At 60.1% G+C, this 224135-nt stretch carries 224 protein-coding genes, 1 tRNA gene and 1 pseudogene (1 of these 226 running past the window's edge); 124 read left to right on the plus strand and 102 right to left on the minus strand.

The window, feature by feature from the left end; all coding sequences use genetic code 11:
• The first annotated feature begins 27 nt into the window (after nucleotides 1-27).
• The 4 genes from N2601_RS02775 to N2601_RS02790 all read left to right on the plus strand — a co-directional run bounded on the left by N2601_RS02775 (nucleotide 28) and on the right by N2601_RS02790 (nucleotide 2123).
• Nucleotides 28-525, plus strand: a complete 498-nt coding sequence (locus N2601_RS02775; RefSeq protein ID WP_104822333.1) for a GAF domain-containing protein — start codon at nucleotides 28-30, stop codon at nucleotides 523-525.
• A 188-nt stretch (nucleotides 526-713) separates the two neighbouring features.
• Entirely contained in the window at nucleotides 714-1163 is a 450-nt protein-coding gene (gene msrB / locus N2601_RS02780; protein ID WP_104822334.1) for a peptide-methionine (R)-S-oxide reductase MsrB, read from the plus strand.
• Entirely contained in the window at nucleotides 1160-1693 is a 534-nt protein-coding gene (gene msrA / locus N2601_RS02785; protein ID WP_104822335.1) for a peptide-methionine (S)-S-oxide reductase MsrA, read from the plus strand. The genes msrB (N2601_RS02780) and msrA overlap by 4 nt, the downstream gene beginning before the upstream one ends.
• Before the next feature lie 31 nt (nucleotides 1694-1724).
• On the plus strand, nucleotides 1725-2123 hold the full coding sequence (locus tag N2601_RS02790; protein ID WP_104822336.1) for a DUF6314 family protein: 399 nt from the start codon (nucleotides 1725-1727) through the stop codon (nucleotides 2121-2123).
• On the opposite strand, the gene N2601_RS02795 is transcribed toward N2601_RS02790, so the two are convergent.
• A complete protein-coding gene (locus tag N2601_RS02795) occupies nucleotides 2120-3010 on the minus strand; it encodes a LysR family transcriptional regulator (protein WP_104822337.1) in 891 nt (296 codons plus the stop codon). The two genes, N2601_RS02790 and N2601_RS02795, sit on opposite strands and share 4 nt — an antisense overlap.
• A gap of 191 nt (nucleotides 3011-3201) precedes the next feature.
• Between N2601_RS02795 and N2601_RS02800 the strand changes: the two genes are divergently transcribed.
• The gene (locus N2601_RS02800; protein ID WP_104825015.1) at nucleotides 3202-3993 is read left to right on the plus strand and encodes a class I SAM-dependent methyltransferase; all 792 of its coding nucleotides are present in this window, start codon (nucleotides 3202-3204) and stop codon (nucleotides 3991-3993) included.
• Between the two features lie 107 nt (nucleotides 3994-4100).
• Here N2601_RS02800 and N2601_RS02805 read toward each other — a convergent pair whose 3' ends face one another.
• Nucleotides 4101-5189 (minus strand): 3-deoxy-7-phosphoheptulonate synthase, encoded by a 1089-nt coding sequence (locus tag N2601_RS02805; RefSeq protein WP_199773527.1) that lies wholly within the window; start codon nucleotides 5187-5189, stop codon nucleotides 4101-4103.
• A 144-nt stretch (nucleotides 5190-5333) separates the two neighbouring features.
• Here N2601_RS02805 and N2601_RS02810 point away from each other — a divergent pair, with 144 nt between their 5' ends.
• Entirely contained in the window at nucleotides 5334-5531 is a 198-nt protein-coding gene (locus tag N2601_RS02810) for a hypothetical protein (protein ID WP_104822339.1), read from the plus strand.
• Between the two features lie 193 nt (nucleotides 5532-5724).
• On the opposite strand, the gene N2601_RS02815 is transcribed toward N2601_RS02810, so the two are convergent.
• From N2601_RS02815 to N2601_RS02835, 5 genes are all read right to left on the minus strand, one after another.
• Nucleotides 5725-6786, minus strand: a complete 1062-nt coding sequence (locus N2601_RS02815) for a porin (protein ID WP_104822340.1) — start codon at nucleotides 6784-6786, stop codon at nucleotides 5725-5727.
• Nucleotides 6787-7225: 439 nt separating this feature from the next.
• Nucleotides 7226-7573: a hypothetical protein gene (locus tag N2601_RS02820; protein WP_104825016.1), complete on the minus strand. Its 348-nt coding sequence runs from the start codon at nucleotides 7571-7573 to the stop codon at nucleotides 7226-7228.
• A 267-nt stretch (nucleotides 7574-7840) separates the two neighbouring features.
• The gene (gene cysN / locus N2601_RS02825; RefSeq protein ID WP_104822342.1) at nucleotides 7841-9325 is read right to left on the minus strand and encodes a sulfate adenylyltransferase subunit CysN; all 1485 of its coding nucleotides are present in this window, start codon (nucleotides 9323-9325) and stop codon (nucleotides 7841-7843) included.
• A gap of 1 nt (nucleotide 9326) precedes the next feature.
• Complete coding sequence (gene cysD, locus N2601_RS02830) at nucleotides 9327-10280, minus strand: sulfate adenylyltransferase subunit CysD (RefSeq protein WP_104822343.1); 954 nt, start codon at nucleotides 10278-10280, stop codon at nucleotides 9327-9329.
• A gap of 130 nt (nucleotides 10281-10410) precedes the next feature.
• Nucleotides 10411-11148, minus strand: coding sequence for a phosphoadenylyl-sulfate reductase (locus N2601_RS02835; RefSeq protein ID WP_104822344.1), 738 nt, complete (start codon nucleotides 11146-11148; stop codon nucleotides 10411-10413).
• Nucleotides 11149-11637: 489 nt separating this feature from the next.
• Here N2601_RS02835 and N2601_RS02840 point away from each other — a divergent pair, with 489 nt between their 5' ends.
• Entirely contained in the window at nucleotides 11638-12084 is a 447-nt protein-coding gene (locus N2601_RS02840; protein ID WP_260303404.1) for an RrF2 family transcriptional regulator, read from the plus strand.
• A gap of 10 nt (nucleotides 12085-12094) precedes the next feature.
• On the opposite strand, the gene N2601_RS02845 is transcribed toward N2601_RS02840, so the two are convergent.
• From N2601_RS02845 to betI, 4 genes are all read right to left on the minus strand, one after another.
• On the minus strand, nucleotides 12095-13456 hold the full coding sequence (locus tag N2601_RS02845) for a chloride channel protein (RefSeq protein ID WP_104822346.1): 1362 nt from the start codon (nucleotides 13454-13456) through the stop codon (nucleotides 12095-12097).
• 195 nt (nucleotides 13457-13651) lie between these two features.
• Nucleotides 13652-15301 carry a choline dehydrogenase gene (gene betA, locus N2601_RS02850; protein WP_104822347.1) on the minus strand — a complete coding sequence of 550 codons (1650 nt, stop codon included), beginning with the start codon at nucleotides 15299-15301 and terminating at the stop codon, nucleotides 13652-13654.
• 163 nt (nucleotides 15302-15464) lie between these two features.
• Nucleotides 15465-16934, minus strand: coding sequence for a betaine-aldehyde dehydrogenase (betB, locus tag N2601_RS02855; RefSeq protein ID WP_104822348.1), 1470 nt, complete (start codon nucleotides 16932-16934; stop codon nucleotides 15465-15467).
• Between the two features lies 1 nt (nucleotide 16935).
• The gene (gene betI, locus N2601_RS02860; RefSeq protein WP_104822349.1) at nucleotides 16936-17547 is read right to left on the minus strand and encodes a transcriptional regulator BetI; all 612 of its coding nucleotides are present in this window, start codon (nucleotides 17545-17547) and stop codon (nucleotides 16936-16938) included.
• 144 nt (nucleotides 17548-17691) lie between these two features.
• Between betI and N2601_RS02865 the strand changes: the two genes are divergently transcribed.
• From N2601_RS02865 to N2601_RS02880, 4 genes are all read left to right on the plus strand, one after another.
• On the plus strand, nucleotides 17692-18240 hold the full coding sequence (locus tag N2601_RS02865) for an HdeD family acid-resistance protein (protein ID WP_104822350.1): 549 nt from the start codon (nucleotides 17692-17694) through the stop codon (nucleotides 18238-18240).
• A 231-nt stretch (nucleotides 18241-18471) separates the two neighbouring features.
• Nucleotides 18472-18723, plus strand: a complete 252-nt coding sequence (locus tag N2601_RS02870; protein WP_104822351.1) for a ribbon-helix-helix domain-containing protein — start codon at nucleotides 18472-18474, stop codon at nucleotides 18721-18723.
• A gap of 209 nt (nucleotides 18724-18932) precedes the next feature.
• Nucleotides 18933-20738 (plus strand): GGDEF domain-containing protein, encoded by a 1806-nt coding sequence (locus tag N2601_RS02875; RefSeq protein WP_104822352.1) that lies wholly within the window; start codon nucleotides 18933-18935, stop codon nucleotides 20736-20738.
• A 79-nt stretch (nucleotides 20739-20817) separates the two neighbouring features.
• Nucleotides 20818-21816, plus strand: a complete 999-nt coding sequence (locus tag N2601_RS02880) for an NAD(P)H-quinone oxidoreductase (RefSeq protein WP_104822353.1) — start codon at nucleotides 20818-20820, stop codon at nucleotides 21814-21816.
• On the opposite strand, the gene N2601_RS02885 is transcribed toward N2601_RS02880, so the two are convergent.
• Nucleotides 21797-23224 (minus strand): MFS transporter, encoded by a 1428-nt coding sequence (locus N2601_RS02885; RefSeq protein ID WP_104822354.1) that lies wholly within the window; start codon nucleotides 23222-23224, stop codon nucleotides 21797-21799. The genes N2601_RS02880 and N2601_RS02885 overlap by 20 nt on opposite strands.
• A gap of 101 nt (nucleotides 23225-23325) precedes the next feature.
• On the opposite strand from N2601_RS02885, the gene N2601_RS02890 reads away from it, so the two are divergent.
• A complete protein-coding gene (locus N2601_RS02890; RefSeq protein WP_104822355.1) occupies nucleotides 23326-23949 on the plus strand; it encodes a helix-turn-helix transcriptional regulator in 624 nt (207 codons plus the stop codon).
• A gap of 10 nt (nucleotides 23950-23959) precedes the next feature.
• On the opposite strand, the gene N2601_RS02895 is transcribed toward N2601_RS02890, so the two are convergent.
• Both N2601_RS02895 and N2601_RS02900 read right to left on the minus strand, forming a co-directional pair.
• Nucleotides 23960-24244: an addiction module antidote protein gene (locus N2601_RS02895; protein ID WP_104822356.1), complete on the minus strand. Its 285-nt coding sequence runs from the start codon at nucleotides 24242-24244 to the stop codon at nucleotides 23960-23962.
• Between the two features lie 2 nt (nucleotides 24245-24246).
• The gene (locus N2601_RS02900; protein ID WP_104822357.1) at nucleotides 24247-24537 is read right to left on the minus strand and encodes a type II toxin-antitoxin system RelE/ParE family toxin; all 291 of its coding nucleotides are present in this window, start codon (nucleotides 24535-24537) and stop codon (nucleotides 24247-24249) included.
• A 179-nt stretch (nucleotides 24538-24716) separates the two neighbouring features.
• Between N2601_RS02900 and N2601_RS02905 the strand changes: the two genes are divergently transcribed.
• Nucleotides 24717-25724, plus strand: coding sequence for an asparaginase (locus N2601_RS02905; protein ID WP_104822358.1), 1008 nt, complete (start codon nucleotides 24717-24719; stop codon nucleotides 25722-25724).
• A 46-nt stretch (nucleotides 25725-25770) separates the two neighbouring features.
• Here N2601_RS02905 and N2601_RS02910 read toward each other — a convergent pair whose 3' ends face one another.
• On the minus strand, nucleotides 25771-26532 hold the full coding sequence (locus tag N2601_RS02910; RefSeq protein WP_104825017.1) for a DeoR/GlpR family DNA-binding transcription regulator: 762 nt from the start codon (nucleotides 26530-26532) through the stop codon (nucleotides 25771-25773).
• Nucleotides 26533-26654: 122 nt separating this feature from the next.
• Here N2601_RS02910 and N2601_RS02915 point away from each other — a divergent pair, with 122 nt between their 5' ends.
• Together N2601_RS02915 and N2601_RS02920 are read left to right on the plus strand one after the other, a co-directional pair.
• Entirely contained in the window at nucleotides 26655-27011 is a 357-nt protein-coding gene (locus N2601_RS02915) for a DUF4406 domain-containing protein (protein ID WP_104822359.1), read from the plus strand.
• 139 nt (nucleotides 27012-27150) lie between these two features.
• Nucleotides 27151-27771 (plus strand): glutathione S-transferase family protein, encoded by a 621-nt coding sequence (locus tag N2601_RS02920; protein WP_104822360.1) that lies wholly within the window; start codon nucleotides 27151-27153, stop codon nucleotides 27769-27771.
• Here N2601_RS02920 and N2601_RS02925 read toward each other — a convergent pair whose 3' ends face one another.
• Both N2601_RS02925 and N2601_RS02930 read right to left on the minus strand, forming a co-directional pair.
• Nucleotides 27772-28134 (minus strand): MmcQ/YjbR family DNA-binding protein, encoded by a 363-nt coding sequence (locus N2601_RS02925; RefSeq protein WP_445944981.1) that lies wholly within the window; start codon nucleotides 28132-28134, stop codon nucleotides 27772-27774.
• A 112-nt stretch (nucleotides 28135-28246) separates the two neighbouring features.
• Nucleotides 28247-28432 (minus strand): hypothetical protein, encoded by a 186-nt coding sequence (locus N2601_RS02930; protein WP_104822361.1) that lies wholly within the window; start codon nucleotides 28430-28432, stop codon nucleotides 28247-28249.
• 147 nt (nucleotides 28433-28579) lie between these two features.
• Between N2601_RS02930 and N2601_RS02935 the strand changes: the two genes are divergently transcribed.
• Entirely contained in the window at nucleotides 28580-29476 is an 897-nt protein-coding gene (locus tag N2601_RS02935; RefSeq protein ID WP_104822362.1) for a LysR substrate-binding domain-containing protein, read from the plus strand.
• A gap of 6 nt (nucleotides 29477-29482) precedes the next feature.
• Here N2601_RS02935 and N2601_RS02940 read toward each other — a convergent pair whose 3' ends face one another.
• Nucleotides 29483-30142, minus strand: a complete 660-nt coding sequence (locus tag N2601_RS02940) for a glutathione S-transferase family protein (protein ID WP_260303406.1) — start codon at nucleotides 30140-30142, stop codon at nucleotides 29483-29485.
• Nucleotides 30143-30434: 292 nt separating this feature from the next.
• Here N2601_RS02940 and N2601_RS02945 point away from each other — a divergent pair, with 292 nt between their 5' ends.
• The 7 genes from N2601_RS02945 to N2601_RS02975 all read left to right on the plus strand — a co-directional run bounded on the left by N2601_RS02945 (nucleotide 30435) and on the right by N2601_RS02975 (nucleotide 40844).
• Nucleotides 30435-33908: an indolepyruvate ferredoxin oxidoreductase family protein gene (locus tag N2601_RS02945; RefSeq protein WP_104822364.1), complete on the plus strand. Its 3474-nt coding sequence runs from the start codon at nucleotides 30435-30437 to the stop codon at nucleotides 33906-33908.
• A 92-nt stretch (nucleotides 33909-34000) separates the two neighbouring features.
• Nucleotides 34001-35164: an isovaleryl-CoA dehydrogenase gene (locus N2601_RS02950; RefSeq protein ID WP_104825019.1), complete on the plus strand. Its 1164-nt coding sequence runs from the start codon at nucleotides 34001-34003 to the stop codon at nucleotides 35162-35164.
• A 35-nt stretch (nucleotides 35165-35199) separates the two neighbouring features.
• Entirely contained in the window at nucleotides 35200-36807 is a 1608-nt protein-coding gene (locus N2601_RS02955; protein WP_104822365.1) for a carboxyl transferase domain-containing protein, read from the plus strand.
• Between the two features lie 10 nt (nucleotides 36808-36817).
• A complete protein-coding gene (locus tag N2601_RS02960) occupies nucleotides 36818-37201 on the plus strand; it encodes a RidA family protein (RefSeq protein ID WP_104822366.1) in 384 nt (127 codons plus the stop codon).
• 9 nt (nucleotides 37202-37210) lie between these two features.
• Nucleotides 37211-39199 carry an acetyl/propionyl/methylcrotonyl-CoA carboxylase subunit alpha gene (locus tag N2601_RS02965; RefSeq protein WP_104822367.1) on the plus strand — a complete coding sequence of 663 codons (1989 nt, stop codon included), beginning with the start codon at nucleotides 37211-37213 and terminating at the stop codon, nucleotides 39197-39199.
• Nucleotides 39196-40065 carry a hydroxymethylglutaryl-CoA lyase gene (locus N2601_RS02970; RefSeq protein ID WP_104822368.1) on the plus strand — a complete coding sequence of 290 codons (870 nt, stop codon included), beginning with the start codon at nucleotides 39196-39198 and terminating at the stop codon, nucleotides 40063-40065. Before N2601_RS02965 ends, N2601_RS02970 begins: the two co-directional genes overlap by 4 nt.
• Nucleotides 40062-40844 (plus strand): crotonase/enoyl-CoA hydratase family protein, encoded by a 783-nt coding sequence (locus tag N2601_RS02975; RefSeq protein ID WP_104822369.1) that lies wholly within the window; start codon nucleotides 40062-40064, stop codon nucleotides 40842-40844. Before N2601_RS02970 ends, N2601_RS02975 begins: the two co-directional genes overlap by 4 nt.
• 5 nt (nucleotides 40845-40849) lie before the next feature.
• Here N2601_RS02975 and N2601_RS02980 read toward each other — a convergent pair whose 3' ends face one another.
• The gene (locus tag N2601_RS02980) at nucleotides 40850-42223 is read right to left on the minus strand and encodes a TIGR03808 family TAT-translocated repetitive protein (RefSeq protein WP_104822370.1); all 1374 of its coding nucleotides are present in this window, start codon (nucleotides 42221-42223) and stop codon (nucleotides 40850-40852) included.
• A 245-nt stretch (nucleotides 42224-42468) separates the two neighbouring features.
• On the opposite strand from N2601_RS02980, the gene N2601_RS02985 reads away from it, so the two are divergent.
• The 6 genes from N2601_RS02985 to N2601_RS03010 all read left to right on the plus strand — a co-directional run bounded on the left by N2601_RS02985 (nucleotide 42469) and on the right by N2601_RS03010 (nucleotide 50036).
• Nucleotides 42469-44787, plus strand: a complete 2319-nt coding sequence (locus N2601_RS02985; protein ID WP_104822371.1) for a sensor domain-containing protein — start codon at nucleotides 42469-42471, stop codon at nucleotides 44785-44787.
• A gap of 92 nt (nucleotides 44788-44879) precedes the next feature.
• Nucleotides 44880-45452, plus strand: a complete 573-nt coding sequence (locus tag N2601_RS02990) for a TMEM175 family protein (protein WP_104822372.1) — start codon at nucleotides 44880-44882, stop codon at nucleotides 45450-45452.
• A gap of 81 nt (nucleotides 45453-45533) precedes the next feature.
• The gene (locus N2601_RS02995; RefSeq protein ID WP_245463936.1) at nucleotides 45534-46274 is read left to right on the plus strand and encodes a carbon-nitrogen hydrolase family protein; all 741 of its coding nucleotides are present in this window, start codon (nucleotides 45534-45536) and stop codon (nucleotides 46272-46274) included.
• Between the two features lie 28 nt (nucleotides 46275-46302).
• Nucleotides 46303-47313, plus strand: a complete 1011-nt coding sequence (locus N2601_RS03000; RefSeq protein ID WP_104822374.1) for a ligase-associated DNA damage response exonuclease — start codon at nucleotides 46303-46305, stop codon at nucleotides 47311-47313.
• Nucleotides 47313-48950, plus strand: a complete 1638-nt coding sequence (locus N2601_RS03005) for a cisplatin damage response ATP-dependent DNA ligase (protein WP_104822375.1) — start codon at nucleotides 47313-47315, stop codon at nucleotides 48948-48950. Before N2601_RS03000 ends, N2601_RS03005 begins: the two co-directional genes overlap by 1 nt.
• A gap of 90 nt (nucleotides 48951-49040) precedes the next feature.
• Nucleotides 49041-50036: an alpha/beta hydrolase family protein gene (locus N2601_RS03010; protein WP_104822376.1), complete on the plus strand. Its 996-nt coding sequence runs from the start codon at nucleotides 49041-49043 to the stop codon at nucleotides 50034-50036.
• A 4-nt stretch (nucleotides 50037-50040) separates the two neighbouring features.
• Here the strand turns inward: N2601_RS03010 and scpA are convergent, their stop codons facing one another.
• Together scpA and N2601_RS03020 are read right to left on the minus strand one after the other, a co-directional pair.
• Entirely contained in the window at nucleotides 50041-52173 is a 2133-nt protein-coding gene (gene scpA / locus N2601_RS03015) for a methylmalonyl-CoA mutase (protein ID WP_104825020.1), read from the minus strand.
• A gap of 34 nt (nucleotides 52174-52207) precedes the next feature.
• Nucleotides 52208-53560, minus strand: a complete 1353-nt coding sequence (locus tag N2601_RS03020) for a methylmalonyl-CoA mutase family protein (RefSeq protein WP_104822377.1) — start codon at nucleotides 53558-53560, stop codon at nucleotides 52208-52210.
• Nucleotides 53561-53714: 154 nt separating this feature from the next.
• On the opposite strand from N2601_RS03020, the gene N2601_RS03025 reads away from it, so the two are divergent.
• Both N2601_RS03025 and N2601_RS03030 read left to right on the plus strand, forming a co-directional pair.
• The gene (locus N2601_RS03025) at nucleotides 53715-54521 is read left to right on the plus strand and encodes a L,D-transpeptidase (RefSeq protein ID WP_199773564.1); all 807 of its coding nucleotides are present in this window, start codon (nucleotides 53715-53717) and stop codon (nucleotides 54519-54521) included.
• A 158-nt stretch (nucleotides 54522-54679) separates the two neighbouring features.
• Entirely contained in the window at nucleotides 54680-55417 is a 738-nt protein-coding gene (locus tag N2601_RS03030) for a L,D-transpeptidase family protein (RefSeq protein ID WP_104822378.1), read from the plus strand.
• Nucleotides 55418-55455: 38 nt separating this feature from the next.
• Here N2601_RS03030 and N2601_RS03035 read toward each other — a convergent pair whose 3' ends face one another.
• On the minus strand, nucleotides 55456-55917 hold the full coding sequence (locus tag N2601_RS03035; protein WP_104822379.1) for a MarR family winged helix-turn-helix transcriptional regulator: 462 nt from the start codon (nucleotides 55915-55917) through the stop codon (nucleotides 55456-55458).
• A gap of 132 nt (nucleotides 55918-56049) precedes the next feature.
• Here N2601_RS03035 and N2601_RS03040 point away from each other — a divergent pair, with 132 nt between their 5' ends.
• The 3 genes from N2601_RS03040 to N2601_RS03050 all read left to right on the plus strand — a co-directional run bounded on the left by N2601_RS03040 (nucleotide 56050) and on the right by N2601_RS03050 (nucleotide 57706).
• The gene (locus N2601_RS03040) at nucleotides 56050-56472 is read left to right on the plus strand and encodes an organic hydroperoxide resistance protein (protein ID WP_104822380.1); all 423 of its coding nucleotides are present in this window, start codon (nucleotides 56050-56052) and stop codon (nucleotides 56470-56472) included.
• A gap of 132 nt (nucleotides 56473-56604) precedes the next feature.
• Nucleotides 56605-56988 (plus strand): MbcA/ParS/Xre antitoxin family protein, encoded by a 384-nt coding sequence (locus N2601_RS03045; RefSeq protein WP_104822381.1) that lies wholly within the window; start codon nucleotides 56605-56607, stop codon nucleotides 56986-56988.
• Nucleotides 56948-57706, plus strand: coding sequence for an RES family NAD+ phosphorylase (locus tag N2601_RS03050; RefSeq protein WP_104822382.1), 759 nt, complete (start codon nucleotides 56948-56950; stop codon nucleotides 57704-57706). The genes N2601_RS03045 and N2601_RS03050 overlap by 41 nt, the downstream gene beginning before the upstream one ends.
• Here the strand turns inward: N2601_RS03050 and N2601_RS03055 are convergent.
• Nucleotides 57703-58149, minus strand: coding sequence for a MarR family winged helix-turn-helix transcriptional regulator (locus N2601_RS03055; RefSeq protein ID WP_104822383.1), 447 nt, complete (start codon nucleotides 58147-58149; stop codon nucleotides 57703-57705). The two genes, N2601_RS03050 and N2601_RS03055, sit on opposite strands and share 4 nt — an antisense overlap.
• A gap of 71 nt (nucleotides 58150-58220) precedes the next feature.
• Here N2601_RS03055 and N2601_RS03060 point away from each other — a divergent pair, with 71 nt between their 5' ends.
• The gene (locus N2601_RS03060; protein WP_104822384.1) at nucleotides 58221-58946 is read left to right on the plus strand and encodes a DUF899 domain-containing protein; all 726 of its coding nucleotides are present in this window, start codon (nucleotides 58221-58223) and stop codon (nucleotides 58944-58946) included.
• 381 nt (nucleotides 58947-59327) lie between these two features.
• On the plus strand, nucleotides 59328-60104 hold the full coding sequence (locus tag N2601_RS03065) for a VOC family protein (RefSeq protein ID WP_104822385.1): 777 nt from the start codon (nucleotides 59328-59330) through the stop codon (nucleotides 60102-60104).
• A gap of 164 nt (nucleotides 60105-60268) precedes the next feature.
• Here the strand turns inward: N2601_RS03065 and N2601_RS03070 are convergent, their stop codons facing one another.
• Complete coding sequence (locus N2601_RS03070) at nucleotides 60269-61798, minus strand: helicase HerA-like C-terminal domain-containing protein (RefSeq protein ID WP_104822386.1); 1530 nt, start codon at nucleotides 61796-61798, stop codon at nucleotides 60269-60271.
• Nucleotides 61799-62041: 243 nt separating this feature from the next.
• On the opposite strand from N2601_RS03070, the gene N2601_RS03075 reads away from it, so the two are divergent.
• Both N2601_RS03075 and N2601_RS03080 read left to right on the plus strand, forming a co-directional pair.
• Nucleotides 62042-62434, plus strand: coding sequence for a hypothetical protein (locus N2601_RS03075; protein WP_104822387.1), 393 nt, complete (start codon nucleotides 62042-62044; stop codon nucleotides 62432-62434).
• Nucleotides 62435-62517: 83 nt separating this feature from the next.
• The gene (locus tag N2601_RS03080) at nucleotides 62518-63876 is read left to right on the plus strand and encodes a metallophosphoesterase family protein (RefSeq protein ID WP_104822388.1); all 1359 of its coding nucleotides are present in this window, start codon (nucleotides 62518-62520) and stop codon (nucleotides 63874-63876) included.
• A 27-nt stretch (nucleotides 63877-63903) separates the two neighbouring features.
• Here N2601_RS03080 and zwf read toward each other — a convergent pair whose 3' ends face one another.
• The 4 genes from zwf to N2601_RS03100 all read right to left on the minus strand — a co-directional run bounded on the left by zwf (nucleotide 63904) and on the right by N2601_RS03100 (nucleotide 68755).
• On the minus strand, nucleotides 63904-65403 hold the full coding sequence (gene zwf / locus N2601_RS03085; RefSeq protein WP_104822389.1) for a glucose-6-phosphate dehydrogenase: 1500 nt from the start codon (nucleotides 65401-65403) through the stop codon (nucleotides 63904-63906).
• Nucleotides 65404-65585: 182 nt separating this feature from the next.
• Nucleotides 65586-66356, minus strand: a complete 771-nt coding sequence (gene tam / locus N2601_RS03090; RefSeq protein ID WP_104822390.1) for a trans-aconitate 2-methyltransferase — start codon at nucleotides 66354-66356, stop codon at nucleotides 65586-65588.
• Between the two features lie 187 nt (nucleotides 66357-66543).
• Nucleotides 66544-67608, minus strand: coding sequence for a patatin-like phospholipase family protein (locus N2601_RS03095; protein ID WP_104822391.1), 1065 nt, complete (start codon nucleotides 67606-67608; stop codon nucleotides 66544-66546).
• A gap of 106 nt (nucleotides 67609-67714) precedes the next feature.
• Nucleotides 67715-68755 carry a zinc-dependent alcohol dehydrogenase family protein gene (locus N2601_RS03100; protein ID WP_260303408.1) on the minus strand — a complete coding sequence of 347 codons (1041 nt, stop codon included), beginning with the start codon at nucleotides 68753-68755 and terminating at the stop codon, nucleotides 67715-67717.
• A 208-nt stretch (nucleotides 68756-68963) separates the two neighbouring features.
• On the opposite strand from N2601_RS03100, the gene N2601_RS03105 reads away from it, so the two are divergent.
• The 3 genes from N2601_RS03105 (at nucleotide 68964) to N2601_RS03115 (ending at nucleotide 70465) form a co-directional block, all read left to right on the plus strand.
• Nucleotides 68964-69851 carry a branched-chain amino acid aminotransferase gene (locus tag N2601_RS03105; RefSeq protein WP_260303409.1) on the plus strand — a complete coding sequence of 296 codons (888 nt, stop codon included), beginning with the start codon at nucleotides 68964-68966 and terminating at the stop codon, nucleotides 69849-69851.
• A 168-nt stretch (nucleotides 69852-70019) separates the two neighbouring features.
• Nucleotides 70020-70142, plus strand: a complete 123-nt coding sequence (locus tag N2601_RS03110; RefSeq protein WP_260303411.1) for a hypothetical protein — start codon at nucleotides 70020-70022, stop codon at nucleotides 70140-70142.
• A 71-nt stretch (nucleotides 70143-70213) separates the two neighbouring features.
• Nucleotides 70214-70465 (plus strand): DUF1488 domain-containing protein, encoded by a 252-nt coding sequence (locus N2601_RS03115; RefSeq protein WP_104822392.1) that lies wholly within the window; start codon nucleotides 70214-70216, stop codon nucleotides 70463-70465.
• Here N2601_RS03115 and N2601_RS03120 read toward each other — a convergent pair.
• Nucleotides 70462-71703 carry an MFS transporter gene (locus N2601_RS03120; protein ID WP_104822393.1) on the minus strand — a complete coding sequence of 414 codons (1242 nt, stop codon included), beginning with the start codon at nucleotides 71701-71703 and terminating at the stop codon, nucleotides 70462-70464. The genes N2601_RS03115 and N2601_RS03120 overlap by 4 nt on opposite strands.
• Nucleotides 71704-71759: 56 nt before the next feature.
• Here N2601_RS03120 and N2601_RS03125 point away from each other — a divergent pair, with 56 nt between their 5' ends.
• Together N2601_RS03125 and N2601_RS03130 are read left to right on the plus strand one after the other, a co-directional pair.
• Nucleotides 71760-72062, plus strand: coding sequence for a hypothetical protein (locus tag N2601_RS03125; protein ID WP_158704426.1), 303 nt, complete (start codon nucleotides 71760-71762; stop codon nucleotides 72060-72062).
• Nucleotides 72049-72393 carry a nuclear transport factor 2 family protein gene (locus tag N2601_RS03130; protein ID WP_104822394.1) on the plus strand — a complete coding sequence of 115 codons (345 nt, stop codon included), beginning with the start codon at nucleotides 72049-72051 and terminating at the stop codon, nucleotides 72391-72393. Before N2601_RS03125 ends, N2601_RS03130 begins: the two co-directional genes overlap by 14 nt.
• 41 nt (nucleotides 72394-72434) lie before the next feature.
• On the opposite strand, the gene N2601_RS03135 is transcribed toward N2601_RS03130, so the two are convergent.
• Together N2601_RS03135 and N2601_RS03140 are read right to left on the minus strand one after the other, a co-directional pair.
• On the minus strand, nucleotides 72435-72941 hold the full coding sequence (locus tag N2601_RS03135; protein ID WP_104822395.1) for a hypothetical protein: 507 nt from the start codon (nucleotides 72939-72941) through the stop codon (nucleotides 72435-72437).
• Nucleotides 72942-73107: 166 nt separating this feature from the next.
• Nucleotides 73108-73758, minus strand: coding sequence for an aspartate/glutamate racemase family protein (locus N2601_RS03140; RefSeq protein ID WP_104825024.1), 651 nt, complete (start codon nucleotides 73756-73758; stop codon nucleotides 73108-73110).
• Nucleotides 73759-74014: 256 nt separating this feature from the next.
• Between N2601_RS03140 and N2601_RS03145 the strand changes: the two genes are divergently transcribed.
• From N2601_RS03145 to N2601_RS03155, 3 genes are all read left to right on the plus strand, one after another.
• Nucleotides 74015-74617, plus strand: a complete 603-nt coding sequence (locus tag N2601_RS03145) for a superoxide dismutase (protein ID WP_104822396.1) — start codon at nucleotides 74015-74017, stop codon at nucleotides 74615-74617.
• Nucleotides 74618-74729: 112 nt separating this feature from the next.
• On the plus strand, nucleotides 74730-75575 hold the full coding sequence (locus tag N2601_RS03150) for a metallophosphoesterase (RefSeq protein WP_104822397.1): 846 nt from the start codon (nucleotides 74730-74732) through the stop codon (nucleotides 75573-75575).
• Nucleotides 75576-75667: 92 nt separating this feature from the next.
• Entirely contained in the window at nucleotides 75668-76174 is a 507-nt protein-coding gene (locus N2601_RS03155; protein WP_104822398.1) for an anthrone oxygenase family protein, read from the plus strand.
• A 137-nt stretch (nucleotides 76175-76311) separates the two neighbouring features.
• Here the strand turns inward: N2601_RS03155 and N2601_RS03160 are convergent, their stop codons facing one another.
• Nucleotides 76312-77013: a helix-turn-helix transcriptional regulator gene (locus N2601_RS03160; protein WP_104822399.1), complete on the minus strand. Its 702-nt coding sequence runs from the start codon at nucleotides 77011-77013 to the stop codon at nucleotides 76312-76314.
• A 127-nt stretch (nucleotides 77014-77140) separates the two neighbouring features.
• Between N2601_RS03160 and N2601_RS03165 the strand changes: the two genes are divergently transcribed.
• The 4 genes from N2601_RS03165 to N2601_RS03180 all read left to right on the plus strand — a co-directional run bounded on the left by N2601_RS03165 (nucleotide 77141) and on the right by N2601_RS03180 (nucleotide 79402).
• Nucleotides 77141-77776, plus strand: a complete 636-nt coding sequence (locus N2601_RS03165) for a LysE family translocator (protein WP_104822400.1) — start codon at nucleotides 77141-77143, stop codon at nucleotides 77774-77776.
• Nucleotides 77773-77925 carry a hypothetical protein gene (locus N2601_RS03170; RefSeq protein WP_260303412.1) on the plus strand — a complete coding sequence of 51 codons (153 nt, stop codon included), beginning with the start codon at nucleotides 77773-77775 and terminating at the stop codon, nucleotides 77923-77925. The genes N2601_RS03165 and N2601_RS03170 overlap by 4 nt, the downstream gene beginning before the upstream one ends.
• A gap of 9 nt (nucleotides 77926-77934) precedes the next feature.
• On the plus strand, nucleotides 77935-78378 hold the full coding sequence (locus tag N2601_RS03175) for a c-type cytochrome (RefSeq protein WP_104822401.1): 444 nt from the start codon (nucleotides 77935-77937) through the stop codon (nucleotides 78376-78378).
• Nucleotides 78379-78487: 109 nt separating this feature from the next.
• Nucleotides 78488-79402, plus strand: a complete 915-nt coding sequence (locus N2601_RS03180; RefSeq protein ID WP_104822402.1) for a cytochrome c — start codon at nucleotides 78488-78490, stop codon at nucleotides 79400-79402.
• A 50-nt stretch (nucleotides 79403-79452) separates the two neighbouring features.
• Here N2601_RS03180 and N2601_RS03185 read toward each other — a convergent pair whose 3' ends face one another.
• Nucleotides 79453-80916, minus strand: a complete 1464-nt coding sequence (locus tag N2601_RS03185) for an AAA family ATPase (RefSeq protein ID WP_260303415.1) — start codon at nucleotides 80914-80916, stop codon at nucleotides 79453-79455.
• Nucleotides 80917-81290: 374 nt separating this feature from the next.
• On the opposite strand from N2601_RS03185, the gene N2601_RS03190 reads away from it, so the two are divergent.
• Nucleotides 81291-81908, plus strand: a complete 618-nt coding sequence (locus N2601_RS03190) for a C39 family peptidase (RefSeq protein ID WP_104825025.1) — start codon at nucleotides 81291-81293, stop codon at nucleotides 81906-81908.
• A gap of 37 nt (nucleotides 81909-81945) precedes the next feature.
• Here the strand turns inward: N2601_RS03190 and N2601_RS03195 are convergent, their stop codons facing one another.
• Nucleotides 81946-82434 carry a GNAT family N-acetyltransferase gene (locus N2601_RS03195; RefSeq protein WP_104822404.1) on the minus strand — a complete coding sequence of 163 codons (489 nt, stop codon included), beginning with the start codon at nucleotides 82432-82434 and terminating at the stop codon, nucleotides 81946-81948.
• A 375-nt stretch (nucleotides 82435-82809) separates the two neighbouring features.
• Between N2601_RS03195 and dmeR the strand changes: the two genes are divergently transcribed.
• The 3 genes from dmeR (at nucleotide 82810) to bla (ending at nucleotide 85202) form a co-directional block, all read left to right on the plus strand.
• Complete coding sequence (dmeR, locus tag N2601_RS03200; RefSeq protein WP_104822405.1) at nucleotides 82810-83082, plus strand: Ni(II)/Co(II)-sensing transcriptional repressor DmeR; 273 nt, start codon at nucleotides 82810-82812, stop codon at nucleotides 83080-83082.
• A gap of 37 nt (nucleotides 83083-83119) precedes the next feature.
• Nucleotides 83120-84091 (plus strand): CDF family Co(II)/Ni(II) efflux transporter DmeF, encoded by a 972-nt coding sequence (dmeF, locus tag N2601_RS03205; protein ID WP_260303416.1) that lies wholly within the window; start codon nucleotides 83120-83122, stop codon nucleotides 84089-84091.
• Nucleotides 84092-84176: 85 nt separating this feature from the next.
• Nucleotides 84177-85202, plus strand: coding sequence for a class A beta-lactamase (gene bla / locus N2601_RS03210; RefSeq protein WP_104822407.1), 1026 nt, complete (start codon nucleotides 84177-84179; stop codon nucleotides 85200-85202).
• Between the two features lie 90 nt (nucleotides 85203-85292).
• Here bla and N2601_RS03215 read toward each other — a convergent pair whose 3' ends face one another.
• Nucleotides 85293-85817, minus strand: a complete 525-nt coding sequence (locus N2601_RS03215; RefSeq protein WP_260303418.1) for a hypothetical protein — start codon at nucleotides 85815-85817, stop codon at nucleotides 85293-85295.
• Nucleotides 85818-85889: 72 nt separating this feature from the next.
• Nucleotides 85890-87398, minus strand: a complete 1509-nt coding sequence (locus N2601_RS03220; RefSeq protein WP_260303419.1) for a protein adenylyltransferase SelO — start codon at nucleotides 87396-87398, stop codon at nucleotides 85890-85892.
• A gap of 95 nt (nucleotides 87399-87493) precedes the next feature.
• Between N2601_RS03220 and N2601_RS03225 the strand changes: the two genes are divergently transcribed.
• Both N2601_RS03225 and N2601_RS03230 read left to right on the plus strand, forming a co-directional pair.
• Nucleotides 87494-87754, plus strand: coding sequence for a ribbon-helix-helix domain-containing protein (locus N2601_RS03225; RefSeq protein ID WP_104822410.1), 261 nt, complete (start codon nucleotides 87494-87496; stop codon nucleotides 87752-87754).
• Between the two features lie 3 nt (nucleotides 87755-87757).
• Nucleotides 87758-88072, plus strand: a complete 315-nt coding sequence (locus N2601_RS03230) for a type II toxin-antitoxin system RelE/ParE family toxin (RefSeq protein WP_104822411.1) — start codon at nucleotides 87758-87760, stop codon at nucleotides 88070-88072.
• A gap of 47 nt (nucleotides 88073-88119) precedes the next feature.
• On the opposite strand, the gene N2601_RS03235 is transcribed toward N2601_RS03230, so the two are convergent.
• Nucleotides 88120-89076 carry a homocysteine S-methyltransferase family protein gene (locus N2601_RS03235; RefSeq protein ID WP_104822412.1) on the minus strand — a complete coding sequence of 319 codons (957 nt, stop codon included), beginning with the start codon at nucleotides 89074-89076 and terminating at the stop codon, nucleotides 88120-88122.
• 223 nt (nucleotides 89077-89299) lie between these two features.
• Between N2601_RS03235 and N2601_RS03240 the strand changes: the two genes are divergently transcribed.
• Nucleotides 89300-89917 (plus strand): TetR/AcrR family transcriptional regulator, encoded by a 618-nt coding sequence (locus N2601_RS03240; protein ID WP_260303421.1) that lies wholly within the window; start codon nucleotides 89300-89302, stop codon nucleotides 89915-89917.
• On the opposite strand, the gene N2601_RS03245 is transcribed toward N2601_RS03240, so the two are convergent.
• Together N2601_RS03245 and N2601_RS03250 are read right to left on the minus strand one after the other, a co-directional pair.
• Entirely contained in the window at nucleotides 89914-90432 is a 519-nt protein-coding gene (locus tag N2601_RS03245; RefSeq protein WP_104822414.1) for a DUF1697 domain-containing protein, read from the minus strand. The genes N2601_RS03240 and N2601_RS03245 overlap by 4 nt on opposite strands.
• Nucleotides 90433-90451: 19 nt before the next feature.
• Nucleotides 90452-92545: a S9 family peptidase gene (locus N2601_RS03250; RefSeq protein ID WP_104822415.1), complete on the minus strand. Its 2094-nt coding sequence runs from the start codon at nucleotides 92543-92545 to the stop codon at nucleotides 90452-90454.
• Nucleotides 92546-92827: 282 nt separating this feature from the next.
• On the opposite strand from N2601_RS03250, the gene N2601_RS03255 reads away from it, so the two are divergent.
• Nucleotides 92828-93217 carry a DUF930 domain-containing protein gene (locus N2601_RS03255; RefSeq protein ID WP_104825026.1) on the plus strand — a complete coding sequence of 130 codons (390 nt, stop codon included), beginning with the start codon at nucleotides 92828-92830 and terminating at the stop codon, nucleotides 93215-93217.
• A 5-nt stretch (nucleotides 93218-93222) separates the two neighbouring features.
• Here the strand turns inward: N2601_RS03255 and N2601_RS03260 are convergent, their stop codons facing one another.
• Both N2601_RS03260 and N2601_RS03265 read right to left on the minus strand, forming a co-directional pair.
• On the minus strand, nucleotides 93223-93555 hold the full coding sequence (locus N2601_RS03260; protein ID WP_104822416.1) for a chaperone modulator CbpM: 333 nt from the start codon (nucleotides 93553-93555) through the stop codon (nucleotides 93223-93225).
• 3 nt (nucleotides 93556-93558) lie between these two features.
• Entirely contained in the window at nucleotides 93559-94470 is a 912-nt protein-coding gene (locus N2601_RS03265; protein WP_104822417.1) for a DnaJ C-terminal domain-containing protein, read from the minus strand.
• 272 nt (nucleotides 94471-94742) lie between these two features.
• Here N2601_RS03265 and N2601_RS03270 point away from each other — a divergent pair, with 272 nt between their 5' ends.
• On the plus strand, nucleotides 94743-95534 hold the full coding sequence (locus tag N2601_RS03270; RefSeq protein ID WP_104825027.1) for a polysaccharide deacetylase family protein: 792 nt from the start codon (nucleotides 94743-94745) through the stop codon (nucleotides 95532-95534).
• A gap of 35 nt (nucleotides 95535-95569) precedes the next feature.
• On the opposite strand, the gene N2601_RS03275 is transcribed toward N2601_RS03270, so the two are convergent.
• Both N2601_RS03275 and N2601_RS03280 read right to left on the minus strand, forming a co-directional pair.
• Nucleotides 95570-96739, minus strand: a complete 1170-nt coding sequence (locus N2601_RS03275; RefSeq protein ID WP_104822418.1) for an AI-2E family transporter — start codon at nucleotides 96737-96739, stop codon at nucleotides 95570-95572.
• 103 nt (nucleotides 96740-96842) lie between these two features.
• A complete protein-coding gene (locus N2601_RS03280) occupies nucleotides 96843-97709 on the minus strand; it encodes a VOC family protein (protein WP_104822419.1) in 867 nt (288 codons plus the stop codon).
• A gap of 325 nt (nucleotides 97710-98034) precedes the next feature.
• Here N2601_RS03280 and trhA point away from each other — a divergent pair, with 325 nt between their 5' ends.
• Complete coding sequence (gene trhA, locus N2601_RS03285) at nucleotides 98035-98703, plus strand: PAQR family membrane homeostasis protein TrhA (RefSeq protein ID WP_104822420.1); 669 nt, start codon at nucleotides 98035-98037, stop codon at nucleotides 98701-98703.
• Here the strand turns inward: trhA and N2601_RS03290 are convergent.
• Nucleotides 98686-99192: a hypothetical protein gene (locus tag N2601_RS03290; protein ID WP_245463937.1), complete on the minus strand. Its 507-nt coding sequence runs from the start codon at nucleotides 99190-99192 to the stop codon at nucleotides 98686-98688. The two genes, trhA and N2601_RS03290, sit on opposite strands and share 18 nt — an antisense overlap.
• Nucleotides 99193-99397: 205 nt before the next feature.
• Between N2601_RS03290 and N2601_RS03295 the strand changes: the two genes are divergently transcribed.
• From N2601_RS03295 to N2601_RS03310, 4 genes are all read left to right on the plus strand, one after another.
• Nucleotides 99398-99904, plus strand: a complete 507-nt coding sequence (locus N2601_RS03295) for a GNAT family N-acetyltransferase (RefSeq protein WP_104822421.1) — start codon at nucleotides 99398-99400, stop codon at nucleotides 99902-99904.
• A gap of 104 nt (nucleotides 99905-100008) precedes the next feature.
• On the plus strand, nucleotides 100009-100440 hold the full coding sequence (locus N2601_RS03300) for a YybH family protein (RefSeq protein WP_104822422.1): 432 nt from the start codon (nucleotides 100009-100011) through the stop codon (nucleotides 100438-100440).
• 136 nt (nucleotides 100441-100576) lie between these two features.
• A complete protein-coding gene (locus N2601_RS03305; RefSeq protein ID WP_104822423.1) occupies nucleotides 100577-101323 on the plus strand; it encodes an NAD(P)/FAD-dependent oxidoreductase in 747 nt (248 codons plus the stop codon).
• Nucleotides 101301-101660 carry an FAD-dependent oxidoreductase gene (locus N2601_RS03310; RefSeq protein ID WP_104822424.1) on the plus strand — a complete coding sequence of 120 codons (360 nt, stop codon included), beginning with the start codon at nucleotides 101301-101303 and terminating at the stop codon, nucleotides 101658-101660. The genes N2601_RS03305 and N2601_RS03310 overlap by 23 nt, the downstream gene beginning before the upstream one ends.
• An 8-nt stretch (nucleotides 101661-101668) precedes the next feature.
• Here N2601_RS03310 and msrB (N2601_RS03315) read toward each other — a convergent pair whose 3' ends face one another.
• Entirely contained in the window at nucleotides 101669-102082 is a 414-nt protein-coding gene (gene msrB, locus N2601_RS03315; RefSeq protein ID WP_104825028.1) for a peptide-methionine (R)-S-oxide reductase MsrB, read from the minus strand.
• 226 nt (nucleotides 102083-102308) lie between these two features.
• On the opposite strand from msrB (N2601_RS03315), the gene N2601_RS03320 reads away from it, so the two are divergent.
• The 8 genes from N2601_RS03320 to N2601_RS03355 all read left to right on the plus strand — a co-directional run bounded on the left by N2601_RS03320 (nucleotide 102309) and on the right by N2601_RS03355 (nucleotide 109201).
• Nucleotides 102309-104684 (plus strand): putative monovalent cation/H+ antiporter subunit A, encoded by a 2376-nt coding sequence (locus tag N2601_RS03320; protein WP_104822425.1) that lies wholly within the window; start codon nucleotides 102309-102311, stop codon nucleotides 104682-104684.
• Nucleotides 104681-105100 carry a Na(+)/H(+) antiporter subunit B gene (locus N2601_RS03325; protein ID WP_104822426.1) on the plus strand — a complete coding sequence of 140 codons (420 nt, stop codon included), beginning with the start codon at nucleotides 104681-104683 and terminating at the stop codon, nucleotides 105098-105100. The genes N2601_RS03320 and N2601_RS03325 overlap by 4 nt, the downstream gene beginning before the upstream one ends.
• Nucleotides 105100-105477, plus strand: coding sequence for a Na+/H+ antiporter subunit C (locus N2601_RS03330; RefSeq protein WP_104822427.1), 378 nt, complete (start codon nucleotides 105100-105102; stop codon nucleotides 105475-105477). The genes N2601_RS03325 and N2601_RS03330 overlap by 1 nt, the downstream gene beginning before the upstream one ends.
• A 4-nt stretch (nucleotides 105478-105481) precedes the next feature.
• Nucleotides 105482-107047 (plus strand): Na+/H+ antiporter subunit D, encoded by a 1566-nt coding sequence (locus N2601_RS03335; RefSeq protein WP_104822428.1) that lies wholly within the window; start codon nucleotides 105482-105484, stop codon nucleotides 107045-107047.
• Complete coding sequence (locus tag N2601_RS03340; protein ID WP_104822429.1) at nucleotides 107044-107517, plus strand: Na+/H+ antiporter subunit E; 474 nt, start codon at nucleotides 107044-107046, stop codon at nucleotides 107515-107517. The genes N2601_RS03335 and N2601_RS03340 overlap by 4 nt, the downstream gene beginning before the upstream one ends.
• A complete protein-coding gene (locus N2601_RS03345; protein ID WP_104822430.1) occupies nucleotides 107514-107882 on the plus strand; it encodes a cation:proton antiporter in 369 nt (122 codons plus the stop codon). Before N2601_RS03340 ends, N2601_RS03345 begins: the two co-directional genes overlap by 4 nt.
• A complete protein-coding gene (gene mnhG / locus N2601_RS03350; protein ID WP_104822431.1) occupies nucleotides 107882-108244 on the plus strand; it encodes a monovalent cation/H(+) antiporter subunit G in 363 nt (120 codons plus the stop codon). The genes N2601_RS03345 and mnhG overlap by 1 nt, the downstream gene beginning before the upstream one ends.
• 525 nt (nucleotides 108245-108769) lie before the next feature.
• Complete coding sequence (locus N2601_RS03355) at nucleotides 108770-109201, plus strand: MucR family transcriptional regulator (RefSeq protein ID WP_104822432.1); 432 nt, start codon at nucleotides 108770-108772, stop codon at nucleotides 109199-109201.
• A 75-nt stretch (nucleotides 109202-109276) separates the two neighbouring features.
• Here N2601_RS03355 and N2601_RS03360 read toward each other — a convergent pair whose 3' ends face one another.
• Both N2601_RS03360 and N2601_RS03365 read right to left on the minus strand, forming a co-directional pair.
• Entirely contained in the window at nucleotides 109277-109699 is a 423-nt protein-coding gene (locus tag N2601_RS03360; RefSeq protein ID WP_104822433.1) for a SufE family protein, read from the minus strand.
• 133 nt (nucleotides 109700-109832) lie between these two features.
• A complete protein-coding gene (locus N2601_RS03365) occupies nucleotides 109833-110309 on the minus strand; it encodes a DUF5330 domain-containing protein (protein WP_104825029.1) in 477 nt (158 codons plus the stop codon).
• 451 nt (nucleotides 110310-110760) lie between these two features.
• Between N2601_RS03365 and N2601_RS03370 the strand changes: the two genes are divergently transcribed.
• Genes N2601_RS03370 through N2601_RS03380 form a run of 3 tightly spaced genes read left to right on the plus strand, consistent with a single transcriptional unit; the run spans nucleotide 110761 to nucleotide 113728 of the window.
• Entirely contained in the window at nucleotides 110761-112314 is a 1554-nt protein-coding gene (locus N2601_RS03370; RefSeq protein ID WP_104822434.1) for a sensor histidine kinase, read from the plus strand.
• On the plus strand, nucleotides 112286-113323 hold the full coding sequence (locus N2601_RS03375; protein WP_104822435.1) for a peptidoglycan-binding domain-containing protein: 1038 nt from the start codon (nucleotides 112286-112288) through the stop codon (nucleotides 113321-113323). The genes N2601_RS03370 and N2601_RS03375 overlap by 29 nt, the downstream gene beginning before the upstream one ends.
• Nucleotides 113324-113371: 48 nt before the next feature.
• Nucleotides 113372-113728 carry a DUF1491 family protein gene (locus N2601_RS03380; protein WP_104822436.1) on the plus strand — a complete coding sequence of 119 codons (357 nt, stop codon included), beginning with the start codon at nucleotides 113372-113374 and terminating at the stop codon, nucleotides 113726-113728.
• 22 nt (nucleotides 113729-113750) lie between these two features.
• Here N2601_RS03380 and N2601_RS03385 read toward each other — a convergent pair whose 3' ends face one another.
• The 3 genes from N2601_RS03385 to N2601_RS03395 form a co-directional block, all read right to left on the minus strand.
• Nucleotides 113751-114245 carry a GFA family protein gene (locus N2601_RS03385; protein ID WP_260303424.1) on the minus strand — a complete coding sequence of 165 codons (495 nt, stop codon included), beginning with the start codon at nucleotides 114243-114245 and terminating at the stop codon, nucleotides 113751-113753.
• 113 nt (nucleotides 114246-114358) lie between these two features.
• Nucleotides 114359-115390: a DUF2336 domain-containing protein gene (locus N2601_RS03390; RefSeq protein WP_199773528.1), complete on the minus strand. Its 1032-nt coding sequence runs from the start codon at nucleotides 115388-115390 to the stop codon at nucleotides 114359-114361.
• Nucleotides 115391-115812: 422 nt separating this feature from the next.
• A complete protein-coding gene (locus tag N2601_RS03395) occupies nucleotides 115813-116019 on the minus strand; it encodes a hypothetical protein (RefSeq protein ID WP_104822439.1) in 207 nt (68 codons plus the stop codon).
• A gap of 537 nt (nucleotides 116020-116556) precedes the next feature.
• Between N2601_RS03395 and N2601_RS03400 the strand changes: the two genes are divergently transcribed.
• Nucleotides 116557-116724, plus strand: coding sequence for a hypothetical protein (locus N2601_RS03400; protein ID WP_166656783.1), 168 nt, complete (start codon nucleotides 116557-116559; stop codon nucleotides 116722-116724).
• A gap of 137 nt (nucleotides 116725-116861) precedes the next feature.
• Here the strand turns inward: N2601_RS03400 and N2601_RS03405 are convergent, their stop codons facing one another.
• From N2601_RS03405 to N2601_RS03415, 3 genes are all read right to left on the minus strand, one after another.
• The gene (locus N2601_RS03405; protein ID WP_260303426.1) at nucleotides 116862-117410 is read right to left on the minus strand and encodes a DUF1254 domain-containing protein; all 549 of its coding nucleotides are present in this window, start codon (nucleotides 117408-117410) and stop codon (nucleotides 116862-116864) included.
• Nucleotides 117403-117990 carry a DUF1214 domain-containing protein gene (locus tag N2601_RS03410; protein WP_104822441.1) on the minus strand — a complete coding sequence of 196 codons (588 nt, stop codon included), beginning with the start codon at nucleotides 117988-117990 and terminating at the stop codon, nucleotides 117403-117405. The genes N2601_RS03405 and N2601_RS03410 overlap by 8 nt, the downstream gene beginning before the upstream one ends.
• A 161-nt stretch (nucleotides 117991-118151) precedes the next feature.
• Nucleotides 118152-120347, minus strand: a complete 2196-nt coding sequence (locus N2601_RS03415; protein ID WP_104822442.1) for a transglycosylase domain-containing protein — start codon at nucleotides 120345-120347, stop codon at nucleotides 118152-118154.
• A 164-nt stretch (nucleotides 120348-120511) separates the two neighbouring features.
• Here N2601_RS03415 and N2601_RS03420 point away from each other — a divergent pair, with 164 nt between their 5' ends.
• Nucleotides 120512-120997 carry a YcgN family cysteine cluster protein gene (locus N2601_RS03420; protein WP_104822443.1) on the plus strand — a complete coding sequence of 162 codons (486 nt, stop codon included), beginning with the start codon at nucleotides 120512-120514 and terminating at the stop codon, nucleotides 120995-120997.
• On the opposite strand, the gene N2601_RS03425 is transcribed toward N2601_RS03420, so the two are convergent.
• Nucleotides 120975-121304, minus strand: coding sequence for an MmcQ/YjbR family DNA-binding protein (locus N2601_RS03425; RefSeq protein WP_104825030.1), 330 nt, complete (start codon nucleotides 121302-121304; stop codon nucleotides 120975-120977). The two genes, N2601_RS03420 and N2601_RS03425, sit on opposite strands and share 23 nt — an antisense overlap.
• Before the next feature lie 159 nt (nucleotides 121305-121463).
• On the opposite strand from N2601_RS03425, the gene N2601_RS03430 reads away from it, so the two are divergent.
• The 13 genes from N2601_RS03430 to N2601_RS03490 all read left to right on the plus strand — a co-directional run bounded on the left by N2601_RS03430 (nucleotide 121464) and on the right by N2601_RS03490 (nucleotide 136657).
• Complete coding sequence (locus N2601_RS03430) at nucleotides 121464-121772, plus strand: Dabb family protein (protein WP_104822444.1); 309 nt, start codon at nucleotides 121464-121466, stop codon at nucleotides 121770-121772.
• A 599-nt stretch (nucleotides 121773-122371) separates the two neighbouring features.
• A complete protein-coding gene (locus N2601_RS03435; RefSeq protein ID WP_104822445.1) occupies nucleotides 122372-122620 on the plus strand; it encodes a hypothetical protein in 249 nt (82 codons plus the stop codon).
• Between the two features lie 137 nt (nucleotides 122621-122757).
• The gene (locus tag N2601_RS03440; protein WP_104822446.1) at nucleotides 122758-123429 is read left to right on the plus strand and encodes a response regulator transcription factor; all 672 of its coding nucleotides are present in this window, start codon (nucleotides 122758-122760) and stop codon (nucleotides 123427-123429) included.
• On the plus strand, nucleotides 123419-124816 hold the full coding sequence (locus N2601_RS03445) for a sensor histidine kinase (RefSeq protein ID WP_104822447.1): 1398 nt from the start codon (nucleotides 123419-123421) through the stop codon (nucleotides 124814-124816). Before N2601_RS03440 ends, N2601_RS03445 begins: the two co-directional genes overlap by 11 nt.
• Nucleotides 124817-124907: 91 nt before the next feature.
• Nucleotides 124908-125342, plus strand: a complete 435-nt coding sequence (locus N2601_RS03450; RefSeq protein ID WP_104822448.1) for a hypothetical protein — start codon at nucleotides 124908-124910, stop codon at nucleotides 125340-125342.
• 95 nt (nucleotides 125343-125437) lie between these two features.
• Nucleotides 125438-126589, plus strand: coding sequence for a c-type cytochrome biogenesis protein CcmI (ccmI, locus tag N2601_RS03455; RefSeq protein WP_104822449.1), 1152 nt, complete (start codon nucleotides 125438-125440; stop codon nucleotides 126587-126589).
• A complete protein-coding gene (gene ccmE / locus N2601_RS03460; RefSeq protein ID WP_104822450.1) occupies nucleotides 126586-127035 on the plus strand; it encodes a cytochrome c maturation protein CcmE in 450 nt (149 codons plus the stop codon). The genes ccmI and ccmE overlap by 4 nt, the downstream gene beginning before the upstream one ends.
• The gene (locus tag N2601_RS03465) at nucleotides 127032-129020 is read left to right on the plus strand and encodes a heme lyase CcmF/NrfE family subunit (protein ID WP_104822451.1); all 1989 of its coding nucleotides are present in this window, start codon (nucleotides 127032-127034) and stop codon (nucleotides 129018-129020) included. Before ccmE ends, N2601_RS03465 begins: the two co-directional genes overlap by 4 nt.
• Before the next feature lie 53 nt (nucleotides 129021-129073).
• Complete coding sequence (locus N2601_RS03470) at nucleotides 129074-129520, plus strand: cytochrome c-type biogenesis protein (protein ID WP_104822452.1); 447 nt, start codon at nucleotides 129074-129076, stop codon at nucleotides 129518-129520.
• A gap of 174 nt (nucleotides 129521-129694) precedes the next feature.
• The gene (locus N2601_RS03475; RefSeq protein ID WP_104822453.1) at nucleotides 129695-131248 is read left to right on the plus strand and encodes a Do family serine endopeptidase; all 1554 of its coding nucleotides are present in this window, start codon (nucleotides 129695-129697) and stop codon (nucleotides 131246-131248) included.
• Nucleotides 131249-131387: 139 nt separating this feature from the next.
• Entirely contained in the window at nucleotides 131388-132146 is a 759-nt protein-coding gene (locus tag N2601_RS03480; RefSeq protein ID WP_104822454.1) for a response regulator transcription factor, read from the plus strand.
• The gene (locus N2601_RS03485; protein ID WP_104822455.1) at nucleotides 132143-133558 is read left to right on the plus strand and encodes a sensor histidine kinase; all 1416 of its coding nucleotides are present in this window, start codon (nucleotides 132143-132145) and stop codon (nucleotides 133556-133558) included. Before N2601_RS03480 ends, N2601_RS03485 begins: the two co-directional genes overlap by 4 nt.
• Nucleotides 133559-133696: 138 nt before the next feature.
• Complete coding sequence (locus N2601_RS03490; RefSeq protein WP_260303429.1) at nucleotides 133697-136657, plus strand: bifunctional [glutamine synthetase] adenylyltransferase/[glutamine synthetase]-adenylyl-L-tyrosine phosphorylase; 2961 nt, start codon at nucleotides 133697-133699, stop codon at nucleotides 136655-136657.
• Nucleotides 136658-136761: 104 nt separating this feature from the next.
• Here N2601_RS03490 and N2601_RS03495 read toward each other — a convergent pair whose 3' ends face one another.
• The 4 genes from N2601_RS03495 to N2601_RS03510 all read right to left on the minus strand — a co-directional run bounded on the left by N2601_RS03495 (nucleotide 136762) and on the right by N2601_RS03510 (nucleotide 144668).
• The gene (locus N2601_RS03495) at nucleotides 136762-139077 is read right to left on the minus strand and encodes a PAS domain-containing sensor histidine kinase (RefSeq protein WP_104822457.1); all 2316 of its coding nucleotides are present in this window, start codon (nucleotides 139075-139077) and stop codon (nucleotides 136762-136764) included.
• 229 nt (nucleotides 139078-139306) lie between these two features.
• On the minus strand, nucleotides 139307-141955 hold the full coding sequence (pepN, locus tag N2601_RS03500) for an aminopeptidase N (protein ID WP_104822458.1): 2649 nt from the start codon (nucleotides 141953-141955) through the stop codon (nucleotides 139307-139309).
• Nucleotides 141956-142128: 173 nt separating this feature from the next.
• Nucleotides 142129-143238 carry a methyl-accepting chemotaxis protein gene (locus N2601_RS34135; RefSeq protein WP_104825031.1) on the minus strand — a complete coding sequence of 370 codons (1110 nt, stop codon included), beginning with the start codon at nucleotides 143236-143238 and terminating at the stop codon, nucleotides 142129-142131.
• Nucleotides 143239-143429: 191 nt separating this feature from the next.
• Nucleotides 143430-144668: an MFS transporter gene (locus N2601_RS03510; RefSeq protein ID WP_104825032.1), complete on the minus strand. Its 1239-nt coding sequence runs from the start codon at nucleotides 144666-144668 to the stop codon at nucleotides 143430-143432.
• 339 nt (nucleotides 144669-145007) lie between these two features.
• On the opposite strand from N2601_RS03510, the gene N2601_RS03515 reads away from it, so the two are divergent.
• A complete protein-coding gene (locus tag N2601_RS03515; protein WP_104822459.1) occupies nucleotides 145008-145883 on the plus strand; it encodes a hypothetical protein in 876 nt (291 codons plus the stop codon).
• Between the two features lie 396 nt (nucleotides 145884-146279).
• Here N2601_RS03515 and N2601_RS03520 read toward each other — a convergent pair whose 3' ends face one another.
• The 6 genes and pseudogenes from N2601_RS03520 to N2601_RS03545 form a co-directional block, all read right to left on the minus strand.
• Nucleotides 146280-146471, minus strand: coding sequence for a hypothetical protein (locus tag N2601_RS03520; RefSeq protein WP_104822460.1), 192 nt, complete (start codon nucleotides 146469-146471; stop codon nucleotides 146280-146282).
• Between the two features lie 142 nt (nucleotides 146472-146613).
• Nucleotides 146614-147504, minus strand: a complete 891-nt coding sequence (locus tag N2601_RS03525) for a uracil-DNA glycosylase (protein WP_104822461.1) — start codon at nucleotides 147502-147504, stop codon at nucleotides 146614-146616.
• A gap of 55 nt (nucleotides 147505-147559) precedes the next feature.
• The gene (locus N2601_RS03530) at nucleotides 147560-148849 is read right to left on the minus strand and encodes an Hsp70 family protein (protein WP_104822462.1); all 1290 of its coding nucleotides are present in this window, start codon (nucleotides 148847-148849) and stop codon (nucleotides 147560-147562) included.
• A gap of 240 nt (nucleotides 148850-149089) precedes the next feature.
• Nucleotides 149090-152209 (minus strand): efflux RND transporter permease subunit, encoded by a 3120-nt coding sequence (locus N2601_RS03535; RefSeq protein WP_104822463.1) that lies wholly within the window; start codon nucleotides 152207-152209, stop codon nucleotides 149090-149092.
• Nucleotides 152206-153450, minus strand: coding sequence for an efflux RND transporter periplasmic adaptor subunit (locus tag N2601_RS03540; RefSeq protein WP_104822464.1), 1245 nt, complete (start codon nucleotides 153448-153450; stop codon nucleotides 152206-152208). Before N2601_RS03540 ends, N2601_RS03535 begins: the two co-directional genes overlap by 4 nt.
• A 431-nt stretch (nucleotides 153451-153881) precedes the next feature.
• Nucleotides 153882-154671: pseudogene (locus N2601_RS03545) on the minus strand (SDR family oxidoreductase).
• A 285-nt stretch (nucleotides 154672-154956) separates the two neighbouring features.
• Here N2601_RS03545 and N2601_RS03550 point away from each other — a divergent pair.
• Together N2601_RS03550 and N2601_RS03555 are read left to right on the plus strand one after the other, a co-directional pair.
• The gene (locus N2601_RS03550; RefSeq protein ID WP_104822465.1) at nucleotides 154957-156621 is read left to right on the plus strand and encodes an electron transfer flavoprotein-ubiquinone oxidoreductase; all 1665 of its coding nucleotides are present in this window, start codon (nucleotides 154957-154959) and stop codon (nucleotides 156619-156621) included.
• Complete coding sequence (locus N2601_RS03555; protein ID WP_311319438.1) at nucleotides 156621-157154, plus strand: GNAT family N-acetyltransferase; 534 nt, start codon at nucleotides 156621-156623, stop codon at nucleotides 157152-157154. Before N2601_RS03550 ends, N2601_RS03555 begins: the two co-directional genes overlap by 1 nt.
• A gap of 15 nt (nucleotides 157155-157169) precedes the next feature.
• On the opposite strand, the gene N2601_RS03560 is transcribed toward N2601_RS03555, so the two are convergent.
• From N2601_RS03560 to N2601_RS03570, 3 genes are all read right to left on the minus strand, one after another.
• The gene (locus N2601_RS03560; protein ID WP_104822466.1) at nucleotides 157170-157535 is read right to left on the minus strand and encodes a type II toxin-antitoxin system VapC family toxin; all 366 of its coding nucleotides are present in this window, start codon (nucleotides 157533-157535) and stop codon (nucleotides 157170-157172) included.
• Complete coding sequence (locus N2601_RS03565) at nucleotides 157532-157729, minus strand: type II toxin-antitoxin system VapB family antitoxin (RefSeq protein ID WP_104822467.1); 198 nt, start codon at nucleotides 157727-157729, stop codon at nucleotides 157532-157534. The genes N2601_RS03560 and N2601_RS03565 overlap by 4 nt, the downstream gene beginning before the upstream one ends.
• 102 nt (nucleotides 157730-157831) lie before the next feature.
• Nucleotides 157832-158734 (minus strand): DMT family transporter, encoded by a 903-nt coding sequence (locus N2601_RS03570; RefSeq protein ID WP_104822468.1) that lies wholly within the window; start codon nucleotides 158732-158734, stop codon nucleotides 157832-157834.
• A gap of 145 nt (nucleotides 158735-158879) precedes the next feature.
• On the opposite strand from N2601_RS03570, the gene N2601_RS03575 reads away from it, so the two are divergent.
• Complete coding sequence (locus N2601_RS03575) at nucleotides 158880-159353, plus strand: Lrp/AsnC family transcriptional regulator (protein WP_104822469.1); 474 nt, start codon at nucleotides 158880-158882, stop codon at nucleotides 159351-159353.
• Nucleotides 159354-159403: 50 nt separating this feature from the next.
• Here the strand turns inward: N2601_RS03575 and mgtE are convergent, their stop codons facing one another.
• From mgtE to N2601_RS03590, 3 genes are all read right to left on the minus strand, one after another.
• Complete coding sequence (gene mgtE / locus N2601_RS03580; RefSeq protein ID WP_104822470.1) at nucleotides 159404-160777, minus strand: magnesium transporter; 1374 nt, start codon at nucleotides 160775-160777, stop codon at nucleotides 159404-159406.
• Nucleotides 160778-160975: 198 nt separating this feature from the next.
• On the minus strand, nucleotides 160976-161164 hold the full coding sequence (locus N2601_RS03585) for a hypothetical protein (protein ID WP_158704428.1): 189 nt from the start codon (nucleotides 161162-161164) through the stop codon (nucleotides 160976-160978).
• A 10-nt stretch (nucleotides 161165-161174) separates the two neighbouring features.
• The gene (locus N2601_RS03590) at nucleotides 161175-162392 is read right to left on the minus strand and encodes an MFS transporter (protein WP_104822471.1); all 1218 of its coding nucleotides are present in this window, start codon (nucleotides 162390-162392) and stop codon (nucleotides 161175-161177) included.
• Between the two features lie 355 nt (nucleotides 162393-162747).
• On the opposite strand from N2601_RS03590, the gene N2601_RS03595 reads away from it, so the two are divergent.
• The gene (locus tag N2601_RS03595) at nucleotides 162748-163695 is read left to right on the plus strand and encodes a diacylglycerol/lipid kinase family protein (protein ID WP_104822472.1); all 948 of its coding nucleotides are present in this window, start codon (nucleotides 162748-162750) and stop codon (nucleotides 163693-163695) included.
• 6 nt (nucleotides 163696-163701) lie between these two features.
• Here N2601_RS03595 and N2601_RS03600 read toward each other — a convergent pair whose 3' ends face one another.
• Nucleotides 163702-165042: a glutamine synthetase family protein gene (locus N2601_RS03600; protein WP_104822473.1), complete on the minus strand. Its 1341-nt coding sequence runs from the start codon at nucleotides 165040-165042 to the stop codon at nucleotides 163702-163704.
• Between the two features lie 82 nt (nucleotides 165043-165124).
• On the opposite strand from N2601_RS03600, the gene N2601_RS03605 reads away from it, so the two are divergent.
• Nucleotides 165125-166492 carry an aspartate aminotransferase family protein gene (locus N2601_RS03605; protein ID WP_104822474.1) on the plus strand — a complete coding sequence of 456 codons (1368 nt, stop codon included), beginning with the start codon at nucleotides 165125-165127 and terminating at the stop codon, nucleotides 166490-166492.
• Between the two features lie 101 nt (nucleotides 166493-166593).
• Here N2601_RS03605 and N2601_RS03610 read toward each other — a convergent pair whose 3' ends face one another.
• The 3 genes from N2601_RS03610 to N2601_RS03620 all read right to left on the minus strand — a co-directional run bounded on the left by N2601_RS03610 (nucleotide 166594) and on the right by N2601_RS03620 (nucleotide 169787).
• Complete coding sequence (locus N2601_RS03610) at nucleotides 166594-167214, minus strand: NUDIX hydrolase (RefSeq protein ID WP_104822475.1); 621 nt, start codon at nucleotides 167212-167214, stop codon at nucleotides 166594-166596.
• A 64-nt stretch (nucleotides 167215-167278) separates the two neighbouring features.
• Nucleotides 167279-168775: a glycosyltransferase family 39 protein gene (locus N2601_RS03615; protein WP_104822476.1), complete on the minus strand. Its 1497-nt coding sequence runs from the start codon at nucleotides 168773-168775 to the stop codon at nucleotides 167279-167281.
• Nucleotides 168768-169787 carry a glycosyltransferase family 2 protein gene (locus N2601_RS03620; protein WP_104822477.1) on the minus strand — a complete coding sequence of 340 codons (1020 nt, stop codon included), beginning with the start codon at nucleotides 169785-169787 and terminating at the stop codon, nucleotides 168768-168770. Before N2601_RS03620 ends, N2601_RS03615 begins: the two co-directional genes overlap by 8 nt.
• Before the next feature lie 94 nt (nucleotides 169788-169881).
• Here N2601_RS03620 and N2601_RS03625 point away from each other — a divergent pair, with 94 nt between their 5' ends.
• A complete protein-coding gene (locus N2601_RS03625) occupies nucleotides 169882-170844 on the plus strand; it encodes a lysylphosphatidylglycerol synthase domain-containing protein (RefSeq protein WP_104822478.1) in 963 nt (320 codons plus the stop codon).
• Nucleotides 170845-170846: 2 nt separating this feature from the next.
• On the opposite strand, the gene N2601_RS03630 is transcribed toward N2601_RS03625, so the two are convergent.
• From N2601_RS03630 to N2601_RS03645, 4 genes are read right to left on the minus strand one after another with little or no spacing between them, the layout of a single operon-like run.
• On the minus strand, nucleotides 170847-172088 hold the full coding sequence (locus N2601_RS03630; protein WP_104825034.1) for an RNA polymerase sigma factor: 1242 nt from the start codon (nucleotides 172086-172088) through the stop codon (nucleotides 170847-170849).
• Nucleotides 172089-172115: 27 nt separating this feature from the next.
• On the minus strand, nucleotides 172116-172478 hold the full coding sequence (locus N2601_RS03635; protein WP_104825035.1) for a YciI family protein: 363 nt from the start codon (nucleotides 172476-172478) through the stop codon (nucleotides 172116-172118).
• Between the two features lie 23 nt (nucleotides 172479-172501).
• Entirely contained in the window at nucleotides 172502-172864 is a 363-nt protein-coding gene (locus N2601_RS03640; RefSeq protein WP_104822479.1) for a YciI family protein, read from the minus strand.
• 10 nt (nucleotides 172865-172874) lie between these two features.
• Entirely contained in the window at nucleotides 172875-173234 is a 360-nt protein-coding gene (locus N2601_RS03645; protein ID WP_104822480.1) for a YciI family protein, read from the minus strand.
• 155 nt (nucleotides 173235-173389) lie between these two features.
• Between N2601_RS03645 and N2601_RS03650 the strand changes: the two genes are divergently transcribed.
• Nucleotides 173390-173620: a hypothetical protein gene (locus N2601_RS03650; protein ID WP_104825036.1), complete on the plus strand. Its 231-nt coding sequence runs from the start codon at nucleotides 173390-173392 to the stop codon at nucleotides 173618-173620.
• 78 nt (nucleotides 173621-173698) lie between these two features.
• Here N2601_RS03650 and N2601_RS03655 read toward each other — a convergent pair whose 3' ends face one another.
• Complete coding sequence (locus tag N2601_RS03655) at nucleotides 173699-174097, minus strand: VOC family protein (RefSeq protein WP_104822481.1); 399 nt, start codon at nucleotides 174095-174097, stop codon at nucleotides 173699-173701.
• A gap of 74 nt (nucleotides 174098-174171) precedes the next feature.
• Between N2601_RS03655 and N2601_RS03660 the strand changes: the two genes are divergently transcribed.
• A complete protein-coding gene (locus tag N2601_RS03660; RefSeq protein ID WP_104822482.1) occupies nucleotides 174172-174879 on the plus strand; it encodes a helix-turn-helix transcriptional regulator in 708 nt (235 codons plus the stop codon).
• A 15-nt stretch (nucleotides 174880-174894) separates the two neighbouring features.
• Here N2601_RS03660 and N2601_RS03665 read toward each other — a convergent pair whose 3' ends face one another.
• The 4 genes from N2601_RS03665 to N2601_RS03680 all read right to left on the minus strand — a co-directional run bounded on the left by N2601_RS03665 (nucleotide 174895) and on the right by N2601_RS03680 (nucleotide 177585).
• Nucleotides 174895-175212 (minus strand): hypothetical protein, encoded by a 318-nt coding sequence (locus N2601_RS03665; RefSeq protein WP_245463970.1) that lies wholly within the window; start codon nucleotides 175210-175212, stop codon nucleotides 174895-174897.
• 51 nt (nucleotides 175213-175263) lie between these two features.
• On the minus strand, nucleotides 175264-176769 hold the full coding sequence (locus tag N2601_RS03670; RefSeq protein ID WP_104822484.1) for an AMP nucleosidase: 1506 nt from the start codon (nucleotides 176767-176769) through the stop codon (nucleotides 175264-175266).
• Between the two features lie 118 nt (nucleotides 176770-176887).
• Nucleotides 176888-177064 carry a hypothetical protein gene (locus tag N2601_RS03675; RefSeq protein ID WP_181316024.1) on the minus strand — a complete coding sequence of 59 codons (177 nt, stop codon included), beginning with the start codon at nucleotides 177062-177064 and terminating at the stop codon, nucleotides 176888-176890.
• Between the two features lie 182 nt (nucleotides 177065-177246).
• Nucleotides 177247-177585 carry a DUF2147 domain-containing protein gene (locus N2601_RS03680; protein ID WP_104822485.1) on the minus strand — a complete coding sequence of 113 codons (339 nt, stop codon included), beginning with the start codon at nucleotides 177583-177585 and terminating at the stop codon, nucleotides 177247-177249.
• Between the two features lie 459 nt (nucleotides 177586-178044).
• Between N2601_RS03680 and N2601_RS03685 the strand changes: the two genes are divergently transcribed.
• On the plus strand, nucleotides 178045-178308 hold the full coding sequence (locus N2601_RS03685; protein WP_104822486.1) for an SEL1-like repeat protein: 264 nt from the start codon (nucleotides 178045-178047) through the stop codon (nucleotides 178306-178308).
• A 133-nt stretch (nucleotides 178309-178441) separates the two neighbouring features.
• Here the strand turns inward: N2601_RS03685 and N2601_RS03690 are convergent, their stop codons facing one another.
• Nucleotides 178442-179554, minus strand: coding sequence for a pyridoxal phosphate-dependent aminotransferase (locus tag N2601_RS03690; protein ID WP_104822487.1), 1113 nt, complete (start codon nucleotides 179552-179554; stop codon nucleotides 178442-178444).
• A 91-nt stretch (nucleotides 179555-179645) separates the two neighbouring features.
• Entirely contained in the window at nucleotides 179646-180044 is a 399-nt protein-coding gene (locus N2601_RS03695) for a pilus assembly protein PilZ (RefSeq protein WP_104822488.1), read from the minus strand.
• 228 nt (nucleotides 180045-180272) lie between these two features.
• On the opposite strand from N2601_RS03695, the gene N2601_RS03700 reads away from it, so the two are divergent.
• The 3 genes from N2601_RS03700 to N2601_RS03710 all read left to right on the plus strand — a co-directional run bounded on the left by N2601_RS03700 (nucleotide 180273) and on the right by N2601_RS03710 (nucleotide 182833).
• Nucleotides 180273-180719 carry a baeRF12 domain-containing protein gene (locus N2601_RS03700; RefSeq protein WP_104822489.1) on the plus strand — a complete coding sequence of 149 codons (447 nt, stop codon included), beginning with the start codon at nucleotides 180273-180275 and terminating at the stop codon, nucleotides 180717-180719.
• Nucleotides 180720-180959: 240 nt separating this feature from the next.
• Entirely contained in the window at nucleotides 180960-181397 is a 438-nt protein-coding gene (locus N2601_RS03705; RefSeq protein WP_104822490.1) for a glyoxalase superfamily protein, read from the plus strand.
• 68 nt (nucleotides 181398-181465) lie between these two features.
• The gene (locus N2601_RS03710; RefSeq protein WP_104822491.1) at nucleotides 181466-182833 is read left to right on the plus strand and encodes an MATE family efflux transporter; all 1368 of its coding nucleotides are present in this window, start codon (nucleotides 181466-181468) and stop codon (nucleotides 182831-182833) included.
• Nucleotides 182834-182874: 41 nt separating this feature from the next.
• On the opposite strand, the gene iolB is transcribed toward N2601_RS03710, so the two are convergent.
• From iolB to N2601_RS03735, 5 genes are all read right to left on the minus strand, one after another.
• Complete coding sequence (gene iolB / locus N2601_RS03715; RefSeq protein ID WP_104822492.1) at nucleotides 182875-183672, minus strand: 5-deoxy-glucuronate isomerase; 798 nt, start codon at nucleotides 183670-183672, stop codon at nucleotides 182875-182877.
• Between the two features lie 73 nt (nucleotides 183673-183745).
• Entirely contained in the window at nucleotides 183746-184663 is a 918-nt protein-coding gene (gene iolE / locus N2601_RS03720; RefSeq protein ID WP_104822493.1) for a myo-inosose-2 dehydratase, read from the minus strand.
• Nucleotides 184664-184730: 67 nt separating this feature from the next.
• The gene (iolD, locus tag N2601_RS03725) at nucleotides 184731-186581 is read right to left on the minus strand and encodes a 3D-(3,5/4)-trihydroxycyclohexane-1,2-dione acylhydrolase (decyclizing) (RefSeq protein WP_104822494.1); all 1851 of its coding nucleotides are present in this window, start codon (nucleotides 186579-186581) and stop codon (nucleotides 184731-184733) included.
• Between the two features lie 76 nt (nucleotides 186582-186657).
• A complete protein-coding gene (locus tag N2601_RS03730; RefSeq protein WP_104822495.1) occupies nucleotides 186658-188592 on the minus strand; it encodes a bifunctional 5-dehydro-2-deoxygluconokinase/5-dehydro-2-deoxyphosphogluconate aldolase in 1935 nt (644 codons plus the stop codon).
• Between the two features lie 188 nt (nucleotides 188593-188780).
• Nucleotides 188781-189656 (minus strand): MurR/RpiR family transcriptional regulator, encoded by an 876-nt coding sequence (locus N2601_RS03735; protein WP_104822496.1) that lies wholly within the window; start codon nucleotides 189654-189656, stop codon nucleotides 188781-188783.
• A 233-nt stretch (nucleotides 189657-189889) separates the two neighbouring features.
• On the opposite strand from N2601_RS03735, the gene N2601_RS03740 reads away from it, so the two are divergent.
• From N2601_RS03740 to N2601_RS03760, 5 genes are all read left to right on the plus strand, one after another.
• Entirely contained in the window at nucleotides 189890-191008 is a 1119-nt protein-coding gene (locus N2601_RS03740; RefSeq protein ID WP_104822497.1) for a Gfo/Idh/MocA family protein, read from the plus strand.
• A 148-nt stretch (nucleotides 191009-191156) separates the two neighbouring features.
• Nucleotides 191157-192374 (plus strand): NAD(P)/FAD-dependent oxidoreductase, encoded by a 1218-nt coding sequence (locus N2601_RS03745; protein ID WP_104822498.1) that lies wholly within the window; start codon nucleotides 191157-191159, stop codon nucleotides 192372-192374.
• Nucleotides 192375-192502: 128 nt separating this feature from the next.
• Nucleotides 192503-192593: transfer RNA gene (locus tag N2601_RS03750), tRNA-Ser, on the plus strand.
• A gap of 618 nt (nucleotides 192594-193211) precedes the next feature.
• Nucleotides 193212-194273: a porin gene (locus N2601_RS03755; RefSeq protein WP_104822499.1), complete on the plus strand. Its 1062-nt coding sequence runs from the start codon at nucleotides 193212-193214 to the stop codon at nucleotides 194271-194273.
• Nucleotides 194274-194749: 476 nt separating this feature from the next.
• On the plus strand, nucleotides 194750-195844 hold the full coding sequence (locus tag N2601_RS03760; RefSeq protein WP_104822500.1) for a porin: 1095 nt from the start codon (nucleotides 194750-194752) through the stop codon (nucleotides 195842-195844).
• 126 nt (nucleotides 195845-195970) lie between these two features.
• On the opposite strand, the gene N2601_RS03765 is transcribed toward N2601_RS03760, so the two are convergent.
• Nucleotides 195971-196861 (minus strand): alpha/beta fold hydrolase, encoded by an 891-nt coding sequence (locus N2601_RS03765; protein WP_104822501.1) that lies wholly within the window; start codon nucleotides 196859-196861, stop codon nucleotides 195971-195973.
• An 84-nt stretch (nucleotides 196862-196945) separates the two neighbouring features.
• Entirely contained in the window at nucleotides 196946-199000 is a 2055-nt protein-coding gene (locus N2601_RS03770; protein WP_104822502.1) for a lytic transglycosylase domain-containing protein, read from the minus strand.
• 218 nt (nucleotides 199001-199218) lie between these two features.
• Here N2601_RS03770 and dapA point away from each other — a divergent pair, with 218 nt between their 5' ends.
• Both dapA and smpB read left to right on the plus strand, forming a co-directional pair.
• Nucleotides 199219-200103 (plus strand): 4-hydroxy-tetrahydrodipicolinate synthase, encoded by an 885-nt coding sequence (gene dapA / locus N2601_RS03775; RefSeq protein ID WP_104822503.1) that lies wholly within the window; start codon nucleotides 199219-199221, stop codon nucleotides 200101-200103.
• Nucleotides 200104-200241: 138 nt separating this feature from the next.
• Nucleotides 200242-200721: an SsrA-binding protein SmpB gene (gene smpB, locus N2601_RS03780; RefSeq protein ID WP_028753433.1), complete on the plus strand. Its 480-nt coding sequence runs from the start codon at nucleotides 200242-200244 to the stop codon at nucleotides 200719-200721.
• Nucleotides 200722-200974: 253 nt separating this feature from the next.
• Here the strand turns inward: smpB and N2601_RS03785 are convergent, their stop codons facing one another.
• Nucleotides 200975-201559, minus strand: coding sequence for a LabA-like NYN domain-containing protein (locus N2601_RS03785; RefSeq protein ID WP_104822504.1), 585 nt, complete (start codon nucleotides 201557-201559; stop codon nucleotides 200975-200977).
• Nucleotides 201560-201870: 311 nt separating this feature from the next.
• On the opposite strand from N2601_RS03785, the gene rpoZ reads away from it, so the two are divergent.
• The 11 genes from rpoZ (at nucleotide 201871) to recO (ending at nucleotide 211155) form a co-directional block, all read left to right on the plus strand.
• Entirely contained in the window at nucleotides 201871-202275 is a 405-nt protein-coding gene (gene rpoZ / locus N2601_RS03790) for a DNA-directed RNA polymerase subunit omega (protein WP_104822505.1), read from the plus strand.
• Between the two features lie 99 nt (nucleotides 202276-202374).
• The gene (locus tag N2601_RS03795) at nucleotides 202375-204600 is read left to right on the plus strand and encodes a RelA/SpoT family protein (protein WP_104822506.1); all 2226 of its coding nucleotides are present in this window, start codon (nucleotides 202375-202377) and stop codon (nucleotides 204598-204600) included.
• 190 nt (nucleotides 204601-204790) lie between these two features.
• Nucleotides 204791-204940: a DUF3563 family protein gene (locus N2601_RS03800; RefSeq protein WP_104822507.1), complete on the plus strand. Its 150-nt coding sequence runs from the start codon at nucleotides 204791-204793 to the stop codon at nucleotides 204938-204940.
• 229 nt (nucleotides 204941-205169) lie between these two features.
• Nucleotides 205170-205757, plus strand: a complete 588-nt coding sequence (locus N2601_RS03805) for a DUF2062 domain-containing protein (protein WP_104822508.1) — start codon at nucleotides 205170-205172, stop codon at nucleotides 205755-205757.
• A 40-nt stretch (nucleotides 205758-205797) separates the two neighbouring features.
• Entirely contained in the window at nucleotides 205798-206202 is a 405-nt protein-coding gene (acpS, locus tag N2601_RS03810; RefSeq protein WP_104822509.1) for a holo-ACP synthase, read from the plus strand.
• A gap of 115 nt (nucleotides 206203-206317) precedes the next feature.
• The gene (gene lepB / locus N2601_RS03815; protein WP_104822510.1) at nucleotides 206318-207064 is read left to right on the plus strand and encodes a signal peptidase I; all 747 of its coding nucleotides are present in this window, start codon (nucleotides 206318-206320) and stop codon (nucleotides 207062-207064) included.
• Nucleotides 207061-207780, plus strand: coding sequence for a ribonuclease III (gene rnc, locus N2601_RS03820; protein ID WP_104822511.1), 720 nt, complete (start codon nucleotides 207061-207063; stop codon nucleotides 207778-207780). The genes lepB and rnc overlap by 4 nt, the downstream gene beginning before the upstream one ends.
• A gap of 28 nt (nucleotides 207781-207808) precedes the next feature.
• Nucleotides 207809-208750: a GTPase Era gene (gene era / locus N2601_RS03825; RefSeq protein WP_104825037.1), complete on the plus strand. Its 942-nt coding sequence runs from the start codon at nucleotides 207809-207811 to the stop codon at nucleotides 208748-208750.
• A gap of 82 nt (nucleotides 208751-208832) precedes the next feature.
• Nucleotides 208833-209585, plus strand: a complete 753-nt coding sequence (locus N2601_RS03830; RefSeq protein WP_260303517.1) for a Crp/Fnr family transcriptional regulator — start codon at nucleotides 208833-208835, stop codon at nucleotides 209583-209585.
• Between the two features lie 200 nt (nucleotides 209586-209785).
• A complete protein-coding gene (locus tag N2601_RS03835) occupies nucleotides 209786-210319 on the plus strand; it encodes a response regulator (protein ID WP_311319439.1) in 534 nt (177 codons plus the stop codon).
• Between the two features lie 59 nt (nucleotides 210320-210378).
• The gene (gene recO / locus N2601_RS03840; protein WP_104822514.1) at nucleotides 210379-211155 is read left to right on the plus strand and encodes a DNA repair protein RecO; all 777 of its coding nucleotides are present in this window, start codon (nucleotides 210379-210381) and stop codon (nucleotides 211153-211155) included.
• Nucleotides 211156-211210: 55 nt separating this feature from the next.
• Here recO and N2601_RS03845 read toward each other — a convergent pair whose 3' ends face one another.
• From N2601_RS03845 to N2601_RS03865, 5 genes are all read right to left on the minus strand, one after another.
• On the minus strand, nucleotides 211211-211891 hold the full coding sequence (locus N2601_RS03845; protein ID WP_104822515.1) for a peroxiredoxin-like family protein: 681 nt from the start codon (nucleotides 211889-211891) through the stop codon (nucleotides 211211-211213).
• 73 nt (nucleotides 211892-211964) lie between these two features.
• A complete protein-coding gene (locus N2601_RS03850) occupies nucleotides 211965-215210 on the minus strand; it encodes an adenylate/guanylate cyclase domain-containing protein (RefSeq protein WP_104822516.1) in 3246 nt (1081 codons plus the stop codon).
• Nucleotides 215211-215335: 125 nt separating this feature from the next.
• A complete protein-coding gene (locus N2601_RS03855; protein WP_260303535.1) occupies nucleotides 215336-216184 on the minus strand; it encodes an MOSC domain-containing protein in 849 nt (282 codons plus the stop codon).
• 9 nt (nucleotides 216185-216193) lie between these two features.
• On the minus strand, nucleotides 216194-216847 hold the full coding sequence (locus N2601_RS03860) for an HD domain-containing protein (protein ID WP_260303541.1): 654 nt from the start codon (nucleotides 216845-216847) through the stop codon (nucleotides 216194-216196).
• A gap of 73 nt (nucleotides 216848-216920) precedes the next feature.
• Nucleotides 216921-219674, minus strand: coding sequence for a DUF2339 domain-containing protein (locus N2601_RS03865; protein ID WP_260303546.1), 2754 nt, complete (start codon nucleotides 219672-219674; stop codon nucleotides 216921-216923).
• 301 nt (nucleotides 219675-219975) lie between these two features.
• Between N2601_RS03865 and N2601_RS03870 the strand changes: the two genes are divergently transcribed.
• The 3 genes from N2601_RS03870 (at nucleotide 219976) to N2601_RS03880 (ending at nucleotide 221637) form a co-directional block, all read left to right on the plus strand.
• Nucleotides 219976-220308 carry a hypothetical protein gene (locus N2601_RS03870; protein WP_260303548.1) on the plus strand — a complete coding sequence of 111 codons (333 nt, stop codon included), beginning with the start codon at nucleotides 219976-219978 and terminating at the stop codon, nucleotides 220306-220308.
• A gap of 143 nt (nucleotides 220309-220451) precedes the next feature.
• Entirely contained in the window at nucleotides 220452-220958 is a 507-nt protein-coding gene (locus N2601_RS03875) for a superoxide dismutase family protein (RefSeq protein ID WP_104822520.1), read from the plus strand.
• Between the two features lie 262 nt (nucleotides 220959-221220).
• Nucleotides 221221-221637, plus strand: coding sequence for a hypothetical protein (locus N2601_RS03880; RefSeq protein ID WP_260303550.1), 417 nt, complete (start codon nucleotides 221221-221223; stop codon nucleotides 221635-221637).
• 59 nt (nucleotides 221638-221696) lie between these two features.
• Here N2601_RS03880 and N2601_RS03885 read toward each other — a convergent pair whose 3' ends face one another.
• From N2601_RS03885 to N2601_RS03900, 4 genes are all read right to left on the minus strand, one after another.
• On the minus strand, nucleotides 221697-222230 hold the full coding sequence (locus tag N2601_RS03885; RefSeq protein ID WP_260303554.1) for a tyrosine phosphatase family protein: 534 nt from the start codon (nucleotides 222228-222230) through the stop codon (nucleotides 221697-221699).
• On the minus strand, nucleotides 222227-222844 hold the full coding sequence (locus N2601_RS03890) for an HD family hydrolase (RefSeq protein WP_260303562.1): 618 nt from the start codon (nucleotides 222842-222844) through the stop codon (nucleotides 222227-222229). Before N2601_RS03890 ends, N2601_RS03885 begins: the two co-directional genes overlap by 4 nt.
• Nucleotides 222841-223680 carry a CAF17-like 4Fe-4S cluster assembly/insertion protein YgfZ gene (ygfZ, locus tag N2601_RS03895; RefSeq protein WP_260303567.1) on the minus strand — a complete coding sequence of 280 codons (840 nt, stop codon included), beginning with the start codon at nucleotides 223678-223680 and terminating at the stop codon, nucleotides 222841-222843. Before ygfZ ends, N2601_RS03890 begins: the two co-directional genes overlap by 4 nt.
• Before the next feature lie 73 nt (nucleotides 223681-223753).
• Nucleotides 223754-224135, minus strand: the 3' portion of a protein-coding gene (locus N2601_RS03900; RefSeq protein WP_104822525.1) for a hypothetical protein. It continues 386 nt past the right edge of the window; 382 of the gene's 768 nt are visible here — the last part of the coding sequence; its start codon lies beyond the right edge, outside the window — the gene reads right to left on this strand; the stop codon is at nucleotides 223754-223756.

Below are 224135 nucleotides of genomic sequence, written 5' to 3' on the forward strand. Positions count from 1 at the left end.
ACGACATAACCGAAAGGCAGCAATCCGATGTTTGCGGAAAAGACGATCCAACACGACAGCAAACCCGAATTCTATCGTGAACTTGCCATTCAGTTGCAGGCGCTGCTCGAAGGCGAGACCGATCCGATCGCCAACGCCGCCAATACGTCAGCGCTGATTTACCAGATGCTGCCGGACCTCAACTGGGCCGGCTTCTATTTCCTGCAGTCGGATGACGAGCTCGTGCTCGGGCCGTTCCAGGGCAAGCCGGCCTGCGTCCGCATCGCGGTCGGCCGCGGCGTGTGCGGGACGGCGGTCGAGGAGGAGCGGTCGATTCTTGTCGAGGACGTGCATGCTTTCCCAGGCCATATCGCCTGCGATGCCGCCTCCCGTTCGGAGCTGGTGGTGCCGCTGTTGCGCGATGGCTATGTTTTCGGTGTCATCGATCTGGATAGCCCGCTCGCCGGCCGCTTCGATACCGACGATCAGGCCGGCATCGAGGCGCTGGCGACGATCTATGCCGCTGCCTGCGACTGGGATCACTGATCGCCGCCAGATGGGCGGCACATCACGCCGCCGTGTGCGATATGGCAAATCGCTTGCCCCATACCTATATCTGCGTCGCAACCACTCCCGCGACGCTCATCGAGTTCGATGTCTGTAACGATATCCAGGGTTCTCTCGTAGTGCCTGGTAGAGTTCGAAATATGCGTCTGAGGGCAAGGAGAACAGGAATGCAGAACTACCGCAAGACTTCCGAGGCTATAGCGAAGCTGTCTCCCGAGCAGTACCGCGTGACGCAGCAAAGCGGTACCGAGCGTCCGGGCACGGGCGAATATCTCAACAACAAGCAGCCCGGCATCTATGTCGACATCGTATCGGGCGAGCCGCTGTTTGCCTCTTCCGACAAGTTCGATTCCGGCTGCGGCTGGCCGAGCTTCACCAAGCCGATCGAAACTGCCAACATCAATGAGCTGACCGACCTTTCGCACGGTATGCTGCGCACCGAAGTGCGCTCCATCCATGGCGATAGCCATTTGGGCCATGTCTTCCCGGATGGACCGGAGGATCGCGGCGGCCTGCGCTATTGCATCAATTCCGCCTCCCTTCGTTTCGTGCATCGCGACAGGATGGAGGCCGAGGGTTATGGTGCCTATCTCGACCAAGTGGAGGATATCCGATGACTACGGAACGTGCAGTTCTCGCCGGCGGTTGTTTCTGGGGCATGCAGGACCTCATCCGCCGCTATAACGGCGTCATCTCGACGCGTGTCGGCTATACCGGCGGCGACGTCCGCAATGCGACCTATCGCAACCACGGCACCCATGCGGAAGCGATCGAGATCGTCTTCGACCCCGAGAAGATCAGTTACCGCGACCTGCTGGAATTCTTCTTCCAGATCCATGATCCGTCCACGCGCAACCGCCAGGGCAACGATGTCGGCATGAGCTATCGCTCGGCTATTTTCTATACCAGCGACGAGCAGAAGCGGGTCGCCTTGGATACGATCGCCGATGTCGACGCTTCTGGTCTCTGGCCGGGCAAGGTCGTCACCGAGGTCACGCCGGCAAGCGATTTCTGGGAGGCCGAGCCGGAGCACCAGGACTATCTGGAGCGTATTCCGAACGGCTACACCTGCCATTTCGTCCGCCCCGGCTGGAAATTGCCGATCAGGCAATCCGGCACTGACACTACCCAGCGCGCGGCGTCCTGAATGACGGACACGTTGGCCGCCGGAGGCGGTCATGGATGAAGGGCTGGGACACTATCTCGGCACATGGGACGTGAGGCGGAAGGTCATCGACCGCCTCAACGCCTCCCTTATCCTCTTCGAAGGTCAGGCGTTCGTCACGCCTCACCAGTTCGAAGAACATGGCGACACGACGATGGACTATGCGACGCTCAGGAGCAGCCGTACCTATCGCCTGCGTGGCGAGGCTGGACATGTCGCCGTCTGCTTCCCCGACCTCACCGAATTCATCCGCATCGGAAATAGCGCCTCGCAGCGCGTCGTTCATCATTGCGGCGCGGATCTATATCGCGGTCGCCTTTTCTTTCGCGGGCCGGATGCATGGGCAGAAATGTGGCACGTGCAAGGCCCCCGAAAACACTATCTGAGCCTCGCTCATTATCGGCGCGCCTAGCTCGGCAGTGCGGGATGCGAGGCTAAAAATGCCTGCGCTTCCTTCTGCAGCCATTCGCAGAACAGGACCGATTTTCGATTCCGCCGGGCGCGCCGCAGCGCCACGTAATGATGGCCGCTGTCGATAAAACCCAATGGGGCGGCGAGGCGGCCGAAGCGGATGTCATCGGTCACATAGGGCCAAGGCGCGACGCCGACGCCAAGGCCGGCGCTTGCAGCCTCCAGCATGAAATAGAAATGTTCATATTCCACCCGCGTTCCGACCTCGACCGGCGCGCCCGAGCGCGACAGCCAGTCGCCCCAGGCGCGAAGGCGGGTTCTGGTGTGAAGCTGCGGAACGCCGGCAAAATTCTCCGCGACGGTTCTTTCGAGGGAAGGGGAGATAACCGGGCCTGTCTGCTCGGGAAAAAGCGCGATCACCTCCGCGCCCTGCGGCCAGGGTGCGGCACCGACCCGGATCGCAACGTCGAATCCGTCTCGCATAAAATCGACGGGGCGGGACGATGCCGTCAGGCGAACCTCGATATTGGGATACTCCGCCTGAAACCGGTAAAGCCGCGGGATCAGCCAACGCATGGTGAAGGTGCCGGGGCAGGAGACGTCGAGCGATCCGTCTTCCATATCCGCAACCGACCGCACCGACATGTCGATCTGATCGAAGGCGGAGACCAAGCCAGACAACAAAGTCGAACCCGCCTCGGTCAATCGCAGCTTGTTCTTCGGCCCTTCGAACAGTGGCACGCCCAACACATCCTCGAGATGCTGGATCTGACGGCTGACGGCGCTATGCGTCACGTTCAGCTCATCGGCCGCGAGCGTCATCCGCCCATGCCGGCCGGCGGCTTCGAAGGCGCGTAATGCGTTGAGGGAGGGTATGCGGCGGGGCATGTGAGATTTCCGAACAACTTTTGTTCGATCATATCGTTTTTCTTCTCGCGCACCATAATGTTTTGTCCTGCTTACAATCTAAATTTCCCGTTGAGGGAATAATGAAGTTCGGAAAAGCAAGAGCATTTTCGGCAACCGCAAGGCCGTGCCGAACCAACAACGAAGCTGCTGAATACAGCCAGAAAGCGAGGATGAAGACCATGGCCAACCGACATCAGGACGGCAGCGCCGGTGACGCAAATTACGGCGTCATCGGCACGAATTACGCAAGATACCGCCAGCCGGATCCACATATTGCGGCGTTTATCCGCGCCGCATTGGGCGATGCCCGCAGCGTCCTCAATCTCGGTGCCGGCGCCGGCTCTTATGAGCCCGTTGATCGCGCGGTGACAGCCGTTGAGCCGTCTGCGTCCATGCGGGCGCAGCGGCCCGCGCATCTGCCCGCCGCCATCGATGCTACCGCCGAGAAGCTTCCCTTTGCAGACGACAGTTTCGATGCCTGCATGGCGACATTCACCGTGCATCAGTGGTCCGATCTGGTGGCCGGACTTGGCGAGATGCGGCGGGTGACACGCGGTCCCGTTCTGATCCTGACCGCCGATCCCGACGAGCTCGATCGCTTCTGGCTCGTCGATTACGCACCCGAAGTGATCGCGGTAGAGGCGCGCCGCTATCCGCAAATGGCAACCATCAGCGAAGGATTGGGCGGCAACGCTGAGGTCATTCCCGTGCCGATCCCGCTCCATTGCACTGATGGTTTCGGGGAGGCCTATTACGGACGTCCGGAACGCCTGCTGGAGCCGGGCGCCCGGCTCGCCAACTCGGCCTGGAGCTTCGTCGACGCTTCGATCGGCGAGCGCTTCGTCGCCGAACTCGGACGCGATCTTAAGGACGGTACATGGGATGCCAAATATAGGCATCTGCGCACCCAGCCGGAATTCGAGGGGTCGCTGAAGCTGATCGTCGGTGGCGGGCGATCCTGAACTGGATTAAAAGGGGAAATCTTTTGTCCTCGCCATTCGGCGAGGACACGCTTAACGGTGGATGGGACCGTTCCCAAGGCTGGCGAACGATCCCCGATCAGAAAATGCTATTGGCGAGGCATCCGCCGCCTTGTTTGTGCGGCTCGGGCCAGTTCCTCCAATGTGCGGACGGAGGTCGGCCAATCAATGCAGCCGTCGGTGATGCTTTGGCCATAGACCAGCGCTTTGCCGGGAACGAGATCCTGGCGGCCGCCGACGATGTTGCTCTCCATCATCATGCCCTTGATGTGCCGGTTGCCGGCAGAGATCTGCTCCGCGACCGAGCTGACGACCAGCGGCTGATTCTCGGGGTTCTTGCTGCTATTGGCATGGCTGGCATCGATGATGATCTGCGCATCAAGTCCAGCCTGGAGTGCCTGAGCCGATACTGCCTGCACACTGGCCGCGTCAAAATTGGGCTGCTTGCCGCCGCGCAGAATGATGTGGCAATCCTCGTTGCCGCGCGTCGAGGCAATCGCCGCAAGGCCTTCCTTGGTCACAGCCGGGAAATGATGCGGCTGCGAGGCCGCCACGATCGCATCGAGCGCTATCCTTACGTCGCCATTCGTGCCGTTCTTGAAGCCGACTGGGCACGAAAGACCTGACGCGAGCTGGCGATGCACCTGGCTCTCGGTCGTCCTCGCGCCGATCGCGCCCCAGCTCACCAAGTCGGCGATGTATTGCGGCGTGATCGTATCAAGGAACTCGCAGCCGGCGGGCAGCCCGATTTCGTTGACATCGATCAAAAGGCTTCTCGCAATGCGCAATCCCTCTTCGATGCGGTAGCTTCCGTCGAGATGAGGGTCGTTGATGAGGCCCTTCCAGCCGACCGTCGTGCGAGGCTTCTCGAAATAGACCCGCATGATGATTTCGAGATCGTCGGCGAACCGATCGCGCTGTTCCTTCAGGCGTGTGGCATAGTCCCGTGCAGCGACAGGATCGTGGATGGAGCAGGGGCCGATCACGACGATCAACCGATCATCGTCATTGTGCAGGATGCGGTGAACGGCGCTGCGCGCTTCCGTCACCGTCGTGGTGACGGCCTCATCCCTGGGAATCTCCTCTAAAATACGGGAGGGTGGGGTGAGGGCAGTGATCTCGACAATTCGCAAATCATCAGTGGAATTCAACACGGTATCGGTTCCTTTTTGGGTCATACCGTGCCGACAAAAAAGCCGCCAGGTAGGACTAGCGGCTGTTCGGGTCTATGTCGTTGCGTCGATTTTACCTACGCACGGGCCCGCCTCCGCTGAGAGCAGCGGTACGAATAAAATCGCGAGGCATTTGCGCAGGTGAATGACATGCGGCCTCTCTACGACAAAAAAAGCGGCTTGTCGATGATGTTGATAGGTTCGAAGCGCATCATCACAACCTTTGGCGTGTGCGGCGGCTTCTTCGCTCTGGCGACATGGCTTTCGAACCGGCTGCCGCTCTTCGGCCTTCTGCTGGCAGTTTCCCAAAACAATGCCATCGGTCTTGGCATTGAAGGGTTAGCTTAGCTAGTGTAAGAATAACATTATATATAATATATAGAACACAAAATTCTACCTCCGGATGTCATGCATCCGGTTGGTAGCGATTAAGGAATGTGAGCGGAACCCGTCTCGGAAGGACCGGCCCGGCTTCGCTGGAAGTCGGCCCGGTCCCCATCCGATCAGGGGTCAAGTCAGATCAGATCTCAGAAATGAGGTCTTAGAAGCTACGCTGGAAGCGCAGAACGCCAGCCCACTGGTCCTGGTTGATGGAGTCCCAGTTGGTGTAGGAAACTTCCGGCTGAACCAGGAGGTTCTTAACCGGGTTCCAACGAAGGTTGGCGGTTGCTGCGAAGATCTTCGAGTCGGTGTAGGCAACCTGAGCGTTAGCCTGCAGCTTGTCGTTGAACGGAACGGTGACGCCGCCCCAAACAGCCCAGTCGCCCCAGCCGATGCCCTTGGCCGGGCCTGCGCCGTTCGCGCTGGCGTACTTGTTCAGCTTGTCGCCGTCGGTGTTCCAGCCGCCCATGATGAACGCCTTGAAGACGCCGAAGTCGGCATCGGCGCGAGCCTTGATGGCGCCTTCTTCGACGATGGAGTCATAACCACCGACGACCTTGAAGCCGAAGTTGCCAGCCTTGTAGCCAGCACCGGCAACGACGTCCGGAGCGTAGTGATCCGAGCTGTCTTCGCCGTTGACGCCGGTTGCGCCAGCGCCGGAGTTGGAATCTTCGAGCGAGATGACCGCCGTGAAGCCGTTGCCGGCGTCGTAGTTGTAGGTCAACTGGTTGAGTTCGTACGGGCCGTCATAGACGACGTCGTCGTTGATGACGTTGCCAGCGTAACCCATGTACAGGTTGTACTGCGAGTCGAGCTTACCGATGGTGAAGCCAGCGAGGCTGATGTTAGCGAACAGAAGCTTCGTGCTCGTGGAGCCGCCTTCCTGCCAATCCCAACGGTAGATGGTGTTGGTCTTCAACGGACCAAACTCGGTGTCGGTCGCGGTATCGACGCTCAGCTGAGCGCGGGTGTGCCACAGCGTACCAAAACGGTCAGCCGGGTTGTAGGCGTTGTACCACTTGCCTTCGGTGCGGACCATGCCGCCGATCTTGAGGCAGGTTTCGGTGCCCGGAATGAAGAAGTAGCCAGCGCCGTATGCGTCGCAGATGCGGACGTATTCGAGCGGCTCCGGTTCAGCAGCAACAACAGCGTCAGCCGCGTGAGCGCCGGAAACTGCTGCAAGCGCAGCAGCGGAGCCGAGAAGAAGGCTCTTGATATTCATAAAAACTCCAATCCAATATAGATTGGGCACAGGCCATCGCGCCGAGAAATCGACGTGCCTCACCCTATCCCTGTTAAAAACCCCGACTCGGGAGAAACGGGCCCCACCCGCTTCTGTCCGCTATTAAGACCGAATTCCTGTAAAGTAATATGATATATTTTTCTCAGAATGACGTTTTCGTGATTTTTCATTTTAAGTTGCATGAAAGCAACATCTGCAAATACAAATAGTAAGTCTGGCATAATATTGCCTGCGTAATAATCATTTCGAAGTAGAAAGAATGGGAAACGACGCCGGACAAGGTGCAGGGGAAGGGTGCGCGCCCAGCAATTCCGCGCAGAAGATCAAAGCCGCGCTCAAGCCACGCCTTCCGCGACATCGGGAGTTGGATTGTACGCGCGATGAAAGTCGAAATGCGCCGGGGTAATTAAGGACGTAATTAATAGAGCGCGGTGCGCTTCGAAGTCGGCGATATCAGCCTGCTCAGCATGGCGCCGATCGCGATGCCCCAGAGAGCTCCGGTCATGGCGACGATGATATCCATCGAAGAGCCATAACTTCCGTTTGCCAGGAAATGCGAGAAGCAGAGCACCGAGACGCTGCCGATCATCAGCAGGCAGGTGAAGGAGGGGGACTGCGGATAGGCAAGTCGCGCCAGCATGCCCGCGACGCAGAGTGCGCCGGCACGATACATGTTGAAGGGGTTGCCAAATTCGGCCTGCCAATTGAGATGCGCAAAGGTCACGGCAACCAGTGCCGCGATGTAGCCCCAAGCGATAATTTTCAAAAACCGACCAGATATCATGGGCCTATTGTACAACAATGGTGGAGCGAAACTCCAGTCTCTGGCGTTTCCCAGGGGTTCTGATCGCCATCTTGGGGTGCACACATTTTGTGTGTTCGAGAAATATATTGTTGTGCGCGACGAAAGACGGAAGCGTTTGCCGTTCATACTTTCTTAAGCGGAGAATGCGCCAACACATGGAGAAACTTTCGACATTTCTCACAAAAAAGGGGCCACTCGGCCCCTTTTCCATCACGAATTTAATTTCGATCAAATATCGCTGGCGGCGTTTGCCCAGATCTCCGCAGCTTGCGCGGCGGTGACGCGGCGAACTTCGGTTTCGTCGCGGCGACTGGCGAAGAGTTCGCTCGCCATGATCTGGTCGGCAAGATCGGCCGGCAGCGACAGGAGGACGCGTTGGCCATCCTTGTGGATGCCGCCGATATCGGTGCGCTTACCGGTGATCATACCGCCGGCGACCGTGTTGTTGCTGTCCGGATCGATCAGGATGAAAGATCCGGTCGAGCGGTTCTGTTCGTAGGGGTCGAAGACCGCAGCCTCGTCGAAGGAAAGGCGGACCTTTCCGATGGCATTCATCCACAGCGACTGTGCCGGTGCCCAGGCGCCGGTCTTCAGCTCGAGCTGAGCGATGGGTTGCACCTGCACGCGCTGGCGGCGGCTGCCGCTCTTCAGCCAATAGCGCTTGCCCGGCTCGATGCCCTCCGGCTGCAGCGCGACGATCTGAGCGTCGAAGGCAAGGCCGGATTGCGGCTGGCTGTCGATGGCGACGATCATGTCACCGCGCGACACGTCCACCTGGCGGTCGAGCACCAGCGTAATCGCGTCTCCTGCGACGGCGGCGTTGCGGACGAGATCGAAGGTAACGATCTTGGAGACATTGGCGACCATGCCCGACGGTAGGATCATGACGCTGTCGCCCGGCTTCACCGAGCCGCCGGCAACGGTGCCCTGATAGCCGCGGAAGCTTTCGCCCGGGCGCGATACGCGCTGGACGGAAAGGCGGAAACCGACCGCCTGAGCCGAACGCACGGTGGCGAGTTCCAGTGTCTCGACCAGCGTCGGACCGGTGTACCAGGGCATCGCGGCCTGGCCGGAATAAACGACATTTTCACCCTTCAGCGCCGACATCGGAATGGCGGTGATCTGCTTGACGCCGAGCGACAGAGCGAATTCGCGGAAATCATGCGAAATCTTCTCGAAACCGGCACGGTCGTAGTTCGTCAGGTCGATCTTGTTGATGGCGAGCACGAACTGCTTGATGCCGAGCAGCGAAGCGATGGTCGCATGGCGGCGCGTCTGTTCGAGGATGCCCATGCGCGCATCGACCAGTAGCACGGCGAGGTCGGCGGTGGAGGCGCCGGTCGCCATGTTGCGGGTGTATTGCTCGTGGCCGGGCGTGTCGGCGACGATGAAGGAGCGCTTGTCGGTCGAGAAATAGCGATAGGCGACATCGATGGTGATGCCCTGTTCGCGCTCGGCCTGAAGGCCATCGAGCAGAAGTGCGAAGTCGGGCAGGCCGAGATCGTTCTGCTTGCCGGTGGAATCGCGCTGCAGCGTGGCGGCCTGGTCTTCCTTCACGGCCTTGGTGTCCCAGAGCAGACGACCGATCAGCGTGGATTTGCCGTCATCGACGCTGCCGCATGTGATCAGGCGAAGCGGACGCGTATCGCGCACTGCCTTGGCAGGCTCGGCGGCAGGCAGGGTGACGACGTTTGCGGTTGCGGCTGCAGTCATCTCAGAAATATCCTTCACGCTTCTTCTTTTCCATGGAGCCGGATTGGTCGCGGTCGATGGCGCGGCCCTGTCGTTCGGAAACCGTGGCGATTTCCAGCTCGGCAATAACATCTTCGAGTGTGGTGGCAGTGGAGCGGATCGCGCCCGTCAGCGGGAAGCAGCCGAGCGTACGGAAACGGATGACTTCCTCGCGCTTGACCTCGCCCGGCAGCAGTTCAAGCCGCGGATCGGCGGCCATGATCATCATGCCGTCGCGCTCGACGATAGGGCGCTTCTCGGCGAAATAGAGCGGCACGATCGGAATGTCTTCGGCCTGGATGTAGCGCCAGATGTCGACCTCGGTCCAGTTCGACAGCGGGAAGACGCGGACGCTCTCACCCTTGCGGATCTGGCCGTTATAGATGTTCCAGAGTTCCGGGCGCTGGTTGCGCGGATCCCAGCGATGGTCCGGCGTGCGGAAGGAATAGATGCGTTCCTTGGCGCGCGAAGCCTCTTCGTCGCGGCGCGCACCGCCGAAAGCGGCGTCGTACTGACCGGCATCGAGCGCCTGGCGCAGCGCTTCGGTCTTCATGATGTCGGTATAACGTGCCGAGCCGTGGGTAAAGGGTGTGATGTTTTCGGCCTTGCCGCGCGGATTGATGTGCTCGATCAGATCGAGATCGTATTTCTTCACGATCTCGTCGCGGAAGGTGATCATCTCGGCGAATTTCCAGCCGGTGTTCACATGCAGCAGCGGGAAGGGCACGCGGCCGGGATAGAAGGCCTTGCGGGCCAGATGCAGCAGCACGGAGGAATCCTTGCCGATCGAATACAGCATCACTGGACGCTCGAATTCGGCCGCCACTTCGCGGAAGATATGAATCGACTCGTTTTCCAGCGCCTTCAAATGCGGATCGAGCGGCGGCTTGGTGCTCTGCGGATTGGACAGTTCCGTATCCGGACGGCTATCGGGCATTTCTAACTCCAGAACTTCAGATAGTCCCGACCGGGAGGCTGGCCGGAAGAATAGGATATGTTTGGTTCCCGGTAGGCTGGCGGCAGGTTGAGCTGCGCCTCATACCGATGCCGGGAACCGGCGGGATACGTCACTGTGCAGCGACTGCGGCTTCCTCCTGAACATGCAGGCCGCATTCGCGTTTCTCATCGTTTTCCCACCACCAGCGACCGGCCCGCTCGGGCTCGCCCGGCTTGATGGCGCGAGTGCAGGGTTCACAGCCAATAGAGGGATAGCCGCGTTGGTGCAACGGGTTCACCGGCACGCTGTTGTCGGCGACATAGGCGCGGATCGCATCGATGTCCCAATCGGCAAGCGGGTTGACCTTGATGAGATTGCGCTCGGGATCGTATTCGGCAAAAGCCGTATCGGCGCGATTGGCCGACTGGCCGCGGCGCAGGCCGGTGACCCAGATCGTGGCGCCGGAAAGTGCTCGCGCAAGCGGCTTGAGCTTGCGCACGCCACAACAGGCATGCCGGGCTTCGACGCTCTCATAGAAACCGTTGAGGCCATACTTTTCCGCATAGGCATCGATATCGGCCTGCTCCGGCTCGTAGCGGCTGATGCGGATGTCGTATTGGCTTTCGGTTTCGTCGATCAACGCCAGCGTTTCGGGAAAAAGGCGGCCGGTCTGCAGCGTTGCAACTTCGATCGGCAGGCGGTGATTGCCGATCTCCGCCGTGATGACCTGATCTTCGATTCCGAGGGAGGTCGTAAAGACGGCACGGCCGCCGAGGCCGGCGACCAGAGACAGACGGCCGGCGAGATCAAGCGACGCCAACCGGCTGTTCAGCGTTCCGGCTTCTTCGATAAGAGTGATGGCAGTCATAGGGAGTCCTGTCCTGATATTGCCCCGGAGTATCGCAGCTTGTCAGCGGAGCGGACAGAAAAATGGATTTCGAAAGCAAGGGAATAGAGAGCAAATATCTCCATGAAGCCACGTCCATGCGGAAAACCGACCGCCTCGGCTGTTAACCAAGACGTTTTGCCCTCTGCGGAAGGCCGGCGTGGCAGCACCGATAAGACTAGTCATATCTAAGTGCTTGCTTTAATGTCTATAGAAATAGTAGGGTTACACGCGGCTTGTCAAACGGAAATCGGAAGTGATGGTCAAAAAGATGCGGAAGGCCGAATTTTGTCCTAAACTGCTGACATAAAATGACAGAATGAAAACAAGGCTGGGTTGCCAGCGATGCCAAGCTATTCGCGGTCTACATATTGATGCGTATGGAAGCTTGGTGAAAGTGTTGAAAGTTCCGAAACGATGTGGCCGGATGTATCGGGTGAGCGCATCGTATGTGTGTGTAGACGGTTCGAAATGATCACTCAAAAAGCAAAATATGCGTTGCGGGCGCTGTCTGCTCTGGCTCAGACCGAGGCGGGCGAGCCGATGATGATTTCCGATATTGCCGCGCAGCAGAAAATCCCGAAGAAATTTCTGGAACAGATCCTTCTCGACCTGAAACATCAGGGCATCGTCATCAGCCGCCGCGGCAAGCAGGGTGGTTATCTCCTGCGCAAGCCGGCGAATGAAATCACCTTCGGCGAGATCCTGCGCATCATCGACGGGCCGATCGCGCCGCTACCCTGTCTTTCCATCACCGCCTATCGTCGCTGCGACGATTGCGATGGCGAACAGACCTGCGAAATCCGCCATGTTTTCGCCAGGGTCGCTGACGCCACCCGCAAGGTCCTGTTCTCGACAACTGTCGCCGATGCGGTGGCGTTGCCGGAAAACGCCGAGGTCACGCGGCTGCTGGCCTGAGTGGGGCTTTTCAGCCGGCGGCGTGCTCTTCGCCAGCTTCTTTCTCGATTGTCCGACGCGCCCGGATCGCCGCGGCGATGAAAACGCGCGAGAGCCCATGATAGAGCGGTTCGCGCGATAGGAGGCGCGAGGTGACATAACCGATCATCGACACCGCCATGATCGGAATGACGGCCTGATGGTCGCCTGTCATTTCCAGGATGATGACGAAGGCCGTCATTGGCGCCTGCACCACGCCTGCGAAATAGCCCGCCATGCCAAGGATCGCCGCCAATGCGATGCTGCTGCCAATGAGAGTGCCGATCGTACTGCCGAAACCGGCGCCGACGGCGAGCGACGGCGCGAAAATGCCGCCTGGAATGCCTGATATCATCGACAGGAAACTTGCCAGCAGTTTTTCGACGAAGAACAGCAGGGGCAGGGCATGTCCTTCCACAGCGCCGCGCGCTTGGTCATAGCCGGTGCCGAACGTGCTGCCGCCGGACGTGACGCCGATCGCGGCAACCACCAGGCCACAGCAACCGGCAAGCATCAGCATGCGCTTGAGAGGCTGCGGTTGTGCCCACCGGCGAACGCGTATGCCGGCATATAGCGCAAAACCGCTGAAAGCTGCCCCAAGCGCGCCGCCGCCGATGCCGCAGATCAGGACGAGCGCCCAATCCGCAAGTGCGGCCGGAGCGGCATTGGCTGTGCCGAAATAATTATAGCTGCCGGAGAGACCGAGGGCGGCAAGGCCGGAGAGGATAACTGCAGTGAGTACCAGACCATTGGCACGCGATTCATAGGTCCTGCTCATCTCTTCGATGGCGAAGACGATGCCGGCGAGCGGTGTGTTGAAGGCGGCGGCAATGCCGGCGGCCGAACCCGCCAAGATCAAGCCTTTGGCCTGCGCCATGCCGCCGAAGCGGGCAACCGCCAGCATGAAGGAGGCGCCCACCTGCACCGTCGGTCCCTCGCGGCCGATCGAGGCGCCGCAGAACAGCCCGAGAATGGTCAGCACGATCTTTCCAAAGGCAAGCCGAAGCGACAGCAGCTTCGTGCGGTCTTCGTCATGATGCAGATGCCGCGCCGCGATCGCCTGCGGAATGCCGCTGCCTTGAGAATTCGGAAACAGTGTCGCCGCAAGCCAGGCTGAGAGCACGAAGCCGAGCGGCGTCATGACGAGCGGCAACAGAGAGGTCCATTCTCCGGAACTTATCACTCCGGCAAAGGCGCGCTGCGCCAGGTCGGCCAGCTTGGCGAAACCGACGCTGATTACTCCGATCGCCAGAGCCCCAGTCCAAAACACCAGCCGCGGCCGCCAGAGATGGATCGAACCCCAGAAAACACGAGAACGGCGGAGGAGTTTGGATTTGCGGTAGATAGGGGGCATGGATTTCGAGCCGGACGGACTATCAAATCGTGACGCTGCACTTTAGGTCCGAACGTTTAACCGCAGGATAAAGATCGCGATAGTCAAACTGTGTTACGGTCGTTCACCTCAGACCCGCATTGACTGACACGACGGTGACCGTCCTTGCCGTCCGGCATCAGCGGGAAGAGGATTATCACTGAAGCCCATCGACGGTTACCGATCGCTCACCGCCCATCGCGGGTTGATCCACGGCTCCTGATTCGATCGCGCCAGCCTTGGCTTGCCGAGAATATGGTCGGCAGCTTTTTCGCCGGTCATGATCGAAGGACCGTTGAGATTGCCGTAGGTGATGTGCGGAAAGATCGAGCTGTCGGCGACGCGCAGGCCATCGACGCCGATGACGCGGGTGTCCGGGTCGACCACGGCCATGGGGTCGTCCTTCGAGCCCATCTTGCAGGTGCCGCAAGGGTGATAGGCGCTCTCCAGATGGTGGCGCAAAAAGGCGTCGATCTGGTCATCGGTCTGGACGTCTGGGCCTGGCTGGATTTCCGGGCCGCGATATTCGTTGAAGGCCTCTTGCCCGAAGATTTCGCGTGTGAGGCGCACGCAATGGCGGAATTTTTCCCAATCCTCCGGATGGCTCATATAGTTGAAGCGGATGACGGGATCGGCCTTGGGGTCAGAGGAGCGCAACGTCACGGCACCCCGCGATTTCGACAGGTTATAGCCGACATGCGCCTGGAATCCGTGGCTCTTCGCCGCCGCCTTGCCGTCATAGCTGATGGCGACCGGCAGGAAGTGATATTGGATATCGGGCTGCTTGACCCCCGGCGCAGATCGCACGAAGGCACAGGCTTCGAACTGGTTGGAAGTGCCGAGGCCGGATTTGAAGAACATCCACTGCGCGCCGGCGATGCCCTGCATGTACCAGGGCAGCCAGGAATAGAGCGAAACCGGCTTCAGGCTGGTCTGCTGGAAATAGAATTCCATGTGGTCCTGCAGATTGGCGCCGACGCCCGGCCGGTTCACTTTCACCTCGATGCCCATCTCCTGTAGATGCGCCGCAGGGCCGATGCCGGAGAGCATCAGCAGCTTCGGTGAGTTGAAGGAGGAGGCCGAGACGATGACCTCGCGGTTCGCCTTGACGATCTCGATCTTGCCACTGCGTTCGATTTCGACGCCTGTCGCACGGCCGTTTTCGATCACCACCCTGCGGGCGAGGCAACGGATCAGTTGGACATTCGGCCGCTTCAGCGCCGGCTTCAGATAGGCGGTCGCCGCCGACCAGCGCCGGCCGGCCCAGGTGGTCTGTTCCATCAGGCCGAAGCCTTCCTGCTTGCCGCCGTTATAATCTTCGGTCGCCTCGAAGCCCGCCTGCTTGCCGGCTTCGATGAAGGCATGGAACAGCGGATTGCGGGCATCGCCGCGCCGCACATGCAAGGGGCCGTCGGTCCCGCGCCAGCCCTCTTCGCCGCCATGCGAATGTTCCATCCGCTTGAAATAGGGGAGCACATCGGCATAGGCCCAGCCATTAGCGCCAAGCTCCTCCCAGCGGTTGAAATCCTCCGCGTGACCGCGGACATAGACCATGCCGTTGATCGAGGACGAGCCACCAATGACCTTGCCGCGCGGCGCCGTGATGCGCCGGTTGTTGAGCTGCGGCTCCGGCTCGGAGAGATAACCCCAATTGTAGCGGCTCATGCTCATCGGCCAGGCAAGCGCCGCCGGCATCTGGATGAAGGGTCCAACATCGCTGCCGCCAAATTCCAATACGATGACCGAATGCTTACCGTCTTCCGACAGCCGATAGGCCATGGCGGAGCCGGCGGAACCTGAGCCGATGATGACGAAATCTGCCTGCATTTTTGTCTCCGTGTGGCCGCCCCGATCCTTCGAGGCTCGCCTTTGGCGAGCACCTCAGGACGAGGCGGATCATCGTCTGCGTTTGCGATTGGTTGTTCTCGACCTCACCCTAAGGTGCCGCCGCAGGCGGCCTCGAAGGGCGGGGTTGAGCCGCGATGTTGCGTTAATAAGGCGCCTGCACCGGCCCCATGCCGACATAGACCGTCTTCAGCTCGGAATAATGCTCCAGCGCCGCCAGCGAGTTTTCGCGGCCGAAGCCGGATTGCTTGGAGCCGCCGAAGGGGATTTCCACCGGGGCAAGGTTGTAGGTGTTGATCCATAGCGTGCCGGCTTCGAGCTGGTCGACGATGCGGTGCGCGCGAGTGAGATCGGCGGTAAAGACGCCGCCGGAAAGGCCGAATTCGGTGGCGTTGGCGCGAGCGATCACCTCTGCCTCGTCATCGAAATCCAGCACGCACATCACCGGGCCGAAAATCTCTTCGCGGGCGATCGTCATGTCGTCGGTGACATCTGCGAAAACGGTCGGCTGTACGTAATAGCCTTCGCCGGCGACATTGTTGGGAATGCCGCCGCCGGCGACCAGCGTCGCGCCTTCCGCCTTGCCCTTCTCGATATAGGACAGCACCTTCTCGCGCTGCGCCCAGGACACCATCGGGCCGATTTGCGTTGCCTCGTCCATGGGGTCGCCGATCACCATGGCCTCGGTGCGGGCCTTCAGGCGCTTCAGGAATTCGGACTTGATCTTCCGGCTGACGAAGACGCGCGTGCCGTTCGAGCAGACCTGGCCGGTCGAATAGAAATTGCCGAGCATGGCCCCGCCGATGGCGCTGTCGAGATCGGCGTCGTCAAAGACGATCAGAGGCGACTTGCCACCGAGCTCCATGGTGACGTGCTTCAGGCTTCCCGCAGCCGATGCGGCGACCTTGCGGCCGGTCGGCACGGAGCCTGTCAGCGACACCTTGGCAACGTCGGGATGGTTGATCAGTAGAGGCCCGGTTTCGCGGTCGCCCTGGATAACGTTATAGAGCCCCTTCGGCAGGCCGGCCTCAATCAGGATCTCGGCAATCTTCAGCGCGCCGAGCGGCGTGTTTTCGGAGGGCTTGAACACCATGGCGTTGCCGGCGACCAGCGCCGGCGCGCCCTTCCAGCAGGCGATCTGCTGCGGATAGTTCCAGGCGCCGATGCCGACGCAGACGCCGAGCGGCACACGCTTGGTATAGGCGAAATCGCCGCCGAGCGGGATGTAGGAACCGTTGAGGCCGGCAGCGGCCACGCCGCCGAAGAATTCGAAACTGTCGGCGCCCGAGGTCGGGTCCGCGACGATCGTCTCCTGGATCGGCTTGCCGGTGTCGAGCGTTTCCAGTTCGGAAAGCTCGCGGTTGCGCTCGCGCATGATCTCGGCGGCGCGTTTCAGGATGCGACCACGCGCCGTCGGGCTCATCGCCGCCCATTCCGGCTGCGCGCGTTTGGCGCTGGCGATCGCTTTTTCGACGATGGCGGGAGTTGCCGCATGTAGCCGGGCAATAACTTCACCGGTCGCGGGATAGATGCTTTCAATGGCGGTGCCGTCGGTGTCCTCGACATATTCCCCATCGATGAAATGCGAGGCTTTCGGCTGGGCTTTGAGGGTCATTTTATCGGTCCTTTTGAAGGGCGGCCTTTTGGGAAAGCGGCGCAAGCAGAGCGTTGATGTAATCTTCGGTAAGCGCAATCGACGCTTCGATGCTGATCGGCGCCGATCTCAGACTTTGACGGATATAGAGACCATCGATCATCGCAGCAGCGCCCTCGGCGATGCGTTCTGCGTCTTCGCCCGAACACAGCGCCTTGAGGTTGGCAAGCAGGTTGGAGCGCAGCCGCCTTGCGTAGATGACGAGGAAGCGGCGCGTCTCCTCGGAACGCTGAGCCTCGGCATAGAAGGCGAGCCAGGCGGCAATCGTCTCCGGCGCGAATTGATCGGCCTGGAAACTGACGCGGATGATGGCGGACAGTTTGTCTCGGGGCGTCTTTGCCGAGCTCAGCGCTGTCACCACGCTGTCGCGCAGGCGCTGTAAGTGACTCCTGACGGTCTCGATCAAAAGCTGTTCTTTGCTGCCGAAATAGTGATGGGCGAGGGCGGGAGATACTCCTGCCTGCTTGGCGATTTCGGACATGGTGACGGTCAGCGAGCCGTGATCGCCGATCACGCGCATCGCCGCATCCACAAGCGCCTTGCGGCGCACCGGTTCCATCCCGACTTTCGGCATATATCACCCCTGAGCTGGCGGTGATTATATTTTTGATTGACTGATCAATCAACAAAAAATTAGAGCCGATTTGACCGACAACAGAATCTGCTGCTTTCCGAGATACATCCTGTATCATACCCCCGGGAACGAGGAGGTGCAGTCATGGTCAATGTTCTGGAGGAAGTTCCGCCATCCGCTGTGCGCGGCAAATGGGGATGGTTCGTTGCGCTGGGTGTGTTTCTGCTCATTTGCGGCGGGATCGCATTTGGCAATCTTTTCATCGCGACTGTCGTATCGGTCTATTACGTCGGCATGCTGATGCTGATCGGAGGCGTCATTCACCTGGCGCACGCCTTTCAGGTCCGAGGATGGGAGCATATTCTGTTCTGGGTGCTCAGCGGCCTGCTCTATACGCTCGCTGGTCTTCTTGCCTTCGCCAATCCCTTGCTCGCCTCCGAAGCGCTGACGCTGTTTCTTGCCGTCGCGTTGCTCATAGCCGGCACCTTTCGCGTTTGGGTCGGCCGCAAGGTGAAGCCGGAACCGGGTTGGATATGGATTGTCATCGGCGGGGTGGTGACGGCACTCGCCGGCATTGCCATCGCTGTTGGCTGGCCGCTCAACAGCCTCTGGGTTCTCGGCCTGTTCCTCGCGGTCGACCTTATATTTCAAGGTTGGACGTTGATGGCCTTCGGCTTCGCTCTTAGGCAGTAGCGGCGGGTGACGAGAGGGTAACGAACTACTACTTTTGACAAGAAGTGTGAGCGGCGTTACTCTTTGAAGGCTTCCGTGGAGGAGCGGAGTGGCGCTTAGCTGACGTTACGGCAGGCGCAGTTATCTGAGCATGCATATCTATTGAGATGTGCCTTCGAAGCTCCGACAATATGCATTGGAATATATCTCCAGCAAAGAGTTTTTCTAAAGAACTAAAAAGGGAGAAATATCATGCCGATGGTAACGGTTTCCATCTCTCCGCTTCAGGCTGCCGGCATCCGCGCGGCTGTTGACACCGGAACGTATGCTTCGAGTAGCGAGGTCGTGCGCGAGGCTCTGCGCATGTGGGATGCGGCGCGCAAGCGTGGCGAGATCTGCGATGTGCCCCACGCAGCCAATGATCCCGATAGCGTCGCGAAGAGCAGCCGCTGCGTTGCCGACATGTTCGCTGATTACGAGGCGGAACGACGCCGGCATAACTGAGCGGAGAACCACAACATCCGCCAGGAGATGACCGGCCGCCCCTGGATCGAGGCGGCTTGGCCATGGGTTAACACCCTTTTACCATTCACGAAACTTTCATATGGGGGAAAGGTTTCGTTGACCGTTGTGACGCATCTTGAGCCGAAAATCCGACGAAATCCAAAGTTTTACGCAAAACTTAGATCTAAAATTCTTAAGTGGAGAGGGGCATGTCCCTGACTGCCGCCATCGAGCCGGGTGCATTGCGCCGGTATGCTAGTGACCAGATTGTTACGCTCGCCAAGCTCGTTATCGAAAATGCTTTCCAGCCGATCGTCGAGACAGGCACAGGCGCGGTTTTCGGCTATGAATCCTTGATGCGCGGGCAGGAGCGCATCGGCTTCGACAGCCCGATCGAAATCCTTGACGAGGCCGAGCGCACCGGCCAGCTCCTGGGCCTGGAACAGATGGTGACGAGCCGGGCACTGGCGAAATTTGCGACCCTTGCCAATGCCAGAACCGCAACCCTCTTCCTCAATCTCGATGTCCGGCTGATCCCGCAGGGCGAAATGCTGGTCGACGGTTTGCTGCAGCACATGAAGAAGGCCGGCATCGCGCCGTCCTCTGTCTGCTTCGAATTCTCCGAGCGCTTCGACAATACCAGCGTGCCGGAATTTTGCGATCTGGTCGCCAAAATGCGCGACGCCGGCTTCAAGCTTGCGATCGACGATTTCGGGGTCGGTCACGGCGAGATGAAGCTGTTATCGGACTATCCCGTCGACTATCTCAAGATCGATCGGCACTTCGTCGCCAATATCGATCGCAACGCCCGCAAGCGTCACATTCTCAGAAACCTCGTCCATATCGCACATGTCCTTGGCACGCGCGTCATCGCCGAAGGCATCGAGACCGAAGCGGAGTTCCTGGTTTGCCGCGAATTCGGTGTCGATCTCGTCCAGGGCTGGTTCATTGCCCGGCCGACGACGCTGATCAACGAGCTGAAACCCAGCTTCCCGCATCTACAGGATCTCGGCAAAATGGTCCGCAACAGCCAATCGCTGGACGAAATTCTCATCCGCAAACAGATCGAAGTGTTGCCGACCATCCGCGAGAATGACAGCATCGACAGCGTTTTCGAACTCTTCCGCCGAAATCCACGGCGAGCCTATTTTCCGGTCGTCAATGCCAACGGCGAGCCGCGCGGCATCATTCACGAATACCGGCTCAAGGAATATATCTATCAGCCCTTCGGCCGCGACCTGCTGAAGAACAAAGTCTATGAACGTTCGATCTCGCATTTCGTCGAGATGGCACCGATCGTCGGTCTGGATTCCGACGCCGATACCCTGATGACGATCTTTGCCAATATGGAAAGCAGCAACTGCCTGATCGTCACCGAGGGTACGCATTATGCCGGCATTGTCTCGGCCGCGTCGCTGATCAAGGTCATCAATGAGAAGCAGCTCAAAATTGCCCAGGATCAGAATCCGCTGACCGGCCTGCCGGGCAATCGCGCCATTCATAATTTCATGCAGAATGCCGGTCGCGACGGCGACGAGATCAGGCACTTCTGCTATTGCGATTTCGACAATTTCAAGCCGTTCAACGATGCCTACGGCTTCCATCTCGGCGACCATGCCATTTCGCTGTTTGCGGCGCTGATGCGGCGCTACTTTTTCGCCGAGCGCCATTTCCTGGGCCATGTCGGCGGCGACGATTTCTTCATCGGCGTGACGGGTTGGAATGTTGACGAACTGCGCGAGGTTCTGGATCGGCTGCTTACCGATTTCCACGCCGACGTCCTGGAATTCTATTCGGCGGAAGACCGCGCCGCCGGCCGCATCCGCGGGCACGACCGCAGCGGCGCGGAGGCGTTGTTCCCGCTAATGCGTTGCTCCATAGGCATCCTGGCATTGCCCGAAGGGCTGGTCATCGATGATATCAGCCGCGTCAGCACCTCGATTGCCGGCATCAAGGCAAAGGCGAAGGAAGACAAAATCGGCGTGGCATATTTGAGTCTGGGCGAGACGAATTGACGCCCTCCCATACCGGCTTCTTTTCAGGCAGCATGCGCTAAACTATCTCCACTGCTTTGCTGGGAGAGGAGAACGAGCCATGCACTTGCCGTCTGAAATGCGTTTTGTGGATTTGCCATCCTTCGGTGCTCCCGAGGTCATGACGATTGCCCGCAGGCCTCTGCCGGTGCTCAAGGACGGCGAGATCCTCGTTCGCGTCGAGGCGGCCGGCGTCAACAGGCCGGATGTTGCCCAGCGCCAGGGCATTTATCCGCCGCCGAAGGACGCAAGCCCTATCCTTGGCCTGGAAATCGCCGGCGAAGTCGTCGATGTCGCACGTGGCGTCACGGAATTCGCCATCGGCAACAAGGTATGCGGCCTCGCCAATGGCGGCGCCTATGCCGAATATTGCGTTCTCCCGGCCGGCCAGGCGTTGCGCTTTCCAAATGGCTACGACGCCGTTCGCGCGGCGGCGCTGCCCGAGACGTTCTTCACCGTCTGGGCCAATCTTTTCCAGATGGTCGGCCTTACCGAAGGCGAAAGCGTCCTGATCCACGGCGGCTCCAGCGGAATCGGCACGACGGCGATCCAGCTCGCGCACGCTTTCGGCGCCACGGTCTACGCCACCGCCGGCTCGAAGGAGAAATGCGAAGCCTGCGAGAAGCTCGGCGCGAAGCGGGCCATCAACTATAAAGAGGAAGACTTTGCCGAGGTCATCAAGGCGGAAACCGGCCATGGGGTCGATGCCATCCTCGACATGATCGGCGCTGCCTATTTCGAGAAGAATCTGGCTTGCCTCGCCAAGGATGGCTGCCTGTCGATCATCGCCTTCCTTGGCGGCGCGGTGGTCGAGAAGGCCAATCTGCAGCCAATCATGGTCAAGCGCCTGACGGTCACCGGTTCGACCATGCGCCCGCGCACGGCGGAAGAAAAGCGCGCCATCCGCGACGATCTCCACTCCCAGGTCTGGCCGCTGCTTGATGAAGGGACCGTCGCGCCCGTCATTTACCGAACCTTTGCCTTCGAAGACGTCGTCGAGGCGCACAAGCTGATGGAGACCAGCAATCACATCGGCAAGATCATGCTGAAGCTGGCCTGATGAGGGTGAACGAGACGGTGACGGCAACGAGGCCCGGCAGCGCCATAGACGCATAAAGCCAGGTGGCGGCAGACACGCTACCGGCGATGCCGCCGGGGTCGGCAAGTCCGGCGCTGTTGACGATCACGCCCGCCAGCGAAGCGCCGAACGCGCCGCCGAGCGACTGCACCATCGAAATGGCCGCCGAAGCCTTGTCCTGCTCGGCACCGCCGACAAGGCGGATGATCCCTGCGATCAGATGCGCCCAGCCAAGACCGACGCCGAAACCCATCAGAAACATGGCGACAACGGTGGGAGCAAGCCAAACGAGCTCTCCAGTCGGATTGTCTCGGGCTACAAAGGCGATCAGTGAAGCGGTGGCGGCGGTTTCGAGCACGCTGCCGACGATGATGGCACGGGCGGCTTGCTTCCCCGAAAACGAGGCGCTGATGAAGGCGGCCGCGGTCCAGCCGAGCGCCACGAGCGCGACGAGATAGCCTGACGCCAGCGGCGCGACACCGTGCATGCTCTGCAGGAAGTAAGGGATATAGATGTCGCTTGTCAGTACCATCATCATCGCGAACATCATCAGATAAAGCCGGGAGATCGGCCTTGCGAGCATGACGGCGTCCTTCGGCAGGAGCCTCGTTTTGCTCTTGCGCTCGAGGACCAGCATCGCCGCGATGAAGGTGACAGCGAGGCCGATCAGCAGGATCTTCGTCGATCCGTGATCGCTCGTGCCGGCAAGGCTCATCAGCAGGACCGCGGTGAGCAGAAGCGCGATCTGGATCAATGGCGGTTTTCCCTCCGCGCGGTCGTCCTCGACGCGCGGCAGCAGCCATCGCGCCGAAAAAGCCATGATGCCTGCCACCGGTACGAGGATAATGAAGGCTTCGCGCCATGCGCTGCCGGCGGAAAACAATCCGCCGAGCGTTGGCCCAAGCACCGTCGCCACGCCCCATAGTGCGGCATAGAGTGTGGAGGCCTTGCGCCACAGCGGCTCGGGGTAGACGAAGCGGACAAAGGCATAGGCGAGGGCCGCGAGCATGCCGACGCCGAAGCCTTGTACGGCGCGTCCGGCCAGCACGACAGGCATCGCCGGCGCGGCGGCGCAGATCAGGTTTCCCACTCCGAATATCAGCGCCGCAGCGACATAGACCGCGCGCAGGCCTATGCCTCTCGGCCGTGTCGCAACGGTGATCGAGCCGAGCACGCCGGCGGCGACGAAAAGCGTCGTCATCCAGGAAAACAGCTCCAGGCCGCCGATATCGCGAACGACGGAAGGCGCGATCGTCGCAGTGATATAGGATTCGACGGCATAGAGGGCGACGCCGCCGCCGAGCATCAGGGTTGGTGCCAGAAACTCAGGTGAGAAGAGGGTGAAGAGAGAGGTAGAGCGGGATGAATCTGCATTTTGGATGCTCGACATCGGATGATCCTCGGCATTTTCCCTAGCGAATAATTATTTTCCAAGTTATAAATTGGAAAATCACACAGTCTCGAAATTAAAACAAGAAAAAACTTGGAAAAATGCGCCAATCGCCCGTCAATCGTATCTCGATCCTGTTGAAAACCGACGGCCCACAGCTCGCATCGACGATCGGTAATGCGCTCGGCATATCGTCGGAAGCGGCACGCCAGCAACTGACGAAGATGGGAGAGGAGGGCTTGGTCGAGCCAGTGACGGAATCAGCATCCGGCAGGGGCCGGCCGCGGCAGTTCTGGCACCTGACGGCCGCCGGCAGCCGCCAGTTTCCAGACGGCCATGCCGATCTGACCGCGACACTGCTGACGACCATGGCCAAGCAGTTGGGGCAGGGTGCGGTCGATGCGGTCATTTCCGCCCGCGAGGCGGAGACCTTAAAGCGCTACCGCAGCGAGATCGACGTCTCCGCCGATCTACCATCGCGCGTCGCGATGCTTGCGGCCATCCGCACGCGCGAGGGCTATATGGCGGATTATTGGCCGGAAGAGGACGGTTCGCTGGTGCTGGTGGAGAACCATTGTCCCATCTGCGCTGCCGCGACCGCATGCGTCGGCTTCTGCCGCTCGGAACTCGAGACCTTCCGTGCGACACTTGGGGCAAGCGTGGAGCGGGAAGAGCACATCCTCCTCGGCGCGCGGCGCTGTGCCTACCGGATTCGAGCGCTCTGAAGTGAAACGGCTATGCTGCCCGTACAGTCAATTTCAAACCGAGAGCGCGAATGACGCCTGATAGCGTTTCCAGTGTCGGATTACCGCCTTCGCTGAAGGCCTTGTAGATCGTTTCGCGGCTGACCCCGGCTTCCTTTGCGAGCTGCGTCATGCCGCGGGCACGGGCGACGTCACCGATGACTGCGGCAATAAGTGCAGGGTCGCCGTCCTCGAATGCCGCTTCGACATAGGCTGCAATGGCTTCAGGACTGTCCAGATGTTCCGTCGGATCCCAAGGTTTGGTTTCGAGTGCCATGATCAAGCCTCCTTCGCGAGTGCTTTAGCCTTTGCAATATCGGCGTTCTGAGTGCTCTTGTCGCCACCGCATAGGAGCAGAACGAGTTCCTGGCCGCGTTTATGATAGTAAAGCCGATATCCCGGGCCGTAATCGATGCGAAGTTCGCTGATGCCTTCGCCGACAGGCTTTACATCGCCGGGATTTCCAAGCGAGAGGCGACGAATCCTCACCTGGATACGAGCAACCGCGTTGATATCTTTGATTTTGCCAAGCCACTCAGCGAACTCAGCGGTCTGACGGATTTCGATCATTTGTGTACTATAATACACAGAATTTCACTGTCAATTATAATACACAAAGCTATCGGTATTGAACCCAGATGATATGAAGGAGGTGGCGGCCAACGGTCATCGATTCCTGAGCCGGTTGGCAATCCTCTGCGCAGCGGCTATCAGTAGCGTATACCGCAAATCAAAGAGCGCTTCCGATCATGTCCAATCCCGTCTGCGTCGAAATCACCCGTGGAAATCTCGTCGAGAGCCGTCATCGCGGTTCGGTTGCCGTCGTCGATGGCGATGGGACGTTGGTGCTGTCGCTCGGCGACATTGAGAGTGGTGTGTTTCCGCGTTCTGCCTGCAAGGCGATGCAGGCTTTGCCACTGGTAGAAAGCGGTGCGGCGGATGCCTATGGCTTTGGCAACACGGAATTGGCGCTGGCCTGCTCCTCGCATAGCGGCGAAGACGCGCATGTGGCGCTGGCTGCCTCCATGCTCGCCCGCGCCGGGCGGGACGTCAGCGCGCTGGAATGCGGCGCACATTGGTCTTTCGAGCAGAAGGCGATCATCCACCAGGCGCGCACGGTCGGAAAGCCGTCGGCGCTGCACAACAACTGCTCGGGTAAACACTCCGGCTTCATCTGCGCCTGCTGCCATCAACATATCGATCCCAAAGGCTATGTCGGCTACGACCATCCGCTGCAGCGGCAGATCCGCGAGACGATGCAAAGCCTGACGGGAACGCCGCTTGGTTACGACAATTGCGGCACCGACGGCTGCTCGATCCCGAACTACGCCGTGCCGCTCAGAAGCTTGGCGCATGGCTTCGCCAAGATGGCGACGGGCAACGGCCTGGAGCCGCTGCGCGCCAAGGCCTCGCGCCGCCTGTTCGAAGCCTGCATGGCTGAACCCTTCTATGTTGCCGGCACCGGCCGCGCCTGCACCAAGCTGATGCAGGTCGCCCCCAGCCGCATCTTCGCCAAGACCGGCGCCGAAGGCGTATTCTGTGCAGCAATTCCTGAACAGGGCGTCGCGATTGCGGTCAAATGCGATGATGGCAGTGCCCGCGCAGCAGAAACCATGGTTGCAGCCGCGCTCGCCCGCTTCTTTGAAAAAGACAGTGACGTCCATGCCGGTCTGATGGGAATGGCCAATAGGGCGCTCAGCAACTGGAACGGCATCCATGTCGGCGACATCAGAGCCGCGGCCGCACTGGCGGCATAAAACGCCGGTAGAAGACTCCAACTTGGATGTGCATAGCGCATCTGCGTCAGTCGCCGACGGTGAAAATCGGAACCTGTGCGCTGCGATAGGGCGCCAGGCTCGCCTCACTGATATCTGACGGCACGACCATGCCCGAAACCGCCGTGATGGGCAGGATATGGCAGGGAGAGGCGGCATCCAATTTCTCCTGGGTCACCATCACATAGGTTTCCGCCGAGCATTGCGCGATATGCCGTTTGATGGCGGCCTCCTCGAAATCGCCGGTAGAAAGGCCGTGAACGGGGTGAATAGCGGTGACACCGAGGAAGAAAATGTCCGGGCGCACCAGTGAGATTGCCGCAATCGCCGCCGCGCCCGTCGCCACCATTGAGTGTTTGTAGAGTTTGCCGCCGATCAGGATCACGTCGGCTGTCGGATGATGTTCCAGCTCGCCCGCGATCGTCGGGCTATGCGTGACGACGGTGAAGGCAAAATTCCGGGGAAGATGGCGGGCGATTTCCGCCGTCGTCGTTCCACCATCGAGAAACACCGTCCGTCCTGGTCGGACCATCCTCGCCGCATAGGCGCCGAGCTGCCGCTTCGCATCCGGCGACACGCCCCGTCGCGTTGAGAAATCCGGCAATTCCGGTGTGAGCGGCAACGCGCCGCCATGCACGCGCTTCAGCAGCTTTTCCGCCGCCATTTCCCTCAGGTCCCTGCGGATCGTGTCTTCGGACAGACCCAAATCATCGGCAATTGTCTTGGCAATTACCTGGCCGTCGCGGCGCAGGATATCGAGAATGAGAGTCTTTCGCTGGACTGTAAGCATGCCTGATTCCGCACGATAATTCATGGAATGACGTGAATTTATCAGAAATGAGTCGACAATCAAGAAATTTAGCGCATATTCGTGCAAATTCCTGCATGGTGCGGGAAAAGAGGAGATATGACATGTTGATCTTGATTGCTGGGCCATATCGTTCGGGAACCGGAGACGATCCACGGAAGATGGCCGAGAATCTCAAGCGGCTGGAGGAGCCGTCCTATGCACTGTTCAAGGCGGGGCATGTGCCTATGATCGGCGAATGGGTCGCCTTGCCGGTCTGGCACGCTGCGGGCGGCAAAAGTATCGGCGACGATCTCTATGAAGAAATATTCCACCCGACCGCTGGTCGGCTGCTGCAATTGTGCGAGGGCGTTCTCAGGCTCCCAGGCGAGTCCAAGGGAGCCGACAATGACGTGCGCATCGCCGGCGAACGCGGTATCCCGGTCTGGTATCGGCTGGAGGATGTGCCGGGCTGCGGCTAACGGACTGGCGGCGTGCCTCCCACAAGGGCGATGCGCAGACGGCATCCATCAAAAGCTTTCATGATCGATATCAGTGCTGGCCACTTCCGTATTGCCACGGTCGCAGCTAACGTCGAGTGAAATCGAGGAGGAAACGGATATGCTGAATTTGTATTTCTCACCGGGTAGTTGTGCGCTCGCCAGCCTTATAGCACTCGAGGAGTCGGGCCTCGCCTACGAGGCGCGGCGCCTCAATTTTGCCGTTGGAGAGCAGCGTTCGCCGGATTATCTGGCAATCAATCCCAAGGGACGTGTTCCGGCTCTGGTGACCGACAAGGGCGTCGTCACGGAAAACGTGGCGATCCTTGCCTATGTTGCCCAGATCGCGCCGGCTGCCCGGTTGGCGCCACTCGACGATCCCTTCGATTTTGCCCGCATGCAGGCCTTCAACAGCTATCTCGCCTCGACCGTCCATGTAAACCACGCTCACAAAGGGCGCGGCTATCGCTGGACCGACGATGCCGCGGCAATCGAAGCGATGAAGGCCAAGGTGCCGCAAAACATGGGCGAGTGTTTCGCGCTGATCGAGGAGAAGATGCTGGAAGGGCCGTGGGTGATGGGCGAGCAGTACACCGTCGCCGACGGCTATCTCTTCACGCTGGCAAGTTGGTTGCCGGGCGATGGCGTCGATCGGGCCAGCTTTGAGAAGGTCAGCGCCCATCACGCGCGTATGCTGGAGCGCCCGGCCGTGCAAAGGGCCATCGCCGCCGAGCGGGTTTGATCACTCGGCGACGAAAGCAGCCCGCAATTTCTTTGGTGCCCGAAACCGCCAGGCCTCGATCAGCCGCAGTTGCAGTTCGTCGTCGCCGATGGCGGCGATGCGCAATGGCAGCGACGGCCAGCCGACATAGTGATCCGTCTGGAAATAGATCTCCGGCGCCATCTCGATTAGCTGCTCCTTGCGGTCGATCGGCACCGCCAGCACGATCGTCTCGTCATTCTTGATGGAAACGAAAGCCTTGCCGCCCACCTTCAGCGCCGGCATACCATAGTGGGTGCTGATCTCGACCTCGGGTAGGCGGGCTTCCGCTACAGCGCGTTGGAGGCGCTGGAAGATCGCGTCAATATCGATGCCTATAGCCATACTGCGCTATCCCGTTCCGATCGGATATCGTTGAGGAAACATACATGATCGGAGGCGGGCGCCGAAGAGCTGGTTGGGATCGTTCAGCGCCGTGAGATGACTTGTTCCTGCATTATACGCATTCTTTCAATCTCAGATCTTGCCCCTCCGCCTTCCGCCCCAAATTCTCCGGCGTCAACGGCAGATCGGCCAGTTCCTCCAGCGACATGGCCGCCAGAGCCGGATGCTGCAACGGGTCGTCCTGCCGCTCGCTGTCGTCGTGCAGCAGATGATTCAAGAAAAGCTTCAGTATCGACATGCCATGCCTCCTCGTTCTTCCGCGATGATGCGCCCTGAGGCGGTTAGTCGGCGGGACGGTGGCGGTTCGGGTTTTATGCCGCGATGATCGCGCGCATCGGGCAGCTTTTCAATTGAGAATGCCGGCATGCTGATATAGATATTCTATATGAAGAATCTCAACAGCGTTCATCTGAATGGTCTCCGGGCGCTAGAGGCCGTGGGACGGCTCGGGTCGTTGCAGGCGGCCGCCGATGAGCTTGGCGTGACCATCGGCGCCGTCAGCCAGCAGGTGATCAAGGCCGAGGCGCAATTGGGGCGACCGGTTTTCGAGCGCACGCCGAAAGGGATGACGGTGACGGAGGCGGGTATCTCGGTTCTGGCGCGGCTCGGCGAAGGCTTTCAGGCGCTCTCGGCGGCGGTCACCGCCGCACAGCATCGCGACGACAATATCCTCACCATCTCGGTTGCGCCGGTCCTCGCCGCCCGCTGGCTGGTGCATCGGCTTGATCGCTTCGCCAAGCGCCATCCGGATATCAGGCTCCGCATCGACGCCACCACGCAACTCGTCAATCCGGCAACATCGGATGTCGATATCGGCATCCGGGTCGGCAATGGGCACTGGCCGGGCGTGAAATCCGAACTGCTATTGGCGCAGGAAATCTTTCCGGTCGTCACACCGCAGATCGCCGCCAAACTCAAGCAGCCTGCGGATCTGTTAAATGTGCCCGCCGTCATTGACGGGCATGCCATGTTCACCTGGGATGTCTGGCTCAAGGAGGCAGGCCTCTCCGGCAAATGCATGGAAGAGCGACATATCTTCAACGATGCGTCGCTCTGCCTCGATGCCGCCATGTCGGGCCAGGGCGTAATGCTTGCCTGGCAAACGCTGGCCGCCTATGCGTTGCAACAGAAGTGCCTCGTGGATCCCTTCGGTATCCGCGCCAAAACCGGTATCGGCCACTATTTCATCACGGCGGAAGGCGTGCGCGAGGCGAAAAAAGTCACCGCCTTCAAGAGCTGGATCAGAGAAGAGATGGATGAGAGCATGCAGCTCTTCCGTTGAGCGGCCTCAGATCGGCTCCTTGCCGCGTGTTGCCTGCATTGCCTTATAGGCGGCTCGCGACTGGCAGCGCTCGATCCAAATCTTTACGTTCGGATGGCTATCGAACAAAGCCTGTTCGGTCTGCGCATAGCGCAGCACCTCTGCGAGATTGAGATCGGCGACGGTGAAGCGATCGCCCAGGAGGTATTCCCGGTTCGTCAGGTGCTTTTCCAGCACGCCGAGTGGCCGCTTCAGCGACCGGCAGGCAACCGCGATTCCAGCCTTGCCTGCATCGGTGTTCTCCTGTGCGCGGTCATATATGCGCACGAGGGCCACGGAATGAGGCTCTACCTCCGTTGCCGCCCACATGGTCCACATGCCGAGCAGACCCTCTTCCTCCACCGTCTGCCCCGACAGCGGTCCGCCATACTTGCGGGCGAGATAGAGATTGATGGCGAGCGATTCATGCATGACGAGATCGCCGTCCTTGATGGCGGGGATCATGCCCATCGGATTGACGGCCAAGAATTCCGCCGACATCGTATTGACCGGCGCTTCTGGGTTTAAGGGATTACCGAGCCGGCTGGCCCGGATCACGGGCACGGATTGAAAGGGAATGCCAAGCTCCTCCGCCATCCAGTAGTTGCGCGATGCGCGTGAGCGATAGACGCCGTAAATTGTCAGCATAGTCGGTCTCCGAAAATCGAGTCGAAGCGAGGTTATTGGCGGCGTTCGGTAAACGGAAGAGGCGCGGGTTTATATCTGCAATGAAAGCTTTTGATGAGTGCGCAGGGATCAAGCACGAAAATATCCGTAAAGCCCTTCAATCTTTGCGAATCATGCCGGCCGCGCACTGCCTTCGTTCGGAAATTAGCAATGGCGCATGCTACTGTTAGACTGGATTTTCGCCAGTGCGGTAGGAGGCATTCGGCGAGGATATTTTACGCAATCGGTGACTGCGATCTCGGGAGGAGAGCAGATGCTAGCGACGAGCGTATCGCTTGACGACAAATATACAGCAGATGAAGGCCGCGTCTTCATGACCGGACTGCAGACCCTCGTGCGTCTACCGATGACCCAGATGCGCCGCGACCGCGCCGCCGGCCTCAACACCGCAGCCTTCATATCCGGCTATCGCGGGTCGCCGCTCGGCGGCTACGATCAGCAGCTTCTGAAAGCCAAGACCTATCTCGACGCGCATGACGTCACCTTCCAGCCCGGCATCAACGAAGACCTTGCGGCCACCGCCATCTGGGGCACGCAACAAGTCGGTCTGTCCCCCGGCGTGCGCAAGGATGGCGTGCTCGGCATATGGTACGGCAAGGGTCCTGGCGTCGACCGCTCCGGTGATGTGCTGAAACATGGCAATGCCGCCGGCACGTCGAAACATGGCGGCGTCCTCTGTTTCGCGGGCGACGATCATTCCGCCAAATCCTCCACGATCCCGCACCAGACCGACCATGATTTCATGTCGGCGGTCATCCCGGTCATCTATCCATCCTCGATCCACGAATTCCTCGAATATGGCCTGCTCGGCATCGCCATGTCGCGCTATTCCGGCTGCTGGGTGGGCATGAAATTCATTGCCGACACGATTGAGACGACAGCCGCGGTCGATCTCTCAGGCGAGAAGCGGCAATTCGTGCTGCCGACCGATTTCGATCTGCCGCCCGGCGGCCTGAACCTGCGTTGGCCCGATACGCCGCTGATGCAGGACGATCGTCTGCAGACCTACAAGGCCTATGCCGCTATCGCCTTTGCCCGCGCCAATCGCGTCGATGAAATCACCCATGATGTGCCCAATGCCCGCTTCGGCATCATCTCCTCCGGCAAGGCGTATGAAGACGTACTGCAGGCGCTGCGCGAACTCGAAATCGGCCCGAAGGAAATGGCCGCAATCGGCCTGCGTATTTTGAAAGTCCGTATGCCGTGGCCGTTGGAGCCGGAAGCGGTCCGGCATTTTTCCGAAGGGTTGGACGAGGTGCTGGTTGTCGAGGAGCGGCGCGAGATCATCGAAAATCAGATCAAGCAGCAGCTCTTCAATTGGCGCGCCGATGTCCGTCCGCGCATCGTCGGCAAGTTCGATGAGCACGACAAGCCCTATCTCAGCCTGTCGGCGGCGCTGACGGTTGGTGCGGTGGCACGGGCTATTGCCGGGCGCATCGTCAAGCTGGATCTCGATCCTTCGCTGCACGACCAGATCGCCGCCAAGCTCGCCTATCTTGCCGAACGCGGCCAGATCAGCCGCACGCATGTCGCGCCCTTGCAGCGTACGCCGTTCTTCTGTTCCGGCTGCCCGCACAACACATCCACCCGCGTGCCGGAAGGCAGTCGCGCCATGGCGGGCATCGGCTGCCACTACATGGTCACCTGGATGGACCGAAACACCCAGACCTTCACGCAGATGGGTGGCGAGGGCGTGCCCTGGACGGCAATTGCCCGTTACACCGACGAGAAGCACATGTTCGTCAACCTCGGTGACGGCACCTATTTCCATTCCGGCATTCTCGCCATCCGCCAATCGGTCGCCGCCAAGGTCAATGTTACCTACAAGCTGCTCTACAACGACGCCGTTGCCATGACCGGCGGTCAGCCGATCGACGGTTATCTGACGCCTCAACTCCTGACCCGTCAGTTGCATGGCGAGGGCGTTTCGCCGATCTATCTGCTCGCGGAAAATCCTTCGGCCTATGCAGCATCGGACCTGGCTCCCGGCGTCAAGGTGCTGCATCGCGATAATATCGATCAGGTGATGCTGACGCTGCGCGAAACCGAAGGCTGCTCGGCGATCGTCTATGTCCAGACCTGCGCGGCGGAAAAACGCCGCCGCCGGAGCCGTGGCCTGATGGAGGACCCGGCCAAGCGCGTCTTCATCAATCCGGCTGTCTGCGAAGGCTGCGGCGATTGCTCGGTGCAATCCAACTGCATCTCGGTCGAGCCGCTAGAGACGGAGTTCGGCCGCAAACGGCAGATCAACCAATCGAGCTGCAACAAGGACTTCTCCTGCGTCAAAGGCTTCTGCCCGTCTTTCGTGACCGTCCATGGCGGCAAGCGCCGCAAACGCAAGGCGCTGGAACACGCGGATGCCAAGGTGCCGATGCCGGAGGTCCCGGTGATCGGCGAGCATCCCTGGAACATCGCGATCGCCGGCGTCGGCGGTACCGGTATCCTGACGATCGGTGCCATCCTCGGCATGGCGGCTCATCTCGACGGCAAGGTGCCGATGATCCTCGACATGGCCGGTCTCGCGCAGAAGGGCGGCGCGGTGATGAGCCATCTGCGCATTGGTTATAGCGAAGCCGACGTCACCTCGTCGCGCATCGTCAACGGCGGCGCCGACCTGCTGCTCGCTGCCGACGAAGTGGTCGGCGCGTCCAAGGATGCGATTACGCTGTGTGCCTCGAACCGCACGACGGCCATCGTCAATACCGGCCTCATGCCGGTCGCTGATTTCGTTCGCAACCGCGATTTCGATTTCAAGATCGGCTCGATTCAGCACACCATCGCCAAGACCGTCAGTGACAAATCCGTCTTCCTCGATTTTGGTCATGTGGCAAGCGAGGTCACCGGTGATGCCATGTCGACCAATATTCTTCTCACTGGCTTTGCCTGGCAGCGCGGCTTGCTGCCGCTGTCGCTGGAAGCCATCGAGAAGGCGATCGAGCTCAACGGCGTCGCCGTGAAAGCCAGCCTCTCGGCCTTCCACTGGGGCCGTCTGCTGGCGCATGATCCGCAGGCCGTAAAGGAGATGATGACGGAGCCGGATGCCGACAAGACACTTGCAGAGATGAGCCTCGACGAGTTGATTGCCCACCGCAAGGGGCATCTGACTGCCTATCAGAACGCCGCACTTGCCGATCGCTATGGCGCGTTCGTCCAGCGTGCAATCGCCGCGGCTGCCAGGGAACGGCTTTCGGACAAGGTGCCCTTCGCCGTCGCCACGACCTATGCGCGGGTGCTGGCCTATAAGGACGAATATGAGGTGGCGCGGCTGCTGACCGATCCGGCCTTCGAGGCGCATTTACGCGACGAGATGGAAGGCGATTTCAAGCTGGCCTTCAATCTCGCGCCGCCGATGCTGGCCGGCAAGGATCCGAACGGCCGACCGAAGAAGCGGGAATTCGGCCCCTGGATATTGCCGCTGCTACGCAGGCTCGCGCCGATGAAGCGGTTGCGCGGTACGGTCTTCGATCCCTTCGGCTATATGCGGGAGCGCCGGCTGGAACGTCGGTTGATCGGCGAATACGAGGCGATTGCCGGCCGCGTTCTCAACGGCCTGCGCGCGGGTAATGAAACGGAGGCCCTTGCCATCCTGTCGTTGTTTGATGAAATCAGAGGCTTCGGACCGGTCAAGGAGGCGGCGGCCCGCAAGGTCATGGCGCGGATCGCCGAGAAGCTGAAGACCTATGAAATAGCGGAGGAGAAGCATCAGGTTCCTGCCGATGCGGCATGATGGTCTCAAAGAGGGGCGCGAGGAGAGTATGATCCTCAATGGCGCATAGCCATTCCGGGATCATGCATCGGGAAAAGCGGGAGGAGAAGGCAATGTATGCTGGAGGATTGAACTTTGCGCTCGGGGAGGAGATCGAGGCGCTGCGTGATAGCGTGCGCCGCTTTGCCGGTCAGCGCATCGCACCGCTCGCTGACGAGTTCGACCGCAACAATGGTTTTCCGATGGAGCTGTGGCGGGAAATGGGGGATCTCGGGCTGCTCGGCATCACCGCCGACGAAGCCTATGGCGGCGCCGGCCTCGGCTATGTAGCGCATGCGGTCGCCATGGAAGAAATCAGCCGCGCCTCGGCCTCCGTCGGTCTGAGCTACGGAGCCCATTCCAATCTCTGCGTCAACCAAATCAACCGCAACGGCACCGACGAGCAGAAGGCGCGTTACTTGCCTAAATTGATCTCCGGCGAACATATCGGCGCGCTTGCCATGTCGGAGCCCGGCTCGGGTTCCGATGTCGTTTCGATGAAGCTTCACGCCGAAAAGCGCGGCGACCGCTATGTGCTGAACGGCAGCAAGATGTGGATCACCAACGGTCCGGATGCCGACGTGCTGGTCGTCTATGCCAAGACCGCGCCGGACGCCGGCCCGCGCGGCATCACCGCTTTCCTGGTCGAGAAGGGTTTCGAGGGGTTCTCCGTGGGCCAGAAACTCGACAAGCTCGGCATGCGCGGCTCCAGCACCTCGGAGCTGGTTTTTATCGATTGCCAGGTGCCGGCGGAAAATGTGCTAGGTCAGATCGATGGCGGCGTCCGGGTACTGATGTCCGGCCTCGACTACGAGCGCGTCGTCCTGTCGGGTGGCCCGCTCGGCATCATGGCCGCCTGCATGGACGTGGTGCTGCCCTATCTGCATGAACGCAGGCAATTCGGCCAGCCGATCGGCGAATTCCAGCTCATGCAGGGCAAGCTTGCCGACATGTATGTGACCATGAATGCCGCCCGCGCCTATGTTTATGCGGTCGCCGCCGCCTGCGATCGCGGCGAAACGAACCGCAAGGACGCTGCGGGCTGCATTCTCTATGCTGCTGAAAAGGCGACCGCTATGGCGCTCGAATGCATTCAGGCCCTCGGCGGCAATGGCTATACCAACGACTATCCCGCCGGCCGGCTTCTGCGCGATGCCAAGCTCTACGAAATCGGCGCCGGCACCTCCGAAATCCGCCGTATGCTGATCGGGCGGGAACTCTTTGCCGAGACCCTCTGATTTTGAAATTTCGCCCCCAATTTTGGTGATGCAGCATGACCGTCCTGAAGTCAGAAATAACCGCCCATTCGGACCGTTTCAGGGACAATCGCGCCGCGATGCTGGAGGCGATCGGCGTGGCAAAGGCGGCGGTCTTGCGGGCGGCGGAGGGCGGCGGTGCGCAGGCGCGCGAGCGCCATGTCAGCCGCGGCAAGATGCTGCCGCGTGACCGGGTGGCAGGATTGATCGATCCGGCGACGCCCTTTCTCGAAATCGGTACGACGGCTGCGCATGGCATGTATGGCGATGAAGCGCCGGGTGCGGGGTTGATCGCCGGCATCGGCCGCGTGGTGGGCCGCGATTGCATGATCGTCTGCAACGACGCCACCGTAAAGGGCGGCACCTACTATCCGATCACGGTGAAGAAGCATTTGCGGGCGCAGGAGATTGCGGCGGAAAATAATCTGCCCTGCCTCTATCTGGTCGATTCCGGCGGAGCCAACCTGCCGAATCAGGACGAAGTCTTTCCCGATCGCGATCACTTCGGCCGCATCTTCTACAATCAAGCTAATATGTCGGCGGCCGGCATTCCGCAGATCGCTGTGGTCATGGGTTCATGCACCGCCGGCGGCGCCTATGTGCCGGCCATGTCCGACGAGACCATCATCGTCGAGGGGCAGGGGACGATCTTTCTTGCCGGGCCGCCGCTGGTCAAAGCCGCGACCGGTGAGGTGGTTTCGGCCGAAGATCTTGGCGGCGGCGATGTGCATACGCGTCTTTCCGGCGTCGCCGATCATCTGGCGCGCGACGATGCCCATGCGCTGGCCTTGGCGCGGCAGGCCGTTGCCAATCTCAATCGCCACAAACCGACAACTGTGGAGCTGCGGGAGCCGGAGCCGCCGCTCTACGATCCGGAAGACATGCTCGGCATCGTGCCCTCCGATCTGCGCACGCCCTACGATGTTCGCGAAGTCATCGCGCGCATCGTCGACGGCTCGCGCTTTGACGAATTCAAGGCGCGCTATGGCGCGACACTGGTCTGCGGCTTTGCCCATATCCACGGCATTCCCGTCGGCATCATCGCCAACAACGGCGTGCTGTTTTCGGAATCGGCGCTGAAGGGTGCGCATTTCGTTGAACTTTGCTCGCAGCGGAAAATCCCGCTGGTCTTCCTGCAGAATATCACCGGCTTCATGGTCGGCCGGAAATACGAGACGGAAGGCATCGCCAAGCACGGAGCCAAGCTGGTGACGGCTGTGGCGACGACGAGGGTGCCGAAGATCACCATGCTAATCGGCGGTTCTTTCGGCGCCGGCAACTACGGCATGGCCGGCCGTGCCTATTCTCCGCGCTTTCTCTGGACCTGGCCCAACAGCCGTATCTCCGTCATGGGCGGAGAGCAGGCGGCCGGCGTGCTGGCGACGGTACGTGGCGAGGCCCTGGCGCGCGCCGGCAAGCCTTGGACGAAGGAGGAAGAGGCAGCCTTCAAACAGCCGACGCTCAAGATGTTCGAGACCCAGAGCCACCCGCTCTATGCCTCGGCGCGTCTCTGGGACGACGGCATCATCGACCCACGCAAGAGCCGCGATGTGCTGGCGCTGTCGCTCTCGGCCGCGCTCAATGCGCCCATCGAAGACACTCGCTTCGGCCTGTTCAGGATGTGAGGAGATTGAGATGAAACGCGACATCATCAATGCCAAGAATGCACCTCAGCCACGTGGCGGCTATGCCCAGGCCGTGAAACTCGAAAATTTCGAGAGATTGCTGTTTGTCAGCGGCCAGATTCCGACAACCGCGGACGATGCGCTTCCCGACGGCTTTCCGGCGCAGGCGCGTCAGGTCTGGCTCAATGTTGACGCTCAGCTCAAGGCGGCCGGCATGAGCAAGGCCGATATCGTCAAGGTCACCACCTATCTCGCCGACCGCCACCATACGATCGAGAACCGCGAGATCCGCAGTGAGTATTTGGGCCCGCTCACCCCGGCGATGACGGTGGTGATATCGGGCATTTTCGACACCGCATGGCTGCTCGAAGTCGAGGTCGTCGCCGCGCAATAGGGTTTGCCGATGTTTTCGAAGATATTGATCGCCAATCGCGGAGAAATCGCCTGCCGGATCGTCCGTACGGCAAGGCGGATGGGCATTCGCACGGTCGCCGTTTATTCCGACGCCGATATCGCCGCACTGCATGTGGCACTGGCCGATGAGGTGGTCCATATCGGCCCGGCAACGGCGAGCGAAAGCTATCTTTCGAAGGAGCGGATCATCGCTGCCGCACGGCGATTCGGCGCCGAGGCCGTTCACCCCGGCTACGGCTTTCTCTCGGAAAATGCCGATTTCGCAGAGGCCGTCGAAGCGGCCGGACTGGTTTTCATTGGCCCATTCCCAGCCTCAATCCGCGCCATGGGCCTGAAGGATGCGGCCAAGGCGTTGATGGAGCGCGCCGGCGTGCCTGTCGTTCCCGGCTATCACGGTGATAAGCAGGACGCGGTGTTCCTCGCGGAGCGGGCAGCGGAGATCGGCTTTCCCGTGCTGATCAAGGCACGGGCCGGCGGCGGCGGCAAGGGTATGCGGCGTGTCGATCGGCCGGAGGATTTCGCGTCTGCGTTGGAAGCGGCGAGACGCGAGGCGAAATCGGCCTTCGGTGATGATGCGGTGCTGATCGAAAAATATCTGACCCAGCCCCGTCACATCGAGATGCAGGTCTTCGGCGACAGCCATGGCAACGTCGTCCATCTCTTCGAGCGCGATTGCTCTCTGCAGCGGCGGCACCAGAAGGTGATCGAGGAGGCGCCTGCGCCCGGCATGACGGAAGAGATGCGCAGCGCCATGGGCGAAGCTGCCGTCCGCGCGGCGCGGGCCATCGACTATCGCGGCGCCGGCACGGTCGAGTTCATTGCCGATGTCTCCGAAGGCCTGTCGCCGGATCGTTTCTTCTTCATGGAAATGAACACCCGCCTGCAGGTCGAGCATCCCGTCACCGAGGCGATCGCCGGGGTCGATCTGGTCGAATGGCAATTGCGGATTGCCGGCGGCGAACCCTTGCCGAAGAGCCAAGCCGAGCTTGCCATCGAGGGCTGGGCTTTCGAGGCGCGGCTTTATGCCGAAGACCCGTTGCGGGGTTTTCTGCCGGCGACCGGCACGCTCTCCCATCTCAGATTTCCCGACGGCGATGTCCGCATCGACACCGGCGTGCGCCAGGGCGATAGCATCACCCCGCATTACGATCCTTTGATCGCCAAGCTCACTGTCCACGCCCCAACTCGCCAAGCCGCCCTCGCCAAGCTGGCGCGAGCGCTGCAGGATACGCAGATCGCCGGAACAACAAGCAATCTCGATTTCTTGGTCCGCTTGAGCCAACAGCCGGATTTCGTTGCGGGCCATCCGGATACGGGCCTGATCGACCGCGAGGCAGAGACGCTGACCGCAGCACCGATACCAGACGATATCGCGCTTGCCATCGCTGCCATCTTCGAGGCGGGAGCCTTGGCGCGGTCCTTTGCGCGCGACCCCTGGCAAGCGCTTGGCGCCTGGCAGCTTTGGGGCGAGGTGAGCCGGCCTGTTACGCTGCATCACAGTGGCGGCCATACGAACTGCCGCGTGATTGCGAAAGGACAAGATCTCTTCTCGGTGCATTTCGATGATAACGCTGTCGCCGTTCGCATCATCAACCGCAATGATGACGGCTGCCGTGTGGAGATCGACGGGCAGCAATTGCGTGCCGACTTTTTCCAAACGCCGCATGACATGACGCTGTTCCTCGATGGCCGCACCCATCATTTCCATCGGCCTGACCCCTTGGATGGCGCCGAGGAAGAGGCCGCCGGTGGCGACCGGCTGGTTGCGCCTATGCCCGGCCTCATCAAGATTGTTCGGGTTCAGGAAGGCGATATGGTGGCGAAGGGTGAGGCGCTGATCGTCATGGAGGCCATGAAGATGGAGCTGACGCTGACGGCGACGCGCGACGGTGTGGTGGAAAGCCTGCATGTCGGCGAAGGCGATCAGACCAGCGAAAGCGCCGTCCTGCTGTCGCTCCGGCCGGAGGATGCGCAATGACCGAGCGTCCTTCCAACCATGTCACCATCGTCGAAATGGCACCACGAGACGGCCTGCAGAACGAGAAACGGCTGATCGACACGGACACCAAGATCGAATTGGTGGATCTGCTTTCCGACTGCGGTTTCGAGCGTATCGAGGTCACCAGCTTCGTCAGTCCGAAATGGGTGCCGCAGCTCGCCGATGCTGCCGGGGTCATGGCAGGCATCAAACGGAAGCCTGGTGTCCGCTATGCGGTGTTGACGCCGAATATGCAGGGGTTCGAGGCGGCGCTTGCCGCCGGCGCCGATGAGGTGGCGATCTTCGCATCGGCCTCCGAAAGCTTTTCGATGCGCAATATCAATTGCTCCATCGCCGAAAGCATAGAGCGTTTCCGGCCGGTGGCGGCCGCAAGCCGCGACCGCGGTATTCCGCTGCGCGGCTACGTCAGTTGCGTCGTTGAATGCCCTTATGAGGGCGCGGTGCCGCCGGCGAATGCAGCAAGCGTCGCTCGGCAATTGCGGGAGCTCGGCTGCTACGAGATCAGCCTCGGCGATACGATCGGCAGGGGCGAACCGGAGGCAGTGGACAGAATGCTGGAAGCCGTGCTTGCCGATCTTCCCGCCGCGATGCTGGCCGGCCATTTTCACGATACATCGGGCCGGGCGCTGGACAATATCGGCGTAGCCCTGGATCGGGGCCTGCGTGTGTTCGATGCCGCCGCCGGCGGTCTCGGCGGCTGTCCTTTCGCGCCCGGCGCCAAAGGGAATGTCGATACCGTGTCAGTTCACCACTATCTGGCATTGCATGGCTTCGAGACTGGCCTCGATGACGAGAAACTTGCCAACGCCGCCGCCTTTGCCCGTAGCCTCAGGAGCGCCGCATGACATCGCAAACCATCCATATCGCCATCGAGGAACGTGGCGTCGCCCGCCTGACTTTGGCGCGCCCGGAAAAACACAACGCCCTGTCGGTTGAAATGATCGATGCCCTGACCGAGGCTGCTTACGATCTTGGCAGGGATGCGAGCGTGCGCGTCGTGGTGCTTACGGGCGAGGGCGCGAGCTTCTGCGCCGGTGGCGATCTCGGTTGGATGCGGGCGCAGTTCGAAGCCACTCGTGCCGGCCGCATCGTTGAAGCCCGGCGGCTCGCGATGATGTTCAAGGCCCTGAACGAATTGCCGAAGCCGCTGATCGCCCGTGTGCACGGCAATGCCTTCGGCGGCGGCGTCGGCATCCTCAGCATCTGCGATCTGGTCGTTGCGGCCGCGACTGCCCGCTTCGGCCTGACGGAAGTTCGCCTCGGCATCATCCCCGCCACCATCAGCCCCTATGTCGTTGCCCGCATTGGCGAGGCCAAGGCCCGTCCGCTTTTTCTTTCCGGCAAAGTCATCGACGCCTGGCAAGCCCACGCCGCCGGCCTCTTGTCCCGCGTCGTCCCAGAGGATGCACTCGACGAAGCCATCGAATCTGAAATCCGTCATCTCCTCGCCGCCTCGCCACAGGCGGCTGCGCGCGCCAAGGCATTGGCCCGTTCCCTCGGCATGCCGATCACCGACGAGCTCATCGACCATGTCATCACGCAACTGGCCGACACGTGGGAGACGGAGGAAGCAAGGGAAGGGGTAGCGGCATTCTTCGAGCGGCGGGAGCCAAGCTGGAGATAGGACGTCTACGTCAACCTGTTTTTCTCTATTGTCAGTTGTGGAAAATCTTCGCGCCCTGTTACCGTCAAGTCACCGGAAGCCGGTTTGTCCCAGCGAAAGCCGATGACAGCGCCTTTTTCCACTTGTTGGAACAGATTGTCGGAAATGACAGCCGCACCCGCGCCGTCGGCAACGGAGACGGCGCAGCCGATGGGTGCTTGGCGGATGATATTGCCATTAGCGACGATGTTGCGGAGATAGGGACCCCAGCCGAGTTTCAGGCCCCAGAGCGGGGCGCTTTCGATGAGGTTCGAGGCAATTAGCGTATCGGCTTCGGCCGAGATTCCGATGCCGAAGCCGCTTTCCTGAGGGTAGGGTCCGGTCAGCGACAGGTTGCGGATGATATTGCCGGTGACACTAGCGAGCCGCCCGCCCTTGTCGAAATTGGCAATCGCGATACCGTTTGCCGCGCCGTCGACGAGATTGTTGCTGACCACGGCGCCTTCGAACTCGAATTCGCAGAAGATCGCCGTTTCGCCGGAGCGCAGGCATTGATTGCCTGTGATTTGCACGTTCGATGCCGAATTGGCGCGGACAGCAGTGAAGGCGCAATCGGCGATGTGGTTTCCGGAGACCAGGACATCGTCGGCGCGAAAGATATTGATGCCGTTGCCGTTCTGGCCGGTGCCGCCATCATTGGCGCCGATGCGGGCGATGCGATTGCCGGTGACGATGCTGCCGTCTGCGCCCTTGTCCCAACGATGGATGAGAATGCCGCCATTACCGCAATCCTCGACAGTATTGCCGGTGACCGTCAGTCCGGTCGACTGGACGGAATAGAGGCCGGCTTCTGCGGCGCCCGATATGCGGCTGCGTTCGATCCGCCCGCCGCAGCGCTCCAGTTGCAGCGCATGTTTGCGGCTGCCGGCGATTTCGCAATTGTCGATCAGCACCTGATCAACGCCGGTAAATTGCAGCAATCCGCCGGCATAGTCGGCAAGCCAGCGATTGCCGCCATCAACAACGAGACCGGAGAGTTCGATGCGCCTGGCCTTGTCGGCGCTCATCAGATGGCCTTCGCCGCCATAGACGAGCCGCGAAGCGCCGGGAATGCCGGTGATGCGGGTATTGTCGGGCAGCGAAAGGTTCGAGACATCGTAGTTGCCTGGCGGCAGGAAGACCGGCGCGTTGTTGCGCGCGGCGTTATCAATCATCGCCTGGAGCTTGCCGCTTCTGATATCGCTGGTGCCCGGCGTCGCCCTATAGGCGATGGCATCGATCGGTCCACGCATCTCGGCACCCGCGATCTTGGCGAGCGGCGCAGCAAAGGCGTGCGAAGCAAATAGGTCGGTTGCAGCCGAGGCGGCGATATAGGCGAGGAACGCGCGACGCTGGACCATGTGAACTCCTGGATTGAGCCTTCCGGAAGCAGAAAGCGTGCCACGCGCATCTGTCTCGATTTGGCACGGAAAGAAGCCTGATCTTGCCAAGATGGGCCCCTTATTTTTCGGCCATTTCGCCCTTTTATTCTTTCGTTCACCCATCTGCTTAAGAGGCTTGAAGGAAGCGCGAACTATAATGATCGCGTTTCGGTTGTGACATTTGAGGAGGCCGTGGTTGCGGCCGGGTTGGGAGAATGCGCCTCATGAATAAGCCGGCTTTTCAGCATGCGCGGACAGGCGAGCGTGGTCGTTCGCTTGATGTCGAGACGGAGCGCCTGTTGGCAGCTACGCAGGCGCTGATGGCGGCGAACGCGCACCACGTCGCCGATGGCATCGAGCAATTGCGCCTCAAGGCGATCGTGCATGAGCTGCCGGACTTTCTCTTCGTCAAGGATCGGGAAAGCCGCTTTGTCTTCGCGAATGCCGCCACGGCAAAAAGTCTCGGCTTGGAAAGAGCGAGCGCGATCACCGGAAAGACTGATTTCGATCTGGTGCCGCTGGAGCGGGCGACGAAATATTTCCGTATCGAGCAGGAAATCATCGCTACCGGCAAGCCGCGGCTCGATATGGAGGACGTCATTCCCTCTGCGACCGGCGGCAAGCCGGTCTATCGGTTGACCTCGAAGTTACCGCTGCGCAATGACCGCGGCGAGGTGATCGGCCTGATCTGCATTTCACGCGATATCACCGAGCGCAAGCGCCAGGAGCATCTGCGCCGCAGCCAGGCCGAGCTATTGGAGATGATCGCCAAGAGCGAGCCGCTGGAGATGATCCTCGAGGCGGTGGTGTTGATGGTCGAGGATCAACTTACCGATATCAAAGGATCGGTGCTGCTGCTGGATCCGGAAGGCATCCATCTCTCCCATGGAGCGGCACCCAATCTGCCCGCTGCCTATAGCCGTCTGATCGATGGCGTCGCCATCGGCCCGAAAGTCGGCTCCTGCGGCACGGCCGCCTGGCGCGGCAAGCCAGTCTTCGTCAACGACACCCAGACGGATCCGCTCTGGGAGGACTTTTGTGTTCTGGCCGCGCAATTCGGCCTACGCTCATGCTGGTCGACGCCGATCATGACCTCGCAGGGCAATGTGCTTGGCACTTTCGCGCTTTATTCCGGCACCGTGCGCGAGCCGACCGAACGCGAGCTGGAGCTGGTTGCCATGGCGACCCACATCGCTGGCATCGCCATCGAGCGCAAGCGCGCCGAAGACCGCATCTATTTCATGGCCCATCATGACGACCTGACGGGTCTGCCGAACCGCGCCTTTCTCAAGGAGAACATGGCGAAAATCCTGTTCAAGGCGCGCCGAAACGGCCGCAAGGTGACGGTCGCTTATGTCGATCTCGACAATTTCAAGCAGGTCAATGACAGCCGCGGCCACAGCGCCGGCGATGAGCTGTTGAAGGAGTTGACGGCGCGCATGGTCGATAGCCTCAGGGCTTCCGATATGGTGGTGCGCCTCGGCGGCGACGAATTCCTGCTGGTCATCGTCCATCAGTCGCGCCACGACACTGGCATCACGCGGCGGCTGCGTGAACTGCAGAAGGCGATCACGCAGCCGGTGCTGATCGGGGAGATCGAGGTTGCCGTGACGAGCAGTATCGGCGTCGCAGCCTTTCCAGCCGATGGGGAGACGCCGGAGGAGCTGATCGCCTGCGCCGACGCGGCCATGTACAAGGCCAAGGAGCATGGCCGTAACCGGCTGCAATATCATATTCAGAGATCGGACGCGGCGGGCGTCATGCCGCTGAGCGAGCAGGAAGAATTACGCAAGGCGATCGGCGCCAAGCAGTTCTTTCTGGAATACCAGCCGCAGGTCGATGTCGCGAGCGGCCGGGTGGTCGGCCTGGAGGCGTTGGTGCGCTGGCGTCATCCGCGCCACGGCATGCTGCCGCCCGGTCAGTTCATCCCGCTGGCGGAAGAATCCGGGCTGATCATCCCGCTCGGCTTGTTCGTGCTGAACGAGGCCTGTCGACAGGCCAAGGAATGGCAGGAAATGGGCCTGCCGCCGGTTACGGTCGCCGTCAATGTTTCGGCTCGGCAATTCAGCGATCCGGCGCTTGCCGTGCACGTCACCGAAGCTCTGGAAGCAAGCGGCCTCGGCGCGCAATGGCTGGAGCTTGAGTTGACGGAGAGCACGCTGATGCATGACGTGCCGCGCGCCCTGCATGTGATGCAGGCACTGAAGGCGCTTGGCGTGCGTCTTTCCATCGACGATTTCGGCACCGGCTATTCCAGCTTGGCGGCGCTGAAGACTTTTCCCTTCGACCGTCTCAAAATGGATCGCTCCTTCGTTGAGGCGTTGCCGCGCGACGAGACGACCGTCGCCATCGCCTCCACCGTCATCTCGCTTGCACGGCTGCTGCGTCTGGCGGTCGTCGCCGAAGGAGTGGAAACGGACGAGCAACTCGAGTTCCTGCGTCAGAGTCAGTGCCATGACGCCCAGGGCTTCTATTTCTCGCGGCCGGTCGGAGCGGCGGAAATCCCGAGGATTCTGACGAACGCCTACGATCGCCTCGCTTGAACCCATCCCTGTCCGCTGTAATTCTGCCTCCTATTAGCCGGCCCTTGAATTGATTCTGTATTGGGCTTTGCGCGAAGAGGGGAAGTGGATTTATGGGCAAGGGGCGTATCGAAGCCTTTTCCGATGGCGTGATCGCCATCATCATCACCATCATGGTGCTGGAATTGAAAGTGCCGCATGGCGAGGGGGTGCAGGCGCTCGTACCGCTGATCCCGACGCTGCTTTCCTATGTTCTGAGCTTCGTCTACGTCGGCATCTACTGGAACAATCACCATCATATGTTCCAGGCGGTGAAACACGTCGGGGGCGGCGTGCTTTGGGCCAATCTGCATCTGCTGTTCTGGCTGTCATTGATGCCCTTTGCCACCGGCTGGATGGACGAAAACGACTTCGCCATGACGCCCGTGATGGTCTATGGCTTCGTCTTGCTAATGTGCGGTTTTGCCTATTACATCCTCGGCCAGATGCTGATCCGTGTGCATGGCAGGGATTCCGATTTTGCCCACACGCTCGGTTCGGATCGTAAAGCCGGAATTTCCGTTAGCCTTTACATCGTCGCGATCATACTTGCCGCCATCAACCCGTTTATCTCCCTCGGCATCTATTTCATCGTCGCCTGCATATGGCTGGTGCCGGATCGACGGTTCGAGCGGATGATGAAGTAGACGAGCAGCTTCGCGCTGTGGGCGACTCAGGAAGCGTGTTAGTCCTTCGCTATGCGTGTCGCAGCCTTTCAACGCTTGGCAATGTTTGATGCCGTCGACAAGACAGGCGATGTGCTTGCACGCGATCTGGCATGGGCGGAGGAGCAAGGCATCGACCTCGCGCTTTTCCCGGAGTGCTATCTTCAGGGACACAGCTACGACAAGGAAATTGCCAGACGACGTGCGTTGTCTCTCGATGATCCCGCTCTGAAGTCTCTGATCAACCGCTGTGCATCGGGGAAGACGACTGCGATCATCGGCCTTTTCGAGCGGCGCGGGGAGGCGATCTGCAATAGCGCTGTTGTCGTAAAGGCAGGGCAGATATGCGGGGTCTATGCCAAGGCGCATCCGCTGGAAAGCGGCTGCGTGCCCGGAACGGATTTTCCGGTCTGGACGCTCCGCGATTGGCGCTTCGGCATCAATATCTGTTCCGATCTCCGATATCCCTACACGGCGGCTCGGCTCGCCAGAAGGGGAGCCGGCCTCATCTGCAATCCCGTCAACCTGATGCTGCGGCCTCACAAGGCGGAGAAGTGGCATAAGCCCTGCTTATCGGGCCTACAGACATGCGCCAAACATACGGGATGCTGGGTCATGTCGGCTGATGTTGTCGGCGGCAATGACGATGGCTGGCTAAGTTACGGCAGCACCGCGATCGTCGATCCGAACGGTGTCGTCGTTGCGAAGGCGAAGCCGTATAGCGAGGACGTCCTCGTCTTCGACCTGCCTGATCGACAACCCGAATGCGGATTCGATCAAAAAGCGCCAATGATCGCTACATAATTGCACAAATCACGCTATCCTCTCCCCTATGAGACCGGATCAATTGCTGTATCCCGCCCCTGAGGGGCTGTTCTGTCCGATCGGTGGCTTCTATGTCGATCCGGTGCGGCCAGTCGAACGGGCGTTGATAACGCATGGACATTCCGACCACGCCCGCTCCGGACATGCCCAAGTGCTCGCCACGCGCCAGACGCTGGACATCATGCGGATACGCTATGGCGATGGCTTTTCCGGATCCGAGCAGGCGGTCGGTTTCGGCGAGGAGCTGATCATCAATGGCGTTCGGGTGCGGTTTCATCCGGCCGGGCACGTGCTTGGGTCTGCACAGATCGCGGTGGAGAAGGATGGGCTGCGCATCGTCGTTTCCGGCGATTACAAGCGACGGCCGGACCCGACCTGCGCCGCCTACGTGCCCGTTGCCTGCGACGTCTTCATTACCGAGGCGACCTTCGGACTGCCGGTGTTCCATCATCCCGATCCGCTGGACGAGACGGCGAAGCTGCTGGCTTCGCTCCGGCAATTTCCGGAGCGCACCCATCTCATCGGCGCCTATGCGCTCGGTAAGGCGCAGCGCGTCATCCGGCTGCTGCGCGATGCAGGTTACGACAAGCCTATCTATATTCACGGCGCGCTGGAGACATTGTGCGGCTATTATGCCGGGCAGGGCATAGTCCTCGGCGAGCTGTTGCCGGCAACGATCGAAAGCAGGGATCAATCGATCTTCAAGGGCGCTGTCGTCGTCGGCCCACCCTCGGCTTTCCAAGACCGCTGGGCGAGGCGGTTCCATGAGCCTCTCCCTGCCTTCGCGTCGGGCTGGATGATGGTGCGCCAGCGCGCCAAGCAGCTCGGCGTCGAGCTGCCACTGGTCATTTCGGATCATTGCGACTGGCCGGAGCTGACCGAGACCATCGCTGAGCTGAAGCCGGGCGAAGTCTGGGTCACCCATGGACGGGAAGAAGCCCTCGTGCGTTGGTGCGAATTGCAGGGCATCCCGGCCAAGCCATTGCATCTGATCGGCTATGAAGACGAGGGCGACTGATGAAAGCCTTTGCCGACCTCCTCGATCGCCTGGTGTTGACGCCGAGCCGCAATGGCAAGCTGAAGCTGCTCACCGACTATTTCCGCGAGACGCCTGACCCGGATCGCGGCTACGGTCTCGCCGCGATCGCCGGCACGCTGGAGGTGCGCAACGTCAAGCCGGCCATGCTGCGCGAGCTCGTGCTGGAACGCATGGACGAAGTGCTGTTTCGTTACTCTTATGACTATGTCGGAGACCTCGCCGAGACCATCTCGCTGGTCTGGGACAAGGAAAGCGATATCGTCCGCCCGGCGGGCGAACAGCCGAAGCTCGGCGAGGTGGTGCGCCGGATGAATGCGCTGGGGCGTACCGAGGTGCGCAGCTTCGTTCGTGACCTGCTCGACCGGCTGGACACGTCAGGCCGTTTTGCCTTCCTGAAGCTCGCCACCGGCGCGCTGCGCATCGGTGTGTCGGCGCGACTTGCCAAGCAGGCTTTGGCGGAGCTGAGCGGCAAGGACGTGACCGAGATCGAAACACTGTGGCACGGGTTGCAGCCGCCCTATGAAAGCCTGTTCCAATGGCTGGAGGGCAAGGGCGACAAGCCGGTGCTGGCGACGCCTGCGATCTTTCATTCCGTCATGCTCGCCAATCCCGTCGAGCCTGGCGATCTCACTGGGCTCGATCCCCTGGATTATGCCGCCGAATGGAAATGGGATGGCATCCGCGTCCAGCTTTCGCGGGCGGGAATGACGTGCAAGCTCTATTCCCGCTCCGGCGACGATATCTCCAGCGCCTTTCCGGACATCGTCGATGCCGTCAGCTTCGAGGGCGTCGTCGATGGCGAATTGCTGATCGGCGGCACGGCGCGCTCCAACAGCCCGACGCGTACCTTCTCCGACCTGCAGCAGCGGTTGAACCGCAAGACGGTGACGGCGAAGATGCTGGAGGAATATCCGGCCTTCATCCGTGCCTATGATCTGCTGTTCGATGGCGAAGAGGACGTGCGTGCCCGCGGCTTCCTCGATCGGCGTGAGCGGCTGACGGAAATTATCGAGGCAGCACCCCACGATCGCTTCGACCTCTCGCCGCTGGTCGAATTTACCTCCTGGGAGGAGTTGGACCAATTGCGTTCGTCTCCGCCCGATCCGGTTATCGAAGGCGTCATGATCAAGCGCCGCGACAGCGCCTATCTCGCCGGCCGTGCCAAGGGGCCGTGGTTCAAATGGAAACGCAATCCCTACAATGTCGATGCCGTGCTGATGTATGCCCAGCGCGGCCATGGCAAACGTTCCAGCTATTATTCCGATTTCACCTTCGGCGTCTGGTCGATGACGCCGGAGGGCGAACAACTGGTGCCGGTAGGCAAGGCCTATTTCGGCTTCACGGATGCAGAACTGGAAGTGCTCGACAAGTTCGTGCGCAACAATACGATCGATCGTTTCGGCCCGGTAAGGGCGGTGCGGGCCGATCGCGATTTTGGCTTCGTTCTCGAAGTCGCCTTCGAAGGGATCAACCGTTCGACGCGACATAAATCCGGTGTCGCCATGCGCTTTCCGCGCATTGCTCGTCTGAGACCCGACAAGCCGCCCTATGAGGCGGATCGGCTGGAAAATTTGGTGGCACTAATTGACGCCAAGGCTCCTGCCGTTGATGAATAAGTCAGGTCGATTCCTCACCACAATGTGAGTTGGCCCCGGCTTTCAACCCGTGCAGATTTCGATACTGCCGGGCATATTTGGACAGAGCATATGACAACGTCTGAAGACAACGCATTTCGCCCCGGTCGCCGCACCGTTCTTGCCGGTCTTGCCGTAACACTTTTTGCTCCCAACATCGCTAAGGCTGCCGAAACAAAGGTTCTCGAAACAAAGACGGTCGAGACCAAGGCTGCCGATCCCAAGATCGCCGCGAAAGCCGCGGAGGCGTCGGTCGATCCGCCGCTTTTGGCCGGCGATTATGCCAAGGAGCGTCACAAGTTCCGCACCGACCTTCTGAACAAAGGCCCGGCACCCGACAAATATGAACCGCTGGTCACACCATCGGACGCCGATCAGATTTTTTATCGCAGCGGTCTCGGCGGCGAGCTGGAGCTCGTTGCCTGGGTATCGCGCTATGAGCGCACGCCGAAGCCCAAACCGGCTGTGCTCTTCCTCCATGGGGGCAACGCCATCGGTCAGGGCCATTGGCTGTTAATGAAGCCTTACGTCGATGCCGGCTATGTCGTCATGATCCCGTCGATGCGCGGCGAAAACGGCCAAAAGGGCAATTTCTCGGGTTTCTATGACGAGGTTGCCGACGTTCTCGCTGCATCCGATCGTCTGCGCCACCTGCCGGGCGTCGACCCGCATCGTCTGTTCCTCGCGGGCCACAGCGTCGGTGGTACGCTGGCGATGCTGGCGGCAATGTCGGCCAAACGCTTCCGCGCGGCCACACCCATTTCAGGCAATCCGGATGCCTTCGCCTTCTTCCATCGTTATCCGGAGGATATCCGCTTCAACGCGAAAAATCCGCGCGAATTCCAGATGCGCTCGCCCGTCTGCTACGCCCACAGCTTCAAATGCCCCTTGAAGGTCATGCACGCCAGTGAAGAGACCAATTTGCAGGCCCGGGCGGCGCTGCTTTCGAAGCGTGCTCTTGCCGGCGGTGTAAAAATGGAATTGGCGACGGTTCAGGGCAATCACAACTCGGCGCTGCCGGGTGCGATCGAACAGAGCATCCAGTTTTTCCGGAGTGTGGCGGCCTAAACGGTCAGCCCATCAACCGGTCCACCAGCGCCGCCGCGGCTTCTGCAATCACCGTTCCCGGCGGAAAGATCGCGTCTGCGCCGGCGGTTTCCAATGCAGCGAAATCCTGAGGCGGAATGACGCCGCCGACCGCGATGAGGATACGACCGGCGTGGCGGCGGTTGAGCGCTTCCTTGAGTTCCGGCACCAGCGTCAAATGGCCGGCGGCAAGCGACGAAGCGCCGATGATGTCGGCGCCTTCCCGAACCGCGAGATCGGCCACTTCCTCCGGCGTCTGGAACATGGCGCCGACGACGACATCGAAACCGAGATCGGCGAAAGCCGTGGCAATGACCTTTTGCCCGCGGTCATGTCCGTCCTGCCCCATCTTGGCGACGAGGATGCGGGGCTTCTCGCCCTTTGCCTTGCGGAAAGTTTCCACCTTGGCAACCGCCTTGTTGAACAGAGGATCGGCGGTGCCGACTTCCTTGCGATAGACGCCGGATATGGTTCTGATTTCCGCAACGTGCCGGCCATAGGCCTTTTCCAGCGCCAGCGAGATTTCGCCGACCGTCGCACGTGCGCGCGCCGCTTTGACGGCGAAATCCAAGAGATTGCCGGTGCCGTTGCGCGCGGCATCGGTCAGAGCCTCCAGAGCGGTCTCAACCGCCGTTGTCTCGCGCGTGCCCTTCAATTGCTGCAGTTTCGAGAGCTGGCGGGCGCGGACTTCGGAATTGTCCACCTTCAGCACGTCGACTTCGATATCCCGTTCCGGTCGCGAGAAGTTGACGCCGACGACGGTCTGGTGGCCGCTGTCGATGCGCGCCTGCGTGCGGGCGGCCGCCTCTTCGATCCGGAGCTTCGGAATGCCCTTTTCGATGGCTTTTGCCATGCCGCCGAGTGCTTCGACCTCTTCGATATGGGTGAGCGCGCGGGCTGCCAGATCATGCGTCAGCCGCTCGACGTAGGCCGAGCCGCCCCAGGGATCGATGATACCGGTCGTGCCGGATTCCTTCTGCAGCAGGATCTGTGTATTGCGGGCGATGCGGGCCGAATGATCCGTCGGCAGAGCAAGCGCTTCGTCGAAGGAATTGGTGTGCAGGGACTGTGTGTGGCCCTGCGTTGCCGCCATGGCTTCGACCATGGTGCGGATGATGTTGTTCATCGGATCCTGCGCCGTCAGCGACCATCCGGACGTCTGGCTGTGGGTGCGCAGCGCCAGCGACTTCTCGTCCTTCGGCGCAAAGTTCTTCTGCATCAGTGCGGCCCAGATCAGCCGCGCCGCGCGCATCTTGGCGACTTCCATGAAGAAATTCATGCCGACCGCCCAGAAGAAGGAGAGGCGTGGCGCGAAGCTGTCGATATCGAGCCCGGCAGCCACCCCGGCACGGGCGTATTCGATGCCGTCGGCGATCGTATAGGCGAGCTCCAGATCCGCCGTCGCACCGGCCTCCTGCATATGGTAGCCGGAAATCGAGATCGAATTGAATTTCGGCATGCGCTGGCTGGTATAGCTGAAAATGTCCGAAACGATCCGCATCGAGGGCTGCGGCGGGTAGATATAGGTGTTGCGGACCATGAACTCCTTGAGGATGTCGTTCTGGATGGTGCCGGAGAGCTTATCCTCGGAAACGCCCTGTTCTTCGGCGGCGACGATATAAAGCGCCATCACCGGCAACACAGCGCCGTTCATGGTCATCGATACGCTCATTTCTCCGAGCGGGATGCCGTCGAAGAGCTGGCGCATGTCGAGAATGGAATCGATCGCCACGCCCGCCATGCCGACATCGCCTGCAACGCGCGGATGGTCGCTGTCATAGCCGCGATGGGTGGCAAGATCGAAGGCGACGGAGAGGCCTTTCTGCCCGGCCGCGAGATTGCGGCGGTAGAAGGCGTTCGATTCCTCGGCGGTGGAAAAACCCGCATATTGGCGGATGGTCCAGGGCTGCTGGACATACATGGTCGGATAGGGGCCGCGGACGAAGGGAGCTGCGCCAGGATAGGTGTCGAGGAAGTTCAACCCGGCAAGGTCAGCAGCGTCATAGACGCGCTTGACGGCGATGCCCTCCGGAGTTTGCCAGGCCGGGGCGTCGGTTTTTGAAGTAACCGCTTTCGGTCTCTTCCAGTCGATTTTGCTGAAGTCGGGGATAGTGGTCACCGAGCCGATACCTCCGCGAATTCCAATGCCGCCTTCATGCCCCAGCTCCCTCATCCAATCGCACCGGCATCAGTCCCATCCCGCCTGCGACCGGACTCAACTCCCCCAAAACCGGAACCGGTCGCTCCGCCTTCATCGCAAACAATGTCGTCCCCACAATCGGCTTTGCCACACGATTTGCCCGCGCTTCCTGCACCATCGCCGCTAATCGGCCACTGGCGATAAACTTCGCAAGCCCGCCATCCCGCTCGATGCCCGCAAAAATCTCCCAGGCCTTTTCCGCCAAAGCTTCGGTCAGCGCCTCGATGCCGCCAGCTCCGGCGGCCGGGTCGACGACATGGTCGAGATGGCTTTCGGCAATCAGGACGGTCTGCATATTGCGCGCCAGGCGCCGCGCCAGCGGATCGGGAATGCCATGGGTCAAGCTGTGCGGCAGCACGGAAATCTCGTCGGCGCCTCCGGTGCCGGCAGAAAAGACGGCTATCGTGTTGCGCAGGATATTGGTTTCCGGGTCGAGCCGCGTCAGCATGCGGTAGCTCGTTTCCATGTAGAGATGGGCGACCGGCGGGTCGGAAATGCCGCAAACCTCTGCGATGCGGGCAAAGATCATGCGTGCGGCGCGAGCTTTCGCCATGGTGACGAATTGGTTCTGATCGGCAGACAGACAGAGACTTGCTATATTGAGGGTCACTTCCGGCGCGACGCCTGCGTCATCCAATAGTTTCAGATGAGCGACGAGAGCCGCCGCCATGACGGCCAGTTCCTGCGCCTCCGTTCCGCCGGCATTGTGCACGGCGCGGCCATCGGCATTGAAAACGGTTCCGGCAAATCCCGCGTCATGGAGACGTTTGAAGCTGCCCGTCATCTCCCGCGTCGTGCTGGAGGCGAAAACGTCGAGGCCGAAATGCACGGTCGGGCGATGTTGGTTCTTCTCGAGCGCCGCCGCCAATGCCGCGGCAAAGGCCGGTGAGAGGCCGTCCAAGCGCAGCGAAATGGAATTGCCGGAAACAGCAGCCGCCAATCTTGCCGCAAGCACCCCCGTCTCGTTGTTGAGGCCGATACCAAAGGCCGAGGGGCTGCTTTTCGAGATCAGGCTGACGCCGTTGCTCCCGTTGGCGAGATCCTCGCCGAGCTGAAGGAAAGCGCGTTCGATATCCGGATCATCCATCCGCTGGCTGACGACCCAAGGTCTGTCGGTTTGCCGGCGGGTGAATGGCGCGGCATCGGAGCGGCGGGCATAGAGCGGCTCGATCGCGATGCCGTCATCCGTTCGCGATACCAGCGCCTCCTGGTAATCCGCGCCCTTCAGTGCCCGGTCCACCAGCTTGAGCCATGCCTCGCGGCTTACAGGAGCAAAAACGTTCGGGTCCAGACTGTCGATATTCATGCTATCCTCCGTCTTCCAATGGTCTAACCCAAGCCAGGGCAAGGGAAAACAGAAGTTTGGCCTATTGGAGCAATATCTTCGCATGCGACGCCAGCCTCGCGCCAGCCGCGCCGGTCATCATGTGGCTGACCGATCCATATTCAACTGGTTCCCGATGATGGCCGATCTCCTGCCTGTTTCCCGTCGCTTGCTTGCTGTAGCCGCTTTTGCCGCGCTGTCCGCCTGCAGCATCATTCCCGATACCGGAGCGACCGATCCCGACCGGTTCGTACAGGAAACAGCGCCTGTCTTTTACCAGCCCGAAGGTATCGATCCACAAAAGGTAAAACGCCTGCCGGTCCAGCCGGTGCCGCAAGCGCGCGATCTCTTCCGCACGCAATTCAATCAGACCTACGGCCTGCCGACCTCCAATCCGGTGCATCAGGCCATGTATGCGCAGAAGAGCGAAGACGATTTCACCCTGCCGGCCATCCCCTATAAGCGCATAGATCAGCGCTTCTTGCGCCAGGAAGTGGACTATCAGACCGATGAAAGGCCCGGCACGATCGTCGTCGATACGAGGGGCCACTATCTCTATTTCGTCGAGCCGGGCGGCAGGGCGATGCGTTATGGCGTCGGCCTCGGCGCGGCAGGTTATGCCTGGCATGGCAGGGGCATCATCCAGTGGAAGCAGAAATGGCCGCGCTGGACGCCGCCGAGCGAAATGGTGGCCCGCGAACCGCAGATCAGGCCGGTTTCAGCCGAACGCGGCGGCATGAATCCGGGGCCGACCAATCCGCTCGGCGCTCGCGCCCTCTATATCTTCCAGAATGGCAAGGACACGCTCTATCGCATTCACGGCACGCCGGATTGGCAGTCGATCGGCAAGGCAGCGTCATCCGGCTGTGTGCGCATGCTGAACCAAGATGTGATCGATCTCTACAATCGTGTGTCGGCAAGGGCCGAAGTCGTGGTTCTGTAACGGCAGATTGCAACAAATTTTCGTGATGTTGCATAAGTGCGATAGCCGGGCTTCGCTGCCCTCTTTAGTTTTATTCCTGTCTCTGCGAATCTTGCGGGGAACCGAATCGGATCGTTTCGAGTTCCCGCTTCCCTTCCAACAGGAATGATGCTGTCGACATGAGCCTGCCTTCTTCTCTTTCCCGACGAAATTTCCTCGCCCTTGCGGGCATTGGCGCCGTTTCGACGCTCGCCGGCTGCGCTTCCACGGTGGAGAGCAATCCGATTGTCAGCCCCGTGCAGTATAACGGTTCCACCTATCGCCCCTTAGGCAGTTGGCTCTCCAGCTATAATGGCGAGCAGCCGGACCCGGCTGTGATCTATGCAGCTATGGATGATGGCGGCTTTCATCTTCCGGCAATACCCTATGAGCAGATCGATCCGCGATATTATCGTCAGCGCGTTGTCGATCCGACGGGTGAGCCGCCAGGCACCGTCGTCGTCAATACGCGCGAGCGCTTCCTCTATGTCACCGAACCGGGCGGCACGGCGATGCGCTATGGTATCGGCGTCGGTCGCGAAGGCTTCGCCTGGCAGGGCCGTGGTGTCATCCAGTGGCGCAAGAAATGGCCGCGCTGGAACCCGCCGGACGAAATGGTCGCCCGTCAGCCGGAACTCGTCAAATATTCCATCGCCAACGGCGGCATGGAGCCTGGCTTGAAGAATCCGCTCGGCGCGCGCGCGCTTTATATTTTCGAGGATAAGCAGGATTCGCTCTACCGTCTGCACGGCAATCCCGACTGGCGCTCCATCGGCAAGGCCGTTTCCTCGGGCTGCGTTCGCCTGCTGAATCAGGACGTCATCGATCTCTACGACCGCGTGCCGCAACGCGCGCCAATCTTGGTGACGCAGGCGTAAGCTTGGACATGTTTTTGACGAGTGGAATTTAACGGCTGTTATTCGGCCGTTAAATTCGCTCTTAGCCGCTGCAGCCGGTCGCGCAGACTGGCCATTTCATTCATATCGCAGCCGACGGCTTGGCCGATGGCTGCCATGATCATACTGACCTGGCATTTCATGCCGGCGCCCTTTTCCGTCAACGAAACGATTACCTGGCGTTCGTCCTTCGGGTCTCGTACGCGCCCGATCAGGCCGGCTTGCTCGAGGCGTTTCAACAGCGGCGACAGCGTGCCCGAATCGAGATCAAGCTGCTCACCGATGGTCTTGACCGACAAACAGCCTTTCTCCCAGAGCACCAGCATCACCAGATATTGCGGATAGGTCAGCCCGACGCGATCGAGGATCGGCTTGTAGGCGCGATTGAAGGCATGCGCGGTCGCGTAGACGGCAAAACAGAGCTGCCGTTCCAGCCGCTTTTCCTCATCCGGGATTGCCCGCTCCTGCACCTTGTCCGTCATCGCTGCTCCGCCAGTTTCTTGTTGACGTCATTGTCACAGGTTCATTTTTCAAAATCAAATTACAAAAATATATTGCGCACGATTAAATCGCGTTATATACAAACTTCATCCAACTCGCAAAGGAGATCTGACATGCCTATCCTCTACACCACCAAGGCTTCCGCTACCGGCGGCCGTGCAGGCCACGCCGTTTCCGAAAATGGCGTTCTTGACGTCACCCTGACCGTGCCGAAGGAACTCGGCGGCGACGGCGCTACCGGCACCAATCCGGAACAGCTCTTCGCTGCAGGCTATTCCGCCTGCTTCCTTGGCGCCCTGAAATTTGTTGCAGGCCAGCAGAAGGTCAAGATTCCGGAAGACGCCAAGGTGACGGCAACGGTTGGCATCGGCCCGCGCGCGGATGGCACCGGCTTCGGCATCGAAGTCTCGCTGTCGGTTCACATTCCCGGCATGGAAAAGGCCGAAGCTGAAAAGCTCGCCGCTGCCGCTCACATCGTCTGCCCCTATAGCCACGCCATGCGCACCTCGACGGAAGTGCCGGTCACGGTTGCCTGAGAACGGGCTTTCTCATCTTCCGAACTGACGGAACGGATGACATAAAAGAGGAGCGATATGCATTTCGGTGCATGTCGCTCTTTTTCTTTTGCAAGAAAGTTGCTATATGTTTTCTTGAGAAAGGATATAGCCATGATATCTGCTCAAGCGATCGGTCACGCAAATCCGGGCGAGGCCCTAGTCATCACCAAGGCGGTCGTTAATGCCGCGGAGCGGCTGGGCTTGAACGCCCGCATGCTCGCTGCTGTCATCGGCGTTTCGGAAGCGACGGTGTCGCGCATGAAGCGGCAAGATCATCTTCTGGAGCGGCACAGCAAGCCATTTGAACTCGCCGTTCTTTTCGTACGTCTGTTTCGCTCGCTCGATGCCATTGTCGGCGGCGATGAGGCCGTGGCGCGGCAATGGCTGCGCAATGTCAATCTCGCCTTCGGTGCAACGCCGCTCGAAAAGATCACCTCCATTTCCGGATTGACCGATGTCCTTGCCTATCTGGACGCCCGCCGCGCTATCGTCTGAGGCTCGGCCGATTTCAGGCCGCTATTGGCGACTGGTGGAGGCGCAGCATCAGGTCTCGACCTTGAAGCTGGTCGACACGCTGGAAGAGCAGGCGCTTCTCGAGCATCTGCTGGAGGAGAGCAAGCCGGCGCTGCCGCCGGAATGCGCTGGTCTGGACTATCTGTTGGCCACTCCCTTCCGCTACGGAGCGATCTACCCTCACGGCTCACGCTTCAGGCGTGCGGGACGCACCCTCGGCGTCTTCTACGCTTCCGAACGGGTCGAAACGGCGCTGGCCGAAATGAGTTTTTACCGGCTGCTTTTCTTCAGCGATTCTCCGGAGACGCCGTTGCCTGCCAATGCGGCGGAATACACCGCCTTCGCCGCCGCGATCAGCACCAAAGAGGCGATTGATCTTACCCGCTCGCCGTTGGATCGAGATCGCGAAGCATGGACCGATCCCGTCAGCTACGAAGCTTGCCAGTCGCTCGCCGACGCGGCGCGTGCAGGGGGCATTCAGGCGATCCTCTACCGCTCCGTCAGGGATTCCCAAGGCGGGAAGAATATTGCCCTTCTGACGGCCCATGCCTTTGCCGCCCGCGAACCGGTCGAACGGCAGACCTGGCGCATCCGGCTGTCGCCGGCCGGTGTGCAGGCACTCTGCGATTTTCCGAAAAGTCGCATCGGTTTCGCACGCAGCGATTTCGGCGCTGATCCGCGCATGCGAAACAGCGCTTAAGCCAACGTGAGCAAATCCCGCCGCAGCCGGTCCGCATTGCCGTCGGGCAGCCGCGCTTCCACCTCGGCATGCGTCACTTTCCAGATCGGCACGGCGGCTGCAAGCACCGCTTTGCCTGACGGGGTCAGGCTGAGTAGCCGGGCACGGCGATCCCTGGGATTGGGAAGAATGCTTATCCAGCCCCGCCGCTCCAGCGGTTTTAAGGCCGCCGTCAGCGTCGTCTGATCTATTGCGAGCAGCGTCGCCACCGGCCCCATGGCCGCAGGCTCTGGCCTGTTCAGCGACATCATCAGGGAAAACTGGCCATTGGTGAGCCCGAGCGGCCTCAGCGCTTCGTCGAAACGGCGCGCCAGGGCCCGAGCGGCGCGCTGCACATGCAGGCAAAGGCAGGTATCGCGCACGAGTAGTGTTGTCTCGAAAGGAATTTCAATCATGTTTGACATGGTTTACTAATATTGATATCAATGCATTTGTCAAGTTTGGTGAGAAGTGGACGCCGGAGGAGGGCGCGACAATGAACCAAATCGTTTCACGCGAGGTGTGGCTGGAGGCTCGCCGCGAACTGCTTGCCAAGGAGAAAGAAGCGACGCATTTGCGTGACCGTATCAATGAGGAGCGCTTGGCGCTGCCCTGGGTCAAGGTCGACAAGGACTATGTTTTCGACACGCCCACGGGGAAGAAATCGCTGGCCGATCTCTTCGACGGCCGCAGTCAGCTCATCGTCTATCACTTCATGCTCGGTCCGCAATGGGAGGCCGGATGCCCCGGTTGTTCGTTCCTCGTCGATCATTTCGACGGCGCCCTGCCACATCTCAATCATCACGACGTCACCCTCGTTGCCGTTGCCCGTGCGCCGATCGAGAAGATAGAGGCTTACAAAAAGCGCATGGGCTGGAAGTTCCCCTGGGTGTCGTCTTTCGCCAACGACTTCAATTTCGACTATCACGTCTCCTTTACGGCAGAGCAGCTCGCCGGCGAAAAGGTGTTCTACAATTTCTCTGCCATGGACGCGAAGAACGGCCACGACGAACTTCCCGGGCTCAGCGCGTTCTACAAGGATGAGGCCGGCAATATTTTCCACACCTATTCCAGCTATGCCCGCGGCGGCGAAGAGATGATCGGCACGCTGATGATCCTCGACAATGCGCCGAAGGGACGCAACGAAGGCAGCACCATGGATTTCGTGCGTCGCCACGATGAATATGACGAAGCCCCGAAGGCGCAATCCTCCTGTCACTGAAGCATCAGCCCAAGCCGCGCGATTTTCCGTCGAAGGTCGCGCGGGAACAAATATCCGAAGTGCCGTGTTTAAAGCATGTCGCGCAAAAGTGTGCAGCGGTTTTGCGATAACGACATGCGCAAAATCAGGACCTAAAGCGCAAGGAGCGGATCTGAAAGATCGCGATGCGCTACGGGGTATAGGGCTCGGCCAATCGCAAAGGAGGGACGCGATGAAGGCGAAACTGACGGAAGAGCACGCATTCTGCAGTCCGGCCAGCTATCGTGAAGCCATCACACTCATCGACGACAATGAACGCATCTTTTCCTCGTGCCAGCCGGACTGAAGCTGGAAGGAATTCATGATCGCCAATTACCGCCGCAAGCAATAGGGAGATCTACAATGGCTGCGAAGGGATATTTTGTCTGGTACGAACTGATGACCACCGACATGGCCGCGGGAGAGGCCTTCTACCGCAAGGTTGTCGGCTGGGACGCCAAGGATGCCGGGATGCCGGAAATCGAAATGGCCTATACTCTGTTCAGCGCCGGCGCCGGCCCGATCGCCGGCATGATGATCCTGCCGGAAGAGGCCAAGGCCATGGGGACGCCACCCTGCTGGACCGGCTATATCAGCGTGCCCAATGTCGATGAGGCTGCCAAGACGATCGCCGCAAAGGGCGGCAGGGTCTATCGAGAGCCTGGGGACATTCCGGGTGTCGGCCGCTTCGCCGTCGTCTCCGATCCCTATGGCGCCGCCTTCTGCATTTTCACGCCGTTGCCGGGCCAGGACTGGCAGCCGCCGGAACCCAATGCTCCCGGCTATATCGGCTGGCACGAGCTCTATTCCAACGACGGCCCGAAAGCCTTTGATTTCTACCGCGATATGTTCGGCTGGGAATCGAGTTCCGATTTCGACATGGGTCCGATGGGCACCTACAAGATCTTCAAGATCGGCGACCGCGACTTCGGCGGCATCATGACGAAGCCGGCGGAAATGCCGATGGCCGCCTGGAACTTCTATTTCAATGTCCCGGCAATTGATGCCGCTATCGGCCGCGTCAACGAGGCCGGCGGAAAGGTCGTCAACGGCCCGATGGAAGTCCCCGGCGGTAGCTGGATCGTCCAGTGCACCGACCCGCAAGGCGCGTTCTTCTCGCTCGTTGCGCCAGTGAAATAAGCTTTTGCCTTCTCCCCTCGGGGGAGAAGGTCGCGCGCAGCGCGGGTTGAGGGGGCGTTACTGGGGAGCAGGCTTTGGAGCACGGCTTACGATATTCGTCGCTGTGCTCCTCGTTCTCTCATCCGCCCTTCGGGCACTTGCTCCCCGAGGGGAGAAGGGGTCCGCTACCGCTTCAAGCTACCCAGAATCCCTCTCACCAGCGCCCGTCCAACCTGCGTCGCGATCGTACGTGCGGCGCTCTTCATCGCTGCTTCCAAAATCGTTTCGCGCTGGTAGCCGGAACGGCCGCGGCTTGCCGGTTTGTCATCGTCATCCCCGAAGCCGGGGAGCGTCCAGCGGCCGCCGGCGCTTCCGTCGTCCTGTTTGGCGGCATCCTGCTCGGCCGCCTTGCCGGCGCGGGCGGCGAGGATTTCGAAGGCGGATTCGCGATCGACCGTCTCGTCGTAGAGGCCGGCGACCGGGCTGTCGTTGATGACGGCCTGGCGCTCGGTATCGGTCACCGGGCCGATGCGACCCGACGGCGGGCGGATCAAGGTGCGTTCGACGATCGAGGGCGCGCCCTTGCCTTCAAGCATGGAGATCAGCGCTTCGCCGGTGCCGAGCGTGGTGATGACTTCGGCGCAGTTGAAGGCCGGGTTAGGCCGGAAGGTTTCGGCGGCCGTCTGGACTGCCTTCTGTTCGCGCGGCGAATAGGCGCGCAGCGCATGCTGAACGCGGTTGCCAAGCTGGGCGAGCACGGTTTCTGGCACGTCGAGCGGGTTCTGCGTGACGAAATAGACGCCGACACCCTTGGAGCGGATCAAGCGCACCACCTGTTCGACGCGCTCGATCAGCACCTTCGGCGCATCGTTGAAGAGCAGGTGCGCCTCGTCGAAGAAGAAGACCAGCTTCGGCTTTTCAGGATCGCCGACTTCCGGCAGTTCCTCGAAGAGCTCGGACAGCAGCCACAGCAGGAAGGTGGCGTAAAGCCTTGGGTTCATCATCAGCTTGTCGGCGGCAAGCACCGAGATCTGCCCATAGCCATCATTGCTGACGCGCATGATGTCGGAAATCTTCAGCGCCGGCTCGCCGAAGAAGTTTTCCGCCCCCTGCTGCTCCAGCACCAGCAAAGCACGCTGGATCGAGCCGACGGATGACTTCGAGATCAGGCCGAACTGGCTGGAAAGCTCGCTCGCATGGTCGCCCATATAGTTGAGCAAGGCCTGGAAATCCTTGAGGTCGAGCAGCGCCAGCCCATTGTCATCGGCAATCTTGAATGCGATGTTGAGCACGCCCTCCTGCGCCTCCGATGCGTTCATTAGCCGTGCCAGCAGCAGCGGCCCCATCTCGGCGATGGTGGTGCGCACGCGATGGCCTTTTTCGCCGTAGAGATCCCAGAAGATCGCCGGGAATTGTTCGAATTCGTAGGGCTTCAGACCAATTTCCTCGGCCCGTTTCAAAAGGAAATCCTTCGGCTCGCCCTTGGCGGCGATACCGGAGAGATCGCCCTTGATATCGGCGCAGAAGACGGGCACGCCGGCTTTGGAAAAACCCTCCGCCAGCACCTGCAGGGTCACCGTCTTGCCGGTGCCTGTCGCGCCGGTGACGAGGCCGTGGCGATTGCCGAATTTCAGCGTCAGATATTCGTCCTTATTGATGCTGTCGTCCGGATTGCGGCTGGCGCCGACGAAAATCTGTTCATCCTGTTGCGGCATCAGGCGTCGTCTCCCTTTGGACGGCGGCACTGCAACCCCGAGAAGTTTTAGGGGCGAGAGGTGCCAGAGGCCCATTCATTGTTTTGTCCTGACGCTGTTATAAGAAGAGACTTGAATGGGGACAACCGTTCGCTTCATGGTGATGCTTCCGGTAGTGTCGCACACAACCCGGACAGACTTGAGTCGGTCGGCGCATTCAATTACGTTGACGTTCACGTCATAAGTAACAAGCAGGAGGCCAGAATGAACGAGATTATTGATCAGATCGCAACGAGAGCCGGCATTTCACCCGATATTGCAGAGAAGGCCGTTGGCATGATGCTGGGCTTCCTACAGCGCGAAGCCCCGGATGGCCCGGTCACCAAGATGATCGAGTCCATCCCCGGTGCGTCCGATCTGGTGGCGCAATATAACGGGGAGGAAACGTCCGGCGGTCTGCTCGGCGGCCTTCTGAGCGCCGTTGGCGGTGGCGGCGGTCTCATGGCGCTCGGCCAGTCGTTGATGAGCAGCGGTCTCAACATGGGCGAAATTTCCTCGCTCGCCAAGGAAACCATCGCGACCGCCCGCGAACATGCCGGCGATGAGGTGGTCGATGAGGTCGTCAATTCCGTGCCGGGGTTGAGCCAGTTCCTGTAATATGCTGTCATTTGTGACGAAGGCCCCGCGGTCTGATCGCGGGGCTTTTTTGTTTGATCATTCAGCAGGTTGCAAATTGTCCCATGGCCGCCAATTCCATTCCATCGCTGTTACCGAACGGGCCTGGCCATCGGTTCGTGCTCTATGGCGATTCTTGTTCCGGAGTTCCAGGCGCGCTGCACGAAGAGACCTTCGTCGCCGTCAACGCCGTCCTGCGCCGGCTTGATCCGCCGCCGGAATTCATCCTGTTTCCGGGCGACGAGATCATTGGCCTGACCGCCGATCCGGAAGCCTTGAGGGCGCAATGGCGGCATTGGTTCGAGCATGAAATGGGCTGGCTCGACCGACGGAAAACGCCGCTTTGGCACACGACCGGCAATCACACCACCTATGATGAAATGAGCGAGCAGGTCTTTCGCGAGGTCCTGCAGCTTCCACAAAACGGTCCGCCAGGCCAGGAAGGCCTGTCTTACTGGGTGCGCCGCGGCGATCTCCTCCTTGTTTTCGTCCATACGCTGTGGACCGGTCTCGGTGGCGAGGGTCATGTCGAGACAGAGTGGCTGGAGGCAACGCTGAAACAGCATGGAGATGCACGCCATAAGATCGTCCTCGGCCATCACCCGGTTTTCCCCATCAACGGTTTTTCCGGATCCTATCAGCGCGAGGTCGGCCCGGATTACACCAAGCGATTTTGGGATATTCTGGTGGAAGCGGACGTTCTGGCCTATGTCTGCAGCCATATCCTCGCCTTCGACGTCCAGGTTCACCGCGGCGTCCTGCAGCTTTGCACCTCCGGCGCAGGCACTGCGCATAGAATGCCGGAGGGCGTGGAATATCTTCATTGCATCCAGGCGGCACTCGATGCGGACGGTCTTCGCTATCAGGTGCTGGATACGGACGGCATCGTTCGCGAACGATTGCAATGGCCTTTCAAGCCGGCCGATCCCGAGAGCTGGCAAACCCTGTCACCCGGGATGCATCGAGCCAGCTTTACCGGCTCGATGAACAATGATCGCATCATCGAATTGCGGATAAGGGGCCGCATGCCGAAGGCGGCACATCCGCCAGCCCAAACACTCTTCTCTGCCTTCAACGCCGATGCCATCGCGCCGTTCTGGCTCGGCTTGCGTGGTCCGAGGCAAACGCTGACCTTGATTCTTGGTCGCGATCCCGGCCGCAGCCCGCATTACTGGTTCGGGCCTGATCTCGCAGCCGGTCAGTCCTTCGATGTCGATATCGCTCTGCATGCCGGCATGGGGCCAGGCGGCATGCTTTATCGCATGCATGGCGATGACAGATGGACTTCATTCGACGGAGCTTCCGCCACCGGCCTTGAACGCTTGGTCTGGCCGGCGCAATGGAGCGTTGGCCATGGTCAGCGCGGCACTGAAGACCGCGCCTTCATGGGCGAGGGGTTGGAGGTAGCGTTTGCAGTGGGATAGGCGCTGCGCGGCCTTCCCCTTTACGCCTCAATCGTCTCCAATCCGATGCCAGACGCGGCCGTCGCGTCCGATGAGTTCGTCTGCGCAGGCCGGTCCCATGCTGCCTGGCGCGTAAGGATCGGGTTTGCTGCCGTCGGCCCAGAGATCAAGGAAAGGCTGCACGGCCGCCCAGCCGGCTTCGATGCTGTCGGCACGCTGGAACAGAGTCTGGTCGCCGACGAAGAGTTCGTAGAGCAGCGATTCATAGCCCGTCTGATGACCGATGTCGAAGTGGTCGGCATAACGGAAGTCGAGCTCGATCGGCGAGGTCTTTAGGACCAGCCCCGGCGATTTGATGGAGATTCCCATCTGCAGCCCTTCGTTCGGCTGCACCTGAATGATCAGCTTGTTCGGTGGCAGGTCCGGTCGCGCGGCCGCGCGGGGAAATTGCGCGAAAGGTACTTGCCGGAAGGTGATGACGACTTCAGTGTCACGGGCCCTCAAGGCCTTGCCCGTGCGCAGATAGAAGGGCACGCCTGCCCAGCGCCAGGTGTCGACGAAAAGTTTCAGCGCCACGTAGGTTTCGGTATTGCTGTCTGGCGCGATATCCGGCGTCTCTGTGTAGGCCGGCAGATCTTTGCCGTCGAGTGGTCCGGCGGTGTAGGCGCCGCGCACGGCGTTTTTCGCCGCTTCGTCTCGCGAATAGTGGCGCAGCGCCTTTAGCACCTTACCCTTTTCGTTTCGGACGGATTCTGCGTCGAAGCTGTTCGGCGGTTCCATGGCCACCATGGCAAGAAGCTGGAACAGATGGTTCGGCACCATATCGCGCAAAGCGCCTGTCGCGTCGTAGAACTTGCCGCGCGTACCGACGTCCACCAATTCCGCGGCAGTGATCTGCACATGGTCGACGTAGTTGTTGTTCCACAGGGCTTCGATCATCATGTTGGCAAAGCGCGTCGTCATGATGTTCTGCACCGTTTCCTTGCCGAGGAAATGGTCGATGCGATAGATTTGGCTCTCGTCCGCGCTGTGCAGAAGCGTCGCGTTCAACATCTGCGCCGAAGCGAGGTCATGACCGAACGGCTTCTCGATGGCGATGCGCCGGAAGACGCCGGCGGTTTCGTCAAGAAGCCCATGCTCGGCTAAGCGGCTGGTGATGTCGCCGAAAAAGCGCGGCTGCACGGCAAAATAGAAAGCGGCATTGGCGCTCGGCGCATGCTGCAGCCGATCGGTGATTTCCTGATAGATTGCGCCCTGCGTGAAGTCTCCGGAAATATATGAGATGCGCGTCTTCAACCTCTGCCAGGCGTCGCTCTGCTGCGCTTGCTCCATTCCGTTTGTGGCGAGGAAGGTGTCAAGACGCTCGACCAGGAACTCGTCGCCACCAGGTTCGATGCTGACGCCGAGCACACGCAGATCGTCGCCCAACATGCCGGCCTTAGTCATGTTGATCAGCGTCGGCATCAGCAACCGGCGCGTCAGGTCGCCGGTTGCACCGAAGATGACGAGCGTCAGCGGCGGAGCGGGGGGAACGGTAAAGCCGGTCACGAACGCACCTCCGTCGGGAATAGGGAGATCAGGTTTCTGGACGACATGAATCTTCTCCTTCAGCCGGTTGTGCTGATGCTTGGGCGAGGATGTTCTAACCCAAGATCGAGAAAACCGGAATCGCTTTTCGAAAGGGTTGCGCTCCGAGGCACGTCGCCACAGTATAAATGCTACATGGCGCCCTACTTCTTTACCGCCACCATAAACAGCCGCGGAAACCGCAGCAGGACTTTGCCGTCCACCAATGGCGGATAGGCCTTTTCGATGCGCGCGAGATAGTCGGCCGCAAAAGCATCGCGATGCTCAGGCGCGGCATGATCGAGATAGGGGCGCAGGCCCGTGCCCTTGACCCATTCGACGATGGCGGCGGCATTTTCCAGCGGATGATTGTAGTTGGTGTGCCAGAGGTCGATGCGGGCGGACTTGCCGATCAGCCGGTTGTAATAGGCCGAGGGCGAGGGAAGGGGATTGCGACGCACGCTCTTTCTGGCAAAGGCCTCACTCCAGGGGCCGTCTTTTCCTGTCTCCTCCATCATCAAATGGCTGAGTTCGGTCAGATTGTCTGGCATCTGGATGGCGAGCACGCCGCCTGGCCTCAACCCGTCCATCAGCCGTTCGAAAATGTCGATGTGATCAGGCAGCCATTGGAAAACGGCGTTGGCAAAAAGCAGATCGACAGGTTCTTCCGGCTGCCAAGTGGCAAGATCGGCCCTGAGAAACTCCGTGCCGGGCATGCGCTTGCGGGCCGCCTCCAGCATGTTCTCGTCGCTGTCGAGCCCGGAAACGCCGGCGGCACCGTAGCGTTCGACGATCAGCTCCGTCGAGTTGCCAGGCCCGCAGCCGAGATCGATAGCGCGATCTACGCGCTCCAACGGCACCTGCGCGAGTAGGTCACGCGCCGGGCGCGTGCGTTCATCCTCGAACTTCACATATTGGCCGGCAGACCATGCCATGACTTATCCTCTTCATCAGCTTGTATGCCCGATACGAGTGGACCCGGACCTTGTCGATATTGGGCCTGTGGAGTTTGATCATTTCATGGGCGAGATCGCCAGGGGTGAAATTTCGACCCTCGTGCGGCAAATGGCCCAGGAGATCGCTGATCGGGGATAGGTGCCGAGAGCTATTGTGCGACGCCTTCTATTTTCCCTTCACCGCCAGGATGCGCTTTGCCACCTCATCCAGCGCTGCCGTATTGCGGGCGATGAGTTGTTGCGCGACGTTCGTCAGCGCGTCGATGTTGCCGTCAGAGGCATCATCCAGTTCGTCGTTGGCGCCGACGAGCGCGCCGTCGATGCGAAAATAGGCAAGCTTGCCCACATTGGCCGGTGTGACCTGCGTCGACCCGTCAACCATCTTCGTCTTGGCAGGGTTGAGCAGCGAATTGGCCTCGTAGGAGGCTGTCGATACCTGGCCTTGCATCAGGATTGAAATCAGCGGCGTACCGTTGGCGGGGTTGATCCAGCCGAGTGCGCCCCAGCTTTTTGCCTGTTGATAGGGAATAGGACGGTTCTGCTGGCCGGTGCCGAGCGACAGAACCACGACAGAGTTGCCGCCTTTCTCCCAGCCCATCTTACGGGCTTCGACATAGGCGGCGAGGATAGGATCGTTGGCGAAGACGCCGCCGTCGATCAAGGGGACGGAGCGGTTCGGATCATCGACGGGTTTGGCGAAATTTTCGATCAGCGCCGGCTCGAAATAGCTCGGCGCGGCGGAGGTGGCGCGGCAAGCCTCCCAATAGCGGAAATGGCTGTTTTCATCGTCGGAATTGGACATGATCAGCGCCTGGCGTGCCTTGATGTCGTAAGCCGTGATCAGCACCTTGGTCAGCCCGGCGGCAATCTCGGCGGTTCCCAGCCGGACCTGCAGCTTCGCTTCCAATGGCGCTGCATCGTAACGCTCCTCCGCCAGTCCGCCGAGATTGATGATTTTCGACACCAGTGTCGTGCCGAAAATATCCTGCCCCTCTTTGGCATAGAGCTTGACGAGATCATCCGGCGTGCAGGCGGCATCGCCGTTGCCGGAAGGGTGCGGGCAGGTGAGCCCGGCTGCGATGATCCCGCCGGTCGACGTGCCGGCGATCAGATCGAAGGCTTTGTACATCGGCAAGCCGTTCAGCCGCTTCGCGAGTTCGGCCACGATGAGCGCCGGAATGAGCCCGCGAATACCGCCGCCGTCGATGGATAGGATGAACCGCATTGTCATGGAATTCCCCTCCTATATCTGCCCGTCGGCAAAGATAGCAGCGGCATTGCATCGATCAATGAAAGCGGAGCGTTCTCGCCTACCTCTTGTGGAGGGGAGAGAATGCCTAAAAACGTGTAATCACGCTGATGCCCGTACCTTCCGCCTTGTCCAGCGCCATCAGCGCCGGCACGGCCTCTTCCAGGCTGATTTTGCGGCCGATCAGCTTTTGTGGGGCGATCTTGCCAGCGGCGAGCATGTCCAGCATGGCGTCGTAACGCCAGGCCTGCATGCCGTGGCTGCCGTAGATTTCCAGCTCATGGCCGATCACCTGCGCCATCGGGATTTGCGGCGCCGCATGTTCGCCCAGCATCAGGCCGACCTGCACATGCCGGCCGCGGCGGCGGAGATTCTTGATGGAATTGAAGCAGGTGACGGGATGGCCGAGCGCATCGATAGACACATGCGCGCCGCCCTTGGTGATCTCCCGCACAGCCTCCGTGACATCGGCCACACCAGCCGCATTGATCGTCGCTACCGCGCCGCATTCGCGGGCGAAAGCCAGCTTCTCGTCGGAAATATCGATGGCAATGGCATTCGCGCCGAGCGCGCTTGCGATCATGACGGCGGACAGGCCGACGCCGCCGCAGCCATGCACCGCGATCCATTCGCCCGGACGCGTCCTGGCTTGGTCGGCGACGGCGCGGAAAGACGTGGCGAAACGGCAGCCGAGGCTCGCCGCCGTCGCGTCGTCGATCGTCTCCGGTAGGTGGACGAGATTGGTGTCGGCATAATCAATCGCCGCATATTCGGCGAAGGACCCCCAATGGGTGAAGCCGGGCTGGAATTGGTTTGGGCAGACCTGCTGATTGCCGGAATGGCATTCGGCGCAATGGCCGCAGCCGGAAACGAAGGGCACGGTGACGCGGTCGCCGACCTTGAAGCGAACGACGCCCCGACCGGTCGCTACCACCTTGCCGGCAAGTTCATGGCCGGGCACATGCGGCAGCTTGATATCGGGATCATGGCCCATCCAGCCATGCCAATCGCTGCGGCAAAGCCCCGTGGCGCCGATGGCGATCACGACGCCGTCCTCGCTGGGCGTGGGGTCGGGAAGGGTACGAATATCGGGTGTGGCCTCGAAGGCCTCGTAATACATCGCTTTCATGGGACTCTCACGCATTCTGCCGCAGTTGGTATCGTCCATCATTTTTCCTGATTCATCCATTCGTCAAGCTATTGTTTCGGCGCATGAAAATTGCGCGGGGAATGCGGCTTCCGGCGCTTTGTTGCGAATGGATTTCAAGCGGAAGTTTCCGCTTGACCCCCAGGTTGTGCGGGTTTTTCCTTCTTGCCGCTTTCAGGAGGAAATCATCATGGCCGTCGATACATCCCCCCGCACCACAACCTGGACCTATGTCGATGGAGAATGGCTCACCGGTAACCCGCCGCTGATCGGCCCGACATCGCACGCCATGTGGCTGGGCTCGACCGTGTTCGACGGCGCCCGCTGGTTCGACGGTATCGCGCCCGATCTCGACCTCCACTGCCAGCGCGTCAACCGCTCCGCGCTCGCCATGGGCCTGAAGCCGCTCAATTCCGCTGAGGAAATCGAAGCGCTCGCCTGGGAAGGCGTGGAGAAGTTCGACGGCAAGACGCCGATCTACATCAAGCCGATGTATTGGGGTGAACACGGCTCGGCGGGAAGTGTCGTCGCCGTCGATGCAGAATCGACCTGTTTCGCGCTTTGCCTGTTCGAAGCGCCGCTGGGCGGCCATGGCGGCGTGACGTTGACTGTCTCGCCCTTCCGCCGCCCGTCGCCGGAAACCGCCATGACCGACGCCAAGGCCGGCTCGCTTTATCCGAACAGCGGCCGCATGATCGTGGAAGCGAAGAAGCGCGGCTTCGACAATGCGCTGGTGCGCGACATGAACGGTAATGTCGTCGAGACTGCCTCGTCCAACGTTTTCATGGTGAAGGACGGCATCATCTACACGCCGGTCGCCAACCGCACCTTCCTCGCTGGCATCACCCGCGCCCGTGTCATGGGCCTGTTGCGCCAGGCAGGGTTTGACGTGCGGGAGGAGACGCTCTCGGTTGAGCAATTCATGGCAGCCGACGAGATCTTTACCACCGGCAACTATTCCAAGGTGGTTTCGGTCAACCGTCTCGACGACCGCGAATTCCAGCAGGGTCCGATCGCCCGCAAGGCGCTGGAACTTTACATGGACTGGGCTTACGGGCGCAGCGCCAGCGAAGAGTGAAACCCTTCTCTTAGATAGGGAAGGGTAATGTGCCGCGCGAAACGTTGGAAGCGCTCGCGCGCTCCGGAGTCGATTTCATCTGCGGTCGGACATAGTTAAATTGGGCGGTGTGAAGATAGCATTTGTGGTAAAATGAGGTGGGCCGGCAAAGCTATTGAGGAGGCCGCCATGAAAATATCTCTTCCCCCTTCTGTCTATCTCTTCGACTATTACAGGCTGTTTTTGCAGCTCTGTGTTATCGCCGCCACCGGGTTCGTCATCTATTCAATGTTGTTCGGGTTCACTTGGTGACGTCAGGAGCGATTGAAGCCGCCGGTTCCTACGGGACCGTCGGGGACGCTTTGTTTCAGAGGAGGTCGGCGATGAGTCTGAGCTTTCCGAACCGCAGCCGCAGTTATGATGCCTCGGCGCGTCGTATCCGGTTTAGCGGATACGACGGCATGTTTGAGGTTCCGTTTCTCGTCGAAGCGGATGTCTTTCCGGACGCCAATACCGAAGCAGGTTACCTTGCCGCCTTCGACGCCGAACGCGACGCGATCCAGAAGGTCGCCAAAAGGGCCTATGGCTATGGTAGCCGACGCCTATACATCCTGACCGCGAATGATTTCCGCTAACGAATTTCTTTCGGCTCTTTCTTCGGGCTGACCCACCAGCAATAGATCGCGCCGATCGCCAGCAGCACGCAGGTGCCGAGAAACACGGCGCGCATGCCGATATGGCCGCCGACGAAGCCGCCCAAAACAGGGCCGACCACCTGACCGACATACTGCGAGGAGATCGAGAGGCCAAGAATGCTGCCGGCCGCCGCGTCCGGAACATTGTGGCGGATGACGGCGGTGATGCAAGGCAGCAGCCCGCCAAGCGCGATGCCCATCAGAAAGCGCAGCGCAATCAATTGCCAGGCTGAGGTCACGAAAGCCTGCGGGATCAACAGCAGTGCCGCGACCGCGAGAGCTGCCATGATCACAGTCCAATGGCCGATGCGATCTGCAAGCTTGCCGAGCCATGAGGCGGACAGGATACTGCCAAGTGCGGCCGCAGCCATGACCACGCCCGAAATCATCGTGACGTGAGCGCCCTCGACGAACTGGGCGACATAGACGGTAATGATCGGCTCGATCGACATATTGGCGAGCATCAGCAGCAGGCCGATCGACAACATGGCGATGGCTGGCCGTTTGTCTGATATGGAAGCCCAGCCGCCACTTGCCTTCGCTGCCTTCTTTCGCGCTGGCGATTTCTCTTCCCGGATCAGGAAGGTGGTCGCGAGAAAGGTGAAAAAGATCACGCCGCCCGCCAGCAGGAAGGTGCCGCGAATGCCGATGATGGGTGGCAGGGCGCCGCCGATCAGCGGTCCGACCAGATTGCCGGCCATGATCCCGGAAGACAATACGCCGAGCGCCCAGGCCGAGCGATTTTTCGGCGTCTGGGTCGCCACCAGCACCATCGATCCGGAGGCGTAGCCGCCAGCCAACCCGGTAAACAGGCGCAGCGCCACCAACTGCCAGACGCTGCCCGCCATTCCCATCAGAGAGATCGCCACCGTCATGCCGAGGCTCGCGCGCACCAACATCAGCTTGCGGCCATAGATATCGCCGAGCCGACCCCAGAGAGGCGCGACGAAGGCGGCGGCAAAGAAGGTGGCGCCATAGGCGATGCCGGACCATTGCACGATCGCCGCCTTGTCGGTGACGCCAAGCTCCTCGACATAGAGCGGCAGGAAGGGAAGCAGCAGTGTCATCGCCACGATGGTGGTAAAGGAGCCGATGAGGCAGATGATCAGATTCCGCATCCAATAAGCGGTTTCCGGCTCGGCCGGCGCGGCCGCTTCCCATCGTGTCTCAGCAGTCATTTCTTGGCCTTTGCATTCAACGCATAAAATAATTCCCGGCGGCCGGCCGCGAGGATATGCCCGGCAAGCAGGTCGCCGCGGCTGAAGAGATCGGAACGACCGAGCCGGTACTTCCCCGCAAGGCGGAGCAATTTTTCCAATATTTGACGAGCCTCCGACATGGCGACGGCTTCCTGTTGATGTCGATTATGACGATAGTCTGGACCACGCCGCTGGCTATGCCAAGTCCGCAAAGCGCCTTGTCGGTTCTGTCATCTCATGATATAAAACTGATTGCATTTTGCAATCGGATTGCTGGCGACCAACTCGATATCCGAAACGGCCGCCAGAGAGAGGAGATGCGCCATGAGCACTCTTGATAATGCCCGTTGCGACACGGTGCGGCGGCTCTATGCCGCCTATGTCGCCCAACATCCCGATGTCGTCCGCCCGATGCTGACAAGCGATTTTACCTTTTCCAGCCCGCGCGACGATCACATCGACCGCGACCAATATTTTAAACATTGCTGGCCGAAGGAGAAGGTCTTCCGCGCCATTCATATCGAACATCTCGTGCCGGACCGCGACGAGGTGATCGTCGGTTATCGCGCCGAAAAGATGGACGGAGGCAGCTTTCGCAATGTGGAGATGATCCGCTTTACCGGCGACAGGATCGCAGAGGTGAACGTCTACTTTGGACGCGATGTCTAGGAAATAGCGGGCCAGCTCAAAAAGCCGGCCCTTCACTCAGCTTACGCTCTCGCCCGAGATAGCGCATGACCGCGATGGATCGTCCAGGCTTGCAGGAGGCTGCCGGCGGCAAACAGGATCAGCCAGATGAGCAAAGCCATCTGCACTGGCGGCGAATCCGGACCGTTGCCGATCGGATGCGACGGCGGCAGCCGGGAGAGTGTTTCGTTGATGCCGGGAACCCAGAGCAGGAAATAGGTGAAGGACAGGCCGAACGCCTTCAGATAAGCTCGCAGCCGACCGAGAAAGCTCACTCTTCCCACCAAAATTGCTACTGATGCCACCAGCAGAGCCATGATGCCGAGCGCGTGCCCCGGATTGAACCCGCCTGTGGATGAGAGTCCGAAGGAGGTCACCACCGACAGCGCCAATCCACCGAGATAGATCTGTCCCGACCGCATCTCAGGCTTGATGCCGCCATGCCTGGCAAAGCTGTAGAGCCCTGCAACGATCGGTACGAAGCTGATGACGGTATGAAGTTCGCCGAGCAAGGAAAGAGGAGCGGACATGGTAGATTTCCTTTTTGTATATCGACTAGTAGGTAGTTTTTAGAGGCAAGCTACGGACGCTTTTATAAGCTTCGCCCTCAGATGACCGAATGCTTAACCTACTAGTTGGTAGGCTGTCAATGGCTGTTCACCCGATGTTGAACCGCAAGTTCGGACGCTGTCATGTTTAGCTTACGGCAATTCCCGTCATAGCCGCCTCCAGTGCTACGGTCGGACCGGTCATAGGCCGCGCATATTCGTTACCCAACAGTGCCGCCGCACCGGTCATAGATGCCTGCGCGAAGACCACCGTCTTCGCCCCTTCACGATAGGCCGCGGCCGCTGCATCGGCGATCCCTGTCAGATAAGCGTCCTGTTCACCGGCCCGGAATAGCGCCCATGCGCCCTTGATCAGGCGGAGATCAATCTCAGCGCCTGTCGTTCTCGCTGCCTCTTCGAAGAGGCGGGTGGTTGGAGCGATGGTCGTCTCGGTGGTGCAGAGGACCGCGACTTTGCCGCCGGATTTCACCGCATTTTCCGCGAGCGCGCCATCGGCTCTGACAATGGGCACCGTCGACGTGTTTGCCGCTAGCAGTGCCGCAGGGCCGAGGGTAGAGCAGTTGAGCACGACGGCATCAGCGTCCTGTGCAAGCTGCTGCAGGACCGCAGCCGTTTCCGCCTCGATCTCCGGCGTCAGTCCGCCCGCCCGTTCGGCGGCAAAGAGAAGATCGGCGCGAACATGGTGTCGAAGAGCGCCGGCCGGTAGGCCAAGTTCCTTTGCCGCCTCGTCGTAGATGGCGATGTTGCTTTCGGCGGTGTGCAGGCAGGCGATGAGCATGGGCAATCTTTGAAAATCGAGTGATATGACGGGAAATCCTAACGGCTCCGCTTGCGCTTCACCATGGCTTGATTTGATCGCTTTTTTCGCCATCGGCGTTGCCATGCCAGGAGCGGCAAAAATAGCAGCGCAAACAAGGGTAAATTTTCCTCGACCTCATGATTTTTTGGCATGTCGCCGGTTGCCCTTCACACCGTCCCCTCCTATGTTCCCGATCACCTGCCGACGCAATTTTTTGCCAAGAGGAGATAAGACCATGGCTTTCGAATTGCCTGAACTTCCCTATGATTACGAAGCGCTTTCCCCCTTCATGTCGCGTGAAACCCTCGAGTTTCACCACGACAAACACCACAAGGCCTATGTCGACAATGGCAACAAGCTGGCGGCTGAAGCGGGTCTTTCCGATCTCTCTCTCGAAGAGGTCGTGAAGAAGTCCTTCGGCACCAATGCCGGTCTCTTCAACAATGCTGCCCAGCACTACAACCACATCCATTTCTGGAAGTGGATGAAGAAGGGCGGCGGCGGCAACAAGCTTCCGGGCAAGCTCGAAGCAGCCTTCGCTTCCGATCTCGGTGGCTACGACAAGTTCAAGGCCGATTTCGCCGCTGCCGGCGCCACCCAGTTCGGCTCCGGCTGGGCCTGGGTTTCCGTCAAGAACGGCAAGCTCGAAATCTCCAAGACCCCGAACGGCGAAAACCCGCTCGTTCATGGCGCCACGCCGATCCTCGGCGTCGACGTATGGGAACACTCCTACTACATCGACTACCGCAATCTGCGTCCGAAATACCTCGAGGCCTTCATCGATAGCCTGATCAACTGGGACTACGTCCTGGAACGCTACGAAGCCGCCACGAAATAAGCTTTGCCGTCTCGGCTTGCTTTCACACCCGGCGCTGCATAGCGTCGGGTGTTTTCGTATCTGCCGCTGACAAGCGTCTCGTTACTGTCGGCTACTTTCTCAGCGAGGCCGCATGCCGTCTCCCACCGCTCCACTCTTTCGTTTCGGTGTCGTTGCCGATCCGCAATATGCCGCCTTAGAGCCCAACCTTGCACTTGATCGCTACCCGGCGAAGAGCCTCGCCAAGCTGAAAGAGGCGATTGCGGAATTCAACCGGCACGATCTCGCCTTCGTCGTCACTCTCGGTGATATCATCGACGGCCGCTGGGAGAGTTTCGACGCGGTTTTGCCCGTCTACCAGACCTTGCGGCACGCGCGGCATTTTCTGCTCGGCAATCATGACTTTGCCGTCGCGCCGGAGCATTTGACGGAAGTCGCAGCCCGTGTCGGCATGCCGTCTGCCTATTATGACTTCGCTCACGGCGGTTATCGTTTTATCGTGCTTGATGGCAATGAAATCAGCCTTTTCGCCTCGCCGGAGGGCGATCCACGCCGGGCGGAGGCTAAGGGCCTGATGAAGGCATTGCATGAGGCCGGCGCGCCGAATTCGCAGCGCTGGAATGCCGCCATCAGCGATACACAACATGCCTGGCTCGCCGCCAAACTACTCAAGGCGAAAGCCGCAGGCGAGAAGGTGGTCATCATGAACCACTACCCGATTTTCCCGGAAAATTCGCATAACGCGCTCGACAGCGACCGTATGCTGGCGCTGCTCGCCGAACATGATCATGTCGTCGCCTACCTCAGCGGCCATAATCATGAAGGCAATTTCGGCTTTGTCGACGGCACCTATTTCATCAATTTCAAAGGCATGGTCGATACCGAGGACAGTAGTGCCTATGCGGTCGTCTCGGTTTACGAGGACCGGCTGGAAATTGAAGGATTCGGACGTGAGGAGAACAGGGTGTTGGCACTGTAGGGCGCCTAAATGACCTTCGGCACCTTTGAACCTGTAGGGAACGATCCGCACCGATAGAAGTTTAGGAACCGAAGCTGCTTTGAGGCGGGCCGATGTTTCCGACATTGCAAATTCTGACAATCTTAGTCGTCGCAGTCGCCATGGCGCTGGCATTGGCGCATTTGTTGGAACTGCCGGGCAAGATGCGGCTGTCCAAGGAAGACTATCTGACGGTTCAGCGCATTTATTATCCCGGCTTTACGATCGGCGGTGTTACCGAGCCGATCGGCGCTCTTTTGCTTCTGCTTCTCCTGTTCCTGACGCCAGCCAACACGTTGGCCTTCTGGTTGTTCGCTGCCGCCTTTGCCGCGATGGTCGTCATGCACGCCGTCTTTTGGTTGCTGACGCAGCCGGTCAACAATTTCTGGCTCAAGGATGCCGAGCTGAAAGGGCTGGGGGCCGGTTTCTTCTCCCACGATCCATTTGGCGGCCATCGGCTCGAAACGACCACCAAACCGGACTGGACCATGCTGCGCGACCGCTGGGAATGGTCGCATGCCGCGCGCGCTGCCTTGGGATTGCTCGCTTTTATTCTGTTGGTGACCGCGGTTGCCCTCTAGCGCCTGTCCCTATTCCGCTGCCATCCGCATCTCCGCCGTAGCATATGCGATAATGAAGGGCGCCGTCGCCAGCGCATCGAAGTTTCTGGCGGCATGGTCGTCTAAGACCCGACCGCACCTCAGCATCTCTGAACACCTCAGCCGGCTGCGGCTGAGGTGTTGATCTGCCACCCATTCACCCAGGTCTGTCGCAATCCATCGCCTTCGCCCTTAAACCACAGTCCGGTCGCCTCGCAGCCTTCGATCCGGTCGCTGCGGAAATTGCGGATGGCCTGGCGCAGCTCGCACCAGGCGACGATATTGGCGGTTTCGGAATAATAGATGAGGGCGATGGGACGGATGGTGCGCTCGGTGGCGCGGCCCAATTCGTCGCGGTAGGAGAGATCGAGTTTCTCCTCGTCGCGAATGGCGCGGCGCACCAGCGCGAGGTCGATGGCAGCGGCCGAGGGGGCAGCAAAGCCCCAGGCATGCAACGCATTGGCATCGAGTGTCTGACGCAGCGGCGGCGGCACCGCGCCTGCGATCTTGGCGCTGACGCGCTTGGCCGCGAGCTTGAGCTCATTGTCTCCGGTGCGCTCCAAGAGCGCCAGCGACAGCACGATCGCCTCCATCTCCTCGATCGAAAACATCAGCGGCGGCAGGTCGAAGCCGGGGCGCAAGATATAGCCGATGCCGCGCCCGCCCTCGATTGGAACGCGCATAGCCTGCAGCGCCACGATATCGCGATAGACGGAGCGCACCGTCACCTCCAGCCGCTCGGCAATGACAGCCGCCGTCACCGGCTTTTTCGCCAGCCGCAGGATCTGGATGATCTCGAACAGGCGCGACGCCTTGCGCATTTCACCCTCGCGATTGAAGGCTCCTGACAACACCCTGTCAGTTGGGTTGATCTATAAAACTTCCTATTAGCTTGAAAATCAACAGGTTCCTCTGCGGCGCACTCGCAGGAAACAATGGGCAACTGACATGGATTACAGTGAAAATCTCTGGCTCTTCTTTCTCCTCCTCTTCGGCATCATCATCGTGCCGGGCATGGATATGCTCTTCGTACTCGCCAATGCGCTGACCGGCGGCCGCAACAGAGGATTGGCCGCCACCGGCGGCATCATGCTCGGCGGCGTAGTGCATTCGCTGAACGGCGCGCTTGGCGTCGGCCTACTGATGCATTTCGTACCGATCCTCTTCAATCCGCTGCTCGTTGCCGGCGCCGCCTACATGGCCTTTATCGGCATCACGTTGATGCGCAGCTCGATCACGGTCGGCCACGACGGACCAGCCGGCAGCCGCTCCACCTGGCGGGCCTTTCGTCAGGGAGCGGTGACCTGCATGATGAATCCCAAGGCCTACCTCTTCGTGTTCGCCGTCTATCCGCAGTTTCTGAAACCGGATTACGGCCCGATCTGGGTACAAGCGACCATCATGGGGCTGATGACCATTGTCACGCAGTTTGCCGTCTATGGCGGGCTCGCGGTCACTGCCGGACGCAGCCGTGATCTGCTGGTCGCCAATCCCCAGGCGACCGCCTTTGCCGGCCGCGTCGCCGGCCTGCTCCTTTTCGCAGTTTCCGTCTTCACCGTCTGGGAGGGATGGAGGGCGACGTGATTTCCGGCGCGAAATCTGGTATATGTCTGAAATATGACGCTGATTTTGCTCAGCTCTCACCACTTTGTGACTTCATTGCCGGCGCGGAAACCGGCAAACATGTGGGCCGTGACAACGCGCCGGCCGCATTTGCGGTCCTGATCACGTAGGAGAGATGTATGAAATGGAAAGCAATTGTGGCTGCGACGGTTTTAGCCGGCGTCGCCTTTGGTTCCGTCGTTGCGGCCGATGGCACGCATGATTCCCGTATAGCCGTGATGAAGAAGGTCGGCGGTGCTGCCGGCGCTCTCGGCGCCATCGCCAAGGGCGACAAGCCCTACGACGCCGAGGTCGTCAAGGCCGCGCTGATGACGATCGCCGAGAACGCCAAGGCTTTCCCTGACCATTTTGGCCCGAACAGCGACAAGACCGATGCCGAGGTCAATCCGAAGATCTGGGATAACTTCAGTGACTTCAAGGCCAAGGCTAACAAGCTCTCCAGCAACGCCGAGACCGCGCTTGCCCAGCTCCCGGCCGATCAGGCTGGCGTCGGTGCCACGCTGAAGACCTTGGGCGGCGATTGCGGCGCCTGTCATCAGGCCTACCGCATCAAGAAGGACTGAGCGGTAGGTCGGCATAGCCCGAAATCAATTCAAGCATCCGCATCGGCTTTGCTGCCGATGCGGATTTTAGTATTTTTCGGTGCACGCTGAATGCGGGGGAGTGCGAGGCATGGTTGCGCGATTTGTCCGGTGGCTGCTCTGTCTGATCGGCGTTGTCATCTTCGGCTTCGGCGCTTTCTATGTCGTCACCGCGCCGTCGCCCTTGCCGGCCAGCCATTGGGCGAATTTGGGCGATCCCGATATCAAGAATGGCGAACAGGTGTTCTGGGCAGGCGGCTGTACGAGCTGTCATGCCGCGCCGGGTGCGCAGGGCGATGCCAAACTGGTTCTGTCGGGTGGGCTGGCGCTGAAGAGTCCCTTCGGCACGTTTCATGTCCCCAATATCTCACCGGATGAAAAGGCCGGCCTTGGCAGTTGGACGCTTGCGGAGTTCGGCAACGCCATGAAGCGCGGCGTCGGGAAAAACGGCGAACATCTCTATCCGGCTTTCCCCTACGGCTCCTATACGCGTATGAGCGACAAGGACATCAACGACCTCTGGGGTTTCTTGAAGACACTACCGAAGAGCAACAACGTCGCGCCGCCGCATGAACTGCCGTTCGCCTTCAACATCAGGCTGGCGCTTGGTGGCTGGAAGTTCCTCTATTTCAACGATCAGCCCCGCGTTGTCATCGCCAATGCCGACGACAAGATCAAGCGCGGCCAATATCTGGTAGAAGGCTCCGGCCATTGTGGCGAGTGCCACACACCGCGCGATGGGCTTGGCGGCTTTCTGAGGGACCAGTGGCTCGCCGGCGCCCCGAACCCGGAAGGCAAGGGCCGCATCCCCGACATCACCCCCGGTTCGAAATCCATGGGCGGCTGGAGCGCCGGCGATATCGCCAACTACCTGGAGACCGGCTTCACCCCCGATTTCGATAGTGTCGGCGGCTCGATGGCCGAAGTCCAGCAAAACATCGCCCGCCTGCCGGCCTCGGACCGCGAGGCGATCGCCGCCTATCTGAAGGCGGTGCCGGCGCGGTGAGACTTGCCGTCCGAACTGAAGAGACGGGAGAGTAGTGTAGACGCTGCCAATCAGCCCGCATCTGCAAACGCGTTCAATTCCTTTGCTGGTGAGGTAAGTGCCAGTTCGACGTCACGGCGGTCAACCGTGATAAGTTCTATTTCCGTGATCTGTATTGAAGTGGCAATCCTGTTGGCCTGCATCATGATCACCCGCTCGAACAGATTTCTAGCTTCGCGACCGTTTGCGAATGAAGCAGGCTTTGAATTGCTGCGAGCCTGAAATGCCTCAAGTATCAGCGCTTTAGCATCGGCGCTGATTTCGTAGTGATCTTTTCGGGCCGCGCGCAGAAATATTTCGAGCATTTCCTCGGCAGTATAGTCGGAAAACTCGATAACTCTTGGAAACCGTGATCTGAGACCCGGATTTGCATCCAAAAACTCGGCCATCTTGTCGGTGTATCCCGCGACAATCACAACAAGATCATCGCGTCTGTCCTCCATCAATTTTAAGATCGTCTCGATAGCTTCCTGCCCATAATCATTTTCGGAGCGACTCTTAAGGGCATAGGCTTCATCAATGAACAGAATCCCACCCGTCGCGTTATCGACAACGTTGCGCGCTCTCGCTGCGGTTTGGCCAACAAAACCGGCAACGAGCCCGGACCGGTCAACTTCGACTAGATGACCCTTGGATACCAGCCCAAGATGCCGATAGATTTGCGAAATCAAGCGTGCAACGGTTGTTTTCCCGGTTCCTGGATTGCCGGTGAATACCAAGTGGAACATGACATTTGGCACTGGCAGATTTTTCTCCCGGCGAAGCGATATTATCTTTGCCAGATTGACGAGGCTTTCGATTTCGAGCTTGACGTTTTGGAGGCCTACGAGGGCATTTAGCTCTTGCAGGCATCCTTCCAAATTGTCCGCAGCGCTGGTTCCAATCGATTTATTCGCGGTGCCGTTTGCGGACACATTTGAAGCCGCGTGGGTATTAACGTCGGGCTTTGCCTCTAAAGCGGCTCTCTTGGCTTTTAGTTCGGCATCCAAGTCTTGAGCGACATTCCGAAGCGGCCCAGTAAGCTTGGAAAGCTCATCGAGCTCTTGCTGTTTTATCGCGTTGTCTGCAAGGAAAAGCGCGTATGCCATCTTTTCCACCGTCGGAATGACGAGATCGTTGGCTGCAATATAATCGCCGGTTTGGCTAAGCTGCCAATTTGCAGCGATCTGCATCATGCAGGTGAAGATCGAAATGGCCGAGTTATGTAGAAAATCTCGGCTTTTCGCGTTATATAAGAGGTTGTTGTAGTGTGTACTTGAATAAGTTTCGCCAAGAATTGTATTAATTATTGCCGTTTCGGCGTCGCTTATAGTGTATTTTTCCGCAGAGCAAATTAATAGCAAAAATGCGAGTGCAGAAAGCTGCATTGACTTATCGAAGTCTTGCAAGTTGGTATCTTGCGCCAGTGCCGGTGTCTCAAGCCTAAACTGGTTAATTGTGCGGGTAAGTTCGTTCCAAGCCGCTAACGCATCCATTGCAGAGTTCATGATGTTCAGATGACCATGTGAGATGATGTGCAAATACAGGTTTGAAATTACTTTTATAGCAGTGTGGTAGTTGTAAATTTGAGCATTGGACGTGCTGCGTCAATAGCTTACCCCTGATATTGCAATTTTTATCTGATGTCGGGATTCAATTTCTTATCCTTCGCAGTTATGCGCACAACGATCTCAGAGGGCCTCGCGACGGAACGCGAGGGGAAGCCCACCCCGTCAAAAGTGAACCGCTGCTCCAAGACGTATCCTCGGCTGAGATCCAGAGGGCAGGTCTTTTTTCTAGCACATTTTGGTTGAAGTTTATAGCGCAACCAATTTCGGTTGCAGAGCAGAGGCGGGTGATCATGGGCGGAATGGCAGAGCGCAGAATTCCTTATTTCAGCCAGTGGGAGACGCCTGATATGACCACGGCGGTGCTAGCGGAAGGAGCGCGAGCCGCGCTGCTAAAGGACCCGCTTTGGGCAGGTTCGGGGGCGCGGGATGTCGAGGATTATGCCCGCTGGGCCGGCAATCTGTGTGGCATGGCCTGCCTGAAAATGATTCTTGCCGCGCGTACGGGCGAAATCATGCCGACCGTGGATCTGGCCATGGGATGCCGAGACTATGGCGGCTATGTCGAAGAACCGGATGGCAAGATCAAAGGGCTGATCTATGCGCCGTTCGTGCCCTTCGTCAAAGATCGGTTCGGCCTGAACGCGAGGGTCGTCACCGGAATTCCCGTCGCAGATATCGGCGATATTCTGACCCAATCCGAATTCTTCATCGCCTCCGTCCACCACTCCATTCGCTGGCCGGACACCGAGCCGCCGTCGAAGGGCGGACATCTTGTCCTGGTGACGGCGGTCAACTCAGACGCGATCCGCTTTCACAATCCCTCCGGGCATGAGCCTGCGACGCGCGAAAATGTCGAATTGCCCCTGGCGATATTCGACCAGTTCTTCGCCGGACGAGGGATCGTCATCGATCTCTAAAGACGGAAGATCTCTGGCGATCCCGGCATAATTTGTCTCATGCAAGCGCCTGCAGATAGCGCATGCCGGTGACCGGGCGCGGCTTGAAATCCATTTGTTCATAGAAGCGATGTGCCTGGACATTGCCGGTCGAGGCACTGACGGAGAGGTAGCCGCAGCCGGCCTTGCGGGCGATCTCGCGAGCGCGGTCGACGAGATGCTGACCGATGCCATGGCCGCGATGGCCGTCACGTACGAAGAGATGGTGCAGGTCCATGCCGCGCTGGCCTTCTTGCGCCCGGTAGAGCGGCACGAGGATGGCGTAGCCGATCAGCCCGGTTTCACCTTCCGCCACCAGCGCGGTAATCCACGGCACGGGGCCGAAGAGATCTCGTTCGAGCTGTTCCGGCGTCGCGGCGGAGGGATCGCCATGATGAGCGGCGAGCAGCCGGATCATGTCGTTCAACTCCGGCAAATCGCGCGGATGCGCGCTGCGGATGGTGATGACAGGCGGGCGGAGAAGTGAAATTTCGCTATCGTCCAGCATGAGGTCTTGCGTCCTTTTTCGAATATGCCGTCAGGACGCTGCCGATACAACAAAGCCGCCTGACGGCGGCTTGTTGACAATATGATCTGTCCCGGCCGCCCCTTACAGGTACAGCCAAAAATACGAGCGATTGTGGAGCGCGTGCGTGATCATGGGCGCATAGATGATCTGGAATGGCGGATTTGTCAATGGGGAGAGTTAACGCTCCTTCCCGCAGGCACGATCGGACAAGGCGCGGCGGCAATGCTCCGGGGGTTCGGCTCGTTGGCATTAAGATCGTACGCGTCAGTCTATCGCACCCCGCGCATCGCTAAGGGTGGGTTTTCTTCCAGTGGGAATTATAGTATACCCCCCTATATTATAGATGAGGCCGACATGTCCCATACTGTCCGTGAGCAAGCCAAGCTTCTTTCCCGCGTCCGCCGCCTCAAGGGGCAGATGGAGGCGGTGGAGCGGGCGTTGGAGGCTGAGCGGCCCTGCGGGGAGGTCTTGCAGCTTCTCGCGTCCATCCGCGGCGCCCTGACAGGACTGACCGGCGAGATATTGGAAGATCATTTGCGGGAGCACGTGCTCGAAGCCGAAAGCGAGCCGGCCCGCCGTCAGGCGGTCGATGAAATATCCGATGTGCTGAAGACCTATCTGCGCTGATCAGAGTCTTTGGGATATCCAACGGGAGACTGATGTCATGAGTACTTCTTCGGATGCGTTGACGCATAGCCATGTGTTTCTGGGCTCCGCTCACCGTCGCAACGAGCGCCGCGTCTGGCTGGTCATTGCGCTGACGACAGTGATGATGGTGGTCGAAATCGCCGCCGGGACGTTGTACGGCTCGATGGCGCTGGTTGCCGATGGCTGGCACATGTCGACGCATGCCAGCGCCATGCTGATTTCGGCACTGGCCTATCTCTATGCCCGTCGCCATGCCCATAATTCTCGCTTCACCTTCGGCACCGGAAAGCTCGGCGATCTCGCCGGCTTCGCCAGCGCCATCATCCTCGCCATGATCGCGCTCTTGATGGCTTGGGAAAGCCTGCTGCGATTGCAGAATCCGGTGGCAATCAATTTTCGCGAGGCGATCGCCATTGCCGTTGTCGGCCTCCTCGTCAATCTCGTCAGCGCCTGGCTGCTGCGCGACGACCACGACCACCATCATGGGCACTCCCATGCGCATGGACATGATCATCATCACCACCATGATCATGACCATCATCACGGTCATAATCACGGCAAGGACAACAATCTGCGCTCGGCCTATGTCCACGTCATTGCCGACGCCATGACCTCGGTTTTGGCCATCATCGCCCTTCTGCTCGGCAGCCGTTTCGGCTGGACCTTTCTCGATCCCTTGATGGGCATCGGCGGCGGCCTGGTGATCCTGCAGTGGTCCTTGAGCCTAGCGCGTGCCTCGGGTTCAATTCTGCTCGACTTCATTCCGCAGGGCGAGAACCTGCCGGATGAGATCCGGGTGCTCATTGAAACGGGCGATGACCGCATTACCGATCTGCATGTCTGGCAGGTCGGACCCGGCCACCATGCGGCGATCGTCGCTGTTGTAACGCCGGAGCCGCGCGATCCTGCCTTCTACAAGGCACGGCTGGCCGATATTCACGAACTGTCGCATGTCACCGTTGAAGTCGTGGTCAAAAAAGCAGCATAAGCCCTGAGGGAAACTGGCCCTGTCAGAGGGTTGCCATATTCCTCGCTTAGCTCAGAATTCGGCTGATTCCGCTGGAGGCTTCCGCATGTCCACATCGCTTACCCGCCGCCGCCTTTTGGCAGGCTCGGCGCTGCTTTTCCCCGCCCTGACATTTGGCCCCGAAACCCTCTTTGCGCAGAATACCAGCGCCAACAAGAGCCCCGACGCGACAGCTCCCGCGCCCGATGCATCCGATACTCAGGAGAATTCCGCGGCACCCGACAGCGGTCAGGACATGGAAGACGACCAGGGTCCCGATAATTCTCAGTTCACGGATGATGCCGACAAGCAGTTGGCGGATCTGGAAAAGAAGACGGGCGGTCGTCTTGGTGTTTCCGTGCTGGATACGGAAACCAATATTTCGCTCGGCTATCGCGAAGCCGAGCGGTTTGCATTGTGCAGCACCTATAAGGCGCTTGCGGTCGGTTTCGTGCTCGCGCGCGTCGATCAGGGCGTAGAGAAGCTCGATCGTCGTGTCACTTATGGCAAGGATGTTGTCGTTACCTATTCGCCGGAGACAGAAAAGCACGCCGGCACCGATGGCATGACGATCGCCGAACTCTGCGGCGCGGCGATCACGCTGAGCGACAACACCGCCGGCAATCTGCTGCTGGACAGCTTCGGTGGTCCGGCGGCGCTGACCGCATGGCTGCGCACGACCGGCGACACCGAAACCCGCCTCGACCGCAAGGAGCCCGACGTCAACCAGGCGATCAAGGACGATCCGCGCGACACAACGACGCCAGATTCCATGCTGGATACGATCGGCCTCCTGACGCTCGGCAATACGCTGTCCGAAACTTCGCGCGACCAGTTGACAAACTGGCTGGCCAACAACACCACCGGCAATGCCCGCCTGCGTGCCGGCTTGCCGAAGGAATGGAAGGTGGGCGACAAGACCGGCACGGGTCAGAACGGCTCCTACGCCGACGTCGCCGTGATCTGGCCTACCGACCGCGGCCCCATCCTCGTCACCACCTATGTCGGCGAGGCAACCGCCCCCGCAAAGGACATCGAGGCCGTCTTCGCCGAAGTCGGAAAGATCATCGCGGGCATGGTAGGGCTAAAATAGTAGCGTCTTGAAATGTGGGCAATAAAATCAAGGCGATACGATCTCGATGTGAATCAGGATCGTATCGCCTTGATGTCGTTTCGAGGAAGCTCAAGCGACGGATAAGGCAGCGGCGCTATCCGTTTCATCGCTGTCGTCGGCCTGATTATCGCCGCCGAGCTGCTTTTTGATTTCAGCGGCGATCTGATCGTTGATTGCCTTCTGCTCATCGGGTGGCAGTTGCTTGAGAGAATCTTCCGTCAGATTGTGTTTTTCCAGATATTGGGCGCGGATTTTTTCCGCAGGGGTCATGTGCGCCCACTTGGTAAATTCGTCCAGAATATCCTGGCTGGACGTATCGCTAGACGAATCCGAACCATTGATGCTGGGAGCCGCGCTGTCGCTCTCATCGGCGTCGGCATCTGATGTCGATGGGGCCGTCTGTCCAGTCTGGCCGAGCCAGAAGCCGGAGGAGATGGAGGAGGGGACGCCGCTGGACGTGATCGAAGGCGCCTGCGTCTGCTGCTGGTCGCTGTCGTCGGGCAGCATGAATGGCGTGCTGTCGTCAGTATCCGTATCCTGCCGGCTCTTGATCGGGCTGCTGAAAATGCTCTGGGTGCTATGATGAACTTTCATCGTCATGTCTCCCTGTGGTTGACGCGACGATGCCTCCGCAAACATGTCCGGGGCTTGTGTGCTAAGGCTCCCTTACGTTCCGCAGAAAGTCTGCAGCACCCGCTCCGCCGGCTGCGGCGGTTCGGCATAGGGCGCGAAGGCCGGCTGGTCCTCATAGGGCTTTGCAAGCACCGTCAGCAGCGCTTCGAACAATGAAAAATCCTCATCCTCGACCGCGGCTTCGATCGCCTGTTCGATTCGATGGTTGCGTGGAATGAATGCCGGGTTCACGCTCCGCATCGCCCGTGCTCGCTCGGCCGGTGCTTGCGGATCGCGGCTCAACCGTTCGCGCCAGCGCGTCAGCCACGGCTTGGTAGCTTCCGGATCCTTGAAACCGGCGGCAAAGGCCGTTTCGTTGTCCGCGCTATCGGCCAGCGCGCCAAGTCGGCGGAACGTCAACGTGAAATCCGCTTCCTGCTGTTGCATCAGCGTTAGCAGCGCCTGGATCAGATCGAGATCGTCGTCTTCCTCGGCTGCAAGGCCGATCTTGGCGCGCATGCCGGCAAGCCAAGGGGCCTGGAAGCGTTCGCCGTAGGCTTTGAGCACTGCATTTGCCAGGTCGACCGCTGCGTCCAGCGACGGATCGATCAACGACAGTAGGGTTTCACCGAGCCGAGCGATATTCCATTGGCCGATCGCGGGCTGGTTGGCATAGGCATAACGGCCCTGGTGATCGATCGAAGAAAAGACCATTGCCGAATTATAACTGTCCATGAAGGCGCAGGGACCATAGTCGATCGTCTCGCCGGAGATGGTCATATTGTCGGTATTCATCACGCCATGGATGAAGCCGACATGCAGCCAGCGCGCGATCAAGGCCGCCTGTCGTTCGGAAACGGCCTCCAATAGCGCCAGATAGCGATTTTCTCTGTCCTTGATCTCCGGATAATGTCGGTCGATGACATAATCGGCGAGGATACGCAGGCTGTCCGTATCGCCGCGGGCGGCGAAAAACTGGAATGTGCCGACACGGATATGGCTTGCCGCAACCCGGGTGAAAATCGCACCGGGCAGTACTTTCTCACGATAGACGCGCTCGCCGGTGGTAACCGCCGCCAGCGCCCGTGTCGTCGGAATGCCAAGCGCATGCATGGCTTCGCTGACGATATATTCGCGCAAGACCGGCCCGACCGCTGCCCGGCCGTCACCACGCCGCGAAAAGAGCGTCGGTCCGGCGCCCTTGAGCTGGATATCGCGGCGTCTGCCGCTACGATTGATGACTTCGCCAAGCAGGATTGCCCGGCCATCCCCGAGCTGCGGCACGAAGCCGCCGAACTGGTGGCCGGCATAGGCCATCGCAATCGGCTCGGAACCCGGCAGGAGCTTATTCCCGGAAAAGATCGCCGCCCCATCCCGTTCCAGTACATCGGCGTCCAACCCGAGATCGCCGGCCAATGCCCTATTGAACTTGACCAGCCGCGGCGCCGCCACCGGCGTCGGCGCCTGGTTCGCAAAAAACTGCGGCGGGAGACGCGCATAGCTATTGTCGAACGGTATCGGCCGCGCTTCGAGCACTGCATTGTCGTGAAGAGATGAGCTCATGCATCTAAGGTAGGGCTGGGGAGGGTACGGTGCAAGGCGCTTGCCCAAAGTAGGAGATTATCCTACTTTATCCCACTGAACGTGAGGAGTTCGCTATGAACGAGAAATTGAGCATCTCGCTTCCCAGTGAGATGGTTGCCGCCATAAAAAGCCGTGTCGACGCCGGAGTTTACGCCTCAACGAGCGAGGTGCTGCGTGCTGCTGTTCGGGTGTGGTTGCGGGAAGAGGAGGAATATCAACAACGGATCGCGGCGATCCGCCACAGGGTCGAGGCATCCTTGGATGATCCGAGATCGAATTTGAGTGGACACGAAGTCAAGCAGCGTCTTGATGCCTTTTTTGACAAACGCCGCTAACCTATGGAGCGATTTACGGTCGAATACCGTCCGGAAGCTGTTGAAAACCTTCTCGACATCGCCGCTTACGTGTTGGAGCAAAGCCAGAATATCAAGACGAGCGAAGGATACCTCAATCGCATCTACAGGCGCTGCGAAAAGATTGGCGATGCTCCCTTCGGCGGGGTCGCGCGAGACGATCTGGGACCTGGCATTCGCATGGCCGTTTTTGAACGAAGCGTCGTGATTCTCTATATCGCCGAGGGCGATCGAGTGCGTATCACGAACATAATTGCCGGTGGGCAGGACTACGAAACTCTGTTGCGATCACAACAGTAGATTCGCGATTTTGCAGTCTCGCCACGCTGCTTCTTTTCTCCGTCACCTCAAGCGCTCGCTGCCGTTCGCGGCAGGCAGGCTTCGCAGATTGCCGCAACGTGGCGATGGTCGGTACCGCAGCAGCCGCCGAGCACACGCAACTGCGGCATGCGGCGGGTAAGCTGCCGATAGCGACGGCCGAGATCGGCAGGGTCGCCGTCATCCAGCGTCTCGCTCTCGTCGAGTTCGGCATGGCTCATCATCGAGGCGTTGGCGCGTAGCCCCCAGATGCGTTTGACCCAAGCGCTATCCTCGTCAAGCGTGTTTTCAAAATGGCTCGGATGGGCGCAATTGATCATGTAGTAGGCGGGTGCGCAGCCGGTTGCAGCATCGGTACTTTCGATCGCTTCCTGTATCGTTCTTCCGGTCGCAAGCCTGCCGTCAGTCTCGACCGTGAACGAGATAGCGCATGGCATGCCTTGCGCCTCGGCGGCGCGAGCAATACCGATCGCCTCATTGATGGTATTGATCGTGAGTGCGGTCACCATGTCGGCCTCGGTGCCGGCGAAGCTCGCGATCTGCGGCGTGTGATAATCCTCGGCTTCCGCCGCATTCATCCTGCCCGCCTTGTAGCCGTCGCCGCGAGGGCCGATGTTTCCGCTAATAGTGATTGGGGCCGCAGGACGCTCATACTCCGCACGCAGCTCGCAAAGCAGCGTCACCGCATCCTCATTCACCGCTTTCAACGCTTGGGCATCATAGCCGAGCTTCTCGCCCCAATCGGCGTTGGCCCGCCATGTGGCGGTTTCAAGCACGAAGCCGGTGCCGCGACGACTGGCGATGTCGAGATAGCGTCGATAGTAATCCTTGATTTTCTCCCGTCCCTCCGGTGTTGCCAGAAGGACAAAGGAAGCGAATTGCGGCAGCTCGACGCCCTCATGAAAGATCAACACCGTTTCCATGCCACCATCTGTCAGGAATATACCGCCTTTCTGTTGCGGCAGATCGTTTCGATATTTGGCCATTGTGATCTCCACCCGTTGATATCCCCAGCCGTTCGTTGGCATCGCAGTGGTGGCGATTTTCTCTTATCGCCGTCTGCTAAAATAGGCGATTTGCGGTATACTATCGACGCGAGCAAGCATTTCATTTTCTATTCAATGGCTTACGGCCTCGGCCCCGCATTGATCCGGAGGCGCGGCGCGGCGTTTGTGCAACAATACTGTACCGTCGGTACAGGAGGGGATCATGCGAAAGGGTGAGGAAACGCGCAGCCGGCTGCTGGAGGTTGCCGAAGCCGCGGTGCTGGCGAAGGGTTTCGGCGGCACCTCCATCGATGAATTGATCGCCGAAACCGGCATTACCAAGAGCGGCTTCTTCTATCACTTCCGCGACAAGAACGAACTCGCTAAGGCCCTTATCCAGCGCTACATCGAAAACGACAACCGGATTTACGACGAGATTTTCGGGCGTGCCCGTGAGCTGATGGACGATCCACTGCAATCTTTCCTGCTTGGCCTGAAATTGCTGTCGGAATTGTTGTCCGATCTGCCGAATGGTCATCCAGGATGCCTGGTGGTAGGCTTCTGCTACTACGAACGGCTATTTGATCGCGAGGTTCAGGAGATCAACCGCGAGGCGGCCCTGACATGGCGGCGGCGATTTCGCCGCATGTTCGAGGAGATCATGGTGGTCTACGAGCCCCGCGAGCCGCTGGATGTCGATCAACTCGCCGATATGGTGTCGACCGTGCTCGAAGGCGGCATCGTGCTATCCAAGGCGTTGAAAGAACCGAACAGCCTGGCGGATCAGATCCTGGTCTTCCGCAGCTTCATCAAGATGCTGTTCCGGCCGCGTTTCAGCTAGCCCTCCATCTCCCGCGCCATCTCCGCCAGTTTCCTCACCGTATTGAGGTTCCGCGACGTGCCCGCCTTCAGCGCCGGCAACTTCAGTTTCGAGCGACCGGAGCCATCGGGATAGTGGACATAGATTTCCCTGCCGGCGATATGCACTTCTTCGCCGTCGGGTGCCACCAGCTTGTCCAGGGCATCGTCAGGTGCGGGTTCCGGAAGGAAGTTGACGAGCAGGTAGTTCGGTTTGGCGTGCGGAAAGGGTGAGCCTTCCGCTGCCGCCTCCAATTCCCGGCGGCTGCGCAGCAGCACGCCCGGCGATTTGCCCATTTTGAGCGCCAGTGCCTTTTCCAGATCCTTCTGTACGGTCGCCTCGGCCTTGTCAGAACGGAAAAGCACATTGCCGCTCTGGATATAGGTCTTCACGTCGGTAAAGCCGGTCTCTTCGCAGAGCGCTTTCAAATCCGCCATCGGCAGAGCGCCGGTGCCGCCGACATTGACGGCACGCAACAGGGCGACATAGACCGGCATGGGCTCCTCCCGAGATTTGCTAGATCTTCCCGGCGACCTTGATGGCGAAGCCGTATTCGAAGGCGATCTCTTCCAGGCGCTGGAAACGGCCCGAAGCGCCGCCATGGCCGGCATCCATGTTTGTCTTCAAGAGGATCGGCGCGTCTCCGGTGGTCTTTTCACGCAGCTTGGCCACCCATTTCGCCGGTTCCCAATAGGTGACGCGCGGATCGGTCAGGCCGCCGAGCGCCAGAATTGGCGGGTAAGGCTTCTCACCGACATTGTCATAGGGGCTGTAGGCTGCGATCTGCTCGTATTCTTCCTTGCTGTCGATCGGATTGCCCCATTCCGGCCATTCCGGCGGCGTCAGCGGCAGCGTGTCGTCCAGCATGGTGTTGAGCACGTCGACGAAGGGTACGGCAGCGATGATGCCGGCGAATTTCTCCGGCGCCATGTTGGCGATGGCGCCCATCAGCATGCCGCCGGCCGAGCCGCCCTCGGCGATGATCTTCGCGTAGGAGGTGAACTTCTGCTCATTCAAATAGTCGGCCGCAGCAATGAAGTCCTCGAAGGTATTGGTCTTCTTGTCCATCTTGCCGTCTTCGTACCAGGCGAAGCCCTTGTCCTTGCCGCCACGGATATGGGCGATGGCATAGACGAAGCCACGGTCGGCAAGCGACAGGCAATTGGTGTTGAAGCCGGCGGGGATGGTGATGCCGTAGGCGCCATAGCCGTAAAGGAGGCAGGGCGCGGATCCGTCGAGCGGCGTATCCTTACGATAGAGCAGGGTCACCGGCACCCGTTCGCCGTCCCAGGCAGGGGCGAAGACGCGACGCGTGACGTAGTCGTCCGGATTGTGGCCTGAGGGAACCTCCTGTGTCTTCAGCAAAGTGCGCTCGCGCGTCACCATGTTGTAGTCATAAAGCTGGCTCGGCGTCGTCATCGAGGAGTAGGAGAAACGGATGACGTCGGTGTCGTATTCGGCGGCGCCCTGCAGGCCGAGCGAATAGGCCTCCTCGTCGAAGGCAATGGCATGTTCTTCGCCGCTGCGCCGGTCACGGACGATGATCCGCGGCAGGCCGTCCTTGCGCTCCAGCCAGATGAGATGGCGGGCATAGGCCATGTGATTGAGGATCAGCGTGCCCGGCTTATGAGCCACGACATCGCGCCAGTTTTCCTTGGCCGGTTTGTCGACCGGCGTTTCCATGATCTTGAAATCCTTGGCATCGCCGTCATTGGTGAGGATGTAGAAGACATCGCCGCCTTCCGCCATTTCATACTCGATGCCGGTGTCGCGCGCGGCCACCAGTCTCGGTTCGGCCGTCAGATCGGAGGTCGGGATGATGCGGTATTCGCTGGTCTCGTGATCGTGGATGTCGATGAAGACGTAGTCATCCAGCAATGAGCCGCCGACGCCCATGAAGAAGCCGGAATCCTCCTCTTCATAAACCAGCCGGTCGTCCGATTGCGGTGTGCCGACAATGTGGTGGAAGATCTTTGAGGGACGATGGTTCTCGTCCTGCAGCGTATAGAAGAAGCTCTTGCCGTCAGGCGCCCAGACACCGCCGCCGCCGGTGTTTTCGATCACGTCGGCAAGGTCTTCGCCGGTTTCCAGATTGCGGACCTTCAGCGTGAAATATTCCGAGCCCTTGTCGTCATAGCCCCAGATGCCATGGCTGTGATCCGTGGAATGATCGATGCCGGAGAGGCGGAAATAGGACTTTCCTTCGTTTTCCTTGTCACCGTTGAGGAGCAGCTTGCGCTCGCCGCCATTGCGCGCCTCGCGGAAATAGTGCGGCTGTTCGCCGCCGGTGACGTAGAGCGTGCCATAGGCATAAGGCCCGTCCTTGACCGGCACGGAGCTGTCATCCTCCTTGATACGGCCCTTCATTTCGGCAAACAACGCCTTCTGCAGCTCTTTCGTATCCGCCATGGCGGCGTTCATATAGGCGTTCTCAGCCTCCAGATGCGCGCGGATTTCCGGATCGAGGATAGACGTGTCCTTGAACATCGCCTGCCAATTGTCGGCGCGCAGCCAGGCGTAATCGTCGCTGCGGCTGATGCCGTGGCGCGTGTCCGTGACCGGTTTTTTCGCAGCGGCGGGCGGGGTGGGGAGGCTCTTGAATGAAGACACGGGCAGGCTTTCTCCGGGATCAATGTCGGATATGAGGTGAGGAAGAGATAGAGGGCGCTTGCGTGAGGTTCAAGCGGCATTTGCCTGCTTAAGCCTCACGTAAGGGGATGATAACAGGCTTTAAATCTAGCTGACGGCGGCAAAAGAACTCGTTCAGAGCTGCCTTGATGTGACCACATTCTTTAACGAAGTCCGCTTATGTTGCGTCGATAATAAGGCGGCTTGAACCGCCTGGTCGAAGAGACGCTTCCCAGCCCGCAGTCAAGCAAGGGATCGGTCTTCATGCTGAAATTCATCGCCATTCTCATGCCGTTGGCCGCCATTGCGACGTCCGCTTTTGCCGTGGACGCGACCATGAAGAAGGAACTGGAGAAGCTCGATCCCTCCGAGCGGATGGAGCAGACCTGCGATGCTGAGGCCATGAAACGGATCGGCACCGAGCAGACCGGCTTCAAGCCCGACAAGGTCATCGCCTACACCTTCAGCGACCCTGCTATGGCCCCGGACTCGATGAATGCTCCCGGCGCGGTCTTTCGCAGCAAGGGGGATTGGTATCATCTCTCCTATCAGTGCACGACCGGCCCGCAGCATATTCATGTTCGGGATATGAACTACGCAATCGGCGAGAAGGTGCCGCGCGATAGCTGGCAAAAATATTATCTCTACGATTGATGCCTTCAGCGCCGTCTTTGGCGCTCTAGCCGGTAGAGTTCGGAGAGAACATGCTCCTGCACATCGGCATCCTGATGACAGACGGCGTCCGTCAGATCGCGTAGCGTTCCTCTCAGCGCATGAAGCTGATCTACCAGATCCATGACCAGATCGACTCCAGGCTCGTTGACGCCCATCGCGTTGATGAGGTCGAGGATCAACTGCCCGCGCGCCAGGTCGGCTTCGCGGAAATGCCGGCCTTCCCCGGTCGTTTCGGGAATGAGCCAGCCCTGTTCGATCCAAACGTCCAGCACCGCATTGTCGATCTCGAGGCGCAAACGAAACTCGCTCTCGTTCATGGCTCAGCCTCCCATGGTCTTTCTGGGATCATGCGTCTTGCCGGCCTGCCATTCGGAAACAAAGGCCGCAAGGTCCGCATCCGGCGCATCCGGCAGGACGATCTTCAACGAAACATAGGCGTCGCCGTTTTCCTTGCCAGGCACCGGCGCACCTTTGCCTTTCAGCCGCAGAACCTTGCCCGTGTTGGAGTTCGGCTGAAGGGTCACCGTGACCGGCCCGGAAGGCGTGGGCACACGGATTTTGCCGCCAAGCACCGCCTCCGCAAGCGAAATCGGCAATTCAAGTCTGATATCGTTGCCGTCGCGAACGAAGAAACGATGCGGGCGTACATGCACCTCGATCAGCGCATCCCCGGAGGCGCCGCCGCCAAAACCGGGATCGCCCTTGCCGCGCAGGCGCAGTGTCTGCCCGTCGCGGGTTCCCGGCGGTATCTGCACGTCGAGCGCCGGTCCGTCCGGCAGGCTGATCTGCTTTTTCGCGCCGTTGATGGCGTCGAGAAAGTCGACCTCCATGGAGTAGTGGCGATCCTGACCTTGCATTCCCGATTGGCCTCGGCTGCGACGTGAGAAGAAACTGGAAAGTATATCGTCGGCATCGCCGAAATCGGCGAAACCACCCGTGTTGCGATAGGGGCCGCGCTGGCCCTCGCTCGTCGCGTAATCGCGATAATAGCTACGTGGCGGCTGCTCCGCGCCGGTATTGTCGATCTCGCCGCGGTCAAAGCGCGCGCGCTTGTCCTCGTCGCCGAGGATGCCGTAAGCCGCGGAGACTTCCTTGAATTTATCCTCGGCTTGCTTATCGCCGGGGTTCAGATCGGGATGTAGCTTTTTCGCAAGCTTGCGATAGGCGCTTTGAATGTCTTTTTGCGGGGCGTCCCGTTTTACGCCCAGAATATCATAGGGATCACGGCTCATGGATGTTTCCCTTTGGGAGCATAGGAAAAGACGCAGATAGTGATCGGCAGGCGTGGTATCAATCGTATCATAAATGATAGCGCCTCTAGCCGCGACCCGGCAGAATGAACCATTGGCGCATTTGTGATGGGGAACAGGCGGCTTTGCGGGCAAGCCGCCATATTTCCGTCGCCTTGCCGGACGATGGCGGGCGCAGCGGCAAAGGAGTCTATGGCAATTATGCGCCTTTTCCGACAGACTTCATTTCATTCGATCCAACCGGTGGCTGCCTGATGAACCGTTTTGTGCTGACGTCCGCATTCGTGCTCGCCGCTTCGGCCGCCTTTGCCGCCGAGCCTTCGGAAAAGCCCGTTGTCTGGCCGCAGCTCCCGCCGAAGGCGGCGGTGTCGAACGTCAAGTTGGTCGAGCCCCATCTACACGTCAACCGCGCAGGCAAGGGCGCGCCGCGCATCGCCCTGACCTTCGATGCCTGCATGGGCAAGACCGATCCGCGCATCCTCAGCACACTAGTCGATCAGCATATCCCGGCGACGATCTTCGTCACCGCTCGATGGCTGCGCAGCAATCCCGAAGCGCTTGCCGTCTTCCTCGCTCATCCCGATATTTTCGAGCTTGAGGATCACGGTCAGAACCATATTCCCGCGGTCGATATCCCAACGACGGTCTATGGCATTCCCGCTGCCGGCTCGCCGCAGGCGGTCGCGCAGGAGGTCAAAGGCGGCGCTGATGCCATGATGGCCGCTGGCATTCCTCAGCCGCATTGGTTCCGGGGCGCGACGGCGAAATATAGCCTCTCGGCTATCGCTCAGATTCGCGGCATGGGCTATCGCATCGCAGGCTATTCCGTCAACGGCGACAGCGGCTCGCTGCTGCCGGCCAAGATGGTGGAAAAACAATATGCCTCCGCCAAGGATGGCGACGTCATCATCTCGCACATCAACCAGCCGACCCATACCGCCGGCGAAGGCGTCGCCGCGAGCATCTTGGCGCTGAAGGCCAAGGGCGTGCAGTTCGTCCGCCTGCAGGATATCCCCGAGCAGGGTGATGACGACACGACGAACTGAGGCGTTTTCGGTGTCGGCGCCGATAGCTGATGCCTTCACTGCGGTAGTTGCGGCTGCACCTTTTCCTCGAAGAACAGCTCGTTGACTACGGTCATGACGATCAGCGACAGCGGCAGGGCGAGCATTGCGCCGACGGCGCCCCACATCCACGTCCAGAAGATGATGGCAAGGAAGACGATGAAGGGATTGAGTTCCCATTGTCGGCCCATCACTGCCGGAAAAACCAGATTTTCCACGGTGAGATGGACGGAGAAGAACGCGGCGGCGGGGAGGAGACCGAAGATGATATCGTCATGGGTGATGATGCCGGCGATCGCCAGCGCGGTCGTTATCGTCGTGATGCCGACGAACGGGACGAAGCTGGAAAGAAAGGCGAATATTCCCCAGAGGATCGGCGTGCCCATGCCGCCGATATAGGCGATGACCGTCATCACCACGCCGAGGCCCACATAGATCAGCGACGCCGTCGCAAAGTAGAAGCCGAGCACCTGCTCCACCGCATTGATGATGCGGATCGCCGTCAGCCGTGATGCCCGGGTGGAGAAGGTCATGATGATCGTCTTGCGCAGGCTGATGCGGCCGGCAAGGAACAACAGCAGCGCCGCAAAAAAGAGCAGGCCCTGGACGATGGCGGGCGTGAGGCTGGCGGCGAGAAGATGCAGCACATTGCCGGTGTTTTCGAGCAGCACATTGATGGACATCGGTCCGCTTTCAAAGGTTTGCGGTGTGATGTGCAACCATTTGATCTGTTCGAGATAGGGCATCAGCCGATCGACGGTACGCTGGAAAACGTTAGGCCCTTCCTGGGCGAGCGTCGCCATCGGCCCGGCGAGTGAATTGATGATCAGGAAGATGACCAGCGCCACCGCCGATGACAACAGAACGGCGTTGAGGACGCGCGGTACGCCGAGCTTGCTGAGCTTTTCCGCAGCCAGCCCGAGGATCATGCCGACGACGACGGCCAGGGTTACAGGGATGAGGATGATCGACATCATGTAGACGCCTGCCAGCGCCAGCACAAGGAATATGCCGATGAGAGCCCAGGCGGAGGCAATATCCAGCGCGTCCTTCTCGACGGGTGCTGACGAGCCGTTGTCCAACTGCTCGGTGTCCGCTCGCAACGCATCCACCCAGGCGCTGGAACGCCTTTCGCTCGTCGCTCCCAATCTGCGCGCCTGTTTGCGTATGCCGTTGGCGATATCCATTCCGGACATGTCCCCGAAACCCCATTGCTTCGGTATGCAAACGCGAAAGGCCCGCCCTGGTTCCGGGGCGGGCCTTTGACATCATGGGTCAGCGGATTCGCGATCAGGCGATTAGATTGAGCCCGATGCCCCAGGGATCGCGCAGCGAAATCCCGCCGTCGCGTTTTTCCGTCTTGATCTCATGCGCATCGAGTGCGGCGACCGCCTTGTCGAGCGCGTCCTTGTCGTTGAAACGCAGGGTGTAATCGGAAAGGCCGGTCATATCCTTGGACCGGACGCCGGCGCCGCGGCTGTTCCAGGTATTGGCGCCGAGATGGTGGTGATAGCCGCCGGTTGCGAGGAAGGTCGCGCCGGGATAGCGCGCCGCCATGACGTTCATGCCCAGCACATCGCGGTAAAAGGCATTCGCCTCCGCAACGTCGCCGACCTGCAAATGGATATGGCCGATCGCCGAACCCTCGGCCATGCCATCCCAGCGATCCTGCGGCGCGCTTTCGTAAAGCTTCTGCAAATCGAGCCTGAGCGTCGCCATCTCGACCGTGCCATCGCTGTGGAATTTCCACTGTTCGTGCGGCCGGTCCGCATAGATCTCGATGCCGTTGCCCTCGGGGTCGGAAAGATAGATCGCCTCGCTGACGATGTGGTCGGACGCGCCTTCGAGACCTACGCCATTATGTGCGGCGTGCCGTAGCCAGCGAGCAAGCTCGATGCGATCGGGCATCAGAAAGGCGGTGTGGAACAAGCCCGCGGCGGTTTGCGGCGCTCGTTTGGCCGCACGATCCGTTGTCAGAACCAAAAGCGGCTGGCCGGCAACGCCCAACACCTCGCCGCTGGCCGTCTTTTCAATGACCCTGAGGCCAAGCATCTGCTGGTAGAAGCGCGACACCACCGCCAGATCGGTGACGATCAGGTGCGACTGGCCGACATAGGCGGGACGCGTAAGCGCATAGGAAAGGGCAGTTTCGGTCATGCGAGTGTTCCAACCTCAATATTCTGCAAGAGAGCAACCGGCGCGGCGGAGAAGACGTCGCCAATAGCAGGGCTTGAGAGCTTTCGCCGGTTGATGTGCCTCTTCAGAATTCAAGCCCGCTGTACTTGACCTAGATATGGCCGATTCCGATTGTTCACAGAAGGCCCGAAATTGCAGATTGAGCGTTCGCTGGTTGTTGACAGCCGCGCGATCAGCTCACCCGCCATTTACCAAGATTTACTTATATGTCCGTTTCACCCGCTTGTCTCCAACCCCTTGAGGTGCAACGATCAAAGGCGACGTCGAGCAATTGGAACACGCATGCATGCCCGAAATCAAAGGCATTCGTTGGGCCTATGACCGATATGAAGTGATCGTTGACAGCATCGTCAACGGGATTGGCGTCGTCTTTGCTTTGATCGGCGCGACCGTGTTGATCTTCTATGCGACGGTGTGGAGCTCCTATCGCGAGATCGCCGCCGCTTGGATCTATGGCGTCGGCCTCGTTCTGACGTTGGCCATGTCCTTTACCTACAATCTGTGGCCGGTGTCGCAGACGAAGTGGGTCCTGCGGCGTTTCGATCACTCGGCCATCTTCGTCTTGATCGCCGCCACCTATACGCCGTTCCTGGAGCGCGGCGCCGAGGATCCGCTGTTGTTTGCCATGCTGATTGCCATCTGGATTTTTGCCGGCTTCGGCATCGCGCTGAAATGCGTTTTCCCGGGGCGGTATGACCGGCTGGCGATCCTGCTTTATCTCGCCATGGGCTGGAGCGGTGTGCTGGTGGCAAGGTCCGTTTCCATGCATATACCCTACGCGTCGATGCTACTGATCGTCATCGGCGGCGTCATCTATTCGCTAGGCGTAATTTTCCATGTCTGGGAGAAGTTGCGCTTTCAGAACGCCATCTGGCATGGCTTCGTGCTCGCCGCCACCGCAGTGCATTATTCGGCGGTCCTGACCTGTTTCAGCCTGTCACCGGAAAACTCTTGAGATCTGCGTCGTCGGCGTGCATTTCCTCGTCGGCTGCAGGCTGCGCACCAGGCGCATGACGATGGCGTCGAAGCGCTGCATGTCCGTCTTGGGATAATCCATCTGGAAGAAGGCGGCGCCGCCATTGCAGAGTGCTACGCCGCGCACATAGACGATGCGGCCCTGCCTCGTACCCGAGAAGCTGATGCCGCGCGAGGTCGATTTCGAATAGGAAATCTGCCAGCCTTCGTCCTTGGCGATTGCGACGCGGACATTCGCTTCCGCCGAAAAGTCGCCATCGAGGATATTGGTGCCGAAAACAAGCAGCCGTGCCGACTGATCGGACGGCGTCAAGGTCAGTCCGTCGCCATTGTCCGAACGGGTCGAAAGGCGGAATTCCGAGGGTAGTTCGATTTCATAGCCAAACCGCGCATTGTCATAGGACCACCAGTCGGCAGCCAGTGCCGGCACAGCAGAAAAGAAAAGGAGGGCGGTCAGGCGCGCGAGCATTGCGGTTTCCGGGAGGCGGGATCTGCAAACCAGCTATGAATAGCGCATTTTTCAGCAGAAATTCCATAGTGATTCTAAGAATGATCAGAAAATAGCTTCAATTCGTTACGGTTTCATTGCGAGCCATGCAGGAATGGCGGATTTACTTCGTCAATATCGCGGAGTATGCCGCCATCGATGCCTTAAACGATTGGACAATTCGACTATGGACCAAGCCGTGCTGCTTCGCGACGCCACCGAGGCTGATCTGCCCGCGATTTGCGAGATCTACAACCACGCGGTCCTGCACACGACCGCGATCTGGAACGACACGTTGGTCGACGTCGATAACCGTATTGAATGGCTCAAAGCGCGCAAGGCGAGGGGCTTTCCGGTCATTGTCGCCGAGAAGGACGGGAACGTCGCCGGCTATGCCTCCTACGGCGATTGGCGTGCCTTCGACGGTTACCGGCATACGGTCGAAAATTCCGTTTATGTCGACAAGGATCATCGCGGCCTCGGTATCGGCGAGGGTTTGCTGCGCGAACTCGTCGCCCGTGCCGCCGAAGGCAATATCCACGTCATGATCGCCGCCATCGAAACCGGCAATACCACCTCCATCCGCCTGCATGAAAAACTCGGCTTCCGCATCGTCGGTCAGTTTTCAGAAGTCGGCACCAAGTTCGGCCGCTGGCTGGATCTGACCTGCATGGAGCTGCGCATAACGGTCTAGGGCGTGAACTCATTAACGGCTGGCAGACCGGGAAGTGAGACAGCGCGAGCGGAGGGCCGACTTTTCGGATAAAGTTCTCTTTCCGATCATCTGAGGGCGCTAAGATGTTGGCCTCTGACTTAACGAATTTTATCGAGCAGGATCATCTGGCTTTAGATGCTTTCGTGAAGGGCGATCCTGAGCCTCTGAAATATCTCTACTCGCGACGGGATGACGTCATTATCGCTAATCCGTTCGGGCCGCCGGCGAAGGGGTGGGAAAAAGCCGCCGCGACCATGGAACGGGCTGCAACCAATTATCGGGACGGCGAGGCCACCGGCTTTGAGCGCATCTCCGAGTACGCGACTGCGGACTTGGGGTACATCATTGAGGTCGAGCGGTTCCGATCCAAAGTCGGTGGTGGCGACAAACTGGTACCGATCGCGCTTCGGGTCACCACCATATTCCGGCGGGAAGAAGGCGCGTGGAGGATCGTCCTTCGTCACGCCGATCCGATAACCTCAGCCCGCCCGCCGGCATCCCTAGTCAGAGAGTAAAAGGGTTGCCGGACCCGGCTGGGACGGCCACGCCTAGCTCGCAGTCATTCCCGCGTCATAGCTTGACGCTATCCAAGCAACGGCAGATCTGAATCGTGATTTTCATCGCGGGTATCCTTCGTTGCATCCTCCGAAAATGCAGATAGCCGTCGTCGGCGCAGGGATTGTTGGGGCATCCATAGCCTATCACCTGGCACGCCGCGGGGCGCGAGTGCATTTGTTTGACGAGGGCCCGGCACCAGCCGCGGGCGTCACCGGCAAGGCCTTCGGCTGGGTCAACCTCATCAATGGCGACCCGACGGCAAATTACGCGAATTATCGCATCTGGCGCGAGGCGATCACTGAATATCAACGTTTGAAGGCCGCCCTTCCGAAGGCCCTGCAGCATGCGCGGACGGGTTCTCTGATTTGGCATCGGACGGCGGCGGAGACGGAGGCGTTGGTACGGGAGCATAAGGCTGCGGGTGCAACGGTTGAACTGGTGGATGCCAAGACGATCGCCTGGTGGGAGCCGGAGCTTCGCGAGGTGCCGGAATGCGCCGCCTTTTCTCCCGACGATCTCGCGCTGGATCCGGCACAGCTCGCGCGGACATTTGTAGACGCCGCGATCGCTTTCGGCGCTAAGGCGGATTTCGATCAGAGGATCGTCGCGCTCGAAACATCTGACAGCCGGATCACCGGTGTTCGGACGGCAGGGCAGGTCGTTTCGGCGGATGTCGTCGTGCTGGCTGCCGGCACATCGGTCGATGCGCTGATTTCGCCCTTGGGACTGGCGATCGGCGTCGAAAGCTCGCCCGCCGTGCTGATGCAATTTTCCGCTGACCGGCGCTTCCTCAATCGTATTTCTTCGCGGGCCGGGTTTGGAAATTCGTCAGCGGCCTGACCATTCGCTGGTCTCCGCCGCAAGCTGCAGGAGCGGCGCCGAAGAGGAGGCGCCGCTGGCGATCGGACATCGGGTGCTCGACGTGATGAGACGAAAGCTCGCTCTGCCCGATGGTGTCGAACTGCGGCAGGCAGCCGTTGGCTACCGCCCGGTCTTCGCCGATGGGTTTCCGAGGCTCGGCTTCTTGCCGGGCGTCGATGGCGCCTATGTCGCTGTCGCCCATCCCGGCGTCATCCTGGCGCCCTTGCTCGGCCGGTTGACGATGGAAGAGATCGTTGAGGGACAGCGATCGACGCTTGTACCGGGATTTAGCGCGGGCGTTTTTCACGGCAGCTAACGTGCCGCCTATTTCCCTGCCTCGAACACCATGGCGTGACCGTTGATGCAATAGCGCAGTCCGGTGGGTGGCGGGCCGTCGGGGAAGACATGCCCGAGATGGGCTTCGCAGGCGCCGCAGCGGATTTCCGTGCGCACCATGCCATAGGACTCGTCGCGATATTCCTTCACCGCCTCCGGCGAAACCGTTTCGAAATAGCTCGGCCAGCCGCAGCCGGCATCGAATTTCGTGTCCGAGCGGAAAAGTGGTGCGTTGCAGCAGACGCAGCGGTAGAGGCCGGTTTCGAATGAGTCCCAGTAGGGTCCCGTAAAGGCGCGCTCGGTGCCATGCTGCCGGGTGATGCGATATTGCTCCGGCGTCAGTTGTTCCCGCCATTCGGCATCGGTCTTCTCGATTTTAGGCCCTGTCATCGTAGCAGACATGAGTGTCATCCCTTTCCCATCACCCAATCTATTAGGCGAGCCCCGTTGTCGCAATGTGGTGCAGCCCGTCCCGTCTTCAACTATTCAGCCATGATGCCGAAGCCGATTCCAGTGGTTTACCCCTCGGTTTTTCTCGCGCGGGGCTTGAGGCAATCCAGCCTTTAGCCTATCCCAATGAAGACTTTCGGCTTTGCCGGACTCCGCGATCGTTCAGCAGGGAGAAGACATGGCCAGTGTCACCGGCCTGACATTCCTGGCTTTGTGTCTGCCCTTTCTCGGTGCGATCATTGCGCCTGCTGCCGTCCGCTATCTCGGCCACAACGCGGCCTGGCCGCTGGCGCTTTTCCCCGCACTCGCCTTTCTGCATTTCGCGGGTTTTCTTCCCGCTATCGCCGCCGGCCAGAATATCCAGGACGGCTTCGAGTGGGTGCCGAGCCTCGGCTTGCGCTTTTCCTGGCTGCTCGACGGCCTTTCGCTGACATTCGCGCTGCTTATCACCGGCATCGGCACACTGATCGTGCTTTATTCCGGCGGCTACCTGAAAGGACACGAAGATCAAGGCCGCTTCTTCTCCTTTATCTTCCTGTTCATGGGTTCGATGCTTGGCCTCGTCGTGTCGGACAGTTTCCTGACGCTGTTCGTTTTCTGGGAGCTGACCTCGATCACCTCCTTCCTGCTGATCGGCTTCGATCATCAGCGCGAGGCTGCGCGGCGGGCTGCCTTGCAGGCGCTGGTGGTCACCGGCGGGGGAGGGCTTCTGCTGCTCGCGGGCCTGTTGTTGATCTGGCAGATCACCGGTGCAGCGGACATGTCCGGCCTGTTGAAGACCGGTGGGATGCTGCGCGAAAGCCCGCTTTATCTTGCGGCGCTGATCTTAGTACTCGGCGGCGCCTTTACGAAATCCGCGCAATTCCCCTTCCATTTCTGGCTGCCGAACGCCATGGAGGCGCCGACGCCGGTGTCTGCCTATCTGCATTCTGCAACGATGGTGAAGGCCGGTGTCTACCTCGTGATGCGACTCAACCCCGTAATGGGTGACACAACAGCCTGGGAGACGATCCTGCCGGTTTTCGGTGGCATGACCCTGCTGGTGGGAACGCTGCTCGCCATCCGCCAGACCGATTTGAAGCTGAAGCTCGCCTATACGACGGTCTCTTCTCTCGGCTTGCTGGTATTGCTCACCGGTTTCGGTTCCGATTATGCCGTCGAGGCGGCCGCGCTCTATCTGGTGGCGCATTCGCTGTTTAAAGGCGCGCTCTTCATGGTCGCCGGCATCGTCGATCACGAGACGGGCACGCGCGACATTACCCATCTCGGCGGTTTGCGCAACGCCATGCCGTTGACCTTTGCGGTGGCGCTGGCGGCTGCATTTTCCATGGGCGGCCTGCCGCCCGCCTTCGGCTTTCTGGCTAAGGAGGAGATCTATGCCGCGTTGGCCCAAGTTTTCCCCTGGCCGATCCTTCTGGCAGTCGTTGCGATTGTCGGTAACGCGCTAATGTTCTCTATCGCCTTCGCCGTGGCGCTGAAGCCGTTTATCGGCGCGCGGGTCGAAACGCCGAAACATCCGCACGAGGCGCCGCCGCTGCTCCTGCTTGGCCCGTTTGTCCTTGCCGTTCTCGGACTAGCCGCAGCCATGGTCTCCGGCTTTTGGCACGTCTACATCTCCTCGCCGATGGCAAGTGCCGTCGGTGGCAAGGCAATGGAGATATCGGTCTCGCTCGCTCCGCATTTTGGTGCACCCTTGGCCCTGTCCGCTCTGACCGTGCTGATCGGTGCCTTCATCTATTGGAAGCTCGATCGCGCCCGCTTCCTGATGGCGGTGGTGCTGCGCAAACTCGGGCCGGGACCCGATCGCGGCTTCGATGCCCTCATCTCGGGGCTGGTGCGCCTGTCGCATGCCGTCTCCCGCTTTCTGCAGCCGGGCCGGCTGGAGATCTACGTCACCGTCACCTTCCTTTGCCTTGCCGCAATGCTGCTGGTGCCGCCGGTGCTCCATGGCGAGTTGCCGGTCGTCCCCTCATGGCCCGACATGCAGTGGCATGAGGCGGCGATTTTCCTCATCGCCGTCATTGGTCTTGCGGCCGTCGTCTCGGCGCGCGACCGGCTGACGGCGATCGTTTCGCTCGGCATTCAGGGTTTTGCCGTCGCCGTCATCTTCCTGCTCTTCGGCGCGCCGGATCTGTCTTTCACGCAGTTCATGGTCGAGACGCTCTCCGTCGTCATCCTGGCGCTGGTAATGACGCGACTGCGCCTGTCGCCCGCCGATCGCCGTCCGCCGTTGCAGAGGCTCTTGCATGCGGCGCTTGCCATCGCCTGTGGCCTCGGTTTCGGATTGCTGCTCTTGAAGGCCACGCAAACGCCTTTCGACCTGACGCTGACGGCGTTTTTCAATCATTATTCAAAGCTGATCGCCCATGGTGCCAATGTCGTCAACGTGATCATCGTCGATTTCCGCGGCACGGATACGCTCGGCGAAATCGCCGTCGTCACCATCACTGGCCTCGCCATCCTGGCGCTGATCCGCATCCGCGCCGGCGGTGAGCGCAAGCTTGCGGCCAACGACCCCGACGTGGAAGAGGTAATGGAGGCCGAGCGTCCATGAACACCGTCATCTTCCGTACCGCCGCGCCTTTCCTGACCGCTTTGATGCTGCTCTTCTCCGTCTTCGTGCTGCTGCGCGGCCACAATGAGCCCGGCGGAGGCTTCATCGGCGGATTGATCGCGGCCTCCGCGCTGGCGATTTATGGCATTGCCTGCGGTGTGACGGCGGTGCGCCGGGCCATTATCTTCCATCCGTTGACGATTGCCAGTTTCGGCCTGCTGGCCTCGACGGTTGCCGGGTTGCTGTCGGTCTTCTCTCGCGTGCCTTTCATGACCGGGCTCTGGATCTATCCGCATCTCTTTGGCGTCGAGGTGCCGCTCTCGAGCGTCATGCTGTTCGATGCCGGCGTCTATCTGGTCGTCGTCGGCGCCATCACCTCGATCGCGCTGGCGCTCGAAGAGCGGGAGGCGGAGTGATGGAGGTGGTCTTCGCAATGCTCGTCGGCCTGTTCTTCGCCGCTGCGATCTATCTGATGCTGTCGAAGTTTTCGATCCGCATCATGCTCGGCATCGCCATCCTCGGAAACGCCGTCAACCTGCTGCTTTTCACCGCCGGCCGGGTAACGCGCGAAGTGCCGCCGATCATCCCGTCGGGCGCTGACACGCTCAATGCGGATGCCGCCAACCCGCTGCCGCAGGCCCTGATCCTGACGGCAATCGTCATATCGTTCTCTTTCCTCGCCTTCCTGCTGGTGCTGACCTATCGGGCCTATCAGGACCTGAAGACCGACAATACCGGCGAGATGCGTGTGGCAGAACCGAAAAAGCGGCCGCTGCCGCCCCTGGGGTATTAGCAGCATGGCGGCCCCGACCAGCATCGCTGTCGATTTTTCCGCTGCGCTGGTGTCGGTGCCAGTGCAGGCCGGTCATTGGCTGGTGATCCTGCCGGTGGCCCTGTGTATTGGCCTCGGCGCGATTTTGATGATGTTTCGCGACCGCACTGCCATGCACGGCTGGATCGCCATTCCCGGCCTGGTACTGCTGGTGCTGATCGACGCGGCTCTGCTTTATAGGGTCGCTAACGAAGGGCCAGTGACCATGGTCATGGGCCGCTGGCTGCCGCCTTTCGGCATTGCCTTCAGCGTCGATCTTCTCGGCGCGGTGATGGCGCTGGCGGCGGCGGTCGTGGTGCTTGCAGCGAGCCTTTATGCGCTCGGCGAGATTACGGTCAGCGGCCGCCGCTACGGCTTCTTTCCGTTCCTCATGCTGCTGCTTGCGGGCGTGAGCGGGGCATTTCTGACCGGCGACGTCTTCAATCTCTACGTCTGGTTCGAAGTACTGCTGATTTCCTCTTTCGGCCTGCTGATCCTCGGCTCGGAGCGTGAGCAGATCGATGGCGCTTTGAAATATGCGGTGCTGAACCTCATCGCCACCACGCTGTTTCTCGTGTCCGTCGGCTATGTCTACGCCATCTTCGGCACGCTCAACATGGCCGATATCGCGATGAAGGCGAGGGCGCCCGGCAACGAGGCGCCGCTGATGACGCTCGCCGGCCTCTTTCTCCTCGCTTTCGGCATGAAGGCCGCGGCCTTCCCGGTCAATTTCTGGCTGCCCGCGTCCTATCATACGCCACGCATCACCGTCTCGGCGCTTTTCGCCGGCCTGCTCACCAAGGTCGGCATCTATGCGCTGATCAGGGTGCTGGTCATGCTGCTGCCGGTCGAACGCGCTGGGCTCGGCCCGGTCACCACGGTCATTGCCATTGCGACGATGCTGACCGGCGTACTCGGCGCGCTCGGCGAAAGCGATATCCGCCGCCTGTTCGGCTATGTCGTCATTTCCGGCATCGGCACGATGCTGGCCGGCGTCGCGATTGGCAGCGCCAGCGGCCTCAGCGGGGCGATCTTCTATGCACTGCATTCGATGGTGCTGATGACGGCGCTCTATCTGCTGGCAGGCCAAGCGGCCCGGCTCGGCGGCAGCTTTTCGCTTGCTACCCTCGGCGGGCTTTACCGGCAAAGCGGCTGGTTCGCAGGTCTGTCACTGGTGCTGTTTTTCGCCGCTTGCGGCCTGCCGCCATTTTCGGGCTTCTGGCCCAAGGTCGTCTTGGTGAAGGCGGCGCTCGATGCGGGCGCCTGGTGGATCGCGGCAGCGATCCTGTTGACGGGCTTTCTCACCACCATCGTCTTCGGCCGCGTCTTTCTCCTCGCCTATTGGCGTCCAAGATCGGCGCAGGATGCTGCTGTGCCGCAGCCGATCGCCTGGCAGGCCGGCTTGCCGCTGGTCGCCCTCGCAGCCTTGGTCATAGGGTTTGGTCTGTTTCCCGAGCGGTTGCTGCATCTGACGCAGCTTGCCGCCGGCGGTCTCGAAGATCCTTCCGCCTATCTGCACTCCGTCTTTGCGGGGGCTGGAGGCGCACAATGATCCTGCTCGTCTTCAACCTGCTGCTCGCCATTGTCTGGGTCGCCATCACCGGCAGCGCCTCCTTCCTCAATCTTGTCCTTGGTTTTGTCCTCTCGGCACTCGCCCTGGCAATGATTCGGGAATCCCATGGCGGCGTCCTCTATCTCGAGCGCCTCAGGCGGATTCTGGCGCTGTTGCTGCTGTTCCTGCGTGAACTCGCCAAATCCGCATGGGCCGTTGCGGTAACCGTCATGAGCCCCAAAATGGATGTGAAGCCCGGCATCTTCGCTTTTCCGCTGACTGTCGACCGCGATTTCGAGATCACCCTGCTCGCTAATCTCATCACGTTGACGCCCGGTACGCTCTCCGTCGACGTTTCCGACGACCGCAAGACTCTCTATGTGCATGCGCTCGACTGCTCCGACCCCGAAATGTTGAAGCGCGGCATAGCCGATGGCTTCGAGCGCCGAATCATGGAGGCTTTCCGATGATCGCAGCTTCCATCGTGTCCGCCGCCGCCATGGTGTCGCTTGTTATTCTCAGCCTGGCCTTCCTGTTCACCGTCTTTCGCGTGGTAATCGGTCCGACTTTGCCCGATCGGGTGCTGGCGCTCGATATGCTGGTGGCCGTCGCCATCGGCTTCATTGCCGTCATCGCCATCAAGACGGGCTTCACACTCTATATCGACATCGCCATCTCTCTCGGACTTGTCGGCTTCCTCGCTACCGTCGCCTTTGCCCGGTTCATCCTGACCCACAGTGCATCGACGCAAGCCGAACGGCAACCATTGGCGCCGATTGCGGCCGCGAGGAAGCCGGTTCGCAAGAATGGCCGTCGCAAGAAGGGAAAGCGGTAATGGAATTGGTCGCCGCCATCGTTGTCGCCTTCCTGCTCCTGGCGGGCGCATTGTTTTCGCTGGTCGCGTCGATCGGTATCGTCCGCCTGCCGGATCTCTATAGCCGTATGCACGCCGCTTCGAAGGCTGGCACGGTTGGTTCCGGCCTGTTGCTACTTGCAGTCGGTTTTCACTCGCAGGATCTGCCGATATTGGCGCGGGCACTGGCCGGTTTCGTGTTCTTCATCTTGACTGCGCCGATTTCTGCCCATCTTCTCGCCCGTGCCGCTCACAAGGCGGGCCACCGGCTGATGCCACCGTCGGTGCGCGATGATCTTTCGAAAGGCCGAGTAGAGGGGCGTTCTTACAAAATGAAAAGCTAACAAACGCTTGGATTGCCAGAAAAGTGAATACAAATTCTCGTCGTTAGTTACCTATTTTTAATAGATGAGAAATTTGCAAAGAAATGATAGAATTAAAAACTGGACATTTGGAGAAAGAGTGGTAATCCAGATTCAAGTAGAGTTCTGATGTTGAGTTAGTCTCAACCGGCTTTAAGTGCCCGATGCTTTGATCTTTCTTTCAAACAACGGCGGGCAAAACTTTCTTCCGGTTAAGGATTGACGGACCTACCTCCGTCATCACTGATTCTATCGTCAGGCGGTATAAAAACGGGTTTCGTTGCACGAAGTCTAGGGGTGGATTTCGTATTGCGGGCAATTTGGCATGAAATGCCCCGTTTTTTTGCTGATTGCTGCTACGAATACGGGCAATGCCGTTCGCGGTATGTCCAGCTCATACATTTCGAAAATCGAAATGATTATGCGCAACGTCTAAAGTAATGCTGTGTTTTACGTGTTCCGTTGGAGGCGTAGCGCAGTAGGCAAGCCGATGAACAGGAGAACAAAATGACAGATACGGCCCTTGGCAATGGCCAGGATTTGCTGGTTGAGCTAACCGCCGACATCGTGGCGGCGTATGTCAGCAATCATGTAGTCCCGGTCAGCGACCTTCCGAATCTGATTTCCGACGTACATTCCGCCTTGAGCAACACCTCGGCTCCGGCCCCCGCCGTTACCGTGGTTGAAAAGCAGAAGCCGGCCGTATCCGTTCGTAAATCGGTACAGGACGATCAGATCACCTGCCTGGAATGCGGCGGCAGCTTCAAGTCGTTGAAGCGCCACCTGATGACCCATCACAGTCTTTCGCCTGAAGAATATCGTGAGAAGTGGGATTTGGCGGCCGACTACCCGATGGTTGCGCCCGCCTATGCCGAAGCTCGTTCGCGTCTCGCGAAGGAGATGGGCCTTGGCCAGCGCCGCAAGCGCGGTAGCCGCTAAATTCCCAAATCGACGACACCATCAAAAAACCCGGCTTTCGAGCCGGGTTTTGTCGTTTCACCAGCGTGGCAGATTCTATGCGGCGGCGCGTACTATCGCCTCTTCGCGGATACGCTTGATCATCGAGCGCAATCCGTTGGCGCGCTGCGAGGAAAGGTGTTCGACCAGGCCGATCTTGCCGAAGACGTCGAGAGCATCGAGCGCGGCGATCTCGGAGGCCGGTTTACCGGAATAAGTGGCGAGCACGATCGCCACCAGCCCGCGCACGATATGCGCATCCGAATCACCTTCGAAGGTCAGGACCGGATTTTCCAGATCGCCCGCTGTGTGCGTTACCAGCCAGACCTGGCTGGCGCAGCCCTGCACCTTGTTTTCCAGCGTCCGCTTCTCTTCCGGCAAATCCGGCAGCGCTTTGCCGAGCTCGATCACATAGCGATAACGGTCCTCCCAGTCGTCCAGGAAGGTGAAATCCTCTATGATCTGTTCAAGCGTCGCCATCAAGCCGGTCCAATTATCCACTTGCTTGGATATAGGTGAAAAGGTCGATGATTTGAACCCATGACAAAAAAGAACGCCGCGAGCGATGGCAAGCTCACGGCGCATAAGGGGGAGGCATCGATGGAAACGGAGATCAGGTTCGCGGCTTCGGCAGCGGCACCGGAATATAAGAGGGCAGCTTGACAGTGCCGGTAACGACCGCGTCGGCCGTCTCGACGTTGATCGGGCGCTTGGCGGGCATCGGCTGTGCCTCGGCGGCGACCAGCTCACGGTTGACGACGGGGGCAGTCACAGCCTGGTTGGCGGCCGCCTGCTCGCCGGACTTATCGTCCTTGAAGTGCTGACCCAGAAGATCGTAAGCGACGCGGGCACCGTCACGGGCCTGATAGCCGAGCGCGGTCAGCGTCTCGCCGCCTTTCTGGCAGACATCGGGTTTTTCCGCGCACATGGCGCCGACATATTGCATGACGCCACTCGCGGCCGACAGCGCATCGGAAACCTGTACCTTCGGTTCGTCGGCCGACCGCGGAGCGCCGTCAGGCTTGGCGAAGATCGGCAGGAACATGAGAACCAGTGAAAACCAGAACCCCGCTCTAATGAGAAACCACATTGCCTTGCCCATCCTTTATTTCGTTCGGTCTTATCGCCGATCGAAGTCGTTTATCTGATGTTGCTCAGACCCTATCCGACAGAGGACAACACCCCTTTTCAAAACTTGGATGCATTTTCGGCAAATTTGATTCAAATTGTAGCAATTGGCATTTCAAGCTCATTTGTGTCGAATTGTAGCGATTGCTGTTAAGTATGTCTCGGCCGATCTGCCTGATATCCCGGGGCTTGCGGGCGTCGACGTCGGCGCAAAGGTTAACGTGTGACGGAAATCTAAATAAAATCCGCTGCTTACCCGCTGTTAACCACAAAAACCAAAGGTCTCGCCATGTGCGCCAAAACGAGATTTTCGAGCTTTTTCGACCGATCCACGCGCCCGTTCTTTATTCTTTCCTTAAGTCGCGAAGGCCTATTGTGCGGTTGAATAACTGACCGTTTGTGCGGGTTTTGGTGTGCGCGTATTGAGTAACATTGCTGGCAGGGCTGGAGCCCTCGTGGACCGGGCAGGCGGAAGCTGGCTCTCCCGGACAAGCGGGAATGGTGAAGTCCGTGAACAGGAACTGGCGATCCTGCGCCGGCTCGCGCTCGCCTCCTCTGCAGCTCTTTTCGTCGTTCCCACAGTGCTCTCCTTCATCACCAGTCCCGCCGTGGCGCTCCCGGTCGGCGTTGCCACCGTCTGCGCCGGTTTTCTGTTTTCCGCCGTCGGCAGTATTGCTCTGTCGCGCCAGCGTCCCGCCTCCGGGCCGGTCGAAGCCGTCGTCGTCGAGCATCGCGATCTGATGCTGGAAGCGGCTAGCGGTCTTGTTCTCCTGTTCGATCCGCAGGGCAGCGTTACCGCTGTCGGCGGCCGCGATCGCGCCGAATTCCTGAACTGGATGCGCGACCCCTCCGGTCGCGGCTTTGTCGAACAGGTGCATGTCTCCGACCGCATCCTCTTTCTGCAGGCGGTCGACAGGCTTCGCCAGGGCCGTGAAGCCCTCGGCGTCGATTTGCGCCTGGAACGTTCGGCCGTTGTCGAGGGCAACGACCAGTTCGTCTATATCCGCATGGAAATGACTGCGCGACGCGACGGCGAGGGCCGGTTGACCGGGATCGTCAGCCAGTCGCGTGATATTTCCTACGATCAGCAGCTTCGCGACCAGGCCGCACGCAAGGCGGCGGAGGCGGAATCCGCCAATGACGCCAAGTCGCGCTTCCTCGCCGCGGTCAGCCACGAGCTGCGCACGCCGCTCAACGCCATCCTCGGCTTTTCCGATATCCTCAGCGGCGAATATTTCGGCAAGCTCGAGAACAACCGCCAGCGCGAATATGTCGGCCTGATCCGCCAGTCCGGCGCGCATCTGCTCTCCGTCGTCAACACCATGCTCGACATGAGCAAGATCGAGGCGGGCCGCTACGAACTTCTGCTCGAGCCTTTCCCCATCGAAGCCTCCATCGGTGCTTGCGAGGCCATGCTGGCTCTGCAGGCCAAGGAGAAGGGGCTGACATTGACGAGCCGGGTGCAGCGGGGCCTCGGCGATATCGTCGCCGACCAGCGCGCCATCCAGCAGATACTCATCAATCTCGTCGGCAATGCCATCAAGTTCACCGATGCGGGCGGCGCCGTCACCATCGATGCGGCCATGACCGACGGAATGCTGAAGTTGTCGGTAAGCGACACCGGCATCGGCATCGCCAGCGAGCGTCTCGCTTCGCTGGGCCAGCCTTTCGTGCAGATCCAGAATGATTATACCCGCCGCTATGCCGGCACCGGGCTGGGCCTGTCGCTGGTCAAGGGCCTGGTGGCGCTGCATGGTGGCAGCTTCGCCATTGCCAGTGCGCCAGGTGAGGGCACGGTCATCACGATCCTTATCCCGTTTGACGGTTCCGGCGCTGTAGCGGTGCAGCCGGCTGTGGATGTCGGTCGCACGGTCGATTTTCCGCCACGTCTGAAACATAGTCTGGAGATGAACGAGAAGCGAAAAGAGGAAGAGGTGAATGGCCCCGCAAAAGCGAAAATCGCCTAAGGGAAAGGGCAGGGCCAGGCGAAAGCAGCCCGGCTTTGCTTCCCGGGGGGCGGTTGCCGTCGGCAGCCTCGGCCTGCGCGGTGCCGGCGCGCTGGGCGGCCTCGGTGTGCGTGGCGTCGGTGCCTTGGCCGCTTTATGCGGCGGCGTTGTCGGCCGGCATCCGGCCGCCGCCGCCGGAGTCGCAATCTTCTTCGCGGTCTTTGGTTTCGTGACGGCCAATGCGCTCTGGTATCAGTCGGGCGCACACCCGTCGCCACTGCTGCGCACGCGGGATCCCAACTCTCCCTATCAGATCCCCGGCCGCAAGCCCTTCCTGCATGCGCAGCAGACCGATACCGGCAACGTCACCACGTTCCGCATCGAGCGGCAGGACACAATGGCGAATGCCGCAGCACCTTCCCCACAGGTTCGGACCGCCAGCCTGCCGGCGACGCAAACGCCGGCAGCGGCGACCACGACACCATCGAAGCTGGTTGCCGACGTGCAGAGCGAACTGATCCACCGCGGCCTCTATGACGGCACCGCAGACGGTGTCATCGGCTCGCGCACGACAGCCGCTATCCTGTTCTTCCAGGAAGCGTCCGGCCTGGCGCAGACTGGGGTCGCAACTCCGGAACTGCTGGCCGCGCTGAAGGCCAATGATCCCGGCACCCACGCCAGCTCCAAGACGAGCGTTGCGGCCGTCCCGTCGGAGCGGCCCATCAATGTCTCGGCCAACGCTTCCACCATCGATCCCATCGCCGCCGCCATTCAGAGCGCGGAGAAGGATATCAAGACGAGCGCCGCCCCCCGGAGCGGGCCAAGCGACGTCGTCAACACCGTCAACATGGTGATGCAGATCCAGAAGGGCCTGAGCAACATCGCCTATACCAATGTCAGCGTCGACGGCGTAGCCGGCGAACAGACCAAGGCCGCCATCCGCCGGTTTCAGAAGCACTACCGGCTGCCGGAAACCGGCGAGCCCGACATGGCGGTCTTGAAGAAACTGCAGGACATCGGCGCGCTTTAATCTTCCCCCTTGATTGCTTCGCGCCCAACCGGCCGGTATAGCTCAGCCATGAGATTGCGCAGCGACATCTTCGTATCCGCCCTGACCCGCCGTCTTTTTGCCCGCGGCGATTTTGCCGCTGTGGAACATAAGGGGGCGGAGGAGGCGGGAGCGATCTTCATCCGCCAGCGTTTTCGCGATGGACTGGAAACGCTTTATGCTCCAGCTCCGCAAAGCTTCTTCGATGAAGAGGAAAGCGGGACGCGCCTGTTCGAAATCCGTTTGGATCGCAGGGAACCCGAAGATGTCAGGCAGACGCTTGATCGTGAGCTGAAATTCGACCCCGATCTCTGGATCATCGAGCTGGAGACCGACGATATTGCCGATATCGTGCCGTTGGTCGAGCAACGCAGCAATCCTCTGTGACAGAGAAATAGCTCTATCGGCATCAGGGCAGGCAGTCTTCTGAGTCTACTTCCGGTGGCCACCGGCTGGTGTCATGGTCGGGGTGCTGCCGGTTCGACGCGATGATGCGGGGCAGGTATCCGTTCGGATCAACCGCATAGGTCGGATGATTTCCCGGGAGCTCATGCAGGCTGCCATACCAGGAAACCCTGCTTTCATTGCCGTATTGAACAACCGGCGGCACCTGATCGGGCTGGTCGAAGGTTCCCGCAAGAATGCCTATGTCTTCGAACTTCGGATATTCAAAAATCATCGGCGTGCCGCAATCCTTGCAAAAACCGCGTCGCGCCAGGGCAGAACTCTGAAACCAGGAAAACGCGCCCCGCGTCACTCGAAACGCGCTCTTCATGACAGGGCAGATGACCGCAAACGGCCCGCCGACCGCTTTCTGGCACATTCGGCAATGGCACACATGCACGTTTTGAGGAGGCAGGTCGCAGGCAAAGCGAATGGCGCCGCATTGGCAGCCACCGGTCAACGGATGGGCAGTCGCATCATGGTTCATGTCGCTGTCCGCGTGTGGAGGTCGGCAGGCCCGCGATCCTACCATGCAATAGCTGGAGGCGACACGCGAAGAACTTACGGGCTAAATCAACGCGAGCGGCTGACGACACGCAATTCGCGGATCGGACTCGCCTTAGGGCCGAAAAGCGGCGTGCCCGGGCGGACCGCAGGCTTCTGTTCGGGCGGCAGATAAGTGTACCGGTCGGCGCGGCGCCAAGCTTCTACACGGGCCTGACTTTCCTCTGCATCGATGCTGTCGAGCACCAGCCAGGCGCGGCTGACGCTGCCATGCTGTTCGGCCAGATGCGGATAGAAGCGCTCCAGCGCATAGACGGCGTCGGCAAAGCCCATGCCGAGGCTCGTCAGCGTCACTGCCAGTTGCTGGCCGGACGTGTCGATCATGATGCGCTCGGCAAGCCAACGGCTCGAGGAAAGTGCGTCGGCAAGCGTGGCGGCAAATTGCTGCGCCTCGCGCTCGCGGGCGAAACGCACCAGCAATGCTTCCTGCACATCGGAAAGGCTGCGCAGGCCCAGACGATCCCTATCGTCACGGCCGAGATGGCGGGCGACCTGCTTGATCTTCTGCCGCAGGGCTTCCTCACGGGCAAGGCGCTCGGCCTCAATGCCCGCAGCGCTCGGTTCCGGCACTAAGGCCGGAGCAGGAGCGGCCGGCGGGGTCGCCGATATTGTCATGCCGCGTTCCGGCTCGGCCTGATGCAGGCTGACAAGGGCGTCGATGACTTTCGGCGATAGTGAGGGTCGGCGGACGATCGCTTTCGCATGCGCGGCGCCCTGCGTGCGGGCGATGGTGATCAGCGTATCGTCGTCGATCGCTTGCGAACTCGCCAGAAAAGGGGCGGCGATGGCGATCGGCTGACAGCCGATGAAAAGGGAGACGGCCGGCGGCACGGTTGGGCATTGGGAGAGTGCGGCGACGGCCTGGCGTTTCGCTTCGTCGGATGAGGCCTGGAAGAGGGGAGTAAAGAGCTCGGCAAACTGGCGAAGCTCCGATTTCGATGGATGATTCAAACCTTCGAAACTGGTCACCGTCGCCATCAGGACCACATCTTTCTTGCGGACTGTCGCAGGCTCTTCGAGGTCTCGAAACCGGTCACGCACGCCAACACCCATACTGATACGCAAAACAAAAAAGACGGGAGCCGGATCGGCAAACCTGCGCGCCGCTGTGTTTTTCTCTGGCCGAGCCGGATCGCGCTTTGGTTTTTGCGGGCGCTATCGGCGATGGCTATCGAAACGGGCGTGGACACGGTCGTCCTGATCTGGCTTTTTCGGAAGAGTAAGGGGCGCAGGGTTAATGGTTCGTGAAAACTTTATTAAAATCCAAATAAAAATTGCGCGTTAAGCTTGCGTGGGGATGGAAGTCGAATTTTGGCCTGATCGGCTGCGTCAGCGGGCGCTCAACCTTTACGAAAGCTATCTCGCCGTGACGCACTGACTAGCGTGTTCAACTTATAAGGGTTTCGGGGATTAACCTGCCCGCTTGGGAAAGTTGCCCGGGAGAAGCTCGCAGCATCAAGGGCTCAGAGCGTCTTATGCTCCCGCAAGGCGGCCAGTAGTCTTTCGGAGGTATTATAGCCGGATTGAAACAGGCCGAGCGCCGCCGTTGCCGCGAACTGGGCCTCGGCGCTTTTGATATCTATCCGCTTCTCCAGGCACCATTTATCCAACGCGCCGCGCAGCACGATAATGTCCTCCGGGGAGAAGAACGAATTGGTCGTCGCTGACATTGCCCGCCCTCAGGTTGCCCCCTTTACAATACGTCAAATTTTCGTTGCCGCAAATAATATTTGCATGACACTTTTCTGCAACGCTCGCATCTGACCGGCTACCGCGAATAAAAGATATTTTTTACCTAAGAGCATGATTTCACAATATTTTACTGCTCAAATGATTCTAGAGATTTTTACATCGCATATGAAACCAAATCCGCCCTCCCAGCGTTAGAAGATCACGGCGCCGCGAAAGCCGAGGGAGTGCCAAAGCAAGCCGCGGCAATGATTAGCATTCTGTTAACTACAGTATGTCTCAATTCGGGTGATAACGGCGATTTGCAGAGTTTAGTCGCATGATTATTCGCATGGCCGCCACAGTTGGGCGTCCATGTCACGGTGTCTGGGGAATGCCGTGAGAATGGCGTGAATGCCCTGTTGTCAGAGCCGCAGGAGGCGGCGAAGATTTTGGGGAGCGCCAGCCCGCTTGGGAATAGCGGGCAGGATGAAATTAATCGCAAGTTCATCCGTCTCGGGCCGTAAATGGAGACGAGAATGGCAGAGATCATATCCCTTTTGGATCGAAGATCGCGGTTGCCGCTGCGGGCTCAGAAGGAGCCGGTGGAGGCGAAGATTCTTCTGTTCACCGGCGTCCGCTACGAGCGCCTCGACGTCAGCTCCCATCGTCCCGGAACGGGACCAAAGCGGGCGAAGGGCAAGTAGTTCGGCACTATGCCGGCGAGATGCGCCGGCACGACCCCTTCGGGGCGACTTCGATATCGTGGCCCGTGAGCCACGATACGGATGCAATCCACTCGCCGGTTCTTAACTGAAACGGCATCCAGCTTCGCGATTAGATCTTACCGTCCATCAAACACGTCGCAGCCGGCTTCCGAGAGGAAGTTCCGTGCGGCGGCGTCAAAGCTTGCTTGTGGCGCCATTGTGCGCAGCACGACATAGCCCTGCGCGCGCGGCGCTTCGACCAGGATCGATTGTGCGAGCGACGGCGGCAATGCCTTGCGGATCCCCGTGAGCTGGATCGGCGAGGCAAGCAGCAAATCCAGCACGCCGCCGACCGAAGTGCGGTCGCTCATGCTGAAGACCTCGTTCGATGCGGCGTCATAAACGGACAGCGACCAGAACGGCACCTTTCCCTTGGCCGTCAGCCGGATTGGCTGAGTTCCGATGTCGAAGGCACAAACGGCCGTACGAATGTAGGGGTCGCTATTGGAAAGCCCTGAATCGTCATCCTTGTCGTCCAGCGTATAGAAGTGGTTTTCATCGCCCTCATCCTCGACACGGGTATAGGCGTCGCGATCGGAAAAATGCGGCAGGGAGAGGATGATGATGACATGCAGGAGCGTGGCGCCAAGCAGGCCAGTCAGAATGGCGAAGACGACCCTAAACATGACCGCACCTGATTTTCTCGAGCTTCGGCATGGACAGATCGATAAGGCCGGAATTGCCTGCCGCAGGCGAATCCAGCAGCGTCCACACCAGGCGGAAGTTGCCGGAAGCGGGCAGCGCCAGCCAATTGCCCGCCTGTGCGTCCGGCGAAACGGTAATGGTGAAGCTCGAATCCGGATTGCGCAGTATAATCCAGGAATTGAGCGCAGACGGCCGGCCAGGAGATCCGCCAAGCGGCTCGCCGTCATTGCCCGCGATGAACAGCGTCCATAGCCGCGCCGGCGGCGTCTGGCCGCTGATGCGATAGCTGCAGCCCGCCGTCAGCCGCGCGCCGGTATCGTCATCGGAGGCGGTGAACGTCAGCCCCTCCGCCGTGCCATAGAGCAATCGTCCCGCACGGGCGCGATGCGATTTCGCGTAAGGATCGGCGTCGACCGTGTGCATTTCCGGAAATGCCTGCCAGGTGCCGAGCTTGATTGCGCCGAAACCGGAGGTCGCATCCAGCGCAAAAAGCGTGAATAGAATCCCCCCGCCAAAGGCGATTATCAGCGAAAGCGCAACAAGAAGGGGAACCCGGAACACTCTAAGATCGTCCTCGTGACCAACTAGAGGCCTGATTTATCCCTGATTCGAAGGGGTGGGGGAAGTGCGGGCAGCTGCTTGCCGATCTTGCCTCACCAAAAGAAGCGGCGGCAACAGGTCGGTTCGGGGTTGGCAAGCATGAAGCCGCGGGCAGCCTGATTTTACTCCGCCGCTGCCATTTTCTGTGCGGCGAGTGGCGCTGCCGCCTTCAGCTTCTCGCCGATATCGCGCAGGATTTTCGTGGAATCCACCGACAGCGAGCGCGGCCGAACGAGCGGGGGCAGGGCGTTGTCATCGGGCGCCTGGGCTTTCTTGGCAGCCACGGTCTGCGGCTTTTGCACCGGGAAGGGATTGTCGATGCCGGGGATTGGCTTCAGCACGATGCCCTGGTGGGCATAGTCCATGATCTTCTTGAAGGTCATGGCCGGCAGCGTGCCGCCCGTCATGTTGTTGGTCGAGGTGTAGTCGTCGTTGCCGAACCAGACGGCGCAGGTGTAGTTGCCGGTGAAGCCGATGAACCAGGCATCGCGATAGGCCTGCGTCGTACCCGTCTTGCCGCCGACGAGGATGCCGTGGTCGAGCGCTGCCTTGCGCCCGGTGCCGATGATCGGGATCTGGGTCAGCATCTGGTTCATGTAGGAATTGGCTTTTTCGGAAAGCACGCGTTTGGCCGGCGGCTCGTCACGCGCGAAATCGTAGAGCACCTTGCCGTCATAGCCCATGATTTGCGCAATGCCGTGCCGGCGTGACTGCATGCCGTCCGCCGGGAAAACCGAATAGGCCGTCGCCTGGTCGAGTACGGTCACTTCCGACGTGCCGATCGGAATGGTCTTGTCGTTGCGGATCGGCGTCTCCACACCCAAGGCCTTGGCCATGTCGCGGATCGGCTGGATGCCGAATTTCTCCTTGGCGAGACGAACTGGAATGGTGTTGATGGACTGCGCGATCGCCTGCGTCAGTGTCACCTTGCCTTCATAGCGGTTTTCATAATTGTGCGGGCTCCAATTGCCCCAACTGATCGGCGCGTCGACGATGGTCGACGTCGGCGTCATGCCGTTCTCCATGGCAACGGAATAAGTGTAGATCTTAAAGGACGAGCCTGGCTGACGCAGGGCTTTGGTGGCGCGGTTGAACTGGCTTTCGCCGTAATCCCGGCCGCCCACCATGGCGCGTACCGCCCCGCCGTTTTCGATCATGACGCTCGCACCCTGCGAGGCGTGATAGCGTTCGCCATATTCCATCAGGCTGGACTCGATGGAATCCTCCGCTGCCTTCTGCAGGCCCATGTCGATCGTCGTGCGGACGATCAGCGAACGCTCGGGGAAGTGGACAGCCAGTCGCTGCACCTCGTCGAAGGCCCAATCGAGGAAGAAATCCGGTGATTCGATCTGGGCGCGATCGACGACCGAGGCGGGATTGCGCCTGGCGGCAATGACTTGCCCTTCGGTCATTAGACCGCTTTGCACGAGGTTGGTGAGGACATCGTTGGCGCGGGCGCGCGCTGCCGGCAAGTTCACATGCGGCGCATATTTCGCCGGCGCCTTGAATAGACCCGCAAGCATCGCCGCCTCGGCCAGGTTGACGTCGCTGATGCTCTTGCCGAAATAGAACTGCGCCGCCGCGGCAGCACCGAAGGTTCCGCCGCCCATATAGGTGCGATCGAGATAGAGGCTCAAGATCTCCTTCTTGGAAAGATTGGCCTCCAGCCAGATCGCCAGGAAGGCTTCCTTGATCTTGCGGTCTATCGAGCGCTCGTTACTGAGGAAGATATTCTTGGCAAGCTGTTGCGTCAGCGTCGAGCCACCTTGGACGACGCCGCCAGCCTGCGCATTGACGGTCAGCGCCCGGAACAGGCCGAAGACATCAATGCCGAAATGGTCGAAGAAGCGACGATCCTCCGTCGCCAATACCGCCTTGATGAAATAGTCCGGCAACTGGTCCACCGGCACGGAATTCTCATGAATGATGCCGCGATGACCGATGACGCTGCCGTAACGATCGAGGAAGGTGACGGCGAAGTTGCCGCGGTTGCGCCAGTCTCCTTGCGTGGCTTCGAAGGCCGGCATGGCGAGCATCAGCATGACGATGGAACCGGCGGTGCCGAGCGTCAGCCCTTCGCCAAGCAGTTCGAACAGGATGCGTTTCCAGCCGCGGGCGCGAAAACGGCGGAAGAAAATGGTAACATCTTCCCAGAGTTCGGCGAGGCGGAATCCGGCATTCCACAGGGTAGAGTCGATCCATGAATCGATACGCAGGAAAAAATGCCGCTTCCGGCGTGGCCGCTGCTCCGCTTGGCCCTCCGGCTGTGCATCGGGCTTGGTCTCAGGCCCGTTTTCTGGGTTGGATGGGTCTTCCACGCTCTACTTCCCGACCACAATGCCTCAGTGCGTATTCCCTTGGGGCACGCAAAGCCTACCTCTCATAGACCGGTGAATTGAATAATTGGTTGATTTAGGGAAAAGAACAAGAGACATGCATGCCGCAGCCCGCATTTCCCTCGCGAGCGGCGAGGAAGACGACGATGGACGACATACCTTTTTGGAAGAGCAAGACGCTGACGGAGATGAGCACACCCGAATGGGAAAGCCTGTGTGACGGCTGCGGCCTCTGTTGTCTCAACAAGATCGAGGAGTGGGATACGGGCGACGTCTATTTCACCTCGATCCGCTGCAAGTTGATGGACGGCGAAAGCTGTCGCTGCACCAGCTACCCGAACCGCTGGGATTTCGTGCCTGATTGCGTGCAACTGACGCCGGAGAAAGTTCCGGAGCTGGAATGGTTGCCGCCTACCTGTGCCTATCGCCTCGTCAACGAGGGGCGCGACCTCTACTGGTGGCATCCGCTGATATCGGGCGATCCGGAAACGGTTCACATAGCCGGCGTCTCCGCCCGCGGTCGCACGGTCAGCGAAAGCGATGTCGATCTCGACGATTTCGAAGACTACATCGTCGATTGGCCGTTGACGGTGGAAGACGACATGGAGGCTAGTCCTCCGGCAAGGCCATAGATTTCGGCGCCACATTGCGCCATGCCTGCCGCACGAGCGCGTGTATCGTGTCGTCATCCAGGACATGATGGAAAAGCCGCGTCCAGCCCTTGAGCCCCCAGGCGCCCGGCACGGCGAGGACGTGTTCCGAGACGGTTGCCAGCACCATCTGCTGCTGATCGGGCGTCAGCTTGACAACACAGAATTCAGGGTGCGGAAGCGTCAGATAAATTTTCCCGCGAACGCGAAAATCCCGATTCCCAAAATGCGAGCTCTCCACCGTTTCCGGTAGGCCATGCGCAAAGGAAATGAGGTCGTCGTCGGTCATGAGCGGAAGATTAGCATGGAAGCCGAGTGCACCGCAGCCGTCCGCTTTTCTCCGCCTCGTGCGACGAAAGGGCCGCCCCACCGAGGCCGCTCCTCGTTGAAATAACCGAATACGCATGATATCGCGCGGTGCCTTCGCAAATGCATAGGGAGCCTCCGCGTGATCCGTCATATCGTCTTCTTCACCGTTCCCGATCGCGCCAATCTTGAAGCCGTACGGTCCGGCCTGTCGATCCTGACGGCTATTCCGCATGCGCGCCTGCTGGAGATCGGAACGAACGTGAAGACCGACCAGCTCGGCACCGATGTCGATCTTGTGGTCTATGGCGAATTCGACGACGAAGCGGCTTTGGCAGCCTACAAGGCGCATCCGAACTATCAGCTTTCCATCGAACGCGTCCGCCCGTTGCGCGAAATGCGGATCGCGGCGGACTATGAGAGCACGACGGCGGTGCGGAAGCCGGTCTAGTATGGTCCTTCGCTGAAGGGACAGCTATTCGCCAATCTTTTCAAAAGCCTGGATAGCCTCGCGGAATCAAGTTCGCCGCATTCGCATGCATCGCGCGAAGCTTTTGACTCAACTTCTCACGCCTTGGAAGCAATGCTCGAAAACATGGCGCGAAGCGATTCAAAAGACTCAAGGAAACCCAAGTGTTTTACGTGGGTAAAACACTTGAAGGCCGGTCGTATCGGCCGATTAGGCACCCCCGATCACGGGCGTGCTTATGCGTTGATGATAATCAAGATAGATTAAAAATGACTGACTTTTGCGGTTTACGGCGGAAACCGGTGCCGTGAGCAATTGCGATGCCGATATGCTGCACGCGCAATTTGCCGTGTGCGTCATCGATAGGGGGTCGGCGGCTGAGATTTGGAACGTTTGGCGGGCCGCCGCCTTCCCATCGTTGATATCGCCACTGTCGGGTCGAATTAGCGCAAGATCTTAGATGGGATGGGACGTCCGACCGCACGTTCTGCGCGTGGAAAATTACGCCCCATTCATTTGCCATTCAGACGCGTTTGGGTAAATATTTGCTCAAGTTAATGTCCCCGTGGGAAGTCTGGAGCATGGCATCATTTCTGAGCATAGCAGCAGCGGCCGCCATCATGGCCGGCTCGGCTGTTCTGCCGACGCCGACGCCGACCCTGGTGGCGCGTGCGAACAGCGACTGCAGCGAGGCGGCCGCCGAGGTGGTTGCAAAGACGGGGGGACAGCTCCTTTCCGCACAGCCGTCAGGCGATAGCTGTGTCATCACCGTTCTCGTCCAGGGTAATGGCCAGCGGCCGCGCAAGGTAACCATGAAGGTGCCGATGTAGGTGGAAACACTTTCACGCCGCCGCGCAAAGGACTCTCTAACGCTTTGAATCTCACGCAAAATCTTTAATGGCCGAGTGATTCCACGCGAGCCTCATTTGCAGTACTATTTCTCAAACCAGGGAAATTGGGTCGGAAGATGCGCATTCTTATAGTCGAAGATGATATCAACTTGAATCGGCAGCTTGCCGAAGCCTTGAAAGAGGCGGGCTATGTGGTCGATACCGCCTTCGACGGCGAGGAGGGGCATTTCCTGGGTGAGACCGAGCCCTACGACGCCATCATCCTCGATATCGGCCTGCCGGAAATGGACGGGATCACGGTACTGGAGAAGTGGCGCGGTGCGGGGCGGGGGACGCCCGTATTGATCCTGACGGCTCGCGATCGCTGGAGCGACAAGGTCGCCGGCATCGATGCGGGCGCCGACGATTATGTCGCCAAGCCTTTTCACGTAGAAGAGGTACTGGCCCGAATCCGGGCGCTGATCCGTCGCGCCGCTGGCCATTCGTCATCGGAAATCATCTGCGGCCCGGTGCGCCTCGACACCAAGAGCTCGAAGGCCACGGTCGACGGCAAGCCGCTGAAGCTCACCTCGCACGAGTACAGGCTGCTTGCCTATCTCATGCATCACAAGGGCGAAGTTGTCTCGCGCACGGAGCTGGTCGAGCATATGTACGACCAGGATTTCGACCGCGATTCCAATACGATCGAAGTTTTCGTCGGCCGTCTGCGCAAGAAGATGGGTGTCGACCTGATCGAAACAGTGCGGGGTCTCGGCTATCGTATCCAAGCGCCGACCAATGCGAATTAAGTCACTCACCGCCCGCGTTCTGCTGTTGACCACACTCTGGTCCGCCGTGGCGCTGGTGGTGATCGGCCTCGTCATTTCCAATATCTATCGCAAGAGCGCCGAACGCGGTTTTCAGGACCTGCTGAGAGCGCAGCTCTATAACGTCATCAACTCCGTGACGATCGGTGACCAAGGGGCGTTGTCGGGCAGCCCGCAGCTCGGCGACCTGCGTTTCGCTCAGCCGAAGACAGGCTGGTACTGGATGGTCGAACCGCTCGGCACCTATACGGCGACGCCATTGGTTTCGCCCTCCCTCGGCGCGTCGAGCTTGCCCGTTCTCTCGGTTCTGGAAGCGCCTTTCGATAAGAATTATGAGCGCTACTACATCGTCACCGACGCCTTTGGAAACCAGGTACAGGTTGCCGAGACCGAAGTCGTGCTCGATACCGACGGACGCGCCGCGCGCTTTCGCGTCACCGGCAATGTCGCGGTGGTGGAGGACGATGTCCGCAATTTTTCCCATAGCCTCTATTTCGCACTCGTCGGCTTCGGCGTCGGCAGTCTCGTCGTCAACGCTCTCGCCATTCTCTATGGCCTGATGCCGCTCGATAAGGCGCGCGGGGCGCTGGAGCGCATCCGCGCCGGCGAGAGCGAGCGATTGCATGGGGATTTCCCGCGTGAGATCCTGCCGCTCGCCAACGAGGTCAATGCCCTCATCGACAGCAACCGCCGCATTGTGGAGCGAGCGCGCATGCAGGTCGGCAACCTCGCCCATTCGCTGAAGACGCCGATCGCGGTTTTGTTGAACGAGTCCCGCGTGCTGGAACGCTCGCACGGCGATCTCGTCAAGAACCAGGCCGAGGTCATGCAGGGGCAGGTGCAATCCTACCTCAACCGTGCCCGCATCGCCGCCCAGCGCGAATCCGTGCTGGCCCGCACCGACGCGGAGCCGGCGCTGGAGCGGCTGGTGCGCGTCATGCGGCGGCTCAATGCCGATAAGGAATTCGAGCTTTCCGTTTCGCCGCACCTGTCGCTTGCCATGGAGCAGCAGGATCTGGAGGAGACGGTCGGCAATCTCCTGGAAAATGCCGCGCGTTTTGCCGAACGCAAGGTGCGCGTCGCCGCCAACGAAGCGCCAGCCGAGGTAAAGGGCATCGATCCGGCGCGACGGCACTGGGTAGAGCTGGTGGTCGAGGACGATGGGCCGGGCCTGGAGCCGGATCAGATCCGCGAGGCGATGAAGCGTGGCCGCCGGCTGGATGAAAGCAAGCCCGGCACCGGTCTCGGCCTGTCGATCGTCAGCGAGATCACCAACGAATATCAGGGGCGGTTCGAGCTGTCCCGTGGTTCCTGGGGCGGACTTCGCGCCAGCCTAATTCTACCGGGGGTAACAAAGGATGTTGCGTGACGCGCGGCATGATGCCAGAAAGACGCGGTGCGCCATAGTGATGCCGCATCGCAGTACCTCTAGTTTTGCTCGTTGATACTGGTTCGGTTGTATGAAGCTTCGCACTTTTTTTCTGATTGCCCCGTCCCTTCTTGCCCTTATCGCCCTTTCCGGCTGCTCGACCACGAGCGGCAAAGGCGGCGTGACGGGCTTTCTATCTTCCTCCGCTAAACCAGCCTCCTCGGCGCGCTATATCTCGGCCTTGGAGGGCGGCATCGTCGGCCGCACGGGCATCAAGCTCAGCGACAATGACAAGCAACGGGCGCTGGAAGCGGAATATCGGGCGCTGGAAACCGCGCCGCTCGGTCAGCCTGTCGCCTGGACGGGCAAGAACGTCCGTGGCGAGGTCGTGGCCGCCGCTCCCTATCAGGTCGGCTCGCAAAATTGCCGCCAATACACCCATACGATCACGGTCGACGACAAGCCGACCCAGGCGAGAGGAGCTGCCTGCCGCAACGACGACGGTACGTGGACGCCGCTGAATTAGATCCCCCGCCTGAAAATCGCGGCTAAACGCCTCAAATCTTCGTCAATGCGGCTTTGACGGTTGGAATAAGCGGCCTGTTAAAGTATTGGGCGTCTATGCTGTTCTGGATTCTCGTGGCCGTTCTGACGGCTGTTGTCGGTGCCATCCTGCTCTCCCCCCTTTTGCGTGGAGCAAAGGTGGCTGATGACGGTCGTGCCGGCGAGGCTGCCGTCTATCGCGATCAACTTCGCGAGCTGGACCGCGATCTTGCGGGCGGCCTGATTTCGCAGGAAGAGGCCGGCTATGCCCGCGCTGAAATCGGCCGCCGTCTACTTGCCGTTTCAGGCGCCGGACCGAGTGCCGCGAAGGTGCCAGCCCGCGGCCATTACCTTTCCCAGGCCTTCATCATCGTCCTGCTGCCGGTCGTCTGTCTCTGTCTCTATCTTGTGAAGGGCAATCCCGGCCTGCCGTCGCAGCCGCTGCAAGCGCGCCTCGAACATCCCGGCAACGATCTCGCCATCTCGATCGTCAAGGTCGAGCAGCATCTGGCGCAGCAACCGGATGACGGCAAGGGTTGGGAAGTGCTCGCGCCGATCTACCTCAAGACCGGCCGCATCGGCGACGCGGAACTCGCCTATCGCAATGTCATCCGTCTGCTCGGTCCCAATGCCGAGCGGCTTGGCAATCTGGGCGAAGTTCTGATCATGAAGGCCGATGGCATCGTGACGGCGGAGGCGCGCAGCTCGTTGCAGCAATCCCTTGCGCTTGATGCCGACAATCCCCGAGCGCTCTTCTATCTCGCTTTGGCGCTGGAGCAGGATGGCAAGGCGGAGCAAGCAAAGACGGCCTTCGAGGCGCTGGCGAAGCAATCGCCCCCCGATGCGCCCTGGATGGCTGCCGTCAACGATCATATCGTCAAGAACGGCGGCGCGGCCGATACCGCCACGGCAGATTCGGCAAATGCCAATGCGCCCGGAAATCCGACCAGCGAGCAGGTTGCCGCCGCAGATGCGATGAACAGCGGCGACCGTCAGCAGATGATCCGCGGCATGGTCGAGAGCCTCGACGCCAAGCTCAAGGATGATCCCAGGAATTTCGAAGGCTGGATGCGGCTGATCCGCTCCTATGCCGTGCTGAAGGACACGGACCGCGCGGTGGATGCGCTGAAGCGGAGCCTGAAGACTTTCCCGGCCGACGGCGGCGAAGGCAAGCAGCTTCTGGCATTGGCGAAGGAGCTCGGACTGCCGACGGAGGTGACGCAGCAATGACCCGCAAGCAGAAACGTCTGGCTGTCATTGCCGGCGGCATGGGCTTCATCGCCGCCGCAGTGCTGCTCGTTCTCTTCGCCTTCAGCCAGTCGGTCGCCTATTTCTATATGCCGGCCGACCTCGCCAAGAATCCGGTCAACGCCGGTACGCTGATCCGCCTCGGCGGTCTCGTCGGCCAGGGCAGCGTGGTGCGCGGCGACGGAACGCAGGTGCAGTTTTCCGTCACTGACGGTACGGATGCGATCAAGGTCAAATATAATGGTATCCTGCCGGATCTCTTCCGCGAAGGGCAGGGTGTGGTCACGGAAGGCAGGTTCGAGCCGGGCAGCGACATCTTCGTTGCCGACAGCGTGCTTGCCAAGCATGATGAGCGCTATATGCCGAAAGAAGTCGCCGACAAGCTGAAGGCGGACGGCGTCTGGAAGGGCGAGGAAGCCAGCCAATGATCATTGAGCTCGGACACTATGCGCTGGTGTTGGCGCTTGCGACCGCGATCATCCTCTCGATCATCCCGGTCATCGGCGCACGGCGAGGCGACTTGTCGATGATGGACATTGCGCCGGTCGGCGCCGTCGTCTTGTTCGCACTGGTCGCCTTTTCCTTCGGCGTTTTGACTTATGCCTATGTCGCCTCCGATTTTTCGGTGCTGAACGTCTGGGAAAATTCCCATTCGCTGATGCCGCTGATCTTCAAGATCTCCGGCGTCTGGGGCAATCACGAAGGATCGATGATGCTCTGGTTGCTGATCCTGGCACTGTTCAGCGCCCTGGTGGCGCTGTTCGGGCGCAACCTGCCGGACACGCTGCGCGCCAATGTGCTTGCCGTGCAGTCCTGGATCTCGGCCGCCTTTTTGATCTTCATCCTTTTGACCTCCAACCCGTTTCTCCGTATCAATCCGGCCCCGGCTGAGGGCAAGGACCTCAATCCGGTGCTGCAGGATATCGGCCTGGCCGTTCATCCGCCGCTGCTTTATCTTGGCTATGTCGGCTTCTCCGTCTGTTTCTCCTTCGCCGTCGCCGCTCTGCTCGAAGGCCGCATCGACGCCGCATGGGCGCGCTGGGTTCGCCCCTGGACGCTGGCTGCCTGGACCTTTCTGACGCTCGGCATCGCCATGGGCTCCTATTGGGCCTATTACGAGCTTGGCTGGGGCGGCTGGTGGTTCTGGGACCCGGTGGAGAACGCCTCCTTCATGCCCTGGCTCGCCGGCACCGCGCTCCTGCATTCCGCGCTCGTCATGGAGAAGCGCGATGCGCTGAAGATCTGGACGATACTCCTGGCGATCCTGACATTCTCGCTGTCGCTGCTCGGCACCTTCCTGGTGCGCTCCGGCGTGCTGACCTCGGTGCATTCCTTCGCCAGCGATCCGACGCGCGGCATCTTCATTCTGTGCATCCTTTTGATCTTCATCGGCGGGGCGTTGTCGCTTTTCGCCCTGCGCGCCCCGAAGCTTGCCGCCGGCGGCCTGTTCGCGCCGATCTCGCGCGAGGGGTCGCTGGTGTTGAACAACCTCATTCTGACGGTTGCCTGCGGCACGGTGCTGACGGGTACGCTTTATCCGCTGGCGCTGGAAACGCTCACAGGCGACAAGATTTCAGTCGGCCCGCCCTTCTTCAACATGACCTTCGGCCTGCTGATGACGCCGATCCTGATCGCGGTTCCTTTCGGGCCGCTGCTTGCCTGGAAACGCGGTGATCTGCTCGGCGTGCTGCAGCGGCTCTATGTCGCCGCAGGCCTTGCCCTGATCGCGGGTCTCGCCCTGTTCTACGTCCGCCATGGCGGACCGGTGCTTGCCGTTTTCGGCCTGGCCGCCGGTTTTTTTCTGGTTTTCGGCGCAGTGGCTGATCTCTGGTACCGCGCCGGTATCGGCAAGATGGCGGGGAATATCGCGTGGCGGCGTTTGGTCGGTTTGCCGCGTTCGGCTTTCGGAACGGCGCTCGCTCATGCCGGGCTCGGCATCACCGTGCTTGGCATCGTCGCGGTGACGACATTCCAGTCCGAAAACATCACCGAGATGAAGCCGGGCGGCGCGGCCGAGCTTGGCGGCTATACGCTGCACTTCGAAGGCATCCAGCCCGGCGTCGGCCCGAACTACACCGAGGATCGCGCCCGGTTTACGGTCAGCCGCGGCGGCGTCGCCGTCGCCAACATCTCGTCCTCCAAACGACTTTTCACCGCCGGCCGCACCGCCACGACCGAGGCCGGCATTCTGACGCTTGGCCTCAGCCAGCTTTATGTCTCGCTCGGTGATCCGACCAATGATGGTGGCATGGTCGTGCGCATCTGGTGGAAGCCCTTCATCATCTGCATCTGGGGCGGCGCCATCGTCATGGCGCTCGGCGGCTTCGTTTCCCTAAGCGACCGCCGCCTGCGCGTCGGCGCGCCGAGCCGCAAGGCAAAGCCGGTCCGTCCGGCGATGGAGCCGGCGGAATGAGGCGCGTGCGGCTAATTCCGCTTCTCCCCGTGGGGGAGAAGGTAAAAGCGCTTATGCGTCTGCTCCTTATTGTTCTACTTCTTGCTCCCACCGCCGCCTTCGCAGTCAATCCCGACGAAGTTCTTCCCGATCCGGCCCTTGAGGCCCGGGCGCGGACGATTTCGGCCGAATTGCGCTGCATGGTCTGCCAGAACCAGTCGATCGACGATTCCAATGCCGATCTTGCCCGTGACCTGCGCCTCCTGGTGCGCAAGCGCCTCGTCGCCGGCGATAGCGACAAGCAGGTGCTGGACTATGTCGTTTCCCGCTATGGTGAGTTCGTGCTGCTGAAGCCGCGCCTCAGCGAAAAGACGTTGTTGCTCTGGGGTGCGCCGGCCGCTCTGTTCGTTCTCGGTGGCCTCGCTCTTGTCATCTATGCCTGGCGCCGCGTAGGTAAGCCGACGGGCACCCAGCTAACGGCAGAAGAAGAAGCGCGTCTGAACGACATTCTCGGCAAGTGACATTGCACGACAAGTTGTCTTTACCGCATCGAAAACATTTCGCTACATTACGAATTTTTCATTGGTCGGACAGTTCGCTGTAAGGTCGGAAGGCCTATATCTTGCCCATGACCCATCACCGCCGGTTCCATCGGCAAAGAGAAATCGGACGAGAGAAGAAAAGGTAACTCGCATATGTTCAGGAATATCAAGGACGCTTTGTCCCGTAGCACGGCTATGAAAGCTTCCGTCGTCGCCGGCCTCGCTGTCGCTGCTCTCGCCACTGGCGTTCCCGCTGAAATCAGCCGCTCCTATGCCGATGCCGTCAATGTCCAGGCCCCGCAGGTCCCGAGCTTCGCCAATGTCGTCGACGCCGTATCTCCGGCAGTCGTGTCCGTTCGCGTCGAATCCCGCGTCAATCCGGTCGCTGATGAAGACGATTCCTTCGGCCTCGGCCGTGGCTTCGACGAACTGCCGGATGATCATCCGCTGAAGAAGTTCTTCAAGCAGTTCGAACAGCAGCAGGGGCATAACCAGCAACAGGGCCAGCAGAAAGGCCAGCCGGACAATAAGGGCCGCCTGCGCCCGGTTGCCCAGGGCTCCGGCTTCTTCATTTCCGAAGACGGATATCTCGTCACCAACAACCACGTTGTTTCCGATGGCGCGGCTTTCGTCGTCGTCCTCAATGACGGCACCGAACTCGACGCCAAGCTGATCGGCAAGGACCCGCGCACCGACCTCGCGGTGCTGAAGGTCGATGGCAAGGGCAAGAAGTTTACCTATGTCAACTGGGCCGATGACAACAAGGTTCGCGTCGGCGATTGGGTCGTTGCCGTCGGCAACCCCTTCGGTCTTGGCGGCACGGTCACAGCCGGCATCGTCTCGGCCCGCGGCCGCGATATCGGCTCCGGTCCCTATGATGACTTCATCCAGGTCGACGCAGCCGTAAACCGCGGCAACTCGGGCGGCCCGACCTTCAACCTCAACGGCCAGGTCGTCGGTATCAACACCGCCATCTTCTCGCCGTCGGGCGGCAGTGTCGGCATCGCCTTCGCAATCCCCGCCGATACCGCAAAGAACGTTGTCACCGATTTGATCAAGAGCGGTACCGTATCGCGTGGCTGGCTTGGCGTGCAGATCCAGCCGGTAACCAAGGATATCGCCGAATCCCTCGGCCTGTCCGAGCCGAACGGCGCGCTCGTCGTATCCCCGCAGGATGGCTCTCCGGGCCAGAAGGCAGGCATCAAGAACGGCGACGTCGTGACGGCCGTTAACGGCGACCCGGTCAAGGACCCGCGCGATCTCGCCCGCCGTATCGGCGCGATGCAGCCGGGCTCCAAGGTCGATGTTTCGCTATGGCGTAACGGCAAGGCTCAGTCGGTCACCGTCGAACTCGGCACGCTGCCGGCCGACCAGAACCAGGCTTCGAACGACGACAATTCGCAGCAGCCCCAGCCGCAGCAGCCGTCCTCGGAAAAGGCGCTTGCCGATCTCGGCCTCACCGTCGGTCCGTCCGATGACGGTAAGGGTGTCGCGATCACCGGCGTCGATCCGGACTCCGACGCCGCCGACAAGGGCGTGAAGGAAGGCGAGAAGATCACCTCGGTCAACAACCAGCAGGTCTCCAATGCCGGAGACATTGCCAAGGTCATCGATCAGGCGAAGAAGGACGGCCGCACCCGCGCGCTGTTCCAGATCCAGTCCAACGACGGCAGCCGCTTCGTCGCTCTGCCGATCACTGCGGGCTGATTTTCGGCCAATTGAATGCATTGGGAGCCGCGCAGGCCACGGCTTGCGCGGCTCCTTTGTTTCCAGGGCATGGTTTCCAACATGCGCGATCGTGCAGGACCATGGCTTATCGACGAACGGCTTTCAGGGCAGGTAGAAGATGACAACCGCTGGCCAACATACTGTGAACTTTTCCGATTCCGGTTGTGCTGAGGCATCGCCGGCGGGTAATGTTGCCCACATGAAGATTTTGATTATCGAAGACGATCTCGAGGCTGCCGCCTATCTCACCAAGGCGTTTCGCGAGGCCGGCATTGTCGCCGACCATGCGAGCGACGGTGAGAGCGGCCTGTTCATGGGCACGGAGAACGCTTACGATGTCGCCATCATCGATCGCATGCTGCCCCGCCGCGACGGTCTTTCCGTCATCAGCGAGCTGCGTCGCAAAGGCGTGCATACACCTGTTCTCATTCTCTCCGCTCTCGGCCAGGTCGACGACCGCGTAACCGGCCTTCGTGCCGGCGGCGACGACTACCTGCCGAAGCCATACGCCTTCAGCGAATTGCTCGCCCGCGTCGAAGTACTCGGCCGCCGCAAGGGCACGCCGGAACAGGATGTTCTTTACCGTGTCGGCGATCTGGAGCTCGACCGGCTGTCGCATGAAGTTCGCCGCGGCGGCAAGGAGATCCTTCTCCAGCCGCGCGAATTCCGCCTGCTTGAATATCTGATGAAAAATGCCGGCCAGGTGGTGACGCGCACCATGCTTCTCGAAAACGTCTGGGATTACCATTTCGATCCCCAGACGAACGTGATCGACGTACACGTCTCGCGCCTGCGTTCGAAGATCGAAAAGGACTTCAGCCAGCCGCTGCTGAAGACGATCCGCGGCGCCGGCTACATGATCAAGGACGAGGGATGAGCCGCTTTCGCGTTCTCTTCAAGTCTACCGCAGTCCGCCTGTCCGCCCTTTACATCCTTCTTTTTGCGCTCTGCGCCGCCACGCTCGTCTTCTACGTAACGGCCATGTCGGAGCGGTTGCTGACCGGGCAAATCCGCGATGCCGTGCAGCAGGAGGTCAATCAGGTCAAGCGCGCCTACGATGTCGGCGGGCTGAACCTGTTGCTGCGCACGATGGAGCGTCGCGCGCGCCAGCCGGGCGCCAATCTCTATGTCATCGCCAGCCCCTCCGGCGATATCCTGGCCGGCAATGTCGCCTCGGTGCAGCCAGGCGTCCTCGGCGAAGCCGGCTGGACGGAATTGCCCTTCATCTATGAGCGCTATACCGACACCGGCACCGACCCTGAACGACGGCACCTGGCGATCGCCAATATCTTCCTTCTCGACAACGGCCTGCGCATTCTGATCGGTCGCGACCTTGGTGAACCGGAGCGGTTCCGGGTGCTGGTGCGGCAAGCCTTGATGCTGGCGCTGGCGATCATGGGCCTCGGCGCGCTGGTCATCTGGTTCGGTATCGGCCGCAACGCGCTGAAGCGCATCGACCGCATGACCGATGCCAGCCGCAAGATCATGGCCGGCGATCTCTCACAGCGGCTGCCGGTCGGCGGCTCCGGCGATGAATTCGACCGCATGTCGGCATCGCTGAACGCCATGCTGGAGCGCATCGAGAAACTGAACGAAGGCTTGCGGCAGGTCTCCGACAACATCGCCCATGATTTGAAGACGCCGCTGACACGGCTGCGCAACAAGGCCGCGGGCGCGCTCGACAATGCCGACAGCGAAGGGCGCCGTGTCGCGCTTGAGGGCATTATCGGCGAGTCCGACCAATTGATCCGCACCTTCAATGCGCTGCTGATGATCTCTCGCGTCGAGGCCGGTTCCGTGGCCGCCGAGATGACCGGCATCGACCTTTCCTCCATCGTTGCGGACACGGCCGAGCTTTATGAGCCGGTAGCCGAAGAAGCGGGTCTGGCGCTGACGACCGAGATCGAGCCCGATGTCGAGGTGCAGGGCAATCGCGAGCTGATCGGCCAGGCGATTTTCAATCTGATCGACAACGCCGTCAAATATGCCTCGGGCTGTCCGGGCAAACAGACGGTCGTGTTGAAACTCTCGCGTACGCCGGGTGCCGTAAACCTCGCCGTCGCGGATCATGGTCCGGGCATTCCTGCCCATCAGCGGGCGGATGTGGTCAAACGCTTCTTCCGTCTGGACGAGAGCCGCTCCAAGCCTGGCACCGGCCTTGGTCTTGCTCTGGTGGAAGCGGTGATGGAGCTGCATGGTGGACGGCTCGAACTTTCCGATACCGACCCGGCCAGTGCAAACGCGCGCGGTCTGACGGTAACCATGATCTTCCCCACGCAGGAACAATAGATTAATCCTGCCCTACCGGATTGCTTCATACAGGGTCTCCATATCGGCTTCCGATCCTGGAGATCACGCAGGATTCAAGATGTTACTGCGTGCCTAGCACGTCCGCTCGGACGCGCGGCGCAGTAGGAGGAGAGCTGCATGACGATGACGGAAAGCGATTTTCTGCAGGATGTTCCGCCCGGGCGGCTTCGCCCGCTCAACCAGACGGAGCTGAAAGCGACGCTCGCCGACCTCAAAGATATCGCCACATCGGAACCTGCCATCGCCGCTCTTCTCGGGAGTGACAGCCCGTTGCGCGACTTCATCTTCGCCGCGTTGACGCTCTCGCCCCATCTCCGCGAAATGGCCAATCTCGACCCGGCGCTCCTCGTCGCAGCCATCAGCAAGCCGTTGTCGCCGCAGATCGAGGTCCTGGTAGCCGAGGCTCGCCGCGCCTGGCTGCCGGCGCAAGATGGCGCACCGTCGCCTTCGGAATCCGAGGTCATGAGCCGCCTGCGCATCGCCAAACGCCGCGCCTCATTCCTGATCGCGCTCGCCGATCTCGCCCGCATTTTCGACGGAAGAACGACGACGCGCTGGCTGAGCGCCCTTGCCGAGGCCTCGATTTCGGCAGCGATCGATCATTTGCTCTTATCGTCGCACGAGGTCGGCAAGATCGCGGTTCGCGATCCTTCCACGCCGAGCCGTGGCTCCGGCCTCATCGTGCTCGGCATGGGCAAGCTCGGCGCCGAAGAGCTGAATTATTCCTCCGATATAGACCTCGTTATTTTCTTCGACGAAATGGCGGGTGTCGTTGCCAATCCCGACGATGCGATCGACATTTTCCCGCGGCTGATGCGCCGCCTGGTGCGTATCCTGCAGGAGCGCACTGCCGACGGCTACGTCTTTCGCACCGATCTCCGCCTGCGTCCCGATCCGGGGTCTACGCCGCTTGCCATTCCCGTCGATGCGGCGATGATCTACTACGAGGGCAGGGGACAGAACTGGGAGCGCGCCGCCTTCATCAAGGCGCGTGCCGTCGGCGGCGACATTGCCGCCGGCCAGGCCTTCATCCACGACCTCGTGCCCTTCGTCTTCCGCAAATATCTCGATTACGCGGCGATATCGGACATCCACTCCATCAAGCGGCAGATCCATGCGCACAAGGGTCATGGGGCGATTGCCGTCAAGGGTCACAATGTCAAGCTTGGCCGCGGCGGCATCCGCGAGATCGAGTTCTTCGTGCAGACGCAGCAGTTGATCGCCGGCGGCCGCATGCCGGCACTGCGCTGCCGCGCCACCGAGGAAACATTGGGGGAACTGACCAGGGCGAAATGGATAGATGCGGAAACGCGCGACGAACTGACGGAAGCCTATTGGTTTCTGCGCGATGTCGAGCATCGCATCCAGATGGTGCGCGACGAGCAGACGCATCTGCTTCCCGAAACGGATGTCGAGTTGAAGCGTATCGCCTTCATGATGGGCTTTTCCGATCTGTCCGGCTTTTCCGAGGCGCTGGTTGCCACGCTAAAGACGGTGGAGCGGCGCTATGCCCGTCTATTCGAGCAGGAGACCAAGCTTTCGACCGAAACCGGCAACCTCGTGTTCACCGGTCAGGGCGACGATCCCGATACGCTGAAGACGTTGCGCCGCCTCGGCTTCGAGCGCTCCTCCGATATCTCCCATGTCATCCGGACATGGCACTATGGCCGCTATCGCGCCACGCAATCGGTCGAGGCGCGCGAGCGATTGACTGAATTGACGCCGGAATTGCTGCGCGTGTTCGGTGAGAGCAAGCGGGCAGATGAGGCGCTGCTGCGTTTCGACAGTTTCATCTCCGGCCTGCCGGCAGGCATCCAGCTTTTCTCGCTGCTCAGCACAAATCCGGCGCTGCTTTCGCTCATCGTCAATATCATGTCGTCGGCGCCGCGGCTTGCCGAAATCATCGCCGCCAAGCCGCATGTCTTCGATGGCATGTTGGACCCCGGCCTGATGGCGGAGCTGCCGACGCGCGACTATCTGGCCGAGCGGATCAAAAGCTTTCTGGCGCCTGCGGTACACTACGAGGAGGTGCTGGACCGGCTGCGCATCTTCGCCTCGGAGCAGCGCTTCCTGATTGGCATCCGTCTCCTGACAGGCGCGATCGCTGGCACCATGGCCGCCCGTGCCTTCACCTATCTTGCCGATCTGATCGTGGAAGCGGCATTGAACGCGGTGATGAAGGAAATCCAGGCGGCCCATGGCGATCATCCAGGCGGTCGCGTTGCCATCGTCGGCATGGGCAAGCTCGGCAGTTTCGAGCTCACCGCGGGTTCAGACATCGATATCATCCTGCTTTACGACTATGACGATGAAGCCGGCGAATCCACCGGGCCGAAGCCGCTCGATGCGACGCGCTATTTCACCCGCATCACCCAACGGCTGATGGCTGCGCTCTCCGCGCCGACGGCGGAGGGCGTGCTCTATGAAGTCGACATGCGCCTGCGTCCGTCCGGCAACAAGGGCCCGGTCGCGACGCGCATCAATTCCTTCGAGAAATATCAGCGCGGAGAGGCCTGGACCTGGGAGCATATGGCGCTCTCCCGTGCGCGCCTGATCTGCGGCGACGCGGATCTCGTGCTGAATGCGGAGCGGATCATCGGCGAGGTGCTTTCGGCAAGGCGCGATGTTCCCAAGATCGCCAAGGATGTCGCCGAGATGCGGGGGCTGATCGAACAGGAAAAGCCGCCCGTGAGCATCTGGCACCTGAAGCTCATACCCGGCGGCCTGATCGATATCGAATTCATCGCGCAATATCTGCGGCTGATCGCACCCGCCCGGGGCGTCGGGATCGACGCCAATGGCCTCAGCACCGGCGAGGCGCTAAAGCTGCTGGGCGGCAGCCTGATGGACCGCAACGATCTCGACCTCTGCCTGGAGGCGTTGCATCTTTATACTGAATTGTCGCAGTTGATCCGGCTTTGTGTCGATGGACCGTTCGATCCGGACAAGGCGCCTTCCGGCCTGATCGAGCTGGTTTGCCGCGCTGGCGATTGCCCCGACATCAAGACGCTGGAAGCGGAACTGAAGCGACTTTCGAAAGCGGTGCGGAAAGTCTTCCAGTCGGTAGTGAGAGCCTAAAGCATGTCGCGCAAAAGCGCGCAGCGGTTTTGCGCTAACGACATGCGCAAAATCAAGGCTTAAAGCGCAAGGAGTGAATCCCAGAGATCGCGATGCGCTTTAGCTCAGCCGTGATCGGGAATGCGAATGGCAATCAAGGTGCCGATGCCTTCGCGTGAGCGGATGCGCATGCGGCCGTGATGCAGTGTCGTCAGCGACCGGGAAATGGCGAGGCCAAGGCCCGAGCCTCCCTTGCTCTTGGCATATTGGTTCTGCACTTGCTCGAACGGCTGACCGATCTTGCTCAGCGCCGACTTCGGGATGCCGATGCCGGTGTCGGCGATCGTTAACATCACCGCGTCCCCGACCTTGCGCGTGCGCACCGCGATGCGGCCGCCGTCATTGGTGAACTTGACGGCATTGGAAAGAAGATTGAGCAGGATTTGCTTCATGGCGCGGCGATCTGCCGTCAGCTTGATGCCGGAGGAGATACGCTGTTCGACAAGGATGTTTTTGTAGGCAGCCGGAATGGAGGTGAAGCGCAGGCACTCCTCGATCAACGGCGCAAGATCGATCCGCTCGCAGGAGAGCTTGAGGTGCCCCGCCTCGATCTTCGACATGTCGAGAATGTCGTTGATGACGTTCAGCAGATGCTTGCCGCTGTCGTGGATATCCTTGGCATATTCATTGTATTTCGCCGAGCCCAGCGGACCGAACATCTGATCCTGCAGGATTTCGGAGAAGCCGAGAATGGCGTTGAGCGGCGTGCGCAGTTCGTGCGACATGTTCGCGAGGAATTCCGATTTGGCCTTATTGGCGGCTTCGGCGCGTTCCTTTTCTGCGAGGTAATTGGTGTTGGCGGTCGAAAGCTCCGCCTTTTGCCGCTCGAGGATCTGTCGCGAGGCGGAAAGATCGTTGATCGTCGCCATCAACCGGCGTTCGGAATCGCGCAGGCGCTCCTGGTTGCGCTTCAACTGGGTGATGTCGGTGCCGACGGAAACGAGGCCGCCGTCGCGGGTGCGGCGTTCGTTGATCTGCAGCCAGCGCTCGTCGGCAAGCTGCACTTCCGTCGTTTGCGAGTGGCTGGAGCGGCCGGGATCGACAATGCGCCGCTCGATGACCGGGCGGGCCGCGGCTGCGTTGACCACGGCGCGTTCGGTGCCCGGCACCAGCACATTGTCCGGAAGACCGTAAGCTTGCTGGAAATGGGCGTTGCACATGACTAGGCGGTCGTTCTTGTCCCAAAGCACGAAAGCTTCCGAAGTGCATTCGATCGCATCGGCCAGACGTTGGTCGGCCTCGGCATAGCGCTGCGCCAGCCGATGTTGTTCGGTGACGTCCATGGCGATGCCGATCATGTGGACATGACCGGAATTGGTGCGGATGACCTGGGCGCGGGCACGCATCCAGACATAATGTCCTTTGGCATGACGAATGCGCAGGATCTGATCCACCTGGCCGGCAGTGCCGCGGGTGACCGATCGGGCCAGCACATGCAGGCTGTTATCATCGGGGTGCATCATCCGGGCCGCGTCGGTGAAGGAGAGCGGCCGGTCGGCGGCCGGCAGGCCGAGCATGTCGTACATCGATCGCGACCAGAAGAATTCGCGGCTGGCGAAATCAAAATCCCAGAGACCGCAGCGCCCGCGTGACAGCGCGGTCTCGACGCGCAGATTGGACTCGAGGAAGATCTCGTCGGCATCGCGTGCCCGTTTCACCTGGGTGTAATAGGCATAGAGGATGACGAGCAGGATCGAGGAAATGCCGGCAAAAAGCGTGACATTCAGCGTCAGCTCATCGCGCCAGAGCTTGTCGATCTGCTCCATCGAGGCGGCCGACAGGACGAAATCGCCCTTGTCTCCGATCAAGGAAATCGCCGCGTAGAAGGGCGCTCCGTCGATCATCGTCTCGATCACGCCGGCATGGTCGCCGAAACTTCGGATGGCTGACACTTCGGGGAAGAAATCGGAGATGGTCAAGCCGATATAGGCGGAGCCGGCGGCAGACGACCCGAAGACACGGCCGCTCGCCTGCACGAGAAGGACGAATGCGCCGGTGTCGAGCCGGTCCTGCGGAAGGTAAGTCGCAAGTTTCTTTTCCGCGCCGCTTCGGTCGCCGATCTGGAACAGGCTGGCATCGTTGGAAAAGGCCGCCGAAGCGGCGGCGATGGAAAGCGATGTCGCCCGGCGCGCAGCCGCGGTCATCCGCCCATGCTCCATCATCATGCCGAAGAAATGCGACGCGGCGACCACCATCAGAAAGGAGACGATGAGGACGGGAATTACCCGTTTCAGGATATGTTCGGCCTTCGGAAAACGGCGCGAAACCGTTTCCGCCCGTACGCCCGCTCGATCGGTAACACCGCTATGCCAGGATTTCAGACCGTCGAAATTAACACGCAGCCGCCCATCGGCCGCGGTTGCCCGCCGCACGTCCACCATCGCTCTAGCCTTGTCCCTCGTGTGATTCGCTGCGCCGCTCGCCCGAATCTGCCTTAATGAATCACTCGTGATTCGCCTTGTCCAGAGGGGAGGGTAAAACTTTCTTAACCATATGCGATTTCGAGGCTTTTTGCACTCGCAATGGTAAGGCGACGGCGCGCGGGACTCGTTCCGGCTGAAAAAAGCGGGCTCAAATCACCCGCTTTGATCTCGGACAAGCAAGTGAAATTCACTCCTTGAGGATGCGATCCACAATATCGCGAACATCCGTCGAAAGGTTGGCGGCGCGTTCGATTTGCATCAGAGCGGAGCGGGCGTGATCGGCACGAACGGGTTCCAGCAAGCGCCAGGAACGCATGGAGGTCAGAATGCGTGCCGCCAACTGAGGGTTGCGCTGGTCGATATCGAGGATTTGCTCTGCGAGGAAGCGATAGCCGGCTCCATCCGCACGACCGAAGCCGGTCGGATTGGCAAAGGCGAAGGTGCCGACGAGAGCGCGCATGCGGTTGGGATTGGTGCGCTTGAAAAGCGGCGTTTCCATCAGGCCCTGGATGCGCTCCAAGGTCGCCGCGCCCGGAATAGCCGCCTGGATGGCGAACCATTTGTCGATGACCAGCGCGTTTCCGGTGAAGCGATCATGGAAGGTCTCGAGCGCCGCCTTGGCCTCCGCCGTCTCCGGAAACCGGTGGGCGAGGATCGTCAGGGCGGCACTGAGATCGGTCATGTTGTTCGCCGCATCAAAGGCCGCTTTGGCGCGAGCCGGCGCATTGTCCGACTGCGACAGATAGGTGAGCGCGGCATTCCGCAATGCTCTGCGTCCGGCGCTTGCGGCATCCGGGCTGAAGGGTCCCGGTGTCTGCATGTTGTCATAGAGTGAAGCGAAGATTTCTTTTCCGGCTTCGGCGACCAGCGCGAGGATCGCCTGACGGCCGGTATGGATTGCGTCCGGATCGTTATTGCCGCCAAGTTCGCGGGCAATGTCGGCTTCGCTCGGCAAAGCCAGCGCCTGAGCGCGGAAGGCTGGCTCCAGGCTCTCGTCGCTTGCCGCCGCCAGAAGCGCATCGATGAATGCGGCGTCGCAAGTGACAGGGATGCCTTGGCGTGTATCGCGGGCGGCCTGCAGCAGGTTCGGCAGGCCAAGGTCGATCAGCGCCTGCCAGCGTGCGAAATGGTCGGTTTCATAATGAGCGATCAGCGCCAAGTCCTTGGCGCTCTGGCTGAATTGCAGATTGATCGGTGTCGAGAAGCTGCGGTTCAACGACAGCACCGGCCGCGAGGGAATGCCGTGGAAGACTGCCGTCTGCGCCCGCGTAGTCAGGTGCAGGACGTCGTCGGTCAGTTCCGCTCCGGTCACCGATGTCGGCGTCAACAACGTCCCATCCGCGGCGAAAAGCGCCGTGCGCAGCGGGATATGCATGGGTTCCTTGTTCGGCTGGCCGGGAGTGGCCGGCACCATCTGTTCAAGCGACAGTGCGAAGGTCTTGGCGCCGGCGTCGTAGGTGCCGGAGGCGGTTACCAGCGGCGTGCCGGCCTGATGGTACCAGAGCGAGAACTGCGTCAGGTCGCGGCCGCTCGCATCTTCGAAACATTTGATGAAATCCTCGATCGTCACCGCCTGGCCGTCGTGACGGTCGAAATAGAGGTCCATTCCCTTCTTGAACAGATCGCGGCCGAGGAGGGTGGCGATCATGCGGGTGACTTCGCTGCCCTTCTCGTAGACTGTCGTCGTGTAGAAGTTGTTGATCTCACGATATTTGGTCGGGCGAACCGGATGGGCAAGCGGGCCGCTGTCCTCCGGAAACTGCTCCGATTTCAGATGACGGACTTCGGCGATGCGCTTGACCGGCCGCGAGCGCTGATCGGCGGAATATTCGTGATCGCGATAGACCGTCAGGCCTTCCTTGAGGCAGAGCTGGAACCAGTCGCGGCAGGTGATGCGATTGCCGGTCCAATTGTGGAAATATTCATGCGCGATGATCGCCTCGATATTGGCATAGTCGGCATCGGTGGCGATTTCCGGATCGGCCAGCACGTATTTGTCGTTGAAGACGTTGAGGCCCTTGTTCTCCATCGCCCCCATGTTGAAATCGGAGACGGCGACGATCATGAAAATGTCGAGATCGTATTCGCGACCGAACCGCTCCTCATCCCATTTCATCGAGCGCTTCAGCGCATCCATGGCATAGGCCGCGCGTGGCTCTTTGCCATGCTCGACATAGATCTTCAGCGCCACTTCACGGCCGGACATCGTGACGAACGTATCCTCGACCACGCCGAGATCGCCGGCGACAAGTGCGAAGAGATAGCTGGGCTTCGGATGCGGATCAAACCAGGCGGCGAAATGCTTGCCTTCGCCATAACCGGCCCCGCCGAGAAAATTGCCGTTCGACAACAGCAGCGGATTGGCCGCTTTATCCGCGATGATGTTGACCGTATAGGGAGCAAGTACGTCGGGGCGATCCGGGAAATAGGTGATGCGGCGGAAGCCCTCGGCCTCGCATTGGGTGCAATAGATGCCGCCTGTGCGGTAAAGTCCCATCAACTGCGTGTTGGCTTCGGGGTTGATGACCGTCGTGATCGTCAGCTCGAAAGGCACGCTTTCCGGCAGGTCGCGGACAGTCAGGCTTTCCGCCGTCGCCTCGAATTGCCCGGCCGGAACTTCGATCTGGTCGAGCAGCAGTCCCGAAAGGGTGAGCTCGTCGCCGTCGAGCACTAGCGGCGCCTTGGTGTCGGTGCCCTCGCGGCGATGAAAGATCAGCCGCGCTTCGACCTTGGTTTCGGTCGGGTGTAGATCGAAGGTGAGGTCCACGCGTTCCAGAACGAAGTCGGTGGGACGGTAATCTGCCAGATGGACGATCTGGCCGGTGTCTGTTCGCATGGTCTATCCTGATCAGGCTCATACTGCGGCGGGCGGCGTTGATCCGAAGCAGCGCTTCGGAGGCAAATCCGCGCGCATCATTACATCGAAATCTGAACCAAAGTTAAAGTCATATCACCGCGCCACTACGATTTGTGATGGCGAGGGAAGTATTTGATCAGGAAGGCCACATCTCATTTCAGATTGAAGGCCGCCTTGATCGCATCGTCGGCTTCCGTTTGCTGCACGACGACACCATACCATCCAAGTCCATCATAGTCTTCATAGCCGAGGGTCTTTGCGTAAGCGACGATGGCGCCATTATTGTCGTAATAGCTGCCCCGCGTCATGCCCTCGGGATTGGCGAGCGCGAAATGCGAGAACATCAATTTCGGATCGCTGCAGGCGATGACGCGTTTCTTGCCGTCGAGCAGCATCACCACGGTCTTTTCGGCGACCTGTGGCGGTAGGTTGGCCTCCTTGTCGACAATCGCCTGTCCCTGGTTCTGCCAGTCGAAATAGACGCCCAGCGTGCCGATCTGTCGGCCATCTGTTCGTCCGCCTTCCCGAATGCCGGTAGCGTAGACGAGCACATTGCGCCGGTCGTGCAACTCGCTGGGTTTGACTTCGTCGACGATATAGTCGTCACCCGATTGGCAGGCGACGGCTGCCCTGAACCAGGGATCCGCGGCGAGATTGGCGCCCGCGAGCTTGCGCTGGTAGGCGGGATTGGCCGAGGCGATGACCTGTCCCTTCATGTCGGTCACGACCAGATCGAGATAGACCGTATAGAAGCGGTTGATGACGCCCAGACGTTCGGCGGCGAAGGCCAGGCGTTGCGGCTGCGGGTCCTGAAGCGCCTCCCACAGCGCAGTGTCGGTCGCCCACCAGCGGACGTCGGCGGTGCGCTCGAAGAGATTGCGGACGATGAGCTGCACCAGCGTCTGGGCAAGATCGGTCAACCGAACGCCTTCCATCTCCCCGACCAGCGCTTCGGCCATGCCGCGGGTGACACCGATACGGCCGAGAACGTTATCTTCAAATTTACTCGCGATGTCGGTTGCGATCTGCGCCAGGCGCTGAACCTCGTTGGCGACCACCGCGAAGCCCTTGCCGGTTTCGCCGGCGCGGGCCGCCTCGATAAGCGCGTTGATCGCAAGAAGCTTGATCTGCTTGACGACATTGGTGTTGTCGGTGCTGAAGCGCTCCAGATCCTTGCCGATGCCTTCGGTGACGACCCGCATCGAGCGCGGTGTTACCGCACGCTGCTCAGGGCGCCGCTCCATCGATTGGGCTGCTGTCATCGAATGAAAACCTCGGAAATAGTAAAGGCTGAAGTAGGCGTTTGAAAATACATGCCGCGCCGCAGGCATTATTGACTGCGGTGAAATTAAATTGAAGTGCTTATGGTTTTTAAAAGGTTAATGCGGCCGTCAGTTCGGAAACTATACCGTTTTTAGCCCAAAAAAGGTCCCGACGGGCGGCTTCAACGCGGTCAGTCGGCTGTAGACTGCATCCGGCGCCCCGTCGGTTCGCCGCCCCGGACGGGCAGGGGTATAGACTGGAAGTCCGTCTTTTCGATGCGTCCTTCGTTCGGCTTGCGCATGGCGATGCGCCACCCCGCATAGCCGGCATAGAGCGCAAAGGCGAGGGCCAGGAACCAGAGAAGGCCGGATGGGCCGGCGAGTTGCATCATCGCGCCGCCGACCAGCGGTCCGGAGACCGTGCCCAGTCCGTAGAGCAGCATGATACCGCTGGAAATGGTGACATATTCATCCGGCGCCGCACGGTCGTTGGCATGAGCGACATTGAGTGCGTAGATCGGATAGAGCACGGTGCCGATGAAGAAGCCGGCGACATAGAGCGTCAATTGCCCATGCGCGTTGAACAACGTCATGGTGACGCAGGCAAGGATGCCGATAACACCGCAGACGATCATTACGTAGCGGCGGTCCATCTGGTCTGATATGCGGCCGATCGGCATTTGCGACACGGCACCGCCGGCGAGCACGCAGGCGAGCAACGTCGCACCCTCGGCCGTGTTCATGCCGACATTCTGGGTATAGACGCCGCCAAGGCTGCTCCAGGTGCCGGAGAGGGCGCCCGACAGCAGCGAGCCGACGAAGGCGATCGGCGACAGCCGGTAAAGTTTCGGCAGGTCGAACTTGGCCTGATGGATCGGCGTCGGCGATTTCGCGGTCGATAACGCCGTCGGCAGCATCGCCAGCGCGAAAATAACGCCGCACAGGATGAAGAGGGAGGTATTGCTGGGATCGCCGAGCGGTACCAGATATTGTCCACCGATCGAGCCGACCAGGCAGGTGATCATATAGACCGAGAAGATGGTCGCGCGGTTATCGTTGGTGACCCGCTCGTTCAACCAGCTTTCGATGATGAGATAGGCGCCGGCGATGCCGAAGCCGCTGATGCAGCGGAAGGCCAGCCAGGCGCGCCAATCGACCATCAATGCGCACAGCAGAATGCCGATACTGAGCAGCGAGATCAAGGCGCCGAATACGCGCACATGTCCGACCCGCTGCACGAAACGCGGTGTGATGATGCAGGATATGGTGAAGCCGAAAGTGTAGCCGGTGGCGATCACCGAAATGGTGAAGGTCGACCAGCCTTCCGCCACGGAGCGGATCGGCACGACGAAGTTCATCAAGCCATAGCCGAACATCATCAACAGCGTTGACAACATCAGACTGGCGATCGAGACGAGGCTGGCCAGCATTGGAGCGGGATTCCGGTCGATTGGTTGAAGCAGATGCGCATCGCAAAAACGCATCTTGCTCTATCCCAGCAATGATGCGCGATCAATCGCGACGGCACATGACGCGGGTGGTTGATCTGTGGCCCCTCGTCTTGAATGGTCATTGAAAAAGATGATGGCGAAAGAATGGTTTTAAACTTAAATTATTTGTTTAACTTCTTGCGATATCAGTGTTTTCAGATAACTATAGCATGCTATCGGATATCTGGGGCTTCGATCTGTGACGGCAGGTTTAATCAAAAAATATGAGAACTATTCCTTCCGTTTTGTATTTTAGAAGGGCGCCATAAGGAGGCCCGATTGAGCTTTTCCGTCGAGCAACTTGCTTGCCATCCCGAATTCGTCCCCTCCCTGCGTTTCCTGGCCCAGGCTTTGCGGGATCGCTACGACAGCGGCCCGCGGATCGCACGCCTGTTGGCCTCGCATCAGCGCTGGCTTTTGACCCAGACGGCCTATGCTCTTCATCTCGAATATGATCCGGCCATACCCGGCTCTGGTCTGACCGTCGTCAAGCTTCGCGATGTCATCACGCAATACCGCGTCGCAAGCCGCAACACCGTGCTGAGCTATATCGAGGAACTGCTGACCTATCGCTTCCTCATGCCCGCCCCTGGCGTTGTCCGGCGTCCCCGCCGCTATGCGCCGGCCGAGGTCAGCCACACCGCAATGATCAGCTGGTATCTCGCCAATCTCGCCGCGCTTGACCTACTCGACAATGGGAACCGCGCCGCGACGCTTGCCGCCCATCCGGTACTGGTCGACGTGGCGCAGCCGCGCATGGCGCGCCGCTGTCTGGAGACGACCGCCTGGCGCGAGCCGCCGGAGCGTGTCGGCTTGTTTCTCTGGACGGAAGCAGGGGGGCTGGTGATGGACCATCTCGTCTCTCGGGTGGACCTGGGTACGGAAGTAGACGGACGCGTCAATCTCGGCCGCATCGATACGCGGGCAATCGCTGCGCAGTTCATGATGTCGCGCACCCATTTGCAGCGCCTTTTGCGCAAGGCTGCCGATGGCGGCAGTCTGGGCTGGTATGACGAACCGAAAAAGACGCGCCTTTGGATGTCTCGCGACTTCCTGGACGAATATTGCCGCTGGCAGGCAGTGAAACTGGCTGCCGTGGATGAAGCTTTTGCGTGGGCGCAATGGATGGCGGCGCAGGCGGTTTCGGAACAATGAACCGCAAAAAAACGCCGGGCTAGGCCCGGCGCTGCTCTTCATGAAAATCTATTATGAAAATCCGAAAAAAGAGCGGGATCATCGACCTCGCTCTTTCCAAACCTATAGGGGGATGCTTGCAGCCACTGTACGTGCGGGGCTCAGCTCGCGCTGATCGGCCTTGCGCAGGCTGCGGGAGCGCTCGAATTCCTCTGCTGCGCGCACCGCGGAGCCGATATGTCCCACGGAATCGAGAAGAGTGAAAAAAGAACGCAAACCTAAAGACACGATGTCACCCCTGAAACAAAATCATACACGATGCTGTCGCGAATTTCGCGGAACTTCATACTCGCTTTGGAATATCAAGCATCTGCAAATGACAAGGCGAAGCCTTGATTTGCCTCAGCTTTTCATTGGTTAGCACTCGCGGAAATCGGCGAATATAGCGGTCGGACGAGCAACCCGAGCGGAGATACCGGTGCCGCGAGCAGTCATCTGCTCATTGGCGGCAATGCCGAGGCTGCGATGGCCACTGGTGGCGCGCACGGGTACGATGACGCGGCGCAGGGTATCAAATCCGCTATGGATAGGACGGAAACGAGCAGTCATGGCCTTGGTTCCTTTCAAATTTCCTCCCAAGACACACCGGATATATTGCAATGCAGCATTGATTCCGCAATGCACACGACTGGAAGACTGCCATGCAAAGAATGCATAACAAGTTTCATCTTCCGTTAATATTGGTGAAAAATTAGTCCGAATCTCCGGCGTCGATCCGACTTTTGAAGGTCAAAAGATCGTTCCAAGCCAAGCGCTTATTGATCGGCGCAGTCAACAGTTCCTGGGGGTGGAGGCTGGCGATTGCCGGTATCGTCCGGCCGGCTATCGTCACTTCCCGCCATTGTCCGCGCAGGCCGTGAATAGTTTCGTTGCTTTCGAAGAAGTGACGAGCGGTGAAATTGCCGAGCAGCAGCAGGGCTTTCGGCTCCGCGAGCGCGATCTGCCGCTCGATGAAGGGGCGGCATATCTCGACTTCCGGCGCCGACGGCGCACGGTTGCCTGGCGGCCGCCACGGAATGACATTGGTGAGCAGGATGCCGTCGCGCTGCAGACCGATGGCGCCCAGCATCTTGTCAAGCAATTGTCCGGTTCGTCCGGCAAAGGGCAGGCCTTCGCGGTCGTCGTCGGCGCTGGGCATCGGGCCGATCACCATGACCCGGCCTTCGGCACTGCCGCTGGCGAAGATGGTCGAGCGTGCGCTGTTTTTCAGATTGCAGCTATTGAACGCTTCCAGCGCGGTCTTGAGTTCGTTCAATGACCGGGCGCTTTCGGCGGCGAACCGGGCCTGTTCGACGGCCTGCTCGTCGGGGATGGCGGGTGCGCTTCGCGGCGACATCGGTGCAGCGACAGGCTGCGCGGCCTGGCGACGTTCCGGCTGCGCCGCGGGTCGTGTCGCAGGCGGTGGTGTCTCGGCACGCGGCTGGGCTGCTGGCCGGGTGCCTTGGCGAGCGGCCTTCATCGCCGCGAATTCGGCAAAGCGATCAACGGCCTCCTCTTCGAGCAGCCATTCGACGCCGGCATCCGCATGAAAATGCAGAAGGGCGGCAAGTTCAGCCGGAGTGAGGTCGTTGGCGGAGATCATGGACGAACTCTAACCAAAGCGGCGGAAGAACGAAAGGGGAGGGTGTTCTCTACCCTCACGCCGTCCACTGGCTGATGTCATCGCGCTCGCCGATCAAGGCAAGGCCGTGGGCGATCGACAGCAGCTCGCCGCCGGTTTCGATCCGTTCCTGACCGAAGCGTTCGGTAAAGATGCGGCGCACCGCCGGCACGAAAGAGGTGCCGCCGGTGAGGAACACCTTGTCGATGCTCCCCGGCAATGTGTTGGTGGTCGCCAGCACGTCATCCAGCGCGCCTTCGATGCGGGAGAGATCGTCGGCGATCCAGCTTTCGAAATCGCTGCGGCGCACGGTCCTGCGGCCGGCCTTGCCGAGCGGCGGGAAGTTGAATTCCGCTTCCTCTTCCGCCGAAAGCGCCATCTTCGTCGCCGACACGGCCTGATAGAGCGGATAGCCCTCATCGTGTTCGACGAGCTCGATAAAGGTCTCGAGCTTTTCCGGCTCCAGGCTGCTGCGCACCAGCGTCTTCAGATCGGCATATTCGCGCGAGGTCTTGAAGATCGATAGCTGGTTCCAGCGGCCGAAATTGGCGTAATAGGAAGTGGGCACTTCCAGCAGCTTGTCGAAGCTTTTGAAGAGGCTGCCTTTGCCGATCGCCGGCGAAACGATGTTGTCGATCATCCGGAAGTCGAAGTGATCGCCGGCAATGCCGACGCCGGAATGGCCGATCGGGGTCGCCGTCAGCTTTCCGCCATGGGTCTCGAAGCGGATCAGCGAATAGTCGGTGGTGCCGCCGCCGAAATCGGCCACCAGCACGGTCGCATCCGTTTTCAGATGCTGGGCGAAATAGAAAGCCGCGGCCACAGGTTCGTAGACGTAATGGATTTCAGGAAAGCCGAAGCGCGCCAGTGCCGCGTTATATCGGGCAGTGGCGAGGGATGCATCCGGGTTGGCGCCAGCAAAATGCACCGGCCGTCCTGTGACGATGCGGCCGACATCCGTCGGCCAAGCATCGCCGGCATAGGCGCGCAGCCGGCGCACGAAGATCTCCATCAGATCCTCGAAGGTGTGGCGCTTGGCAAAGACCAGCGTGCCCTGGAAAAGCGCACTGGCCGCAAAGGTTTTGATGGATTGCAGAAAGCGGCAATCGCCGGGATTGTCGATGAACTGCCGGATGGCAGCATGCCCAGCCTCGACCTTCAGCGCCGCAGCACCCAGTCCCGGATCCTTCATGAAGGACAGGGCCGTGCGCATGCTGTCGGCGGTGCCGGCGACACTGGTGAAGGCGACCGATTGTGTCGCCGGGCCATCGGCGAGCGCCAAAACCGTGTTCGTTGTGCCGAAGTCGAAACCAAGCGCTCGAGCCATGCCCGCACTCCCTTCTGCTGAAATTTTTTGGAATGGGGCAACGCCCCTTATGGAACGCGAGACGCGCCCTTGTCGTAAAGAGGGCGCGTCATGGCATGGCTGAATTGTAAGCGCAAGACGTGAGAGAGCATTTGTTTCGCAATGACCTTATCCGAAAATCGCTTCGCAGTTTTCGCTGCGCGGTCTCGGGTTTTGGATCACGCCAAAGTAAAACGGGCGCCGCGAGGCGCCCGTCTGGTATCATTCGGCCGCGATTGCGGTCGGCGTTTCTTCTTCGTGCTGATGCTTTTCCTTGCGCTTGCCAAGACGACCGACGAAGTCGTTCAGACGGTTCATTTCGAGGAAGATGACCGGCGTGATGAACAGCGTCAGGATCTGCGAGACGACAAGGCCGCCGACGACGGCAATACCGAGCGGTTGGCGCAGTTCCGAGCTGGCGCCGCCACCGACGGCGATCGGCAGCGCGCCGAGCAGGGCGCAGAAGGTCGTCATCATGATCGGACGGAAACGGCGCACGCAGGCTTCATGGATCGCTTCCGCCGGCGATATGCCGGGGGTCGATCGAAGCGTTTCCAGCGCCACGTCGATCATCATGATCGCGTTTTTCTTGACGATACCGATCAGCATCAGCAAGCCGATGAGCGCGATGATCGACAGGTCGAAGCCGAAAACTTTCAGGGCAAGCAGGGCGCCGAGAGCGGCGGCCGGCAGGCCGGAAAGAATGGTCAGCGGATGGATGAAGCTCTCGTAGAGAACGCCGAGAACCACATAGATCGTCAGCACGGCGGCAAGGATCAGGTAAGGCGTGCTGCCCTGCGACTGCTGGAAGATCTGGGCGGTACCGCCGTAGGACGTGAAGACGTCCGCCGGCATGTTGAGATCCTTCTTGATCTGCTCGATCTGCGCCGTTGCGTCGCCGAGTGCTTCGCCGGCTGGCAGGTTGAAGGAAACAGTGGTCGAAACGAGCTGGCCGGTCTGGTTGATGGTGACGGGGCCGGTCGTGCGCTGGACATGGGCGAAGTTCGATAGGGGCACCAGGGCTCCGCTTGCGGAAGCAATCTGGATTTCCTGTAGCTTCTGGTCGTCCCAGGGCTTGCTGGTATCGAACTCGACAATCACGTCATAGCTGTCGCCGGTCGACTGGATCTGTGCCGCGGTATAACCGCCGAAGCCTTCTTCCAGCGACGTGCGCAACTGATTGTTGTTGATCCCGTATTGCGCTGCCTTTTCGGTATCGACGACGATATTGGCCTGCAATGCATTGTTCTGCTCGTCCGAGGCGACGTCCGTGAAGCGCGGGTCGCGGCGCATCGCATCCTCGATCTTATTGGCCCAGAGATTGGTCTGGTCGGCGCTGAGCGCCTGGACGACGAGCTGATACTGGCTGGCGGTCTGACGGCCACCGAAGCGGAGGCTTTGCTGGGGCGTGATATAGGCCTTCAGGCCGGCAATCTTGCTGATGCTGGCGCGCAGCTCCCGTAGGGTATTGTCCAGCGGCTCCCGCTGATCCTTTGCCTTCAGCTCGACATACATCGTGCCGTTATTAAGCGGCTGACGCGCATTGCCGCCGACGATCGACATGACGTGAGCGACGGCCGGATTCTGTTTTACGAGTGCTGCAGCCTGGTTCTGCAGGTCCTGCATCGCCGGATAGGAAATATCCTGGCGGGCCTGCGTCGAGATCGTCAGGCGGCCGATATCTTCCGTCGGGAAGAAGCTCGCCGGCAGGACCATGAAGAGGTATGCCGAGAGGGCAACCGAGCCGAGGAAGCTCAGGAGCACCGTGCCGCGGTGGCGAAGACACCAGGCGACGCCTTTGTCGTAGCCGCGCTGGGTCCAGTCGAAGCCGGCGTTGAAGAGACGCACCGGATAGGGGGGCTCTCCATGGCCCGCCGACAGGCGCGAGCTGAGCATGGGGGTGACGGTGAGCGATACGATCGCGGAAGACACGATGGCGATGGCGACGACCATGCCGAACTCGTTGAAGATACGGCCGACGACGCCGCCCATCAGCAGGATCGGAATGAACACGGCGATTAGCGAAATCGACATCGATATGATCGTGTAGCTGACTTCCGCCGAGCCCTTGAGCGCCGCCTGCAGCACCGGCATGCCCTCTTCGACATGTCGCAATATGTTCTCGAGCATGACGATGGCGTCGTCCACCACGAGACCGACCGCGAGTGTCAATCCGAGCAGCGAGATATTATCGATGCTGTATCCGAGAATATACATCATGCCGAAGGTCGCGATCAGCGACAGCGGCACGGCGAGGCCGGGTATGATCGTTGCCGTAACGTGACCGGTGAAGAGATAGATGACCAGCACGACGAGGCCGATCGTCAGCATCAGCGTGAATTTGACGTCTGAAATCGCGTCGCGGATCGGCTGAGCCGAATCGTTCATAACGGTCGTCTTCACCGAGGCCGGGATTTCCGCGTGTAGTTGCGGCAGTTTGGCGTTGATGGCGTCGACCACATCGACCGTATTGGCATCCGGCTGGCGCTGGATGGCAAGAATGATCGCCCGCTTGCCGTCATACCAGGAGCCGGCATTGGTATTTTCCACGCTGTCCTGAACGTCCGCGACATCGCTGAGATGGATCGGCGCGCCGTTCGGGTTGGCGATGACAAGCGAACGGAACTCCGCAGCATTGGTGCGCTGCGTATCGGAGTTGATGGTCATGCTCTGCGAATTGTTCTGCAGAGTGCCCACCGGAACCTGGCTGTTGGCGTTGACCAGCGCATTGTTGACAGTATCGATGCCGATGCTGCGGTCCTGCAGCTTGGCGGGATCGACTTCGACGCGCACGGCATAGGTTTGGGCGCCGAACACCGTCACTTCCGCCACGCCGGGAAGAGTGGACAGCGACGGCGAGATGATGTCTTCGGCGATTTCATCAAGCTTGCTGCGCGGCATCGTATCGCTCTGCACCGCCAGCAGCATGACCGGCGCATCGGCCGGGTTGGTCTTGCGATAGCTCGGCGGCACGGTCAGGTTATCGGGCAATTGCCGAGTCGCGTGCGAGATTGCCGCCTGAACGTCAGCCGCAGCCGCGTCGATATCGCGGTTCAGGTCGAATTGCAGCACGATGCTGGTGTTGCCGAGCGAGTTCGTCGAGGAGATTTCGCTGATGCCCGGGATGGTCTCGAACTGCTTGATCAGCGGCGTCGAAACCGAAGTCGCCATGGTCTGCGGCGAAGCACCTGTTAGCTGCGCAGTGACGTTGATGGTCGGAAAGTCGACCTGCGGCAAGGCGGCAACGGGCACGAGGCGATAGCCCGCCCAGCCTGCCATGACCACCCCCAAGGCCAGAAGCGTCGTCGCGACCGGCCGGCTGATGCAGAAGCTGGGGATCATTGCTGCGCTCCGACAGAAATCGTTTCGGTTTTCTGACCCGACTGATCGTCAGCCGAGGCGACTTTCTGCGGCGTGGCATCGCTGAATTGCTCGTTCACGCTCTGGCCATCGTTCAACTGCACCTGTCCCTCGGTCACGACATGGTCGCCCTCCGAAAGGCCCTTGGCGATCGCAGTGTACCCGCCGTTCTGGCGCGCGACGGTGACCGGCGTCATGTGCACCTTGTTGTCCTTGACGACAAAGGCAAAGAAGCCATCGGGGCCGGGGCTGATCGCAACCGTCGGCGTGACGAGAACAGGCTGGTTGTCGTTGAAGTGTACGACGATGTTGACCGACTGGCCGGGCCAGATGGCGCCGTTGGCATTGTTGAACTTCGCCTTGGCGAGGATCGTGCCGGATGCGGCATCGACCTGGTTGTCATAGAAGCTCATGGCGCCTTGGCGCGACTTGCCCTCAGCCGACCGGGGCACGGTGCTGACGGGAACGGTCCCGGCCTTCATCGCTTCCTCCAGTTCGCGCAAATGGCTCTCCTGCAGGTGGAACTTGACGTAGATCGGATCGTATTGGGCGATCGATACGATGGCCGTGCCGGGGCTCACATAAGCACCGACGCTGAGGGTGACATCGCCGAGACGGCCATCATAGGGCGCGCGGATTTCGGTGTGTTCGAGCAGCACCTGATCGGATGCGAGCTGTGCCTTGTCGCCATTGACCGTTGCGGCGGCCGTGTCGCGCGCCGCGACGGCCTGGTCTACCGTCTGCTGCGTGCCGGCTCCGTTGAGAAGGGTCTTGGCCCGCGTCAGGGCCGCTTCGGTTTCCGTGAGCGTCGCCTGGTCCTTGATAAGGTTTGCCTGGTCCTTATCGACGGAGGCCTGGGCCGTGCGCGGATCGAGCTTTGCGATCAGGTCGCCGGCCTTGATCATGGCGCCATCCTGAGCTTCAATCGAGGTGATGATACCGGATTCCTGCGCGGCAATCGTCGTCGTGTCCTGCGCATCAGCCCAGCCGGTGGCGGTTACGTCGTTGGGGAGCGTCGTTTTCGTGACTGCCACGGTCTTGACCACCTGGGGCGCGATCTGACGCTTGCCGTGGCCGCCGGCATCCGCTGCCTTGCTGCTATCCTCGGTCTTGGCGGATGCTTTGTCGACCAAAGCGGACATAAAGGGGATACGGTCACGGTAGCTCCAGACTGCAAGAGCTGCGACAACGAGAAGGCCGAGAGAGAGCCAAAATTTCTTCATATTTAAAAACCGGTCGAGGCGAGTTGCAGGAAAATGCGGTGACCTCGAGGCGGGTTTGTTGCAACGCACAAAAGACGCGTTCTGCCATCACCCATCACATCGCCGTTACCGCTAACGTTCGGTATTCTGTCCCTATAACGTGTATTGATGAACGCTAGTTCGCAGTAACCTACCACCTGTTCGACAGGGTGAAAAATTAACAGTTGGAAAGCTTTGCCGGTATGCTTTCGTTTGCAGTGCAATAAATGGCCGAAATGACTATTTTTTGATTGCCGTTCTGTAATAAAAGCGCGGCAATGCTGATCTTTTGCCCTTACCCACCCGGAAACGGGAGGGTTGAAGCCCAATATTAGCCTATCTGTTTCTCACGTAATTGTGTTCGGGCGGACCGCGCCTCCAAAGGCGAAGTCCCTCGTTCGCCGCTTTTGTCCTCAGAGCGAGCGCGCCGCGCCGCCGTCGCAGCGGATCATCGAACCCGTGACATAGCTTGCAGGTTCGCTGCAAAGAAAGGCGGCCGTCGCCGCGAATTCTTCGATCGAGCCGTAGCGGCCGGCGGGAATGCGTTGTTGCCGCTCGGCTTGGATGTCCTCCAGGTTTTTGCCGGTACGTTTGGCCGCTGCGCTGTCAAGGTCGGCCAGCCGGTCGGTGGCGATGCTGCCCGGCAACAGCATATTCACGGTAATGCCATGCGCCGCTACCTCTGCCCGCCAATGTCTTGCTCCAACCGGCAAGCGCGGGACGCAGCGTATTGGAAAGTGCCAGATTAGGGATCGGTTCGATGATGCCGGAGGAGGCAACGGTCAGGATGCGTCCCCAACCTTGTGCCTTCATGCCGGGAAGCAGCGCATTGGTCAGTGTGATGACCCGCGCCACCATCGATAGGAAATAGGTTTCCAGCCGGTCGGCGGTCATATCTTCCGACGTTCCCGGGGTTGGCCCGCCGGTATTGTTGACGAGGATGTCGAGGCCGCCGAGCTTGTCGGTCACGGCCTTGCTGACGGTCTCGACGAACATCTCGTCGTTGAGATCGGCCCAGATCCAATCGGCCCGACCTTTCCCTTCGGCGTTGATGGCCTTGCAATTGCTCTCCAGCCTCTCGCCGCTACGGCCGCAAAGCAGGACATTCGCCCCCTCGCGTGCCAGCGCCATGGCAATGCCGTGGCCAAGCCCCTTGGACGAAGCCAGAACCAGTGCCCGCTTTCCTTTGATGCCGAGATCCATCTTGTTCATCCTTTACGCTGACCGAATATTTCCATGGGTTTTATAGAATGCCGGGAACGCTTTTTGAAAGCCGATAAACGGCAAGCGAAAGCAGCTAGATATTGACGTTGACGTAAGGGGAATATAATTTCCGGGCCGGTTGTGCGAATTGGAGGATCGGCTGTCGCTTCCCGGCTCGACAATCCTCTCCCGTTTTGACAAGAGATAGCCGAAACGGGAAGACGTCCAAAAAGGGACAAGGCCGCGCGCCACCAATCGGAGCCTGGCCAATGGGAGACAGAGTGAATGACCGACGCTAGCGAGCTGCCAGAACGGGAAAGCATGGAATTCGACGTGGTGATCGTCGGAGCGGGGCCGGCTGGTCTTGCGGCGGCGATCCGTCTGAAGCAGGTCAATCCCGATCTGACCGTCGTCGTGCTCGAGAAGGGCGCGGAAGTCGGCGCCCATATCCTGTCGGGTGCCGTTGTCGATCCCATCGGCATCGACCGCCTGCTGCCCGGCTGGCGCCAAGAAGACGGCCATCCTTTCAAGACCAAGGTGACGGACGATCATTTCCTGGTGCTCGGACCGGCCGGCTCCGTCCGCCTGCCGAACGCGCTGATGCCGCCGCTGATGAACAATCACGGCAATTATATCGTCTCGCTCGGCAACGTCTGTCGCTGGCTCGCCGAAAAGGCGGAGGCCCTCGGTGTCGAGATCTATCCCGGCTTTGCCGCCACCGAAGTGCTTTACAATGACGAAGGTGCCGTCATCGGTGTTGCCACTGGCGACATGGGTATCGAAAAGAACGGCGAGCCCGGCCCGAACTATACCCGCGGCATGGCGCTGCTCGGCAAATACGTGCTGATCGGCGAAGGCGTGCGCGGTTCGCTTGCCAAGCAGCTCATTGCCAGGTTCAAGCTCGATGAGGGACGTGACGTACCGAAGTTCGGCATCGGCCTCAAGGAACTCTGGCAGGTTAAGCCCGAGCACCACAAACAGGGCCTGGTGCAGCACTCCTTCGGCTGGCCTTTGGGCATGAAGACCGGCGGCGGCTCGTTCCTCTATCACCTCGAAGACAATCTCGTCGCCGTCGGCTTCGTCGTGCACCTCAATTACAAGAACCCCTATCTCTATCCCTTCGAGGAATTCCAGCGCTTCAAGACGCACCCGGCGATCCGCTCCACCTTCGAGGGCGGCAAACGCCTCTCCTATGGGGCGCGCGCCATCACCGAAGGCGGTTACCAGTCGGTGCCGAAGCTTTCCTTCCCCGGCGGGGCGCTGATCGGCTGTTCGGCCGGTTTCGTCAACGTGCCGCGCATCAAGGGCAGCCACAATGCGGTGCTGTCGGGCATGCTGGCGGCCGACAAGATCGCCGCAGCAATTGCCGCCGGCCGCGCCAATGACGAGGTGATCGAGATCGAGAACGAATGGCGCCAGACGGATATCGGCCGCGACCTGAAGAAGGTCCGCAACGTCAAGCCGCTGTGGTCGAAGTTCGGCACGGCGATAGGCGTGGCGCTTGGCGGTCTCGACATGTGGACGAACACGCTGTTCGGCTTTTCCTTCTTCGGCACGCTGAAACACGGCAAGACCGATGCGCAGTCACTGGAGCCGGCCGCCCAGCACAAGCCGATCGCCTATCCAAAGCCGGATGGCGTTCTGACCTTCGATCGTCTCTCGTCGGTGTTCCTGTCGAACACCAATCATGAGGAAGACCAGCCGGTGCATCTCAAGGTCAAGGACATGGACCTGCAGAAGCGCTCGGAGCACGACATCTATGCCGGCCCGTCGACGCGCTACTGTCCGGCCGGCGTCTATGAATGGGTGGAAAAGGACGGCAAGGACATCTTCGTCATCAACGCCCAGAACTGCGTGCACTGCAAGACCTGCGACATCAAGGACCCCAACCAGAACATCAACTGGGTGCCGCCGCAGGGCGGCGAGGGGCCAGTCTATCCGAATATGTGATGACCATGGGAGAGATCGGGCGAGACGCATACGCAATCCGCCTCGCCCGCTCTGCTGACCTGGAGTGTATGGCGGAAATCGAGATCGATGCCTTCGCAACCCTCGGGCGTGCGCTCGGCAGGGAGGATGATGGCAGGACCGTGCCGCGCCAGAAGCTGGAGACGTCGCTCGATGCGAAGCTGCTGTTCGTGGCGGTGGACCATCTGGACCAACCCTTCGCCTTCGCCGCCGGGGCCGAGCTTTATGACACAGTCTATGTCATGGAGATCGACGTCATGCAGCGTTGGCAGCGAAAGGGCGTCGGGCGGCGCCTGATGCTGGGCATGATCGAGGCGGCGCGGATGCGGGGCGCATCAGGTGTCACACTGACGACAGATCGTTATGTGCCGTTCAACGCGCCGTTTTACACCTCGCTTGGATTTCGAGTGCTGGATGAGCCTGAGATGCCGGCGGGGCTTTTTGAGATTCTAAAATTCGAGATCGACCATGGCGGCGATCCCGAAAGGCGGGTCGCCATGGCGCTGTGGTTCTGAGCAGGGCTTTTCCGGCTACAACAACGCGGCAATCCTGAGATTTTCGGCAACGCGCTGTAGCCGCTTGTCGCGCGTCCAGAGATAGGTGCCAGGTGTCAATATTGCCGCCGCCGCCAGGTGAGCATCGACATAGCCAATGCCCATACCTTGTAATCTATTGCTCCGGATAAAATAAAGAACGTCATCATCTGGCGCCTTTGAAATCTGATACAACCGGCTCAGACTTCTCATAACAAGATCATATTGCCTCAGGTTTCCGAGGCTGATCTCACCGATCACGAAGGGATGGATGAGAACCTGTTTCTGCTCCAATAAAGACTGAAGTTTAGCGTCCAGCGAATGAAAATGATCGATCCAAATCGACGTATCGACCAAGATCATTCGACACCAAACCGACGACGAGGAGGGGCCGCAATATCTGGTTCCGTGCCGCCAAGGCGTATAAGCGTTCTGGCAGCTTCTCGCTCGATAAGCGCTTTCAACGCCTCGCGCACGATCGCTGAGGTCTCAGCCAATTCCGTGACTTCGCGCGCATCCGCGAGCAATTTGTCATCAATGGTTACTGTGGTCCGCATTAACATGCTCCTTTGTCATCAAAATTAGCATCAGATGATGCCGCTATCAACGCGGAAGGCTGCCCGAGGGCAGCCTTCAATTCATCGTCCTGATCGCCGTATTCACTTCCTCGACAAAACTCCCGTCGAAAGCGCGACGCCCATACCCGTGACAACCGCCGCTGCAATTTCAGCAGCACCGATCGGTTCGCCAAGCAGCAGCCCGCCGCCGAAGGTGGCGAGAACGGGCGTGATGGCGGTGAAGGCTGCAGCTTGTGTGCCGCCAAGAGCCTGGACGGCGAGACCGTAGGCGAGCGTGGCGGCGAGGCCGGAAAGCAGGCCCTGGCTGACGACCTGCAGGCCGATTTCCGGCAGCGGGATAGAGGCGAGCGAGCTGCCGAAGATCAGAGCCAGGCCGACATGAATAAGGAACGACCAGATGGCGATGATGGCGCTTGCCTGGATGGCGTTCAGGCCGGAGCGGCGGAACGCGTGGGTGTAGCCGGCCCAGAGCAAAGCGCCGAGCGGCAGAAGTGTGAAGCTGATCCAGGACATCTCCACGCCGGAAAGACTGCGCGCCAGGAGGATGACGACGCCGGCGACAATACCGCCGAGGCCGAGCCAGCGGGTGATGTCGGGCCGCTCGCGAAACAGCAACACGCCAATAAGCGCAGCCGCCAGCGGCATGGAGCCGCCAAGCAGAATACCGGCCGAAGCGGCGGGCGTGGAGTGGATTGCGAAGGTCGTCAACTGGAAGAAGAGCGCGCCGGCGCCGCAGACCATCAGTGCCAATAGCTTCAGCGACACGCCCTTGGGCAGCAGCCCGGTCCGCAGCCAGACGGGAGAAAGCACCAATGCCGGAATACCATAGCGGATCAGGCCGAGGTCGATCGTGCCCATCTGCGTTTCCGCGGTGTGGCGGGTGGCAAGAATCCAGTTGGCCCAGATCAAGACCGTAACGATGGCGCCTGCATAACCGATTGTGGCAGGCATCGTTTTGCGGGAGGAGAGTGTCAAAGCAGTCATCGACGTATCCTTTCGAACCGTCCGGATCATCATCCGGTTGAAGAAAAGATAGCGCCGAAAGCCGAGGCACGTCCTTGCTAGTTATGGCTCGTAGAACATGCTATGAGCAATAATTTGCCAATCTGGAATATAAAGCTTCGCAAAAATGCCAAAACTGGATAAATTTGATATTGCCATCCTCAACTGCCTGCAGGAGGATGCGCGCGCCACCAATGTCGAGATTGCCGAGCGCGTGAATCTCTCGCCATCACCCTGTTTGAGGCGCATTCGCAATCTGGAAAAATCGGGGCTGCTGCGCGGCTATCGCGCCGATATCGACCGCAAGGAGGCTGGCCTCGGGCTGACGGTTTTCGTCGAGCTCAAGGTTGGGCATCACTCCAAGGAAAATTCGGAGGCGCAGCAGGCAGCGCTGCTCGCTATTCCCGAAATCGTCTCCTGCCACTTGATTTCGGGAGCAGCGGATTTTCTGGCGGAAGTTGTCGTCGCGGATCTGGCCGCCTATGAGAAGGTGATGTCGGAAAAGCTTCTGACGCTCCCCGGCGTCTCCGACCTGCGCTCGAATTTCGCGATCCGCAGCATCAAGACCAACGGCGCCCTCAAGCTGCCGCAGCCGGATTGAAAATGAAAAGGGCCGTCGCCGGCCCTTTCGTAGTCAAGATTTTATTGTCCTCAAAGCATCGTGCCACTGAGGATCAGCAGTGCGACCGAGAAATAGATCACCAGCCCGGTGACGTCGACCAGCGTTGCGACGAATGGCGCCGATGCACTGGCCGGGTCGAGGCGCAGCTTCTGTAGCGCGAAGGGCAACATGGAGCCGGCCAGCGAACCGAACATGACGATGCCGATCAAGGCGGCGAACACGGTAACGCCGACCAACTGCCAGTGCGGGCCATAGTCGAAAAGACCGATGGTCTGCCAAAGCACGATGCGGGCGAAGCCGACGAGGCCCAGAATGGAGCCAAGCACGATGCCGGTCGGCAGTTCGCGTAAGGCGACACGCCACCAATCGGACAGCTTGAGTTCGCCGAGCGCCAATGCCCGGATGATCAGCGAGGTCGCCTGCGAGCCGGAATTGCCGCCCGAGCTCATGATCAGCGGGATGAACAGCGTCAGCACGACAGCCTTCTCCAACTCGCCTTCGAAATGCTGCATGGCGCTGGCCGTCAGCATTTCGCCGAGGAAGAGGGCGGCCAGCCAGCCGGCACGCTTGCGGATCATGCCCGCGAAGCTGATCTTCATATAGGGCTGACCGAGGGCTTCCATACCGCCGAATTTCTGTGCGGCTTCGGTCGTATCGGCGATCATCGTATCGATGACATCGTCGACCGTCACAATGCCGAGCATCAGGCCGTTTTCGTCGACGACCGGCAGAGCGAGCAGGTCGTGTCGGCGGATCAGCCGGGCGACATCCTCCTGCTTCATCAGCGCAGGCGCGGTGACCGGCGTACCCTTCTGTGCCACGGTCAGAATGCAGGCATCGGGCTGGCCGGTGATGAGACGGCGCAGCGTCACGACATGCAGCAGCACGTGGGTGTCGTCGTCGAGCACATAGATCGCATAGACCGTTTCGCGGGAGCGCTCGACCTGGCGCACGTGGTCGAGCGTCTGCGCAACCGTCCAGGTGGCGAACACGCTAACGAATTCCGTCGTCATGATGCCGCCGGCTGTGCGCGGCGGATAACCCATCAAGCCCTGGATTGCGACACGAACCGGCTCGTCAAGAGTGGCAAACAGCCGGGCGCGCGCGTCGCCGTCCAGTTCGAGAAGAATGTCGGCCACGCGGTCATTGGACATGCCGTGCAGCAGCCGTGCGGCATCCGCATTGGTCATGACCTCGAGAATGGCAGCGGCGTTGCGCAGTTCCGGCCGATCGAGAATGCGAACGGCCCGCTCCTCCGGCATCTTGACCAGAATGCGTGCGGCTTCGCTGGCCTCGAGCGCGTTCAGCGACTCAACGCGTTCTGCAATGGTAAGGGCGCGATTATTATTAATAAATGCACGAGCGGCATTGCCAGCCCGCATGGGGAAGCTGTTGATATTCATTATAGCTCGCCTTTCCGGTCGATCCGCCGTCGTGGCAGATCGTGGCGAGCCGACAGGAGTCGGTTACAGCACGAATGCCACTGACGGCAAAGGCAATCGACTACTACTGTCGCTAGGCATCGTAAGATGGCTCCGGTTAATCGGTATGGAAAACACGGGTTCCCCACACGGGAGAAGTCGCTCCGAAGAGCCGAAAAGTCAAGGGGCGCCGACGGCTAATGCCATAATGTCGCATGCAATTTTTCGTTTGGCGGCTAAAGGCTTGTGCGTTGCAGCAATCGCTATTGCAAAAATGTCAAAAAAGTAGACGGCCGGGTGGTGTGCACCCGGCCGATCGATGGGAATGAGTGGGTTCAGAAGCCGGCCAGAACGACCCTTGCTTTCCATGTCGCCTGTCTTAGGCGTTACGGCCGTTGCGCTCCAAAGCGACTGATATTCCGAAAACGATCAGACCGAAGACAGAAAGCACCGCGCCGACATAGCCTGTCGACGCTGCGGTGAAGCCCCAGGAGATCACCAGGCCGCCAAGCCAGGCGCCGAGCGCATTGGCGATGTTGAAGGCCGAATGGTTGGAGGCGGCGGCCAGCGTCTGCGCATCGGCCGCGACATCCATAAGACGTGTCTGCACCGCTGGGCAGGCGGCAAAACCGCAGCCGATGAGGAAGACGCAGAGGCAGAGCATCACCGGATTGGTAGCCGTCAGCGAAAACAGCGTCATGATGACGACGTTGAAGACCATCATGCCGCCGATCGTGCCCTTTAGCGACAGGTCGCCCAAGCGCGAGCCGACGACATTGCCGACATTCATGCCGATGCCGAAAAGCGCCAGCACGATCGGCACCATGCCCGTTCCCAAGCCGGCAACCTGCGTCGTCGTCGTCGCGACATAGCTGAAGATCGAGAACATGCCGCCGAAACCGACTGCGGCGATACCGAGCGTCAGCCACACCTGGATGCGGCGAAGGGCGCCTAGCTCGCGGGCGATGCTCGCGCCCTCCGCGACCTTGTCCTTGGGCAGGAACAGGGCAATAAGCAGCATGGTCACGAGGCCGACGCCGCCGACCATCATGAAGGCTGCCCGCCAGTTCAGAAGCTGGCCGAGGAAGGTGGCGATCGGCGTGCCGATCAGGGTGGCGATGGTGAGCCCGAGCATGACCTGACCGACGGCACGTACGCGGCGATGAACCGGTACCATCGAGGCGGCCACAAGCGCCGCAACGCCGAAATAGGCGCCATGCGGCAGGCCGGTGATGAAACGCAGAGCCGCGAAGCTTTCGAAGGTCGGCGCCAGGGCGCTGGAAATGTTGCCGGCAGCAAAGATCGCCATCATCAGCAGAAGCAGCGTGCGCCGCGCCATCTTGGCGGCAAGGACGGCGATGATCGGCGCGCCGACAACGACGCCGAGCGCATAGGCGCTGATGACGTGGCCTGCTTCCGGAGTCGTGACGCCGAATGTATCGGCGACCTCGGGCAGCAGGCCCATGATGACGAATTCGCCCGTGCCGATGCCGAAGCTTCCGACCGCAAGCGCCAGCGTCACAAGGGCGATCGCCGTGCGCGACGGGGCTTCGAGGCTGGATGGGGAATCGATGAGGTCGACGGCGATATCGCTCACGAAAACTCCTTGGCGGCGATGCAGAAAGTGCCGCGAAGCGGGCAACGGGCAGGGAAAACCGGGGTTCGGCCTCGGACACACGATGCGGAATGAAAAGACGGGAAAGACACGAACATGCCTCAATTAATACTATGAATCAGCGCGATACCGCTGTCGCGTGCATTTTTTGCAGCGCAGCATATCGCCCTGCGCATAAGTTCTGATGCGGTTATCGCGCGATCTGTAATCCGCATTGACTGCGGTAGCCGGGCCTGAAAATGCTTGAAATCGCCTTGGCCGAAACCATTTCTGGACTAACAGGTGCAGGGAGCAGATTTTTCTTGAGACAGATTCAACGAGAAAACCGGGAGCCTCGATGAAACTGATCGGCTTTTTCAATCGCGACGGCGGTACGTTCAAGACGACGGACATGGATGCCTACGAAATGAAGGCGGAGCAGGTTTTCCGGGATGCCGGCCACGATTTCGAAGGCCTGGTCGTGTCGGGCAGCGAAGTTGTTGCGGCCATGGAGCGCGCGGCGCGTCGCGACGATATCGACGGCATCGTCGCCGGCGGCGGCGACGGCACAATTTCCGCGGCCGCCGCCGTCGCTTGGAAAAACGGCGTCGCTCTCGGCGTCATTCCCGCCGGTACCATGAACCTCTTTGCGCGCTCGCTCCGACTGCCACTCGATATCTGGCAGGTATTGGACGTGCTGGCGACAGGCGAGGTCGATCAAGTGGATATCGGCAGCGCCAACAGCCGACCCTTCATTCACCAGTTTTCCGCCGGAATGCATGCGCGCATGGTGCGTTATCGCAACGCCTATACCTATCGTTCGCGTTTCGGCAAGATGACGGCCAGCATTCGCGCTGCCTTGGGTGTCGTCTTCAACCCGCCGGAATTCGATGTCGATTTCGAAGCCGAGGGCGTTCGCGAGCGCCGGCACGTGTCGGCGATTTCCGTGTCCAACAATCCTTTTGGCCCAAACACGCTGCTGTATGCCGACGACCTGCGCGGCGGCGAACTGGGCTTTTATACGGCGCGGCCATTGCGGCCGCTCGGCGTTGCACGGCTCGCCATCGATATGCTGCGGGGCAGGTTTCGCGAGAACGCCGACGTCATGGTCATGCATGCGCGCGAAGTGCACCTGCATTTCCCGAAGCTGCGCAACCGGGCGAATTGCGTCTTGGATGGCGAGCTGCGGCCGCTGGAACGCGACATCGCGCTCAAACTTCATGCCGGCGAGCTGAAGGTGATGGTCAAGCAGGGCACGGCCGCGCGGGTTGCCGACGAAGACTCGATCAGCCGTGCGGTCGTCTGAAATCCGTCAAAGGCGCGGCAGATACGTTCGGTAGTCGAAATCGGATACGGTGCGCAGGTAGCGGACCGCTTCCTTGTGCTTTGTATCGCCGTAGAGCTTCTGGTATCGCTCCCCGAAAATATCGGCGATGAAGGGGGATGCGCGAAAGCGCTCGACGGCGGTCAGAAAATCATGCGTCAGGCGCGGGGCATTGGCCGGCACATGGCTTGGCGTTGTCTCTTCGCCGGGGTCGAGTTCGTTCTGCAATCCAAGCAACATGCCCCCGAGGATTGCCGCCAGCATGAGATATGGATTGGCATCGGCGCCGGCGACGCGGTGCTCGACGCGGGCACCCGGCCCGTCCTTTTCGGGGATGCGGACCGCAGTTCCACGATGACCGTAGCCCCAGGTGAGGTCCACGGGCGCGAACGAGCCCGGCTGGAAGCGGCGATAGGAATTGGCATAGGGCGCAAAGACTAGTTGCGCATCCTGCAGGGTCTGCAGCAGACCGGCGCAGATCGATTTTAGCCGCAATGGCTCGCCGCCGGCCGCGTCGAGAATATTGCGGCCGTCTTCGTCGACGATGCTGGCGTGCACATGCAGCCCCGAGCCCGCGTGATCGGTATGGGGTTTCGCCATGCAGGTCGATTTGAGGCCATGTTTGCGCGCCGCCTGCTCAGCCAGTCGTTTCAAGGCGACGCAATCATCGGCGGCGGCGAGTGCGTCGGGGCGATGCAGCAGATTGACCTCGAACTGGCCGGGGCCGAATTCCGCCGTCGTCGCGTCTGCCGGCAGGCCCTGCGCTTTCGCATAGGCGCGCAGAGTTTCGAGATAATCGCCGAGCAGATCGACGGCATCCATATCGTAAAGCTGATAGCCGTTCGGCTCGCCACGATACAACAGTGCCGGCGGCGGCGAGGGGACGCCGCGCTCGCGCCAGTCGCCGGCGAGAAGATAGAATTCCAGTTCGGTCGCAACGACCGGCGTCAGGCCGAGTGCCTTATAGCGGTCGACAACGGCGGTAAGAATGGCGCGCGGGTCCTGAAAGCTCGGGCTGCCGTCGAGTTCATGCATCGTGGCCAGCACCTGCTTCGATCCCGGCGGCGCCCAGGGCATATCTGCAAGAGTGCGCGTATCGGCGACGCAGGTGCCATCGGGATCGCCGATCGTCAGCGACAGCCCGGTGAGGTCGTCATTGTCGTCGCCCCAGATGTCCAGGGATTGTGTCGAGGTTGGCAGGCGTACCGCACCGGACCAGACCTTCTTTTCGGCCGCCATCGGGATCTGCTTGCCGCGCAGCCGGCCGTTCATGTCCGAGATCAGCACCTCGATGCGCGCGTTACCTTCGGTTGCGTTGTCGGTCGCCATGCTCTTGTAAATCCCCAATGCTCACGGCATGGTCGTAAACGATCGAGGTCAGCCTTTCAATCCGACAGGGATTCTGCAAACGATGTCCGACACTTCCAGCCGTTCCAATCTCGCCGCCGTCGATGCCGCTCATCATCTCCATCCCTTCGCGGATATGAAGAAGTTGAATGCCGACGGCGCCCGGATCATCCAGCGCGGCGAGGGCGTCTATATCTTCGACAGCAACGGCAAGAAATATCTCGACGGCTTTGCCGGCCTCTGGTGCGTCAATATCGGCTATGGACGAACGGAAATCGCCGATGCCGCCATCCGCCAGATGAACGAGCTGCCCTATTACAACACCTTCTTCGGCACCACGACCACGCCGGCTACGCTTCTGTCCGAGAAGGTCTGCGCCCATGCCGGGCCGCATTTCAATCATGTCTTCTTCACCAATTCCGGCTCCGAAGCCAATGACACCTGGTTCCGCATGGCGCGCGTCTATTGGAGCGCGATGGGCAAGCCGACAAAGAAGACCGTTATCGCCCGCCGCAATGGCTATCACGGTTCCACCGTTGCCGGCGCCAGCATGGGCGGCATGAAATACATGCATGAACAGGGCGACCTGCCGATCCCCGGCGTCGTCCATATCGGCCAGCCCTATTGGTATGCCGAGGGCGGCGATCTCTCTCCAGAGGTGTTCGGCCTCAAGGCCGCTCGCGAGCTGGAAGAAAAGATCGATGAGCTGGGCGAGGACAATGTCGCCGCCTTCATCGCCGAGCCGGTCCAAGGGGCAGGCGGCGTCATCATTCCACCCTCGACCTATTGGCCGGAGATCGCCCGCATCTGCAAGGCGAGGAATATCCTGCTCGTCTGCGACGAGGTAATCTGCGGCTTCGGAAGGCTTGGTTCATGGTTCGGTTATCAGCATTTCGGCGTCGAGCCCGATCTCGCGCCGATCGCCAAGGGCCTGTCTTCCGGCTACCTGCCGATCGGCGGCGTGCTGGTCAGCGATCCCATCGCCGATGTCCTGATCAACCAGGTGGGCGAGTTCAACCACGGCTTCACCTATTCCGGCCATCCGGTCTGCGCCGCCGCTGCGCTGGAAAATCTAAGGATCATCGAGGACGAGGGGTTGGTCGAGCGCGTTCGCGACGACATCGGGCCCTATTTCGCCAAGGCGTGGGGCAGCCTGGCGGATCACGATATGGTCGGCGAAGCTGTCAGCATCGGGCTGATGGGCGCGCTGCAACTTGCCGCCGACAAATCCACGCGCCGTCGCTTCGAGAAGCCGGATGCGGTCGGCTCTGCCGTGCGCAATCATGCTTTGACCAACGGCCTTGTGCTGCGCGCGACAGCCGACCGAATGCTGGCCTCGCCGCCGCTGATCATCAGCCATGAGGAAGTGGATGCAATGGTGCGTATCACGCGGCTGGCGCTCGACGCGGTGTGGGCGGAAATGAAGCCGTAGAGCAATTCCAGGAAAAGTGCGCAGCGCTTTTCCGTCCGGAATGCGTAAAAACAAAGAGATAGAGCGGGAAAGCGATTCCGTGAAATGCTGAACCGCTCTAGTCAGCTCTTATCCGCTGGGGACGGCGGATCCCATTTGCCCGCCTTGTGCAAGGCTAACGTCAGCCCCGCGACGTGAATGCTCTGGATCATTTTGCCCTCCAGGGCCAGTCCGATGGCTTGCCGGATCGGAATGCGGATAAGCCGCGTGCGTTCCGTCGGATCGTCCGCGGGTTTCGTGGCGATTTCGACATTGCGGGCGAGCACGATATGGGAAAGGTTCGAGTGTGTGGCCGGATTGGGTGCAAGGGCGCCGACATACTCCCATTCGGAAGCAGAGAGGCCGGTTTCTTCCCGCAATTCGCGCGCAGCCGCCTCGATCGGGTTGGCATCGCTGGCATCCATTGCACCTCCCGGCACTTCCAATGATACGACGCCTAGAGCATGCCGATACTGTTGGAGCAGGTAGATATTATCCTCCGCATCGAGCGCCACCACCTCGACCCAATCGGGATATTCCAAGACGTAATAGGGCGCAATCTCCACGCCCTCCGCGGTGACACAGGCGTCGGCTCTGACTTTCAGCCATCGGTCGTGAAGCAGATGGGTGGAGCTTTTGACTTGCCACGGCGGAAGATCATCGGGATCGGGCAAGATGCTCGTGCGCGTATCGGTCTGGTCCATAAGCGGCTCCCGCATTGAAAATCAAAAGATGGGCGGTGATCCCCGCAGATCGGGTGATCGGCCCTTATTTCGGATAGATCCAGGAATAGGCGAAAGACGCCAGGTCGCCGGGTTTGCCGTGGATGTACTGCACGTCCGCGAGCTTGATGTCCGGCGTCGCATATTGGGCGCCAAGCGTATCGTGCAGCCAGTTTGCCAAGGGTGCCGGCACGCCGGCATCGTTCTTTCCCGGCCGCCAAACGACGAGGATCGGCTTGTCGGCGCTCCATTGATAGTCCGTCTTCAGATTTCCGAAGAACAGCGACATGGCCGGCACATCAGGCAGTTGCAAATGCAGATTGCCGGCGGGCAGCCAGTTGTCCGTCAGCACCAATCCCGGCTTTTTGCGTTCCGTCGCCACGGCCTGGCTCACAAAGGCGGGGTAGGGCGTGTTGTAGTGGTCATAGGAGCCGAACCACGTCGGGAAAATCACGCGGATCAACAGCAGCGCCGGGATGATCAGCATCATCGCCAGCGGTATATAGAAGAAGCGCTTGCCGAAATCCGACGCCTTGATGCCAGCCACTTCCATTTTCAGGCACAGATAGATCGGCAGCAGGAACAGGAAGGGCAGCAGCCAGCGGTCCCGCAGCGCCGTCATGCCGATGCCGACGATCAGGATCAGCACCAGCACGGCGATGGCAGCAAACAGGATCTCGAAAAAGAGGGTCCATTCGTTCGACCGCCCCAGATTCTTGAAGAGGCTCTTGCCGAAGACCAATGAATAGATGACGAGCGTCGGCGCGCAGATGACGACGACCAATTTCACGAATTCCAGCGGCCCCTTCACCAGCTTGGCAAAGGCGCTTTCCGGCGCATCCTGCTCCATGATCCCCAGGGTCCGTCCCGAGGCAAGGTCGAGATTGTGGATCAGCCAGAGCCCGTGCGGCAGGAAGATCAATAGGGAGATCAGCAGGGTCAGCAGAAATCGCTTATCGAAGAGGCGCGCGCGCCCCTGCGGATGCATCAGGACGGCAATGACTGCGGCGGCGGCAAGCAGGGCGAAATTATATTTCGACAGCATGCCGAGACCGAGCGCGATGCCGGTGAACACATAGGAGCCCAGGCTCGGCGCCTTCAGCGTGCGGATTGCACCATAGAGGAAGAGATTGATGGTCAGGAGCTGGGCGACCGTATGCGTCAGGTCGCGCTGCGCCTCCCAGAAGAGCTGCGGGATCGTCAGCAATGACAGCGTGGCGATCGCCGCGAAAACCTTATCGGACAACACCAGCTTCGCCAGCTTGTAGTAGCTGAAGAAGACCAGAAACAGCACGATGTTCTTGACGATGGAAATCGCCGCCAGCGACAGTCCGAAGACGGACACCACCAGCGCCTGCACCCAATTATAGAGCGGCGGCTGGGAATCGTAGCCGAGTGTCAGCCATTGTGAGAACAGCGCCTGCTGAGACTCGTCGTAGCGCATGCCATGCGGCATGGCGAGCCGCACCAGAAATTCCAGAGCGAAGTAACCGGCAAGCAGAAGGATGATGGTATCCGGTCGGCGGACCAGAAGCCTATGCATCCTGACTATCCCGATCGAATATCTTGCGAACGATGTAGTTCGGCGACAGGTCGTCGCGATAATAGATGCGCGCGATCATCTCGGCCAGGATGCCCGTGGTGATCATCTGCACCGACGACAGCAGGAGCACGACGCCGACCAGCAACAGCGGCCTGTTGCCGATATCGTCGCCGAAGATGAACTTGGCGATGAAGAGCCACAGCAGGATCAGGCCAGCGAGTGCCCCGAGGCCAAGGCCGAGAGAGCCGAAGAAATGCCCCGGCCGCGCCTTGTAGCGCATGAAGAACATCACGGACAGCAGGTCGAGGATAACGCGGAAGGTGCGCGAAATCCCGTATTTCGATGTGCCGTGCTGGCGCGCATGATGGGTAACGACCATTTCGCCGATACGCGAGCTCGGCACGACACCCGCGACCCAGGCCGGGATGAAGCGGTGCATCTCACCCATCAGCTTCACTTGCTTGATGATCGAGGCGCGGTAGATTTTCAGGCTGCAGCCATAGTCGTGCAATTTAACGCCGGTGATGCGGCCAATGAGGTAGTTGGCGCACCAGGAGGGAATCTTGCGCAGCAAAAGCCCGTCCTGGCGGTTCTTGCGCCAGCCGACGAGCAGGTCGAGCTGCCGCCGCTCCAATTCCTCGACCATCGCGGGGATATCCTTCGGATCGTTCTGCAGGTCGCCGTCCATGGTGGCGATCAGCCGGCCGGTGGCGGTGTCGATGCCGGCCTGCATTGCGGCAGTCTGGCCGAAATTGCGCTGAAGCTCGACGATGCGCAGCGTCAGTCCCTCGCGTCCGATCGAGCGGCGTGCACTGGCAAGCGTTGCATCGGTGCTGCCGTCGTCGATCAGGATCAGTTCCCAGGGCTTGGTGAAGCCCGCCATGGCGGAACAGATCCGCTCGATCAGCGGTCCGACGCTTTCTTCCTCGTTAAAGACGGGCACGACCAGCGAAAGCTCAATGGCACTTACCGTGTCGGTCAGGGGGCGGATCGACTCTGCCGTTGTCTGCAACTCTTCTTTCTCCTAAAAGACCGGCAGAACCGGCCGGACGGAACGAGCGACATGTCCGGCGTCAGCCTCCGCTCGCATTTGGTGCCTTAACTACATGAAGACTCCGATGGTTGCCAGCCGACAGAACTGGTTTATTCGCAACCGCATGACGCTGCTGACATTGGCCGTCGTCCTCGCCTATGCCGCCTTTATCGAGTGGTTCTGGGGCTGGAGTTCGATCCTGGCGCAATGGGGCAATGTGGGTGCCCTGCCCATTCTTCTGGCAATGGCGCTCCTGACCAGCACCTACTTCCTTCGCACCTGGCGCATCTACGATTATTTCCCGAAGGAGACCGGCGGTCATTTTACCGCACTCTTCCGTGTGACGCAGGTCCATAATCTCCTCAACATCATGATGCCCTTCCGCACCGGCGAAACCAGCTTTCCAGTGCTGATGCGCTCCGAATTCGGCATTCCGCTGGCGCGCGGCACCTCGGCGCTGCTCGTCATGCGGCTGCTCGACCTGCATGCGTTGCTTGCCGCAGCAGGTGTCGGCCTGGTGCTCGCTTCGCCCTATCATGCTCTCGCCTGGGTTCTATGGCTTGCTTTCCTGCTTGTACCGGTCGCCGTTTTTGTCCTGCGCCGCCCGCTGATCAAATTCGCCGGCAAGGCATTGCCGAAGAAGGCGCAGGGACTGGTGCATGAACTGGAACGCGGCCTGCCGGCTAATGGCACTGCCTTTGCCCGCGCCTGGCTGACAACGGTCGTCAATTGGCTGGTGAAGGTCGTGGTGCTCGCCTGGGCGCTCCGCCTGATGAATGTCACACCGCTGTCGGCGAGTTTCGGTGGTGCCGTAGGGGGCGAGCTTTCCTCTGTGCTGCCGGTGCATGCGCCCGGCGGTGTCGGCACCTATCCGGCCGGTATCACCGCCGGCGCGATCGCTTTCGGAGCTCCCGGACAAAAGGCCGCGCTCGACAATCTGGCCCAGGCAAGCATCAGCGCGCATCTCCTGATCGTCGTTTCGGCTCTGACCGGGACGGCACTCGCCTTGCTGATCTCAAGGAAGCGCCACGGATAGGCCTATCGTTCGGTTCTGTCGCCAAGCTCCGCCAGCCGCTTGCGCAGGAACGCCTGTTCGGGCGCCTGATGGCAAAACGAAAGCGCCATCTCGTAGGACCGTCGCGCTTCGTCTTTGCGGTTGAGTTGGCGCAGAAAATCGGCCTTCGCCGCATGGGCCAGATGATATCGGGCCAACCGGTCTTCGCTCAGCAGGCCATTGACGATATCAAGCGCGGCCGCCGGCCCATCGCACATTGAAACCGCGACTGCCCGATTGAGTTCGATCACGGGCGACGGATGCGCCACCAGCAGCAGATCGTAAAGCGCCACGATCCGCCGCCAGTCCGTCCGCTCCGTGGTTGCCGCGCGTGCATGCTCGGCGGCAATTGCAGCCTGCAGCGCATAGCTGCCGACGCTTTCGCCCGCCATCGCCTCGGCCGCAAAGGCCAGTCCCTCTCGGATTCTCCTGTGGTCCCAGAGCCTGCGATCCTGATCCGCCAGCAGGATGAGATCGCCGGAAGCGCTCGCCCGTGCGAGCCGCCGCGAATCCTGCAGGAGCATCATCGCCAGCAATCCGGCAACCTCCGGATCTGGCAGGAGCTTTAGGAGCAGGCGACCGAGACGGATGGCTTCGGCGGCAAGGTCGGCGCGGATGATTGTTGTGCCAGACGAGGCGGAATAGCCTTCGTTGAAGACGAGATAGATGACATGCAACACCTGCGCCAACCGCTCCGGCAGCTCCGTCTTTGCCGGAACTTCATAGGGAATTCGGGCTGTGCGAATGCGGTTCTTGGCGCGAACGATACGCTGGGCAATCGTCGGCGCGGAAATGAGGAAAGCATGGGCGATCTCTTCCGTCGTCAGACCGCAGACCTCGCGCAGCGCCATCGCCATCTGCGCTTCCGCCGGGATGAGCGGATGGCAACAGGTGAAAATCAGCCTGAGCATATCGTCTTCGATCTCTTCGCTTTCGGCTATCTCGAGCATTTCGCCCTCCGGATACAGGCTGTCGACGATGTCGGCCTGTGAGGCATCGAAGCGCGCTCGCCGCCGGATGTGGTCGATCGCTCGAAAGCGGCCGGTCGAAACCAGCCAGGCATAGGGATTGGCCGGCAACGTCTCTTCCGTCCATTGTTGTGCCGCTGCCGCAAAGGCATCGTGAAGGGCCTCTTCCGCCCGGTCGAAATCGCCGAGCAGACGGATCAGCGTCGCAAACACGCGGCGCGATTGGCTGCGGTAGATCTCGTCGATGGTTTCGTTCAGCGACACGGGCGGTCTCTTGCTCTCCTGTCAGGTGCCGGGAAGGGTGAGTATCCGGATCGGGCGGATTTCGATGGCGCCGTGGCGGCCGGAGGGGATGCGTCGGGCAATCTCTGTTGCGTCGGCCATATTGGCAGCCTCGACGAGATAGAAGCCGGCCAGATGCTCCTTCGTCTCGACGAAAGGGCCATCCGTTGTAGAAAGTGCCGATCCGCGTGGGCGGATGACGATGGCCTTGTCGGGCGTAGCCAGAGCATCCGAGAGGATCAGCGTGCCCTTCTTCCGCAGGCTCTCGTCATAGGCAAAGTGCTCGGCGATCAGGCTGTCGACCTCGCTGTAGGTCAAGGTGCCGTCCACGTCGGCGGACGTGTAGATCAAGCATAGAAACCGCATATCCATGTCCTCCCACCTTATGCCTATTCATTCGGAAACCTGATGTCATAGGCCGCGCGGACCTCGATCATGCCATACTTGGCGACGGGGAAGGTGGCGGCGATGCGGGTTGCCTCCTCCATATCCTTCGCCTCGATCAATACGAAGCCGCCAAGATGCTCCTTCATTTCGGTAAAGGGGCCGTCGGTGACGGTGCTCTCGCCCTTACGCACCCGCACCGTTCTCGCGGTCTCAGGCGCGCGCAATGCGTTTGCCACGACAATATGGCCGCTGTCGCGCAGCCTGTTGTCGTTGTCGATGGATTCCTGCGTCAGCCGCCGGCCTTCTTCCTCGGTGAGGGACATGATCTCGGCAGTTTCGAACCAAACCTGGCAGAGAAATTTCATCGTCGCCTCCTCAAGCCTCAGGACCGAAGGAATAGATCGGCCGCACTTCGATGCTGCCGAGCTTTGCAAGCGGAATGCCTGCGGCGACGCGGATCGCGTCGTTCAGGTCCTTGGCATCGATCAGGATGAAGCCGCCGAGATATTCCTTGGTCTCGATGAAGGGGCCATCCGTGACGGATGTCTCGCCGTTGCGGACCCGTACTGTCACCGCCGAACTTGGCGATTGCAGCGCCTCGGCGTGGATCATGTGGCCGCTCGCCATCAGATCGCGGTCATAGCCGAGCGAATCCGAATCGAGCCCGTGCTTTTCCTCCTGCGTCATGGCATCGAGCTTCGTGCCGTCGAACCAGACCTGGCAAAGATATTTCATTGCAGCGTCTCCTCTTTCCATTTGCTGACAGCCATAGACGAGTGGTCCGCAAGCAAATCGACATCCCGGCTGGCAGCATGACAAAAAATTTCTTCGCTGTCGAAAACGCCCGAGGCCACTCGACAAGTTCCGTCATCACCAAAGGAGAGACGGACATGCACACCTTGGAAACGGCGTTGGTGAATTACTGGACCAGAAAGACGTTGTCGGAGAAGGATCTGATGGAGACGCCCGATCTCGGCAAGGTTGTTCTCCGCACCATGGCCGGCTTTGCAGCCTTTGCGGTTCTGATCCTCTGCCTCAATTGGATGGCAACGCCGACGATCGACCGGCCGCAGGTCGCGACCGTCGATCAAATAAGGCTGATGCCGGCGGCGAAAGAATAAAGGGCGAGATGCCCGCCCTAACTGAAGTGCGGGATATGTGCCGCAAAACTCCGACTTTTTGCGATCGCGGCTGTCACTTTATCTGGTGGCAAATCGCTTCTTTGCTTCGTCGGTACTCGGCATATAAAGCGAAACGGCATTTCCATCAGGGTCCCGAAACTGAAACGTTGTGTTGCCCCAGGGCATTGTCTTGAGTTCATGCACGAGGGGCACTTTGTCTTTGAGACGAGCATATTCGGCGTCGATATCGTCGACCTGAAACTCCAGGATGAGACTGCGATTGGCGCAAGGTTCAGCGCTGCCTTCCTTCCAGAGCGCAACCGTTTCCGATGAACCAATCGCTAGTACAGCGCCGGGCAAGACTATTTCGGCAAAGACCGGCGCTAGCCACTGCGCTTTCACGTTGGCGATCATCTCGTAGAAAGCGACCAGTTGCTTGATGTCCGCGGTGATGATGCGTGTCGATGCAAATTTCATTGTGGGCTCCTTTTGACATGATGGAGCTTGTCGCACAGCCCTGTTGCCACCATTATGGCAGCAGGAGTCAGCACATGCGTCGAGCAGATCGCCTGTTTCAGATCATTCAAATTCTGCGTCGGAATACCCGGCCGGTGACTGCCGCTAACATTGCGGAAGAACTTGAGGTCTCGAAACGTACCGTTTACCGCGACATTGGCGATCTAATTGGTCAGAGGGTGCCGATTTCAGGTGAAGCCGGCTTCGGCTATTTGCTCGATTCCGCCTACGACATGCCGCCGCTTATGCTTACGCCAGATGAGATCGAGGCTGTGATACTGGGTGCGCAATGGGTCGCTGGCCATTCCGACACTCTCATCGCCAACGCCGCCCGCGATGTCATCGTCAAAATTGCGGCCGCCGTTCCTGAAAACTTGCGGCCGTTTATCGCCGAGCCAAGCATGGGTGTGAAGCCAGGCTCGCGCCCACCAACGGAAATCATTGACATTGCCGACATCCGGGAAGCGATCCGTCAGAGGCGTAAATTGGCGTTGTGCTATCGGGCAGAGAACGGCGAGATAACGGACCGTATTGTGTGGCCGGTTATCCTCGGCTACGCGGAGAGCCATCGTATGCTGGTGGCCTGGTGCGAATTACGCCAGGATTTCAGGCACTTCCGCTGCGACAGGATCACCACGGCAATTCTGTGCGATGAAATCATTGGCCTGCGCGCCGGCGAACTTCGCCGCAAGTGGCAACAATGGAGAGCGGAACAATTCAAGCTACTCCAGAACCGCACTTAGGAAGTAAGAGCTGCGTTAAAAGCGCTGCACAAAATCCGAGATGGCAACATAAAATCTGGACACTTGATCGGCCGGCGCATCGTTTTCCGGCCAGATCGCGATTAGTTCTTCAAGATTCGTCTTGATCACATGGAAGGTGTCCAGCCCTTCTTGCTCACTGCCGATAAAAACGGTGTGGACCATATTGCCGTAGAGGCCGCAGGTAATGGCAAATGGCACGCGATCACACCTCTCAAGTGTGATGCGCGCGCCGGCGCTATGTTCTTCGTCCAAAACAATAACGCCACCTTCTGAACCCTGACGGCCGACCGTCGAACCACCATCAAAGCTCATCCACGGCACTACATTTCCTCTGTCAACTGCGATTGCCGCCTTGTCGATGGGTCACTGAAACGCCGTTTCGAAGAAGCTGCGCAGCTTGCGTGAATGCAGCGCTTCCGGTGGCATCGCCGCCAGCTTCTGGATGGCGCGGATGCCGATCTGCAGATGCTGGTTCACCTGCGTGCGGTAGAAGGCGGTCGCCATACCCGGCAGTTTCAGCTCACCGTGCAGCGGCTTGTCGGAGACGCAGAGCAGCGTGCCGTAGGGAACGCGGAAACGGAAACCGTTGGCGGCGATCGTTGCCGATTCCATGTCCAGCGCCACGGCGCGGGCCTGCGACAGGCGTTTCACCGGCCCTGCCTGATCGCGCAGTTCCCAGTTGCGATTGTCGATCGTGCCGACCGTGCCCGTGCGCATGATGCGCTTCAGCTCGAAGCCTTCGTAGCCGGTGATTTCTGCCACGGCTGCTTCCAGCGCCACCTGCACTTCGGCAAGCGCCGGGATCGGCACCCACACCGGCAGGTCGTCGTCGAGAACGTGATCCTCGCGCATATAGGCATGCGCCAACACATAGTCGCCGAGCCGCTGGCTGTTGCGCAGGCCGGCGCAGTGGCCGAGCATCAGCCAAGCATGCGGACGGAGCACCGCGACATGGTCGGTGATCGTCTTGGCGTTGGACGGGCCGACGCCGATATTGATCATGGTGATGCCGGCATGGCCCTTCTTTTTCAGATGGTAGGCCGGCATCTGCGGCAACCGTGGCGCGGTCGTGGTGCCCTCCGGTTGGCTGGCGCCAGCCAGCGTGATGATATTGCCCGGCTCGACGAAGGCGGTGTAGCCGTCGCCGCCGCCCTTGGCCATCAGATCGCGCGCCCAGTGGCAGAATTCGTCGATATAGAACTGATAGTTCGTAAAGAGCACGAAGTTCTGGAAATGGGTCGCGCTGGTCGCGGTGTAGTGGGCGAGGCGGGCGAGCGAATAGTCGATGCGTTGCGCAGTAAACGGCGCAAGGGGTGAGGGTTCGCCGGGTGGCGGAATATATTCGCCATTGGCGATCTCGTCGTCGGTGGTGTTCAGGTCCGGCGTATCGAAGATATCGCGCAGCGGAATATCGTCGAAAGCGGCGGCCGAAGCTTCGACGTGCGCGCCTTCGCCGAAGGCGAAATGCAGCGGGATCGGCGTCGTCGATTCCGACACCACGACCGGCACATTATGGCTGCGCATCAACAGGGCCAGTTGTTCTTTCAGATAATGGCGGAATAGCTGCGGACGGGTGATGGTGGTCGTGTAGACGCCGGGTGCGGTGACGTGGCCATAGGAAAGACGCGAGTCGACATGGCCGAAGCTTGTCGTCTCGATGCTGACCTGTGGATAGAAGGCGCGGTAGCGCGCCGTGATCGGCGCACCCTTGGCCAGCTTGGTGAAGCTGTCGATCAGGAACGCGGTGTTGCGCTCGTAAAGCTCAGTCAGAGCATCGACGGCCTTGGCTGGATCGTCGAAGCTCTGCGGCTGAAACGGGCTGGGTGAAGAAATATCGAGGGGTGAAAAAGGAGAGATTCGGTTGCTCATGCGCTATTATAGAGAGTCGTTTTTAACAAGCAAACGACGTTGCAACGCGCGATCTCCGATTTTCGCAGCTATTTTTAATGCCGCTTCGGCGTCCGATTCTCGAAATCGGTGACTTGCTCTATTGTACCGTCGTGCAATAGGGGCTGCCTGTCTGCAGGCAAGTGAAGCTTGCGCCGAAATGCGATTGCGCACCGCTGCGGCCGGTATGCTCCACCGCCACCGAAAATGTAATCGCAAAGATGGCGGCAAACAGCATGATGATGCCGAAACGCCGCGCCATGATGATCGTGTTCATTGTCCTGGCCTACCCGTGCCCTATCCTGGACACTGTTTTGCCATGGTCAGGCTGAACAGGTGCTGAGACACTGGTTCATCCAGTGTTCAGAAATATTAGCAGGTGCATAACCTTGGACCAAAGGTCTTTCCTGAGCGAAGCACGTATTGATCGGCCCCGCCTTCGCTCGGGCGAAGTATTCTCTAAAGCCTCGTCCAGGTTTGCGACTTGCAGAAGATCTTGAGCACGCAGCCCTGCATCTTCACGGTTTTACCGCTGACAGTGCCGGAGCCGCTATAGGTCTTGTTGTCCTCGGGATCTGTAAGTTCGCCCGTGTAGGTTCCGTCCTTGCCCTGCATCTTGCCGATCTGGCGGCCGGCATATTTGCCGGTCTTCAGCGTTACGCAGTAGCTGTCGGCGCAGGGTGTGATGGCGGCGGTATCACCCTCCTTGGTCTTCCAGTTGCCGACGATCGGCTCGTCGGCCAAGGCCACGCCTGCGCTGAAGAGCAGCGCGGTGGTGAGAATGGTGGCACGGATCATAATCTTTCCTCCCCGAATGTCCTTCGGCCCCAGCCCGGACGTGGTGACGTTATCCAATACGAACGCAAAGGCAAATACACTTTCCGGCGCGATTTTCGCCGCAGATCAGCCGCCCTGTCACATCGAAAAAATAACGCACCTTGTTTCAGCGGCTGTTTTCGTGGTGAACGAAGGGTTTAGATCCAAATCTTAACGAGGTGTAAAGCTCGCCCAACAATCCTTAATTTGCAAGGGAAGCGATGTTTAACAAAATCCCAAGTTTACCAAGCATTTGTACTTTGTTTGCATCGAATTAAGCATGCATTTTAGCCGTTTTTTGAAAGCCGTCTGCGATAGTGAAGTCATCAAACGAGCGGGGCAAACCCGCCGACCGGAAGGATCATCAAGCCGCGATAGACGGCAAGGTCTGGAAGGAAAAACAGGGTCGATAACGAATAAACTGAAACAGGGATTGAACCGATGGCACGCTTCGAAATACCGACATCCGAAATGGCCATGATGGGTGGCAACAGCGCTGAGGCCCTTTGCGAGCTGGGCATAATCTATGCGACCGGCAGGGGCTGCCAGGCAGACCTCGTTGCCGCCCATAAATGGTTGAACATCGCCGCCATCAAGGGCAGCGACCGCGCCGCCGAGCTCCGCGCCGACGTCGCAGCAACGTTGACCAAGATGCAGCTCGCCGCAGCGCTCCGCGCCGCCCGCGAGTGGATGACCACGCACTGAAGCGCGCCACAAAGAATACGACAATAGCCTCGAAAGAGGGGACCGGCAGCGGGCGGAGAGGCGCGCTGCCACAATCAGGAAAACCGCGACCGGCAGGAAACAAGGCCGGCGCGGTTTTTTGATATTTTCGGTGTCAGCCGATCGCCTTCAACACCTTCGGCAGTGCTTCGGCCAGAAGGTCGAGATCGTGCTTCGGGCCGACGCTGATGCGAATGCAGCGATTGAGGGGCGCCACGCCGGGCATGCGGATGAAGACGCCATGTTGGATCAGCCCATCGACGATGGCGCGCGCATAGGCACCATCGCGGCCGCAATCGACAGCAACGAAATTGGTGGCGGAGGCAAGCGGCGAAAGCCCGTTGTTGCGGGCGATCACGCCGATATGTTCCCGCGCGGCGTGGATTTTGCCGACGACTTCGGCGAGATAGGCCTGATCCTTCAGCGCCGCGAGCGCGGCTGCGGTCGCCAGCCGGTTCATGCCGAAGTGATTGCGGATCTTGTCGAAAGCCAACACTGTCTCCGGCACGCCAATGGCATAGCCGACACGCGCGCCCGCAAGGCCATAAGCCTTGGAGAAGGTGCGGGTGCGCAGCACATTCGGCAGATCGATCAGCGCGGAAATATCGGGCAAGGAGCCGGCGGGGCCGGTTTCGCTATAGGCCTCGTCGAGGATGAACAGGCAGCTTTCCGGCAAGGCGCGGGCAAAGTCGACGATCTTGTCGGCGTCCCACCAGCTTCCCATCGGATTGTCGGGGTTGGCGAAATAGACGAGCGGCGCGTTTTCGCGCTTCACCGCCTCCAGCAGCCCATCGAGATCCTCGCGATCGTTGACATAGGGCACCGTTACCAGCCGGCCGCCGAAACCGGCGACATGGAAATTGAAGGTCGGATAGCCACCGAGCGACGTGACGACGGGTGCTCCCGGCTCGACCACCATGCGTACGATGAGACCGAGCAGGCTGTCGATGCCTTCGCCGACGGCAATATTCGCGGACGTAACGCCGAGATGGGCGGCGAGCGCTGCCTTCAGGGCGAAATTTTCCGGATCGTTGTATTTCCAGATATCGCCTGCCTGCTCGCGCATGGTCTCGATGACGGAAGGGGCAGGGCCGAAGCCGTTTTCATTGGCGCCGATACGCGCCTGGACGGTCAGGCCGCGCTGACGTTCCAATGCTTCCGGGCCAACGAAGGGCACGGTGGAGGGGAGGGCGCTGATCAGCGGGGTGAAGCGCGAAAAGGCGGACATTCTGGCTTATCTTCCCGAATTCTGTTGCAAGGCGCAGCACAATAGGCGCTTGGCGAGCCGTTGCAAGGGCGGAAAAGCCTGGTGCCGACGGCTATTGCCGCTGGCGTTGGCCTCGGGCAGCGAGTGCCTCCGTGTTGCCGATCATGAAATCGGCGCGCACGACGCGTCTCAATGTTTCCGGTTCGATCAGGTTGATGAAGCGAACGTTGACCCGATTGTCTATCCGGCTGATTTCGGCGCAACCGATGCGATAGGCAAGGCCAAGGATGTTCAGATAATAATGTCTTGGCAGGCCTACGGTCGTGCCGACGATGAAACTGGCGCCGCCCTGCGAGATGTCGATGATCTCGGCGCTGCGCACCGAAATGCCTGTCAGGCATGGGCGCACGGCAATGATACGCGCCGGGCGTTGAACGAAGAACCGCTCCCACCTGTGCTCGTAGACTTCGGATTTGACTTTCGCCAGATGCGTTGCGCGAAGCATTGTCATTCCCCGTTGGAGGCTACCGAATTCATCTCGGTTTATAGCATGAACCTTGCATGGAGATTTTGCGTAAGCGTCAACAGGGCCAATCGAATTTTAACGAATCGGCGGTTTTTTAGCCGGTTGGGCGATATCGCATCCTCCACAGGCAGTTTTTGAACCCTTCGCGTTACGAGACGTTCTTTTTTTATCGACGGTTTTTTGGCCGTATCACAAAGCGCAAGGACAGGAACGATGGTCGATATCAAAATTTCCCGAGGAACGTGGGTTGTCGTTTGCGACGGTGCCAAGGCGCTGATCCTGAAGAGTTCGAATGGCGGCCCCCATCCAGATTTGAAAACCTGCGAAACCATGGAGCAGCCGCATGAACCGGATCGGGAACTCGGCGCGGACAAACCGGGGCGCACGCACCAGGCCGATGGGTTTGCAGGCAGCGCCGTGGAAGAAACGGAATGGCACGAGCAGGCGGCGGCGGAATTTTTGAAAAATGTCGCGGCAAAGGTCGATGCGCTCGTGCAGCAGAAAGGTATCAACCGCCTCATCCTCGTGGCGCCCCCGCGCGCACTCGGCGTCCTGAGGCCCCATCTCGGGGCGCATTCGCAGGCGGTTATCGTGGCAGAAGTCGGCAAGGACCTGACGAATTTTCCCGTCGATCAGATCGAGCGTCATCTTGTCGCCTGAGACGTTGGAAGGGGCGAAATATCGCCCTGTTTCGGTGAATGCGCCTGCATAGCCTCATCTTGACAGCGGCATTAGCTTCGATCATACGGAAAATCCGGTTCGAGGCACCGGCCGCTCGCGGATGAAAATCCATGGTGAAGCCTCGCGAATTTGGTCACAGCCATCTGGCGCATGCTGACTGGCGGTAATGCGAGCTCCGATCTGCAGTCGTAAATGCATGCCTTTTAAGAGGCTGACTCCGTGACGACGATCTATCCGTCCATCGATGAATTGAAAGCGCAGGCCAAACGTTTACGCCAAGCCATGGCCGAGCGCGGTGGCGACGTGGCCCATAGCGCGGCCCTTGAATTGGTCGCCAAGCAATACGGGCTGCGTGACTGGAACACGCTTTCGGCGCTTGCCGCAAAACCGAATACGCCGCCGAGCGCACCGGTTGCCGTCGGGACCGCAGTTCGCGGCCGCTACCTGAACCAGCCCTTCACCGGCAAGGTCCTAACGCTCTCGGAGCAGTCCGGCGGGCTTTACAGGATCACCATCCATTTCGACGCTCCGGTGGATGTCGTGACCTTCGAGAGCTTCTCGGCCTTCCGCCAGCGCATCAACGCCCAGATCGACGTCAACGGCATTTCGCCGCGCAAGACCTCCGACGGCGTGCCGCATCTGGTTTTGGACATCTAGTATTCACCTCTTCATCATTCGATCGCGGCCGGCATTTGTCGACGCGCGATGCTGCCTGGATTTTTTCTATGACGAATCATTCCGAACGCAACATGTTCCTGAGCGGCTGGCTGCCGGGCGTCTTTGCCCGCACGGCTGCGCCGATCATCATGATCACGACCGTCAACGGCCTGTTTGCCGTCGTCGATGCTTATTTCCTCGGTGCCTATGTGGGTGCCGATGCCCTTTCGGCGGTCAGCCTCATTTTTCCGGCACTGATGCTGCTGATCGCGCTACAATCGCTGGTCTCCAACGGCATGGCGAGCATCCTGGCGCGCCGCCTGGGGGCAGGAGATCGCCCTGGGGCGAGGCAGGCTTTCAGCGCCGCCCATGGCCTGGCCTTGGCTGTGGTGATCCTTGTCAATGCGCTCTATTGGACGATCGGGCGGCAGATCATCGTGATGGCTGCGGCTGATAATGCCGCTATCGCCGCCAATGCCGGCGCGTTCATGGGCATCATGATCGGCTTTGCTCCGGTGAGCTTCCTGTTGTCGGTGCATGTCGACGCTCTGCGTTGCGAAGGCAAGATTGGCTTCATGACGCTGGTGACGCTTGCCTCGACCCTGCTCAATATCCTCGCCAACTGGCTGCTGATGGCGATACTGCATTGGGGCGTCACCGGCTCGGCGGCCGGTTCGATCGCGGCGCAATTCATTTGCCTGGTGATCATCCTGCTCTACCGCTGGCGGCAGCCAGGCGCACTCAGGCCCTCGATATCGTTTCCGGTTGCCGAATGGCGCGGGATCATAGCCTTCGGCGCGCCGATGAGCCTCGGTTTTATCGGCATATCCCTGAGTTCAGCAGCAATCCTCTTCAATCTGGCGATCTGGCACCAGGGAGACTATGTCGCGACGGTCGGGGCATACGGAATCATCACCCGCGTGATGACCTTCGCCTATCTGCCGCTCCTCGGTCTCAGCATCGCCCTGCAAACGATATCCGGCCATAATCACGGCGCTGCACTTCCCGCCCGCGTCGGCCGGAGCCTGCAGATCGCGATGGTGTCGGCGCTGATTTATTGCGGCGTGGTGGAGTTGGCCGTCGAAATGCTGGCGGGCAGGCTTGGTGGCGTCTTTGTCGGCGATGCCGTCATCGTTGCGGAGGTGGGACGGATTTTGCCCTGGACGGTCGGCGCCTATTTCCTCTTCGGGCAGATGATCGTGCTGTCGTCCTATTTCCAGTCGATCGGCGACGCGAAGCGAGCGGCGATCTTCGGCCTGGCGCGACCCTATCTCTTTACGCTGCCCCTGACATTCCTGCTGCCTTTCGCCTTCGGCGAAACCGGAATCTGGATGGTGCCGGTCTTCGCCGAAACGGGAATGCTTCTGCTTACGTGGTTGGTACTGTCGCGCAACGTCAGGGACCGCGGCTGGCGATACGGTCTGCTGCCGGTATGAGCAAAAAGGCCGCGTCCTTGAGGCGCGGCCTTTAGCGGCATTCAGGCCTTGAGGAGCCACTCATGTTCCGGCGCATTGTGGAACTTCCAGACGCGTTTCGGGCCGGCCATGACGTTGAGATAATAAAGGTCGTAGCCATGGCAGGCCGCGCACGGGTGATATCCCTTCGGCACAAGCGTCACATCGCCGTCCTCCAGTGCCATGACCTCGTCCAGTGAACGATCGTCGGTATAAACCCGCTGGAAGCCGAACCCCTGCGGCGGGTTCAGACGGTGATAATAGGTCTCCTCGAGGAAGCTTTCGTTCGGCAGATTGTCCTGATCATGCTTGTGCGGCGGATAGGAGGAGGTGTGACCGCCCGGCGTGATGACTTCGACCACGAGCAGCGAATGCGCCGCGCCGTCATCCTCCGGCATGATGTTGTTGACATAGCGGACATTGGTGCCCTTACCGCGCGTTACCGCCGGATGCGTGCCGGGCGGAATGGCGCGGGCTTCATACGAGCCGCCGCCAGGAGCGGAGCAGACGGCCAGTTCGAGGTCGGTCTCGGCGACGACGGACCAGTTGGAGCCGGCCGGAATATAAAGCGCATGCGGCGCGCCTTCGAAGGGGCTCATGCGTCCGCCAAGCGAGCCGAAATCCTTCGCGCCAGCCTTGGCGCTCGCCTTGCCGCTGACCCAGACCAGGCAGACCTCGCGATTGCCCGTCTCGGCGGAGGCGGTCTCGCCGGGTTTCAGCCGGTAAAGGTCGAAGCCGACATACGTCCAGCCGGCGCTTTCGGGCGTGACATGGCTGACACGACCATGGGAGCCATCAGGTTTGACCTTGAGATTTGGCATGGGTGTTCGTCCTCTATTGCTTGGGAGCCTCCTCGCCAACCCCTGGATAGCGGGCGAGGAGGGGCGCTCGTCTTTACCCCTTGGGAAAGCCTTCGGTTTCCACCGTATAGCCCGCTGCTGTCATGACGCGCATCAGCTCGGCATGACCGATCTCGGCCATCTTCTGCGGCGGTGCCTTGCGCGGGTCCTGCTCGGCCTCTACGACGAACCAGCCTTCATAGCCGTAATCGGCCAGACGCTGGACGATGGCGCCGAAATCAAGCGAGCCGTCGCCCGGCACCGTGAACGCACCGAGCGCCACTGCGTCGAGGAAGGATTGGCGGCTGCGATCCAGACCATCCACAACGGGCTTGCGGATATCCTTGACGTGAACGTGGTTGATGCGGGCGTGGTGGTTGTCGATGGCGCGCAGAACGTCGCCGCCGGCAAAGGCTAGGTGACCGGCATCGAGCAGAAGCGGAATGCCTTCGCCGGAATTGCGCATGAAGGCGTCGAGTTCCGGTTCGGTTTCGACGACTGCGGCCATGTGATGATGGTAGGAGAGCGGCATGCCCTGCTCGGCGCACCATTCGCCGAATTCGGTGACGCGGCGGGCATAGGCCTTCATCTCGTCATCGGAAAGGCGCGGCTTGGTGGCGAGCGGCTTGGAGCGGTCGCCCTGTATGGAACGGCCGACTTCGCCATAGACGATGCAGGGCGCATTGACGGCCTTGAACAGCGCGATCATCGGCGCGATGCGGTCCTTGTTAGCGGCCAGCTCCTCATTGACAAGCGTGCCGGAGAACCAGCCGCCGCAGAGCGTCACATCGGCGGCGCGCAGGATGGGCAGCATTTCATCCGGATTGCTGGGGAAGCGCCGGCCCTGTTCCATGCCGGTGAAGCCCGCACTGCGCGATTGCCGCAGGCATTCCTCAAGGGATACGTCGTCGCTGAGCTCAGGAAGATCGTCGTTCCACCAGGCGATGGGCGACATGCCGAGTTTGGCCTTCATCAATGGTCTCCTTGAAAATAATGCTGGAGGAGCTGAAACGCTCCTCCAGAAATAGGACGGAAATCGATCAGCCGATACGCTGGGAGGCGCGAGCTTGCTCGTAGGCGGCGCGGGCCTTGTTGACCTCGGCGCGCGGGCTGACCTCAGGAACGGCGACATCCCACCAGTGGCCGCCTTCGTCTGTGGTGATCAGCGGGTCGGTGTCGATGACGATGACCGAGGTGCGGTCGTTCTTTTTCGATGCTTCGAGCGCCTGTTCCAGCTCGGCGATGGAAGCGACCTTGACCGCAACGGCCCCCATGCTCTCGGCATGCGCCCGGAAATCGATCTCCGGCATGATCTCGTGGCGCGAGTCCTTGAGCAGATTGTTGAAGTTGGCGCCACCCGTCGCCATCTGCAGCCGGTTGATGCAGCCGTAGCCCCTGTTGTCGAGAAGGACGATCGTGAGTTTCAGGCCGAGCATGACCGAGGTCGCCAGCTCCGAATTCAGCATCATGTAGGAGCCGTCGCCGACCATGACGATGACTTCCTTGTCCGGCCGCGCCATCTTCGCGCCAAGGCCACCGGCGATCTCATAACCCATGCAGGAGAAGCCGTATTCCATATGGTAGCTGCCGGGCGCGGTTGCCGGCCAGAGCTTGTGCAATTCGCCGGGCAGACCGCCAGCCGCGCACAAGAGGATGCTCTTCTCGTCGCCGATCGTGCGGGTGACGGCGCCGATTACTTGGGCGTCGGAGGGCAGGGCGCTATTCGTCGTCGCCATGGCCTTGGCGGCAGCCTCGATCCAGATCTTCTTTTCCTGTGTAGCCTTCTCGACAAGCACTGCCGGAGCTTTCCAGCCGGAAAGGCCGGCGGACAGGGCCTTTAGTCCTTCGCGCGCATCCGTCACCAAGGGGTGACCATTGTGCTTGGACGCATCATAGGCCGCGATGTTGAGGCCGATCATCGTCAGCTTTTCGTTCTTGAAGAGCGCCCAAGAACCGGTGGTGAAATCCTGGCAGCGGGTGCCCACCGCGATCACCAGATCGGTTTCCTCGGCAATCGCGTTGGCGGCCGATGTGCCGGTAACGCCGACCGAGCCAAGCGCCAACGGGTGGGTCTCATCGATCGCCGATTTACCCGCCTGCGTCACGACGACCGGAATGCCGTGCGCTTCCGCGAAAGCGGCAAGCTCCTTCGTTGCCTGTGAATAGAGCACGCCGCCGCCGGCGACGATCACGGGCTTTTCGGATTTGCGTATCAGCGCGATGGCGTTTGCGAGTTCGTCCGCATCCGGCTGCGGACGGCGCTGCGTCCAAACGTGTTCCTCGAAGAAGCTCTCCGGATAGTCGAAGGCTTCAGCTTGCACGTCCTGGCAAAGCGACAATGTCACCGGACCGCAATCGAGCGGGTCGGTCAGCACCTGCATGGCGCGCTTCAGCGCCGTGATGATCTGCTCGGGCCGGGTGATGCGGTCGAAATAGCGCGAAACCGGACGGAAGGCATCGTTGGCTGACACCGTGCCATCGCCAAAATCTTCGATCTGCTGCAGCACCGGATCGGGGGCGCGGTTGGCGAAGACATCGCCGGGGAGGAATAGCACGGGGATGCGGTTGACATGCGCGACGCCCGCGGCGGTCACCATGTTCAGCGCGCCGGGACCGATCGATGTCGTGCAAGCCATGAAGCGCTGGCGGAAACCGGCCTTCGCATAGGCGATGGCGGCGTGCGCCATGCCCTGTTCGTTATGGGCACGGAAAGTCGGCAACTCGTCGCGCACCTGGTAGAGCGCTTCCCCCATGCCGGCGACGTTGCCATGGCCGAAGATCGCCCAGACGCCGCCGAAGATCGGCTGCTTCTGGCCGTCGATTACCGTCATCTGCTTTTTGAGGAAATGCGCGACAGCCTGTGCCATCGTCAATCGGATCGTCTTGCCCATGGGGCGCCTCCCAAATGCATTTTAGTCCATTGTTTGCGCATCACTTTCCCCGAAACTTTTCGGAGCAATGCGCCTTCTATTCCAGGCCGCGGGTTTTCAGCCACGCCTGGGTCAATTGTCGGAAGCGGCCAGCCATGTCGGCGATCGCTTCCTCGTCGTTCATGCCGCCCGACATCCAGGCGCGCGCCGCATCGGAAAAGATCGTCCGTCCGACGGCAAAACCCTTGACCGAGGGCGCGGCCAGCGTCGCCTCGAAGCTGCGGATCAATTCTTCTGCCGGCGCTTCCAGGCCAAGCAGCACGATACCCCTGCACAATGGATCATTTTTGGCGATCACGGCATCGATTTTTTTCCAGGCCGCGGTCGATTCCTGCGGTTCCAGCTTCCACCAGTCCGGCTTGATGCCGAGCGCATAGAGCTCTTCCATCGCCGTTGGGATCGTATCGTCAGTCAGCGGCCCGTTCTTGCCGGCAATGATCTCGACCAACAGCTCGCGGCCGACCTTACGCGCTGCTTCGAACAGGGTGCGTAGCTTCTCCTGCTGCTCCGCCTTCAACTCCGCGGGATCGTCGGGATGATAGAAGCAGAGGCATTTGATGCAATGATTGAGGGGCCATTCGGTGAGCTGCGAACCGATATCCTGGCTGAACTCGAATTTCAGCGGCTTCGAGCCCGGCAATTCAACGGGACGACCGATCCAGGAGAAATTCTTCGCGGCGGCGTCGAAGAAGGCATCGCGGCCGAAGCGCTCGTCGATGAGCATGCCATAGCCGGACCGACCGCCCGAAACGCGCGCCGCCGCCTCGACCGCAAGCCGCTTGAAGGCAACGATCCTGTCATGGCCGATGCCCAGCTCGTCGGCGACGCTGACGAGTTGCGAGCGATGATCGATGGCAAGCGCCATCAGCAGTGGGATCTCGCCGCGTCGGGTCGTCGCCCAATGAAGATGGTTGATCGCCTCGTCCTTACGCAGGGCCCGGTGTTTGCTGCCCGTCTTCAGGAAGAAATCGAGCTCGGCCCAGGTCGGATATTCCGGCGAGCAGAGCAGGCGGGAGACCGCAAAGGCACCGCAGGCATTGGCCCATGTGGCGCAGGTCTTCAGCGGTTCGTCGCGCAGGAAGCCGCGCAGGAAGCCGGACATGAAGGCATCGCCGGCGCCGAGAACGTTGAACACCTCGATCGGAAAGCCCTGGCCGACAATGCCGTCCTCGAGGTCATCCGAGATAGGGCCATCATAAACGATGCAGCCCATGGCGCCGCGCTTCAGCACGATGGTTGCCGAGGAAAGGCGGCGGATTTCCTTGAGAGCGCCGAGCACATCATCTGCGCCCGAGGCAATCATGATCTCCTCTTCGGTCCCGATGATCAGGTCGCAATCCGGCAGCGTCTCTTTCATCTTCGACGACACGCGATCCGACTTCACATAACGTTCGAAGCCCTCGGCGTGGCCGGCGAGGCCCCAGAGATTCGGCCGGTAGTCGATGTCGAAGATCACCTTGCGGCCGTTCGCCTTGGCGATGCGAATCGCCTTGCGTTGCGCGGCCTCCGTGTTAGGCTTGGAAAAATGCGTGCCGGAGACGAGGACGGCGCGAGAGGATTGAATGAAATTCTCATCGATATCATCCTCGTCGAGCGCCATGTCGGCGCAGTCGGAACGATAAAAGATCATCGGCGACACGCCCTCGGCCTCGACCGCAAGCAACACCAGTGCCGTCAGCCGCTCCTTGTCGGTGGCGATCCCTTCTGTCGCGACGCCTTCGCGTGCCGTCTGTTCACGGATAAAGCGGCCCATCTGCTCGTCACCAACGCGGGTGATCAAGCCGGATTTCAAGCCAAGGCGAGCCGTGCCGATAGCGATATTGGCCGGGCAGCCGCCGACGGATTTCGCAAAAGATGCAATATCCTCAAGCCGCGAGCCGATCTGCTGCCCATAAAGATCGACGGAGGAGCGGCCGATGGTGATCACGTCGAGTGTCGGCTCCGGCTGGGCGCCAGGATTGTCGTGTGCCATAATGTCCTCCCGTCCAGGCATGATCCCGATAACTCTTCAGTTTTCTTTGGGGTCACGCATTATTGAATGTGCCGGTCCGTCCGTCTTCGTTTTCGTCCGGGCTCTGGTCTATTTTGCGGCCATCTCCCGCAGCCGCGTTCATGGATGTAATGAAACATTGGTTCCGTAATTTTGTCAATTCGGAATGTTTATTCCATTTTGGTTTTGTGGAATTTTGCAACCGCTTCTTTCCTCCGCCGTTCGGCGATGGCGACAGGGAAGGCCATGATCAGCGCCATGGATGCCGACAGCGAGCGGAAGCCGGCAAAATCGGCCTCCGCCACCTCGAACCAGTGGGTGGCGCAGCCGGTAAGCGGTGAAAAGGCCGAATCGGTAATAGCGATGACCGGCACGTTGCGTGCGGCGAGGTCCTGCGCCTGGGCGAGGCTGTCGGCAGCGTAGGGAGAGAAGCTTGCGGCAATCGCCGCGTCCCTTTCCGTGGCAAAGCGGGCGAGCTCGCCGTCGATGCCGTTCGGCGAAGCGACGATCTGATGGCGGATGTTCAGTTTGGAAAAGGCGTAGGTCATATGCGCCGTCAGCGGATAGGAACGGCGCTTGGCGATAAGATAGATCGTCTCGGCAGCGGCGAGCACATCCACCGCCTTGGCAAACGTATCCGTCTCGATCGTGGCGGCAAGCTTGTTGACCGACTGGCTGGCGGCAGAGAGAAAGCCTGAGAGAATCCCGGCCTCTTCATCCTCGATGCCGGATTGTTCGAGTGTGATCAGCCGCTCTTCGTAGCTCAGCGTCCGGTCGCGCAGCCGCTCGCGGAAAATGCTCTGCAGGTCGGAGAAGCCGCCGTAACCGAGATGATGGGCAAGACGCACCAGCGTCGAAGGCTGGACATCCGCGGCGGTGGCAATGCTTGCGGTGGTACCGAACGCGATTTCATCCGGATTGCCGAGTGCGAAAGCCGCGACTTGCGCCAGACGTTTCGGCATGGAATTCTTACGCTCGATGATGATGCTGCGAAGGCTTTCAAAATCCCGCGGCACCTTGGTTCGCGTTTCGATTTCGTTGTCCATGCCTCACCCTTCTCGACGTCATACCCGTCAATGAAACAAATATTCCATATTTTGCACGATAACGGATTTTGGATAACTCGGCACGATTATTTTTAAGTGTATGAATTTACTTCAATAAATTCCATTCCGCTGACGATGTGGCGCAATTGGCCGATGCGCCGGCTTGTCAAAACGGTCCAAATATTCCAAAAATCGCCGCGGGCTTCAGGAGGAAGCCGGTGGAGGAAATGGATATGAAGTCGCTTGGCGTCGGATTGATCGGAACCGGCTATATGGGCAAATGCCATGCGCTGGCGTGGAATGCGGTCAAGACAGTCTTCGGCGATGTTGAGCGACCGCGTCTCGTGCATCTTACCGAAGCCAATCTCGACCTGGCAAAAATGCGTGGCGATGAATTCGGCTTCGAAAAGGCGACCGCCGATTGGCGTGAGCTGATCGCCGATCCCGAGGTCGATGTCGTCTCCGTCACCACGCCCAATCAATTCCATCCGGAAATGGCGATCGCCGCGCTGGAAGCCGGCAAGCATGTCTGGTGCGAAAAGCCGATGGCGCCGGCCTATACCGACGCCGAACGCATGCTGAGCGCCGCCAAGGCCTCGGGCAAGGTCGCCGTCCTCGGCTACAACTATATTCAGAATCCCGTGATGCGGCATATCAAGGCGCTGATCGGCGAAGGCGCGATCGGCGAGGTCAATCACGTCCGTGTCGAAATGGATGAAGACTTCATGGCCGATCCGGAGGGCCTCTTCTATTGGAAGAGCGAGCTTGCCGGCGGCTATGGCGCGCTTGACGATTTCGCGGTGCATCCGCTGTCGCTGCTCTGGTTTCTGTTCGGCCATGTCGAAGCTGTCATCACCGATATGGTGAAGCCCTATGCCGAACGGCCGTTGAAGGACGGCGGGCGCCGCGCCGTTGAGAATCACGATCTCGCCAATGTGCTGATGCGGCTCGGGGGCGGTATTTCTGCGGTGCTGATGGCGAATCGCTCCGCCTGGGGGCGCAAGGGCCGCATTGCGCTGCAGATCTACGGCTCGAAAGGCTCGATCGTCTACGACCAGGAGCGCATGAACGAATTCGAGCTTTATCAGGCGGACGGCAGGCAAACCGAACAGGGCTTCCGCAGAATTCTTGCGGCGCCGGCGCACCGACCCTATGACCGGTTCATCCCTGCGCCTGGCCACGGACTCGGTTTCAATGATCTGAAGATCATCGAATGCCGGGAGCTGATCCGCGCCATTTCCGGCGACGCGGCGTCCGTCGTAAGCTTCTTGGACGGTTTGCGCATCGAAAAGTCGGTGCACGCCATGGCCCGATCATTCCATGAGCGCCGCTGGGTCGAGATACCGGCCTGAAGTCCTGCCCCAATTTTCCCCCGATCTCTGGCGCAAGGTCAGCTATGATTGACGCTTGCAAGGGTACGCGTTACCCCTGAAAACCGCGAGGGCGACGCCTATATCAAGGTAACGAGCCGCCATAACCATATATAATGGAGTAAGGATCGTGACGGGCAGATTGGTCATTGTCGGGGCCGGGCAGGCCGGTTTCGCGCTTGCCGCCAAATTGCGGGCGCTTGGAGATTCGAGGCCGATCACTATCATCGGCGCGGAGGAAAACCTTCCCTATCAGCGACCGCCGCTGACAAAAAAATATCTTCTCGGCGAGATGGCCTTCGACCGGCTCTTGTTCCGCCCTGAGCATTGGTATGCCGACAACAATGTCGAGATCCGTTTGTCCACCTGGGTCGAGCAGATTGATCGCGTGCCAAAACAGGTGGTCATGCAGGACGGTTCGGCGCTGGGCTATGACACGCTGGCGCTGGCGACCGGCGCAACGCCGCGCGAGTTGCCGCCCTCCGTCGGGGGCGCGCTTGAAGGCGTCTATCTCGCCCGCGACAAGCGCGATGCCGATCAGCTCGCCGCCGAAATGCGCGCGGGCCGCCGTGTTCTCATCATCGGCGGCGGCTATATCGGCCTCGAAGCGGCGGCGGTTGCCCGCCATCGCGGCCTCGAAGTCACGCTTATAGAAATGGCAGACAGGATCCTGCAGCGCGTCGCCGCCAAGGAGACGGCCGACATCATGCGGACTATTCACCGTGGACACGACGTCGTCATCCGCGAAAAGACGGGCCTGAAGCAACTGGTTGGCAAGAACGGCCATGTCGTCGCCGCCGAGCTGTCGGACGGGTCCACCATAGATGTCGATTTCGTCATCGTCGGCATCGGCGTTGCCCCGAGTGACCGGCTGGCCAAGGAAGCGGGGCTGGAAGTCGGCAACGGTATCATCGTCGATTCGTTTGCCCGCACCTCCGACCCCGCGATCTTCGCTGCGGGTGATTGCGCGGAACTGCCTTGGAACGGCGGCCGCATCCGTCTCGAATCGGTACAGAATGCCGTCGACCAGGCCGAAGCCGCAGCCGGAATCATTGCAGGCGGCAACGAGCCCTACGATCCGAAGCCATGGTTCTGGTCGGATCAATATGACGTAAAATTGCAGATCGCCGGCTTCAACGTCGGCTATGACGAAACCCTTTTGCGCGCCGGCGCTCGAGAAGGATCGGCTTCGGTCTGGTATTTCAAGGAGGGCCGCTTCATCGCCGTCGACGCTATCAACGACGCAAAGGCCTATGTGACTGGCAAGAAGCTACTGGAAAGCGGCGTCAACCCGGCAAAGGCTATCCTGGCCGATTCGGCCGCGGACCTTAAGGAGTTGCTGCGTTAAGAGGGACCCGCACGCCGGCTATCTAGTTCTCCCTGCAGGATGCGCGCGCCGCCGAATGCAGGGAGAACGTGCAGGGAGGCGAAAAAGCGCTTGCGTCGATAAATGATTGGCCGTATCAGGGCCGCACCGGAGAGGTGGCCGAGTGGTCGAAGGCGCTCCCCTGCTAAGGGAGTATACGTCAAAAGCGTATCGTGGGTTCGAATCCCATCTTCTCCGCCATCCTGCTTTGCACCTTGCAGGACAGCTATTTTCCCCCTTCACCGTTGATATCAAACGACCTCTCACGTCAGTCGTTGCCGATTCTCTTTTTGTCATTTCGCTGCAATCTTGCTGGCACATGATCGATAAAACCGATTCTCGATCGAATCGGTCGTGGCAGAATCACTGGCTCTCGATGCTATGCTGAGATGGCGAAGGTGATTTTGCTTGCTTCGCACTGTTGATGACTATCCCGGCAAATGTCGAAAACAGCGAACACGACGTCGCGGCAGCCATGGTTTCGCCTTGGATCGGCCATTGTGACGGCCGGCCCCGCGCCCACGTCCTCATTTAAAAGCGGCCTGTAAGTGCTGGTACCGTAAGGGCTTTCTTAACAAACTATAAACAAATCCAAGGCCCGTGTGGCGGACTTGTGTCCTTTCGGCAACAGGAATTACGGAAGGCTCACGCAAATCCCCCTTTCCGGTAAGATGTAGATTGCGTGACAGTTCGCGTCTTGTATTTTCAATCTCGGAAGCGAGGGCGATTGATCGTCCACTTCTTGAAACACGAGGATGGGGCAGGGAATGCCTTCGGGTAGTTCTCATTCTCGATTGAAACTTTGACTGGAGGTCAATAATGAACATCAAGAGCCTTCTTCTCGGCTCCGCTGCTGCGCTCGTAGCAGTTTCCGGTGCTCACGCGGCTGACGCTGTTGTTGCCGCTGAGCCGGAGCCGCTCGAATACGTTCGCATCTGCGACGCATACGGCGCTGGCTACTTCTTCATTCCGGGCACCGAAACCTGCCTCAAGATCGGCGGCAAGGTTCGTACCGAAGGTGAATGGTACGACGCTTACAACCCGAACAACGTTCGTGGCACGCTCTGGCACACCCGCGCCGAGCTCAACATCGACACCGCGACCGACACCGAATACGGTCCGCTGAAGACCAACACCATCCTGCGTTGGGATTGGCAGGAAGGCGGCTCCACGAGCACCAACCTTCTCTGGGCATACATCAGCCTCGGCGGCTTTACCGTTGGTAAGACGGACTCCTGGTTCAACCAGTTCACCGGTTACGCCGGCGACGTCATCAACGACGACGTGGTCTATGACGGCCCGTACGAACTCAACCAGATCACCTACAACTACGACGCCGGCAACGGCTTCACGGCTGTGATCTCGTTGGAAGACAGCAACTCTGGCGTTGGCGCACATGGCTCTAACGGCGAAGACAGCTCGGATCACTACGCTCCGGACGTCGTTGCCGGTGCTGGCTACAAGGCTGGCGCATGGTCCTTCAAGGTCGTCGGTGGTTATGACTCCATCGTCGAAGAAGGTGCCATCAAGGCTCGTATCGACGCTGACTTCGGCGTTCTCTCTGCCTTCATCATGGGCGGCTGGAACACGGACGGCGACAAGCTGAACAAGTACGCTGGCTCGAACGGTGGCGGCGACGCTGCTGACATCGGCTGGGGCGATTGGGCAGTTTGGGGCGGCGTTGGCGTTCCGATCAACGAAAAGCTGAAGTGGAACCTGCAGCTCGCTTACACCGACTCCAAGATCTTCGCCGCTACGACGAACATCAAGTGGAACCCGGTTAAGAACCTGCTCATCGAGCCGGAAGTTTCCTACACCAACTGGGATTCGATCAACGAAGATCAGTGGGCTGGTATCCTCCGCTTCGAGCGTACCTTCTAATCTGGTTTGACCTCGGTCATAATCTGATTGTCACATTGGTGACGAAAAGCCCGGCTTTTGAGCCGGGCTTTTTGTATTTCGGACAGTCCGATCTTCGCTGCTTTGGATACCGGAGAAGCGGTGCTTCAGTATTTTATTGATTTATAATATACTAACTAAGTATAGATTTTATAACTTGAGTGTTCTCGGAGAGTATTGCCTAGTAGAGTTCAATTTCTGAACATGGAAACTATGTGACAGTTTTGCGACGTGATTTTTGTGCAACGCGAAATTCGAAACGAACGTCACATATGATTATAGTTTGTCTCTGATATTGCTCTGAAAAATTCGATCTGTAGGGTCCAACTCGGAAGCAAGACTTAGCGTCTTGGTTCTCCCAGATCAGGGGTCAACTTTGAACACAGGGGTGGGGTAGGGCCCGTCGATTTCTCGGCGCGAATTCTCATACCTAATCGATATTTAGAACTGGAGTTATTATGAACATCAAGAGCCTTCTTCTCGGCTCCGCTGCTGCGCTGGCAGCAGTTTCCGGTGCTCATGCAGCCGATGCCGTCGTTGCTGCCGAGCCGGAGCCGCTTGAATACGTTCGCATCTGCGACGCTTATGGCGCTGGCTACTTCTTCATCCCGGGTACCGAAACCTGCCTCAAGATCGGCGGCATGGTCCGTACCGAAGGCGGCTGGTACAACGCCTACAACCCGGGTCCGGGCGGCGATCGCGGCACCTACTGGCACACCCGCGCTCAGCTCAGCGTCGACACCGCAACGGACACCGAATACGGTCCGCTGAAGACCAACACCGTTTATCGTTTCGACTGGAACGACGGCAACGCTACGACCACCAAGCTGCTCTGGGCTAACATCAGCCTCGGCGGTTTCCTGGTTGGTAAGCAGGACTCGCAGTACAACCTGTTCGCAGGTTATGCCGGCGACGTCATCAACGACGACGTGGTCTATGACGGCCCGTACGAACTGAACCAGATCACCTACAACTACGATGCAGGCAACGGCTTCAAGGCTGTCGTCTCGCTTGAAGACTCCAACTCCGGTTCGGATACGTCTTCCTACGGCGGCGCTTGGGTTCAGTCCAAGGCTGACCACTATGCCCCGAACGTCGTTGCCGGCGTTGGCTACAAGGCTGGCAACTTCGGCTTCAAGGTTGTCGGTGGCTATGACTCGATCGTCGAAGAAGGCGCTATCAAGGCTCGTATCGACGCCGACTTCGGCGCGTTTACGGCCTTCTTGATGGGCGGCTGGAACACCGACGGCGACAAGCTGAACCAGTATGCCGGTTCGAACCTGAACGCATCTGCTTGCCCGGTTGGCCGTGGCGACCTCTGCGGCTGGGGTGACTGGGCTGTTTGGGGTGGCGTTGGCTATAAGATCAGCGACAAGCTGAAGTGGAACGTGCAGCTCGCTTACACCGACTCGAAGATCTTCGAAGCCACGACGAACCTCAAGTTCAACCCGGTTAAGAACCTGCTCATCGAGCCGGAAGTTACCTACACCAACTTCGATTCTGTAAACCAGGATCAGTGGGCTGGTATCCTCCGCTTCCAGCGCAGCTTCTAATTCGGTTATCAAAAACCGAATTAGCATACACTCTGATCTGACCTCCGATCAGAAGAGGATTGGCCCGGTTTTCCCAACCGGGCCTTTTCTATTCTGCGGCGCGTGGCGATGGTGCTGTGCGCAAGCTCAGATCGTTGCCAGAAAACGCCGAATCGCGGCCGGAATATCTCCGAGGTGCAGAATCGGAGCATGTCCTTGCCCGATAGCAATCTTTGCCGTCATGCCGGGATGGCGCCGTGCCATCTCCTCTAGGCTGGCTGTCGTCAGCAGCTTGGAGTTTTCCCCGCGAATCACCATCAAGGGGATGTTCTGAAACGCCTCGAACTGTGGCCAGAGATCCGGTAGCGGCGTTTCGAAATCGAGCGACTTCATCTGGACGGCAATAGCGGGATCGAAATCCGCTACGACGTTACCATCCTTGAGCGTATAGATCGCCCGAGCCATGTCGCGCCAATCGTCATCTGTAAGTGCCGTGAAAGCGCGACCGTGATTCTCCCGCAGAATCTCGACAGCATCGTCCCAATTGGCTGGCTTCCTGTTGCGGTTCAGATAGTCGCGGATATCGACAAGCCCTTCCTTTTCAAGAACGGGACCGATGTCGTTGAGAATGACGGCCCTCAGGATATCGGGATGGCCTGCCGCCAGCAGATGCAGGACAAGACCGCCGCGCGAGGTGCCGATGAAGACGGCCTTTGGTATATTCAGCGCGGCGCAGGTTGTGAGCACGTCCTGGGCCTCGACCACGAGATTATAGTGGCTCTTGTCGTCGTCCCAGGCCGATAAACCGCGTCCACGGGCATCGAGCGTAATCACCCTGCGCGGTGCCACCGGATCCCGCGACAAAAGCAGCGCCAACTCGTGGAAATCCCGGGAGTTGCGGGTCAGACCCGGCAAACAGACGATCGGGGCCAGGTTTAAGGCCGGCGAATCGCCGCTGTAATCGCGTGCGGAAAGCCTCAGCCCGTCCGGTGCAGTGATTGTTTTGATAACAAAGCCGCTCTCATCGTCATTACGCATCGATAGCCCTCGTGGATGGCGTTTCACGAGGGATGTAACGCGATTTTGTCGTCTTGAACAATGATGCTGGCGCCGTCGCGGAGTTTAGCCGCGTCCGTAGATCAGATCGTGCTCGATATCGGTTTTCTGTCCAAGGCGGGCCTTGTAGACCTGATAATTCTCCATGACGCGCTGGACATAGTTGCGCGTTTCGGGGAAGGGGATGCGCTCGATCCAGTCGACGACATCGTCGATCGATTTGCCGCGCGGATCGCCGTAGCGGCTGATCCACTCGGGAACCTTGTTTGGCCCGGCATTGTAGGCAATGAAAGTCAGGATGTAGGAGCCGCCGAAGGTGTCGATCTGCTCGCCGAGATAATGGGCCCCAAGCGTCGCGTTGTAGCCGGCATCCTGCGTCAGCTTGTCCGCGGAATAGGCTATGCCGTGACGGCCGGCGACGGCCTTGGCCGTCTTCGGCAGAAGCTGCAGCAGACCGCGCGCATTGGCGGAGGAGACTGCTGCCGGGTTGAAGGCACTCTCCTGCCGGGCGATGGCATAGGCGAGCGCCTTGCCGGAACCGGAAATATTGGCATTGTCCGGAATGACGCCGATCGGGAAGGCGAGCGCGGCGACGTCGACGCCGCGGCCATAGGCGATCTTGCCGACCTGCAAGGAAAGCTGATGATTGCCGGAGCGCTCGGCCCGTGCCGCCAGCATGGCGATCTCGCCGGGGCTCTGCAATTGTTTCGCCAGCGCCCGGTAAAGGGCATCAGCCCGCCAGCCGTGACCTGCCGCTTCAAGATGCGCGATGGCCTGAACGGCTTCGCGGGATTGGAAGCGCTCCCGGTCCTCGGTCGTCGGCGAGGGGTAGGTGACGTTCAGCGTCCGGCGGCCCAATTTTTCGGCCGCGAGCTGGCCATAGAATGTGCTGGGATAAGAGGCGGCCTTGGCATAGAAATCCGCCGCCTTGCCCGGACCGCCGGCTTCGGCGGAGCGGCCGAGCCAATACCAGGCGCGCGACAGCGAGATCGGACCGTTCGATATCTGCAGAATTTTGCGGAAATGCGTTGCGGCCGTCGCGCCGTCCTGCAATCCGCGCAGCGCATACCAGCCGGCATGGAATTCCGCCTCGCCGACATCCTGCGCACTCTCCGCGACGCTGGCGTCGACGATGCGATAGGCGGTTTTGAATTTACCTTGATCCACCAGGCCGCGGCTGACGATGCGCTGCTCATCCCACCATTGGCTGGTATTGACGAGTACGCTGCGGTCACGCGGCATCTGCATCAGCAGATTGGCGGCATCGTCATATTTGTCCTGGCGACGCAGGTTCTCGACCTGCATGAAGAGATAGGCGGGGTCCTTGCGCCATTGCGGATCGATAGTGGCGAGCAAAGTTCCGGCATTGGCGGAACGATTGTTGATTGCCGCCCAGGTCTTGTAGAGCGATTGCGCCCTGCCGAGATCGCCGAAACGCTTGGCCTGAGCGGTGCGGCCGCGATAAAGCAAATAGTCCATGCGCGCCTTATGATCGGCCGGCGACAGGAGGCTCGAGAATTCGGCAAGGATCTTGTCTTCGAAGGACTTATCGAGCCCCTCATTGCGCCAGATCTTGCGGATGAGTTTGGCCGCTTGCGCTGACGCACCGCGCGAAACCAGCGCGCGCGACAGGATGACAGCGCCTTCCGGTGTTTCCGGCTGCGAATTGCCAAAGGCGGCAAGCACTTGGTCGGCCGGCGGGTTTTCAGCGTAAAGCGCGCGTTCGGAATTGCCACGCAGGCTGGCGAGACCCGGCCAACCGGTAAGCTCACGCGCCGCCGCGGCGATTTCGCCGGAGGGAACGCCGGGCTGGCCCGAGGTAGCGATCGCCCAGGTCAGAATGTGACGGTCGAGCGTACCCTGGCTCATGCTGTTGCGGATGGCGAGCGCCTGCATCGGGTTCTTGCTGGAGAGGGCATCGAGACCGGCTTTCAGGTCGCCGCTGACGGGTGCTATTGCAGAGCCGCGCGGGATTGATCCGGTATTCAACGGATCCGGCATGGTCATCGCCACATCGGTCGTCTCGGGGGCCGATGTCTGCTCGCCGGGAAGCTGTGAGGCAAAAGTGCTCCATGCGACCGCCACGCCCATAGCGGTCAAGATCATCACAGGTCTTTTCATCCGGCTACTCACGACAAAAAACAGGCCCCCTCCATTTGCCGAAGTTTATATTAACGAAACCTTAGCGTTGGCCCGAATTTCAATCAATTATGATATCGGAAACTGCCCTTTACCATCGAAAGCGCGCTTGTCGCCGTCAAGGCAGCGCTCTATGGTGCGCGGATTCATAACCATGGATTGCGGCTGAAGCATGAAAGCGGCGCCGCGAGGAGACTTGCATGTTCCAGGGGTCCATTCCCGCACTCGTTACGCCCTTCACTGACGCCGGTAAGGTGGATGAAGCATCCTTCGCTTCCCATGTCGATTGGCAGATCAAAGAGGGCAGCAGCGGGCTCGTTCCCGTCGGCACGACGGGTGAATCGCCGACCCTGTCACATGATGAGCACAAGCGCGTCGTCGAGCTTTGCATCGAGGTGGCTGGCAAGCGCGTCCCGGTCATGGCCGGCGCCGGCTCCAACAATACCCGCGAGGCAATCGAGCTTGCCCAGCACGCCGAGAAGGTTGGCGCGAACGCAGTTCTGGTCGTGACGCCTTACTATAATAAGCCGACGCAGAAGGGGCTCTACGCCCATTTTTCGGCCATTGCCGAAGCGGTGAAGCTGCCGATCTATATCTACAATATTCCCGGCCGCTCGGTGGTCGACATGACGCCGGAGACGATGGGCGCGCTTGTCAAGGCGCATGGCAACATCGTCGGCGTCAAGGATGCGACCGGCAAGATTGAGCGCGTCTCCGAACAGCGCATCACCTGCGGCCACGACTTCCGCCAGCTTTCCGGCGAAGATGCGACGGCGCTTGGCTTCAACGCCCATGGCGGTGTCGGTTGTATCTCGGTGACGGCTAATGTCGCGCCGCGCCTCTGTGCCGAATTCCAGGCGGCGACGCTTGCCGGCGATTATGCCAAGGCGCTGGACTATCAGGATCGATTGATGCCGCTGCATAAGGCGATTTTCCTGGAGCCGGGGCTCTGTGGCGCGAAATACGGCCTTTCCCGCCTTGGCCGGATGAGCCGCAATGTGCGCTCGCCACTGCTCTCGACACTGGAGCCCGGCACGGAAGCGGCCATCGATGCCGCCATGCGCCACGCTGGTCTCCTGAACTGACGGGTACCAACGCTCTCACGAAATCCTCTAGCAAGACCGCTCTCTTCACAAGGAGGGCGGTCTCGCTTATTTAAGGGGTGAAACCTTGGCGCGCCGGTGGCCGCTGCCGGAATTGACGCACGAAAAAGAAGAAGAACCATGGCACCCAAAGGCAGCCAACGCGTGGTGAAGAAGATTGTCGCGGAAAACCGCAAGGCGCGCTTCAACTACGAGATCATCGACACCTATGAGGCGGGGCTCGTGCTGAAAGGCACCGAGGTCAAGTCGTTGCGCGAAGGCAAGGCCAATATCGCGGAATCCTATGCCTCCGATGAGGATGGCGAGATCTGGTTGATCAATTCCTATCTGCCGGAATATCTGCAGGCGAACCGCTTCAATCACGAGCCGCGGCGCCGCCGCAAACTCTTGCTTTCCGGCCGTGAGATCGGCCGGCTGCGCTCCGCTGTCAATCGCGAAGGCATGACGCTGATCCCGCTGAAGATTTATTTCAACGATAGCGGTCGTGCCAAGCTGGAGCTGGCGCTCGCCAAGGGCAAGAAGATCCACGACAAACGCGAATCCGAGAAGGAACGCGACTGGAACCGGCAGAAGAACCGGCTTCTCAAGGATAATGGGTGAGGGTGAGGAGCGGTCGGGCAAAGCCCGAGCAATCGATCCAGTGAATCGATTGCAGCGACGAACGCCCTGAGCCAAAGCGAAGGGCCGGCCGCCGCGGCAAACGCGGAAAGCTCCACCGTCTATGAAATTCCTCGCCGACAATCAAAGCCAGCAGTCAATCGATCGCAGCGACGAACACACTGAGACGAACGCCCTGAGCCAAAGCGAAGGGCCGGCTGCGGCGGCAGACACAGACGCTCCCGCCGATCCCGGATTAATCTTCGGCCTCTGCCGCAGCAGGCGCCGGTTCGACCGGGCGCTGCGGACGCTCGGAGGGGTCGCGGCCGATTTCGGCCTTCAGCGATACAAGATCGATGAAGTGATCGGCCTGGCGGCGCAGGTCGTCGGCGATCATCGGCGGCTGGGTGGACATCGTGGAGATCACGGACACCTTGCGGCCACGGCGCTGCAATGCTTCCACCAAGGTGGTGAAATCCCCGTCACCGGAAAAGATGACCAGGTGATCGACGGTTTCCGACTGCTCCATGGCGTCGATTGCCAGCTCGATATCCATGTTGCCCTTGATCTTGCGGCGGCCCATGGAGTCGGTGAATTCCTTCGCCGGCTTGGTAATGACCTTGTAGCCGTTATAGTCCAGCCAATCGATGAGCGGGCGGATCGAGGAATATTCTTGGTCTTCGATAAGTGCCGTATAGTAATAAGCGCGAAGCAGATATCCGCGCTTCTGGAAGGCCTTCAGCAGCTTACGATAGTCGATATCAAAACCAAGGCTTTTCGACGCAGCGTAAAGATTGGCGCCGTCTATAAAAAGTGCAATTTTTTCGCGTGGGTCGAACATCGCTTACATATCCATTGTTACCAAAACGCAATTACTTTTACCCAAAATGCAGTCAAAACAATGTCTTGTATGACGCCCAAGAATAATTCGTATTACTTTATGAATTATTCATATATCCGAGATTTAGGGCACGATTTATGATATTCCAAGCAACTGTAGGTTGAATGCGCGATTTGTCTAATGAATTTTAGCCCAATGTGGAGGGATTGGCAGCCCCGAAGCAGGAAAAACTTGAATTTGCCATCGTTTGCTTGTATCGGGCGTGCTACTCCGAGACATGATGACGACATCACGACCGCAAAGGACAGGCAATGGCCCGTGTCACAGTAGAAGATTGCATTGATAAAGTAGAAAACCGGTTCGAGCTCGTGCTGCTTGCCAGCCATCGCGCTCGCCTGATTTCGCAGGGTTCCTCGATCACCATCGACCGCGACAATGACAAGAACCCGGTCGTCGCACTGCGCGAAATCGCCGACGAGACGCTGTCTCCTGATGACCTGAAGGAAGACCTGATCCACTCGCTGCAGAAGCACGTTGAAGTCGACGAGCCAGAGCCCGATCCGGCAAGCCTCCTGGCCGCTGGCGCTGTCGCTTCTGCTTCGGGCGATGAGGAAGAAGATCAGCCGGAAGCCGTTACTTTCGATCAGATGTCGGAAGAAGAGCTTCTTGCCGGTATCGAAGGCCTTGTTCCGCCAGAAAAAAGCGACGATTACTGATCGTCGAGCTTGATGCTCTAACCAAGAGCGATATGATGAAGTAATGCGTGCGCCGGTCTTATGACTGGCGCGCTTTTATTTTGCGGGAGTAGCTTGGGAATGATGCGGCAATACGAGCTTGTCGAGCGTGTGCAGAAATACAAGCCCGATGCCAATGAAGCGCTTCTCAATAAGGCCTATGTTTATGCGATGCAGAAGCACGGGCAGCAGAAGCGTGCCAGCGGCGACCCCTATATTTCCCATCCCCTCGAAGTTGCCGCCATCCTGACCGACATGCGTCTGGATGAATCGACCATCGCCGTCGCGCTCCTGCATGATACGATCGAGGATACGACCGCGACGCGTGCCGAAATCGACGAACTGTTCGGTGAGGATATTGGCCGTCTTGTCGAAGGGCTAACCAAGATCAAGAAGCTTGATCTCGTCACCAAGAAGGCGAAGCAGGCCGAGAATCTGCGTAAGCTGCTGCTCGCAATTTCCGACGATGTCCGCGTGCTCCTGGTAAAACTGGCCGACCGCCTGCACAATATGCGCACGCTCGACCACATGTCGCCGGAAAAGCGTGCCCGCATTTCCGAAGAGACGATGGATATCTATGCGCCGCTTGCCGGCCGCATGGGTATGCAGGATATGCGCGAAGAGTTGGAGGAGCTTTCGTTCCGCCATATCAATCCGGAGGCGCACGACACGGTCACCAAGCGCCTGGAGGAGCTGTCGCGGCGCAACGAAGGCTTGGTGAAAAAGATCGAGACGGAACTGCGCGACTTGCTGGTCGCCAACGGCCTCGCCAACGCCATGGTCAAGGGCCGGCAGAAGAAGCCCTATTCGGTCTTCCGCAAGATGCAGTCGAAATCGCTTTCCTTCGAGCAGCTCTCCGATGTCTATGGCTTCCGCCTGCTCGTCGATGATGTTCCCTCCTGCTATCGCGCGCTCGGCATCGTGCATACGCGCTGGCGCGTCGTGCCCGGGCGGTTCAAAGATTATATCTCCACGCCGAAGCAGAACGACTACCGTTCGCTGCACACGACTATCGTCGGCCCGTCCAGCCAGCGCATCGAGCTGCAGATTCGCACCAAGCGCATGCATGAGATCGCCGAATTCGGCATCGCTGCCCATACGCTCTATAAGGACGGCACCAACAATAATGGCGATGGTGAACTGCTATCGCGCGAAAGCAATGCCTATTCCTGGCTGCGCCACACCATCGAGGCGTTGGCCGAAGGCGACAGCCCCGAAGAATTCCTGGAGCATACCAAGCTGGAACTGTTCCAGGATCAGGTTTTCTGCTTCACGCCGAAGGGCAAGTTGATCGCCCTGCCGCGCGGCGCGACGCCGATCGATTTTGCCTATGCCGTCCACACCAATATCGGCGACACCACCGTTGGCGCCAAGATCAACGGCCGGATCATGCCGCTGGTGACGCGCCTCTCCAATGGCGATGAAGTTGAGATCATCCGCTCTGGCGTGCAGGTGCCGCCGGCTGCCTGGGAAGAGATCGTCGTGACCGGCAAGGCGCGCGCCGCCATTCGCCGCGCAACGCGCCTTGCCATCCGCAAGCAATATGCCGGCCTCGGCCACCGCATTCTGGAGCGCACCTTCGAGCGCGCCGGCAAGGTCTTTTCGCGTGAAGCTCTGAAGCCGGCGCTACACCGCCTCGGCCAGAAGGATGTCGAGGACGCGATTGCTGCTGTCGGGCGAGGGGAGATGTCATCGCTCGATGTGTTGCGGGCCGTCTATCCGGATCATCAGGATGAGCGCGTCACGATCAAGCCCGCCGGCGACGAAGGCTGGTTCAATGTCCGCAGCGCCTCCGGCATGATCTTCAAGATCCCCGGCAAGACCAAGGCCGATCTCGCCGCCAGCGTCGAAGGCGTGGATGCCCTGCCGATCCGCGGCCTAGCAGCGGATGTCGACGTGCATTTCGCTCCGACCGGTGCCGTTCCCGGTGACCGTATCGTCGGCATCATGGAAAAGGGCAAGGGCATCACCATCTATCCTATCCAGTCACCGGTCCTGCAGCGTTTCGACGACCAGCCGGAGCGATGGATCGACGTACGCTGGGATCTGGATGAGGCCAACAAGTCCCGCTTCACCGCGCGCATTCTGATCAATGCGCTGAACGAGCCGGGAACACTAGCCAAGGTCGCGCAGACGGTCGCCGACATCGACGTTAACATCCGCCTTCTCAACACGGTGCGCGTTGCCGCCGACTTTACCGAGATGGCGCTGGATGTCGAAGTCTGGGATCTGCGCCAGCTCAATCAGCTCCTGGTGCAGCTCAAGGAGCTGGATTGCATTGCCACCGTGAAGCGGCTTTACGAATAATTATCTTTCGCGATGGCTCGATTGAAAGCCGATTGCATAGTTTGTGATCATTTAATGATCATATTTGCCTAAGTTCGGCCTAAGGCATGCGCCTGACGCATGGCTGCTTCTATTTTCGAGCTGTGGTAATTAACTTTTGTCACGCCTATCTTCTGGTCATCGAAGAAACGAAACAGAGATGAGTAAGACAATGTTTGGTCCTATCAAGAAATTCGCCCGCGCCCTGCGCGTTCCGAGTGCTGAAGAACGTGAAATGGCCTATCTGAATGGCTCGCACGACCGTTTTGACCTTGAATATCGTCAGCGTCAGGTCGATCGCGGTATCTTCCGCCAGCGTTAATCGCTGACAATACTTGCAAAATGGGAAGGGGCGTACCTGTTGTTGCGCCCTTGGGGCATCCCGCCGAAAGCAGACAGGATGTTCCGCCTCAAACAAAGCTGGAGTGGCCCGTTGATGTTCCTTGAACATGTGGCGCTCTGAAGAGTACAGGCGCTGCGGCCGGATAATCGACGCAAGATACGCTTTGCCGCTCTTGTCATGACGGCCCTCCCTGCACTAGATAAGCCGCATGTTATTTCGCCGCCGAAAACCACTGACGTTGAGTGAAAAACTGCGGGAGCATCTTTGGCCCCGCAAGGGTTTCATTCGCTCGTTCCAATATTTTGGGAAACGCCTTGTGCGCCTTGCCGCGTCGCCACATTCGGTGGCCGCTGGCTTTGCCGCCGGCATTGTCGTGTCCTGGACACCGTTCATCGGCGTGCACTTCATCATGGCGATTATTATCGCCTATGTCGTCGGCGGTAACGTGATCGCGGCCGCGCTCGGCTGTCTGGCGGCCGGCAATCCCATCACCTATCCTTTCATCTGGGGCCTCACCTGGGAAATCGGCCATCTGATCCTGGCGCGCGATAGCGGCGGTCAGGGCGGTGGCGTCGATCTGCCGGCGCTGTGGCATAAGGGCGATCTGCTGCAGATTTGGGACCCGATCCTGAAGCCGATGCTGATCGGCGGCATTCCGCCGGCAATCGTCACGGGCGTCGTCGTCTATGCGTTGACCTATTATGGCGTGAAGAGCTTCAAGAGCCGCCGCAAGGCCCGGCTGATGGAGCGGGCGCGCGAACGCCTGGCCCTTGCCGAGAACGCATCGAGCGTCTGACGGAACGCGGCGCCGTAGCGGCTGGCTGGAGGGCCTTCTCATGATCATCGGGATAGGCAGCGACCTTATCGACATCCGCCGCGTGGAAAAGTCGATCGAACGCTTCGGCTCGCGGTTCACCGAACGCTGCTTCACCGATATCGAGCGCGCCAAATCCGAAGGGCGCAAGAACAAGGCTGCGTCATACGCCAAGCGCTTCGCTGCCAAGGAAGCCTGCTCCAAGGCACTTGGTACAGGTCTGGCGCAGGGCGTTTTCTGGCGCGACATGGGCGTCGTCAACCTGCCGAGCGGCAAGCCGACCATGCAGTTGACGGGCGGTGCGGCCAAAAGGCTGGCGGCGATGCTGCCGGAAAATCATCGCGCCGCCATTCATTTGACGATAACCGATGATTTCCCTCTCGCTCAGGCCTTTGTGATCATCGAAGCACTGCCGATTGCGGGCTGAATGACGACCGTGTGTCGCTTTTAATACCTGCGCCATTGCCGCCGTGGTATGAAGCGGATAGAGAGTGCCTGAAAGTGAAGTGCGCCGGTGGGGTGCGAAAAAGGAATAAGACTGCGTGTCCGAGAAAGCCGAAAAACAGCAGAATGTCCTGTGGGAAAACATCAAGGTCATCGTACAGGCTCTAGTCCTGGCCATGATCATCCGCACGGTACTATTTCAACCCTTCACCATTCCGTCCGGCTCGATGATGCCTACGCTTCTTGTTGGCGACTATATCTTCGTCAATAAGTTCGCTTACGGTTATTCGAAATATTCTCTGCCCTTCTCGCCGGATCTGTTCAGCGGCCGCATCTTAGGCAGCGAACCCAAGCGCGGCGATGTCGTGGTCTTCCGCTTCCCGCCGAATCCGGATGTCGATTACATCAAGCGCGTCATCGGCCTGCCGGGTGACCGTATTCAGGTGAAGAACGATATCCTCTACATCAACGGCCAGGCTGTCCCGCGGGAGCCGCACGGAACCTTCGCCTCGGATTACAGCCAGGAGCCGGGCGACGACATCCCTGTTTACAGCGAGCGCCTGCCGGATACCGGCAAGGTCTACGACACGCTCGATCTGTCGCAGACGTCGCGTGGTGACAACACCCAGGAATATGTCGTGCCGCCGGGCAACTATTTCATGATGGGCGACAACCGCGACAATTCCGACGACAGCCGTTTCGACGTCGGTTACGTGCCGGCTGAGAACCTGATCGGCCGTGCCAGCGTTATTTTCTTCTCGCTCGGCCACGACACCTCGTTCCGCGAAATCTGGAAATGGCCGACCAACATGCGTTGGGACCGCATCTTCAAGGTTGTCGAATGACGAAGACCCAGACGCTCCCGCAGGCGGATCGTGTCAGGCTTGAAGCCGTCATAGGCCACGAATTCGCTGAGAAGGGGCGCCTCGACTGGGCTCTGACGCATGCCAGCGCCCGAACGCATAAGGCCGGCAACTATGAGCGGCTGGAATTTCTCGGCGACCGGGTTCTCGGCCTTTGCATCGCAGAGCTCCTTTTTCAGACCTTTGGCACGGCGACCGAGGGCGAGCTCTCGGTGCGCCTCAACCAGCTTGTCAGCGCCGAGACCTGCGCCGAAGTCGCCGATGAGATGCAACTGCATCTCTTCATCCGCACGGGCGCCGATGTAAAGAAGTTGACCGGCAAGCGCATGCTGAACGTGCGCGCCGATGTGGTGGAAAGCCTTATTGCGGCGCTCTATCTCGATGGTGGCCTCGAGGTGGCGCGCAAATTCATCCTGCGCTACTGGGAGCGCCGGGCTATCCGTGCGGACGGTGCCAGACGCGATGCCAAGACGGAATTGCAGGAATGGGCGCATGCGAAATTCGGCGTCACGCCCGTTTACAGGGTTGATGACCGCAGCGGACCGGATCATGATCCCCGCTTCACGGTAACGGTGGAAGTGGCGGGAACGGCGCCCGAGACCGGGATAGAACGCTCCAAGCGCGCCGCCGAGCAGGTGGCTGCGACACGGATTTTGGAGCGCGAAGGTGTATGGCAGCCCCAGTCTCTTCAAAAATGAAAATGACTGCCTAGAAATGACGGAAAAAATGACCAATCAGGAAGACCCGGCCGGCGAAGGTGCGGCTGAAAATATCGGCCCTACGCATTCGGGTTTCGTGGCCCTCATCGGCCCGACCAATGCGGGCAAGTCGACGCTCGTCAACCGGCTCGTCGGCGCCAAAGTATCGATCGTCAGCCATAAGGTGCAGACGACGCGCGCCATCGTGCGTGGCATCGCCATCCACAACAATGCGCAGATCGTCTTCATGGATACGCCCGGCATCTTCAAGCCGCGCCGGCGCCTCGATCGCGCCATGGTGACATCAGCCTGGGGCGGCGCCAAGGATGCGGATTTCATCATGCTCCTGATCGACAGCGAGCGCGGAATACGCGGCGATGCCGAAGCCATTCTCGAAGGATTGAAGGAAGTTTCCCAGCCAAAGATCCTTGTTTTGAACAAGATCGACCGCGTCCGTCGCGAGGACCTGCTGGCGCTCGCCGCCGCCGCCAACGAGAAGATCGCCTTCGAGCAGACCTTCATGATTTCGGCCGAAAACGGTTCGGGCTGCGACGATGTTATGGACTATCTGGCAAAGACCCTGCCGGAGGGTCCTTGGTATTATCCCGAAGACCAAATTTCAGACCTGCCGATGCGTCAGCTCGCCGCCGAAATAACCCGCGAAAAGCTGTTCCTGCGCCTGCATCAGGAGCTTCCCTATTCCTCGCACGTCGAAACGGAAAAATGGGAAGAGCGCAAGGACGGTTCGGTTCGGATCGAGCAAGTGATCTATGTCGAGCGCGAAAGCCAGAAGAAGATTGCGCTGGGCAAATCAGGCGAAACGATCAAGGCGATCTCAACGGCCTCTCGCAAGGAACTGTCCGAAATTCTCGAACAGCCGGTGCACCTTTTCCTTTTCGTCAAGGTGCGTGAGAATTGGGGCGACGATCCGGAACGCTTCCGCGAAATGGGACTTGAGTTTCCGCGCTGAGGGAACAATTCCCCGTTGAGTGTCTTACCTTACGACTGCCATCGGACAGATCGCTTCAACCGAAGCGATCTAAGAGGCGTGAATGGTCAAGACCACGACGATGCACAGGAAAAAAACGCCGTGCCAGCTCTGTCCGCTGCGGCGATTGCCGCATTTTCGCGAATTCAGTCGCGATGAGCTGAGTTTCGTCTCGGATTTCAAGAAGGGTGAGCTTGTCGTCGACGCCGGTGCGACGATCTTTCTGGAGGGTGCCCACAGCGCCCACCTTTTCACGATCCTTTCCGGCTGGGGCTTTCGCTATAAAACCCTCGAAGACGGACGCAGGCAGATCCTCAACTATGTGATGCCCGGCGACCTCATCGGCCTGCAAGGCTCGATCATGGGCGAGATGCAGCATTCGACCGAGGCTTTATCGCCGGTCTCGCTCTGTGTTTTCGAGCGTGCGGAACTGATGGCGCTCTACAACAAGCATCCGTCGCTCGCCTTCGATCTCACGTGGATCGCCGCGCGCGAAGAACGCATTTTGGATGAACACCTCTTAAGCATCGGTCGCAGGTCCGCGCTGGAAAGAGCCGCCTATCTGCTCGCCTACCTGCATCAACGGGCTAAGGCCCTGCATCTCTTCGACGGCAGCAAGGTCATTCCTATCACGCAGCAGCACATCGCCGACACCCTCGGTCTCTCCATCGTTCATACGAACAAGACATTGAAAAAGCTGTCGGAACGCGGCTTGATTCGCTGGCATGAACGCGGCTGCGACGTGTTGAATGGTCAAGGACTCGCCGCGCTCGCTGAGTGGGACGGGCTGGATGCGGGCGTGCGACCGTTCATCTGACGTGGTGGCAATGATGTGGCCGCCACATGTCTTTTTTAAATGTTCATGACGAGTGTATCAGCATAGACTACATTTTCGTCACTTTTCGACCAGTTTCACCTTTTACTAACCGCGGCGGCAAATGCGTTTGGAGCATGATGACGAGCCCATAGTCCGGCGGGACAAAAAGTGCGAAGCGGGTCAGGGCAAGGTCATGTCACATGAGATCTAGCCAATACGGATGGGGGAATGCCATCCATTCAACACGGGCCGATGATTGGCGCCGGAGGGATAGATGTGGGAATGTTTACGGGGCACGGCGCCGCTTGGCGCAGGGATGCGGGGACGGCGCTGATATGACGGTTCAGCGCGTTCTCATTTTGGAAGACAATCTGATCATTGCCATGGAGGCGGAGGAAATCCTTCGTCTCATTGGGGTCAAGGAGGTGGAAATCGCCTCGAACCTGGAGCAGGCAGTCAACGCCATTCATACCGAGCGTTATGATTTTGCGATGTTGGACGTCAATCTGGGGGAGTCGATGAGTTTCGGCTTTGCCCGGTTGCTGAGGGAGCGCGGCATCGCCTTCGGCTTCGTCAGCGGCTATCCCGATACACTCGATTTTCCACCCGATTTGCGGCATGTGCCGTTGCTCAACAAGCCTTTCGACGAGGCCGCCATGTGGGCGTTCGTCGACAGGCTGGCACCGGCAGAGCCATCAAGCAGCCCGCTACCAAGCGGATCGTCTGACATGTGACAGCGCCTGCCGTTTGTCCTAAACTCGAATCACGACATTCTATAGGACGAACCGGGCCGATGCAGTGGCAGGATCAGGCGATCATCTTGGGCGTCAAACGCCTTGGCGAGACGAGTGTCGTCGCCGAGGTGATGACGCGTGATCGCGGCCGGCACATGGGGTTGGTGCGCTCCGGCCGGTCCCGCGCCATGCAGCCGGTGCTGCAGGCTGGCAATCTGGTCGAAGTGACCTGGCGAGCACGGCTGCATGAGCATCTCGGCGAGTTCCGCATGGAGCCGGTGCGATTGCGGGCGGCGAGGCTGATGGAGACGGCGACCGCCGTCTATGGCGTGCAAGCCATGGGCGCTCTGCTGCGCCTGCTGCCTGAGCGTGACCCGCATCCGCATCTCTATGATGCGCTGAATGTGATTCTCGAAAACCTGCAGAACCCCATGGATGCCGGCGAACTTTTCGTCCGCTTCGAGCTGGCGGTCCTCAATGACCTGGGTTTCGGCCTCGATCTGACGGAGTGCGCGGCGACGGGTACGCACGACGATCTTGCCTTTGTTTCGCCGAAGACCGGGCGAGCCGTCTGCCGTGCCGCAGGCCTGCCTTGGGCCGACAAGATGCTGGTGTTGCCGCCTTTCCTCGCCGCTGGCGCCGTCGAAGCAGCGGATGCCGGCAGTCTCGCTGCCGCCTTCCGCCTGACCGGCTTTTTCCTGCATCGCCATGTCTACGAACCGCGTGGCATAGAGATCGCCGCAGCGCGCGACGGCTTCGTCCAGGCGGCGTTGAAAGCGCTAAATGCGGCGTCCTTAGAAGCACAGGAGCGGCCGAGCATTGCCGCAAAAAGATAGAGCATAATCCGAAAGGATCATGCTCTAAGGCGTAATTCAGAGCTGAAAAAGCGCTTCAAACAGCCATATTCGATGCTGCCGACATGACTTCCCGTGGGGCGGGAATGCCAAACATATGGCGGCCAGCCTCTTCGACCTCCGTGAACGACCAGCGGATGACACCATCCCGATCGAGCAGGAATTCGCCGACAAGCTGGCCTTCGCCGGTGGCGATCATCCGCTTGTCATCCTCGTTGACTTCATAGCCGTCCGCCTTGTCGAGGAATTCCATCGCTGCCATCGGGTTCATGGGCTCTGGAAGCTCGCCCGGCAGATCGATGCGCATCGACATCACCGCATCCATGCTGACCTTGTGCGGCCAGTCATTCTCAGCCTCGGTAAACTGAAGATTCGGCAGGCCGAAGGCCTTGTGCGATACCCGTTCCGGGTCTGAGGCCGCCAGCAGATTGGGAAGCGGATGGTAGCGGAAGTAGAGGCGGGCGCGCTCGATCGGCGTGTTGACGACGGTCAGGCTGTCTATGCCTTTTTCCTGCAATGCATCGGTGAGCTCGGCCATGGCGGCGATCTGCCGGCGACAGAAGGGGCAATGCAGCCCGCGGAACAATCCGACAAACACCGGCTTCTGGCCGCGAAAATCGTCGATGGCGACCTTGCCCTGCCGCGTGATCGCATCCAGCACGACGTTCGGTGCGCGATCTCCAGGCTGCAATGGTCTTCCGGCGTGGTTCTCCTGCATGGTTCGTTCCTCCCTTTAAGTGCTTGAATCGATTCTCCCAATGGATCTCCGACGACCATCATGACGAGGACAATCAGTCGAGAAACGGCAATACGACGAGTGTGCCTGGATCGAGGTTGTGGCGGATGCACACATCCTGTGCCAGCGAGAAATACCGTTCCGCCTCATCCATGTCGTCATGCTCAAGGCTCAGTGTCGCCAGGCCATCATAGCACGGAAAAAGCAGTTGCGGTTCGTCAATTTCCTTCGCGACCTCAAGGGCTTCCTCGTAATACTTACGAGCTAGCTTCGGCTGCCCATGGCATTGATGGATCTGCCCGAGGACGATCAGCGGTACGGAGAGATGGTCACGCTGATCGAGTGCGCGATCGATCTCCACTGCCTTCTCCGCCGCCGGCACACCTTCGGCGGCGCAACGATCCGTGAAGGTGCAGCAGGAAACGGCGAGGTTGGCGAGAAGGCGTGCCTGGAAGCCGAGATCGCCGATCCGGGTTGCGACCTCCAGCCCGCGCCGGCAAACTTTGATGGCGTTGGCCGGATCGACAATCGTGTAGAGTACGCCGAGATTGGAATAAGCGCGGCACGCGGCACTTTGCAGATCGGCCTTTTCGGCAACGGTAAGGCTGCGCTCTACTTCCTGTACGGCATCGCGGCGACGACCGAGCCGCGCCAGTGCCGCGCCCTTGGTGTTCAGCGCCTCCGCCATCGCTCGCGCTGCCTCCCGTCCGGCCTCGGTCGTTCCGTCGATCGGTAGCGTTTGCAGCCGCTGCAGGGCCTGCGTAGCCCATTCAGCGGCAGCGGCCTGATCGCCCATGCGGAACGCCAGATGACCGCGTTCCTGCAGGAGATGCGCATGTTCGATCGGCGCATCGATCGTCGCGATCATGGCTTCGGCCTCGGCGCAATGTGCTTCCGCTTGATCGCGGCGGCCCGCCTCGAGGTGCAGCCGGCCGATCTTACGCAATATCCTCGCCGCAGCGATCCGATCGTCTCCGGTGCGATGGATCGCAAGCGCTTGCTGATAGTGATTAAAGGCGGCGTCGCGGCGACCGGCAGGGCCGCAGAGATCGGCGAGACGCTCCAGGAGCGCCAATTGTTCCGGGGCCACCTCCGGCTCGTTTGCAAAGGCGGCAAGCGCTTGGCGGTAGAGGCGCATCGCGTCGTCATTGGCGTAGGTCTTGCGCGCCAGATCGCCGGCAGCCATCAGGTAGCTGGCCCCCTTTGCCTTCTCGGTGGTCAGGCTGAAATGATGACCGAGCTGTGACAGATGCTCCGGCCGGTCGGGCGCTGAGCCATATTGGCGCTCCAGAACCCGTCCGATCCGGTGATGAAGCTCCATGCGCCGTTGCAGCAGGAGATTATGGTAGATGACGTCATGCAGCAGGGATTGGCTGAAGCGATAGGCGGGAGAAACACCGGCATCAGGCCCGCGCAATTCCTCGATGATATTTGCATCGCAGAGATAGTCCAACGCAGCATCGATGGCAGTCGGGTCGGTGGCGACGGAGCGGAGCAGGGCAGTGTCGAACTTCGGGCCGACCACCGCCGCCTCCTGCGCCAACCGTCTAATCTCCTGCGGCAGACGATCGACGCGGGCAAGCAAGAGAGCCTGCAGATTGACTGGAATATCGACATCCGTCTCTTCCGCCGCAACTTGCCAGCGTTGACCGTCATTGTGCAGCCTGCCCATATCGATCAATCCCCGCAGGATCTCTTCGATGAAGAGCGGATTGCCGCCGGCGCGATCAAGGATGCGCTTGCGCATCGCGACCGGCAGCTTGCTATGGCTCTCGCCGAAAAACGCGGCGAGCAGCTTCTGCCCGTCGGTTGCGTTGAGTGGGCCAAGACGTTGGACGGTAACGCTGACGCGATTGGAGTCCAGCGGGTCGATCTGCGATGTCGGCCGGTAGATCGCAAGCAGCATCAGCCGGCTGCGCTCCAGCCGATCCAGCATGAAGCGAAGCACTTCCAGCGAGGCCGCGTCCGCCCAATGCAGATCCTCGATGACAAGCAGTAGGGGACCTTGCGCCAGCCGCCGCTCGAACACCGTGCGGACCGCATAGAAGATCTGCCGCCGCAACTGTTCCGGCTCGATGTGCCGCAGCGCTCCACTGGGGTCACCGAGGCCGAGGACATGCAGAAAGAGCGGCGAAAGTCCCTCAACATCCTCCTGCGTGAGATCCAGCGCGCGGAAACCCGTCGCCAGCAATTGTCGCGTCCTGTCGAGATTGTCCCGCTCGCCGATGCCGTAAGCACTGCGCACGACCGCGGCAAGCGTGCCATAGGACTGTTCGCCGAGAGGGGAGCAGGTCGCCTTGCGGATGGCTAGGCCCTGAAAGCGGGCTGCATTGCCGGCGATCCCGATGAATTCATTGACCAGCCGCGACTTGCCGATGCCGGCTTCGCCGATGAGGCGGACAAGTTGCGCCGCACCGCCGCAGGCAAGGTCGAGACAGGTCAATAGCCGCGACAATTCGGTATCCCGTCCGATCATCGGGGCCCGCAGGCCGAAACTCTCTAGCCCGCGCGCCGTATGCGGTGCCTCCAAAGGTCCTGTCAGCCGATGGACAAGCACGTTGCCGCTTTTGCCGCGCAAGGCTTGGGCGCCGAGGCTGTCGAAAGCGAAGGCATGGCGGGTGAGACGATAGGTCAGCGGCCCGACGAGGATATCGTTTTCGCCGGCCATGGATTGCAGGCGTTGGGCGGTATTCACCGTGTCGCCGGTGACGGAATAGGATTTTGTGCTAACGGCGCCGAAGCCGCCGGTGACGACCGGGCCGCTGTTGATGCCGATATGCAGACGCAGCGGCACGCCGGCCCGAGGCTGCCAGCGCTCGCCGACCTGTGTTGCCCGATCGATCATGTTGAGCGCAGCATTCAGTGCCCGCATCGGATCGTCCTCATGGGCAACCGGCGCGCCGAACAGAGCCAGCAGCGCATCGCCGACGAACTTGTCGACAAAGCCGCCATAGGCCTCGACTGCCTGGGTCATCTCTTCGAACAATTCGTTCTGCAGCACCCGCATCACTTCCGGGTCGATCTGCTCGCTCAATGTCGTGAAGCCACAGAGATCGGCAAAAAGCACGGTTACCGGTCGCCGGTCGGCATCGTCCCCGGATTTTGCTGGCGGAGCCTCGATGATCTGCTTGGCTGCGGATGGGGCTTTGTCGGAAATCGCGGCGCCGCATCGGGGGCAGAAGGCAAAATCAGGCTGGCAGGGAAAGCCGCACGCAGCGCAGGAGATAGGTTGCTTTGCGCCGCATCGCGGACAGAAAGCAAAGCCGCTCTGAATATCGAAACCGCAGCCCGCACATTCCATCGGACGCACCTCGAAAAAGCCCGGTGCGCCACGGCTCCTTCAGCCGCAACCAACGGTCTTCAATATGGCGATAAACATGAACCTGCTGCCTCATGCCCGCAAGCACTAAACAAGTGGTAGAACCACTATCGCCGTTTGAATGACCAGCCCTCGGGCCGCCCCTCGATCACGGTCACCGTATCGCCGATCTTTACCGTGCCTTCGCCGCGCGGTGCGGCATTCCAGCCGAAGAGCGGACCGGGGACGCGGCGGTCGGCAGACATGCGGACGCGGCCCATGGCGGGCATCGGGTTCGGAACGTCGCGCGAGCCGGTTTTCTGGTCCTGCGTCGTCATGATGCAGCGGGCGCATGGCTTGACGAGATCGAGCCGAATGCCGCCGATCTCGATCGCCGCCCAGCGGTCCTCGGGCCACTCCTCATCGCAGTCGATGACGATGTTGGGGCGAAAACGCTCCATGCCGACCGAACCCTCGCTATGGGTGGCAAGATCGGCATTTAGCGCCTTCAGCGAGCCGGTGGTGGTGATCAGGATCTGGTATCCGTCGACGAAGGTAACCGGCGCGTCGCCGCCGGCCCATTCCGGATTGGCGACGCGCTTGGCGAGCCTGTCGAAGAAGACCATTTTGACGTCGCGACCGAGCCACGCCGACAGGGCCTTGTTGGTTTCCTCGTCGGCAACAGAAGCGCTGACATCCGATTTCCAGACGACGACATCCATGCGGTTGTCCGGGTGCGGCGGAGGCACGATGATGTCGGCCTTGCCCTCCATTTTCAGACGCAGATAGGAGGGGCCAGGCTGGATGTCGATGCGGGCAAGATCCTGCAATTCGCGTTGCGTGATGAATTGGCCTGATGGTTCGACCAGCATGGCGCGACGATCGCCGACCAGGCCGAAGGCGTCGACGGAGGCGGATGGAATGGCAATGCCGCGCGCGCTCTTGAGCGGATAGATGAAGAGATCGCTGATCCGCATGAATAGCCCTCAGATTTCGTCGATGAACATTGCCAGCACCGTCTTCAACCGCTCGTGCCGCTCGCCGGCAAACCTGCGGCCGGTTTCGGTCTGAAACCCATCCGCTAGTTTGAACAGCTTTGTCTCGAAATGGTCAATGGCGAAGCGCTTGTCGTCCAGCGGCCGCTCTGTCGCGAGCGGGTCGAACGGATCGTAGAGGCCCGAGCCCAGGCGCCCCGCGATATAGAAACAACGGGCAGCGCCGACCATGCCGATCGCATCCAGCCGGTCGGCATCCTGCAGCATTTTCGCCTCCGGCGTTTCCGGCGGAATATTGGCGGAAAAGCTGTGCGTGGTGATCGCGTGCGATACGGCGGCGATATCCTCGCCAGCCCATCCAAGCTCCCTCAGGATGCCCGAGGCCTTCTCGGCTGCCAGCCGCGATGCCTGGGCGCGATGCGGCGAATTTTTCTCCACCGAGACGCAATCATGCAGCAATACGGCGGCGGCGAGGATGCGGGCATCGCCGCCTTCTTCGGCCTGGATCGACATGGCGCTCTTGAAGACGCGCAGGATGTGGGCGACGTCGTGCGAGCCGTCGTCGCCATCGGCCGCATGTGGAATAAGCTGCGCGGCGAGCGTCTCGAACGGGGCAAAGGCCCGCGCCATCCTGTTGGTATCCATCTTCGGCCCCATGTCGGAGTGATCTGTCGGAATGATCTCGTGCGTTCCTACCGGGCGCAGAGATTCGCCGCAATCATTCCGTCGTTTTCCTCCCCGTCAGAACCTTCTGATAGAAAAGACCGATGCCGATCAGCACCACGCCGAGGCCGATGAAGGATAGTGCTCGCAGGAAGCCTTCGAGATTTGCCATGTCGATCAGAAACACTTTCACGACAGCGACGAACACCAGCGCAGCCGACGCGATACGCAGGCTGCGAGCATCGAAACGCGCCCCAAGCCAAAGAAGGGCGATGCCGATCAGCAGCCAGACGACGGAATAGGAATAGACTTCCCCCTGGATGAAGTCATTCCAGAACGGGATGTATTCGCCCTGCCAGAAACGGCGCACCGACAGCGTCGCCCAGGCAAAGGCCATGACCGCGCCGGCGACGGCCAACATCGTCACATAAGGCCGTGGCCGTCTGCCCCGCGCATAGAGCGCCAAGCCGCCATAGGCGATCGCCGGCAGCAGATAGCCGAGCAGCAACAGGTTGAAGAAAGGAATCCCGCCGGTGCTTTCGCCTGTCATGAAGGGGTTGAGCCCGAGCAAATGCAACGACAGGATCAGGATGACGGAGAGGACACCGAGCGCCATTCCGCCATAACGGAAGACGGGGCTCGATGCGCTGAGATCAAGCGCCATCAGCGTCGCCGAGGCGCCGATCGCCAGCAATGTGTAGATCGATTGTTCGCTGAGCGTCGGAATGTTTGCATTCAAGACGCCGCCGTTCATCGCATGGCGCACCAGGATTGCGATGGTCAGCAGCACCAGGAAGCTCGCAAGCGCCTGCAGCGTGTTGCGCAGCCGGAGGTCCTGCGAATGCCTGAGCTCGAAGGCGGCCCAGACGGCGAGGGCCGCGGGGATGCCGTAACCAGCAAGCAGCATGTTGAAGATCGGCGTCGTGCCGAGTTCATCCGGGTCGACGATGGTCGGCTGCCAGGCAATGCGCCCGAGGGTGATGAGCAGCGCCGCAACCATCGTCCATGGCAGGGCCGGCCAGGAGCGGGCGCGCCCGGCGAGCAGAAATGCCATGCCAAGCACCGGCAGCAGTATCGTCGGGGTGGCGTCATGGGTCAGCGTATGAAGAGCGAAGACCAGGGCAGCGAAGGAGCCTGCCGCGAGGATATTGGTCGGCAAGGCCCCGTTGGCTTCCGGGGAACGGCGGTGCTGCAATTCGGCGAGCGCCATCAGGACCGCAGCAAGCACGATGCCATAAAGCCCATGCAGCCAGTCGCGCATCCAGTTGCCGAAGGTGACATAGCTGATCACGGCGATCGTCAGCGGCGTGGCGACCATGATCGCGCTCCATAGCGCGGCAAAGGGCTTCTCGCTTTCGCCAAAACGCTTGAGAAAGAAGAAGCCGGCGATGACAAAGATCGCGCCAAGGCCGAGACCGTCATAGACGACAAGATGGGAAAGTGCCGGAACGATCTGCGCTATGTTCAGCTCCGCACCGATCTCCGGCTGCATCAGGGCGATGAACATGCCAAAGCCGGCCGCTATGGCCGACAGGATTGCCGCCCAGGCCGCATACACGCGGCTGGCTCCGAGGGCCGCAAGGGTGGCGACGATCACAGCGAAGAGAAGCGATGCGTCCGGGAGCGGGTATCCGTATAGAAGACTGTAAACGAGGAAGGCCAGGGCGACCGCGGCGCTGCCGATCGATGCCGTCAGCGTCATTCCAAGCGGCGCGCGCGCCAGGAACGCGGCCCAATGGCTGGCCGGTGGTGCGACCGATAACCCCTCGGTTTCGGCCGAATCTATATCTTCCTCGATCGTTGCGGCTGCTCCATAGCGTCCGGGCCAGATGAAAATCGTGCCGGCGATCATCGCCAGCATGGCCAGAGTAACCGGGGTCAGGTCAACGACATCGCTATTGAAGATGTAAAGCAGCGGCCAGATGCTGAGGAGGGCATTGGCGAAAGACGGTACGGTGTGCCAACGGCGCAGGCGCGATGCCGCAATGGTGGCGAGCCAAGTGAAGACGAGATAGCCGAACAGCGTCCACGGTCTTGGCGCCGTCGAGGCAATGAGCACCGGGGTGATCATGGAAGCCAGGAGCCCAAGCCCCGCAAGCGCCTGGCCATGCAGCAGCGACAGGCCAAGCGTGGCGAGCGAAATCAGCCCCAGAAGGACGAAGGCGGCCGCCGGTCCGATGAAGCCGTAAATGCCATGGGCAGCATAGGTCGAGCCGAACAGCGCGACGACACCCGCCGCCGTCAGCACGCCGGGGATCATCGCGTTCTGGAAGGTATTGGCCAGCATAGGCTCGGACCGGCGCCGGATGACTTCGCCAGCAGCGATAAGGACCAAGCCGAAGATGGCGGCAAGCACCAGCCGCACGGCAGGACTGAGCAGGCCGCTTTCGATCGAATATTTGACCAGGAAGATGCCGCCGAACGCCAGCGCAATACCGCCCACCCAGACGGCCCAGCGGGCGCCAATCGTGCTCTCCAGACTTTCGTCTTTCTGCTGAAGGGCGGCCGCGACCATGTCCTCTTGTTGCTCTGGCGTGCCGCCATCGGAAAAGGCGGCTTCCTCCATGTCTGACGTTGTCTCTGCGGCGGCTTCGGTCAACGGCTGCGCCGCGGTTTCGGACGCTTCGATTACCTCTTCAATAGACTCTGCCGCTGCTGCTGATTCGCCTGCACCGACCGACAACACATGGCCGGCAAGCGCATTTTGCAGCTCTGAAACGCGGCTTTCCAGCCGTTGTAGCCGTTGGTTGTAGCTGCGCAGGATCAAAATACCCACGACCACAATCACGATCAGCAGCAATTCAGTCATATCCACTCCATGGGCTACCGTCGTTACATTATACGAAAAGACCAGTACAGGAAGGGCCAATCGGCCGATTTTCCCTATGATTACAGGGAATTACCAGATAGGGAGCGGGACGCACCGCGCGGTCGGCCATCATAGACTTATTAGGAAATAGCGATTTATAACTTGAAAACTATTGTTAATACTCATTAACAATTCGTCTTTACCCGGGCGGCAAATCAGCCTATCAACACTCATAGTTAACCAGAACGTATTGCGTACAAACGACGTCGCATGAGGCGGCTCCTCACCCAAGGAGGTTTGTATGTCCCATGTATCTTCCACATCCAATAGTACCTATCCTTATCGCGGTACGCTTTCGCGGCTCGATGCGAATGACGACGGTGTTTTGAGTCGTGAAGAGCGCGAAGCCGACGAGCGTCCGGGCATTCTCGAGACCGATGCGGTCGATAACGGTAGCGCGAATGGCGCATTGGGCAGCCTGATGGCAAAGCTGATGCAAATGCCCACCGGTAGCGCGACGACGGGCAAAATGTCCGCGGCCAGTAATGCTTACGACCTCGATCTGTTGACGCCGATGGATGCTTACAACAGCACTTACGGCCAATACGACGTGGACAGCAGCATGGCGGCCTGAGCGATCGCCTTGCCCATACCATCATAAGGGCCCGCCGGACAGTGGCGGGCCTTTTTGCGTCCAAGACCTGCCCATTTCTCTTCTCGCGGGAACACCCGACCCTGTGATGCGTTGCCTTCACGACTCAAACGGGAGAATGTTCCATGAGGACGATCATTATTGCTGCGGCCCTGGCCTTGGCGGCAGCTCTGCCCGCGACTGCGCAGGACAAGCAGACGGCAATTGCCAATTTTATCGGTGTCGACGGCAAACAGGCGGGACGGGCGGTCCTGACCGAGGCGAAGACGGGCGTGCTGATCGAACTCGACGTGTCCGGCCTGCCCGCCAATCGATGGGTCGCCTTCCATATCCATGAGAACAATCATTGCGACCATACGCACGGCTTCGAATCCGCCGGCGGCCATTTCAATCCCGCAAATGCCGAACACGGCCTGCTTGCGGCCAATGGCCCGCATGCCGGCGACATGCCTAATCAATATGTCGACCAGGACGGCAAGCTCAGGGCGCAGGTCTTCAACGGCATGGTCTTGCTGGACGGCAAAAACGGCATTCGCGGCCGAACGCTGATGATCCATGCGGAGTCGGATGATTACCGCAGCCAACCCGTCGGCGGCGCCGGTAAACGGCTGGCTTGCGCCGTTATCGAATAGCCCTGCGCCAAGGGTGATTCGCTCGACTGTCGTGATCTGCGCCAAGCAGCGGTTGTCTCTCGCTCGCAGAGGCCCACCGCCAATATGATTCGCTGTCTGTCAATTGGGGTTAATGATCAATTAACACCTATCTTTGACCGTCTCCGAAAATCGGCCTATGCCAATCGGCATTTCAACGAGCGTACTGCGTTCCACCGAAAACGTCTGACAGCGTTTACTTCAGGAGATTTGGATGAGTGGTATTTCTTCAGTTGGAAGCAGCATGAGCGCTGCCTCGTACAATCCCCTTGATAAGAATCACGATGGCGTTGTGGACGCCCAGGAGCTGCAGGAAGCAGCACAATCCGGCCTCCTGTCTGCAAGCGTTCTTGCCGACGAGGACGGTGACGACAGCAGCGATCAGAGCGCCACGGGCGCTTTCTCGGGCAATCTGGCGTCCATGCTGCTGCAGATGCAGCAGAGCAGCGGCAGTGGCGAGACCAGCACTGATTCGTCTGCCGCCGACACCTCATCCGTGGAAAAGACGTCCAACAACAGCAGCGGCGGCACGGCCACTAGCGACAATACCAGCCAGAATGCTTTGGAAGTCTTCATCAAAGAGATGGAGGCCTCGATGAATGTCTATCAGAATACCTACGGTCAGTACGATCCCGATCCGTCGGATAGCGTTGCCGCCTGATCGGCCGTTCTCGTAAAAGCTGAAAATGGACGGAGATTGCGCAAGCGCAGTCTCCGTTTTTATATGACGCCGATTTCCGCTTGCAACGACAGGACAAAGGGCGCGTTGCCGTCCGCATCGGCGCCGCGGCCGATCGCCTTGACGGCGTCGACGAGCCGGCCTTTGCGGTCAAGCATCTGGTCACCAATCATGATCAGCCGTGCATTCGGCGTCGCATAGGGCGAGGTGGTGCGCAGGCGATGGGCAAGTGCCAGATCGTCCTGCTCGGGATGGACGGCAAGCGCTGCGATCAGCGCGGCCGCGGGGGAGCGCGACACGCCCATCCAGCAATGGATCAGCAGCGGTGCCGTGCGATCCCAGTTTCTGGCAAAATCGATGATATCGCGGACATGCGTTTCCTGCGGTGCCACGAGGTCGCCGGTACCGGGAAAGCTGATGTCGTTCATACCAAGCAGCAGGTGCCGTTCTGCTTTGATCACCGCCGGCCGGTGAAACGTCTGTTCCTTGGCCATCAAGCTGATCATTTCGGATGCGCCGTGACGAACGGCCATCTCGGCGATGCGTGCCAGCGGCGATACGACGATCGCGGTCATGCGTCGGTTCTCACGGTGGCGCGTTCGGCCTCGATCGCCGCGAAGCGCGCCAGGAAGAGGCGTTGCGCTTCGATCGCCGGCATCGGTTCCATCGGCAACATCTCCTGCGTAATGCCGCGAGGCTGGCCGAAGAACTTGCGCGCTTCCTGCGGCGTGAAACCGGCAAGCAGCGTCGCCTCGAAATAGGCAGAGACCGTATCGGCCTTCTTGATCTTTTCCTTCAATGCCGGCCCGCAATGCGGCGGCAGAGTAAAGCGTCGGTAGATCGCGGCTTCCAGGCGCTTCTCCACCACCTTGTAGTCGCCGCCGACCACGGATTTGAACGGCGAGATCATGTCGCCGATGACATATTCGGGTGCATCGTGCAGCAGCGCCGCCAACTGCTCGTCCGGCGTCGGCTGGTTGAGGTGACGGAAGATCGTCTCCACCACGAGACTGTGTTGTGCCACCGAGAAAGCGTGATCCCCGGAGGTCTGGCCGTTCCAGCGCGCCACGCGGGCAAGCCCGTGGGCAATATCGCTGATCTCGACGTCGAGCGGCGAAGGGTCCAGCAGATCCAGCCTGCGGCCGGACAACATGCGCTGCCAGGCGCGCGGGATATTGCCCGCTGTCATGCCGAAGCCTCATCGCTCTGCGTGGGGAAAGAGAGGCCGGACCAGGCGGGCAGCGCGAGCGAAACTTCGCGATCTGCCGCCAGGATGGGCGTGTCGGCGGCGATGGCTTCGCCGGCGCGGTCAATGCGGACGATGGCGAGGCCCTTGGCGCCCTCGATCGAACCGAGCGTGCCGATCGGCTTGCCATCGGCAGTCAACTCGGTGCCGGTGGCGGGCAAATCAGCGCTACCGCTGACGATGACGACCCGTCGGCGCGCCGTGCCGCGATGCTGCATGCGGGACACCACTTCCTGACCGACATAGCAGCCCTTGCGGAAGCCGAGGCCGCCGTTCAGATCCATCAGCACGTCATGCGGAAAAGCATCCTGCAGGGCGAAATCCTGGCCGGAAACTGCAATGCCATTGGCAATGCGCAGCGTCTGGTAGAGCGCCTGCGCATCGTCGCCGTCCTGGCCGGGCGTGCGCGTCAGCGTGATCCCTGCCTTGGCGAAGCGGCTGTCCTTCCGGCTTTCAGTCGCATTCTCGCCCCAGGCGACCGTGACGCCTTCCATTTCCATTGCAGCAAAATCGACCGGTGCGCGCAGGCGGTACATGGTGAGCCGCTTCAGAAATCCGTCTCTCTGCGTTGCATCGGTCTCCAACAGAAAGCCGGGGCCATCCCGCCAGATCATGAAATCGAACAGGATCTTGCCTTGCGGCGTGAGCAGTGCGCCGGGACGGGCCTCGTCCGTGCCGAGCGAGGCAAGATCGGTGGTGATGAGATTGTGCAGGAAGGCTTCCGCCTCCGCGCCGGTGACGCGAAGAAAGGAGCGATCTCTGAGGAATACGGCTGGCATTGTGGACCCGCTAATTTGGCCTATCGCTCAGAGGTAAGGCCTCCGGTCGGGAACCGCAAGTTCTGAGCAGGGATCATTCGCCCGACGTGAAGAATTTCCACTTGCCATCGGGTGTGATGCCGACGCGGTAGAAATTATAGCCGCCGAATTCCAGCATGTCGGAGAAATCGCCGGCGGTAACGATGCGCATCAAATCGACCTTTTCCGGCGCAGTCAGGGACTTGATGTCCTTCTCCGCGAAATAGGGCCAGACATACATTTCATCCGGTGTGCCTTGGCCGACATGCGCAAAGCCGGACGACATGATGTCAAGGAGAATGGAGAGGATCTCGATGCCGTCGGGGTCGCCGGAAAGATCATGCAGCGTCTTGATCGGGTCTTCGGTCGGATCGTCCGCCGTCACCTGCGTCTGCTTGAGGCCGCCGCCGACGTTCATCAGCGGACGCAGACGCTCT

This window comes from Rhizobium sp. CB3060 (genome assembly GCF_025200735.1).
Lineage (GTDB): Bacteria > Pseudomonadota > Alphaproteobacteria > Rhizobiales > Rhizobiaceae > Rhizobium.

Bases quoted from the DNA above. Each gene is read 5' to 3' on its own strand.
- N2601_RS02775 (WP_104822333.1), top strand. From the start codon at position 28: ATGTTTGCGGAAAAGACGATCCAACACGACAGCAAACCCGAATTCTAT.
- msrB (WP_104822334.1), top strand. From the start codon at position 714: ATGCAGAACTACCGCAAGACTTCCGAGGCTATAGCGAAGCTGTCTCCC.
- msrA (WP_104822335.1), top strand. From the start codon at position 1,160: ATGACTACGGAACGTGCAGTTCTCGCCGGCGGTTGTTTCTGGGGCATG.
- N2601_RS02790 (WP_104822336.1), top strand. From the start codon at position 1,725: ATGGATGAAGGGCTGGGACACTATCTCGGCACATGGGACGTGAGGCGG.
- N2601_RS02795 (WP_104822337.1), bottom strand. From the start codon at position 3,010: ATGCCCCGCCGCATACCCTCCCTCAACGCATTACGCGCCTTCGAAGCC.
- N2601_RS02800 (WP_104825015.1), top strand. From the start codon at position 3,202: ATGAAGACCATGGCCAACCGACATCAGGACGGCAGCGCCGGTGACGCA.
- N2601_RS02805 (WP_199773527.1), bottom strand. From the start codon at position 5,189: ATGACCCAAAAAGGAACCGATACCGTGTTGAATTCCACTGATGATTTG.
- N2601_RS02810 (WP_104822339.1), top strand. From the start codon at position 5,334: ATGCGGCCTCTCTACGACAAAAAAAGCGGCTTGTCGATGATGTTGATA.
- N2601_RS02815 (WP_104822340.1), bottom strand. From the start codon at position 6,786: ATGAATATCAAGAGCCTTCTTCTCGGCTCCGCTGCTGCGCTTGCAGCA.
- cysN (WP_104822342.1), bottom strand. From the start codon at position 9,325: ATGACTGCAGCCGCAACCGCAAACGTCGTCACCCTGCCTGCCGCCGAG.
- cysD (WP_104822343.1), bottom strand. From the start codon at position 10,280: ATGCCCGATAGCCGTCCGGATACGGAACTGTCCAATCCGCAGAGCACC.
- N2601_RS02835 (WP_104822344.1), bottom strand. From the start codon at position 11,148: ATGACTGCCATCACTCTTATCGAAGAAGCCGGAACGCTGAACAGCCGG.
- N2601_RS02840 (WP_260303404.1), top strand. From the start codon at position 11,638: ATGATCACTCAAAAAGCAAAATATGCGTTGCGGGCGCTGTCTGCTCTG.
- N2601_RS02845 (WP_104822346.1), bottom strand. From the start codon at position 13,456: ATGCCCCCTATCTACCGCAAATCCAAACTCCTCCGCCGTTCTCGTGTT.
- betA (WP_104822347.1), bottom strand. From the start codon at position 15,301: ATGCAGGCAGATTTCGTCATCATCGGCTCAGGTTCCGCCGGCTCCGCC.
- betB (WP_104822348.1), bottom strand. From the start codon at position 16,934: ATGACCCTCAAAGCCCAGCCGAAAGCCTCGCATTTCATCGATGGGGAA.
- betI (WP_104822349.1), bottom strand. From the start codon at position 17,547: ATGCCGAAAGTCGGGATGGAACCGGTGCGCCGCAAGGCGCTTGTGGAT.
- N2601_RS02865 (WP_104822350.1), top strand. From the start codon at position 17,692: ATGGTCAATGTTCTGGAGGAAGTTCCGCCATCCGCTGTGCGCGGCAAA.
- N2601_RS02870 (WP_104822351.1), top strand. From the start codon at position 18,472: ATGCCGATGGTAACGGTTTCCATCTCTCCGCTTCAGGCTGCCGGCATC.
- N2601_RS02875 (WP_104822352.1), top strand. From the start codon at position 18,933: ATGTCCCTGACTGCCGCCATCGAGCCGGGTGCATTGCGCCGGTATGCT.
- N2601_RS02880 (WP_104822353.1), top strand. From the start codon at position 20,818: ATGCACTTGCCGTCTGAAATGCGTTTTGTGGATTTGCCATCCTTCGGT.
- N2601_RS02885 (WP_104822354.1), bottom strand. From the start codon at position 23,224: ATGTCGAGCATCCAAAATGCAGATTCATCCCGCTCTACCTCTCTCTTC.
- N2601_RS02890 (WP_104822355.1), top strand. From the start codon at position 23,326: ATGCGCCAATCGCCCGTCAATCGTATCTCGATCCTGTTGAAAACCGAC.
- N2601_RS02895 (WP_104822356.1), bottom strand. From the start codon at position 24,244: ATGGCACTCGAAACCAAACCTTGGGATCCGACGGAACATCTGGACAGT.
- N2601_RS02900 (WP_104822357.1), bottom strand. From the start codon at position 24,537: ATGATCGAAATCCGTCAGACCGCTGAGTTCGCTGAGTGGCTTGGCAAA.
- N2601_RS02905 (WP_104822358.1), top strand. From the start codon at position 24,717: ATGTCCAATCCCGTCTGCGTCGAAATCACCCGTGGAAATCTCGTCGAG.
- N2601_RS02910 (WP_104825017.1), bottom strand. From the start codon at position 26,532: ATGCTTACAGTCCAGCGAAAGACTCTCATTCTCGATATCCTGCGCCGC.
- N2601_RS02915 (WP_104822359.1), top strand. From the start codon at position 26,655: ATGTTGATCTTGATTGCTGGGCCATATCGTTCGGGAACCGGAGACGAT.
- N2601_RS02920 (WP_104822360.1), top strand. From the start codon at position 27,151: ATGCTGAATTTGTATTTCTCACCGGGTAGTTGTGCGCTCGCCAGCCTT.
- N2601_RS02925 (WP_445944981.1), bottom strand. From the start codon at position 28,134: ATGGCTATAGGCATCGATATTGACGCGATCTTCCAGCGCCTCCAACGC.
- N2601_RS02930 (WP_104822361.1), bottom strand. From the start codon at position 28,432: ATGTCGATACTGAAGCTTTTCTTGAATCATCTGCTGCACGACGACAGC.
- N2601_RS02935 (WP_104822362.1), top strand. From the start codon at position 28,580: ATGAAGAATCTCAACAGCGTTCATCTGAATGGTCTCCGGGCGCTAGAG.
- N2601_RS02940 (WP_260303406.1), bottom strand. From the start codon at position 30,142: ATGCTGACAATTTACGGCGTCTATCGCTCACGCGCATCGCGCAACTAC.
- N2601_RS02945 (WP_104822364.1), top strand. From the start codon at position 30,435: ATGCTAGCGACGAGCGTATCGCTTGACGACAAATATACAGCAGATGAA.
- N2601_RS02950 (WP_104825019.1), top strand. From the start codon at position 34,001: ATGTATGCTGGAGGATTGAACTTTGCGCTCGGGGAGGAGATCGAGGCG.
- N2601_RS02955 (WP_104822365.1), top strand. From the start codon at position 35,200: ATGACCGTCCTGAAGTCAGAAATAACCGCCCATTCGGACCGTTTCAGG.
- N2601_RS02960 (WP_104822366.1), top strand. From the start codon at position 36,818: ATGAAACGCGACATCATCAATGCCAAGAATGCACCTCAGCCACGTGGC.
- N2601_RS02965 (WP_104822367.1), top strand. From the start codon at position 37,211: ATGTTTTCGAAGATATTGATCGCCAATCGCGGAGAAATCGCCTGCCGG.
- N2601_RS02970 (WP_104822368.1), top strand. From the start codon at position 39,196: ATGACCGAGCGTCCTTCCAACCATGTCACCATCGTCGAAATGGCACCA.
- N2601_RS02975 (WP_104822369.1), top strand. From the start codon at position 40,062: ATGACATCGCAAACCATCCATATCGCCATCGAGGAACGTGGCGTCGCC.
- N2601_RS02980 (WP_104822370.1), bottom strand. From the start codon at position 42,223: ATGGTCCAGCGTCGCGCGTTCCTCGCCTATATCGCCGCCTCGGCTGCA.
- N2601_RS02985 (WP_104822371.1), top strand. From the start codon at position 42,469: ATGAATAAGCCGGCTTTTCAGCATGCGCGGACAGGCGAGCGTGGTCGT.
- N2601_RS02990 (WP_104822372.1), top strand. From the start codon at position 44,880: ATGGGCAAGGGGCGTATCGAAGCCTTTTCCGATGGCGTGATCGCCATC.
- N2601_RS02995 (WP_245463936.1), top strand. From the start codon at position 45,534: ATGTTTGATGCCGTCGACAAGACAGGCGATGTGCTTGCACGCGATCTG.
- N2601_RS03000 (WP_104822374.1), top strand. From the start codon at position 46,303: ATGAGACCGGATCAATTGCTGTATCCCGCCCCTGAGGGGCTGTTCTGT.
- N2601_RS03005 (WP_104822375.1), top strand. From the start codon at position 47,313: ATGAAAGCCTTTGCCGACCTCCTCGATCGCCTGGTGTTGACGCCGAGC.
- N2601_RS03010 (WP_104822376.1), top strand. From the start codon at position 49,041: ATGACAACGTCTGAAGACAACGCATTTCGCCCCGGTCGCCGCACCGTT.
- N2601_RS03020 (WP_104822377.1), bottom strand. From the start codon at position 53,560: ATGAATATCGACAGTCTGGACCCGAACGTTTTTGCTCCTGTAAGCCGC.
- N2601_RS03025 (WP_199773564.1), top strand. From the start codon at position 53,715: ATGATGGCCGATCTCCTGCCTGTTTCCCGTCGCTTGCTTGCTGTAGCC.
- N2601_RS03030 (WP_104822378.1), top strand. From the start codon at position 54,680: ATGAGCCTGCCTTCTTCTCTTTCCCGACGAAATTTCCTCGCCCTTGCG.
- N2601_RS03035 (WP_104822379.1), bottom strand. From the start codon at position 55,917: ATGACGGACAAGGTGCAGGAGCGGGCAATCCCGGATGAGGAAAAGCGG.
- N2601_RS03040 (WP_104822380.1), top strand. From the start codon at position 56,050: ATGCCTATCCTCTACACCACCAAGGCTTCCGCTACCGGCGGCCGTGCA.
- N2601_RS03045 (WP_104822381.1), top strand. From the start codon at position 56,605: ATGATATCTGCTCAAGCGATCGGTCACGCAAATCCGGGCGAGGCCCTA.
- N2601_RS03050 (WP_104822382.1), top strand. From the start codon at position 56,948: ATGTCCTTGCCTATCTGGACGCCCGCCGCGCTATCGTCTGAGGCTCGG.
- N2601_RS03055 (WP_104822383.1), bottom strand. From the start codon at position 58,149: ATGTCAAACATGATTGAAATTCCTTTCGAGACAACACTACTCGTGCGC.
- N2601_RS03060 (WP_104822384.1), top strand. From the start codon at position 58,221: ATGAACCAAATCGTTTCACGCGAGGTGTGGCTGGAGGCTCGCCGCGAA.
- N2601_RS03065 (WP_104822385.1), top strand. From the start codon at position 59,328: ATGGCTGCGAAGGGATATTTTGTCTGGTACGAACTGATGACCACCGAC.
- N2601_RS03070 (WP_104822386.1), bottom strand. From the start codon at position 61,798: ATGCCGCAACAGGATGAACAGATTTTCGTCGGCGCCAGCCGCAATCCG.
- N2601_RS03075 (WP_104822387.1), top strand. From the start codon at position 62,042: ATGAACGAGATTATTGATCAGATCGCAACGAGAGCCGGCATTTCACCC.
- N2601_RS03080 (WP_104822388.1), top strand. From the start codon at position 62,518: ATGGCCGCCAATTCCATTCCATCGCTGTTACCGAACGGGCCTGGCCAT.
- tam (WP_104822390.1), bottom strand. From the start codon at position 66,356: ATGGCATGGTCTGCCGGCCAATATGTGAAGTTCGAGGATGAACGCACG.
- N2601_RS03095 (WP_104822391.1), bottom strand. From the start codon at position 67,608: ATGACAATGCGGTTCATCCTATCCATCGACGGCGGCGGTATTCGCGGG.
- N2601_RS03100 (WP_260303408.1), bottom strand. From the start codon at position 68,755: ATGAAAGCGATGTATTACGAGGCCTTCGAGGCCACACCCGATATTCGT.
- N2601_RS03105 (WP_260303409.1), top strand. From the start codon at position 68,964: ATGGCCGTCGATACATCCCCCCGCACCACAACCTGGACCTATGTCGAT.
- N2601_RS03110 (WP_260303411.1), top strand. From the start codon at position 70,020: ATGAAAATATCTCTTCCCCCTTCTGTCTATCTCTTCGACTATTACAGG.
- N2601_RS03115 (WP_104822392.1), top strand. From the start codon at position 70,214: ATGAGTCTGAGCTTTCCGAACCGCAGCCGCAGTTATGATGCCTCGGCG.
- N2601_RS03120 (WP_104822393.1), bottom strand. From the start codon at position 71,703: ATGACTGCTGAGACACGATGGGAAGCGGCCGCGCCGGCCGAGCCGGAA.
- N2601_RS03125 (WP_158704426.1), top strand. From the start codon at position 71,760: ATGCCCGGCAAGCAGGTCGCCGCGGCTGAAGAGATCGGAACGACCGAG.
- N2601_RS03130 (WP_104822394.1), top strand. From the start codon at position 72,049: ATGAGCACTCTTGATAATGCCCGTTGCGACACGGTGCGGCGGCTCTAT.
- N2601_RS03135 (WP_104822395.1), bottom strand. From the start codon at position 72,941: ATGTCCGCTCCTCTTTCCTTGCTCGGCGAACTTCATACCGTCATCAGC.
- N2601_RS03140 (WP_104825024.1), bottom strand. From the start codon at position 73,758: ATGCTCATCGCCTGCCTGCACACCGCCGAAAGCAACATCGCCATCTAC.
- N2601_RS03145 (WP_104822396.1), top strand. From the start codon at position 74,015: ATGGCTTTCGAATTGCCTGAACTTCCCTATGATTACGAAGCGCTTTCC.
- N2601_RS03150 (WP_104822397.1), top strand. From the start codon at position 74,730: ATGCCGTCTCCCACCGCTCCACTCTTTCGTTTCGGTGTCGTTGCCGAT.
- N2601_RS03155 (WP_104822398.1), top strand. From the start codon at position 75,668: ATGTTTCCGACATTGCAAATTCTGACAATCTTAGTCGTCGCAGTCGCC.
- N2601_RS03160 (WP_104822399.1), bottom strand. From the start codon at position 77,013: ATGCGCAAGGCGTCGCGCCTGTTCGAGATCATCCAGATCCTGCGGCTG.
- N2601_RS03165 (WP_104822400.1), top strand. From the start codon at position 77,141: ATGGATTACAGTGAAAATCTCTGGCTCTTCTTTCTCCTCCTCTTCGGC.
- N2601_RS03175 (WP_104822401.1), top strand. From the start codon at position 77,935: ATGAAATGGAAAGCAATTGTGGCTGCGACGGTTTTAGCCGGCGTCGCC.
- N2601_RS03180 (WP_104822402.1), top strand. From the start codon at position 78,488: ATGGTTGCGCGATTTGTCCGGTGGCTGCTCTGTCTGATCGGCGTTGTC.
- N2601_RS03185 (WP_260303415.1), bottom strand. From the start codon at position 80,916: ATGGATGCGTTAGCGGCTTGGAACGAACTTACCCGCACAATTAACCAG.
- N2601_RS03190 (WP_104825025.1), top strand. From the start codon at position 81,291: ATGGCAGAGCGCAGAATTCCTTATTTCAGCCAGTGGGAGACGCCTGAT.
- N2601_RS03195 (WP_104822404.1), bottom strand. From the start codon at position 82,434: ATGCTGGACGATAGCGAAATTTCACTTCTCCGCCCGCCTGTCATCACC.
- dmeR (WP_104822405.1), top strand. From the start codon at position 82,810: ATGTCCCATACTGTCCGTGAGCAAGCCAAGCTTCTTTCCCGCGTCCGC.
- dmeF (WP_260303416.1), top strand. From the start codon at position 83,120: ATGAGTACTTCTTCGGATGCGTTGACGCATAGCCATGTGTTTCTGGGC.
- bla (WP_104822407.1), top strand. From the start codon at position 84,177: ATGTCCACATCGCTTACCCGCCGCCGCCTTTTGGCAGGCTCGGCGCTG.
- N2601_RS03215 (WP_260303418.1), bottom strand. From the start codon at position 85,817: ATGAAAGTTCATCATAGCACCCAGAGCATTTTCAGCAGCCCGATCAAG.
- N2601_RS03220 (WP_260303419.1), bottom strand. From the start codon at position 87,398: ATGAGCTCATCTCTTCACGACAATGCAGTGCTCGAAGCGCGGCCGATA.
- N2601_RS03225 (WP_104822410.1), top strand. From the start codon at position 87,494: ATGAACGAGAAATTGAGCATCTCGCTTCCCAGTGAGATGGTTGCCGCC.
- N2601_RS03230 (WP_104822411.1), top strand. From the start codon at position 87,758: ATGGAGCGATTTACGGTCGAATACCGTCCGGAAGCTGTTGAAAACCTT.
- N2601_RS03235 (WP_104822412.1), bottom strand. From the start codon at position 89,076: ATGGCCAAATATCGAAACGATCTGCCGCAACAGAAAGGCGGTATATTC.
- N2601_RS03240 (WP_260303421.1), top strand. From the start codon at position 89,300: ATGCGAAAGGGTGAGGAAACGCGCAGCCGGCTGCTGGAGGTTGCCGAA.
- N2601_RS03245 (WP_104822414.1), bottom strand. From the start codon at position 90,432: ATGCCGGTCTATGTCGCCCTGTTGCGTGCCGTCAATGTCGGCGGCACC.
- N2601_RS03255 (WP_104825026.1), top strand. From the start codon at position 92,828: ATGCTGAAATTCATCGCCATTCTCATGCCGTTGGCCGCCATTGCGACG.
- N2601_RS03260 (WP_104822416.1), bottom strand. From the start codon at position 93,555: ATGAACGAGAGCGAGTTTCGTTTGCGCCTCGAGATCGACAATGCGGTG.
- N2601_RS03265 (WP_104822417.1), bottom strand. From the start codon at position 94,470: ATGAGCCGTGATCCCTATGATATTCTGGGCGTAAAACGGGACGCCCCG.
- N2601_RS03270 (WP_104825027.1), top strand. From the start codon at position 94,743: ATGAACCGTTTTGTGCTGACGTCCGCATTCGTGCTCGCCGCTTCGGCC.
- N2601_RS03275 (WP_104822418.1), bottom strand. From the start codon at position 96,739: ATGGATATCGCCAACGGCATACGCAAACAGGCGCGCAGATTGGGAGCG.
- N2601_RS03280 (WP_104822419.1), bottom strand. From the start codon at position 97,709: ATGACCGAAACTGCCCTTTCCTATGCGCTTACGCGTCCCGCCTATGTC.
- trhA (WP_104822420.1), top strand. From the start codon at position 98,035: ATGCCCGAAATCAAAGGCATTCGTTGGGCCTATGACCGATATGAAGTG.
- N2601_RS03290 (WP_245463937.1), bottom strand. From the start codon at position 99,192: ATGCTCGCGCGCCTGACCGCCCTCCTTTTCTTTTCTGCTGTGCCGGCA.
- N2601_RS03295 (WP_104822421.1), top strand. From the start codon at position 99,398: ATGGACCAAGCCGTGCTGCTTCGCGACGCCACCGAGGCTGATCTGCCC.
- N2601_RS03300 (WP_104822422.1), top strand. From the start codon at position 100,009: ATGTTGGCCTCTGACTTAACGAATTTTATCGAGCAGGATCATCTGGCT.
- N2601_RS03305 (WP_104822423.1), top strand. From the start codon at position 100,577: ATGCAGATAGCCGTCGTCGGCGCAGGGATTGTTGGGGCATCCATAGCC.
- msrB (WP_104825028.1), bottom strand. From the start codon at position 102,082: ATGTCTGCTACGATGACAGGGCCTAAAATCGAGAAGACCGATGCCGAA.
- N2601_RS03320 (WP_104822425.1), top strand. From the start codon at position 102,309: ATGGCCAGTGTCACCGGCCTGACATTCCTGGCTTTGTGTCTGCCCTTT.
- N2601_RS03325 (WP_104822426.1), top strand. From the start codon at position 104,681: ATGAACACCGTCATCTTCCGTACCGCCGCGCCTTTCCTGACCGCTTTG.
- N2601_RS03330 (WP_104822427.1), top strand. From the start codon at position 105,100: ATGGAGGTGGTCTTCGCAATGCTCGTCGGCCTGTTCTTCGCCGCTGCG.
- N2601_RS03335 (WP_104822428.1), top strand. From the start codon at position 105,482: ATGGCGGCCCCGACCAGCATCGCTGTCGATTTTTCCGCTGCGCTGGTG.
- N2601_RS03340 (WP_104822429.1), top strand. From the start codon at position 107,044: ATGATCCTGCTCGTCTTCAACCTGCTGCTCGCCATTGTCTGGGTCGCC.
- N2601_RS03345 (WP_104822430.1), top strand. From the start codon at position 107,514: ATGATCGCAGCTTCCATCGTGTCCGCCGCCGCCATGGTGTCGCTTGTT.
- mnhG (WP_104822431.1), top strand. From the start codon at position 107,882: ATGGAATTGGTCGCCGCCATCGTTGTCGCCTTCCTGCTCCTGGCGGGC.
- N2601_RS03355 (WP_104822432.1), top strand. From the start codon at position 108,770: ATGACAGATACGGCCCTTGGCAATGGCCAGGATTTGCTGGTTGAGCTA.
- N2601_RS03360 (WP_104822433.1), bottom strand. From the start codon at position 109,699: ATGGCGACGCTTGAACAGATCATAGAGGATTTCACCTTCCTGGACGAC.
- N2601_RS03365 (WP_104825029.1), bottom strand. From the start codon at position 110,309: ATGTGGTTTCTCATTAGAGCGGGGTTCTGGTTTTCACTGGTTCTCATG.
- N2601_RS03375 (WP_104822435.1), top strand. From the start codon at position 112,286: ATGGCCCCGCAAAAGCGAAAATCGCCTAAGGGAAAGGGCAGGGCCAGG.
- N2601_RS03380 (WP_104822436.1), top strand. From the start codon at position 113,372: ATGAGATTGCGCAGCGACATCTTCGTATCCGCCCTGACCCGCCGTCTT.
- N2601_RS03395 (WP_104822439.1), bottom strand. From the start codon at position 116,019: ATGTCAGCGACGACCAATTCGTTCTTCTCCCCGGAGGACATTATCGTG.
- N2601_RS03400 (WP_166656783.1), top strand. From the start codon at position 116,557: ATGGCAGAGATCATATCCCTTTTGGATCGAAGATCGCGGTTGCCGCTG.
- N2601_RS03405 (WP_260303426.1), bottom strand. From the start codon at position 117,410: ATGTTTAGGGTCGTCTTCGCCATTCTGACTGGCCTGCTTGGCGCCACG.
- N2601_RS03420 (WP_104822443.1), top strand. From the start codon at position 120,512: ATGGACGACATACCTTTTTGGAAGAGCAAGACGCTGACGGAGATGAGC.
- N2601_RS03425 (WP_104825030.1), bottom strand. From the start codon at position 121,304: ATGACCGACGACGACCTCATTTCCTTTGCGCATGGCCTACCGGAAACG.
- N2601_RS03435 (WP_104822445.1), top strand. From the start codon at position 122,372: ATGGCATCATTTCTGAGCATAGCAGCAGCGGCCGCCATCATGGCCGGC.
- N2601_RS03440 (WP_104822446.1), top strand. From the start codon at position 122,758: ATGCGCATTCTTATAGTCGAAGATGATATCAACTTGAATCGGCAGCTT.
- N2601_RS03445 (WP_104822447.1), top strand. From the start codon at position 123,419: ATGCGAATTAAGTCACTCACCGCCCGCGTTCTGCTGTTGACCACACTC.
- N2601_RS03450 (WP_104822448.1), top strand. From the start codon at position 124,908: ATGAAGCTTCGCACTTTTTTTCTGATTGCCCCGTCCCTTCTTGCCCTT.
- ccmI (WP_104822449.1), top strand. From the start codon at position 125,438: ATGCTGTTCTGGATTCTCGTGGCCGTTCTGACGGCTGTTGTCGGTGCC.
- ccmE (WP_104822450.1), top strand. From the start codon at position 126,586: ATGACCCGCAAGCAGAAACGTCTGGCTGTCATTGCCGGCGGCATGGGC.
- N2601_RS03465 (WP_104822451.1), top strand. From the start codon at position 127,032: ATGATCATTGAGCTCGGACACTATGCGCTGGTGTTGGCGCTTGCGACC.
- N2601_RS03470 (WP_104822452.1), top strand. From the start codon at position 129,074: ATGCGTCTGCTCCTTATTGTTCTACTTCTTGCTCCCACCGCCGCCTTC.
- N2601_RS03475 (WP_104822453.1), top strand. From the start codon at position 129,695: ATGTTCAGGAATATCAAGGACGCTTTGTCCCGTAGCACGGCTATGAAA.
- N2601_RS03480 (WP_104822454.1), top strand. From the start codon at position 131,388: ATGACAACCGCTGGCCAACATACTGTGAACTTTTCCGATTCCGGTTGT.
- N2601_RS03485 (WP_104822455.1), top strand. From the start codon at position 132,143: ATGAGCCGCTTTCGCGTTCTCTTCAAGTCTACCGCAGTCCGCCTGTCC.
- N2601_RS03490 (WP_260303429.1), top strand. From the start codon at position 133,697: ATGACGATGACGGAAAGCGATTTTCTGCAGGATGTTCCGCCCGGGCGG.
- N2601_RS03495 (WP_104822457.1), bottom strand. From the start codon at position 139,077: ATGGTGGACGTGCGGCGGGCAACCGCGGCCGATGGGCGGCTGCGTGTT.
- pepN (WP_104822458.1), bottom strand. From the start codon at position 141,955: ATGCGAACAGACACCGGCCAGATCGTCCATCTGGCAGATTACCGTCCC.
- N2601_RS34135 (WP_104825031.1), bottom strand. From the start codon at position 143,238: ATGACAGCAGCCCAATCGATGGAGCGGCGCCCTGAGCAGCGTGCGGTA.
- N2601_RS03510 (WP_104825032.1), bottom strand. From the start codon at position 144,668: ATGCTGGCCAGCCTCGTCTCGATCGCCAGTCTGATGTTGTCAACGCTG.
- N2601_RS03520 (WP_104822460.1), bottom strand. From the start codon at position 146,471: ATGACTGCTCGTTTCCGTCCTATCCATAGCGGATTTGATACCCTGCGC.
- N2601_RS03525 (WP_104822461.1), bottom strand. From the start codon at position 147,504: ATGATCTCCGCCAACGACCTCACTCCGGCTGAACTTGCCGCCCTTCTG.
- N2601_RS03530 (WP_104822462.1), bottom strand. From the start codon at position 148,849: ATGGCTCGAGCGCTTGGTTTCGACTTCGGCACAACGAACACGGTTTTG.
- N2601_RS03535 (WP_104822463.1), bottom strand. From the start codon at position 152,209: ATGATCCCCAGCTTCTGCATCAGCCGGCCGGTCGCGACGACGCTTCTG.
- N2601_RS03540 (WP_104822464.1), bottom strand. From the start codon at position 153,450: ATGAAGAAATTTTGGCTCTCTCTCGGCCTTCTCGTTGTCGCAGCTCTT.
- N2601_RS03550 (WP_104822465.1), top strand. From the start codon at position 154,957: ATGACCGACGCTAGCGAGCTGCCAGAACGGGAAAGCATGGAATTCGAC.
- N2601_RS03555 (WP_311319438.1), top strand. From the start codon at position 156,621: ATGACCATGGGAGAGATCGGGCGAGACGCATACGCAATCCGCCTCGCC.
- N2601_RS03560 (WP_104822466.1), bottom strand. From the start codon at position 157,535: ATGATCTTGGTCGATACGTCGATTTGGATCGATCATTTTCATTCGCTG.
- N2601_RS03565 (WP_104822467.1), bottom strand. From the start codon at position 157,729: ATGCGGACCACAGTAACCATTGATGACAAATTGCTCGCGGATGCGCGC.
- N2601_RS03570 (WP_104822468.1), bottom strand. From the start codon at position 158,734: ATGACTGCTTTGACACTCTCCTCCCGCAAAACGATGCCTGCCACAATC.
- N2601_RS03575 (WP_104822469.1), top strand. From the start codon at position 158,880: ATGCCAAAACTGGATAAATTTGATATTGCCATCCTCAACTGCCTGCAG.
- mgtE (WP_104822470.1), bottom strand. From the start codon at position 160,777: ATGAATATCAACAGCTTCCCCATGCGGGCTGGCAATGCCGCTCGTGCA.
- N2601_RS03585 (WP_158704428.1), bottom strand. From the start codon at position 161,164: ATGGAAAGCAAGGGTCGTTCTGGCCGGCTTCTGAACCCACTCATTCCC.
- N2601_RS03595 (WP_104822472.1), top strand. From the start codon at position 162,748: ATGAAACTGATCGGCTTTTTCAATCGCGACGGCGGTACGTTCAAGACG.
- N2601_RS03600 (WP_104822473.1), bottom strand. From the start codon at position 165,042: ATGGCGACCGACAACGCAACCGAAGGTAACGCGCGCATCGAGGTGCTG.
- N2601_RS03605 (WP_104822474.1), top strand. From the start codon at position 165,125: ATGTCCGACACTTCCAGCCGTTCCAATCTCGCCGCCGTCGATGCCGCT.
- N2601_RS03610 (WP_104822475.1), bottom strand. From the start codon at position 167,214: ATGGACCAGACCGATACGCGCACGAGCATCTTGCCCGATCCCGATGAT.
- N2601_RS03615 (WP_104822476.1), bottom strand. From the start codon at position 168,775: ATGCATAGGCTTCTGGTCCGCCGACCGGATACCATCATCCTTCTGCTT.
- N2601_RS03625 (WP_104822478.1), top strand. From the start codon at position 169,882: ATGAAGACTCCGATGGTTGCCAGCCGACAGAACTGGTTTATTCGCAAC.
- N2601_RS03635 (WP_104825035.1), bottom strand. From the start codon at position 172,478: ATGCGGTTTCTATGCTTGATCTACACGTCCGCCGACGTGGACGGCACC.
- N2601_RS03640 (WP_104822479.1), bottom strand. From the start codon at position 172,864: ATGAAATTTCTCTGCCAGGTTTGGTTCGAAACTGCCGAGATCATGTCC.
- N2601_RS03645 (WP_104822480.1), bottom strand. From the start codon at position 173,234: ATGAAATATCTTTGCCAGGTCTGGTTCGACGGCACGAAGCTCGATGCC.
- N2601_RS03650 (WP_104825036.1), top strand. From the start codon at position 173,390: ATGCACACCTTGGAAACGGCGTTGGTGAATTACTGGACCAGAAAGACG.
- N2601_RS03655 (WP_104822481.1), bottom strand. From the start codon at position 174,097: ATGAAATTTGCATCGACACGCATCATCACCGCGGACATCAAGCAACTG.
- N2601_RS03660 (WP_104822482.1), top strand. From the start codon at position 174,172: ATGCGTCGAGCAGATCGCCTGTTTCAGATCATTCAAATTCTGCGTCGG.
- N2601_RS03665 (WP_245463970.1), bottom strand. From the start codon at position 175,212: ATGAGCTTTGATGGTGGTTCGACGGTCGGCCGTCAGGGTTCAGAAGGT.
- N2601_RS03670 (WP_104822484.1), bottom strand. From the start codon at position 176,769: ATGAGCAACCGAATCTCTCCTTTTTCACCCCTCGATATTTCTTCACCC.
- N2601_RS03675 (WP_181316024.1), bottom strand. From the start codon at position 177,064: ATGAACACGATCATCATGGCGCGGCGTTTCGGCATCATCATGCTGTTT.
- N2601_RS03680 (WP_104822485.1), bottom strand. From the start codon at position 177,585: ATGATCCGTGCCACCATTCTCACCACCGCGCTGCTCTTCAGCGCAGGC.
- N2601_RS03685 (WP_104822486.1), top strand. From the start codon at position 178,045: ATGGCACGCTTCGAAATACCGACATCCGAAATGGCCATGATGGGTGGC.
- N2601_RS03690 (WP_104822487.1), bottom strand. From the start codon at position 179,554: ATGTCCGCCTTTTCGCGCTTCACCCCGCTGATCAGCGCCCTCCCCTCC.
- N2601_RS03695 (WP_104822488.1), bottom strand. From the start codon at position 180,044: ATGACAATGCTTCGCGCAACGCATCTGGCGAAAGTCAAATCCGAAGTC.
- N2601_RS03700 (WP_104822489.1), top strand. From the start codon at position 180,273: ATGGTCGATATCAAAATTTCCCGAGGAACGTGGGTTGTCGTTTGCGAC.
- N2601_RS03710 (WP_104822491.1), top strand. From the start codon at position 181,466: ATGACGAATCATTCCGAACGCAACATGTTCCTGAGCGGCTGGCTGCCG.
- iolB (WP_104822492.1), bottom strand. From the start codon at position 183,672: ATGCCAAATCTCAAGGTCAAACCTGATGGCTCCCATGGTCGTGTCAGC.
- iolE (WP_104822493.1), bottom strand. From the start codon at position 184,663: ATGAAGGCCAAACTCGGCATGTCGCCCATCGCCTGGTGGAACGACGAT.
- iolD (WP_104822494.1), bottom strand. From the start codon at position 186,581: ATGGGCAAGACGATCCGATTGACGATGGCACAGGCTGTCGCGCATTTC.
- N2601_RS03730 (WP_104822495.1), bottom strand. From the start codon at position 188,592: ATGGCACACGACAATCCTGGCGCCCAGCCGGAGCCGACACTCGACGTG.
- N2601_RS03735 (WP_104822496.1), bottom strand. From the start codon at position 189,656: ATGGACAACGAAATCGAAACGCGAACCAAGGTGCCGCGGGATTTTGAA.
- N2601_RS03740 (WP_104822497.1), top strand. From the start codon at position 189,890: ATGAAGTCGCTTGGCGTCGGATTGATCGGAACCGGCTATATGGGCAAA.
- N2601_RS03755 (WP_104822499.1), top strand. From the start codon at position 193,212: ATGAACATCAAGAGCCTTCTTCTCGGCTCCGCTGCTGCGCTCGTAGCA.
- N2601_RS03760 (WP_104822500.1), top strand. From the start codon at position 194,750: ATGAACATCAAGAGCCTTCTTCTCGGCTCCGCTGCTGCGCTGGCAGCA.
- N2601_RS03765 (WP_104822501.1), bottom strand. From the start codon at position 196,861: ATGCGTAATGACGATGAGAGCGGCTTTGTTATCAAAACAATCACTGCA.
- N2601_RS03770 (WP_104822502.1), bottom strand. From the start codon at position 199,000: ATGAAAAGACCTGTGATGATCTTGACCGCTATGGGCGTGGCGGTCGCA.
- dapA (WP_104822503.1), top strand. From the start codon at position 199,219: ATGTTCCAGGGGTCCATTCCCGCACTCGTTACGCCCTTCACTGACGCC.
- smpB (WP_028753433.1), top strand. From the start codon at position 200,242: ATGGCACCCAAAGGCAGCCAACGCGTGGTGAAGAAGATTGTCGCGGAA.
- N2601_RS03785 (WP_104822504.1), bottom strand. From the start codon at position 201,559: ATGTTCGACCCACGCGAAAAAATTGCACTTTTTATAGACGGCGCCAAT.
- rpoZ (WP_104822505.1), top strand. From the start codon at position 201,871: ATGGCCCGTGTCACAGTAGAAGATTGCATTGATAAAGTAGAAAACCGG.
- N2601_RS03795 (WP_104822506.1), top strand. From the start codon at position 202,375: ATGATGCGGCAATACGAGCTTGTCGAGCGTGTGCAGAAATACAAGCCC.
- N2601_RS03800 (WP_104822507.1), top strand. From the start codon at position 204,791: ATGTTTGGTCCTATCAAGAAATTCGCCCGCGCCCTGCGCGTTCCGAGT.
- N2601_RS03805 (WP_104822508.1), top strand. From the start codon at position 205,170: ATGTTATTTCGCCGCCGAAAACCACTGACGTTGAGTGAAAAACTGCGG.
- acpS (WP_104822509.1), top strand. From the start codon at position 205,798: ATGATCATCGGGATAGGCAGCGACCTTATCGACATCCGCCGCGTGGAA.
- rnc (WP_104822511.1), top strand. From the start codon at position 207,061: ATGACGAAGACCCAGACGCTCCCGCAGGCGGATCGTGTCAGGCTTGAA.
- era (WP_104825037.1), top strand. From the start codon at position 207,809: ATGACCAATCAGGAAGACCCGGCCGGCGAAGGTGCGGCTGAAAATATC.
- N2601_RS03830 (WP_260303517.1), top strand. From the start codon at position 208,833: ATGGTCAAGACCACGACGATGCACAGGAAAAAAACGCCGTGCCAGCTC.
- N2601_RS03835 (WP_311319439.1), top strand. From the start codon at position 209,786: ATGAGATCTAGCCAATACGGATGGGGGAATGCCATCCATTCAACACGG.
- recO (WP_104822514.1), top strand. From the start codon at position 210,379: ATGCAGTGGCAGGATCAGGCGATCATCTTGGGCGTCAAACGCCTTGGC.
- N2601_RS03845 (WP_104822515.1), bottom strand. From the start codon at position 211,891: ATGCAGGAGAACCACGCCGGAAGACCATTGCAGCCTGGAGATCGCGCA.
- N2601_RS03850 (WP_104822516.1), bottom strand. From the start codon at position 215,210: ATGGAATGTGCGGGCTGCGGTTTCGATATTCAGAGCGGCTTTGCTTTC.
- N2601_RS03855 (WP_260303535.1), bottom strand. From the start codon at position 216,184: ATGCGGATCAGCGATCTCTTCATCTATCCGCTCAAGAGCGCGCGCGGC.
- N2601_RS03860 (WP_260303541.1), bottom strand. From the start codon at position 216,847: ATGGATACCAACAGGATGGCGCGGGCCTTTGCCCCGTTCGAGACGCTC.
- N2601_RS03865 (WP_260303546.1), bottom strand. From the start codon at position 219,674: ATGACTGAATTGCTGCTGATCGTGATTGTGGTCGTGGGTATTTTGATC.
- N2601_RS03870 (WP_260303548.1), top strand. From the start codon at position 219,976: ATGTCCCATGTATCTTCCACATCCAATAGTACCTATCCTTATCGCGGT.
- N2601_RS03875 (WP_104822520.1), top strand. From the start codon at position 220,452: ATGAGGACGATCATTATTGCTGCGGCCCTGGCCTTGGCGGCAGCTCTG.
- N2601_RS03880 (WP_260303550.1), top strand. From the start codon at position 221,221: ATGAGCGCTGCCTCGTACAATCCCCTTGATAAGAATCACGATGGCGTT.
- N2601_RS03885 (WP_260303554.1), bottom strand. From the start codon at position 222,230: ATGACCGCGATCGTCGTATCGCCGCTGGCACGCATCGCCGAGATGGCC.
- N2601_RS03890 (WP_260303562.1), bottom strand. From the start codon at position 222,844: ATGACAGCGGGCAATATCCCGCGCGCCTGGCAGCGCATGTTGTCCGGC.
- ygfZ (WP_260303567.1), bottom strand. From the start codon at position 223,680: ATGCCAGCCGTATTCCTCAGAGATCGCTCCTTTCTTCGCGTCACCGGC.